The organism is Paracoccus sanguinis, from assembly GCF_012689545.1.
GTDB lineage: Bacteria > Pseudomonadota > Alphaproteobacteria > Rhodobacterales > Rhodobacteraceae > Paracoccus > Paracoccus panacisoli.
In genome coordinates this window covers 2,022,570-2,245,064 of the sequence record NZ_CP051542.1, presented here as the reverse complement: position 1 = coordinate 2,245,064, position 222,495 = coordinate 2,022,570, and the positions used below count along the sequence as shown (strand labels likewise).

The window sequence follows — 222,495 nt, the reverse complement described above, 5'->3', positions numbered from 1 at the left end:
GACAGACCTCACACCTGCTCGGACTTGCCCCCTGCCGGGCCGAGCCAACCGGTTCTACCGCTTCCGCCAAGCTCTGCCCGGCCAGACCTCCGGCTCGGACCAACCGTCCCCAAGCGACCGCCCGGCTCGCCTCACCCCCGAATCCCCTCGCCGATGCCCCGCGACGCAGCGCCGCGGCTTTTCCTCGGCCTCGCGGCGGGGCATGATCGCGCCATGACCCAACGCCTCCGCCCTGCCGCACTCGCGGTCCTGACGCTGTTCGCCGTCCTCGCCGGTTGTGCCGCCCCCGCCGGGGTGAGCGGCGCGGCCCCCGGACAACCTGCCGCCCAGACCGGACAACCCGCCGCCCCGACGGCGGGGGTGCGCCTGCCGACCGTGACCCTGCCGAGCGTCACCCTGCCCGCGGTCACCCGGCCCGGCGCGCGCCCGGCCGCGGCCGCGCCCGCCGCCCCTGCGGCGCCGCAGGGCCCGATCGTCATCCGCGACAACCGCGGCGGCAACGTCGTGCAGATGATGGCCCATCGCCAGCAGCTCGCCGCCTCGGGCCGCCCGGTCGAGATCCGGGGGCTCTGCAACTCGGCCTGCACGATGCTCGTGACCCTGCCGAACGCCTGCCTCGCGCCGGATGCGACGGTGGGGTTCCACGCCCCGCGGCTGCCCAACACCCAGGTGATCCCGCCGATCGTCGACCAGCTCATGGCCACGACCTACCGCAACGGCATCCGCGCCCGCTGGTTCAACGAATGGCGCCACTCGCTCAGCATCCAGTCGATCACCGCGCGCGAGTATGTGGCGCTCGACCCCATGACCCGGCTCTGCCCGCGCTAGGCAGGCAGTAACTCGGGCAGCCACTCGACCTCTCCCGCGGCCACCGGCGCCAACGGAAGCGCCGCCACCAGCGGCTTGCGGTTCTTCACCTGACGCTCGACCAGCCTGCGGCTCTGCGCGCCGCGCAGCATCGGGCGCGCGGGCGCGGGGGTCGCCGCGCCCTCCTCCAGCAGCCCCGGAAAGATCGCCACGATCTCGGCCAGCGCCTCGGGTGGCAGCGCCTGCCGGGCCATCGGCCCGAGATAGAGCGACTCGGCCTCGGCGCCGTTGGCGAAGACGATCTCGTGGGCGTCGAACATCAGGTGCCAGTAGCCGACGCCCCCCGGCGCCGCGATCCGCTCGACCCCCGGCAGGCCCACCAGATGGACCGCCGCCACCAGCACCTCGGCCTGCCCCGCCATCCGCCCGGCGATGGGTGAGCGGACCAGCACCCGGTGCTGGGGCGAAAGCGTCAGGTCGCGCGCCGGCTGTCCCGTCCCCAGTGCCCCCGCAGCGATGCGGATCGGCGCCAGCCGCGGCGCCTGCGCGAGCTCGGCCCCCGACAGCCGCCGCCCGCCCAGCCAGCGCAGCGGCTGGAACCCGTGGTCGCGGGTCACCACACGCTCGCCCACCCGCAGCGCCTCGACCGGGCGCGGGCCGTCCGCCGTCTCGATCAGCGTGCCGGTGGCGAAGCACATCGCCGGCGCGACCTTCAGCCGGTTCTCGTTGTCGCCCGAGAAATACGCGATGGTGAGGTAGGTGCTCTGGTCCATCGTGCCGATCGACAGGCGTTCGATCGTCCCGCCGGGGTAATATTTCTCGTTCTCCTTGGCGAACTGATCGTATTCGATGGCGAGATAGCGGCGGGTCGTCCCGTCGCTGACCGTCAGCACCTGATGCGAGCTGTAGAGATACATGGTCGAGCCGTCCGGCATCACCGTGGCGACCGTCGCCGTGATCTCGTGCATCCGGCTGATCGTCCAGGCGGTCCCGTCGAGCATCACCTTGTCGCCCACGAGGACGGTGCCCGCACTCGCCGTCTCGACCGTCACCGGCTCGAGGATCGGGCCGAAGCTCAGCGGGGCCGGGTTCGGGCTTCCGGCGTAGCTGTATTCGGCCGCGGGGGCGGGCGGCCCGGACAACTCGAAGAAATCATGGAGTGTTGCCGTCGCCACCTGCCCTCGCCCCTGTCCCCAGCCGCCGCTTGTCGCGCGGCGTTGCGAATCGAGTAGCCGGGGATTGGTTAACGAAGGGTTAAGATGGTGCGGACGTGGTTAACTTTTTGCGCGAAGCGGCTCGGGTCGTTACAACTTTGCCGCGATGGGGCGCCCGCACGACGGTCGTGCCGGCGACCCGCTCAGCCCGCCGACCGCTTCACTCCCGCAGCCGCCAGCCGGTGAGAAATATCCAACGCACCGCCACCAGCAGCACCGCGATCATCACCACCACCGCCGCGAGCGACAGCCCGACCGGCACATCGGCCATGCCGAAGAACGACCAGCGGAACCCCGAGATGAGGTGCAGCACCGGGTTGAAGGTGGCGATCCGGTCCCACGGCGCCGGCAGCATCGAGGCCGAGTAGAACGCCCCCCCGAGGAACACGAGCGGCGTGATCACCATCATCGGCACCAGCTGCAACTGCTCGAAGTTCTTGGCCCACAGCCCGATGATGAAGCCCAGCAGCGAGAACGCGAGCGCGGTCAGCACCAGAAACACCAGCATCCACACGGGATGGGCGATGTGGACGCCGACAAAGGCGAAGCTGGTGACCAGGATGATCAGCGCGATCAGCACGGCCTTGGTCGCCGCCGCCCCGACGAAGCCCAGCGCCACCTCGGCCCAGCCGGTGGGCGCCACCAGATATTCGTAGATCGTCCCCGAGAACTTGGGGAAATAGATGCCGAAGCTCGCGTTCGAGACCGACTGCTGCAGCACCGTCAGCATCATCAGCCCCGGCACGATGAAGGCGCCATAGGCGATCCCCTCGACCGCCTGGATGCGCCCGCCGATGGCCGCGCCGAACACGATGAAATACAGCACCGTCGAAAGCACCGGCGAGGCCAGCGACTGCCAGATGGTGCGGAAGAACCGCGCCATCTCGTGCCGATACATCGCCCGGACCGATTGCCAGTTCATGCCGTGCCCCGCCCTGCATCCCGCGCCACGGCCGCATCCCCGGCCTCTGCGCCCGCAGCCTCGCCCAGCGCCTCGGTCACCGGCGGGGCCGCCGGGGCCGGACCCTCGTCCGTCGCCCCTGCCCCGAGGCGCCCCGCGGCACCCCCCGCGGCGCCGCCATGCTCGAGCAGCGCCATGAACACCTCTTCCAGAGAGGATTGCGTCGTCGCCACGTCCCGCACCGCGATCCCGCGCTCGTTCAGCGCCGCGAGCAGCGCCCCGATCCCGGTCCGCGCCGCCCGCGCGTCATAGTCATAGTCCAGCCGCAGCCCGCCCGGCGCCAGCGTCAGCCCGGCCGCGATCCCGGGCGGCAGCCCCTCGGGCAGCGCCGCGAGCGGCCGGTCCACCTCGACCGTCAGGCGCTTCCGCCCGAACTCGCCCATCAGCTCGGCCTTGGGGCGCACGAGCAGCAGCCGGCCCTTGTCGATCACCCCGATGCGGTCGGCCATGTCCTCGGCCTCTTCGAGGTAGTGCGTGGTCAGGATGATGGTCACGCCCTGCGCGCGCAGGTCGCGCACCACCTGCCACATCTCGCGGCGCAGATGCACGTCCACCCCGGCGGTGGGTTCGTCGAGAAACAGCACCCGCGGCCGGTGCGACAGCGCCTTGGCGATCAGCACACGCCGCTTCATCCCGCCCGAGAGCTCGCGCGTCTTCGCGCCCCGCTTCTCCCACAGCGCGAGGCTGCGCAGGAGCTGTTCCAGATAGGCCTCGTCCGGCCCCTCGCCATAGAGCCCGCGGGTGAAGCGGACGCTGTCGATCACCGTCTCGAAGGGCTCGAGCGCGATCTCCTGCGGGACCAGCCCGATCAGCCGGCGCGCCGCGCGCCAGTCGGTGCGGATGTCGTGGCCGCCGACCCGGACGGTCCCCCCGGTCGGCACCACCAGCCCGCAGATGATCGAGATCAGCGTCGTCTTCCCGGCCCCGTTCGGCCCCAGCAGCGCGAGGATCTCGCCCGGCTCGATCGCCAGCGACACCTCGTCCAGCGCCACCGTGCCGCTGCCGTACCGCTTGGAGAGGCGGTCCACCTCGATGATCGGGGGCATGGAGGCTCCTTGTCTGGATCGGGCCAGAGCTAGGGGTGGTGGGGCGGGTTGTCCAGACCCGGCCCGGACTGCGCCGGGTTGTGGCCGAACCGTGCCCGATAGGCGCGCGCGAAATGCCCGCGCGAGCGCAGCCCCGCGGCGGCGGCGGCAGCGCCGGACCGGCCGGTCTCGGACAGGACGCGATGCGCGCGCTCCAGCCGGGCGCTGCGCAGAAGCGCCCGGAACGAGGTCTTTTCGGCGGCCAGCCGGCGCCGCAGGGTGGCGTTGCCAAGGCCCAGCGCCGCGGCCGCCTGATCGACGGTCCAGTCCCGCGCCGGATCGGCCGCCAGCAGCCGGGCCAGCCGCTGGCCCGCCCGCGCCCGCAGCAGCCACCCCCCGACCGGGTCGTCGAGCACCAGCGCGGCCAGCTCGTCCAGCCGCGCCTGCCGGACCGCCGGGCGCGAGGGCGCGTCGGCGATCGCCTGCGCGGCGTGCCACAGCGCCGCCTCGAGCGCGCCGGTCATCGTCAGCGCCAGGCCGGGTCCGGCGCGGCGCGCCGACACGGGCAGCGCCGCGGCCCCCAGCTCGATGATGAGCGCCCGATACCAGCCGCGCTGCGGATCGGGGATGTTGACGGCGGTGAGCGGCGTGTCGGCGGGCACGATGAAGGCGTCGCCGGGCCGGCAGACCGCCGCCTCGTCCGCGCCGAGCCACAGCTCCTTGCGGCCCTCGAGCACGATCCCGACCGCGGGCTGCTCGACAAGGACATCCGCGATCCGCTCGCGGCTGAGCGCGCAATAGGTGAAGAGACCCGGCCCGGCGCCGACCTTGCCGGTGCCGGGCACGGGTCCGGCCGCGGGCGGCGGGACCATAGCCCGCAGGCGGTTGATGAGCGTGAGCTGGGGATCGGCGATCGTTATGCGGCCGAGAGTGCCACCCCGCGCGCCCGCGCGCATCACCCGATCGAGCGTTTCGGGACCAGAGTCGCGCGGGCCGGGACCACGCGCCTTCGCCCGCCCCGCTAGACCCGGACCCAGAGCCGGATCATCAGGAAAGGACATCCGATGCGCTTCACCCTCGCCGCCGCCGCGCCCGTGCCCGCGCTCGTGCCCGTGCTCGTGGCCGCGCTCGTGGCCGCAGGCCCCGCCGTGGCCGACGCCCCCGCCCTCGCCCATCCCGAAAGCGTCGTGATGGCGGGCGAGCAGGGCTTTGTCTCGAACCTCGGGCAGGCTCTCGACACCTCGACCCGGGACGGGGACGGCTTCATCGCCCGGATCGGCCCGCAGGGCGAGGTGCTGGACGGCCCCGCCATCCCGCAGCCCGACACCCCGCTCGATTCGCCCAAGGGTCTGGCGCTGCTGGGCGGGCGGCTCTACGTCGCCGACATCGACCGCATCGTGGCCTTCGATCCCACGACCGGCCGCCAGCTGGCCGAATACCGCCCCGCGGGCGCGCGGTCGCTCAACGACCTCGCCCCGGCCGGCGAACGTCTGCTGGTCACGGATTTCGAGGCCGGGCGCGTGCTCTCGCTCGACCCCGGGACCGGCCGGTTCGAGGTGATCGCCAGCGGGATCGGCGGCGCGAACGGCGTCGTGGCCGACGGCGACCGCGCCTATGTCGTGGCCACCGGCGCGCAGCTGGAAGGCGGCGGCATCACCCGCATCGACCTGACCAGCGGCGCCACGGCGCCGGTGGGCGACCTCCACGGGCGGTTCGACGGCGTGGCGCTGGCCGCGGACGGGGCGCTGATCGTCAGCGACTGGGTGGCGATGGGGACCCCGACGCCCGGCCGCATCCTGCGGGTCGATCCCGCAACCGGCGCGGCTGAGCCGGTCGCCGCCCCGGCGATGCAAGGCCCGGCCGATCTCGCCCGCAGCGGAGACAGCCTGCTGGTCCCGGTGATGCCGGAACACCGCGTGGAGGTGCTGCCCGCGCCCTAGGCCCGGGGCGCCTCCGCGGCCGGCAGCGCCAGCCCGGCCATCGCCATCAGCGCGTCCGAGCGGCCCTCGATCAGCGCCTCGAGCCGGGCCACGGTCTCGGGCGGGTCGGCCTCGGGCGGGACCGGCGGCAGGAACTCGATCACCGACCGGCCGGGGCGGATGCGCAGCCCCTCGCGCGGCCAGAACATCCCGCAGTTCACCGCCACCGGGTGCACGTTCAGCCCGGTCGCCGCCTGGACCGTCCCCACCCCGTGCTTGTAGCGCCGCCGCTCGCCCGGCCGGGTCCGGGTGCCCTCGGGATAGATGATGAGCTGGCCCAGCCCCTCGGGCCCGGCCATGCGCTCGGCGATCTCGCCGGTGATCTGGCGCATCGCCTCGACGCCGCGGGCGCGGTCGATGGGGATGCAGCCGGCGCGGCGGGCGTAATAGCCCATCACCGGCACCCGCATCACCTCGCGCTTCATGATGAAGCCGCATTGCGGCACGGCGTGCGAGATGGCGAGGATGTCGAGGAAGCTCTGGTGCTTCGCGGCGATGATCGCGTCGGTGGTGGGCGGCGTGCCGCGCAGTTCGACCGAGACGCCGAGGATGGTGCGCGCCGCGGCCAGCAGCCGCCCGGTCCAGACCACCGGCAGGACATGGGCGTTGCGCGGGTCGCGCATCACCTTGGGCAGCCACCACAGCCCCATGACCAGCGTGACCCCGGCGATCCAGAGGTAATAGACGGTCGTTCGCACCCGCCACAGCGCCGGCAGCGGGCCGGGGCGATAGGCGGCCGGATCGGCCGCCGGGCCGTGGTCCAGCGCCCAGCCGGGGGTCTCGACCCGCCGGGCCATCAGCGCACCGCCCGCAGCATCCGCAGCGCCGCGGCGCGGGTGGCGACGAAGCCCACCAGCACCCCCACCACGGGGATCAGCAGCGGCGCGAGCCAGCCCCAGCCGGTGAAGCCGAGCCCGGTCAGGAACCCGCCCGCCGCGTTCATGTCGGGCAGCGCCCAGACCGCGAGCATCCCGATCAGCGTGCCGCCCGCCGACCCCAGCGCCACCCGGCGGGTGAGCCGGCGCACGAAGGCCTGCGCGATGGTCAGGTCACGCGCCCCGATCAGCCGCATCACCCGGATCACCTGCCCGTTCGCCGCCAGCGACGCCTGCGCCGCGAGCGTCACGATCGCCGCCCCCGCGGCCCCGATCAGCGCCAGCGACAGCCAGCCGAGCGTCCTGAGCCGCGAGGCCGCCGCGACCAGCGGCCGCCGCCACTGGGTGTGGTCGTCCAGCACCGCGCCCGGCGCCTCGCCCTCGAGCCTCAGGCGCAGGGCGGCGGCGTCGAAATCGTCGTCGGTATGGACCTCGATCAGCCGCGGCACCGGGAGCGCGTCCACCGGCACGTCGGGGCCGAACCACGGCTCGAGCAGCGCCTCGACCTCGTCGGGCGGCAAGAGCCGGCGCTCGGCCACGCCCGGCGTGGTCTCGAGCGCGGCCATCACCGCCGCGGTCTCGGCCTCGATCGCCTCGGGCGGGGCCGAGACGCGCACCGTCACGGTCTGCGCCAGCCCCTCGGCCCAGCGGTCGGCCAGCCGCCCCGTCGCCAGCGCCAGCGCCAGCGCGAACACCGCGAGGAACGCCATCACCCCCGCCGCGAACACCGTCAGCCGGGCGTTCATGCCGGTCGGCGGCACGATCCGGTCAGCCAGCCCCGCCTGCCGCCCGATCAGCCCCCGCCACAGCGTCGCCATGTCCAGCGCCTTGAGGTCGGCCCGCGCCGCCGTGCCGCCGCGCCGCGCGAGGTCGCGCATCCGCGCACCCGCGTCGCGCAGCTTCGCGCGGCTGTCGCCACGGCTGTCCCCCGGCCCGCTCACAGCTCGGCCCCCGCGGTCTGCAACCGCCCGCCCGCGATCCTGAGCACCCGCGCCGACACCATCTGCTTGGCCGCGCGGATCAGGTTCAGGTCGTGGGTGGCGATCAGCACCGTCTTGCCCGAGCGGTTCAGCTCGACCAGCAACTGCAGCAGGCGCAAGGACATCTCCCAGTCGAGGTTTCCGGTCGGCTCGTCGGCCAGGATCACGTCCGGCGACAGGATTACTGCGCGCGCCAGCGCCGCCCGCTGCCGCTCGCCCCCCGACAGCGACGGCGGCATGGCGCGCGCCTGCCCGGTCATCTGCACCCAGGCGAGGAGGTCGCGGATCGCCTGCATGTCGATGGGCTGGCCCGCGACCATCATCGGCAGGGCGATGTTCTCGGCCACCGGCAGGTGGTCGAGGAACTGGGTATCCTGGTGCACCACCCCGATCCGCCGCCGCACCCCGGCGATGGCATCGCGGCCGAGCGTCGCGGCATCCTCGCCGAACAGCGTCATCTGCCCGGCCGAGGGCAGCAGGTCGGCGATGCAGAGCCGCAGGAAGGTCGTCTTGCCCGCCCCCGACGGCCCGGTGAGGAAGTGGAACGAGCCGCGCGGCAGGCTGAGGGTGAGGCCCTTGAAGAGCGCGCCACCCCGTGGGTAGGCGAAGGCCACATCCCGCATCTCGATCACGTCAACCCTCCTTGCCCCCGCCCCCGGTCCCGCCCCTCGGGTGCCCTGCGGGCGCGCTTGGCGGTCGGACGGGGTCTTGATAGACGGGAGCGTGATAGAACGTCCGGGCGGCGATGGAAACACGGTGCCGCACGGCACCGGGCCGCGACCGGGCCGGGTACAGGAACGGAGGGCTTCCATGCGGCTGGTCTGCCCGCGCTGCGGCGCGCAGTACGAGATCGACGCCGAGGCGATCCCCGCCCGCGGCCGCGACGTCGAGTGCTCCGCCTGCGAGCACGTCTGGCGCGCCTATCCGGCCGGGTTCGACCCCGCCGCCCGCCCCGCGCTCAGCCGGCCGCTGGACGAATCGGTGATCGAGATCCTGCGCGGCGAGGCCGCCCGCGAGCTCGAGGCCCGCGCCGCCGAGCGCGAGGCCGAACGCGCCACCGCCCGCACCGCCGCGGCTCTCGCCCGCCACGCGACCCCCGACACGACCCTGCCGGGCGACGCGCCGGAGACGCCGGCGGAAGGTCTGGTGGTCGGGCCGTCGCGCGACGCCGATCCGGCGGGTGCGGGCGCTGTGCCTGAGGGGATCGAACCCGCGCCGGTCTCTGCTGCGCCGTCCACGCTGCCCGCTGCACTGACGCCGGCCGCGCGCCCCTCTGCGCCACCCGCCGCATCGCCTCTAGATGTGCCGCCCGCCGCCGACGCCACCGACGGCGACCTGACCCTCAGCCCTGACCCCCGCAGCCCGGACTCGCGCGGGACCGCCCCCTCGGACCCGCCCCCGCACACCACCGAGGCACCCGCCTCCACCGCCGCCCACACGTCCGCTCCGCTGCCCAACCCGGCCCCCCGGGCCACCCGGCGCCCGCCCCCCGCCGTCACCCGCGCGGCCCGCGCCCGGCGGCGGCACGACGCGGGCTATCACCTCGCGGTGATGGTGGCGCTGGTGGCGGTGACGCTCTACGCGCTGGCGCCCCGGATGGCGGATCAGGGGGCGCTCGGAACCACGCTGATGAGCTGGCGGGCGCAGGTCGACGAGGGCCGCATCTGGCTCGACACCCAAGCCGACGCACTGGTGGCCCGGGTGCGCGGGGCGCTCTGAGGCAAGGCGCAACGGGCGGGGCATCAGGCAGTCGGGTCGAGGATGAAGGTCGGTCTTCCTGCTGCTCTGACCGTGCATGGCACAGCCTACGACCTCGCACATCTGGCGCCGTTCCGCCTGACCCTAGCTGGTCAAGCCGCAGGAGGTCGCGATCTTGCCGTGCGGGTGACCTTCAGTTCTCACGTCTTCTCGACCGCACCTGTTGGGGCCGCACATGATTTCCTGGACGAAAACGGGGCACCCCGGTCTCTCTGCGGCCAGCGATTTCATCGGTCATTGACGTTGGCGAACGATATCCGACAGATCGTCGCCGCGAACGCGTACAGTTGGCCAAGCCGCGACCGAAATCAGGTCAACCATCTCGCCGTATTGCCCGCACCCCAGGCCGCGCTGCTGAACGGCGTCCACTGGGTCTTGTTCTATTATCTCTATCCCAGCGCCATCGACGATCTCGATGTCGAGATGTCGATCAGGTCTTGTTATCAGCAGCCGCTGAACTTTCAAAAACATCCGCGACGCGAAAAAATCCGCAGCCTGATCAAGACAGCGCATTTCAAGAATTGTCGCGTTCCCGCTCAGCGCTGACCCTGCACCGCCCGTCTCGGACAACGAAAAAGGCCCCCCGAAGGGGGCCTGTCGTCATGCGGGTCCGCCTTACCGTGATATACCGACCCCGGAGGGTGCGTATGCAGCAGCGATCTTCCGAAAGCCCCGCTGTCTGCTGCTGGTTATTTAACTACCGCATTCGGCCTTTCGTTGCAAGGATTTTCGCCCCTCGGCCCCCCTCACTCCGCCCCGAGCAACCGCCCCAGATAATCCCGCTCGGCCCGCGGCCGGGCCGGCTCGCCGGCGCGGCGGCGGATCTCATCCTGCAGCTCGCGCGCCCGGCCCGCCTGCCGCTCGCCCTCGGCCAGCGCCTCGCCCGAGGCGATGTTGCCGCCCTGGCCGCTGCGGTCGCGGCCCAGCGGATCGCGGCCGGGGCGGTCCGCGCGGCCCTCGCCCTCGCCCTGCGCGCGGCCCGTCATGCCGGCCTGCCCGTCCTCGCCGGTGCCCTGGTCGCCCGGCTGGCCGCGCTCGCCCCCCTGCCGCGCGGCGAGGTCGCCGAGCGCCCGCATCCCCTCGCGCAGCGCCTCGATCGCCTCGGCCTGGCGGTCCATCGCGCCGGCCGGGTCGCCGTCGCGCAGGGCCTGTTCGGCGTCCTCCATCGCCCGGCCGGCGCGGTCGATCTCGCGCCCCGCGGCCTCGCCCTCGGGGGTGCCGCGGCCCGGCATCAGCCCGCGCTGCCGCCCCAGCTCCTCGCGCAGGCCGCGCTGGCGGTCGGCGAGGCTGCCGCCCTCGGCCTCCCCCTCCCCTTCGCCCGCACCCGCGCCCGGCTCGCCCGGCTGCGCGCCCTCGGGCCCGGCCCCGGCCTCCCCCTCGCCCGGCGCGGCGCCGCTTTCGGGGTCCATCCCCTGTCGCCCCAGCCCGAACGGATCGCGTTGCGCCTCGCGCAGCGCCTCGTCGGCCAGATCCTGCTGCTCGCGCAGCGTTTCGGAGAGCCGCCGCTGCGCCCGGCTGCCCGGCGCGCCCTCGCCGCCCGCGCCGCCCTCGCGCATCTCGAGGTTCTCCATCATCCGGTTGAACTGCTCGAGCAGCTCGGCCGCCTCGGACATCCGCCCCTCGTTCATCAGCCGCTGGATCTCGTCCATCATCTGCTGGATCTGGTCGCCGGTGATCTCCTGCACCGGGCGTTCCGAGCGGTCGAAGCGCGCCGCCGGGTCCTCGCCCTGCTGCGCGAGCATCTCGGTATAGGCGTCGGTCGCGGCCTTCAGCTCGTCCATCAGCCGGGCGATCTCGTCGGGGCTGGCGCCCTGGCGGATGGCCTGGGACAGCCGCTCCTGCGCCTGCCGCATCCGCGCCAGCGCGTCCGACAGCCCCCCGTCCTCGATCGCCACCGCGGCTGTCCACAGCCCCTCGGCCACCGCGTCGCGGGCCTCGGGCGTCAGCGGCCCGGCCTCGAGCGCCTGCACCGCGGCGACGATGGCGCGGGCGGCGTCGTCGGGCACCGCGCGGTCGGGGCGCCAGACCATCGCCCGGATCAGCCGGGCGCTGCGGGCGGCGTTGTCGCGCGACCACATCAGGTCGCGGCGCACCTCGGCCAGCCCCGCGGCCAGCGGGTCGAAGAACCGCCGCCCCGGCAGCACCATCGCCACCGGCGGGGTGGCCCCGGTCTGGCCGATCCCGTCCTGCACCTCGAGCGTGATCCGCACCGGCAGGTTGGCCCATGGGTGCCGCGCCAGATCGGCGCCGAGCGTCCCCTGCACCTGCCGCCGCGCCCCCGCCGCGGGCAGCGGCAGCGGCAGGCTCAGCGCCTCGCGCGGCTCGGGGTCGGGCGTCAGGCCGAAGCGCCGGTCCACCGCCTGAAGGTCGAGCGCGATCCGCGCCGTGCCGGCCGCCACGCCGTTGTCGTCGCGGGCGCTGAACCCCTGCGCGAGCCGCCCGTCCGCGCGCCGTGTGGCGAGCGCCGCGAGGCTCACCTCGGGCGCCGCATCCGGCGTCACCGTCAGGGCGAAGCGCCGGTCGCCGACGCTCACCGTCCCGTCGCGCCGCGCGGTGACGCGCTCAAGCCGCACCGCCTCGGGCGCGCCCGCCGCGCCCGCCGGCTCGGCCAGCGGCTCACCCACGTCCTGCGCCACGGCGAGCCCGTCGCCATAGAGGCGGAAGCTCAGCACCGTGCCCTCGGGCACCACCAGCCCGTCCGCCTCGAGCGCGTTGAGATAGATCGTCGGCCGCCGCGTATAGGCCGGCGGCTCGGCCCAGCCCTCCCACGCCGGCCCGGCGGAGGCGCCCGGATCGGGCGCGTCCCGCAGCGGCCGCCAGCCCGAGGCCATCGCCGAGAGCCCCTGCCCCGCCGGGGCAAGGCCGCCGAAGACCAGCGCCATGACCAGCGCGGTCAGCGCCATCAGCCGCAGCCCGTAGGGATCGCGCCGCACCAGCCCCGCGTCGGGGACGACCGGGCGCGCCGCGGCGGCGGCGGCCCAGGCGCGGTCGAGATGCGCCTCCCACAGCGCCGCGGCCTCGGGGCCGCCCAGCGCCATGCGGTCGCCCAGCGCGCTGAGCGGCCGCCCGGCCAGCCGCCGGTCCACCCGCGCCAGCGCCTCGGCGCGGCGCGGGGCGCGGAACCGCAGCCACCCGGCCAGCGCCGTCGCCGCGAAGATCAGCGCCCAGAACCCGCCCAGCGCCGCCAGCGCCCAGCCCGGCACGCCCGCCGCATCGAGCCCCGCCACGACCCCCAGCGCCAGCGCCGCGACCAGCCCGGCCGCCAGCGCCGCGGGCGCCCAGAAGCTCGCCGCCAGCGCCTCCCACCAGAGGCCCGCGCGGGTCAGCGCCACCGCCCGCCGCGCCGCCCGCGGCAGCGCCGGCTCAACGCCCGTCCCGCCGCCCGCCGGCGGCGCGTCCCGCCCGGCCTCGGGCGGGAGGGCGCTCACAGCCAGTCCGGGATGCGGTCGCGGCCCAGCATCTCCTCGATCGTCGGCCGCGCCCGGATCACCGCATAGCGGTCGCCCGAGACCAGCACCTCGGGCACCAGCGGGCGCGAGTTGTACTCGGACGCCATCACCGCCCCGTAGGCCCCGGCCGAGCGGAACGCGACCAGCTCTCCGGCCTCCAGCCCCGGCAGCTCGACCCCGCGGGCGAAGGTGTCGCCGCTCTCGCAGACCGGCCCGACGACGTCGACCGGCGCCACCGCGCTGCCCGGCGCCCGCTCGACCACCGGCACGATGTCGTGGTGCGCGTCATACATCGCCGGCCGGATCAGGTCGTTCATCGCCGCGTCGAGGATCAGGAAATCCCGCCCCTCGCCGCGCTTGAGAAAGATCACCGAGGCCAGCAGCACGCCCGCGTTGCCGACGATGTTGCGCCCCGGCTCGATCTCGATCTCGCAGCCCAGATCGCCCACCGTCTCGCGGATCACCTGCCCGTATTCCAGCGGCAGCGGCGGCGCCTCGTTGCCGCGCCGGTAGGGGATGCCGAGGCCCCCCCCCATGTCGAGGCGCGAGATCGCGTGCCCGTCCGCCCGCAGCACGCGGCAGAGGTCGGCCATCTTGCCATAGGCCTGCCGGTAGGGCGCGAGGTCGGTGAGCTGGCTGCCGATGTGCATGTCGATGCCCACCACGCGCAGCCCCGGCAGGCGGGCGGCCTGGGCATAGACCTCGCGCGCCCGGGCGATCGGGATGCCGAACTTGTTCTCAGACTTGCCGGTGGCGATCTTGGCGTGGGTCCTGGCGTCCACGTCGGGGTTCACCCGCACCGCGATCGGCACCTCGGCGCCCATGGCGGCGGCCACCTCGGACAGCACCGCAAGCTCGGGCTCGCTCTCGACGTTGAACTGGCGGATGCCGCCGGCGATGGCGCGGGCCATCTCGTCGCGGGTCTTGCCGACGCCCGAGAACACGATCCGCTCGCCCGGCACGCCCGCCGCCACGGCGCGCGCATATTCGCCGCCCGAGACCACGTCCATGCCCGCGCCGAGGCCGCCCAGCAGCCGCAGCACCGCGAGGTTCGAGTTCGCCTTGACGGCATAACAGACGAGATGTGGCGTCCAGGCCAGCGCCTCGCGGAAGAGGTTGAAATGCCGGGTCAGCGTGGCGGCGGAATAGACATAGACCGGGGTGCCGACCTCGGCCGCGATCCGCGCCAGCGGCACCTCTTCGGCGTCCAGCGCCCCGTCCCGGTAGGTGAAGTGATCCATGCCGCCCCTGATCGCCCGTGCCCGACCGCGGCCCCGCGCGCCCCGAGGGACGCCAGCACCGCGAGCATCCGGTATAGCGCGCCCCGCGGGGGCGTTGAAGGCCGCGCGCGTTGGTGCGGGGGTCCAGCGAAGGGCCGGCGCCGGGAGGGTGCGTCCGGTTGCACGACCGTCCCGCAACGGTGCGTGTGAACACGCACCCTACGACCTTCGCCCCTTCCCACGGTCGCCCGACCGTCCGTCAATGGTGCGTGTAAACACGCACCCTACGCGACGCCTCCCGGCGTAGGGTGCGTGCTCCGCACGCACCAACCCCACGTCCCCCTCGGCGTACGGTGCGTGCTCCGCACGCACCAATCCCGCCCTCGCCGTAGGGTGCGTGCTCCGCACGCACCAACCCACAACGCCAATGCGCAAGACCCCACCACCGCCCCGACGCCGGCGCCCGCCTCAACCACTCAGCGGATCGCAATCCCCTCGAGGTCCGAGCGCGACAGCGACACCGGCGGGTGCGGGCGGTTCGGGTTGTAGACGTAGGTGCCCTTCTGGATCATCACCGCCGTCTCGGGCCCGTCCACGGTCGTGCGCCGGGTCTCGCCGCCGCAGGCGGCCAGCGCCAGCACCGCGACCAGTCCCATGCCGATGCCGGTGCCCCGGCCGCCCCATGCGTTCAAGCTGCTCAATTCCTGTCCCCTTGTCCTGCCTGTTCGCCCTGCCTGTTCGCCCTGCCTCGCCGGGCTCTCGTCCGGCCGGGTCATGGCCCGGCCTGCCCTGCCCGCGGTTCGCCGCGGTGCCGGGATCAGTTGTAGCGCATCCCCACATAGGCGTCGCCGGTCACGCGAACGCCCGGCTGCACCGTCACCTGCGTCGCGGTGGGGGCCGCCGGCGCCACCGGCGCCCCGTCCACCCCGCACCCCGCCAGTGCGGCCAGCGCCGCCAGCCCGAGCCATGCGCGAATCATTCCCACCCCTCCATCACGCCCTTCCAGCGGGCGATCTGCGCCCGCACCTGATCCGGCGCGGTTCCGCCATATGATTGCCGCGAGGCGACCGAGTTGTGAACGCCCAAAACCTCATACACCTGCTGCGTTATCGCAGAATTGACCGCCTGCATCTCGACCAGCGTCAGCTCGGGCAGGTCCACCCCCCGCTTCTCGGCCGCGGCGACCAGCGCCCCCGTCGCGTGATGGGCGTCGCGGAACGGCAGCCCCGCCTCGCGCACCAGCCAGTCGGCAAGGTCGGTGGCGGTGGAAAACCCGCTCGAGGCCGCCGCCTCCAGCCGGTCGCGGTTCACCGTCAGGTCGGACATCATCCCGGTCGTCGCGGCCAGCGCCAGCATCAGCGTGTCGGCGGCGTCGAAGACCTGTTCCTTGTCCTCCTGCATGTCCTTGGAATAGGCGAGCGGCAGGCCCTTCATCACCGTGAACAGCGCGACCGCCGCGCCGAGGATGCGGCCGATCTTGGCCCGGATCAGCTCGGCCGCGTCCGGGTTGCGCTTCTGCGGCATGATGCTCGACCCGGTGGACCAGCGGTCGGACATGGCGACGAAGCGGAACTGGGCCGAGGACCAGATCACCAGCTCTTCGGCCAGCCGGCTCAGATGGGTGGCACAGATCGCCGCCGCACTCAGGAACTCGAGCGCGAAGTCGCGGTCGCTCACCGCGTCGAGGCTGTTGGCGCTCGGCCGGTCGAACCCCAGCGCCTGCGCCGTCGCGTGGCGGTCGATCGGGAACCCCGTCCCCGCCAGCGCCGCCGCGCCCAGCGGGCACTCGTTCATCCGCGCCCGCGCGTCGGTGAAGCGGCCGATGTCGCGGCCCAGCATCTCGACATAGGCCATCATGTGATGGCCCCAGGTCACCGGCTGCGCGGTCTGCAGATGGGTGAAGCCCGGCATCACCCAGTCCGCCCCCGCCTCGGCCTGCGCCACCAGCGCACGGATCAGCGCCTGCAGGCCGCCCACCGCCGCGTCGCACTGGTCGCGCACCCACAGCCGGAAATCCGTCGCCACTTGGTCGTTGCGGCTGCGCGCCGTGTGCAGCCGGCCCGCCGGCTCGCCGATCAGCGCCTTCAGCCGCGCCTCGACGTTCATGTGGATGTCCTCGAGCGCGGTGGAAAAGACGAAGTCCCCGCCCTCAATCTCTGACAAGACGGTGAGCAGCCCTTCCCGGATCGCCTCGGCATCGCTAGGGCTGATGATGCCCTGCGCGGCCAGCATCGCCGCGTGGGCCCGGCTGCCCCGGATGTCCTGGGCGCTCATCCGCCGGTCGTACCCGATCGAGGCGTTGATCGCCTCCATGATCGCGTCCGGCCCGGCGGCGAAGCGCCCGCCCCACATGGTGTTGGCGGAGCGTTCCGCGTCACGGTCGGGGGTCTGGGGGTCGGTCATCACGCGGTCCTGTCTGTCGGGGGAAAGCTCATGCTGCGGTCACTCGCCCTTTATACGTCGCTGCTTTTGGCTGCAAACGCCGCCGCCGGAGGGGCGGTGGACTGGCAGGCCGCCCGCGACGCGGGCCTGCCGAAGCTGGTCGAATCGACCCCGGCGCCGGCGCCCGAGACCACCTTCACCGATCTGACCGGCGGGACGCACACGCTCGCCGACTGGAAGGGCAAGGTGGTGCTGCTCAACTTCTGGGCCACCTGGTGCGCCCCCTGCCGCGAGGAGATGCCGGCCCTCGACGCGCTGCAGAAGGCCCGCGGCGGCGACCGCTTCGCGGTGCTGACCGTCGCCTCGGGCCGCAACACCGAGGCCGCGATCACCCGCTTCTTCGCCGAGGCCGGGGTGAGCGCGCTGCCGACGCTGACCGACCCGCAGATGGCGCTGGCGCGCAGCATGGGGGTGCTGGCGATGCCGGTCACGGTGCTGATCGACGCCGAGGGGCGCGAGGTGGCGCGGATGACCGGCGACGCCGACTGGTCCTCGCCCGCCGCGCTGGCGCTGATCGACGCGATGCTGGCCGAGTAGCCGCGGGCTCAGGTCCGGGGTTTGGGGGGAGCGGGGCCGAGCCCTGCGCCGGCTGCATGGCGTTCGCATGAACTGTGCATGAACGGTGCAGGAACGCTGCATCACCTGTGCATGGCGGTTTTCCCAAGCGCGGCCACGGGTTGATGCCGGTGGCAGGTCACGAGGTGGTCGTTGACCATCCCCGTCGCCTGCATGAACGCATACGAGATGACCGGCCCGCAGAACCGGAACCCCTCGGCCTTCAGCGCCCTTGCCATCGCCCGCGATTCCGCCGTCTCGGTCGGCACCTCGGCCGGGCCGCGCCAGGCATTCCGGATCGGCTTCCCGTCCACGAATCCCCACAGAAACCCCGCGAATCCGCCGGATCTTTCCTCCAATTCGAGGTATTTTCGCGCCCCCGCGACGGTCGCCTCGATCTTGCCGCGGTGGCGCACGATGCCCGGATCGGCCAGCGCCCGCGCCACCTCGGCCTCGCCCCAGCGGGCCACCCGAGCGGGGTCGAAGCCGTCGAAGGCCGCGCGGAAATTGTCGCGCTTTTTCAAGATGGTGATCCAGCTCAGCCCGGCCTGGAATCCGTCCAGCACCAGCTTCTCCCACAGCGCCTGCGGGTCGGTCTCGGGCACCCCCCACTCGTCGTCGTGATAGGCCTGGTACAGCGGATCGGTCCCGCACCAGGGGCAGCGTTCGGGTGTCACCGCGTTAACCCTCCGGCGAAAAGGCGGGCGAAGTTCACGGTCTGTTAGCGCATCCTGTGTCTATTGACGACCAAGGCGATTCCAAGAGGCTGACATGACCCCCGACCCTGATCAGATCGTGCTGGACGGCACCTCCTCTCCGCTGGATTTCGCCGCCGACCGGCAGTCGCGCCTGACGATGTCCACGGTCCGCGGCGCGGTCGAACGCGGCGATGCGGTGCTGGCCTTCCAGCCCATCGTGCCCTCGGACCGGCCGACCCGCCCGGCCTTCTACGAGGGGCTGATCCGCATCATCGACGAGACCGGGCGCTTCGTCCCGCTGCGCGATTTCATGCCGCTGGCCGAGCTGAGCGAGCTGGGCCGCCGCATCGACTGCCTGTCGCTCTCGATCGGCCTGCGGTCACTGGCCGAACAGCCGGCGCTGCGGCTTTCGGTGAACATGTCAGCACGTTCCGTGGGTTATCCGGACTGGATGCGTACGCTCGAGCAGGGGCTGGCGCAGGATCACAGCGTTGCCGAGCGGCTGATCCTCGAGATCACCGAAAGCTCGGCCATGGGGCTCGCCGACGAGGTGCGGCCGTTCATGCAGGACCTGCAGTCCCGCGGCATCAGCTTTGCGCTGGACGATTTCGGCGCCGGCTACACCTCGTTCCGCTACCTGCGCGAGTTCGCCTTTGACCTGATCAAGATCGACGGCCAGTTCATCCGCCAGATCTCGGCCCAGCGCGACAATCAGGTGCTGACCGAGGCGCTGATGTCCATCGCCCGGCATTTCGACATGTTCACCGTCGCCGAACAGGTCGAGACCGCCGACGACGCGGCCTTCCTCATCAACCTCGGGATCGACTGCCTGCAGGGGTTCTACTTCGGCGCACCGACCATCTCGCCGCCGTGGCGCACCCCGCAGGCCGCGACCGCGCGGGGGTAGGAGCGAGGTGGCGGTGCGTTTAGCGCTGCCGCTCGCCGTCTGGCGCCACGGTCGCGGCGCAACAGGCGTACCGCCGCCTCGGCGCGACTAGCGGGGCGCTGCCTCGACGCGCTTGGCAGCACCGTCCGGGTGCGACGCGCGCACCGCTCACTCGACGCGCCCGGCACCACCGTTCGGCACGACCCGCGCCCCGCCGCCCCGGCGCAACTAGCTGGACGCTGCCTCGGGAGGTCTAGCGCCAACGTTGCGGCGCGAGGTCCGCACCGCCGCCTTAGCGAGACCAGCGGGCAGTTGACTCGACGCGCCTCGCACTGTGGTTCGGCACGACTAGCGCAGGGCCGTTCGGCGTCGGCACTTTTGCACCGCCGTCTCGCTGCGACAAGCGCACCGCTCCCTCAGCGCGCCCGGCACCAACGTTCAGCACGACCAGCGAACCGCAACTGACGGGCTGCTTCCTCGATGCGCTTGGCACAACCGTCTTGGCGCGACGAGTTCACCGCTTCCCAGGCGCGCCCGGCATCACCGCCTCGGCGCGCCCGGCATCACCGCCTCGGCGCGCCCGGCATCACCGCCTCGGCGCGCCCGGCACCACCGTCTCGGCGCGCCCGGCATCACCGCCTCGGCGCGCCAGGCACCACCGTTTCAGCGCGACTAGCGCACCGCCGCCTCGGCCGCCTCGCGGATGGCGCGGATGGCGCGGCCGTAGACCTCGGGCGTTGCGACCGAGCCGCCCTTGAACACCGCCGACCCCGCGACCAGCACATCCGCCCCCGCCGCCGCCACCAGCGGCGCCGTCACCGGGTCGATCCCGCCGTCCACCTGGATGTGGATCGGCCGTTCGCCGATCATCTCGCGCAGGCGGGCGATCTTCTCGACCGACGAGGGGATGAACTTCTGCCCCCCGAACCCCGGGTTGACGCTCATCACCAGCACCATGTCGCAGAGGTCAAGAGCATAGCCCACCGCCTCGGGCGACGTGCCGGGGTTGAGCGCGACCCCTGCCTTGGCCCCGGTGGCGCGGATCGCCTGCAGGGTACGGTGGATGTGCGGCCCGGCCTCGACGTGGGCCACAATCATCTCGGCGCCGGCCTCGGCATAGGCCTCGATGTAGGGATCGACCGGGGCGATCATCAGGTGCACGTCCATGAAGGTCGTGACGTGCTTGCGAAACGCCCGCACCGCGGGCGGCCCGAAGGTGAGGTTAGGGACGAAATGCCCGTCCATCACATCGACGTGGACCCAGTCGGCCCCGTGCGCCTCGATGGCCGCGATCTCGCGGCCAAAATCGGCAAAATCGGCGCTGAGGATCGACGGGGCGATCCTGATGCGGCGGTCGAACTCCATCGGCCCTCTCCCGGCTGTGCCCGCGCGCGGGCGCGTCTGCCGCCCCCGCTACGGCGATTGGGCGGATCGCGTCAACCGGGCCGCTGCGACGTCACCAAGCCCCCGGCCCGCGCCCGCGGCGCGTCAGCCCGCGCGTACGACCTGCAGCAGCGGCATCAGCGCGGCCATCTCGGGGCCGTGGTCCATGCCCGTCAGCGCCTTGCGCAGCGGCATGAACAGGCCCTTCCCCTTGCGACCCGTTGCGGCCTTGACCGCCCCGGTCCATTCGCCCCAGGTCGCCGCCGTCCAAGGCCGCGGCGGCAGCAGGGCGAGCGCTTGGGCCACGAACTCCGCATCCTCGGGGTCGATCACCGGATCGGCGCCGTCGCGCATCAGCGTCCACCAGCCCTCAACCTCGTCGAGCCGGGTGATGTTGTGACGCGCCACCTCCCACACCGCTGGGGCCAATTCGTCCGGCACGCCCAGCGCCGCCAGGCGGTCGGCCACCGCGGACAGCGGCAGGTTCTGGTTGCGCTCGCGGGTCAGCGGCCACAGGTCCTCGGCGTCGAACTTGGTCGGGCTCGCCCCGAACTGCGCGAGGTCGAAGCCCTCGGCCAGCTCGTCCAGCGACAGCCGCAGCTCGACCGGCTGGTTCGAGCCGAGGCGCGCCATCAGGCTCAGCAACGCCTCCGGCGCCACGCCGCGCTCGCGCAGGTCGCGCAGGCTCAGCGTGCCGAGGCGCTTGGACAGCTCCTCGCCCTGCGGGCCGGTCAGGAGGCTGTGGTGGGCGAATCGCGGCGGGGTGCCGCCGAGCGCCTCGATGATCTGGATCTGCGTCGCGGTGTTGGTGACGTGGTCGGCGCCGCGCACGATGTCGGTCACGCCCATGTCCACGTCATCGACGGACGAGGCGAAGGTATAGAGCACCTGCCCGTCGGCGCGGATCAGCACCGGGTCGCTGACCGAGGCCGCGTCGATCGACACGTCGCCGATGATCCCGTCGGGCCACTCTATCCGCTGCTGGTCGAGGCGGAAGCGCCAGTAGCCCTCGCGCCCCTCGGCCCTCAGCGCCTCCTTCTGCGCCTCGGTCAGGCCCAGCCCGGCGCGGTCATAGACCGGCGGGCGGCCCATGTTCAGCAGCTTCTTGCGCTTGAGGTCCAGCTCGGTCGGGGTCTCGAACACCTCGTAGAGGCGCCCGGCCGCGCGCAGCCCCTCGGCCGCCTCGGCATAGCGGTCCAGCCGGTCGGACTGCCGCTCGATCCGGTCCCAGGTCAGCCCCAGCCATTCCAGGTCGCGCTGGATGCCGTCGGCGTATTCCTGCTTCGACCGCTCGCGGTCGGTGTCATCGAGCCGCAGGATGAAGGTGCCGCCCGCCTTGCGCGCGATCAGCCAGTTCATCAGCGCGGTCCGCAGGTTGCCGACGTGGATATGGCCGGTCGGCGAGGGCGCGAAACGGGTGGTGGTCATCGGCGTCTCCTTGATCTGCCCGCTCTTTCACAGCGCGCGATTTATGTCCATATCGGCCCCGGCAAGGGTTTGGAGAGTGAGATGACCGACTGGACCGACCGCGCCGCGCCGACCACGGCCGAGATCGAATCGCTGGCCCGCGAGGTGCTGGCCGGGTTGCCGGTCGAGTTTGCCGGCCACGCCCAGGACGTGATCCTGCGGGTCGAGGAGTTCGCGGGCGAAGAGGTGCTCGACGAGCTCGAGATCGACGACCCGCTCGAGCTGACCGGGCTTTACGACGGGGTGCCGCTGACCGAGAAATCCCCCTCCGAGCCGCAGCATTTTCCGGACACCGTGTATCTCTACCGCCGGGCGATCCTCGATGAGTGGGCCGACCGGGGCGACGTGACGCTGGGGGCGCTGGTGGGTCACGTGGTGGTGCACGAGTTCGCGCATCACTTCGGCTGGTCGGACGACGACATCGCCCGGATCGACCGATGGTGGGAATGATCCCCGCGGGCGCCGGGGGGCAGGCGCCGATCCTGACGGTGACGCTGAACCCGGCGCTGGACGTGGCCACCTCGGCCGAGGCGGTGGTGCCCGAGCTGAAGCTGCGCTGCGAGGCGCCGCAGGTCGATCCGGGCGGCGGGGGGATCAACGTCAGCCGCGCCATCGCCCGGATGGGCGGGCGCTCGACGGCGCTGGTGGCGCTGGGGGGCGGCACGGGGGCGCGGCTCTGCGACCTGATGCGGGCCGAGGGGCTGGCGATGCTGCGCCTCGACGCGCCGGGCGAGACGCGGCAGTCGCTGTCAGTGACCGATCGCGGCAGCGGGGCGCAGTTCCGCTTCGTGCTGCCCGGCCCGGACTGGGGCGCGCCCGAGGTCGGGCTGGCGCTCGACAGCATCGCGGCGGCGGCCTCGCCCGGCGGGATCGTGGTGCTGTCGGGGTCGAACCCGCCCGGCGTGCCGGCCGAATTCGCGGCGAGGCTGGGCGCGCGGCTGGCGCGGCAGGGCGACGGGACCGGGGTGGGCGCCGTGCGGCTGTTCGTGGACACCTCGGGGGCTGCGCTGGCGGCGGTGGCGGCGGGGACCGGCGGGCCGGTCGCGGTCCTCAGGATGGACGGGCCCGAGGCCGAGGGGCTGGCGGGCCGCCCGCTTGCCACCCGCGCCGAGACCGCCGATTTCGCCGCGGCGCTCGCCGCCTCGGGGGCGGCGCGGACGGTGATCGTGGCGCGGGGCGCGGACGGCAATATCCTCGCCGGGCCCGAGGGGCGCTGGCACGCCGAGGCGCACCGGGTCGAGATCGTGAGCAAGGTCGGGGCCGGCGACAGCTTCGTGGCGGGCTACACGCTCGCGGTGGCGCGCGGGATGGCGGCGCCCGAGGCGCTGGGGCTGGCGGCCGCCTGCGCCTCCGCCGCCTGCATGACGCCCGCGACCGAGCTGTGCCGGTCGGAGGATGTGGCGAGGCTTTATGACACGCGGGTGGTCACGCCGATCTGAGCCCAGTTGCCCGCTGGCCGCGTCGGACCCCTTCAGTTGAGCGGCAGCCCAGCCACCCGGTCGCTGGCCCGCCGCGCCGCCCCTCGGGCCTGATGACCTCGGGGGCCACCCCGATCCGGGCGCACCGCAGGGCCGGCGCGTCCGCCGTGCCTTGCCACAAGCAAACCACCACCGGCCCCTGACGCAGCACCCACCCCTGCAGCCGGTCCGCGGCGCCCGTGGCCGGCACGCCCACCCCTTCCCACACACCGCACGCTGCTCCTGCCCCAGCGGCCGCGGCCCGCGGCCCGTGCTCGGCCGCCGGTCACCAGCTCGGATCGCACCCGCCTCGGGCTGGACCCAAATATCCCGGGGTCCGGGGCAGCGCCCCGGTCCGGCGCCCCCCTCCACGCAATCCGCTTGACCTTTGCAGGGGGGTCCGGTCAAAGCACCGCGTATTTGCCAGAACGAACCGGGGTCCCGTCGGATGGACGACAACAACCGCAACCTGATCCTCGCCATGGTGCTGTCGGCCCTGGTGATGCTCGGATGGTATGCCTTCTTCGCCCCGCCGGTGCCCGAGGCCCCGCCCGCCGCGACCACGACCGCCACCGCCCCCGGAACCCCCGACGCGACCCACGCCGCGGTGCCGCCCGGCGCCCCGGCCGCGACGACCGCCCCCAGCCCGACGCTGATCGGCTCGGCCGACGACCCGGTGCTGACCGCCCCTCGCGTCGCCATCGAATCGCCCGCGCTCAAGGGCTCGATCTCGCTCGCCGGCGGGCGGATCGACGACCTGCTGCTGACCGGCTACCGCGAGACGCTGGACCCCGCCTCGCCCTTCGTGCGGCTGCTCTCGCCCACCGCCCAGCCCCGCGTCGTGACCGAGGGCACGCCCGCCGCCCCCGGCGCAGACCCGACGGTCGTGGTGCAGAAGCCCTATTACGCCGTCTACGGCTGGATGCCCGGCCCCGGCGTCGACCCGGCGCTGGTGCCGAGCCCGGCCACCACCTGGGCCGTCGAAAGCGGCGCCACGCTCGCCCCCGGCCAGCCGGTGACGCTGGTCTGGGACAACGGCGCGGGCCAGATCTTCCGCCGCGTGTTCGAGCTGGACGACAAGTTCCTGTTCACCGTCACCCAGACGGTCGAGAACACCGCCGCCACCCCCTTCGCCGCCGCTCCCTACGGGATCCTCGCCCGGCACGGCAAACCCGACACCCAGAACTTCTTCGTCCTGCACGAGGGCGCCGTCGGCATGAGCGACGGCAAGCTGGTCGAGGTGAAGTACAAGGACATGGTCAAGTTCGACCCGGTCGCGGGCGAGGGCCCGGCCCAGGTCGCGCAGGTCACGAACAACGGCTGGATCGGCTTCACCGACAAGTACTGGATGACCACGCTGATCCCGGCCCCCGGCCAGGCCTTCACCTCGGTGGTGAAATACGCCCCCGGCGCCGACATCTTCCAGACCGAGACCCGCCTGCCGGTACAGACCGTGGCGCCCGGCACCGTCCTGTCCTCGGCCAGCTACCTGTTCGCCGGCGCCAAGGAATGGGAAACCATCAACCACTACCAGCAGACCAAGAACATCGACCGCTTCGTCGATTCGATCGACTGGGGCTGGTTCTATTTCCTGACCAAGCCGATCTTCCGCGTCCTGCACTGGCTGAACGGGATGATCGGCAACATGGGCTGGTCGATCATTGCCCTGACCTTCGTGCTGAAGCTGCTGGTGTTCCCGCTGGCGCGGAAATCCTATGTCTCGATGGCCCGGATGCGCGAACTGCAGCCGGAAATGGAGGCGATCAAGGCCCGCACCGGCGACGACAAGATGAAGTACCAGCAAGAGGTGATGGCGCTTTACAAGAGCCAGAAGGTCAACCCGGCCGCCGGCTGCCTGCCGATGCTGCTGCAGATCCCAATCTTCTTCTCGCTCTACAAGGTGATCTTCGTCACGCTGGAACTGCGGCATGCGCCGTGGGTGGGCTGGATCCGTGACCTGTCGGCGCCCGACCCCTCGTCGCTGCTGAACCTGTTCGGCCTGTTGCCGTTCATGCCGCCGGCGCAGGGCACGATGCTGCACTCGATCAGCCTGCCGCTCTTGGCGATCGTGCTCGGCATCACCATGTGGCTGCAGCAGAAGCTGAACCCCGCCCCCACCGACCCGGCGCAGAAGATGATCTTCGCCTGGATGCCGTGGGTGTTCATGTTCATGCTCGGCGGCTTCGCCTCGGGTCTGGTGCTCTACTGGATCACCAACAACCTGATCACCATCGTCCAGCAGTACACCATCATGTCGATGCACGGGCACCCGCCGCAGCTGTTCGGCAACGTGCGCGACAGCCTGCGGCTCAAGCGGAAATGACCGCGCGGCTGGCCAGCATCCACCGCTTCCCGGTCAAGTCGATCGGGGGCGAGACGCTGGCCGAGGCCGCCCTGACCCCGCGCGCGGCCCTGCCCGGCGACCGCCGCTTCGCGGTGCTGCATCAGGCGGCGCTGCACCATCTCGACGGCGGCAGGCTGCGGAAGTGGTTGCCCAAGTCGGCCTTCGTCCGCGGCGCGGCGGCGGCGCCGTTGCAGGCGGTGAAGGGCGGCTGGGACGGCGCGGCGCTGTACCTGACCCACCCGGACCTGCCCGACCTGCGCTTCGATCCGATGGCCGAGCCCGAGGCGCTGGCCGTCTGGGTCGCGCCGCTCTGGGCCGACAGCGGCAAGGCCCCGCCCGCCCGTCTGGTCGAGGTCGAACCGGACGCAACCGAGGAGCGCAGCACGCAGGCGCTGACCGACGTCAAGCAGCCGTGGGTGTCGATCCTGTCGCTCAGCTCGCTCGCCGCGCTCGAGGGGCAGCTCGGCCGCCCGCTCGGGCGCGACCGCTGGCGCGGCAACCTGTGGATCGACGGCTGGGCGCCCTATGCCGAGCGTGACCTGCGGCTCAACCGCATCCGCATCGGCGAGGTCGAGCTGAAGCTGACCGAGCGCATCGGCCGCTGCGCCGCCACCAGCGCCGACACCGACACGGGCCATCTGGACGGCGACATGCCGGCCGATCTGGAACGGCTGTTCGATCACAGCGACTTCGGCATCTATGCCGAGGTGCGACAGGGCGGCACCATCCGCCCCGGCGATCCGGTGGAGGTCCTGTGAAGGTCGCGTTCCCCCCTGCCCCCGAGCCGTCCGAGGCCGCCGCCGAGGCCGGCCGGCTGCTGTTTGCGGGCCCGGTCGAGTTCGTCAAGGGCGTCGTGGCGATGGATGGCCTGCCCCCGGCCGACCGCCCCGAGGTCTGCTTCGCGGGCCGCTCGAACGTCGGAAAGTCGAGCCTCATCAACGCGCTGACCGGGCGCAAGGGGATCGCGCGGGCCTCCAATACCCCGGGCCGGACGCAAGAGATCAACTTCTTCGCGCTTGGCGAGCACAGCTACCTCGTCGACCTGCCGGGCTACGGCTACGCCCAGGCGCCGCTGCCGGTGGTGGCCAAGTGGCAGGCGCTGCTCAAGGCGTATCTCGCCGGGCGCCCGAACCTGCGCCGGGCCTTCGCGCTGATCGACGCGCGCCACGGGGTGAAGCCTGTCGATCACGAGATCATGACCCTACTCGACCGCTCGGCGGTGCCGTTCCAGGTCGTCGTTACCAAGGCCGACAAGATCGGCAGCGGCACGCTGACCCAGACCCTCGCCCAGATCGAGGCCGAGCTGCAGAAGCACCCGGCCGCCTATCCCGAGCTGGTGGTGACCTCGTCCGAGAAGGGCCGCGGCATCGCCACGCTGCGCGCCATCATCGACGGGCTGGGGCGCGACTGACCGCGCCTCAGACCATCTCGAGCAGGTCGCGGTAGCGCCTCCAGATCAGCAGCAGCCCGCTGGCCAGCAGGATCAGCGAGACGGTGACGACGTAGCGTTCGCTGACGTAGTCGGCCGGGTAGACCACGTAGATCCCCCGCCGCATCAGCCCGATCAGGTGCAGCACCGGGTTCCACCACAGCACGTCGCGCACGATGTTGGGCATGAGTTCGTAGGTGTAGAACACCCCCGACATCAGGAAGAGCGGCCGGCTGAGGATCGACCAGGCGCGCTCCCACACCGGGAAGCGCATCATCAGGAAGCAGTTGAGCGTCCCGAGGCCCGCGGCGAACAGCGCCGTCAGCCCCAGCGCGTGCAACACCGTGCCCACGTCCATCACCAGCGGCAGGTCGTAGATCAGCGCGATGCCGCCGATCACCACGACGACCACCACGAGGTGAGTCGCGACGTTCAGGATCAGGCGGGCGAGCAGCGCATCGACGAAGGTGACGGCCGGATAGGCCAGCAGCGGGCGCGAAAAGCGCAGGCTGGTCGCCACCTTGTTCGCGATGTCGTGATACATCTGAAAGACGAGGTAGCCGCTGGCGTAGAACAGCGGGAAGTTCGTCCCGATCAGCGGCCGCGTGTGGCCCATGGCGCCCTGGAACACGATCGTGAGCAGGGTGATCCCGAGGATCGGGTCGGCCAGCGCCCAGACATAGCCGCCGGGCGAGCGCCCGTAGGTCGTTGAAATCTCACGCAGCATCAGCGCGACGACGGTGCGCGCCATGCGGAACAGCCCGTTGCCCGCAGGACGCGCGCGCCCGACGGGGCGATTCGCGGCGGTGTCGGGGCGGGCGGACGGGGCCGCGACGGCCGCCGCGGGCGGCGGAACCGCCGGGCGCGCCGCGGGAAGGGTGGGCTGGTGTGTCATCCTACCGGCAAGGCTGGTCTTGTGACGCAGGGCTATGTAACAACTGCGCCGAAATTGGAACCAGCGAAAGCCCGGATGGCCAACGACTCGTCACAAGCCCGCGCGGCCGTTCCGCCGCAAGCGGGCGGCCCCGCGGCCCCGGCCCAACCCGCCGCATCAGGCAATCCTGGTGCCGCGGCGCCGGCGGCGCCTGCCCCCTCGACATCTGCCCCCGCGACGCCCGCCGAGACGCCCTCGCCCGGTCGCGGCGAGACGGTGTTCTCGGCGGCCGCCCCGCGCCCGACCGGGCCGGCCCAGCCTGCGCCGGCAACGCCTGCCGCGCCGCAGCCCACCCCGGCCCAGCCTGCCGCCGCTCAGCCGGCGGCGGCGCCCAAGCCTGCGGCCGCACAGCCCGAGGCCGCGGCCAAGCCTGCCGCCGCTCAGCCTGCGGCGCCCAAGCCAGCCTCGCCCGGCCCCGCGCCGGGCGCTGCCGCGGCTGGCGCTCAAGCGGCGCCGCGCCCGGCACCTCAGCCCGCACCGCAGCCCACACCGGGCAAGCTGACCCCGGCCGACGCCGCCACAGCCGCCGCCGCAGCGCGCGCTCAGGGCCTCGCGCCCGCGGCGCAGCCTGCGGCCCAGCCGCCTGCCGTCGCTCGGCCGGCCGCGTCGCCGCCGGCCCCTCGCCCAGCGGCCCCGCCGCCCGCGCTGCCGCCGGGCGCCCCGCCGGCGGCCGCCATGCGCCCCCCGGCGGCCGCAGCCGCCCCGCGCCGGCGGCACTGGATGCTGGTCGTCAGCTTCATCATGTTCGTGATCATCCCCAGCGCGCTCTGGGGCTGGTACCTCTGGACCCGGGCGGTGGACCAGTACACCTCGACCGTCGGCTTCTCGGTCCGCCGCGAAGAGGGCGGCTCGCCGATGGACATGTTCGGCGGCATCTTCGGCGCCAAGGCGTCGAGCACCGCGTCCGACACCGACATCCTCTACGAGTTCATCCGCTCGCCCGACCTCGTGAGCCGCGCCGACAAGGCGCTGGACATCCGCGGGATGTTCTCGCGCCCGTGGCCGCAGGATTTCCTGTTCGCCTTCGACCCCTCGGGCACGATCGAGGACCTGACCGATTACTGGCACCGCCAGGTCAAGCTCTACTACGACGACAACTCGGGCATCATCACCGTCCGTACCGCCGCCTTCTCGCCCGAGGACGCCAAGGCGCTGGCCGACGAGATCTTCGTCGAGAGCGAGAAGGTCGTGAACGCGCTCTCGGATCAGGCGCGGATCGATGCTACCAAGCAGTCCGAAGTCGAGCTGGAAAAGGCCCGCGGCGTCCTGACCGAGGCGCGCCAGGCGATGACCGCCTTCCGCGTCCGCACCCGCATCGTCGATCCGACCATCGACCTCGGCGCGCAGATGTCGGTGATGACCGCGCTGCAGGGCCAGTTGGCCGAGGCGCGCGTCGCCTATGACACACTCAAGCAGAACGCCCGCGCCGGCGACCAGCGGCTGATCCAGGCCGAGCGGCGCATCGCCTCGCTCGAGGGGCAGATCGAGGCGGAGCGGTCCAAGTTCGGCGGCGACGAGTCGGCCGAGGGACAGAATTACGCGCAGCTCATGGCCGACTACGAGCGGCTCAAGGTGGACCTCGAGTTCGCCGAGGGCGCCCACCAGACCGCGCGGGTCGCGCATGAGGCGGCGCTCGCCTCGGCCCAGCGGCAGACGCGCTACCTTGCCGCCCACATCTCGCCCACCGCGGCCGAACGCTCGGTCGAGCCGAACCGGCCGTGGCTGATGGGCATGGGGGCGGCGCTGGCGCTGGTGCTGTGGTCGATCATGATCCTCGTCTATTACAGCGTCAGGGACCGCCGCTGAGGCGGTCCTGACCCGGGGGCGCGCGGTGATCCGGCTCGAGAACCTGACCAAGATCTATTACACCGACGGCCGCCGGAACCTCGTCGCCGACCGGCTGAACGCGGTGTTTCCGACCGGCGCGTCGGTGGCGCTTCTGGGCCGGAACGGGGCGGGGAAGTCGACCCTGCTCAGGATGATCGCGGGGACCGCGATGCCGACCTCGGGGCGCATCGTCTCGGACGGGACGATCTCGTGGCCGGTGGGGTTCGCCGGCAGCTTCCATACCGACCTGACCGGGGCACAGAACGTGCGCTTTGTCGCCCGCATCTACGGCGTCGATACCGACGAGCTGGTGGACTACGTCGACGACTTCGCCGGGCTCGGGCCGAGCTACCACCTGCCGTTCGGCAGCTACTCCTCGGGGATGCGCTCGCGTCTGGCGATGGGCTGCAGCATGGGCATCGACTTCGACACTTATCTGGTGGACGAGGTCACGAGCGTCGGCGACTCGGACTTCCGCGAGAAATCCCAGCGGGTGTTCATGGACCGGGTGCAGAACGCCTCGGCCGTGGTGGTCAGCCACTCGATGCCGATGGTCCGGCGCCTCTGCACGATGGGGGCGGTGCTCGACCGGGGGCAGATCAGCGTCTTCGACAGGATCGACGACGCGATCAGCTATCACGAATATATCATGGGTGTGCCCGACACGGTCGGGGACTAGGCGCGGAACCGGCAGTCAGACGACGGCCGATTCCCCCTCGTGCGGCCTGCCTCACGCCTCGGGCGGGCCTGCCTCCGGCGTTGCCCGGTCGGCCTCGGCCGCGGGGCGGACGCGGATGGCGCGCCACGGCGGCTCGTCGCGGTCGTTGCGCACAAGGATCGCCTCGAGCTCGTCGAATTCTTCGATTTCCAGAGCTTCGGCAATGCGTTGGGGGATGTAGAGCGATTCGTCGTTGTCGACGCGGATCGCATAGGCGCCGCGACCTTCCTCGCTGTTGGTCACGATGCACTTCGCCTTGACGGCCATGAGAGCTGATCCTTCACAGACTGACAGCCCGCTCCGCGTTCGGGTGACGGGGGCCGACAGCATACCGGCTTCGCGGCTGCCGCCGCAAGCAGCCCCCGCGCGCGCCCGGCTGGCCAGCCCGGCGCGGGCGCGCTAGCCTCGCCCCGGTCAACCCATCCCCCAGCGAGGCCCCATGAGCCGCCCCAACACCCACTGCATCCTCATCGGCGCCCCGGTGGACAGCGGCCAGACCCGCCCCGGCTGTCTCATGGGACCGGCCGCCTATCGCGTCGCGGGGCTCGCGGCGACGCTCGAGGCGCTGGGGCACACGGTCGAGGATCAGGGCGATGTCACGCTGAGCGACGTGGGCCGCGAGACGACCGCCAACCCCGCCGTCCATCACCTGCCCGAGACGCTCGCCTGGACCCGCGTTCTGGCGCAATGGGCCGAGGCGGCGATGGCGGGGGGGCTGCCGATCTTCCTCGGCGGCGACCATTCGCTGTCGCTGGGGACGGTGGCGGGGGTCGCCGCCCATGCCGCGGCCGCCGGGCGGCCGCTCTTCGTGCTGTGGCTCGACGCCCATTCCGACATCCACAGCGTCGAGACGACCGAGAGCGGCAACCTGCACGGGACGCCGCTGGGCTATCTCGCCGGACGGCCGGGGTTCGACGCCTTCCCACCCTTCCCGGCGCCGGTGCCCGAGGCCAACATCTGCCTCTTCGGCATCCGCTCGGTCGATCCGGCCGAGCACACGGCGCTCGCGCAGACCGACATCGTGGTGAACGACATGCGGGTGCTGGACGAATACGGCTTTGCGGTGCCGATGCGCGCCTTTCTGGACCGGGTGGCGGCGGCCAACGGGATGCTGCACGTCAGCCTTGACGTCGATTTCCTCGATCCCTCGGTGGCGCCGGCGGTCGGGACCACGGTGCCCGGCGGCGCCACGTTCCGCGAGGCGCATCTGGTCTGCGAGCTGATCCACGAGAGCGGGCTGATGACCTCGCTGGACCTGGTCGAGCTGAACCCGTTCCTGGACGAGCGCGGGCGGACGGCGCGGATGATGGTCGATCTGGTGGGCTCGCTGATGGGCCGCAAGGTGTTCGACCGGCCGACCCGCGGCGGCTGAGGGCGGCCGCGGCCGGGTATTCAGGCCAGAAGCTAACGCTCCGGTCTAGTCGATGAACCGGACCTCGCCCGACGCGATCTCATAGACCGCCGCCCGGACCGCGAGTCGCCCGGCCTCGACCGCCTCGGCCAGCGTGGCCGAGCGCGAGGTGATCCGTTGCGCCGAGAGCCGCGCGTTCTCGGCGATCACCGCGTCGAGCAGCGCCGTGGCGTCGCCATGACCGGCGCGCTGCGCGCGGGTGACGGCGGGCAGGATCGAGACCGCCATCTGGTCGAGATTGCCGGGCAGCACCTCGGCGGTCTCGGCCACCTTGATCGCGGCATCGACCGCGCCGCAGCCCGAATGGCCGAGCACCACGATCAGCGAGGTGCCGAGAAACGTCACCGCATATTCGAGGCTGGCCAGCACATCGGCGTTGACGAGGTTTCCCGCCAGCCGGCAGACGAACAGCGCCCCGGGCGGCTCGTCGAAGGCCAACTCCGGCGCCACCCGGCTGTCGGCGCAGCTGACCAGCGCGGCGAAGGGCGCCTGTCCCTTGGCGCGCTCGACCCGGCCGGCGGCGTGGTCGGCCCCGCGCGAGGCGCCGGCGACGTAGCGGGCATTGCCCTCGGTCAGCCGCGCCAGCGCTGCTTCGGGCGAGACCGCCGCGCGGGGATCGTCGAGCACGCTGCCCGCCGCATCGCAGTCGTCGCGCAGCCGCTGCCCCGCATCCACCGCCTTGTCAAAAATCTCGTGCGCCACCCGTGCCTCCGTCATCCGGTCGTGAAGTTGTCGGGGATCGAACGGGCGGGGCCGGGGCCGGTTCCCCCGCTTCGGGCAGGCTTTCCACGCTCGTTGGCCCGGCCGGGGGGTTGACCCTGCCCGCGCGGGACGATGAAGTGCCGCGATCATGTCGCCGCCGTTGCCGCCCTTGACCCACGCTTGCCCCGCCGCTGGCCGGACCTGTGTCCTGCCCGCCCGGCCGGGCGCGGGGTCCGAGCGGGCCGAGCGCGCCCACCGACGAGAGGCCGCCGCTTCGCCGCCCCTCGTTCTCGCCGTTTCAGGACCATGACATGACCAGTTTCCTCGACATCCACACCACCCCCAAGTCCGACCTGCGGGCCATCATCGACAGCGCCCGCGCCATGAAGGACGCCCGCAACGGCGCCCCCAAGGGCACGCCCGACGCCGAGCAGCCGCTCAAGAACCGCATGGTGGCGCTGATCTTCGAGAAGCCCTCGACCCGCACCCGCGTCAGCTTCGACCTGGGCGTGCGGCAGATGGGCGGGCAGACCATGGTGCTCTCTGGGCAGGAGATGCAGCTCGGCCACGGCGAGACGATCGCCGACACCGCCCGGGTGCTGTCGCGCTACGTCGACATGATCATGATCCGCACGTTCGAGGAGGCGACGCTGCACGAGATGGCCGAATACGCCGACGTGCCGGTGATCAACGGGCTCACGAACCGCACCCACCCCTGCCAGATCATGGCCGACGTGATGACCTTCGAGGAGCATCGCGGCCCGATCGCCGGGCGCAAGGTGGTGTGGTCGGGCGATGGCAACAACGTCTGCGCCTCGATGATCCAGGCGGCGGGGCAGTTCGGCTTCGACTTCACCTTCACCGGGCCGCCGCCGCTCGACCCCGAGGCGGAGTGGCTCGACTTCGCCCGCGCCCAGGGGGTCAGGGCCGAGATCGAGCGCGACCCGGCCCGCGCGGTCGAGGGCGCGGACCTCGTGGTGACCGATACCTGGGTGTCGATGCACGACCCCCAGTCCGCCAAGGAGCGGCGCCACAACCAGCTGCGCGGCTATCAGGTCAACGCGGGGCTGATGGCGCGGGCCAAGCCCGACGCGCTGTTCATGCACTGCCTGCCCGCGCACCGCGAGGACGAGGTGACGTCCGAGGTGATGGACGGCCCGGCGAGCGTCATCTGGGACGAGGCCGAGAACCGGCTGCACGCGCAGAAGGCGGTGATGCGCTGGTGCCTCGGGGCCTGAGCGGCACGATCCCTCCCGCGCCGGTGACCGTCGGAGGGCCGCGGCTCGTCGCGGTCGCGGCGGCGATGTTCCTTGCGGTCACGCTGGTCGTGGCCGGCGACACCGCGGGCAAGGCTTTGGGCGGGCTCGGCGTCCACCCGTTCCTCATCGCCTGGGCGCGGTTCCTGCTGGCGCTGCTGCTGCTGGCGCCAGTGCTGGGCCCGCTGGGCGCCAACCTGCGGCTGGCGATGCACCCCGGGCTGGCGCTGCGGGGCGCGGTGATCGCGGCGGGGATCGCCTCGATCCTGACCGCGCTGCGGACCGAGCCGATCGCCGACGTCTACGGCGCCTTCTTCATCGGCCCGGTGATCGCCTATGTCCTGTCGCTGCTGATGCTGGGCGAGCGCTCCGACCTCGCGCGCGGTGCACTCATGGGGTTGGGGTTCGTGGGCGTGCTGATGGTGGTGCAGCCGGGGCTCAACTTCCGCTTCGGGATCGTTTTCGCCCTGTTCGCGGGCGGGATGTACGGCCTGTACCTCGTGCTGACGCGCCGCTTCGCGGGGCGCTACCGTCCGGGGGCGATGCTGTTCTCGCAGCTGTTCTGGGGCTCGGTGGTGCTGGCCCCGACGGGGCTGTGGCACGCGGGCAGCCTGCTCGGGCAGCCGACGCCGGGGCGGCTCGCGCTAATTGTGGTGAGCGCGCTGGGGTCGGCGGCGGGCAACTATCTGATCGTGCGGATCAGCCGGCAGGTGCCGGCGAGCGTGGTCGCGCCGATGGTCTATCTGCAACTTATCTCGGCCGCCGTGATGGGTTGGCTGGCGTTCGGCGCCCTGCCCGACCCGCTGGCTCTGGCGGGGCTGGCGGTCATCACCGCCTCGGGCCTCGGCTCGCTGTGGTTCGCCCGCGAGGCGCTGCGCTAGCCCGCCAGCGCCCACACCTTGCGCATCAGCCCCGGCAGCGCCCCGGGGTCGAACCCGGCCCGCGGCACGAGCTCGCCCCGCGTCGGATTGCCGGAGAGCGGCGCGGTCAGCACCCGCAGCCGCAGCTCGAAATGGGTGAAGACGTGGCGCACCTCGCCCCGCTCGTCCCAGTCCGCCGCGAGGGGCGGCGGGTGATCCGAGCCGTCCCAGCCGCTCGAGGGGAAGGCCAGAGTCCCGCCCAGCAGCCCGCGCTGGGGCCGCCGTTCGAGCAGCACCGCCTCGGGCGAAAGCGCCACCCACGCCACGCCTTCGCGCCGCGGGCGGGCGGTCTTGGGGGCGCGGCGGGGCAGCTCGGCCGCGATTCCGGCGGCGCGGGCGGCGCAGGCGTGGATCAGCGGGCAGATGCCGCAGGCGGGGCTGCGCGGGGTGCAGATCGTGGCGCCGAGGTCCATCATCGCCTGGGCGAAATCGCCCGGCCGCTGCGTTGGCGTCAGGGTCGCGGCCAGCGCCGTCAGCTCGCGTTTCGCGGCCGGCAGCGGGGTCTGGACGGCGAAGAGGCGGGCGACGACGCGCTCGACGTTGCCGTCCACCACCGTCTCGGGCCGGTCAAAGGCGATCGCGGCGATGGCGGCCGAGGTGTAGGGGCCGACGCCGGGGAGGCCGGCCAGCCCCTCGCGCGTCGTCGGAAATCCGCCCGCCGCGGCCACCGCGCGGGCGCAGGCGATCAGGTTGCGGGCGCGGGCGTAGTAGCCGAGGCCCGCCCAGGCGGCCATGACCTCGGCCTCGTCGGCGGCGGCGAGTGCCTGGACTGTGGGCCAGCACGCGGTGAAGCGCTCGAAATAGCCGCGCACCGCGGCCACCGTGGTCTGCTGCAGCATCACCTCGGACAGCCAGACGCGATAGGGGTCCATCGCGGGCGTCCCCGGCGGCGCCCGCCACGGCAGGTCGCGGGCGTGGCGGTCGTACCAGTCCAGCAGCGCCGCCGCGATGGCGCCGCCCGTCCCGTCGTCACGCAAGTTTGCGTCCCCCGTCATCCGCCGTGGTCTGGCATCCCGCGGCGTCCGGGTCCAGATTGGACCGGCACGACCCAACCGCGAGCCCCCATGGCCAAGCGCCGCCCCTCGAGTGATCCCGATGCCCCGCCCCGGCGGCGGATGCGCGGATTCGAGCCGGCGGCGAGCCTCGTCGCGCCGCAGCTGCGGCAGGGCGCCGAGGCGCGCGGCTTCGCGGTCGCGCGGCTTCTGACCCACTGGCCCGAGATCGTCGGCCCCGCGCTCGCCGCCGCCACCCGGCCAGTCAAGGTCAGCCACGGCCGCGCCTTCGGGGCCACCCTCACCCTGCTGACCGACGGGCCGCAGGCGCCGCTGGTGCAGATGCAGCTGCCGCAGATCCGCGACCGGGTGAACGCGGTCTACGGCTTCAACGCCATCGCCCGGATCACCGTGACCCAGACCGCCGCGCAGGGTTTCGCCGAGGCGCAGGCGGCGTTTCATCCCGCCCCACCCGAACCCGCCCCCTCGCCCGAGGCGACCGCCGCGGCGGTGCGCGTGGCCGGGCGCTTCGACGATCCCGCGCTGGCGCAGGCCATGCAGGCGCTGGCGCTGAATCGCGCCGGGCGCAAGGCGCGGGCCAAAGATCACCGTTTCTCCTGACCGAAAGGCCATTCCATGACGACCACCCTCCGCCGCCTCGCCTCTGCCGCCGCGCTCGCCACCGTCGCGGGGCTGGCCCTGCCGGCCGTGGCCCAGCAGGCTGCCCCCGCGGCGGCCCCGGCCGCGACCCCTGCCCCGGCCGCCGCCCCGGCGGCGCCGGCCGCCCCGGCGATCCTGCCCGACCTCTACCTCGGGTCCGAGACCGCGCCGGTCACGATCTATGAATATGCGAGCTTCACCTGCAGCCATTGCGCGGCTTTCCACCGCGACGTGTTCCCCAAGCTCAAGGCCGAATACATCGACACCGGCAAGGTCCGCTTCGCCCAGCGCGACGTGTATTTCGACGAGGTGGGCCTGTGGGCCGGCATCCTCGCCCGCTGCGGCGGGGACGAGAAATACTACCCGATCGGCGCGATGCTGATGGACGAGCAGAAGGACTGGCTGTCGGCCAAGACCGGCGACGAGATGACCGCGAACCTCAAGAAGATCGGGGCCAAGGCGGGCATGACGGGCGAGCAGATCGACGCCTGCTGGGCCGATCAGACCAAGGTCGAGAGCCTTGTGGCGACCTACCAGCAGAACGCCGTGGCCGACAAGATCGAGGGCACGCCGACCTTCATCATCGGCGGTGAGAAGGTGCAGAACGGCCCTTGGGAAGAGCTGAAGGCGAAGATTGACGAGAAGCTGGCGGCGGCGCCTGCGGCTGCGGCTGCGGCGCCGGCGGCGGCCCCTGCGGCGGCGGCGCCTGCGGCGGCGGCGCCTGCGGCTGCGGCGCCGGCCACGACGACCGCTCCGGCCCCGGGTGCTTCGACCCCGGCTCCGGCGTCGAACTGAGTGTTCCTCAGTCCCTCGTGCGACCGTGCGGCTCTGCGAGGGGCTGAACTTGAAGGGGCTGACTCGCCTCCAGCGACGCAACGGGTCTATTCCATGTCAGCGGCATGACGGGCCTCCTCACCGTCAGCGGTGTGACGGGCCTAGTCCACGTCAGCGGCATGACAGGCCTACGCGTCAGCGGCACGAGGGGCCAACCTACGTCAACAATAGGACGGGCCTACTCAAAGTTAGCGGCATGACGGGAGTGGTCCACGTTAGCGTCATGACAGGCCTGCTCCGCGTCAGCGGGACGACCGGCAAACTCTACGTCGGCAACAAAACGGACCTACTCTGCGTCAGCGTCACGACGGGACTATTCTAATTCAGCGGCATGACGGGCGTCTTCTAGCAGCAACCACACTCGCGCCGGGACAGCTAGCCACGCAATCCTCCGCCACGGCGGACACCAGCGGCCAAGCAGCCCGGATAAGCTCCGCCCCCTGCCCCCGCTCCAAGCACAAAGCGAGGGGTTCCGGCTCCCCACGGACCGGAACCCCTCTTTCTCGCGTGCTCCATGCACCACACGCGAAACCGGAATGCGCCGGGCCGTCCTGGCCGTGCCCCATGGATGGCACATTCGCCCTTTCCGATCAAACGCGGAACATCTTGCATTTGAGCGATCCGGCCGCCGCGCTCGCCCCTTGGTCTCGGCGCGCGGCGGATGTATCCCGCCCCTCGCCACGGCTTCCAGAAAAGGTGACCCGATGACCCAGCGCCTGCACCTCGTCTATGGCGGAGAGCTGACCGCCTCGCACTCGACCGAGTTCCGCGACCCGTCGGCGATCCATGTCGTCGGCATCTACCCGAACTACGCCGCCGCCTATGACGCCTGGAAGGCGGAGGCGCAGGCCACCGTGGACCAGGCGCAGACGCGCTACTTCATCGCCCACCTGCACCGGCTGCACGACCCCGAGGACGCGGCCGCCCCGCCGCCCGCGGGCTGAGACGGCGGCGATGGCGGCGTTCGGCGACCTCGCGCAGTGGCTCTCGCTCAGGGGGGCGCGGGGGGGCCAGCCCGACCGGCACGCGCAGCTGCCCAAGGGCGACGGGCCGCTGATCCTGATGGTGGGTGAGGCGCCAGGGCTGGCGCAGGCGCTGCGCCGGCGGCGGCGCGGGGTGCGGCTGGCGCAGGTCGGCCCGCCGGGCGCCGGGGGCGAGGGCCGGGGCGCGCCGGTCCTCGCGCCGCTGCCCACCGACGCAGGCCCGGCCCGCGCGCTGATCGAACGGACCCTTCCCGCCGCGCTGGTGCTCGCCGACGGGACCATCCCGGCGGCGCTGATCGCGGCCTGCGACGACGCGGGCGTGCCCGTCACGCTGATCGCCGACCGCCACCAGATCGCCGCCGCCGCCGCCCGCACCGCCTGGCGCGGGCTGCGCCGCGGGCCGCTCGTCCGCCTCGCGCGGGTGCTGGTCCCCGACCGCGCGGCCGAGGATGCCGCGATGCGCGCCGGGATCGCCCCGCCGCGGATCGAGACCGTGGGCCTCGCCGCCCCGGTCGCGACGCCCCTGCGCTGCAACCTGCGGGAATATGCAGCACTTCGCCCGATGCTCGCCAACCGCCACGTCTGGCTGGCCGCCGCCCTTCCGGCGGTCGAGGCCCCCGCGGTCATGGCCGCGCAGCGCGCCGTGCTCTCCTCGCACCACCGGGCGCTGCTGATCGCCGCGCCGGTCCGCCCCGAGGATGCCGCCCCCATCGCCGCCGCCGCCGAGGCCGCCGGGCTGACCGTCGCCCGCCGCGACCAGGACGAGGAGCCCGATGCCGAGGTGAACGTGCTGGTGGCCGAGGACAGCGCCGAGCTGGGGCTGTGGTATCGCCTCGCCCCCGTGGCCTTCATGGGCGGCACGCTGATCGCGGGCGAGGCGACGCCGCGCCACCCGCACGAGCCGGCGGGACTGGGCGCCGCGATCCTGCACGGCCCGCATCTGGCCACCCATGCGGAGCTGTGGCGGGCGCTCGACGACGCCGGCGGCGCGCGGGTGGTCCGCAACGCCGTCCAGCTCGGCACCGCGATCGAGGAGCTGGGCGCCGCCGACCTCGCCGCGCGGCTGGCGCTGGCCGCCTGGCAACAGGCGACCGCGGGGGCCGAGGTCTCGCGCCGCATCGCCGAGGCGGTGCTCTCGGACCTGCCCGACACCGCGCCGGGGCTGCTGCCATGACGCTGCGGGCACCCGGTTTCTGGGACCGCCCGCCGGGGGTGCTGGCGCGGCTGCTGTCGCCGCTGGGCGCGCTTTACGCCGCGGGGACCGCGCGGCGGCTCGCGCGCGGGACCGCGGCGCGGGGCGGGCGGGCGCGGGTCGGGGTGCCGGTGATCTGCGTCGGGAACCTCGACGCGGGCGGCACCGGCAAGACGCCCACGGTGATCGCGCTGATCGAGCGGCTGGCGGCGCGCGGCCTGGCCGTCCATGTCGTCAGCCGCGGCCACGGCGGGACCGAGACCGGCCCGCTGCGGGTCGAGGAACGCCGCCACACCGCCGCCCAAGTCGGCGACGAGCCGCTGCTGCTGTCGGCCTTCGCCCCCGTCTGGGTGGCGCGCGACCGCGTGGCGGGGGCGCGGGCGGCGGTGGCGGCGGGGGCGCAGGCGATCCTGCTCGACGACGGGTTCCAGGACCCGGCGCTGGCCCATGACCTCGCGCTGGTGGTGGTGGATGCGGCCCGCGGCTGGGGCAACGGGCTGTGCCTGCCGGCCGGGCCGCTGCGCGAGCCGGTGGCGGCGGGGCTGGCCCGCGCCGACCTGGTGCTGTCGATCGGCGCGCCGCCCGCGCAGGCGGCGTTCGGCGCGCGCCACGGCACCCTGCCGGTGCCGCGGCTGACCGGGGCGCTGGCGCCGCTGCCGACGGGAATGGACTGGCAGGGGCTGCGGGCGCTCGCCTTTGCCGGGATCGGGCGGCCGGAGAAGTTCTTCGCCACCCTCCGCGGCCTCGGCGCCGAGGTGGTGCGGGCCGAGCCGCTGGCCGACCACCAGCCGTTCTCGCCCCAGCTTCTCACCCGGCTCGAGGCCGAGGCGCGGCTCATCGGCGCGCAGCTCGTGACGACCGAGAAGGACGCGGCGCGGCTGCCGGCGCGGTTCCGGCCCAAGGTGCTGACCCTGCCGGTGCGGCTGCGGCTGGATGACCCGGCCCCGCTCGATGCGGCGCTCGACCGGGTGCTGGGGGCGCGCGGGGGCGCGTAGTCCCGCCCGCGGCGCGGGGTGGGACGCGCCGGAGCCTCCGGCGGGGATATTTCCGTCAAGGGAGAGGGGGCGGCCTGCCCGCCCGGGGGTCCGGCGGCGGGCGCAGCCGGGCCGGGGCTACGCGACGACGCCGTTGCACCGGGGCGCGGGCCATGCACAGGTCGGCGGGATGGGTATCGAGGCGGGGCCGGGCGTGGGCGCAGAGCGGGATCGGGGACCGGAGGCGCTGGAGATGCGCCGCGCGGGCGACCGTCTGGCGCTGGCCGGGCCGCTCGACCTGCGTCACCTGCCGGGCGCCGACGCGATGGAGGGGGTGGCGACGCTCGACCTTGGCGGGCTCACCCGGCTGGACACCGCCGGGGCTTGGTTCCTGCATGACGCGCAGTTGCGGGGCGTGACGCTCGAGGCGCTGCCGGCGGCGCGCCAGCCGCTGCTCGACGCGGTGATCGCCGCCTGGCCCACCCCCGACCCGCCTGCGCCGAAGGCCGCGGGCGGCTGGCGGCAGCCGGTCGAGGCGGTGGGCCGCGCGGTCGCGGCAGCGGCGGGGTATCTCGGCGCGCTGGCGGAATATCTCGGGCGCTTCCTCGCCCGCCTCGCGTACGGCCTGACCCATCCGGGCAGCCTGCGGGTGACGGCGCTCGTCCACCATTCGCAGCAGGTCGGGCTGGCTGCGGTGCCCATCGTCGTCACCATCTCGTTCCTGATCGGTGTCGTCATCGCCTATCAGGGCGCCTGGCAGCTGCGCAGCTTCGGGGCCGAGATCTTCACTGTCGATCTGGTCGCCATCTCGGTGCTGCGCGAGCTTGCGGTGCTGCTGACCGCCATCGTCGTCGCCGGCCGATCGGGCGCCGCCATCACCGCCGCCATCGGCGCGATGAAGATGCGCGAGGAGGTCGACGCCATGCGGGTGCTCGACATCAACCCCGACGATGCGCTGATCGTGCCGCGGGTGCTGGCGCTCGTGCTGATGATGCCGATCCTTGCGCTGATCGCGGACATCGCGGGGCTGGCGGGCGGGGCGGTCATGGCGTGGCTGACGCTCGACATCACGCCGATGATGTTCGTCCAGCGCGTCGCGGCCAACACCGGCGTGAACCACGCCGCGACCGGGCTGGCCAAGGCGCCGATCTTCGGGCTGCTGATCGGGGTGATCGCCTGCCACGCCGGGATGCAGGTCGGCGGCGACACCGAATCGCTCGGCCGGCGCACCTCGCAATCCGTGGTGTCGGCGATCTTTGCGGTGATCCTCGCCGATGCGCTGTTCTCGATCTTCTTTGCGAGGGTCGGATGGTAGACGCGCCGATCATCAAGGTCCGCGGGCTGGTGACGCGCTTCGGGACCAACACCATCCACGACGGGCTCGACCTCGACGTGCGGCGGGGCGAGATCCTCGGCATCGTCGGCGGCTCGGGCACCGGCAAGTCGGTGCTGCTTCGGACCATCGTCGGGCTGCTGACCCCGGCCGCGGGCACGGTCGAGGTGGCGGGCATCGACGTGCACCGCGCGACCGGGCCCGAACGCGCGGCGCTCGAGGGGATCTGGGGGGTGATGTTCCAGGACGGGGCGCTGTTCTCGACCCTGACCGTGCGCGAGAACGTCGAGGTGCCGATGCGCGGCCACCCGCTTTCGCCCGAGGCGCGGCAGGGCATCGCTGATCTCAAGATCGCCATGGCCGGGCTGCCGTTCTCAGCGGGGGGCAAGTACCCCTCGCAGCTGTCGGGCGGGATGCGGAAGCGGGCGGGGCTCGCCCGGGCGCTGGCGCTCGACCCGCAGATCCTGTTTCTGGACGAGCCGACGGCCGGCCTCGACCCGATCGGCGCGTCCGAGTTCGACCGGCTGATCGTCGGCCTGCGCGACGCGCTGGGGCTGACGGTGTTTCTGGTCACCCACGACCTCGACACGCTGCACGCCTGCGCCGACCGGATCGCGGTGCTGGCCGAGAAGCGGGTGCTCGCCACCGGCACGATGGCCGAGATGGGGCGTGTCGATCACCCCTGGGTGCGCGAATATTTCCACGGCCCGCGGGCGCGCGCGGCCGAGGCGGATGCCGCGGGCAGCGCGGACCGGACAGAGGCCGCAGACGGCGCGGCGGGATCGCAGGCAGGACGGGACTGACGATGGAAACGAAAGCCAACTACCTGCTGATCGGCAGCTTCACCATCGCCGGGTTCCTGGGGCTGCTGGCGTTCCTGATGTGGTTCATGGGCCGCGACGGGCAGAACGCCTTTGACGATTACGTCGTGGTCTTCCCCGAGATCGGCGGCATCTCGGCCGGCACGCAGGTGCAGTTCTCGGGCGTGCCGGTGGGCCAGGTCACCGACATCCGGCTTGACCCCGACGGGCGGGTGCGGGTGCAGCTCAGGCTGCGCGCCGACACCCCGATCCGCACCGACAGCGAGGCGGTGATGGTCCCGCAGGGCATCACCGGCCTGTCCACGGTCTCGGTCTCGGCCGGCACCGGCACCGCGCCCCTGCTCGAAGAGCCCGAGGAGGGGCTGCCGCAGATCCGCGCCGGGCGCTCGACGCTCGATTCGATCACCGAGGCCGCGCCCGAGCTGGTGGACGAGCTGCGCAACTCGGCCGCCCAGCTCTCGCGGCTCTTGAGCGACGAGAACCTCGCCCACGCCGATGCGGTGCTGCGCAACGTGGACCAGGCGTCGGGCAAGCTGGACCAGGCGATCGGCGACATCTCCGAGGCGGTGTCGGGCATCGCCGGGGTGGGCGCGACGCTCAAGGATTTCTCGACCCAGTTCGACGGGCTGGGGGCGCGGATCGACGGCGCGCTGGCGAGCGTCGATTCGGCCGCGAGCGGCGTCGGCAAGGCCGCCGAGGCGGTCGCGGCGACGGATTTCGCCGCGCTCTCGACCGAGGCCAAGGGGGTGCTGGCCGACGCGCGGGCGCTGATCGGCTCGGACGCCGCGGCGGCGCTGCCGGGCAAGCTGGGCGGCACGCTCGACCAGGCCTCGGCGATGCTGACGGAGCTGCGCGAGGGCGGGACGGCCGGGCGGCTCAACGAGGCGCTGACCGGCGTCTCGACCGCCGCCGCGCAGGTGACCGAGGCCGCGCGGGGGCTGGACGGCAAGATCGACGGCGCGCTGACCGGGATCGAGTCGGCGGCCGGCGAGGTGGGGAGCGCCGCCAAATCGGTCGCGGCGGTGGATTTCGCGGCGCTCTCGGCCGAGGCGCAGGGGATCCTTGCGGACCTGCGGGCGATGATCGGTTCGGACGACGCGGCGGCGCTGCCGCGGAACCTGTCGGACACGCTGGCGGCGGCCTCGGCGGTGCTCAAGGACCTGCACGAGGGCGGCACGGCGCAGCGGCTGAACCAGTCGCTGACCGCGGTCAGCGAAGCGGCGGCGCGGGTCGGGCGGGCGGCGGACGGCATCGCGCCGCTGTCGGCGCGGCTGCAACAGCTTGCCGCGCGGACCGATCAGGTGGTGTCGAGCTTCGGCGGCAACGGCGCGCTGCAGGCCGAGTTCACCCGCGCGCTGCGCGAGGTGGCGCGGGCGGCGGCCTCGGTCGGCTCGACCGCCCGCGCGATCGAGCGCAACCCGCAGTCGATCATCCGCGGGCGCTGATCTGGGTCGGGAAGCCGATGGTGCGGGCGGCGGGACTTGAACCCGCACGGCCGTTGGGCCCAGGGAGTTTAAGTCCCATGCGTCTACCATTCCGCCACGCCCGCACGCGGATCGGCGTAAGCGCGGATGCGCATTGCTGCAAGGGGGTCTGCCTGCGGCTCGCACGCGCCCACGCTACGGGCGCCCGCACCGGCCGCCGCGCTCTGAACACGCGCCGTGCGACGGGCAGCCGCCCCAATCCGGCGTCTTTCCGGCCCAAATCCCCCCACCCCGCCGCGGTCCCCCGTTCCGCCGGCGGCGGCGGCGCGCTAGAACCCTTGGCATGAGCCCGCTCCGCTCCGCCCTGCCGTTCTGGATGTCGCTGGCGCTGGTGCCGCTCGCCGGGCTGGCGATGGCGCGGGGCGGGTGGTGGTGGGCGCTGATCCCGGCCTACGCGTGGTATCTCGTTACCGGGCTCGATGCGCTTCTGGGGCTCAACACCGAGAACCCGGACCCCGAGACCCCGACCGCGCGGCTCGTCTGGCACCGCGCGATCACGGTGATCTGGCCGCCGGTGCAGGCGGCGGTGCTGTTCACCGCGATCTGGGTCGCCACCCACGGCGCCCATCTCGGCACCGGCGAGAAGCTGGGCCTGTTCTTCGGCCTCGGCGTGATGACCGGCACGATCGGCATGGTCTACGCCCACGAGCTTCTGCACCAGAAACCCGCGTGGGAGCGGGCGTTGGGCGACCTGCTGCTCGCCATGACGCTCTATTCCCATTTCCGCAGCGAGCATCTGCTCGTCCATCACGCTTGGGTCGCCACCCCGCGCGACGCCGTCTCGGCGCGCTACAACGAGGGGTTCTATCGCTTCTTCGCCCGCGTGCTCAGCGACTGCCCGCGCTCGGCCTGGCGCGCCGAGCGGCGGCTGCTGGCCCGCGCCGGGCGGCCCTGGTGGGACCGGCGCAACCCTTTCTGGCGCTACGCCGCCCTGCAGGGCGCGATGCTGGCGCTGGCCGCCGTGCTCGGCGGATGGGAGGGGCTGGCCCTCTTCCTCTGGCAGGCCTTCGTCGCGGTCTGGCAACTCGAGCTGACCAACTACGTCGAGCACTACGGCCTCACCCGCCGCCACATGGGCGAGGGGCGGTACGAGCCGGTGCTCCCGCGCCATAGCTGGAACGCGGCGCACACGGCGTCGAACTGGCTGCTCATCAACCTCCAGCGCCACTCGGACCACCATTACAAGCCCGACCGGCGCTTTCCGCTCTTGCAGACCTACACCCCCGACGAGGCGCCGCAGCTGCCCTACGGCTACCCGGCGATGACCTTCGTGGCGATGGTCCCGCCGTGGTGGCGGCGGCGGATGAACCCGCGGGTGCGGGCCTGGCGGCGGCAGTTCTATCCCGACATCGCGGACTGGAAACCCTACGCGCAGGGCGCGTTGCCGATGCCGCGGGGGGCGCTGTAGGGCAGAAAAAAACCCCGCCAGGTCACCCTGGCGGGGCAAGTTCGTCCCGCGGCGCGCGGGGGGAAACCCCGGTCGCCCGAGACACCGGCGAACCCTGCGTCAGCCGTCAGCGGCCAGCTCCGACCGAATCTGCTGGCGCAGGATGTCGATCGGTATCATCTGTCCGTCGCGGCGAAAATGCCAATATGTCCAGCCATTGCATGACGGTGCGCCCTCAAGCGCGGCGCCGACCTGGTGGATCGAGCCGCGCACGTCGCGCCCGATCAGCGAGCCGTCGGCCCGCACCCGCGCCGTGTGGCGGCCGTTGATCGACACCAGCTCCTCGCCCGGGCGCAGCATCGCCCGCTCGACCACTTGGCCGAAGGGCACCCGCGGCTCGGCCCGCTTGGCGGTCGTCGTGGCCAGCGCCGAGGCATCCAGCCGGCGCACGCGCGAGAGGCGGCGCGTGGCGACCTCGCGATAGGCCTCCTCGCGCTCGATCCCGATCCAGTCGCGGCCCAGCATCTTGGCCACCGCCCCGGTGGTCCCGGTGCCGAAGAACGGGTCGAGCACCACGTCGCCGGGGTTGGTGGTCCCGACCAGCACCCGGTGCAGCAGGCTTTCGGGCTTCTGCGTCGGGTGGGCCTTGGCGCCATCCTCACCCTTCAGCCGCTCACCCCCGGTGCAGATCGGCAGCGTCCAGTCCGAGCGCATCTGGATGCCCTCGTTGAGCGACTTCAGCGCCTCGTAGTTGAAGGTGTATTTCGCCCCCTCGGACTTCGAGGCCCAGATCAGCGTCTCGTGCGCGTTGGTCAGCCGCTTGCCGCGGAAGTTCGGCATCGGGTTCGACTTGCGCCACACCACGTCGTTCAGAAGCCAGAACCCCTGGTTCTGCAGCTCGGCGCCGACGCGGAAGATGTTGTGATAGCTGCCGATCACCCAGATCGCCCCGTCCGGCTTCAAGAGCCGGCGCGCCGCCGCCAGCCAGTCGCGGGTGAAGCGGTCGTAGTGGGCGAAGCTGCCGAACTGGTCCCAGTGGTCGTCCACCGCGTCCACGCGGCTGTTGTCGGGCCGGTGCAGCTCGCCCCGCAGCTGCAGGTTATAGGGCGGGTCGGCGAAGATCAGGTCCACCGAGCCCGCGGGCAGGGCGTTCATCACCTCGATGCAGTCTCCGGCGAGGATCTGGTTCAGCGGCAGCGTGGCGGGGCTGTCGTCCGGCACGCCGGGGGCGGCGCGCGAAACGCGCGGGTGTGTGGTGGTGCGGGTCATCTCTGCTCTCTGGTCCGGGTCGGCTGCATGGGCCGCCCGTTTCTTGCCCCCAAGATGAGTCAGAGGTGATTCGGCGTCAAATAGTATTTTGAATCAGTCTGTTAGCGATAGTTCTGGACACAATATCTTGTGAACTGCGGGAAAGCCGCGCCTATGGAATGGGGTGGGGCCAAGGTCGCGCAGCGCGGTCCGGTGCTCGGCCGTGGGGTAGCCCATGTTCCGCTCCCACCCATAGCCGGGGTGCTGTTGCGCCAAATCCACCATGATCCGGTCGCGCGCCACCTTGGCGAGGATCGAGGCCGCGGCGATCGACAGGCTCAGCGCGTCGCCGCCCACGATGGCCCGGGCAGGGCGGCCGAGGTCGCGCGGGATGCGGTTGCCGTCCACCAGCACCACGCAAGGCGCCTGCGCCAGCGCCGCTACCGCCCGGCACATCGCCAGATGGCTGGCGTGATAGATGTTGAGCGCGGCGATCTCCTCGACGCTCGCGTGGGCGACGGCCCAGATGGCGCAGGCCTCGATCCGCGCGGCGAGGCGCGCGCGCTCAGGGGCCTCGAGCTTCTTGGAATCGTCGAGCCCCCGCGGGATGCCGCGCGCCGGCAGGATCACTGCCGCCGCCGTGACCGGCCCGGCGAGCGGCCCGCGCCCGGCCTCGTCCACGCCGCAGACCAGCGTGGCACCCTCGGCGAAGCAGGCGCGCTCGTGCCGCAGGGTGGGGCGCTGGCGGCGCGGGCGGGGTGCGGGAGAGACGGGCATCGGCAGGGCCTTGGACGGTGGGTTGCCGCGGACAGGCCGGGGCGGGAGGGCTCGCCACTTTCCCACACCCCGCCGCAGGGTGGAAGGCGCGCACTGCGGGCGGAACGGCCCGCCCCGTGGCGCGCGTTGTGGGACGAAACGCAAGGGGGGACGGCATGGCGGACTGGATCGGCAAGGCGGCAGAGATGGTGGGCGGCGTCATGGTGGCGCTGCGCCGCGGCGCGACCCCGGCCGAGCAGGCGGTGGGCACCCGCCCCGCGATCCCCGAGGCGCGTCCGCAGCGGGTGATGACGCTCAAGATGCCGACCGCGGTGGGCTGGTCCGGCGGCCGCACCCCGCGCGCCGCCGCGGGGCTGGCGGTCAACGCCTTCGCCGAGGGGCTCGAGCATCCGCGCTGGCTCGAGGTGCTGCCGAACGGCGACGTGCTGGTGGCCGAATCGCGCGAGCAGGCAGGCGAGCCCGAGTCGCTCTTCGACCGCGCCAAGCACGCCACCATGCGCCGGGCGAGCGCGCTCGGCCCCAGCGCCAACCGGATCTCGCTCTGGCGCGACGCGGACGGCGACGGGCGGGCCGAGCACCGCCACGTCTTCCGCGACGGGCTGAACCAGCCCTTCGGCATGGCTCTGGTGGACGGGCGCTTCTACGTCGGCAACACCGACGGGGTGGTGGTCTTCGACTACCGCGAGGGCGCCACGCGCCTCGACGGGCCGGGCGAGCGGCTGGCCCGCTTCAAGCCCGGCGGCCACTGGACGCGCAGCCTGCTCGCCTCCCCGGACGGGCGGCGGCTCTACGCCGGGGTCGGCTCGCTCACCAACATCGCCGACGAGGGACTGGAGGCCGAAGAGGGCCGCGCCTCGATCTGGGAGCTGGACCTGACCACCGGCGCGGCTCGCGAATACGCGACGGGGCTGCGGAACGCCGTGGGCCTCGCGTTCGAGCCCGAGACCGGCGCGCTCTGGACCGTGGTGAACGAGCGCGACGGGCTGGGCGACGAGACCCCGCCCGACTATCTGACCTCGGTGCGCGAGGGCGGGTTCTATGGCTGGCCGTGGTGCTACTGGGACCGGGTCGTGGACGACCGCGTGCCCCCGAACCCCGAGGCCGTCGCCCGCGCGATCACCCCCGACTATGCGCTCGGCGGGCACACCGCCTCGCTCGGGCTCTGCTGGCTGCCCGAGGGGGTGCTGCCGGGCTACGGCGCCGGCATGGTGATCGGCCAGCACGGGTCGTGGAACCGCGCCAAGCTGTCAGGCTACCGGGTGATCCACGTCCCCTTCGCGGGCGGCCGCCCCGCCGGCCCGCCGCGCGACATCCTCGACGGGTTCCTGTCGCCCGACGAACGCGAGGCCTGGGGCCGCCCGGTCGGCGTGGCGGTGGGTCCCGACGGGCGGTCGCTGCTGGTGGCCGACGACGTGGGCAACGCGGTGTGGCGGGTGAGCGGCGCCTGACGCGCCGCCTACCGCCCCGAGCCGTGGGTGCCGAACCACAGCGGCGCGTGCCGGTTCACGTCCTTGTAGAGCAGATAGCGGAACCGCCCCGGCCCGCCGGCATAGCAGGCCTGCGGGCAGAAGGCGCGCAGCCACATGAAGTCCCCCGGCCCCACCTCGACCCAGTCGCGGTTGAGCCGATAGACCGCCTTGCCCTCGAGGACGAAGAGCCCGTGCTCCATCACGTGCGTCTCGGCGAACGGGATCGAGCCGCCGGGCTGGAAGGTCACCAGCGTGACGTGCATGTCGTGGCGCAGATCGGCCGGGTCGACGAAGCGGGTGGTGGCCCAGGCGCCCTCGGTGTCCGGCATCGGGCTGGGGGCAACCTCGGATTCGTTGGTGACGATGGGGTCGGGGCGCTCGACCCCCGCGGCGGGCTGCCAGCGCTTGCGGATCCAGTGGAAGCCGCAGTTCCCGGGCGAGGCGTTGCGGACCGCCCACGCCACCCCCGGCGGGACATAGGCGAAGCCCCCGGGCGTCAGCCGGTGGGTGGTGCCGTCGATGGTCACGTCCATCTCGCCGCCGGTGACGAACAGCGCCGACTGGATCTCGGGGTCGTCCTCGGGCGCGTCGCAGCCGCCGCCCTCGGCGAGTTCGACGATGTACTGGCTGAACGTCTCGGCGAAGCCCGAGAGCGGCCGGGCGATGATCCACATCCGCATCCCGGTCCAGCCGGGCAGGAAGCTCGTCACGATGTCGCGCATGACGCTGCGGGGGATGACGGCGTAGGCCTCGGTGAAGACGGCGGTGTCGGTGGTCAGCCCGGTCTGCGGCGGCAGCCCGGCGACCGGGCCGGCGTATTGCGGTCCGCGCGTGGCGGGCGGCGCGGGGGGGTGCGGCGCCGCGTCCTCGCCGGGGATCGGGGCGATGTTGCCGGTCGGGGTGGTGTCGTCGATCATCTGCGCCTCACTCTGTCTCGTTGGTCGAAGGGCCCGCCTGCCCCGGCTCACCCTGCCGGACGGTTGCCCCCGGGAATGGCTGCGGCCCCGGGACCCATTCTCTTTTGCCCAAATATCCCGGGGGGGCCGCGTCAGCGGCGGGGGGCAGCGCCCCCCTCCCCCAGCGCCGCCTCGAGCCGCAGCGCCGCGATGCGGGTCACCTGACGCTCGGCCTCGGCGCGCTCGGTGGCGCTGTCGTTGGCGACCCGCCGCGCCATCGCCGCCATGATTCCCGCCTTGTCGTGGTCGCGCACGGCGATGATGAACGGGAAGCCGTGGCGGGCGGTGTAGGCCTCGTTCAGCCGGGTGAACTCGGCCCGCTCGGCGTCGGTCAGCGCGTCGAGCCCGGCGCTCGCCTGCTCGGCGGTCGACTCGGCGGTCAGCCGCTTGGCCGCGGCCAGCTTGCCGGCGAGGTCGGGGTGGGCGTTCAGCACCGCGAGGCGCTCGGCGTCGGTCCCCTGCCGGAACATCTGCGCCATGCGCGCCGCAAGCCCCGCGGCGCTGTCGTGGACCGCCCCCATCTCGGCGTCCCAGACCCGCTCGGCCACCCAGGGCGAGTGCTCGTAGACCCCGCCGAAGCGGGCGACGAAGGCCGCGCGGTCCATCGCCGAGGGGCGTTCCACATCGCGGAACGGGTGCTCGGCCGCCCAGTGCCGCGCGATGTCGAGCCGGGTGGCGAACCACACCCCCTCATGCCCGCGGGCGTGGTCGAGGAACCGCTGCAGCGCCGCCGCGCGCCCCGGCCGCCCGGCGAGGCGGCAATGCAGCCCGACCGACATCATCTTCGGCGCCCCCGCCGCGCCCTCGGCATAGAGCACGTCGAAGCTGTCGCGCAGGTAGTCGAAGAAATCCGTCCCCGTCCCGAACCCCTGCCCGGACGAGAACCGCATGTCGTTGGCGTCCATGGTATAGGGCACCATCAGCTGCGGCCGCCCCTCGTGCACGTGCCAATAGGGCAGGTCGTCGGCGATGCTGTCGGCGAGATAGGCAAAGCCCCCCTCCTCGCACCCCAGCGCCACCGTGTTCATCGAGGTCCGGCCCTGGTAGAAGCCCAGCGGCCGCGATCCCGTCACGGCGGTGTGCAGGCGGATTGCCTCGGCAATGTGGGCGGCCTCGGTCTCCCGGTCGATGTTGCGGTAGTCGATCCACTTGAGCCCGTGGGTGGCGATCTCCCACCCCGCCGCCTGCATCGCGGCGACCTGCTCGGGCGAGCGCTCGAGCGCGGTGGCGACGCCGTAGACGGTCACCGGCACGTCCCTGAGCATCCGGTAGAGCCGCCAGAACCCGGCCCGGGCGCCGTAGTCGTAGATCGATTCCATGTTCCAGTGCCGCTGGCCGGGCCAGGGCTGGGCGCCGATGATCTCCGAAAGGAACGCCTCGGATGCGGCATCGCCGTGCTCGATCGAGTTCTCGCCGCCCTCTTCGTAGTTCACGACGATCTGCACGGCGATCCGCGCGCCCCCCGGCCAGCGCGGGTCGGGCGGAGTCTCTCCGTAGCCTCGCAGGTCGCGGCTGTAGCGCATCGTCGGTCCTTTCGCGTCGAACGACCGGCAGGGTCACGCGCCGGGCGGGCGATGTCCAGCCGCCCCGCCCGCGCTTTCCGGCAGGCGGCAACGCCGGGGCGGCGGGGTCGGGTCAGCCTGCGGGCACCATGTCGCGCGGCCGCGGCAGGAAGGCGGTCAAGAGCCCCAGAAGCGGCAGGAACGAGCAGATGAGGAACACGAAGCGGATGCCGTGCGCGTCGGCCACCTGCCCCAGCACCGCCGCCGCGATCCCGCCCATGCCGAAGGCAAAGCCGAAGAACAGCCCCGCGATCAGCCCGGTGCGGCCCGGCACCAGCTCTTGCGCATAGACGACGATGGCGGGCGCGGCCGAGGCGATGATGAGCCCGATCAGCACCGTCAGCGCGCCGGTCGCGGCGAGGCCTACATGCGGCAGCAGCAGGGTGAAGGGCAGCACGCCGAGGATCGAGAACCAGATCACCTTGAGCGTCCCCACCCGGTCGCCCACGATCCCGCCCAGCATCACCCCGGCGGCCGAGCCGAAGAGCAGCAGGAACAGCATGATCTGCGAGGTCTGGTTCGAGACCCCGAACTTGTCGATCAGGAAGAAGGTGTAATAGCTCGTCAGGCTTGCCATATAGAACGCCTTGGTCATCGACAGCAGCGCCAGCACCCCGATGGCCATGAGGATCCGGCGCCGGGGCAGGTTCGGCGCCGGCGGGACGCGCAGCGCGCCGGCCTTGCGCCGCCCCTCGGCCCAGGCGCCGACGCGCCACAGCACCGCGACGCCGCCCAGCGCGATCAGCGCGAGCCAGCCCAGCACCGGCCGCCCGAACGGCACGACGAGGAACGCCGCCAGCAGCGGCCCCAGCGCCTGCCCGCCGTTCCCGCCCAGCTGGAACAGCGACTGTGCGGTGCCGAACCGCCCGCCCGAGGCGGTGCGCGCCACCCGGCTGCTCTCGGGGTGGAAGATCGACGAGCCGAGGCCGATCAGCATCGCCCCGGCCAGAAGCATCGGATAGCTGTCGGCCTGCGCCAGCGTGAGGACGCCGGCGAAGCTCGACAGCATCCCCAGCGCCAGCGACTTGGGCATCGGGTGGCGGTCGGTGACGATGCCGACCACCGGCTGCAAGAGCGAGGCCGTGACTTGAAAGGCGAAGGTCATCCAGCCGATCTGGGCGTAGCTCAGCGTGAACTCGTCCCTGAGCAGCGGATAGATCGCGGACAACAGCGACTGCAGCACGTCGTTGATCATGTGGCAGGCGCTGATGGCGATCAGCACCGGCCAGACCGGGCCGGTGCGGACCGCCGCCGTGGGTGTCGTCGTGGCGCTGGGAATCATGCTCGTCGCCCCCTCGCAGGTCCGGGTGCCGCTGGTCCGGCCAGACCGTCACGGCGGCGGCGAAAGTGCAAGGGGCCGGGGTGCCGGGCGCACCGCCTCTGGCGTGCGGATGGGGCGTCCGGCCGGGCGGCGGGGCGCCGCCGGGGAACATGGCGCTGCATATTCCGCATTGCCAGCACGGCGGTCGGGGTGGCACAAACCCGGCATCCAGCGAGGGTCAAGACCATGACGGCGTCCGCCGGCGACAGCACCGATGCCCGTCCGCGCCTGCGCCGGTCGCAGCGCGAACGGACCAGCTGGCTGCAGGTCCGCGGCGTGATCATGAGCCGCATCGCCGAGGGCATCTATCCGCCCGGCGAGCTGATCCCGACCGAAATCGAGCTCGCGTCCGAGTTCGGCTGCGCCCGCGCAACGGTGAACCGGGCGCTCGCCGCGCTGGCCGACCGCGGGGTGCTGGACCGGCGGCGGCGGATCGGCACCCGGGTCGCGCCCGACCTCATCCATCCCGGCGCCTGCCAGCGCGTGCCGCGGATGCGCGACATGGTCGAGGCCGAGGGCCGCCGCTTCCGCTTCCAGTTCCTCGGCGTCTCGGGGCGGGCCGCGCCCCCGGACGTGTGCGAGCGGATGTTCTGCAGCGACCCCGCCGCGCTGGTCGAGACCTGCACCCTCTTCTACTCGGACGAGCGGCTGATCTGCGCCGAGCGGCGCTGGCACGACAGCCGGGCGCTGCCCGAATTGCTGCCCGCACTGGGGGAGGAGACGACGGCGAACGACTGGGTGTCGGGCAATGCGCCGGTGACCCGGATCGAGCAGCGGATCTCGGCCCATCTCGCCGGGGCGATCGACGCCGCCGAGATGCTCGGCTGCCCGCCCGAGGCCGCCGTGCTGCAATATGAGACCTGCCTCTGGACGGCCGGCGCCCCGGTCAGCCTGTCCCGCCACGCCATGCAGCCGGGCGAAGTCATGGCGACCCGCATCCGCTGAGCGCGGGGCGGGCCACCTCGGGTGGTCAGCCGCGGCGGCGCAGGGCGGCGAAGTCGGGGGCGCGCTTGCCGAGGAAGGCCGCGATCCCCTCGGCCGCCTCGGCCGAGGCGAGCGCGGTCGCCATCGGCGCGACCTCGGCCTCGAGCTGGCGGTCGAGCAGCTGCCGACGCCCGCCTGCGATCAGCCGCTTGATCGACGCCTGCGAGTCGGCTGGCCCGCGGGCCAGCTGCGCCGCGGCAGCCTCGGCCGCGGCGAGCGCGCCACCGGCGGGCACCACCGCGTTGATCGCCCCGATCTGGTGCAGCCGCGTGGCGGCGACGGGCTGGCCGCCGAGGCACAGCTCGGCCGCGAGCGCCGGGGGAACGGCGCCGAGCAGGCTGCCCGTCAGCCCCCCGTCCGGCACCAGCCCCGCGTTGACGTAGGACGCCGAGAAGCGCGCATCCTCGGCCGCGATGATCAGGTCGCAGGCCAGCGCGAGCGAGAAGCCCGCCCCGGCGGCGCCGCCCTCGACCGCGGCGATCACCGGGCGCGGGCAGTCGAGGATGGCGCGGATCAGGTCGGCCAGATCCTCGATCCGGGCGCGGCGCTCGTCCTCGGACATGGTCTGCGCGGTCATCAGCAGGTTCAGGTCGCCGCCGGCGCAGAAGAACCCTTCGGCCCCGGTCAGCACCACCGCGCCGATCCGCGGCTCGGCCGCCGCCTGGGCCAGCGCCGCGCGCAGCCCGGCGTACAGCCCGGCGCTCAGCGCGTTGCGGCGCGTCGGGTTGTCGTTGACGACCACCAGATAGGTGTCGCGGTCGATGATCTGGCAGTTTTCCATCGGTGCCTCCCCCGAAGCTGTTCGTGCGGCGTCGTCGCTATGGGGTCCATCTGCGGGGTGGCGGCGCGGGGTGCAAGCGGCCTTGCGGCGGAAGGGCCGCGGGTCACGCAAGGTCACGCGCGCGAGGCCGCCCTGGGGGCGCCGGTGAGGGCCGGAATTGCCGCTGGTCAAACTTTGTTGTGCGGCGGGGGCTTGGCAGGAACCGCGGCGGATGCCATCGGATTGCCCTTCAACGCCCCTTCGACCGTCGCCCGACCCGAACTTCGCCTCAACCGCATCTCGCTGACCCGATCCTTGCCTGAACTGGAGCCTGCCCCGATGTCCCGTACCCCTCGTCCCGCCGCCGCCCGCCCCTCTGCCCTCGGTCGCGGCCACGGGGGCGCGGTCCGGCTGCGGGCGCACCCGCTGGCGCTGGCGCTGGCGCTCGCACCGCTCGTGGCGCTGGCGTCGCCCGCCGCGGCACAGGACAAGCGGGTGGCGATGACGCCCGCCGACATTGAGGCCGCGACCTTCTCGGGGACCGGCGAGCTGCCGCCCGGCCAGTCGGCGCTGACCGCCAAGCTGCAGGTGCTGCTCGACCGCTCGGGCGTCTCGCCCGGGGTGGTGGACGGGTTCCGCGGCGGGATGAGCGAAAGCGCCATCATGGCCTTCGAGCGGATGCACGGCCTGCCGCAGGACGGCCACCTCGACCCCAATGTCTGGGCGCTGCTCGAGCGCTTTGCGGGCGAGCCGCTGACCTCGACCTATACCGTCACCGAGGAGGACGCGAAGGGCCTCGTTGACAAGATCCCCACCGACTACGCCGAAAAGGCGCAGATGGAGACGCTCGGCTATACCTCGGTCGCCGAGAAGCTGGCCGAGCGCTTCCACATGGACGAAAAGTTCCTGATCCAGCTGAACCCCGGCAAGAAGATCGCGCCGGGCGAGACGATCGCCATCACCGTCCCGGCCAAGCCGATCACTGGAAAGGTGGCGCGGATCGTGGTGGACAAGGCGACCAGGCGGGTCGCGGCCTATGACGGCGCGGGCAAGATGCTGGCCGACTACCCGGCCACGGTCGGGTCGTCCGACACCCCCTCGCCCCATGGCAGCCACCTGGTCGAGGCGGTCGCGCTGGACCCGACCTATACCTACAACCCCAACGTCAACTTCAAGCAGGGCAAGAACGACAAGGTGCTGACCATCCCGCCGGGGCCAAACGGGCCGGTGGGGAACGTCTGGATCGACCTGTCGCAGCCGACCTACGGCATCCACGGCACGCCGACGCCCTCGCAGCTGTTCGTGAACGAAAGCTACGGCTGCGTGCGGCTGACGAATTGGGATGCGCGCGAGCTGGCCAAGATGGTGCAGCCGGGGGTGACGATCGTCGATTTCCTCGCGCCCGGGGTGGCGATTGCGGATGTGACGAAGCCGGTCGACCCGCCGGTGATCCCCGAGGCTAACGCGGCTGAGGGCGCAGCCGCCCCGGGGGTGACGGTGTCCGGTCGTCCGGTGCCGCGGTCGGCGGCGGTTGCGGGTGCGGCGGGTGGGGCGACGGCCTCCGGCGCGGCCGCCCCGGCCACGGGGACCACCGCTACGCCGGTCCCCGGCACCACTCCGGCGGCGGTGCCCGCCGCGACGGTTGGCGCGGGGTCCGATCCTCTGGGGCAGGCGCTCGACCAGGCGACTGGCGCCACGCCCGGCGCGCAGCCCTATGTGCTGCCCACCCCCGGCGCTGCGGCGCCCGCCGCCACGAACTGATGCGCCGCCTGACCGCCGCGGCGGCGCTCGCGGGGCTCGCCGCACTGGGCGGGGCGGCGAGCGTGGTGATGGGCGTCGCCCCGGTCGTGGCGCAGGCCGACGATGCCAAAGCCCCCGCCCCGGCCCCGAAGTCCCGCCCGGCGCAGGCCGACGCAGGGGAGGCGGACACTGCCCCCCCGCCACGGCGCCCGGCCGAGCCGCCCCGCCCCGCCGCGCAGGGCCGCCTCATCCCGCCCGAGGAGATGCCGCCCCCTGCGGCCCCGGCGGCCAAAGCCGGCGCAGAACCCACGGCCGCAGAGGCAACCGTCCCGCCTGCTTCCTCCGGCTCCTTGATCCCCCCCGAGCCGGTCGTCCCCGCAGGCCCCCCAATCCCCGAAACCCTGCGCGAAACCGACTTTGCCCACGCCGCCTGCCGGCTCGAACTGCGCCGCCTGGGGGTCGAGTACCGCGAAATCCCCGCCCTCTCGGACCCCGCGCAGCGCGACTGCGGCATCGCCCGGCCGGTCGAGGTCACCGCGATCCTGCCCGGCGTGACGCTGGACCAGCCCGCGCCGATGCGCTGCGAGACCGCGCGGGCGCTGGCCCACTGGATGGCGGAGGTCGTGGTCCCCGCCGCCGGCCGCCTGCCGGGTGCGCCTCGGGTGACGGGCCTCTCGCTCGGGACCACCTACCAGTGCCGGGGCGTGGTCGGGAACGGCACGCCGCAGAACCTCTCCGAGCACGCCACCGGGAACGCGATCGACATCGCGGGATTCCGCTTCGATACCGCGCCGCCGATGCCGATCACGCCGCCCGGTGACCGGGGCGACCTTGCCGTGGCGTTCCAGAATGCGGTGCAGGGGGCGGCCTGCCTGTATTTCACCACCGTGCTCGGGCCGGGCAGCAATGCCGCGCACGAGGATCACCTGCACCTCGACGTCAAGGCGCGCCGCGGCGGGTTCCGGCTCTGCCAGTAGGGCTCAGCGGCGGCGGCGCTCGAGGTCGAGATACTCGGGGTCGAACCGCGCCAGCCGCGCCAGCCCCAGCCAGTCGAGGATCTGGATGTCGGTTCCCGCCCAGCGCACCAGCCCGCGGTCGCGCAGGTCGCGGACCGCGCGGTTGATGTGGATCGACGAGTAGCCGAGGATGTTCGCCAGCTCGCGCTGCAGCAGCGGCAGCGTCAGCCGGTGGTCGCGGGCCGCACCCACGGCGGCGAGCCGCGTGTAAATCTCGCAGATCAGATGGGCGAGATGCGCGCTCGACCGCAGCGCGTTCGCCGCCACCAGCCACTGCCGGTGGATCGCCGCGTCGATCGCCGTGGACATCCACAGCAGCCGGGTCAGATGCGGGTAGTTCTCGGTGATCTCGGTCAGCACCGCGTGGTCGATGAACTCAGCCTCGGCCGGGCCCACGGCGATGACGCTGTGTTCGATCCCGCTCAGGACGAAGGCGTGCAGGTCCACGAAGTCGCCCGGCACGTGCAGCGCCGTGATGACGGTCTGCGTCGAGTTCCCGCGCAGGATGTGCAGGCGGCCCGCCATCCCGCGCAGCATCAGGCAGCTGCGGTCGATGTCGCTGCCCGCGGACACCATCGTCTCGCCGGGGGCAAAGCTGCGCGTCTCGGTGGGAATCGACCGCAGCTTCTCGAGGTCCGCAGCGCTCAGGGAATCGCGGCGCTGGAGATAGCGGACGAAATATTCAGTCAGTGCCATGATGGTCTTTCAGGGACGCAGCGGACGAATAAATGTCAGGCGGACCAACATGATGCAATGCGCAGCGCCCGGCGGCTAACAAAGTTACACCGGACCCGGACGGCGAACGGGGGGCAGCGCCGCCGCCGCCCCCCGCCTCACATCTTGCGTTTGCCTCAGCGGCGATCGAGGTCGCGGTCGGTGGCCAGGCCCGGGGCGCGCTCGTCCTCGATCTCGACCTCGGTCTTGCGGACGCTGTCGCGCACGGTCTCGACGTGGCTCTCGACGTCCTTGTTGAGGTGGATCTCCTCGACGACGCGAGCCTCTTTCTGGACCACGGGCGCCTCGACATACTCGCGCGCCTCGATGGTGCGGTCCTCGAAGGTCGCCCCGTCGGCCGGGCGGTCCACCGGGCGACGCTCGATGCTGACACGCTCGCTGCGCAGCTCGACGTCCTGCTCGACCGGGGTTTCGCGGACGTAGGACCGAACGCGGACGCGGCCGCCCTCGGCCTCGCGCTTCGAGACCATCAGCCGCTCTTCCACCACGTCGATCTTGCCGTCGGCGTCGAGGTCCCCCTCGAGCGGGGCGCGGGTGGCGTGACGCTCGGTCTCGACCCGGCCCTCGGCGTAGCCGGTGGTCGCGGTGCCGAGGACGGGGTCATAGCCGGTCCAACCCTCTTCGCGCCATTCGGCCTCGCGGGCGTCCAAGTCGACCGCACCCTCGTCATCGAGGATGTCGAGCGCGGTGTCGTACTGCCCGGCCGCGAGGTTCGAGACGGTCACGAGGTAACCGCCGCGGTTCAGGCCCTCGGCATAGGCGTAGCGGTCTTCCTCAGGGAAGAAGAAGTCGCCGATCGATTCGAAGAAGCCCTTGTCGTGGGTGCGGGTGTCGACGGCCGCGTCGCGCTGGACGCTGCCGTAGCCTTCGTTCTCGCCGCCCGTCAGGACGACATCAGCGATGCCGGCGGCTTCGAGCCGCGACACGGCGCGATCGGCCTCGGCACGGGTGTCGAACATCGCCGAAAGCGAGCGGGTGGAGCCGGTGTTTTCGATGGCCATTGTGATTGGTCCTTGTTTCAGGGGGTCGGGGCGGGTGCGGTGGGTCTGGGCGACGTTCGGTCGGTCAGCCGTCGCGCCCGTCGAAGCCGGACGGAGGCTGTCCGGGGTCGGGGTCGCCCGGGTCGGCCGGGCCAGGCTCCAGCGGCTCGACCACCGCGCGCTGGCGTCGCAGGCTCACCGGAACGTCGACCGTCTCGGTCGCGTGAACCCGGCGAACATGGATCTCTTCGGTGAGGACGAGGACGGTGCGCACCACCGCGCGTTCCTCAACCACGGGAATGATGAGCAGGTCGCCCTCTTCGCGGGGGGCGGGGATCGCGTCGACTTCGCGCTCGATGGGGTGGCGCGAGACCTCAACGCGCTGCGAGCCGAGTTGCGCCTGCAGGATCTCTTCGACCGCCTCGGTCATCAGGCGGACGCGGACGCCACCCGTCTCGCGGCGCTGAATGCCGATGCGGGCGGTTTCTTCGACGACCTCGATGGTGTCGGTCTGCCGGTCGCGGTCGAGCGCCAAGCCGTTGAATTGAGAGCCTTCATGGCCAAGAAGCGACGGGTCGCGCGGTGTGGAAGAGGTCATGCGGCTCGCCCTGGGCTGACACGGGCCGAGGCAGCGGCCCGATTTCGTTGGCAGTCGGCACGAGAACCCCCGGCAGTGCTTTCCGGTTCAGGCGGTTAACAATTGTGAGTTGATGTCCGCTTGGCGGTCTGTCCGTCGGACGTCCGCGCCAAGGCAGGCGCAACGCCGATCAACGAACTTCCGGGGCTCGGCTTGCCGACTTCCCGTGCGGTCGCACGGCTTGCCCCTCGGAACCCGCACCCTCCGGCCCCAATCCCCCGCCTTCCGCGCCTTACCGCCCCGGCCCACCCCCGCGCGCGGCCAGCGCCTCACGCAACAACCGAAAACTCTCGCCCGCATTCGCCGCCTTCTGCGCCGCCAGCGCGTCGAGCGCGGGCCAGAGCCGCACCGCCTCGTCCAGCCGCGGGTCGGTGCCGGGGGCATAGAGCCCCGCCTTGATCATCAGTTCGGACTCGGCATAGAGGCCCATCGCCGCCCGGGCGCGCGCGATCAGCGCGTTCTCGGCCTCGCTCGCCGCATGGGGCAGCGAGCGCGAAACCGAGCGCAGCACGTCCACCGCCGGAAACCGCCCCCGCTCGGCAATGGCCCGGTCGAGGACGACGTGCCCGTCGAGCACGCCGCGCAGGATGTCGGCGACCGGCTCCTCCATGTCCGACCCGGCCACGAGGACCGAGAAGATTGCGGTGATGTCGCCCGACGCCTCGTGCCCCGGCCCGTCCGGCCCCGGCCCCGAGCGTTCGGCCAGCGCCATGATCATCTGCGCGGTCGAGGGCGGAAAGCCGCGGTGGCTCGGCGCCTCGCCCGAGGCGAGCGCGATCTCGCGGTGCGCCTCGGCGAAGCGGGTGATCGAATCGGCCAGGAACAGCACGTGCCGGCCGGCGTCGCGGAAATGCTCGGCCACGGCCATCGCCGCCCAGGCGCAGCGCCGCCGCATCAGCGGCGACTGGTCCGAGGTCGCGGCGACGACCACCGCCCGCGCCATCCCCTCGGGGCCGAGCGTCTGCTCGACGAACTCGCGCAGCTCGCGGCCCCGCTCGCCCACCATGGCGATCACCACGACATCCGCGGTGACGCCGCGGGCGAGCAGCGACAGCAGCGTGGACTTGCCCACCCCCGAGCCCGCAAAAAGGCCGATCCGCTGGCCCCGGACGATCGGCAGCAGCGTGTCGAAGACCGCGAGCCCGGTGTCGAGCCGCCCGCCCAGCCGCCGCCGCGAGGCCGCCGGGGGCGGCGGGGCGCGATAGCGCCGGTCGGCGTGGCCCGCTGGCAGCGGCCGCCCGTCGAGCGGCCGGCCGAGCGGGTCGATGATGCGCCCGATCCAGCCGTCGCAGGGCGCCAGCACCGGCCGGAACAAGAGCTCGACCACCGCGCCGATCGACAGCCCGTCGGCCGCCCCCTCGGGCAGCACCAGCGCATGATCCTGCGTGAGCCCGATGATCTCGCCGAACAACGCCCCGTGCAGGAAGCCGACGCGGTCGCCGACCGAGGCCGAATGGCTCAGCCCGTCCACCTCGACCACGCCTGCGCGAATCGCCGAGACGCGGCCGAAGTGACGCCCGAGCCGCAGGCCGCGGATGCGTGCGGCGGCCGATTCGATCCTGTCCAGCATGACTCTGTTCGCTCCGCTTCGCCGTGGGCGGTCAGAAAATCTGCGCCGCGAAACGGTTTATAAACCTCTCGGGGTTAAGACCGGGTTTATCGCCAGGCACGAGGAGAATCCCTTGTTCGGACAAATCGACACGATGCGCATGGCGCGCGAACTCGGCGCCCATGCGGCCGCCCGCCAGCGGGTGGTCGCCACCAACGTCGCCAACGCCGACACCCCCGGCTACCGCGCGGCGGACCTCGCGGCCTTCGCGCCCGAACCGCCCGGCGCGCTCAGCGTCGGCTTGCGCACAACCCGCCCCGGCCATGTCGGCGCGGGCGACTGGGGCAGCGGCGGCAGCGGGGTCCGGGCGGCGCGGATCGACGCGGGCGGCGAGGCCTCGCCCGACGGCAACACCGTCTCGCTCGAGGATGAGATGATGCGCGCGGCCGAAGCCAAGCGGCAGTTCGACCTGTCGCTCGCGGTGGTGCAGTCGGGAATGACGCTCCTGCGCACCGCCGCCGGACGCCGCGGCTGAGGGGGCGGGGATGACCGATCTGTCCGCCACCGCGATCTCGGCCTCGGCCCTGCGCGCCCAGGGGGTGCGGCTGCGCCACATCTCCGAGAACATCGCCAACGCCGACACGCCCGGCTATCGCCGCAAGCTGGTCCGGTTCGAGCCCGAGCGCGACTTCGGCCGCGCCACCGGCGCCGTCGCGGCCAGCCGGACGCTGCACGACACCCGCGCCCTGCCCGAGGTCTATGACCCCGGCAACCCGATGGCCGGACCGGACGGCTATTACCTCGGCTCGAACGTCGATCTCGTGGTCGAGGTCGCCGACGCCCGCGAGGCGAGCCGCAGCTACGAAGCCAATCTCAAGATGTTCGAGCAGTCGCGGGCGATGTCGGCCTCGCTGCTCGACCTGATCCGCCGCTGAAAGGAGCCGCCATGTTCTCGCTCGCCACCGCCGCGATCCAGTCGGGCAGCCGCGCCGCCTCGGCCTATGCCGAGGCGCGCACCGCCGCCGCCCCCGCGCCTGCCACCGCCGGCCCCGCCGCCGGGATCGGCAGCGCCGCCGCCGAGTTCGCCCGCGTCATCGAGGGCGCCGACCGCGCCGCCATCGGCGCGATGGGCGGCACCAGCGACACCCAGGCGCTCGTCCAGTCCATCGCCGAGGCGCAGATGGCGATGGAGACCGCCGTCGCGATCCGCGACCGCGTCGTCGAGGCCTACCAGGAAATCCTGCGGATGCCGGTCTGATGGACGAGAACCTGATCTTCGACCTGACCCGGCAGGCGCTCTGGGTCGCCGTCACCATGTCGGCGCCGCTGCTGATCGTGGCGCTGGTGACGGGCGTGGCCATCGGCCTCTTCCAGGCCCTGACCTCGGTGCAGGAGATGACGCTGACCTTCGTGCCCAAGGTCGGGCTGATGCTCGTGGTGTTCTGGGTCACGATGAGCTTCATGACCCAGACGCTTTCCGGGTTCTTCTCGGACCGGGTGCTGCCGCTGGTCGCGGGGGGTTGAGATGGACAACGCCATCTACGCCGCCCTCACCCGCCAGTCCGGCCTGATGCGCGAGATGCGCACCGTGGCCAACAACATGGCCAACAGTTCGACCACCGGCTTCCGGCGCGAGGGGGTGGTGTTCTCGGAATACATGTCCCCCCTGGCAAACCGCGGGGCCGGGCGCGAGACGCTGTCGATGGCCAACGCGCGGGGCCGCGAGGTGGACCTCACGCCCGGCAGCCTGACGATGACCGGCGGCTCGCTTGACCTCGCGCTCGAGCAGGGCGGGTTCTTCATGGTCGAGACCCCGCAAGGCAACCGCCTAACCCGCGCCGGCGCCTTCCTGCTCTCGCCCGAGGGCGAGATCACCAACGCCGACGGCTACCGTGTGCTCGACGAGGGCGGGGCGCCGATCGCGGTGCCGCCCGGGACGCGCAGCCTCGGCGTGGGGCCGGATGGCACGCTGTCCGCGGACGGCCAGCCGGTCGGTCGCATCGGCGTCTTCGACCAGCCCGACCGCGCGAAGCTTACGCATGAGGGCGGCACGCTGTTCTCGGCCGAGGGCGCCGAGCCGATGCCCGATGCCGTGGTGCGGCAGGGGTTCCTCGAGGACTCGAACGTCAACCCGGTGCTCGAGATCGCCCGGATGATCGAGGTCCAGCGCGCCTACGAACTCGGCCAGTCCTTCCTTGAGGGCGAGGACCAGCGCATCCGCGCGGCCATCGCCGCCACCACCCGCTAGAAGGCGACCTGCCCATGAGAGCACTCCAGATCGCGGCCACCGGCATGGCGGCCCAGCAGACGAGGGTCGAGGTGATTTCCCAGAACCTCGCCAACATGTCCACGACCGGCTACAACGCCCGCCGGGCCGAGTTCGCCGACCTCGCCTATCAGCAGGTCACGCGCCCGGGCACCATCTCGGCCGCCGACGGCACCATGGTCCCGGCCGGGGTGCAAATGGGCCTCGGCGTGCGCCCCACGGCGGTGACGATCACGCTCGCCCAGGGCTCGCTCAGCGCCACGGGCGGCGATCTCGACCTCGCCATCGACGGGTTCGGCTATCTCGAGGTGACGCTGCCCTCGGGCGCCTCGGGCTACACCCGTGACGGCGGGCTCAAGCGGTCCGCGGACGGCCAGATCGTGACCTCGGACGGCTACCCCGTCGCCCCCGGCATCACCATCCCGCCCGAGGCGCGCAGCGTCTCGATCAGCGCCACGGGCGAGGTCAACGCCTATTTCGCCGACCAGACCGAGCCGCAGAACCTCGGCCAGATCACCCTCGCAGGCTTCGTGAACGAAAAGGGGCTCGAGGCGACGGGCTCGAACCTCTTCCTCGAGACCCCGGCCTCGGGCGCGCCGATGATCGCCACGCCGGGCGAACAGGGGCTCGGGACGCTGCGGCAGGGCTATCTCGAGGAAAGTGCCGTCGATCCGGTGCGCGAGATCTCGGAACTGATCAAGGCCCAGCGCGGCTACGAGCTGAACTCGAAGGTCATCACCGCCGCCGACCAGATGCTCGGCGCCACCGTGCAGCTGCGCTGATGGGCTGGCTCATCCTTCTGCTCGCGCTGCTGCCGCTGTCGGTCGCGGCGGACGAGATCACCGCGGCGCGCACCCTGCCCGCCGGGACCGTACTGGCCCCCGAGGATCTCTCGGTCGCCGTGACGGCGCGCGTCGGGCTGACCCCGCCCGACGCGATCGGCAAGCAGCTGCGCGTCGCCGTCTACGAGGGCCGGCCGATCACCGCGGGGCAGCTGACCGCGCCCACCCTCGTCGCCCGCAACCAGCTCGTCACGCTCGCCTACGAAAGCGCCGCGCTCAGGATCGAGACCGAGGGCCGCGCGCTCGGTGCGGGCGGCGAAGGGGACGTGATCCGGGTCATGAACATCTCCTCGCGCGCCATGCTGATGGCCCGCGTCAACGCCGACGGCTCTGTCACCGTCGCCCAGCGCTGAAGGACACGCGCGCATGAAATCCCCCCTCATCCTGACCGGCCTCGGCCTCTGCGCGTTGCTCTCGGCCACCGCCTGCGGCCGCGTCGCCGACGTCGGCCGCACGCCGGCCCTGACCGACACCCACGCCACGCCCGAGTTCCAGGCGATGGCCGAGCCGGTGCTGCCGCTGCCGCCCGGGCCGGTCCGCCCCGACAGCGCCGCCTCGCTCTGGGCGGGCCAGCAGATGTCGCTGGTGGGCGACCGTCGCGCCACGGCCCGCGGCGACATCCTGACCGTGGTGATCGAGATCGACGACAAGGCCGAGATTCAGAACAGCTCGGGTCGCTCGCGCGCCGCCGCCGACAGCGTCGGCATCCCGCAGATGATCGGCATCCCGCAGCGCATCAACGAGATCCTGCCCGAGGGCGCGAGCCTGGACACGCTCGCCTCGGCCAAGGGCTCGTCGACCTTCAAGGGCACCGGCAGCATCTCGCGGCGCGACAAGCTGACGCTCAGGGTCGCGGCCACGGTGATCGAGCGCCTGCCGAACGGCGTGCTGCACATCCAGGGCAGCCAGGAGGTGCGGGTGAACTACGAGGTGCGCGAGCTGACGGTCAGCGGCTTCGTCCGCCCCTCGGACATCAGCCGCGAGAACGAGGTCGCCTATGACCGCATCGCCGGCGCCCGCATCAGCTACGGCGGCCACGGCCAGATCAGCGACGTCCAACAGCCGCGCTACGGCCAGCAGCTGGCCGACATCGTGCTGCCGTACTGAGGGGATGCGATGATCCGCAAGCTGTTGCCGATCCTGCTGATCCTCTTCGCATTCCTCGGCGGCGCCGCCGGGGGGGATCTCCTGCACGGCCGAGGCGAAGCGGCCGCCGACCCCGGCGCTGAGGGGGCCGCCGTGGCGGCCGAAGCGCCGGCGGATGGGGCGGGAGGCCACGCGGCGACGGCCGCTGCCGAGGCAGGCGAGCACGCCGCGGCACCTGCGCCGGCGGCGGGCGGGCACGGAGCGACGGCGGCCCCCTCAGGCGGACATGAGGCCGCGGCGGCGCCCGCCACCGCGGGCAGCCACGGCGCCGACGCAGGGGGGCATGGGGGCGCCGGCAGCGGCAGTGGGCCGGCCTGGTTCAAGTTTCCGCAGCAGTTCTTCGTGCCGGTGCTGCATGACGGGCGGCTCGACAGCACCATGGTGCTCTCGCTCTCGGTCGAGATGCCGGGGGGCGCGACCGAAACGGTCTACGCCCACGAGCTGAAGCTGCGCGACGCGCTGCTGCGGCAAATGCTGATCCACGCCAACACCGGCGGGTTCGACGGCAACTTCACGGCCGAGCCGCAGCTGCGCGTCCTGCGCCAGAGCCTGCTCGGTACTGCACAGGGTGTCGTGCCCGAGATCACCGATATTCTCATCGGGGACATTGCCCGGCAGGAGCGGTAGGGGGCGCGGGGTTAGGGGGCGGCGGAAAAGCCGGCCTTCTGGTTCAGCAGAATGTTGCACGCCTCAAGCGCGGGCCGTTTGTAGCCCGTGCCTCAGGCTCAGGCCGTTGGTAACTAACTAGTCCCCTTGGGCGCCGCTCCTACTCGCCCTCCCCTACCCGCCCTGCCGCAACCGCCCGGTTGCGGCGGCGGCGAGGAGGGCGGCGGTTCCGGTGCGGGTCTGGCGGTAGAGGCCGAGACGCAGGAACGTCGCGGCCGCCTGTGGACCGGGCATCGCCAGCGCTGCTGCGAAGCGGTCGAGGACCGAGCGGGCCTCGGGGGTCAGCAGGGTGGCGCTTGCCTGCAGCGCCTTCGCGTTGGCAGCGATCCAGCCGCCATAGGCGCCTCCGCCGAGCCCGCGCAGCCGCGCCAGACGCGCGGCCAGCGTGTCGTTGCGACCCATCACGTTGCCCGGATGCTGGCGGTAGAGGACCGTCTGCGCCGGATCGCGGATCACCGTCCCACCGGCGCCCGAGATGAGCTGGTAGCTCCACCAATCATGCGAGACGACCTTCGCCTCTGCCGCCGCCCGCGCCCCGGCGCGCATGAGCGCCGCGGCGGCCGGGTTCACGAGCATCGTGTTGCCAGGAGTGCAGGCCTGCACCAGCGCGTTCCGGAACGACGGCGGGCGGCGGTAGAGCGGCGCGGGCGCGAGCGGGCGCAGGTTCTCGTCGCAGATCGTGGTGCGGGTGACGTGCAGCAGCGGTGCGCCAGGGGGATGCGCCGCCAGCGCCGCCATGCCGCGCGAGAGGCGGTCGGGCCGCCAGACATCGTCCTGATCGCAGAAGGCGAGCGCCTCGCCGGGGTCGACCGCCTCGATCAGCGACAGGAAGTTCGCCGTTGCCCCCTGCCGCGGCCCTTCGATCAGGCGGATGTCGCGGGTCGGGTGGGCTTCGGCGAACCGCGCGACCACCTCGCGCGTGGCATCCCGCGAGCCGTCGTCCGAGACGACCAGCCGCCAGTCGGCATGGCGCTGCGCCGCGAGGCTCTCGAGCTGCGCGCCGAGGTACCGGGCGCCGTCGTAAGTCGCGAGCAGGATGGCAACGCGCGGAAGGGTGGTGCTCATGTGCCCTCGCATAGCTCGGCCGCGGGTGGGGCGGAAGGGTCTTGGGGTAAGCAGGCAGGGGAGATGGCTGCGAGCCGAAACGCGCAGGTGGGACCGGACAGGGCGTCGGACGCGCGGGGCGGGTTGGGGTGGCGCGGATCGGCCTGAGACAGTGAGCGCGTGCGTCGGCGGTCACCTTCCGCCGTGGCAGGTCATGAAGCGCTTGTCCGAGCCGCACGCGCAGCGACCGTTGCCGGCCGGGTCGGCCAACGGTGCCGGGTCGTGCGCTTTGAAGCCGGGAAGGTCGCCAGTCGGGTCGCTGCCCCTGCCCGCTTCGTCCTCTGAGTTCATCATGACCGACGGTCCCGCAGGCTGCGCCTGAGATGGACGCCTCCTCTAGGCCCGCTCGGCTTCGGCCAGCGGCGGGATGCTAACGAGGGTCTGCTTCACCTCGCCTCGCAGCCGCCAAGGCCGACCCCTGTGCCGTCAGGACGGCCGCGCGGGGCGGGTTTGAACCTTTTGCCTGAACCGCGGGCAGGGTCCGTTGGGCCGCATCGCCCGATGCGGGGGCAGGCGCCGTCGAAGCCCGGCGCGGGGAGGCCGATGTCGGGCCGCCCCTGGCCGCCTCGTCCTCGAGGTTCAGCGTGGCCAACGGTCCCGCAGGCTAAGCCGGAAATGGACGCCCCCTCTCGGCCTGCTCGGCTTCGGCCGGCGTCGGGATGCTGGCGCGGGCCTGCTTCGCCTCGCCTCGCAGCCGCCCAGACGACCTCTCTGCCGTCAGGACGGCCGCGCGTGGTGGATGTGAACCGCGTGTCTGAACCGGAGGGCAGGGTCCGTTGGGCCGCATCGCCCGATGTGGTGAGGCAGTTCCCGTCAAAGCCCGGCGCAAGGGGGCCGAGGGCGGGCCGCCGCTCGCCGCTTCGTCCTCGGGGTGCATCGTGGGCAACGGTCCCGCAGGCTGCGCCGAAGATGGACACCTCCTCTCTGCCCGCTAGCGTAAGTCACCGGCTGGAGGCGGGCGATGGTCTGCGTCACTCCGCGCGGCCCGCCCAAACCCACCCCTCTGCCGCAGCGCAGCCGGCCGGGCAGATGTTGAACTGCTTATCCGAACAGGAGGGGCAGGGAGCTTTGTGGGCCAGGTCGCCCCGTGTGGTGTAACGGCTTTCGTCACGGCCCGGTGCGGGACCAAGGACTTGAGCCGCCCCCGCCCCCCCGTTCTTGGGCTCCTTCACCAACTGATGCGGGCCGACCTTCGCGTCAACCTGGCGCGTCGTCTCGCGCCGATAGGCGTCGGTGAGGCGTCGGATGTGAGCGAGGGTCTGCGCCACCTCGCCGCGCGAGCGGTGAGGCCGACGCCTCGATCAGACCACCCGCCCGTGACAGGACTTGAGCCGCGCGCCCGAGCCGCTGGGTCGAGCGCCGTGGCGGGCCGGATCGGCCGGTGCGGGGCGCGCCCGCGACGGCCCGGCGCGTAAACCGAGGGCGCGCCGCCCCGGCCCCTTCGTCCTCGGAGCGTGTCGCTGCCGATTAAGGGGCGAACTGCGGGGGATCCCGGCGCATCATCCCGGTGAGCGCGTCGGTCGGACGCCGGATGCGGGCAAGCCTCGCCCCGCAGCCCCCACGTCGCACCTCGGCCGAGCAGCAGGCGGCGCGCCGCCTACCCTCTCCGCACCCCGCTCAGACCAGCCGCCCGTGACAATTCTTGAACCGCTCGCCCGAGCCGCAGGGGCACGGGTCGTTGCGGGCCGGGTCGCCCCACGTCGTCGGGTCGTTCTCGTCGAAGCCGGGGACGTGGGCCGACGGCTCGCCGCCCTCAGCCTCTTCGTGCTCGGGGTGCATCGACGCCGACTGCGCGGCCATCTGCGCCTGGTACTGGCGCATCATCTCGGCGCGCTCGGCGTCGGTCAGCGGTCGGATGCGGGCGAGGTTCTGCGTCACCTCGCCGCGCAGCCCGTCCAGAAGCCCCTCGAACAGCTGGAAGCTCTCGGTCTTGTACTCCGACAGCGGGTCGCGCTGGGCATAGCCGCGGAAGCCCACGACCGAGCGCAGATGCTCGAGCGTCACCAGATGCTCGCGCCACTTGCCGTCGATCTGCTGCAGGATCACCTGCTTCTCGATCTGCGCCATCTGCTCGGGGCCAAACTGCTCGGCCTTCTGGGCCATGTAGGCATCGGTCGCCTTGCGGATGCGCTCGGCCACGACGTTGCGGTCCACCCCGTCCTCGGCGGCCCATTCGGCCACCGGCAAGTCCATGTTCAGCCGCTCGATCACCGCGGCCTTGAGCCCGTCGGTGTCCCACTGCTCGGCATAGGCCTTTTCCGGCATGAACTGGTCGATCAGGTCGTCGATCACCTGATGGCGCATGTCCATCGCGATGTCGCCGGCGTCGTCCGATTCCATGATCTCGCGGCGCTGCGAGAAGATCGCCTTGCGCTGGTCGTTCATCACGTCGTCGAACTTCAAGAGCTGCTTGCGGATGTCGAAGTTGCGCCCCTCGACCTTGGCCTGGGCGCGTTCCAGCGACTTGTTCACCCAGGGGTGGACGATCGCCTCGCCCTCTTTCATCCCCAAAGTGGACAGCACCTTGTCCAGCCGTTCCGACCCGAAGATCCGCATCAGGTCGTCTTCCAGCGACAGGAAGAACAGCGACCGTCCGGGGTCGCCCTGGCGGCCCGACCGGCCGCGCAGCTGGTTGTCGATGCGGCGGCTTTCATGCCGCTCGGTGGCCAGGACGAACAGCCCGCCCGCGTTCAGAACGGCCTGCTTGTCGGCCGCATGCTCGGCCTCGATCCGGGCGCGCAACTCGTCGGGGTTGGCCTCGGGGTTCGCGGCCAGCGCCTGCATCACCTTCATCTCGACGTTGCCGCCCAGCTGGATGTCGGTGCCGCGCCCGGCCATGTTGGTGGCGATGGTGACCGCGCCGGGCTTGCCCGCCTCGGCGACGATATATGCCTCCTGCTCGTGCTGGCGGGCGTTCAGGACGTTGTGGGGGATGCCCTCGGCCTTCAGCATCCCGGACAGCATTTCCGATTTCTCGATACTGGTCGTGCCGACCAGCAGCGGCTGGCCGCGGCCATGCGCCTCGCGGATCGCCTCGATGACGGCGGCGTATTTCTCGGCCGCGGTGCGATAGACGCGGTCGTGCTCGTCCTGGCGCTGGATCGGGCGGTTGGTCGGCACCTCGACGACGCCGAGCTTGTAGATTTCCATGAACTCCTCGGCCTCGGTGGCCGCGGTGCCCGTCATGCCCGACAGCTTGGCGTAGAGGCGGAAGTAGTTCTGGAACGTCACGCTGGCGAGCGTCACGTTCTCGGGCTGGATCTCGACGCCCTCCTTGGCCTCGATCGCCTGGTGCAGGCCGTCCGACAGGCGGCGGCCGGCCATCATCCGGCCGGTGAACTCGTCGATCAGCACCACCTCGCCGTCCTTCACGACATAGTTCTGGTCGCGCTTGAACAGCTTGTGCGCCCGCAGCGCCTGGTTGGCGTGGTGGACGATGGTGGTCGATTCGGGGTCATAGAGCGTCTGGTCGGCCGGCAGGATGCCCGCCGCCTGCAGGCGCTTTTCCATGAACTCGTTGCCGTCCTCGGTGAAGGTGGCGTTGCGGGTCTTTTCGTCCAGCTTGTAATGCGCCTCGGTCAGCTCGGGCACGATCACGTCCAGCAGCTTGTAGAGCTCGCTGCGGTCCTGGCTCGGCCCCGAAATGATCAGCGGCGTGCGCGCCTCGTCGATGAGGATCGAGTCGACCTCGTCCACGATGGCGAAGAAATGCCCGCGCTGGGTCATCTCTTCGATCGAGCCCTTCATGTTGTCGCGCAGGTAGTCGAAGCCAAGTTCGTTGTTCGTGGCATAGGTCACGTCGGCCAGGTAGGCGTCGCGCTTTTCCTGGTCTCCCTGGAAGGGATAGACGACCCCGGTGGTCATGCCGAGCTGGGCGAAGACCTTGCCCATCCACTCGGCGTCGCGCTTGGCGAGGTAGTCGTTGACCGTGACGACGTGGACGCCCTTGCCGGCCAGCGCGTTCAGATAGGCCGGGAAGGTGGCGACCAGCGTCTTGCCCTCACCGGTCTTCATCTCGGCGATGTTGCCCTGGTGGAGGAAAATCCCGCCCATCAGCTGGGTGTCGAAGGCCCGCAGGCCGAGCGCCCGGCGCGCGCCCTCGCGGCAGTTGGCGAAGGCCTCGGGCAGAAGCTTGTCGAGGGGCTCGCCGGACTGGGCGCGGCCCTGCAGCTCGCGGGTCTTGCCGATCAGGTCGGCGTCCGACATCTGCTGGAATCGCGGCTCGAGCGCGTTGATCTGGGCGACCAGCGGGCGGACGGATTTCACCTTGCGATCGTTGGGAGTGCCAAAGATCGACTTTGCCAGATTACCGATGCCGAGCATAACGTCCTGTCTGATTGAGCGCAGAGGGCCCGCTGCCCACTTGCCCCGACCGACGGCCTTGCCCTATCAACGGGCCGGAAAATCGGCGGCGGGCGCGCCTATTTCGGTTGCGCCGGATGTAGGCCCGACCTGCCGGACTGTCAACGCTCGCCCCTGCCCGGCCGCGGCCGGCCCCCACCCGAGGAAACCTTCCGTCATGCTGAAATCGACGACTGCGCTGGCTGCCGCGCTGCTGCTGGCCGGGACCGCCCTGGCCGAAACCCCGGCCGCCCCCGCCGCCGAGGCAGCCCCGGCCGCCGATGCCGCCCCGGCCGCAGCCGCGCCGCCCGCCCCGGCCACCTCGCCCGCCCCGGCCGAAGCCGCCGCCCCCACCGTGACGACCGCCGCCCCCGCCACCGGCACCCCGACCGCGACCACCGTCGTCGCCACCGTGAACGGAGAGGCGATCACGCTGGGTCAGATGATCGCGATGAAAGAGGGGATGCAGCACGGCGCGGCCGACGTCCCCGACACCGCGCTCTGGGACATGATGCTGGACCAGATGATCAGCCAGACGGCCGTGGCGCAGGTCGCGGCCCAGTCGCTGACCCCCCGCGACACCGCCATCATCGAGCTGGACCGCCGGGCCTATCTCTCGGGCGCGGCGCTCGAGCGGATCGCCGGGGCCGAGCCGACCGAGGCCGAGCTGCGCGCCGCCTATGACGCGGCCTTCGGCGCCGACAAGACCCCGAAAGAGGAATACAGCGCCTCGCACATCCTCGTGAAGACCGAGGAGGAGGCCAAGGCCATCGCCGATGAGCTCGCCAAGGGGGCCGATTTCGGCAAGCTGGCGGAAGAGAAGTCGACCGACAACAGCGGCGCCAACAAGGGCGACCTCGGCTGGTTCACGCCCGACATGATGGTCAAGCCCTTCGCCGACGCCGTGGTGGCGCTGAAGAAGGGCGAGGTCTCGGCCCCGGTCCAGTCGCAGTTCGGCTGGCACGTCATCAAGCTGAACGACACCCGCACCCAGGCCGCACCCGAGTTCGACGCGATCCGCGACCAGCTCGCCATGCAGGTGCGCCGCCAGAAGGTCGAGGCCGAGATCCAGAAGCAGGTGACCGCCGCCAAGATCGAGAAGGTGCCGGGGCTCGACGCCGGGCTGCTGAACAAGACCGATCTGCTGGACGAGTGACGATGGCCAAGTCGGACAAGACGGCGAAGGCCGGCAAGAAGGCGGACGGCAAGAAAGCCGAAAAGGCCGGGAAGGCGGACAAGGCCGAGAAGGCGGCGCGCAAGGCGGCCGCCGCGGCCCCCACCCCGGCGAAGGCGAAAGAGACGCTCGTCTCGCCGCTCGCCCCTGCCCGCTTCCCCGACCTGCCGGTGATCGAGGGGGTCGAGTTCGCGGCCGCCTCGGCCGGGATCAAGTACCAGGGCCGCACCGACGTGATGCTGGTCCGGCTGGCGCCCGGCACCGCCATCGCCGGGGCGTTCACCCGGTCGTCCACGCGGGCGGCCTGCGTCCTCGACTGCCAGGACAAGCTCAAGGGCGCGCAGAACAGCGCCGGCGGGGCGGCGATCATCGTCAACTCGGGCAACGCCAACGCCTTCACCGGGGCCGAGGGCAAACGCAGCGTGGACCGGGTGACCGGCGCGGTCGCCAAGGCGCTCGGCGTGCCGGCGCGGCGGGTGTTCTCGTCCTCGACCGGCGTGATCGGAGAGCCGCTGCCGGCGCAGCGGATCGTCGACGTGACCGAGGCGCTGGCCGCGAGCCTCAGGCCCGACGGCATTGCCGACGCGGCCCGCGCGATCATGACCACCGACACCTTCCCCAAGGGCGCCTCGGCCGAGATCGCCGGCGACGGCGGGCCGATCCGCATTGCCGGGATCGCCAAGGGCTCGGGGATGATCGCCCCCGACATGGCGACGATGCTGGTCTATCTCTTCACCGACGCGGCCATCGCGCCGCCGCTGTTGCAGCGGATGCTGTCGGGGCAGATGGACGAGACGTTCAACGCCATCACCGTGGACAGCGACACCTCGACCTCGGACGCGCTGATCCTGGCCGCGACCGGGCGTTCGCCGGCGGCGCCGATCGGCGACCTGCGCTCGAAGGTGGCGCGGGAGTTCGTGGCGGCGCTCAGGGGCGTGATGCTCGACCTCGCGCAGCAGGTGGTGCGCGACGGCGAGGGGGCGACGAAGTTCGTCGAGGTGCAGGTGACCGGGGCGGCCTCGGTCGCGGACGCGCACAAGGTGGCGATGGCGATCGCCAACAGCCCGCTGGTCAAGACCGCCATCGCCGGCGAGGACGCCAACTGGGGCCGGGTCGTGGCCGCGGTCGGCAAGTCGGGCGCTGCAGCCGACCGCGACCGCCTGTCGATCCGCTTCGGCGACATGGTGCTGGCCGAGAACGGCTGGCGGGCGCCGACCTATGACGAGGCGGCGGCGAGCGCCTATATGAAGGGCGACAGCCTCGTGATCGGCGTCGATCTGGGGCTGGGGCGCGGGGCGCGAACGGTCTGGACCTGCGACCTGACGCACCGCTACATCGACATCAACGCCGATTACCGATCCTGACGGAACGCGGCGCGGCGACCTAGACGCCGCGCCCGTCGCCGGCGTTCGGCCGGGTATTTGAATCAGAAAGAAGCCGATGAAACTGCTGCTGGTGTCGGCCGTGGCGCTGATCGACCCCGAGGGCCGGGTGCTTCTGGCCCAGCGGCCCGAGGGCAAGTCGCTTGCGGGCCTGTGGGAATTTCCGGGCGGCAAGGTGGACCCCGGCGAAACGCCCGAGGCGGCGCTCATCCGCGAGTTGCACGAAGAGCTGGGGATTGAGACGTGGCACTCGTGCCTCGCCCCCCTCACCTTCGCCAGCCACAGCTATCCCGACTTCCACCTGCTCATGCCGCTCTTCGCCTGTCGGCGCTGGCAGGGCGTGCCGCACCCGCGCGAGGGGCAGCAGCTCGCCTGGGTGCGGGCGGGCGATCTGGCCCGCTACCCGATGCCGCCCGCCGACCTGCCGCTGATTCCCGTTCTGCGCGAGTGGCTGTGACGGCCTCATCGGGTCGCCGTCCCCCCCGGGCAGTCTGCCGAGTTTTTATGCAAAAGAGCGGTTTAGGCGCCGTCGACTGTGACAAATCGGTGTCACCGGCGGACCAAGAGCTCCATCCTGCGCCGCCCGGTTACCTTTCATTAACCCTGCTTGCGTAACGTGGGGTTGTGAAGCGGCCGAGGCCGCAGATTCCTGGGGAGGAATGATCCATGATCCGCACCATCACCGTGGGCAGCTGCATATCCGTGCAGGGGATGTTCGAACGCGATCTCGGCAATGGCCGGATCGCCGTGCGGGTGGGCACCGAGACCTACGTGGGCAAGGCCGTCACCGGCTGAGCTGACGCAGGCACGGGCTGCGGGCGCGATGCCCCGGCCCCTTAAATGCAGGCGGCGCGCCCCCGAACCGGGACGCGCCGCCTTTTTTCTGCCATCGCGGCCGGGGGTCAGAGCTTCCGCTCGACCTCCTCGCGCTCGAAGATCTCGATGACGTCGCCCTTGCGGATGTCGTCGTAGTTCTCGAACGCCATGCCGCATTCCTGGCCCGACTGCACTTCCTTGACCTCGTCCTTGAAGCGCTTGAGCGTCTTGAGCGTGCCTTCGTGGATGACCACGTTGTCGCGCAGCAGGCGCACGCCCGCCGAACGGCGCGCCACGCCCTCGGTGACGAGGCAGCCCGCGACGTTGCCGACGCCGGTGACGCGGAACACCTCGCGGATTTCCGCGTAGCCGATGAAGTTCTCGCGCACCTCGGCCGACAGCAGGCCCGACGCGGCCGCTTTGATGTCATCCACGAGGTCGTAGATGATCGAGTAGTAGCGGATCTCGACACCCTTCTGGCTGGCCGAGTTCCGGGCCGGCGCGTTGGCGCGGACGTTGAAGCCGATCACCGGGGCGCCCGACGCTTCGGCCAGGCCGATGTCGGACTCGGTGATCGCCCCCACGCCCGAGTGCAGCACGCGCACGCGGACCTCGTCATTGCCGACCTTCTCGAGCGCCTGCACGATCGCCTCGGCCGAGCCCTGCACGTCGGCCTTGACCACCACCGGCAGCTCGGCGACCGACTCGTCGGCCTTGGCCTTGGCCATCAGCTCCTGCAGCGTGGTCGCGGCACCCGCGGCGGCGCGCTTGTCCTTGGCGGCCTGGATCCGGTAGTCGGCGATCTCGCGCGCCTGCGCTTCGGTCTCGACCACGTTCAGTACGTCGCCCGCTTCGGGCGTGCCGTTGAGACCCAGCACCTCGACCGGGACCGACGGGCCGGCCTCGGCCACCCGCTCACCCTTGTCGTCGATCAGCGCGCGGACCTTGCCCCACTGCTCGCCGACAACGAAGATGTCGCCCTGCTTCAGCGTACCGTGCTGGACGAGCACCGTGGCCACCGGCCCGCGGCCGACGTCCAGCTTGGCCTCGATCACGGCGCCCTGCGCGGCGCGGCCGGGGTTGGCCTTGAGTTCGAGGATCTCGGCCTGCAGCGCGATCGCCTCGAGCAGTTCGTCGAGCCCCTGCCCGGTGTGGGCCGAAACCTCGACGTCCTGCACCTCGCCCGACATCGCCTCGACGACGACCTCGTGCTGCAAGAGGTCGGTGCGGACCTTCTGCGGGTTGGCGGTCGGCTTGTCGATCTTGTTGATCGCCACGATCATCGGCACTTGCGCGGCCTTGGCGTGGTTGATGGCCTCGACCGTCTGCGGCATCACCGCATCGTCGGCCGCCACCACCAGCACCACGATGTCCGTGACGTTGGCGCCCCGCGCCCGCATCGAGGTGAACGCGGCGTGGCCGGGGGTGTCGAGGAAGGTCAGCACCGCCCCGCTGTCGGTCGTCACCTGATAGGCGCCGATGTGCTGGGTGATCCCGCCGGCCTCGCCCGAGACGACGTTGGCGTGGCGGATCTTGTCCAGCAGCGAGGTCTTGCCGTGGTCCACGTGGCCCATGATCGTGATGATCGGCGGGCGCGAGACCAGATCCTCTTCCTTGTCCTCGACGGTGTCGATGGCCTGTTCCACGTCGGCATCGGTGACGCGGACGGCGCGGTGGCCGAACTCCTCGATCACCAGCTCGGCGGTGTCGGCGTCGAGCGGCTGGTTCGCCGTGACCATCATGCCCATCTTCATGAGCGCCTTGACCACGTCGGCCGAGCGTTCCGCCATGCGGTTCGCCAGTTCGCTGACCAGGATCGTCTCGGGCAGCTGCACGTCGCGGACCTGCTTTTCGGCACGCATCGACTGGCCCATCGCCTTGGCGCGGGCCTTTTCCTGCTTGCGCTTCATCTGCGCGAGGCTGCGCTGGCGACCACCCTCGCCCGAGAGCGCCTGGGTCAGCGACAGCTTGCCCTCGCGGCGGGTGTCGCCACCCTTGCCCTTGTTGCGGTCGCGGTCGGCCTCGGCGCGCTCACGCTCGGTCGGGCGGCGCATCGGCGCCCCCTTGTCGGCGCGGGCGGCAGCAGCCTCGGCGGCGGCGCGGTCGGGGGCGGTGCTGCGCTCGGCAGGCTTCGCGGTGACCTCGGCCTTCTTCTGCGCGCGCAGTTCCGCCTCGCGCAGCTTGCGGGCGTCCTCTTCGGCCTTGGCCTTCAGCGCCTCTTCGCGCTCGCGCTCCTCGCGCTCCTTGGCCTCGATCTCGGCGCGACGGCGCTCGCGCTCTTCCTCGCGGGCCTTCTCGTCGGCCTCACGGGCGGCCTTCTCGTCGGCCTCGCGCGCCTTGGCGGCGGCGAGGGCCTTGAGGCGGCGCTCCATCTCGGCTTCGGAGATCCCGGCCGGACGCTTCGAGGGGTCGGAGGCGACGGCGGCAGGCGAGTTCGGACGCGGCGCCGGTGCCCCGGCCGCCGCGCCGGCGGCGCCGGGCTTGGGCACCACGACGCGCTTGCGCTTGGTCTCGACCACCACGTTGTGCGTGCGCCCGTGGCTGAAGCTCTGCTTCACCTGCCCCGGCCGACCCGCGCCGCCGCCCAGACCCAGGGGTTTCTTTCCGTCTCTATCGCTCATCCGCTTCCGCATCCTTCTGGGCAGTCGAACTGCCGCCTTGCCCGCGCAGACCATTCAGTCTGCTGGCGTCCCTGATTACCTTGTCGGTCAGGCCCCCCGGCGCGAGCGCGCTGTGTATGACATGATCGCGCCCGAAAGCCAAACCGATTTCCGATGCCGTGAGGCATCCGAACCAGCGGCCGCCGGGCGGCGTCCACAACTTGCCCTTGCCACGGTCCGACCCGTCGCTGGCCTGCAAAAGCACCTTGGCCTTGCCGTCGGCCAGCCAGCCCTTGACCTTCTCGAATCCCGCCACCGCGTCGCCGGCCTTGCGGGCCAGCGACACGAGGTCCACGACCCGCCGGGCGAGCCCGGCCTCGATCCCGTCCACGAGGTCGTCGTCCGCCTTCACATGGGCCTTGGCCCCGCGTGAGAAAACCCCCTTGGCGACGGCTTTTTCCAGCACCGCCCGATCGGCGGTGACCCAGAAGCCGCGACCGGGCAGCTTCTCGGACAGGTCCGGCACCACCATGCCGTCCGGCCCGGCGACGAACCGGATCAGCCCCGACTTGGGCTGCACCTCGCCCGTGACGAGGCAGCGCCGTTCCGACGCCGCCTCTCTGTCCTTTGCACGACCCCCGCGCGTCAAGGGCGGTCCGGGGCGTTACACCCCGGCCTCCTCGGTGTCGCCCTCGGCCTCGGCCGCGGGGTGAAGCTCGTCGGGATCGACCCAGCCCAGCATCACGCGGGCGGTCATCACCATGTCCTGCGCCTGCTCGAGGCTGATCCCGAACGGCTCGAGGATGCCGTCGTCCTTGACCCGCTGGCCGTTGTTGGTGGTCCAGCCGCCGGCCAGTTCCCAGTCGGCACAGGTGGCGAAATCCTCAAGCGTCTTGACGCCGTCCTTGGCCAGCGCCTCGACCATCTGCGCGGTCAGCCCGTCGAACTCGATCAGGCTGTCCTCGGCGCCCAGCTCGCGCGCGTTCTCAAGCGCCTTGCGGGCCGCGGCCTCGATGTGGTCGCGGGCGCGGGCCTGCAGCTCTTCCGCCGTGCCCTCGTCCACGCCGTCGATCGACAGCAGCTCGTCGAGATCGACATAGGCGACCTCTTCGAGGTTGGTGAAGCCCTCGGCGACCAGCAGCTGGGCGAAGAACTCGTCCAGGTCCAGCGTGTCCATGAAGAGCTGGGTGCGGGCGTTGAACTCGGCCTGACGGCGCTTCGATTCTTCCTCTTCGGTGAGGATGTCGATGTCCATGCCGGTCAGCTGGCTCGCCAGCCGCACGTTCTGGCCGCGCCGCCCGATGGCGAGCGACAGCTGTTCTTCGGGGACCACGACCTCGATCCGGGTCGCGTCCTCGTCGATCACCACCTTGGCGACCTCGGCCGGCTGCAGCGCGTTCACGAGGAACGTCGCCTGATCCTCGGACCACGGGATGATGTCGATCTTCTCGCCCTGCAGCTCGCCCACGACGGCCTGCACGCGGCTGCCGCGCATCCCCACGCAGGCGCCCACGGGGTCGATCGAGTTGTCGTACGAGATCACCGCGATCTTGGCGCGGCTGCCCGGGTCGCGGGCCACGGCCTTGATCTCGATAACGCCGTCATAGATCTCCGGCACTTCCATCTTGAACAGCTCGGCCATGAACTGCGGGTCGGTGCGCGACAGGAAGATCTGCGGGCCGCGGGCCTCGCGGCGCACGTCCTTGACATAGGCGCGGATGCGGTCGTTCAGGCGATAGCTCTCGCGGCCGATCTTCTCGTTGCGGCGCAGGATCGCCTCGCCGCGGCCCACGTCCACGATGATGTTGCCGTATTCCTCGCGCTTGACGATGCCGTTGATGATCGTCCCGGTGCGGTCCTTGAACTCTTCGTACTGGCGGTCGCGCTCGGCTTCGCGGACCTTCTGCAGGATCACCTGCTTGGCCGACTGGGCGGCGATCCGGCCCAGTTCGACCGGGGGCACGGTTTCCTGGAAGACGTCGCCGGGCTGCGGGCCGCCGTCGAACTCGGTCAGCCGCGCGTCCTCGCGGGTCCAGAAGTTGCCGGGGTTCTTCTGCGCCTCGAAATAGGGGCGGGCCTGCTCGGCGGTGAACTGGGCCTGATAGTTTTCCAGCTCTTCCTCGGGGACCACGGTGCGGACGCGGGTGAAGGTCGCGTTGCCGGTCTTGCGGTCGATGACCACCCGGATGTCCATCTCGGCCCCGTAGCGCGACTTGGCGGCGCGGGCGAGGCTGTCCTCCATCGCCTCGATCACCAGATCGGGGTCGATCATCTTCTCGCGCGCGACCGCCTCGGCGGTCTGCAAGAGCTCAAGCTGGTTGGCAGAGGTGATCGCCATCACTCACTCCTTGTCGGTGTCGTCGTCGGCATCCGCGTCGTCGGGATCGCCGGTGTAGGTTACGATTTCGTCAAATCCGTCGGTGTCGTCGGCGTCCGCATCGGCCCCGGCCCCGCGGCCGTCGCCGATCCCCGCCCCGGCCTCGGCGCCGGGCGGCAGGGTGCCGGCCTCTTTCCGCTCTTTCAGCATCAGGGCGATCAGCTCGTCGGTCAGCAGCAGCTTGGCGTCCGCCAGCAGGTCGAAGTTCAGCCCGACCGTCACCGTCTCGCCATGCTCGACGATGTTGAGCAGCACCTCGTCCCCGTCCACGCCCGCGAGCACGCCCTTGAAGCGCTTGCGCCCGTCGATGGGCTGGTTCGTCTCGAGCCGGGCGTCATAACCCTCGAACGTGGCGAAGTCCTTGAGCCGGGTCAGCGGCCGGTCGATGCCGGGCGACGACACCTCGAGGTGATAGGCGTCCTCGAGCGGGTCTTCCACGTCCAGCGTGGCGCTGACGGCGGTCGAGATCTCGGCGCAGTCATCGACGTTGATCCCGCCCTCGGGCCGGTCGGCCATGATCTGCAGCGTGGCGGTCTTGCCGCCCTGCAGGCGCAGGCGCACCAGCTCGAAGCCCATGCCCTCGATCACCGGCTGGATGATCTCGGCGAGGCGCCGGTCGATGGCGGTCTTGGCGATGAGGTCGGTCATGTCCGATCCTGAAAATGAAAAACGGGCCGTCTGGGCGGCCCGTGCAAACTCCCGGTGGGCAGGGTGTGGACGCCTGCGCCGCTGTGAGGGTGATATAGCGCCCCGACCCCGTCTGTGCAAGGGGCCGCAGCGGCGCCCCCCAAGGGGTGGGGACCGGGAGGCGTCACGCCCCCCGGTCAGCGCATCACGCGGGCCGGGGCGGTGTGGTCCCGGCGGGCGGCGGGGCGGCGGTGTCGCCGGCGCCGTTGGCGGCTTCCGCCTTGGACGCCGCGACCTCGGCCAGCGCCGCGTCGGCCTTGGCCTTGGCCTCGGCCTCGGCAGCACGCTCGGCGGCCTTTTCCTCTTCGCTCAGCGGCGGCAGGTCGTCGCCGGCGAGGAAGTTGCCGAACTTCTCGAGCCCCGGGATGTGGTCGGCGAGCACCCGCATCACCACGAGCATCGGCACCGCGACGACCATGCCGAGCACCGACCAGAGCCAGGCCCAGAGTGCCACGGTCAGGAACACCACGACGGTGTTGAGCTGCAACCGGCGCGAGACGAAGTAGGGCGTGACGAACTGGCCCTCGATCGCGGTGAGGCCGAAGTAGGTGCCGCCGATCAGCAGCGCCGTCCAGATGTCGTCGAACACCACCAGCGCCACGACGAAGGCACCGATATAGCCGAGCGCCGCGCCGATGTAGGGGATGTAGTTCAGCACCGCGGCGGCGATCCCCCACAAGAGCGGCGAGGGCATCCCCCACGCCCACATGGCGAGGCCCGAGACGACCCCCAGCCCGACGTTGATGATGGTGATCGCGCCGAGGTAGTTGCCGAGGCTCGATTCGATCTCGCGCAGCGCGTTATAAGCGGCGCGCTTTTCCTTGATGGTGTCGAAGCTCTGCACGATCCGCAGGTAGAGCAGGTCGCCCGACGCCAGCAGGAAGAACAGGAAGATCAGCGTGAAGAACAGCTGGCTGACGATGGCCGGACCCATGCTGACCAGCGTCGAGGTGAGCGAGGTCGTCTGCGAGGGCGCCGCGACCTCGACCCGCAGCTGGTTGGTGGCGGCAGGGGCATCGCCCGCGCCGGGCTGGGTGACGGTGGACGAGGCGGTGACCGAGCCGGCCTCGGTGGTCGTCTGCGGCTCGAGCCCGGCGGGCAGGGTCGTGGCGGGCGGCTGACCCACCGTCCGGCCCACTGGCGCGGTGTCGGGCGCGACCGGCGCCGCGCCCGGCTGGGCGGCGGGCGAGCCGGGCATCGGCATCGTCGCGGGCACCTCGGTCGTGGCGGTGGTGGTGGTCGTAGCCACCGCGCCCCCGTTCGGGTCAGCCTCGACGCTGGTCACCGTCGCGGTCGGCGCACCGCCGCCGGCGATGTCGCCCAGGCCCTCGGCCGCGCGCTCGATGCCGCGGAAGTTCTCGCGGAAGTCGGTGTATTTCTGCTTGAGCTGGCGGCTGATCGAGGGCGCATCATCGATGAGCTGCCCGGCGGGGCCGGAGACGAAGAACCCGAGCACCCCGATCGAGGCGACGATCCCCAGCACGATCAGGCCCGCGGTCGCCCCCGGCGGCACCCCGCGGCGGTCCATCCAGCGCCGGATCGGCACGAAGACGAAGAAGAGCAGCACCCCCAGCGCCACCGGCATGAGGAAGGCCCGCGCCGTCGCCAGCATCTGGAAGGCGAGGATGATGAAGATGCCGATGATCGCCCAGCGCGGCACCAGCGGCTTCGGCTTGTCGCCGCTGCCGTATGCGCTTGGGAACATCTGCCTGTTGTCGCCGCCGTATTTGTTCATTCCCTGTCCCCATGCCCCTCGTCGTCGAGGAAGTCCGTCACGCCCCAACCGCCCGCGCCGCACGGACCCGCGGCACAAGCGACTGGCAACAGCCGGTGGCATAATTGGTTCCCTGACGCACGACCCGTCAAGGCAACAAAGAGTCGTGTGCGGCCCTGCCCGTTTCGCATTGGCCCGAACGGCAGAAGGCCCCGCCGGGGGGCGGGGCCTTCAAGGGGTCTGACGGAGAGGCGGCAGCCGCCGCCCACCCGGATCAGATCGGACGGTCGCCCTTGGCGTCGATGACCCGCGTGGGCAGGCCCATCTCGCCCAGAAGCTCGAGGAACGGGCGGGCCGGCAGATCCTCGACGTTCACCATCCGCTTCACGTCCCAGACGCCGCAGGCGATCAGGATCGCAGCGGCGACCGGGGGCACGCCGGCGGTGTAGCTGATGCCCTGGCTGCCGACCTCATTATAGGCGTCCTTGTGGTCGGCGACGTTGTAGATGAAGACCTCGCCCTCGACCCCGTCGCGGGTGCCCTTGACCAGGTCGCCGATGCAGGTCTTGCCGGTGTAGTCGGCGGCAAGGCTCGCGGGGTCGGGCAGAACCGCCTTGACCACCTTGAGCGGCACCACCTCGAGCCCCTCGGCGGTCTTGACCGGCTGCTCGCTCAGCAGGCCGAGGTTCTTCAGCACCGTGAAGACGTTGATGTAATGCGCCCCGAAGCCCATCCAGAACCGCACGTCCGACTGCGGATAGCGGGCCGAGAGGCTGTGCACCTCGTCATGCCCGGCGAGATAGGCGGTCTGCTTGCCGACCACCGGCAAGTCCCACTCGCGCCCGATCTCGAACATCTCGTTCTCGCGCCACGCGCCGCCCTGCCAGGAATAGACAGTGCCGGTGAACTCGCGGAAGTTGATCTCGGGGTCGAAGTTGGTGGCGAACCAGCGGCCGTGGTTGCCGGCGTTGATGTCGACGATGTCGATCGAGGTGATCTCGTCGAAATACTCGTCCTCGGCCAGCCGCGCATAGGCGTTGACCACGCCGGGGTCGAACCCCGCGCCGAGGATCGCGGTGATCCCGGCGGCCTCGACGTCGCCGCGCATCGGCCATTCGTGGTTGCCGTACCACGGCGGCGTCTCGCAGATCTTGTCGGGGTCCTCATGGATGGCGGTGTCGATATAGGCCGCGCCCGCCGCGATGCAGCCCTTGAGGACGGTCTTGTTGATGAAGGCCGTGCCGACGTTGATCACGATCTTCGCCCCGGTCTCGCGGATCAGCGCCGCGACCTTGTCCGTGTCCATGGCGTCGAGCGCATGGGTGGTGATCGTCAGGCCGGCCGCGGTGCCCTTGTCCCGGATGCTGTCCACGATGGCGTCGGCCTTGGCCTGCGTCCGGTTCGCCATGTGGATCGCGCCGAACTCGGCCGCGTGCTGCGCGACCTTGTGGGCGGTGACCTGAGCCACGCCGCCGGCGCCGATGATGAGGACGTTGGGTTTCTCCACCGCAGCAGTCTCCTTTCGAATCAAGGCCTCAGGACAGCGAGTCCCGATAGTCGTCATAGCCGAAGCGCCGGACGGTGGTGATCGTTCCGTCGCGCTCGCGGATGCAGATCGCGGGCATGGCCACGCCGTTGAACCAGTTCTTCTTGACCATCGTGTAACCGGCGGCGTCCTCGACGCTGATCCGGTCGCCCACCTTGAGCGGCTGGGCAAAGCGCGCCTCGCCGAAGATGTCGCCCGCGAGGCAGGACTTGCCGGCAATCTGGTAGGGGTGGTCGCCCGCCTGCGGCAACTTGGCGTTCTCGCGGTAGATCAGCAGGTCGAGCATATGCGCCTCGATGCTGCTGTCCACGACCGCGACCTGCTTGCCGTTGTCGAGGATGTCGAGCACCGACACCTCAAGCGTCGTGGTGCCGGTGATGCTGGCCTCGCCCGGTTCCAGATAGACCTGCACCCCGAAGCGCTCGGCGAACGCCTTGAGCCGGTCGGCCAGCGCATCCAGCGGATAGCCCTCGCCGGTGAAGTGGATACCGCCGCCGAGGCTGACCCAGTCGAGCTTCTCGAGGAAGCTGCCGAACTCGGCCTCGATCCGGTCCAGTTGGCCCGCGAACAGGTCGAAGTCGCGGTTCTCGCAGTTGTAGTGGATCATCACGCCCGAGATGCGGCCCAAGGCCGCCTCGAGCCGCGCCATGTCCCATTCGCCCAGACGCGAGAACGGCCGCGCCGGGTCGGCGAGGTCGAAGCCCGAGGTCGAGAACCGCGGGTTCAGCCGCAGCCCGCAGGCGATGCCCTGGGTGCGGTCGTGGAACCGGTCGAGCTGGCCGAGGCTGTTGAAGATGATCTTGTCGGCATAGCCCACCGCCTCGTCGATCTCGTGATCGGCCCATGCGACGGAATAGGCGTGCGTCTCGCCCCCGAACTTCTCGCGCCCAAGCCGCAGCTCGTAGAGCGAGGACGAGGTGGTGCCATCCATCGACTGCGCCATCTGGTCGAACACCCCCCAGGTGGCGAAGCACTTGAGCGCCAGCAGCGTCTTCGCGCCCGAACGTTCGCGCAGCCGCACCATCTTCTCCATGTTCGCCGCGAGGCGGGCGCGGTCGATCAGGTAGAACGGGGTCTGCGGCTCGGTCATGTGCGGGGCCTCGGACGGCTGGGGAAGGGGCGTGGCGCGGGGGTTGGCGGGGCGCGCGGGGGAAAGGCGCGATATAGGGGGCGGGCAGCAGGCTGGCAAGGAACTGCAACGGTTGGGTGACGGCCGCCGGATGGCCCTCGGAACGGTCGGGGGGGACGCGCGTTCCGCTGTGCGCCGGACCAAACCGGCCAGAAACAGGGGAGACGTACCGATGGCCGACCGGCTGACCCGCGAGGACGTGGCCAAGGCCATGCGCGACATGGATCTGTGCTTCATGGCCACCCACGGCGAGGGTGGTGCGATCTCGAGCCGGGCCATGTCGAACAACGCCCAGGTCGACTGGGACGGGGACAACTGGTTCTTCTCGAACGGCGACACCCGCAAGGTCCGCGAGCTCGAGGCCGACCCGAACGTGACCCTGGACTTCCAGTCGAAGGACACGTGGATCTCGGTCCGCGGCCAGGCGCGGCTGCACCGCGACGACCGGGCGCTGTTCGAGGCGCACTGGACCAAGGACCTCGACCGCTGGTTCGAGCAGGGGATCGACACCCCGGGCCTCACGCTGATCGAGGTCGTGGCCGAGGTGGCCGAGGTCAACGGCCGCCCCGGCGAGGGCACGGTGGACCTGCGCGGCTAGGCCGGTCCCGGCGCGGGCCAGCGCGGCGGGCGCCTTACGGGGTGGAAGTCGCGCGGTTCCGCCGCCATCTTTCACCCCAGACATCTTCCGGAGACCGCCATGACCGCCCGCGTCGAAATCTACGCCACCCAGTCCTGCCCCTACTGCCACATGGCCCGCGGCCTTCTGGGCCGGAAGGGCGTCTCGTATGAGCTGATCGACGTGGGCCGCACCCCCGACCTGCGGGCCGAGATGACCCAGCGCGCCGGTGGGCGCCGCACGGTGCCGCAGATCTTCATCGACGGGGTCCATGTCGGCGGGTCGGACGACCTGCACGCGCTCGACCGGCAGGGCAAGCTCGACCCGATGCTGGGGCTGTGAGGCACCTGCGCGCCGGGCTGGTGCAGCTCTCGGTCGGGGACGACCCGGCCGCGAACCTGCCCGCGACGCTGGATTTCATCCGTCAGGCCGCCTCGGGCGGGGCGCAGCTCGTGCTGACGCCCGAGGTGACGAACCTGCTGACCCCCGACCGGGCAAGGCAGGCGCGGCTCTTGCACCACGAGGCCGACGACCCGACGCTCGCCGCCCTGTCGGCCGAGGCCGGGCGGCTGGGGGTGTGGCTGCTGGTCGGCTCGTTGTCGCTTCTGAGCGAGGAGCCCGACGAGCCGCGCTTCGCCAACCGCAGCCTGCTGATCGCCCCGGACGGCCGCATCGCCGCGCGCTACGACAAGATCCACATGTTCGACGTCACCGTCTCGGCGACCGAAAGCTACTGCGAAAGCGCCGCCTTCCGGCCCGGCGACCGGGCGGTGCTGGCGCCCGGCCCCATCGTCGGCGGCGCGACCGTCGGGATCGGGATGACGGTCTGCTATGACCTGCGCTTCCCGCATCTCTACCGGCGGCTGGCCCGCGCCGGGGCGCAGATCCTGACCGTGCCCGCCGCCTTCAACGACACCACCGGCGCCGCCCATTGGGAGGTGCTGCTGCGCGCCCGCGCCATCGAGACCGGCTGCTTCGTGCTCGCCCCCGCGCAATGCGGCACCCACCCCGCGCCCCATTCCCCCGACCGCCCCCCACGGCGCAGCCACGGCCATTCGCTCGCGGTGGCGCCCTGGGGCGAGGTGCTGGCCGACGGCGGCACCGCACCGGGGGTGACGCTGGTCGACCTCGACCTCGCGCGGGTGGACGATGCCCGCCGCCGGGTGCCGGCGTGGCGGCACGATCCGGTGATCTGGGGGCCATGAGCGACGACGCCGCCAATGCGCTGGCCGCGAGCCTCTTCGCCGAGCTGATGATCGGCGAGCAGCTCGCCAACCGGCTGGTGACCCGCAGCCTGCCGGGCGGGATGCAGCTGTCGCATTTCTCGGTCCTGAACCTGCTCGCCCATCTCGGCTGCGAGCGCAGCCCCGCCGAGCTGGCCGAGGCGTTCCACGTCCAGCGCAGCGCCATGACCAACACGCTGGCGCGGCTGGAATGGGCCGGTCACGTCCATATCCGCCCCGACTGGGACGACGCGCGCCGCAAGCTCGTCTCGATCAGCCCCGCCGGGCGGGCGGCGCGGGACGCGGCGCTGGCCGCGTTCCTGCCGCGGCTGGCCGAGGTCGTGCGCGACATCGGCCCGGCCGAGGTCCGCGCCGCGCTGCCGGTGCTGCGGCGGCTGCGCGAACGGCTCGAGGACGAGGCGTGAGGCGCGGCCTGACGGGTCTTCAAGCCTGAAAGAGCCGCCGGCGACGCGGCGCGTCAGTCGCGCACGCCGGCCATGAGGTAGTTCACCGACAGATCGCGCGGCGAGAGCGACCAGCCGAAGGTCACCGGGTTGAACACCATGCCCGCGCGGTCCACGACCTGCACCCCGGCGGCCGCGAACATCCCGGCGAGGTCGGCCGGCCGGATGAACCGCCGCCAGTCGTGGGTGCCGCGCGGCAGCCAGCGCATCACCCACTCGGCGCCGACGATCGCGGCAGCGAAACTCTGCGGCGTGCGGTTCAGCGTCGAGGCGACGAGCAGCCCGCCGGGCCGCAGAAGCCGCGCGCAGGTGGTGACGAAGGCCTGCGGATCGGCGACGTGCTCGACGATCTCGAGCGCCAGGACCACGTCGAAACGCTCGCCCGCCTCGAGCAGCGCCTCGGCGGTCGTGGCGCGGTAGTCGATCTTGAGCCCCGACTGCTCGGCGTGCAGCCGCGCGATGCGGATGTTGCCCTCGGCCGCGTCGGCGCCGGTGACGGTGGCCCCCAGCCGCGCCATCGGCTCGGACACCAGCCCGCCGCCGCAACCGATGTCAAGCAGCCGAAGCCCCTCGAACGGGCGCAGGCTGCGGGGGTCGCGGGCGAACTCGGCCGCGATCTGGCCGGCGATATAGTCGAGCCGCACCGGGTTCAGCATGTGCAGCGGCTTGAACTTGCCCTTCGGATCCCACCACTCGGCGGCCATCGCCTCGAACTTGGCGACCTCGGCCGCGTCGATGCTGGACTGGGGCGCGGATGTGGTCATGGCGGTCTCCTTGGTGGCCGTGGGGCGTGGCGACGGGGCGCCGGGCGGTGTATAGCTGGGACATGGACCGCTTGGCAGCGCAAAACACTGCGGCATCGCCGCACGGCCGGCTGTATCCGCCGATCGAGCCGTTCGACCGGCGGCGGCTGGATCGCGGCGACGGCCACGTGATCTATGTCGAGCAATGCGGCAACCCCGCGGGCATCCCGGTGATCGTGCTGCACGGCGGGCCGGGGGGCGGCTGCAGCCCGGTCATGCGCCGCTTCTTCGACCCCGCGCGCTGGCGGGTCGTGCTCTTCGACCAGCGCGGCTGCGGCCTTTCCACCCCGCAGGCCGAGGTCGCCGCCAACACCACCGCGCATCTCTTGGGCGACATCGACGCCATCGTGGCGGCGCTGGGGCTGGGACCGGCGGTGCTGTTCGGCGGCAGCTGGGGCGCCACGCTGGCGCTCGCCTACGCCCAGGCGCGGCCCGCAGCGGTGCGGGGGCTGGTGCTGCGCGGGGTGTTCCTCGGCCGGCAGTCCGAGCTCGACTGGTTTTACCAGGGCGGGGCCGGACGGTTCTGGCCCGAACTCTGGGCGCGCTTCGCCGCCCCGATCCCGGCCGCCGAGCGGGGCGACATGATCGCCGCCTACCACCGGCGCCTCTTCTCGGGCGACCGCGAGGTCGAGACCCGCGCCGCCCTCGGCTGGACCGCGTGGGAGAATGCGCTCGCCGCGATGGACAACCCCTGCCCCGGCGTGCCGCCCCCGGCCTACGCCCGCGCCTTCGCCCGGCTCGAGTGCCACTACTTCGCCAACCGCTGCTTCCTCGATGAGGGCCAGTTGCTGCGCGACCGCCACCGCATCGCGCATCTGCCCGCGGTGATCGTGCAGGGGCGCTATGACATGGTCTGCCCCCCGCAGAGCGCGTGGGAGCTTGCCTGCGGGTGGGACGCGGCCGAGCTGCGGCTGGTCCCGGCCTCGGGCCATGCGCTGACCGAGCCGCGGATCGCGGCCGAGCTGGTGCGGGCGACGGACGAACTCGCCGCCCTCTAGTCGAGCAGCCCCGCCACGTGGTCGCCGATGGCGATCGAGGCGGTGAGGCCGGGGCTTTCGATCCCGTAGAGGGTGACGAGCCCCGCGATCCCGTGCGCGGCGGGGCCGTCGATGCGGAAATCGGCGGCAGGCTCGCCCTCGCCGGACAGCTTGGGGCGGATGCCGCAATAGGTCGGCGCAAGTGCGCCCGCGGGCAGGCCCGGCCAGTAGCGGCGGATCTCGGCCTCGAAGTGCGCGCGGCGGGTGGGGTTCACGCGGTAATCCACGGTGTCGATCCACTCGACGTCCGGGCCGAAGCGCATCGCCCCGCCGAGATCGAGCGTCAGGTGCACCCCCAGCCCGCCCGGCTCGGGCACCGGGTAGATCAGCCGCCGGAACGCCGCGCGGCCGGGCACGGCGTAATAGCTGCCGCGGGCGAAGCGCGTCTCGGGCACGTCCGTCAGCCCGTCGATGCGGGCGGCGACGTCCGAGGCCCAGAGCCCGGCGGCGTTCACCACCCGGTCGGCGGCCAGCGCAAAGGGCCCGTCGGCGGTGTCGGTGTGGACGACGAAGCCCGCCGGCCCCGTCTCGACCCGCGTGACCCGCGTGCCCAGCGCCAGCAGCGCGCCCGCCGCCTCTGCGTCATGCCGCAGCGCCGTCATCAGCGCGTGGCTGTCCACGATCCCCGTCTCGGGCGAGAGCAGCGCGCCGGTGCAGGCGAGCGCCGGCTCCATCCCCTGCGCCTCGGCGGCGGTGAGCGGCGTCAGCGCGACGCCATTGGCTGCCGCCCGCGCGCGGATCGCCGCGAGCACCTCGGCCTGCGTGGCGTCGGTCGCCACGATCAGCTTGCCGCAGCGGTCGTGGGGGATGCCGCGCGCGGCGGCGTAGTCGTAGAGCGCCGCCCGCCCCGCGACGCAGAGCCGCGCCTTGAGGCTGCCCTCGGGGTAGTAGATCCCGGCGTGGATGACCTCGGAGTTGCGCGAGCTGGTGTGGGTGCCGATCGCGTCCTCGGCCTCGAGCAGCGCGACCTCGACCCCGCGCAGCGCCAGCGCCCGGGCGATGGCAAGGCCCCCGACGCCCGCGCCGATCACGATGCAGCCGACCCGGTCCATGTCGTCCCCCCGACAGAGAAACGGCCCGCCCGAAGGGCAGGCCGCTCAACGTTTCGCGCGATCCGCGGCTCAGCGCGGTGCGATCATCATCACCATCTGCCGGCCCTCGAGCTTCGGCATCGATTCGACCTTGCCCGCCTCGCCCACGTCGTCGCGGACGCGGTTCAGAAGCTCGATCCCGAGCTGCTGGTGGGCCATCTCGCGGCCGCGGAAGCGGAGCGTGATCTTGACCTTGTCGCCCTCTTCCAGAAACTTCATCACCGAACGCATCTTGACGTCGTAATCATGGGTATCGGTCCCGGGACGGAACTTGATCTCCTTGATCTCGATGATCTTCTGCTTCTTGCGGGCCTCGGCCTCACGCTTCTGCTGTTCGTACTTGAACTTGCCCAGGTCCATGATCTTGCAGACCGGCGGCACGGCGTTGGGCGAGATCTCGACGAGGTCGAGCCCGGCTTCCTCGGCCATGGCGATCCCGCGGGCGGGCGTCACCACGCCCACATTCTCGCCATCGGCGCCGATCAGGCGGATCTCGGGGACGCGGATGCGGTCGTTGGTGCGGGGGCCGGTGTCGCGGGTGGGCGGTGCGTTGTGCGGGCGGCGAGCTATGGGCGTAGTCCTTCGATCGTTGGAAATCCTGGGGCGGAGATAATCAACCGCAGGCCGGGTTTCAACAGCGATCATGGGCGCCGCGGGGGTCGTGGGGCGGCTTTTCGCGGCGCGCCGGCTGTGCGAGAAGCGGCCAGCCGCTAGCCGCGCCCGCCGGGGGCCGCGGACCGGCCTGACGAATGAGGGTGAGATGGCGCGTCTGGGGACCGTGATTCTGGTGATCGTGCTGCTCTTGGGCGGCGTGTGGCTGTGGCAGTCGCGCGAGACGCTGATGCCCGGCACCGCGCCCGTGACCCCGGCGCCCGCCCCCGCGCCCGTGACCCCGGCGCCGACCACGGCCCCCTCTGCCGCGCCCGCCCCGGCCGCCCCGGCCGAGCCGGCCGAGCCGGCCGAGCCGGCCGAGCCGGCCCCCGCGGCGGCCGCCGACGCGGCGGGCGATGCGGCCGACGCCGCCGCGGATGCCGCCGCCCTCGCCGCCGATGCGGCCGCCGAGGCGACCCGCACGGTGGACGGCGCGGCCCCGGCACCCGCCTCGGACGCCGCAGCCGAGGCGCAGGCCGCCGCCGAAGCCGCGATCCGCGCCGCCGACAGCGCGGCCGATGCCGCCGCCCATGCCGCGGCCGGCGCCGCCTCGGGCGACGGCGCGACGGCGGCCACCGCCGCTACCGCCGCGGGCGAGGCCGCCCGCGATGCCGCCCAGGCCGGGCGCGAGGCCGCCAGCGGCGCCCGCTCGGCGGCCGAGATCGACCGGCTGCTGACCGTCGAGGGCTTCGACCTCGACGCCGTGCTGGGGCTGATCGAGACGAGCAATCTGGACGCGGCGCAGAAGACCTCGCTGTCCACGGTCGTGCGCTCGGCCGCGCGCAGCCCGTCGATGCTGGGCGGCGCGCTCGAGCAGGTCCGGGCGGTCCTGCGGTGAGCGATCCGGCGCGGCCCCCCGGGGCGCAGGCCGCCTCAGTGCCCGCGGCGCCGCGCAGCCACCCGCCGCTCGAGGCGTTCCTGTCCGCGCCGGGCGCGCACCTCGCCCGCGGCCCCATCGCCATCCTGCTGATCGAGGACGAGGCCGAGGTCGCCGCCACCCTCGCCCACCACCTGCGGCTCGGGTTCCGCAAGATCCTCGCGCTGTCGCCCGAGCCGCTGGCGGCGGGGCAGTTGCCGCCCGACGACAAGGGCCGGATCGTCAACCTGCGCTTCGACGCGCGCCGGCCCGGCGCCCATGTGCGGGGCGTCAACGCCGTGATCGAGCGCGCCCCGGCGGGGACGTGGATCTATTACGGCTACAACGCCGAGTTCCTGTTCTTTCCCTTCTGCGAGACCCGCACCATCGGCGAGATGCTGACCTTCCACGCCGAGGAACGGCGGCGGGCGATGCTGACCTATGTGGTTGATCTCTACGCCCCCGACCTGAGCCGCAGCCCGGACGCGGTCAGCATGGCCGAGGCGATGTTCGACCGCTCGGGCTACTACGCGCTCGGCCGCCCCGACCGGCAGGGCGGCTGGAAAGAGCGGCAGCTGGACTTCTTCGGTGGCCTGCGCTGGCGCTTCGAGGAACATCTGCCCGCCGACCGCCGCCGCATCGACCGGATCGCGCTGTTCAGGACCGAGCCGGGGCTGCGGCTTCTGCCCGACCACCGGCTGTCGGTCGAAGAGATGAACACCTTCGCCTGCCCGTGGCACAACAACCTGACCGCGGCGGTCGCCTCGTTCCGGGTCGCCAAGGCGCTGGCCCGCAACCCCGGCTCGCGCGACGAGATCACGAGCTTCGCCTGGCGGGGCTCGCACCCGTTCCGCTGGAACTCGCAGCAGCTGATGGAGCTGGGGCTGATGGAGCCGGGCCAGTGGTTCTAGGCCCGGCCCGGCGTCAGCCCCTTACTCGGTCGCCGCGCCGCCACCCTTGGCATCGCGCGCCTTGATCTCGGCGGCGAGATAGTCGGCGATGGGCTTGAACGGGCCGAACTTGTGTTGTTCGGCCGGGAAATCGCCCGCGAAGGGCGGGAACGGCATATCGGGCGACTTGCGCAGCAGGTCGGGGAAGTCCTTGTCCATCCCCTCCTTGTGGCCGCGGTCCATCGACGAGAGATAGGCCGCGACGTCGTAGGCCTGATCTTCGGTCAGCTGCCGCGCGGTGTGGTCGGCGCCCTGCGGCATGTTGTTCAGGATGAAGCGATACGCCGTCAGCACCCGGTACATCCCGGCCCCGTCGTTGTAGCTGTCCGTGCCTGCGACCGGCGGGAAGACATAGCCCTGGGCATCCCCTGCCTCGCCCATCCGCTGGCCGGTGCCGTCCTCGGCGTGGCAGACGACGCAATGCTCGGCAAAGACGGTCTTGCCCGCGGCCGGGTCGGCGGCGCGGTTCGGCGCGGCCACCCGCTCGACCCCGGCGCCCTTCAGCGTGGCGCCGACCGGGATGCCGCGGGACAGGAAGTGGATGTAGGCCGCGAAGCCCCGCATCTCGGCGCTGTCGAGCGGCAGCGCCTTGCCGGCCATCGACCGCTCCATGCAGCCGTTCACGCGGTCCTCGACCGTCTGCAGCGCGTTCTCGCGGGCGCGGTACTGCGGGAACACCGCCGTCACGCCGGTCCACGGCATGGCATAGGGCTTGGTCGCGTTCTCCTGGTGGCAGCTCGTGCAGGCGAGGTTGTTGCCCGAGTAGCGCATGGCGGGGTCGGCGACCTCGGGGCCGATCACGGCCGGGGTCTCGGTCGCCAGCTTGAAGCCGTAGCGGACCATCTGCCCGTAGTCGTCGTCGGGCAGCGCGTCGATGTCGCCCACCGCCCACGAGGTCAGGTCGATCTCAGCGGGGGCGGCCGCGGGGGTAGCGGCAGGCGCCGGCGCGACCTGCGCCGAGGCGAGCATCGTCGTCATCAGCAGGATGGCGGGGGCGGAGAGCAGGCCAAGCCGATCGAGGCGCATGGTCCGGGGTCCTTTCCGTTGCTGTTCGCCGGCCGCGAGGGCTGGCCCAACAGCTACGCCCGGCCCGGGGCCCGGGTTCCGGGCGACTGCGGCGGAAAGGCGCGGCGGGTGGCCTGCGGGCCACGCCCCCGTCGGGGTGCTGCCGGGCCGGTGGGAGAGACCGACCCGGCTGATGCTCAGATGACGCCCAGCGCCCGCATCGCCTCGGCCACCTTGACGAAGCCCGCGATGTTGGCGCCCAGCACATAGTCGCCCGGCGCGCCGTATTCCTCGGCAGTCTCGGCGCAGACATCGTGGATGTTGGTCATGATGTCCTCGAGCCGGTCCACCGTCTGCTCGAACGTCCAGCTGTCGCGCGAGGCGTTCTGCTGCATCTCGAGCGCCGAGGTGGCGACGCCGCCTGCGTTCGCGGCCTTGCCGGGGGCATAGAGGATGCCCGCCCGCTGCAGCGCCGAGATCGCCTCGGGCGTGCAGGGCATGTTGGCGCCCTCGGCCACGACCTTGACGCCGTTCTTGATCAGCGTGGCGGCCTGCTTGCCGTTCAGCTCGTTCTGCGTCGCGCAGGGCAGCGCGATCTGGCACGGCACGTCCCAGATGGCGCCCTTGCCGGCCTCGACGAAATACGTCCCGGTGCCCTTGATGCGGTGATACTCGGAGATCCGGCCGCGGCGCTTTTCCTTGATCTCGCGCACCAGATCGAGGTCGAGCCCGCCCTCGTCCACCACGTAGCCGCCCGAATCCGAACAGGCGACGACCTTGGCGCCGAACTCCTGCAGCTTCTCGATGGCGAAGGTGGCGACATTGCCCGAGCCCGAAACGACCGCGGTGCGCCCCTCGAGCCCCTCGCCCTGCGCCTCGAGCATCGAGCGGACGAAGAACACCGTGCCGTAGCCCGTGGCCTCGGGCCGGGCGCGGCTGCCGCCGTAGCTCAGGCCCTTGCCGGTCAGCACGCCGGCCTCATAGCGGTTGGTCAGGCGCTTGTACTGGCCGAACATATAGCCGATCTCGCGCCCGCCCACGCCGATGTCGCCCGCCGGCACGTCGGTGTATTCGCCCAAGTGGCGGTAGAGCTCGGTCATGAACGACTGGCAGAAGCGCATCACCTCGCCGTCCGAGCGGCCCTTGGGGTCGAAGTCCGACCCGCCCTTGCCGCCGCCGATCGGCATCGTGGTCAGCGCGTTCTTGAAGGTCTGCTCGAAGCCCAGGAACTTGATGATCCCCACGTTGACCGAGGGGTGGAAGCGGATACCGCCCTTGTAGGGGCCGAGCGCCGAGTTGAACTGGACCCGGAAGCCGCGGTTGATCCGCACCCGGTTCTGGTCGTCCACCCACGGCACCCGGAAGATGATCTGCCGCTCGGGCTCGCAGATGCGCTCGATCAGCCCTTCCTCGAGGAACTGCGGGTGCTTGGCGACGACGCGGCCCAGGCTCTCCATCACCTCGATGACCGCCTGGTGGAACTCGGGCTCGCCCGCGTTGCGCTGCTTCACCGTCTCGAGGATGGTTTCGAGTTTCTCGTCGATCCGTGCCATCTGCCTGATTCCTCATCACCGTGCCGTTGTCCGGTTCATTTCGGAAACTGCCGGCCGTGGCAATGCGATGCCTTGGCGCGGGTCGGCGGGCCCGGCGCGCCCGCCCGCGTCCCGGCCGCGCGGGGTGGGCCGGACCTCGTGCCCTTGCGGCATTTGGCACCGGGATGCTAGAGCGAGAGCCAGCCTTTCCCGCCCTGGCCGGGCTTGGCGAGGCCAACGGACGCGGTGGGGGACCAAGATGGCGATGGAACGGACCAGCTTCGACAAGGACGCCCTCCTGGCCTGCGCCCGGGGCGAACTGTTCGGGCCGGGCAACGCGCAGCTGCCCGAACCGCCGATGCTGATGATGGACCGCATCACCGACATTTCCGAGGACGGCGGGCTGCACGGCAAGGGTCATGTCGTGGCCGAGTTCGACATCACCCCCGACCTGTGGTTCTTCGAATGCCACTTCCCCGGCAACCCGATCATGCCGGGGTGCCTCGGGCTCGACGGCCTGTGGCAGCTGACCGGCTTCAACCTCGGCTGGCGCGGCTGGCCGGGGCGCGGCTATGCGCTGGGGGTGGGCGAGGTCAAGCTGACCGGGATGGTCCGCCCGGACCGCAAGATGCTGACCTACAAGGTCGATTTCACCAAGGCCGTGCAGACCCGCCGGCTCACGATGGGCGTCGCCGACGGCATCGTCGAGGCCGATGGCGAGGTCATCTATCAGGTCAAGGACATGAAGGTCGCTCTCTCCGAGAGCTGACCCCGCACAAGGAAGGGGTGCCCATGCGCCGCGTCGTCATCACCGGGCTGGGGATCGTCTCGCCCATCGGGAACTCGGCCGCCGAGGTCGCGCAGTCGCTGAAGGACGGCCGCTCGGGCATCGTGGCGGCCCCCGAATACACCGAGCACGGGTTCCGCAGCCAGATCCACGGCAAGCCGCAGATCGTGCTCGAGGATCACATCGACAAGCGCGACCTGCGCTTCATGGGGCCGGGCGCGGCCTATAACTTCATCGCCATGGAACAGGCGATCAAGGACAGCGGGCTCGAGCCGGGCGACGTCTCGAACCCGCGCACCGGGCTGATCATGGGCTCGGGCGGGCCGTCCACCTCGAACTTCTTCCAGGCCCACCAGATCGTCATCGAGAAGGGCGCGCCGAAGCGCATGGGGCCGTTCATGGTCACCCGCTGCATGAGCAGCACGAACTCGGCCTGCCTTGCCACGCCGTTCGCCATCAAGGGCGTGAACTACTCGATCACCTCGGCCTGCTCGACCAGCGCGCATTGCATCGGCAACGGCGTCGAGCAGATCCAGATGGGCAAGCAGGACATCGTCTTCGCCGGTGGCGGCGAGGAACTGGACTGGACGCTCTCGTGCCTCTTCGACGCGATGGGGGCGATGTCGTCGAAGTACAACGACACGCCCGCGACCGCCTCGCGCCCCTTCGACGCGACCCGCGACGGGTTCGTGATCGCCGGGGGCGGCGGCGTCGTGGTGCTCGAGGAACTCGAGCACGCCCGCGCCCGCGGCGCCAAGATCTATGCCGAGGTCACCGGCTACGGCGCGACCTCGGACGGCTACGACATGGTCGCGCCCTCGGGCGAGGGCGGCGAGCGGTCGATGCGCACGGCGCTGGCCACCCTGCCCGAGGGGCGGCGGATCACCTATGTGAACGCCCACGGCACCTCGACCCCCGCCGGCGACGTCACCGAGATCAAGGCCCTGCGCCGGGTGTTCGGTGAGGGGAACGTGCCCAAGACCTCGTCCACCAAGTCGCTGACCGGCCACAGCCTCGGCGCCACCGGGGTGCACGAGGCGATCTATTCGCTGCTGATGATGGAGGGCGGCTTCATCGCCGCCAGCGCCAACATCACCCAGCTCGACCCCGAGATCCACGCGGACGAGATCGCGCTCGAGCGCATCGACGGGGTCGCCTTCGACTCGGTCCTCTCGAACAGCTTCGGCTTTGGCGGCACCAACGCCACGCTGGTCCTTTCGAAACTGCAGGACTGACAGGCATGACGGATTTGCTGAGCGGCAAGCGGGCGCTGGTGATGGGGGTCGCCAACGACCGCTCGATCGCCTGGGGGATCGCGCGGGCGCTGGCCGCCGAAGGGGCAGAGCTCGCCTTCACCTATCAGGGCGAGGCGTTCGGCAAGCGGGTCGAGCCGCTCGCGGCCAGCGTCGGGTCGGAGCTGCTGGTCGACGTGGACGTGACCGACGACGCCTCGCTTGACGCGGCCTTTGCCACGCTGGCCGAGCGCTGGGGGCGGATCGACATCCTCGTCCACGCCATCGCGTTCTCGAACAAGGACGAGCTGACCGGGCGCTTCGTCAACACCAGCCGCGCCAACTTCAAGCAGTCGCTCGACATCTCGTGCTATTCGCTGATCGAGGTCGCACGCCGGGCGCTGCCGCTGATGGGGCCGGGCAGCACCATCCTGACCCTGACCTATGGCGGGTCGAACCGGGTGACGCCGTTCTACAACGTGATGGGTGTGGCCAAGGCGGCGCTGGAATCGACCGTGCGCTACCTCGCCAACGACCTCGGCCCCGACGGCATCCGCGTCAACGCAATCTCGCCCGGGCCGATGAAGACGCTCGCCGGGGCGGCCATCGGCGGGGCCCGCAAGACCTATCGCCATACCGAGGCGAACGCGCCCTTGCGCGCCAACGCCACGCTCGAGGCGATCGGCGGGACGGCGGTGTGGCTCGCCTCGGACTGGGGCGCCTGCACGACGGGCGAGGTGGTGACGGTGGACGGCGGCTACCACGTCCTCGGGATGCCGCAGCCCGAGAACATCTGACCCGCCCTGCCGATTGCGCGGCAGCCGGAACCGCCCGATAGTCGGGTGAACCGGCGCGCCGGACGGGGGGGCACATCATGGCGATCCGAAGCATCCTGACCAGCTACACCGGCAACGGCGGGGGCGCGGCGGCGCTGCACATGGCGCTGCTGATGGTGGCCAAGTACGACGCCCGGCTGACCGCAGCCGTCTGGCAGGCGCCGAACCCGCTGCGCCGGCGCGCCGGCGCCTTCATGACGCGCGAGATCGACCGGGTGCTCGACGAGGCCGAGGCCGCCTATGTCGCCGAACGGCGCGCCGGCTTCGACGCCGCCGTGGCGGCGGCCGGGGTGGCGGAGCGGGCCGAGTTCGCCGTCCTCGACGCCCGCGGCGGCGGGCTGGCGCAGGCCGCCCGCGGGCATGACATCGTGGTGATGGGCGCCCCGATCGAGGGCGAGCCCGCCGCCGACTTCGCCGTGCGCCCCGACGTGGTCGCGCTGCGCTCGGGGCGGCCGGTGCTGATCGTCCCGCCGGGCTACGCCGAGCCCGCCATCCGCGAAACCGCCGTCGTCGCCTGGGACGGCAAGCGCGCCTCGGCCCGCGCCATGGGCGACGCCATGCACATCCTCGGCACCAAGGAGCGGGTGACCATCCTCGGCATCGGCCCCGACCTGCCGCCCGAGTTCGGGCAGGACGCGCTGCGGCTGCTGTCGCTGCACGGGATCGAGGCGGAGCTTGCCCTGCGCCCCGCCGGTGCGGGCGGGATCGGCGCGACGATCCTGCAGGCCTGCGACGACCTCGGGGCCGGGCTGCTGATCATGGGCGCCTATGAGCACAGCAAGTTCAGCGAGGACCTGCTGGGCGGGACGACGAAGGACATCCTCGCCCGCGCGCCGCTGCCGGTGCTGATGGCACACTGAGAGGCGCCGGACCGGGGCTCAGTCCTCGTCGGCCCGGAACAGCGCCAGCCCCCGGAACAGGAACGGCGCGACCAGCGCGATCGTCGCCAGCGCGATCATCACCACCGAACCGGGGTGCTGGAAGAACACCATCGGGTCGCCCTGGCTCATCTGCAGCGCGCGGCGGAACTGGCTGTCGGCCATCGGCCCGAGGATCAGGCCGACGATCACCGGCGCCACCGGATAGTCGTAGCGCCGCATCAGGAACCCCAGCACCCCGAACGCGCCGAGCAGCAGCAGCTCGACCACCGACGGGTTCGCGGCGATCGTCCCCATCGTGGCGAACACCGCGATCCCGGCATAGAGCCACGGCATCGGGATCTTGAGCAGCTGCACCCACAGCCCGACCAGCGGCAAGTTCAGGACCAGCAGCATCACGTTGGCGATGAAGAGCGAGGCGATCAGCGTCCAGACCAGTTGCGCGTGGGTGGCAAAGAGCAGCGGCCCGGGCTGGATGTTGTACTGCTGGAACCCCGCCAGCATCACCGCCGCCGTGGCCGAGGTCGGCAGCCCCAGCGTCAGCAGCGGCACGAGCGAGCCGGCGGCGCTGGCGTTGTTGGCGGCCTCGGGCCCGGCGACGCCCTCGATCGCGCCGTGGCCGAACTCTTCGGGGTGCTTCGAGAGCTTGCGCTCGGTGGTGTAGCTGAGGAATGTCGGGATCTCGGCCCCCCCCGCCGGCAGCGCCCCGATGGGGAAGCCGAAGGCCGCGCCGCGCAGCCACGGCCGCCACGAACGCGCCCAGTCGGCCCGCGTCATCCAGATCGACCCCTTGATCGGGATCGGGCGCTCGGGCGCGCGGGCGTGGCGCGAGGCGACGAACAGCGCCTCGCCGATGGCGAACAGGCCGACCGCCAGGGTGGTGACCTCGATCCCGTCGAAGAGGTTCGGCACCCCGAAGGCGAGCCGGGTCTGCCCGGTCAGCTGGTCGATCCCGATCAGCCCCAGCCACAGCCCGATGGCGAGGCTCGTCAGCCCCCGCAGCGGCGAGTTGCCGAAGGTCGCCGAGACGGTGACGAAGGCGATCAGCATCAGCCCGAAATAGTCCCACGGCCCGAACTTGACCGCGACCTTGACGAGGATCGGGGCGAGGAACGCCAGCCCCAGCGTGGCGATCAGCGCCGCCACGAACGACCCGATGGCCGCGGTCGCCAGCGCCGGCCCGCCCCGCCCCCGCCGGGCCATCTGGTTCCCCTCGAGCGCGGTGACGACCGAGGCAGCCTCGCCCGGGGTGTTAAGCAGGATGGCGGTGGTCGAGCCGCCGTACATCCCGCCGTAATAGATCCCCGCGAACATGATCAGCGAACCGCCGGGGTCGAGCTTGAACGTCACCGGCAACAAGAGCGCGACCGTCAGCGCCGGCCCGATCCCGGGCAGGACGCCGACCGCGGTTCCCAGCAGCACGCCGATGGCCGCAAAGGCGAGGTTCATCGGCGCGATGGCCGATGCGAACCCGTTCATCAGCTGGATCAGCGCGTCCATGGCGTCCCTTTCTCAGAACAGCCGTTCGAGCGGCCCGGCCGGCAGCGCCAGCCGCAGTAGCTTGTTGAAGAGCAGGAAGATCAGCGTGGCGAGCACCGCGCCGATCAGCAGGTCGGCGATCAGCGCCCGCCGGCCAAAGGCCCGCGCGGTCAGCGCAAAGAGCAGCGTCGAGCCGAGGATGAAGCCGAGCCCGGCCCAGATCGAGCCGATCAGCCCGGTGAGCGCGAGCAGGATCCAGGCGACGGCGCCCCAGTCGGCCTCCTCCGCCTCGATCCCCGGACGCATCGCCGCGAGCAGGTGCCCGGCGCCGAGGACGAGCAGCACCAGCGCGACGAAATAGGACGCCGCATCGGCGCCGACCCCGTAGTTCGCCGCCATCGTCATCCCGCGCGCGTCGAACCACGTCAGCGTGGCCAGCGCGATCAGCCCGACCCCGATCAGCGCCGTCGGACGGTGCAGCCCGGTCTGCTGGCGAAGTCCCATTCCGCGATCCTTTCCCCGCCGCGCGTCGACCCTACGCGACCTGCCGTGGCGGCAGGCGGGTCAGCCCCGCCCGCGCCGTGCTCTCGCGCCGCCCTATTGGGCGAGGCCGATGGCCTTGAGCACCTCGGTGATGCGGGTGTTCTCGGCCTCGACGAAGGCCTTGAACTCGTCCGGCCCCTGATAGGCGTCGGTCCATCCGCGAGCCTTGAGCACCTCGGCCCACTCGGGCGACTTGACGGTCTTTTCCACCGCCGCCGAGAGCGCCTGCCGGTCGGCATCGGCGAGGTCGGGGCCGGCGAAGACGCCGCGCCAGTTCTCCATCTCGACATCGACGCCCTGCGCCTTGAGCGGCTGGGCCGCGATCCCCTCGACCGGTTCGGGGTACGAGATGGCGAGCGCCCTGAGGTCGCCCGACTCGATCTGGCCCTGGAACTCGCCGTAGCCCGAGATCCCCGCCGTGACCTGCCCGCCGAGCAGCGCGGCCAGCGCCTCGCCGCCGCCCGAATAGGCGACGTAGTTGACCTTGGCCGGGTCGCCGCCCGCCGCCTGGGTGATCAGCCCGGCGAGGATGTGGTCCGCCCCGCCCGCCGAGCCACCGGCCCAGACGGTGCCGCCGACGTCCGACTTGATCTTGGCGGTCAGGTCGGCGAGCGACTGGATCGGGCTGTCCTTCGGCACCACGACCACCATGGGGTCCGAGGTCAGCCGCGCGATCGGCGTCACGTTGGTCAGGTTCACCGGCGACTTGTTGGTGATGATGGCCCCCACCATCACCAGCCCGCCGACGAGCAGCTGGTCGGCCGCGCCCTTGGCGGACTGGCTGAACTGCGCCAGCCCGACCGTGCCGCCGGCGCCGGGGACGTTCACGACCTGCACGTTCTTCGCGGTGCCGGTCTTCATCATCGTCTCTTGCAGGTTGCGGGCCAGCGAATCCCAGCCGCCGCCCGCGCCCGCCGGCGCGGTGATGGTCAGGTCGCCCAGCTCTTGCGCGGTCGCCGGCAGCGACGCGCCCAGCACGGCGGCGGCGACCACGCAGGCGGCGATGAGCCTGCGGTTGATGAACGACATGGGTTCCTCCCTCCCCTGAGTCTGCGGTTCGGGTCAGCTCGTTGGACGCGCGGCGGAACTGCAACAAATGCTTTGCCGGCCCCTTCGGGCGGCGCTTGCGGCCGCGGCGCGGATTGCCGAGAGTTGCCGCGCGGGCCGCGGGCCGCGACCGGGGGGCTTCGCGCCCCCGGACCCCCGCGGGGTATCGGGACCAGACAGAGGGGCGGGGCGATGGGTGTCGAGTTCATGACGGCGAAGGACGGGGCGCGGCTCGCCTATCGGGACGAGGGCGAGGGGCTGCCGGTCCTGTGCCTCGCCGGGCTGACCCGCAGCATGGACGATTTCGACTATCTGGCGCCGGCGCTCGCCGATTGCCGGATGATCCGCATGGACTACCGCGGCCGCGGCCAGTCCGACTGGACCGGCGCCGCGACCTACACCGTCCCGCAGGAGGGCGCGGACGCGCTCGCGCTGCTCGACCACCTCGGGATCGCGCAGGCGGCGGTGTTCGGCACCTCGCGCGGCGGGCTGATCGCGATGTATCTCGCGGCGGTGGCGAAGGACCGGCTGCTCGGCGTGTGCCTGAACGACGTCGGCCCGCAGCTCAGGGTCGAGGGGCTCGAGGCGATCACGGCTTATGTCGGCCGCCGCCCCAACGCCCGCACGCTGGCCGATGTGGTCGCACGGCTGCCGGAGACGCTGAAGGGCTTTGGCCCGGTGCCCAAGGGCCGCTGGGCCGAGGAGGCCGCGCGGCTCTATCGCCAGACCGACGACGGGGTGGCGCTGACCTATGACCCGGCCCTGCGCGAAAGCTTCCTTGCGGCGATGAAGGACCCCACGGCGACCGCCTGGCCCCTCTTCGACGCGATGGAGGGGCTGCCGCTGGCGCTGATCCACGGCGCGGGGTCGGACCTTCTGGGCGAGGATGCGGTGGCCGAGATGCGCCGCCGCCGGCCGGACATGATCTACGGGAAGGTGCCGGGGCGGGGGCATATCCCGTGGCTGGACGAGCCGGAGGCGGTGGCGGTGGTCAGGGCGTGGGTGGAGGGGGTGGAGGCTCGCACATGAGGCCGGTCTGCGAAGCAAGCGAGGCTGTGCTGCAAAGGCGAATTAAAACCTCACTTACGTGCTCCGAAAGCCAAGATTTGCCTCCGCCACTAACTCAATTTTGGATCTATTCCAATCAATTCTCGCCGGGCTACCCATTGCGTATGCTCCCGCGAAAACGCCAGCTCCGCCTCATTGACGAACTTACTCAGCTCGCTATCGCAGGTGATAAATTCTGCAGCACTGTCGATTATACCGATTTCATGGGCCGTCAACCCATAGGAAACTGCTAATTCGGCGTGCCGCCTGATTTGCATCCAGCCAATCAATGAGGTCGCCGCAACCAGCCCGGGATCGAATGAAAGCGCGGCGATCGGCGAAATTCCCAGCTCATTTGAGAAAAGACTGATGGATGCGGCAATGTACACGATCACCGTGGCGGAGACGTAGAAGAAATATGCGCGCTTATTATATTTGGCTTTTCTCCGGTACCAAGCGCGCTGTTCCGAAATTCGATTACTCCGATAGTGACTAAGACGCGTAGCGCAATCTGAACGTCGCAGCTTCATCATCTCATTTGTAACCTGCTCCTCATCCACATTAGCGGAGAGCATGGAGGACGATGCGCGATTTATTTCTAGTATTCTCCCGAGGTAAGCTTGTAAGTCCCGAACCGCGTCCATCTCGGCTCGGTCATCAAACGGCTCCGCGGCCATCGAGAACCTCCATGCCGACGTCTTTATTGATTCTGCCAGCGCCCGATATCGATACCAGTCCTGTTCAGCCTTTCCGATCATCTTAAGAACTAAGATTCCTGCCAGCACCATTAAAATAAGCAAAATAAAAACTTTCCCCAACAATAGGTGCCGCCACCCCGCGCTGAGTGCGGCCACTATCACCAGAAGAATATACTCCGATCGAAGCGCTGCAAAAAATCTTCCTTGCGATTTTGCAGATCCATCGCTTGCCGAATAGTACAACGCTGGGTACTTCATGCGATCACAATAAGCTCTAGCCACTAATCTGCCGAATGCCGGCAACTATGCTGTCGGAATTCCAGTTAACTACAAGGTCCGATTTTTCAGAGACAGCGCGCGGCATCACCCGCGCTGACCTCGGACGAACACCCAAAATCGGCTTGCCGATCTCATACGCGAAGTCCAATTCGAACTGAATCCAGTCACTATAGGCGGTCCACATCCCGCCTATAATGATGACGCACTGAGCGGGTCGTATTTGTCTCCGCAACTGCTCGGCTAACTGCGCGTCAGTAGGGAAAGCGAACGCCTTTGTTTCCGGCACAGAGCAATTCTTCCAAGAGAAGTACCCACGATTATTGAGCAAATTCACCATGGCGCAGTAACGCTCAGAGTACCGCCAGGAGTGGCTTATAAATAGAGACTTAGGTCATGTTGACAAATGGCGGAGCCAGAGGCGGATCGACGTGATGTCGATGAAGCCCAGGAAGCTTTCGGCGGTCTTGTCGTAGCGGGTGGCGACGCGACGGGCATTCTTGAGCTTGTTGAAGCACCGCTCAACGAGATTGCGCAGGCGGTAGAGCCTGCGGTCAACGGCGACCCGTAGCTTCCGGGTTTTGCGCATGGGGATGACCGGCACCACGTCGCGCACCTCCATGGTCTTGCGGATGTTGTCGGAGTCGTAGCCGCGGTCTGCGAGCAGAACGCTTGGCTCGGGCAGGTTGTCAGCCATGACCAGATCGAAGCCGAGGTAGTCCGATGTCTGCCCGGCCGTGATCTCGGTTCTCATGGGCAGGCCTGCCGCATTGACCCGCAGATGGATCTTGGTCGTGAAGCCACCTCGCGAGCGGCCGAAACCTTGGCGCGGAGTCCCCCTTTTGCGCCCGCTGCCTGATGATGAGCGCGAACCACGGTGCTGTCGATCATCTGCAGCGCATCCGGCACGATCCGGCTCTCGTTCAGCGCCTCCAGGATCTGTTCCCACAGCCCCGCCAACGTCCAGCGCCGGAACTGCCGATAGACAGACGACCATTTGCCGAACTCTTCCGGCAGGTCGCGCCAGGGCGACCCCGTTCGGGCGATCCAGAAAATCCCATCCAGAACAAGCCGATGGTTCGTGGGCTTGCGGCCGTTCGGAGAACGGACAGCCAGGATGAAGCGTTCAAAGAACGCCCACTCGTCGTTCGACATCAGGTTTCGTGCCACGCTGGTCTCCATTGCAGATACCAGCTTGAATCACGATCACCGCGCCCGGTGAATCCCTTTTGTCAACACGCCCTAGTATACACCCCACACCCCCTCAAACTCCCGCCACTCGCCCTTGCTCATACCAGAGCTCTCCTGCGTCACCGCCTCCCCCGCCAGGCGCCGCTTCAACACCTCCACCCCCTTCGCCGAGAGCACCGCGCCGCCCAGGCGGTAGTCCTCGAACGCCGCGTAGGCGAGCGGGACCCAGTCGCGGACGATCTGGCACATGGCCTCGGCGTAGACGCGGATCTCGTATTGCGCGTGCGGGTCGGCGCGCAGGCGCAGGAAGTGGAACAGGTTGTGCAGGTCGGTCTTCCAGTACCACTGGGTGTAGACGTTGGCCGGCAGGTTCATCCGCGCGAGTTCCCGCGCCAGCCCCTGCTGCGGGGTGCCGTCGGCCTGCGTGGGGGCCATCATCGCCTCGTAATGGTCATAGGCGCGGGTCGAATCGGCGCGCAGGATGTCGAGCACGCGCTGCGCCTCCTCACCTTCAAGTGCGGCGCCGCGGCCCTGGTTGTTCACCGTGGACTGCGCGGCGAGCTGTTCGGGGGCGGGGATGTAGAACTCGCGGTCGAGGATCGAGTAGCGGGCCGAGTATTCGTTCACGTTGGCGGTGCGGTGGCGGATCCACTGGCGGGCGACGAAGACCGGCAGTTTGACGTGCAGCTTGACCTCGCACATCTCGAACGGGGTCGAGTGCCAGTGCCGCATCAGGTAGCGGATCAGCCCCTCGTCGTTCGAGACCGCCTTGGTGCCGCGGCCATAGCTGACGCGGGCCGCCTGCACGATGGCCGCGTCGTCGCCCATGTAGTCGATGACCCGGATCAGCCCGTGGTCGAGCACCGGGATGGCGTGGTGCAGCCGCGCCTCCATCCCCTCGCTCACGGCGCGCAGGGTGGGGCGCGGGGTGGCGCGGGCCTCGTCGATCTCGGCTTGCTGTTCGGGGGTCAGGGGCATCGGACGACTCGGGCTGGAAAACTCCCACACATTGTGGGGCAACGGGCGGGGTGCCACAAGCGATTGCGTCGGGTGCCGGCGCGGGCCGAGGGGCGCGCGGTGGTCTGGCCTGCGGGCGGCGGGCGTGGCAGCATGGGGCGAGGGCCCCGCGGGGCGTCAGCCGAGAGGACGGGCATGAAGGTCAAGTATCTGCACACCATGGTCCGGGTCCGCGACCTGGATGCCACGCGGCGGTTCTTCGCGCTGCTGGGCCTGCGCGAGATCCGGCGGATCGACAACGAGCAGGGGCGGTTCTCGCTGGTGTTCATGGCCGCCGAGGGCGACGAGGCGGCCCCCGTCGAGCTGACCTACAACTGGGACGGCGACGAGGGGCTGCCCTCGGACAGCCGCCACTTCGGGCACCTCGCCTATGAGGTCGAGGACATCTACGCGATGTGCCAGCACCTGATGGACAACGGCGTGACCATCAACCGGCCGCCGCGCGACGGGCACATGGCGTTCGTGCGCAGCCCCGACAACATCTCGGTCGAGCTGCTGCAGGCCGGCGAGCGCCTGCCCCCGCAAGAGCCGTGGGCGAGCATGGGCAACACCGGCCACTGGTGATCGCGCGCCTGATCCTGGCCGCCGCGGCGCTGGGTGCCGCGGTGGCGCTGGCCGACCCCCTGCCCCGCCCGGGTCTCGCGCCGGCGGCCGAAACCCGCGCCGCCGCCCTGATCGGCGCCGCGCGCAGCCAGATCGGCGTGACCACCCGCTACGATCCCGCCTACGTTGCGCTGGCGTTTCCGGGCGGCGACGTGGCGCGCGACCGGGGGGTCTGCACCGACGTGCTGATCCGCGCCCTGCGGGACGCCGCGGCGCTGGACCTGCAACGGGCCGTGCACCGGGACATGACGGCGCGCTTCGCCGACTACCCGCAGAACTGGGGTCTGCGCCGCCCCGACCGCAACATCGACCACCGCCGGGTGCCGAACCTGATCGCCCTCTTCGATCACCTCGGCGCCCGCGTCGCGGACGCGCCACAGCCCGGCGACATCGTGACCGTCCTGCTGCCCGGCAACCTGCCGCACGTGATGATCGTCAGCGACCGCACCGGCCCCGACGGGCATCCGCTGGTGATCCACAACATCGGTCGCGGCACGCGCGAGGAGGATGCGCTCGACCGCTACCCCCGGACCGGGCATTTCCGCCTGACCGGGCCGGTGCTCGACCGGCTCCGCGCGCTGGACGGGTAAACCCCGCTCAGTAGATGTACCGGATCTGCTCGGACCAGAACCGCTCAACCCGGCGCAACTGCGGGTTCACCTGCTCGAGCGGCGGGTCGTCCAGCACCCCCGAGGCGGCCAGCCCCGCCGCGTGGCGGGCGAACATCCGGTAGATCATGCCCCGCACCGCCTCGCCCTGCGGGGTCAGCCGCACCCGGACCGAGCGGCGGTCCATGTCGCTGCGCTGGTGGTGGACATAGCCCATCTGCACAAGCTTCTTGAGGTTATAGCTGACGTTCGACCCCTGATACATCCCGCGCGAGCGCAGCTCGCCCGCCGAGACCTCGGCATCGCCCAGGTTATAGATGAGCAGCGCCTGCACCGGGGTCAGGTCGGTCTGGCCCAGCCGCTCGAACTCGTCCTTGACCAGGTCGAGCATCAGCCGATGCAGCCGGTCGAGGATCTGCAGCGTCTCGAGATAGACGCCGAGCCGGTCGGGGGCCGCCGCCTCGGGCGCGGCAAGGCGGGGGCCGAGCGCGGCGAACGGCGCGGCGGTGTCGGTCTGTCGCAGCGTGGCAAATCGGGTCATCTTGGCATCCGCTCCAGCGTCCTCTGGGCCGAAGCTGGACCAAAACTTCCAAGATTCGGTTAAGCGCCGCGAATTTCCCGCAGCCGCCCCGCCGCGTGGGCCGCGATCTCGTCCAGCAGCGGGCCGAGCGCCGCCGGCCCCGCCGCCTCGCCCCGCATCCGCGCCGTGACCCAGGGGTAGAGGTCCTGGTCGTTTTCCTCGAGCAGCGCCTCGAGCCGGTCGAGCGTCGCCGCGTCCATCCCCTGAAGCCGCGCATCCGCGAAGGGCCCGAGGATCAGGTCCATCTCGCGTGTGCCGCGCCGCCAGCTGCGCATCCTGAGCCGCCGCAGCCGCGCCTCGTGATCGTCCATCGCCGGTCCCCCTGGCTTGCCGGGGCGGCCGCGTCCTTGCGGCGCCCCGGGGGCGCGCCTATCACGGGGCCGTCCCCTCCCGAAAGGCGTGAAGATGAGCTTTCTGTCCCGGACGCTGGCCCGCGTCAAACCGTCGCCCACCATCGCCATGACCAACCTCGCCCGCGAGCTGGCGGCCGAAGGGCGCGACATCATCAGCCTGTCCGCCGGAGAGCCGGACTTCGACACCCCCGCCCATATCCGCGAGGCCACCAAGGCCGCCATCGACGCCGGCCGCACCCGCTATACCGCCGTGGACGGCATCCCCGAGCTCAAGCGCGCCATCGCCGACAAGTTCGCCCGCGACAACGGGCTGGACTATGCGCCGGCCGAAATCACCGTCGGCACCGGCGGCAAGCAGGTGCTGTACAACGCGCTGATGGCGACGCTGAACCCGGGCGACGAGGTGATCGTCCCGGCGCCCTACTGGGTCAGCTACCCCGACATGGTGGAACTCGCCGGCGGCACGCCGGTCATCATCACCGCAGGGCTCGATGCGGGCTACCGCATCACCGCCGCCCAACTTGAGGCGGCGATCACGCCGCGGACCAAGTGGGTGATCCTCAACTCGCCCTCGAACCCGACCGGGGCGGGCTATGCCGAGGCGCATCTGCGCGCGCTGACCGACGTGCTGATGCGCCACCCCCATGTCTGGGTGCTGGTCGACGACATCTACGAACACCTCGTCTTCGACGACTTCCGCTTCGTCACCCCGGCTCAGGTCGAGCCGCGGCTCAAGGCGCGGACGCTGACGGTGAACGGGGTCAGCAAGGCCTATGCGATGACCGGCTGGCGGATCGGCTATGCCGGCGGCCCGGCCGAGCTGATCCGGGCGATGGGCACGATCCAGTCGCAGTCGACCTCGAACCCCTGCTCGGTCAGCCAGTATGCGGCGCTGGCCGCGCTGACCGGGCCGCAGGACTACATCGCCGAAAGCCGGGCGGTGTTCCAGCGCCGCCGCGACCTCGTGGTGTCGGGGCTGAACCAGTGCGCCGGGATCGACTGCCCGACGCCCGAGGGGGCGTTCTACGTCTATCCCTCGATCGCCGGGCTGATCGGCCGGCGCACCCCGACGGGCGCCGAGATCACCGACGACGAACGCTTCGCGATGGAACTGCTGCACGCCACCGGCGTCGCCGTGGTGTTCGGCGCGGCCTTCGGGCTCAGCCCGCATTTCCGCATCAGCTACGCCGCCGCCGATGCGCAGCTGACCGAGGCGATCGCCCGCATCCGTGGCTTCTGCGGCAGCCTGACCTAAGGCGGGCGCGCCGCGGCCCCCCCGGGGTGCCGCGGCCTCCGCCCCAGCGGACAGGAACCCGTGGGCAGAGCCGGCGTTGCGGTGACGTCATCCGTCTGAAAGGCCACGCCCATGCTTCCCCACAACACCCTCGTCGTTGTCGCCGATGGCCATCAGGCCGTGCTGTTCCGCAACACCGCCAAGCAGGGCGTCGAGCTGACCGAGCAGGACCGCATCACCCCCAAGCACCTGCAGGACGAGAGCCAGGGGAACCGCCCCCCCGAGACCACCCCGCGCGAAGAGGACGAGGCGACCTTCGCCAAGCAGCTCACCGAGCGGCTGAACGCCATGGTGCTGCAGAACAAGGTCGAGGCGCTGGCCGTCGTCGCGGACCCCTCGACGCTGGGCCAGATGCGCCGCCACTACCACAAGACGCTCGAGCAGAAGCTGGTGCGCGAGGTCGCGAAGACCCTGACCAGCGCCTCGGGCGCCGAGATCGCCAAGGCGCTTGGCTGAGCGCACGCGGAGGCCGCCGCCCGACGGGCGTGGCGCCGCTGACCGGGGACCGCGATGACGCTGCTGCTGGCCGTCCTGCTGCTGATCCCGGCCGCGCTTCTGCTGCTGCGCCTGATCTATCGGCCGCCGTCGCTGGCCGGGCGCAGCACCTCGGCGGCGATCCCGGTGTCGGACCGCACCACGATGGGGCGCGCCACGCTGGCCCAAGCGGAGGGGCGTGACCACGCGAGCGGCGTCGTGGCGCTGAACGATGGCGTGGATGCCTTCGGCGCCCGGATCGCGCTGATCCGGGGTGCGGAAGAGACGCTCGACCTGCAATACTACATCTGGCAGCGTGACCTGACCGGGCTGATCCTGCTGGAGGAGATCTGGAAGGCCGCGGCGCGCGGCGTGCGGGTGCGGCTGCTGCTTGACGACAACGGCATCAGCGGCCTTGACCCCGACCTCGCGGCGCTGAACGCGCTGCCGACGGTCGAGGTGCGGCTCTTCAACCCGTTCATCCTGCGGCGGCCCAAGGCGCTCGGCTACGCCTTCGACTTCGTGCGGCTTAACCGCCGGATGCACAACAAGGCGCTGATTGCGGACGGGGCGGTGACCATCCTCGGCGGCCGCAACATCGGCGACATCTACTTCGCCTATGGCGCCGGGCCGCATTATCTCGACACCGACGTGATCGCGGTCGGCCGGGTGGCCGCCGACGCGGGCGAAGAGTTCGACCGCTACTGGGCGAGCCACTCCTCCTATCCGGCCGAGATGATCCTGCCCGCCCCGCCCCCCGAGGCGCCCACCGCCGCAGCCCTCGACGCGGCGCTCGCCGACGAATCGGCCGCCGCCTATCGGCAGGCGGTGGTCACGCGGTCGCTGGTCACGCAGATGATCGACGGGTCGCTGCCGCTCGAATGGGTGCCGGTGCAGCTCATCGGCGACGACCCGGCCAAGGGGCTGGGGCGGGTGCGCAACCGCGACCTGATGTTCGCGCGCCTCATGCGGCTGATCGCCGAGCCGGACCGCACCGTGGACATCGTCTCGGCCTATTTCGTCCCCGGCCGCTGGTTCACCGAGCGGCTGATCCGGCTGGCGGGAGAGGGGCGGCGGGTCCGCATCCTGACCAACTCGCAAGAGGCGACGGACGTGATCGTGGTCCACTCGGCCTATGTCAAATACCGCCCCGCGCTGCTCGACGGGGGGATCGAGCTCTACGAGCTGCGCGCCACCCCCGCCGCCCCGCGCGAGCCGCGGGTCCGCGGCATCTCGACCCGCGCCAGCCTGCATTCCAAGACCGTATCCATCGACGACGAGCGGGTGTTCATCGGCTCGTTCAACTTCGACCCGCGCTCGGTCATGCTCAACACCGAGATGGGGGTGCTGATCGAAAGCCCGCGGCTGGCGGCCGAGGTGAGCCGCGGAATGGACGAGGTGCTGCCGTGGCTCTCCTACGGCCCCCGCCGCGACGCGAACGGGCGGATCGTGTGGCACGAGCCGGCGGTGGAGGATGCCGAGACGATCCACCGGACCGAGCCCGGCACCAACGCGATCCAGCGCGGGACGCTGTGGCTGTTGGGGAGGCTGCCGATTGAGTGGCTGCTCTGAGGCCGGCGCGGCGGCGCGGCGGTTAAAAGGGGGTATTTGGGCCAGAAAGAAGCCCACCCTCGGTTGTCTTTCTGGCTCAAAACCCCGCCGGCCACCCGCGCCACGCGCGAGTAGCGCGGGGGGGGCCGTTACCCCGCCTTCGCGGCGCGGCGGGCGGCGTGCAGCAGCGGCTCGGTGTAGCCCGAGGGCTGCGCGGCCCCTTGCAGCACCAGATCGCGCGCGGCGTTGAAGGCCGGGCCGTCCAGCGCCGGCGCCATCGGCCGATAGGCCGGATCGCCCGCGTTCTGGGCGTCCACCTTGACCGCCATCCGGGCCATCGCGTCCTCGACCTGCGCCTCGGTGATGATCCCGTGCTTCAGCCAGTTCGCCAGATGCTGCGACGAGATCCGCAGCGTCGCCCGATCCTCCATCAGCGCCACGTCGTTGATGTCGGGCACCTTGGAACAGCCGACGCCCTGATCGACCCAGCGCACCACATACCCAAGGATCGACTGGCACGAGTTGTCGATCTCATGCGCGATCTCGGCCTCGGAGAGGTTGCGCCCGGCCAGCAGCGGCGGGGTCAGCAGCGCCGAGAGGCTCGCCGGTTCGCGGTCCCGCAGTTGCGCCTGCACCGCCGGCACCGAGGTCCGGTGATAATGCGTCGCGTGCAGCGTCGCCGCGGTGGGCGAGGGCACCCAGGCCGTGTTCGCGCCCGCCTTGGGATGGGCGCCCTTGGCCTCGAGCATCGCCGCCATGTCGTCGGGCCGCGCCCACATCCCCTTGCCGATCTGGCCCGTGCCCGCCAGCCCGACCGCAAGCCCGGTGTCGACGTTCCCCGCCTCATAGGCCGAAAGCCACGCGGCGTCCTTCATCTGCTCCTTCGGGACGACCGGCCCGGCCTCCATGCTGGTGTGGATCTCGTCGCCGGTACGGTCGAGGAAGCCGGTGTTGATGAACACCACCCGGTCCTTCACCGCCGCCATACAGGCCGCGAGATTGGCCGAGGTCCGGCGTTCCTCGTCCATCACCCCCAGCTTGACGGTGTTGCGGGGCAGGCCCAGCACATCCTCGACCCGGGCATAGAGGCGGTCGGCGAAGCCCACCTCGTCCGGCCCGTGCATCTTTGGCTTGACCACATAGACCGATCCGGTGCGCGAATTGCGCCCGCCGCCCTCGCCCAGGTCGTGCATCGCGGCGGCGACCGTCACCATCGCGTCCATGATCCCCTCGGGCGTTTCCTGCCCGTCGAGGAGCACCGCGTCGGTGGTCATCAGGTGGCCCACGTTGCGCACCAGCAGGACGGCGCGGCCGGGGTGGGTGACCTCGCGCCCGGCGGGGTCGGTGTAGGTCACGTCGGGGTTCAGCCGCCGGGTCATCTCGCGGCCGTTCTTGGTGAAGCTCTCCTCGAGCGTCCCCGTCATCAGCCCCAGCCAGTTGCGATAGACGGCCACCTTGTCCTCGGGATCGACGGCGGCGACGCTGTCCTCGCAATCCTGGATGGCGGTCAGCGCGCTTTCCAGCACCACGTCGGCGATCCCCGCCGGGTCGTCCCGGCCGATGGGCGATGCGCGGTCCACCCTGATCCGCAGCAGCAGGCCGTTCACCCGCAGCAGCACATCCTCGCCCGCGGTGCCGGCGAATTGCGCGGGATCGGCCAGCCCCGTCTCGCGCCCGCCAGCGGTAACGCGCAGCACGCCATCCGCGGGCGCCAGCGCGGTCACGTCCGCCCAGGACGCCCCGTCAAGCGGCGCCACCGCGTCGAGATGGCCGCGTGCCCAGGCGATCACCTGCGCCCCGCGCGCGGCGTCATAGCCGCCCGGCGCCGCCTGCCCCGGAATCGCGTCGGTGCCGTAGAGCGCATCATAGAGCGACCCCCAGCGCGCGTTGGCCGCATTCAGCGCAAAGCGCGCGTTCGACACCGGCACCACGAGCTGCGGCCCGGCGACCTGCGCCAGTTCCGGGTCGACGTTCGCGGTGCCCACGGTGAAGGGCGCGGGCGGCGGGACCAGATAGCCGATCTCGCGCAGGAACGCCTCATAGGCGGCCGCGTCGTGCGGCTGGCCGCGCCGGGTGCGGTGCCAGTCGTCGATCTGGCCCTGCAACGCCTCGCGCCGGGCCAGCAGCGCCCGGTTCTCGGGCCCGAGGTCGCGCAGGATCGCGGCATAGCCGTCCCAGAACGCCGCGGGCGTGACGCCGCCGGTCAGGACCTCATCCTCGACCAGCGCGGCCAGCGGGGCGGCCACCTGCAATCCGGCGCGTGCGACATACTCGGTCATCTGGTCCTCCGATCGGTTCGCGCCGTCATAATCCGGGCCACGCGGCATCGTGACAGGGCGCGGATTTTTTTCCATGATCCGGCAAAGCGAGCGAGGGGGATCATGGCCGAGAAGGACGGGGTGCAGTCGGTGGTGCGGGCGCTGTCGCTGATGCGGCTGATGGCGCAGGGCGAGGGGGGCGCCCGGCTCTCGGACCTCGCGCGGGCGGCGGGGCTGCCCGTCTCGACCGCGCACCGGCTGCTGACCACGCTGGAACAGCAGGGCTTCGCGCAGTTCGAGCCGACGGGCTCGGCCTGGCACGTCGGCCGCGACGCCTTTTCCACCGGCATGGCCTATGGCCGCCGCCTCAGCTTCGTCGCCCCGGCCCTGCCGCTCTTGCGCCGCCTGCGCGACGCCACGCGCGAGACGGCGAACCTCGGCATCCTCGACGACGACCAGCTCGTCACCGTGAGCCAGGTGGAGAGCCGAGAGATCCGCCGCGCCCTCTCGCCCCCCGGCCGCCGGGTGCCGGTGTTTTCCTCGGCGATGGGCAAGGCGATCCTCGCCACCTGGCGGGATGAGGACGTGCTGGCGCTCGCCTCGCGCGCCGGGCTGCCGCCCCTCACCTCGAAAAGCCTGCGCTCGCCCGAGGCGGCGATGGAGGACATCGCCCGCACCCGCGCCCGCGGCTGGGCGCTGGACGATGAAGAGTTCAACATGGGGATGCGCTGCCTTGCCGCCGTGGTCTGGTCCCCGCAGGGCGAGGCCGCCTGCGCGATCTCGATCTCGGGCGCGGCCGGACGGCTGACGCCCGACCGGCTCGAGGCGCTGGGGGCACGGGTGGCGCAGGCGGCGGGCGAGCTGACCGCGATGCTGGGCGGGACCGCGCCCGAGGGCTAGTCGCCCGTCCCGTTCTCGGCCGCGATCTCGGCCGCGAAGGCCGCGCCGAAGCGGTCCATCCGCGCCGCGTCGAGATAGCGTCCGAGGTCCGCGGGCCGGTCGAGCGCAATCCGCCGCAGCACGCCCGCGCTGAGCGAGAGGGGCTTTTCCGTCCCGTCCACGCCCCGCGAAAGATCCCGCGCCGCCGCCTCGAGCCGGTCGTAGAGCGCCCCCGCCCCGCGCCCGGCCAGCGCCCGGCGCGCCGGGTGCATCGGCTCGGGCGCCTCGCCCGCGATGACCTCGAGGAAGGCCGCGCCGTAGCTTTCCAGCTTCTTCGCCCCGACCCCGCCGACGCGCGCCATCTCGTCCAGCGTCGCGGGGCGCCGCTCGGCCATCTCGATCAGCGTGCGGTCGGGGAAGATCACATAGGCCGGCACCCGCTGCGCCTCGGCCAGCGCCCGCCGCTTGGCCTTGAGCGCCGAGAGCAGCGGCGCGTCCTCTTCGCTGACCTGGGCGCGCACCTCGGGGTTCTGCCGGGCGCGGGTCACGAGGTCGCGGCGCAGGGTCACGGTTTCCTCGCCGCGCAGGACCGGGTGGGCGGCGGCGGTGATCCGCAATCCGCCGTGCCGCTCGGGGTCGGGGCGGATCAGGTCGCGGCCGAGCATCTGGCGCAGGATCGCCTGCCACTGGGGCTTGGCGATCTCGCGCCCGACGCCGAAGGTCGGCAGATGGTCGTGGCCGCGCGCCGTGACCTTGTCGGTGGCGGTCCCGGTCAGCACGTCGATGATGTGGCCCTGGCCGAAGCTCTCACCCGTGCGCAGCACCGCCGAAAGGGCCATCCGCACCGGCTGGGTGGCGTCCCAGACCTCGGGCGGGCTGTCGCAGATGTCGCAGTTGCCGCACGGCGCCGCGTCCTCGCCGAAATATCCCAGCAGAACCTGCCGCCGGCAGCGGCTCGCCTCGGCCAGCCCGAGCAGTGCGTTCAGCCGCGCGTGGTCGGCCTCTTTCCGGTCGGCGGGGGCCAGCCCCTCGTCGATCTGGCTGCGGCGCAGGCGGATGTCCTCGGGGCCGTAGAGCGTCAGCGTCTCGGCCGGGGCGCCGTCGCGGCCGGCGCGGCCGATCTCCTGGTAATAGGCCTCGATCGACTTGGGCAGGTCGGCGTGGGCGACCCAGCGGATGTCGGGCTTGTCGATCCCCATGCCAAAGGCGACCGTGGCCGCGACGACCAGCCCGTCCTCGCGCTGGAACCGCGTCTCGGCGGCGCGGCGGGCCTCGGCCTCCATCCCGCCGTGATAGGCGAGCGCGGGGATGCCGGCGGCGTTCAGCGCCGCCTCGAGCGTCTCGGTCTTGGCGCGGGTGGCACAGTAGACGATGCCCGACTGCCCGCGGCGGGCGGCGGCGAAGTCCATGATCTGCCGGCGCGGCCCGTCCTTGGGCTGGAAGGCGAGGTGGATGTTCGGCCGGTCGAAGCCGCGCAGGAACACCTGCGGCGCGGCGCCCCCGAACAGGCGGGCGACGATCTCGTCCCGGGTCTCGGCGTCGGCGGTGGCGGTGAACGCCGCCAGCGGCACGCCCAGCGCCTGCCGCAGCTCGCCCACGCGCAGGTAGTCGGGGCGGAAGTCATGCCCCCACTGGCTGACGCAATGCGCCTCGTCCACGGCGATGGCGGTGACACCTGCGCGGCGCAGCATCGGCACCGTCGCCCCCGAGGCGAGCCGCTCGGGCGCCATGTAGAGGATCTTCAGCGCCCCCTCACGCAACCCGGCGAAGACGGCGTCCGTCTCGGCCTCGGTGTTGCCCGAGGTCAGCGCGCCGGCCGCCACCCCCGCCTCGCGCAGGCTGCGCACCTGGTCGCGCATCAGCGCGATGAGGGGCGAGATGACCACGGTCACCCCCTCGCGCATCAGCGCCGGGAGTTGGTAGCAGAGCGACTTGCCGCCGCCCGTCGGCATGATCGCCAAGACGTCGCGGCCCGCGGCCACCGCCTCGACGATCTCCTGCTGGCCGGGGCGGAATCCGTCGAAGCCCCAGACCTCGCGCAGCAGGTCGGCGGGCATCAGTAGCCGAGGAAGAACCCGGCGTTGTTCACCAGCGCCCGTTGCAGGATGATGATGCCGATGAACACCACCAGTGGCGCGAGGTCGAGCCCGCCGAGGTCGGGGATGACGCTGCGGATCGGGCGGTAGATCGGCTCGAGCAGCCGGTTCAGCCCGTCCCAGACCTGCGCGACGAGCGGCTGGCGCAGGTTCAGAACCTGGAAGTTGATCAGCCACGACATGATGATGTGGGCGATCATGATGAACCACATCACGTCGAGGATCAGCATCAGCGCCTGGAACAGCGTGGTCATCGCGGGGGCCTCATCGGTGGGGCGGGTCAGCTTGGGGCGGGCGTGGCCCATCAGCTAGGCCATGCCGCCCCCGCACGCAACCCGCGCGGCGCCTGTGCCCGCGCCCGTGACCGCGCCCGCGCCCGTGCCGCGTCCGCGTCCACCGCGCCCGTGCCCGTGCCAGCACCCCCACCTGCGACAACCCCGCCCGCGCCCTGCCGCGGCGTCCGGGTTGACGCCCCCTGCCCCCGCCGCTAGCCGCAGGGTCAACCGAGGGGTGCCGCCCAGGGAGCCGCCATGTATCCGCTGATCCGTTTCGCCCGCGAAGTCATGGCCGCCCGCCGTGCCCCCCGCCTGCCGCCGATGGGCGCCCATGTCTCGACCCACCGGGTCTGGCCCTGGGACCTCGACCCGTGGTGGGAGCTGAACAACGGCCGCACGCTGACGCTCTATGACCTCGGGCGCATCCCGATGGCGATCCGGCTGGGGATCGTCCAGGCGATGCGCGAGAACGGCTGGGGCTTCACCGTCGCCGGCAACAGCGTCCGCTATCGCAAGCGGATCAAGCTGTTCCACCGCTTCACCCAGGTCAGCCGCACGCTGGGCTGGGACGGGCGGTTCCTCTACATGGACCAGTCGATGTGGATCGAGGGCGAGTGCGCCAACCACATGCTGTTGCGCGTGGCCATCGTCGGCAGCGGCCGCAAGGGCATCGTGACGCCCGCCGAGTTCATGGCCGCGCTCGGCTATCATGGCGAAAGCCCGGCCCTGCCCGACTGGGTCCACGCCTGGATCGCCGCCGACGCCCAGCGCCCCTGGCCCCCGGTCCTGCCCGAGACACTCGAGCGCCGCACCGACGACCTGCCCGCCTGAGCCGCGCCGCGCCTGACCCTGCCGCTGCGACGGGTATTTGAGCCAGAAAGAAGCCGGCGCCAGTCTTCTTTCTGGCCCAAATACCCATGTCCCGCCGGGCCGCCAGCGCCCGCGCCGGGCAGCGCTTGCCAGCCCGGCGGGTTTCGGTCTTGATGCGCCCGACTGGCCAGCAGGGAGCCGCCATGAACCGCAAGCGCATCTGGGGATGGTGGTTCTTCGACTGGGCGAGCCAGCCCTATGCGACGCTGCTTCTGACCTTCATCTTCTCGATCTACTTCGCCGAGGTCGCCCAGCACCGGCTGGTCGCCGAGGGGGTGGACCCGGCCGCCGCCGGCGCGCAGGCGCAGGCGATGTGGGGCTGGGCGCTGTCGCTCGCCGGGGTGGTGATCGCGGTGCTGGCCCCGATCCTCGGCGCGGTAGCCGACACCACCGGGCGGCGGATGCCGTGGATCTGGCTCTTCTCCGGCTTCTACGTCGTGGGCGCGGCCGGGCTGTGGGTGCTCGCCCCAGATGGCGGGATGCTGGTCCCGGCGCTGATGTTCTTCGGCATTGGCCTGATCGGGATGGAGTTCACGACCATCTTCACCAACGCCCTGATGCCGACGCTGACCAGCCGCGAGGACATGGGGCGCGTCTCGGGCTCGGGCTTCGCCTTCGGCTATGCGGGGGGCGTGGTCTCGCTGATCGTGATGCTGGCGCTGTTTGCCGAAAGCGCCACGACCGGGCTGACGCTGATCGGCCAGCCGCCGGCGCTGGGGCTCGACCCCGCGCTGCGCGAGGGCACGCGCTTCGTCGGGCCGTTCACCGCGATCTGGTATGCGGTGTTCATGGTCCCGTTCTTCCTCTGGGTGCGCGAGCCCGCCGGCGCGGGCCGGCCGCTGCGGCTGGGCGTGGCGATGCGCGACCTCGGGCGGCTGATCGCCAGCCTGCGGCAGCGCCGGTCGCTGGCGGCGTGGCTGCTGTCCTCGATGTTCTCGCGCGATGCGCTGAACGCGCTCTACGGCTTCGGCGGGGTCTATGCCGGGACGGTGCTCGGCTGGCCGGTGATCTGGTCGGGGATCTTCGGCGTGGTCAGCGCGGTGTCGGCGGCGGTGATCTCGTGGATCGGCGGGCGGGCCGACCGGCGCTGGGGGCCGAAGCCGGTCATCATCGGCTGCATCCTCGCCCTCATCGCCGTCTGCACGATCGTCGTCGGCATGAGCCGCGCGCAGTTCATGGGCCTTGCCCTCGCCGCCGACTCGCGCCTGCCCGACGCGGTGTTCTTTGCCTGCGGCGTGGCGATCGGCGGCGCCGGCGGGATGATGCAGGCCGCGAGCCGCACCATGATGGTGCGCCACACCACCCCCGACCGCGCCACCGAGGCCTTCGGGCTCTACGCGCTGTCGGGCAAGGCCACCTCGTTCCTCGCGCCGTTCCTCATCGCCACGGTCACCACCGCGACCGGCAGCCAGCGGATCGGCATATCGCCGCTGATCGTGATGTTCCTTCTGGCGCTCGTCCTGCTAGTCTGGGTCGAACCAGAGGGAGATCCCGGTCCGTGATGGGCAAGATCAGACATCTCGCCGCCGCCGCGCTGCTGGCGCTGGCCACCCTGCCGGCCAGCCCGGCGGCCGCCGCCGACCCGCTCGCCAAGGACGTGTTCGGGGCCTTCCGCACCTCGAACGGCGGGGCGCCCGCGGCCATCGGCGGCTATTCGCGCGGCTGCGCCTCGGGGAACATCCAGCTGCCCGAGACCGGCCCGACGTGGCAGGCCATGCGCCTGTCGCGCAACCGCAACTGGGGCAACCCGCAGCTCGTGCAGTTCCTGATGGACCTGTCGCGGCAGGCCACCCGCTTCGGCTGGGCCGGCCTCTACATCGGCGACATGAGCCAGCCGCTGGGCGGGCCGATGGTTTCGGGCCACGCGAGCCACCAGATCGGGCTCGACGCCGACATCTGGATGCTGCCGCCGCGCTCGCTGCGGCTGTCGCCGGCCGAGCGCGAGTCGATCTCGTCGCAGTCGGTGGTGGCCAAGGGCGGGATCAGGCCGAGCCCGCTGTGGTCGGCGAGCCATCATGCGCTGCTGCGCGCCGCAGCCTCTGACCGGCGGGTGGCCCGGATCTTCGTCGATCCGGTCGCCAAGGTCGCCATGTGCCAGGCCGAGCGCGGCAACCGCGCCTATCTGCGCAAGATCAGGCCCATCAACAACCACGACTACCATTTCCACGTCCGGCTCGCCTGCACCAACGCCGGCTGCCAGGACCAGGACCCGCCGCCGCCCGGGGACGGCTGCGCCGAGGCGCAGCAGTGGATCGCCAACCGCATCAACCCGCCGCCCGCCCCGCCGCCTGACCCCGAATACCGCCATCCGCGCAGTTTCAGGCTGAGCGAGATGCCGCCCGGATGCCGCGCCCTCGTCGCACGCTGATCGCGGCGGCGGCGGGACTGGCGTGGCTGGCGGGCGGGCCGGCGCTGCCGCCCGCCGGTGCCGGGATCGCCGCGGCGGCCGCGCCCGCCGCCGAATCCCCCATCGTCGAACCGCTGGGCGCCTTCGTCTGGCGCAACGGTGACGAGGATTTCGGCGGCTTCTCGGGCCTCGAGCTCAGCGACGACGGCAGCCGCTACTGGGCGCTCTCGGACCGCGGCACGCTGCGTTGGGGCAGCATCGACCGTGACGGCCAGGGCCGCATCGTCCGGCTGACCACCGCCGGCAGCGCCCGGCTGCAGGACAGCCGCGGCCGCAAGCTCAAGCCCGGCTATCTGGGCGACGCCGAGGGGCTGGCCATCGACGCCGAGGGCCGCATCTTCGTCAGCTTCGAGGGGCTGGACCGCATCGCCCGCTTCGACGACCCCGACCAGCCGGCGGTGGTCGTCCCCCGCGCCCCCGCCTTCCGCGCCCTCAAGCGCAACGCCGGGCTCGAGGCGCTGGCCGTGACGCCCTCGGGCGACCTGCTGACCATGCCCGAAGACTGGCGCGAGGAGGATCAGGGCGACGGGTCGAGCTTCCCCGTCTGGCGCTTCCGCAACGGCGCGTGGTCCACGCCCTACCGCCTGCCCCGCGACCCTCGCTGGGCGCCGGTCGGGGCCGACGTCGGCCCGGACGGCAAGCTCTACGTCCTCGAACGCGACTTCCGCGGCGTGCTGGGGTTTTCCAGCCGCGTCCGGCGCTTCGCGCTGTCCGAGGACCGGCTGGGCCCGCCCGAGCTGCTGCTCGAATCGATCCCGCTGCAATATGACAATCTCGAGGGGATCGCGGTCTGGGCCGACGGCCAGGGCATTCGCGTGACCATGATCTCGGACGACAACTTCCTGTTCGTGCAGCAGACCCAGCTGGTCGAGTTCCGGGTCCGCGAGCGTCCCGGCGCCCCCGCCGCGGACACCCCCGCGACGGCGACCGCCCCGGCCCCGCCGCTGTCCTTCGCGGCCCCCGCGGACTAGCCCCGCGCCACACAGGGCGGCCGGCCGCGGCTTGACGCACCCGGCCCGCGCCGCTAAGCGCGGCCCGTCCCGCCGTGCGGGGCCGAGTTCTTCCGCTACCTTGTAAAACGGATAAATCCCATGCCGCGTCTCATGCCCGCCATTCTGGCGATGGCGGCCACCGTGCTGGCCTCGAACATCCTCGTGCAGTTCATGCTGGGCGACTGGCTGACCTGGGGGGCGCTGACCTATCCCATCGCCTTTCTCGTCACCGACCTGACCAACCGCATCCACGGCGTGCGCGACGCCCGCCGGGTCGTGCTGGCCGGGTTCGCCGTCGGCGTGGCGAGTTCGCTGGTCGCGGCGGGGTTCGACAAGACCACGCTTCGGATCGCCATCGGCTCGGGGACGGCGTTCCTCGTCGCGCAGCTCGTTGACGTGGCGGTGTTCGACCGGCTGCGCTTCCGCAGCTGGTGGCAGGCGCCGTTCCTGTCCTCGCTCGTCGGGTCGGCCATCGACACGGCGCTGTTCTTCTCGATCGCCTTCGCTGCCGCCCTGCCCGCCGACGCCAACACCGGTTGGGCGAACGAGCTGGTGCCGCTGCTGGGCCACGGCCCGGCGCTGCCGCTGTGGCAGTCGCTGGCGGCGGCCGACTGGGGGGTCAAGATGGCGCTCGCCGTGCTGGCGCTTGTGCCCTACAACGGGCTCGTCCGCAAAATCTTGTCCCGGCCGGTCGAAAACTGATTGACTTGCTTCGGCGCTATGGCACCCTCCGCCTTACTATCAACCCATTGAAAGGAGGTGGTCCAGTGTCGAGAGTGATGTTGGAGAACGGAGTCGGGACAGTCAGGGGGGCCATCGCCTGAGGGCAGCCCCAAGGGTCGATGCACCCTGCCTGGGACCGGATGATTTCCATCCCTAACCGGACCATCTCCTTTGATCTCGCGGGCCGTTCCCAGGGGGCGGCCCGTTCGAGTTTCCGGGGCTCGGCGCGATGCCGTCGCCGGCCATCAGTTGGCCGGCTGCCAGCCGACCCCGTTCCCGCCGCGCGTGGCCCCCGTGCCGCCCTCACCGCCCCCCGTTCCGCTCGGGCCTTGCCGCGCCTGTCAGCTTCCCGTCATCTGGCAGGTCTAGAGGACCAGCCATGACCGCCCCACTCTCCCCGCCGCCCGCGTCGGCCGCCCCGCCGCGGGTCTCCGTCGTCATTCCCTGCCGTAACGAGGCAGGCAACATCGGCCCGCTGATCGACGAGATCGAGGCGGCCCTCACCCCACTTTCCCCGTTCGAGGTCATCGTCGTGGACGACGGCTCGACCGACGAGACCGCTGAGCGGGTGCTCGGCATGGCTGCGGACCGGCCGTGGCTGCGGCTGCTCGGCCACCCGCGCTCGGGCGGGCAGTCGGCGGCGGTGCACAACGGTGTCCTTTCCGCGCGCGCCGGGATCATCGCCACGCTCGACGGCGACGGGCAGAACCCGCCGGCCGAGCTGCCGCGGCTGCTCGCGCCGCTCATCGACGGCCCCGAGACGCTGGCGCTGGTCGCGGGGCAGCGGGTCGGGCGGCAGGACACGGCCTCGAAGCGGCTCGCGTCCAAGGCCGCGAACCGGCTGCGCGCCCGGGTGCTGGCCGACGAGACCCGCGACACCGGCTGCGGGCTCAAGGCGTTCCGGCGCGAGGCCTATCTGGCGCTGCCGTTCTTCGACCACCAGCACCGCTACCTGCCGGCGCTGTTCGCCCGCGACGGCTGGCAGATCGCCCATGTCGACGTCGCCCACCGCGCCCGCGGGGCGGGGCGGTCGAACTATTCCAACCTCCAGCGCGGGCTGGTCGGCATCTCGGACCTCGCCGGGGTGGCGTGGCTGCTGCGCCGCCGCAAGACCGTCCGCGCCACCGAGCGCCGCCCCGAGGAGACGCCATGACCCTCTCGCTCATGCATTTCTTCAAGGTCACGACACAGGCCGAGCTGCTGTGGGTGATCTTCGGCTTTCTCGCGCAGTCGATGTTCATGATGCGCTTCCTGATCCAGTGGATCGCGTCGGAACGCGCCCGCCGCTCGGTCGTGCCGGTGGCGTTCTGGTATTTCTCGCTGGCGGGCGGGCTGACGCTGCTCGCCTATGCCATCCACCGCCGCGACCCGGTGTTCATCTTCGGCCAGGCGCTCGGGACGGTGATCTATGTCCGCAACCTCTGGCTCATCCATGCCGCCCGCCGCCTTCCGGTCGAGTGAGGCGGCGGCCCTCCTGCTGATCCTCGGGCTGACGGCGTGGCGGCTGGCGTGGCTGCCGGCGTCCGACCTCGAGCTGTACGTGGACGAGGCGCAATACTGGCTCTGGGGGCAGGAGATGGCCGCCGGGGCCTGGTCCAAGCCGCCGCTGGTCGGCTGGCTGATCCGCGCCGCGAACGAGGCGGTGGGCTCCGACGCGCCCTGGGTGGCGCGGCTGCCCTGGCCGCTGGTGCATGGCGCGGCGGCGCTGGCGGTCATGGCGCTGGGGCGCAGGCTCGCCGGGCCGGCGGTGGGGGCGCTGGCGGGGGCGGTCTATGCGACGCTGCCGGCGGTGTCGGTGGGCAGCATCCTGATCTCGACCGACAGCCCGCAGCTGCTGGCGCTGGCGCTGTTCCTGCTGGCCTGGGTGGCGCTCCCCGGCCGCCGGGGCGCGGTGCTGGCCGGGGCGGCGTTGGCGATGGGGATGTGGTCGAAATACGCCATGCTGTTCCCTCTGCCGGGGCTGGCGCTCGGCGCCTGGATCGACCCGCGCTGGCGCCGCCCGTGGCCGGAGGTCGCCGTGGTCGCGGGCGTGGCGCTGGGGCTGTTTGCGCCGAACATCGCCTGGAACCTCGGCCACGACCTCGCCACCGTGCGCCACACCGCCGAGAACGCCGACTGGCAAGGGGCGCTGAACCTGCGCCACGCGGGCGTGTTCTGGGCCGAGCAGTTTGCCGTCGCCGGTCCCCTGACCTATGCGGCGATGCTGGCCGCGCTGGTCGGGCGCTGGCCCGCGGGGCTGCGCGGGCTGGTGCCGATCGCGGCGGCGCCGCTCGCCATCGTCACCGCGCAGGCGATCCAGTCAGAGGCGAACGCCAACTGGGCCGTGGGTGCCTATGTCGCGGGCGCGGTGCTGGCGGCGGCGTGGCTCGCGCCCCGCCCGCGGCTCACGGTCGCGGCGCTGGCGCTGAACGGGATCGTGGCGACCGGCCTGCCGGTGATCGGCACGCTGGCGCAGGAGTTTCGCCGGGACGGCGACCCGGTGCTCGCCCGCTACGTCGGCAACACGGCGCTGTCTGACCGGGTGCTGGCCCGCGCGGCGGGGGCGCCGCTCGTCCTCAGCGCCGACCGGGCGCTGCTGGCCGAGCTGACCTGGCGCGCCAAGGGAACAGGCATCGCGGTCCGCGCCGTGCCCGGCGCGGACGGGCCCACCCCCAGCCACTACGACATGATCTATCCGCTGAAGGCCGAACCCGGCCCGGCACTCTGGGTCGGCCCGCCCGAGGCGGCCCCGGCCTGCGCCGCGGCCCCGAGCCCCCTGCCCCCCGGCGAGGGCGACCTCGGCCGCCGCGCGCTGGCCACCGTGCCGGTGTCGGGGGCCTGCCTCGACAGCCTGCGCCGGTAAGCGAAAGCCCCGGCCACCTTTCGGCGGCCGGGGCGTCTGTCTGGCTGAAAGACCTGCCGACGGCGGGGATCAGATCCGCTCGATGGCCAGCGCGATACCCTGACCGCCGCCGATGCACATGGTCACCAGCGCCTTGTCGGTGTTGGTGCGCTCAAGCTCGTACATCGCCTTGACCGTCAGGATGGCGCCGGTGGCGCCGACCGGGTGGCCCAGCGCGATGGCGCCGCCGTTCGGGTTCACCTTGGCGGGGTCGAGCCCGAGGCCCTTGTTCACCGCCAGCGCCTGCGCGGCGAAGGCCTCGTTCGATTCGATGACGTCGAAATCCTCGATCTTGAGGCCGGTCTTTTCCATCAGCTTCTTGACCGCGGGGATCGGGCCGACGCCCATGATGTCGGGGCGCACGCCGGCATGGGCCCAGCCGACGAGGCGGAACTTGGGCTCGAGCCCGGCCTCGCGCGCGGCCTTCTCGGTCGCCAGCACGATGGCTGCGGCGCCGTCGTTGATGCCGCTGGCGTTGCCCGCGGTGACCGAGCCGCCGTCCTTCTTGAACGCCGGCTTCAGCCCCGCCAGCGCCTCGGCCGAGGTCGATTTCGGGTGCTCGTCCTTGTCGAAGACCACGGTGCCCTTGCGGGTCTTGATCTCGACCGGGGCGATCTGGTCCTTGAACCGGCCCTCTTCGATGGCGGCGGCCGCGCGCTTCTGGCTTTCCAGCGCGAACTCGTCCTGCGCCTCGCGGCTGATCTGGTTTTCGGCCGCGACGTTCTCAGCGGTGACGCCCATGTGGCCGGTGCCCATCGGGTCGGTCAGCGCGCCGGTCATCATGTCCATGATCTGCTGGTCGCCCATCTTGGTCCCCGCCCGCAGGCCGGGGATCAGGTAGCCGCCGCGGCTCATGCTCTCGGCCCCGCCGGCGAGCGCGAAGTCGGCGTCCCCGGACTGCAGCGCCTGCGCGGCCGACACGATGGCCTGCGCGCCCGACCCGCACAGCCGGTTGACGTTCATCGCCACCGCCGTCTCGGGCACGCCCGCGTTCAGCATCGCCACGCGCGACAGGTACTGGTCCTTGGGCTCGGTGTTGATCACGTGGCCGAACATCACGGTGCCGATCTTGTCGGCCGCGACGCCCGAGCGCTCGATCGCCGCCTTGGCGGCGGTGGTGGCCAGCTCGATCGGCGGGATATTCGCCAGGCTGCCGCCAAAGCCGCCGATGGCGGTGCGGGCGCCGGACAGGATCACGATGTCGTTGTCTGCCATGGTTGAGAACTCCCCCAAACGAATGATGAACTGGCTCGGCGGAGAACCTTAATCATGGCCAAGCCCGGCACAAGGCCCCCCTCGCATCGCGGGGTGGCGCGGCGGGATGCCTCCGGCGGGGATATTTGGGTCCAGCCCGAGGCCGGCGGGGGCGCACCGCGTCATAATTGGCGATTTCCTCGCCGCGGGATTGCGCTTAGGATCGCGGCAAAACGGCAAAGACCGAACCGGGCAGACAGGCACATGAACACCTATCTCAAGCTGGCGATCGTCATGCTGGTCGCCTCGTGCGGCGGCGGCGGGGGCAGTTTCAAGGCGCCGCGCGACCTCGACAACGCCTGCGCCATCGTGGCGGAACGGCCCGCCTACCTGCGCGCCATGCGCGACACGCAGTCGCGCTGGGGGGTGCCGGTGGCGGTGCAGATGGCGGCGATCCACCAGGAATCCAAGTTCATCGGCGACGCGCGGACGCCGCATCAATACGCCCTTGGGATCATCCCGATCGGGCGGCAGAGCTCGGCCTTCGGCTATTCCCAGGCCCTTGACGGCACGTGGGAGGAGTATCTGAAGGAAACCGGCAAGCGCCGGGCGCGGCGCGACGACATCCGCGACGCGACCGACTTCATGGGGTGGTACATGAACGGGACGGCGCGGCGGCTGGGGATCTCGACCGCAGACGCGGGGGCGCAGTACCTGGCCTACCACGAGGGGCGCTCGGGCTATGCCTCGGGCAGCCATCTGTCCAAGCCGTGGCTGCTCGGCGTCGCGGGCAAGGTGCAGAGCCGGGCCGTCATGTATCAGGCCCAGCTGCAATCCTGCGGCCGGGCCTGAGGGTCGTCGCGGGTGGCGGGCGGCGTCACTTGCGCCGCGCGGCCTCGTTGTTGATCGAGAACTTCGAGGGCTGGATCGCCACGCCCTTCTGCATCTGACCCAGGATCACCGTCGTCCGCTTGCCCTTGTCGTCGGTGACGATCCACTGGCGCAGCTCGGTCGGGTTGGCGGTGAACACCATCTGGATGTTGCCGTATTCGGGATGCGCCGGGTCCTGCGCCCGCACGATGGTGGTGTTCTTCTTCTCGCTGTGCGCCGTCACCATCCCCGAGCGGCCGAGGTTCACGTTGTCGGCGAGGATGATCGAGAGCGGCGTCTTGGACAGCGGATACTGCTGGGCGCCGGTGTTCGACTTCTTGTCGAAGACCGCGACCTGCCCGCCCGAGGCGAGGACGAGCGTGTTGTCGCCCTTGTACTCGAACCGCACCCGGCCGGGGCGCTGGATGTAGACCTTGCCCGGCGTCACCGAGCCGTCGGCGTTCACCTGGCTGAAGTCGGCGACCACGGTCTTGAGGCTGTTGAGGTAGCGGCTGACCTCGTTGAGGGGGATCTTGTCGGCCGCCGCCGGCAGGGCGAAGGCGAGGGCGAAGGCGGGCGCAAGTGCGAGAGAGCGAAGGTTCATGATGGGATCATACCGCCTTTCCAAAGGGTTGCACGTCACGAATAAGGGACGGAGGCGGCCCCGAACGCTCGCGTGCAAGTGAGGGTTCCGGGGGCTTGCGCCGCTGCCGCGCCCGACAGGGGGCGTCGGCCGCCGGCCTAGAGCGGTTGACCGGCGAGCAGCCGCGGCATCGGATCGAGCGTCAGCCCCGCCGCCTGCCGCATGAAGGCGCGTCGCAGCGGCGGAATCGCGGTGACCGCCCCCATGCCCAGGCCCCGCGCTGCCCGCAGCACCGGGTTGGCGTTGGAAAACAGCCGGTTGACCGTATCCATCCCGAGCCCCAGCGCGGTCGCGTCGAACCGCCGCCAGCGCTGGTAGCGGTCGAGGACGTCGGGGGCGCCGATGTCCTCGCCGCGGCGGGCGGCCTCGACGACGACCTCGGCCAGCGCCGCCACGTCGCGCAGGCCGAGGTTCAGCCCCTGCCCGGCGATGGGATGGACGCCGTGCGCCGCATCGCCCACCAGCGCCACCCGCGCCGCGACATAGTGATCCGCGAGGCTGAGGCTGAGCGGATACGAGAAGCGCGGCCCGGCAAGGCGGATCTCACCGAGGAAGTCCCCGAATCGGGGCCGCAGCACGTCGAGGAAGCGGGCGTCGTCCAGTGCCGCGATGGCCGCCGCCTGCGCCTCGGGCGCCGACCAGACGATCGAGCTGCGGTTGCCGGGCAGCGGCAGGATCGCCAGCGGCCCCTCGGGCATGAAGAACTGCCACGCCGTGCCATTGTGGGGGCGGTCGTGGTCCACCGCGCAGACCAGCGCGGTCTGGCCGTAGCCCCAGCCGCGCCGGGTGATCCCGGCCCGCGCCGCCACGCCCGAGCCGCGCCCGTCGGCGCCGACGAGCAGCCGCCCGGTCAGCACCGTCCCATCGTCCAGCGTCACCGCGACATGGCCGGGCCGGACCTCCTGCCCCGTCACCTGCCGGCCCGGCACATGGGTCACGCGGCCCGCCATCGCCTCCATCAGCGCGGCGTAGAGGAAGCGGTCCTCGAGCATGTGCCCGACCGGCCCCTCTTCGATCTCGGCGGAATCGAAGACGAGGTGGAACGGACCCGCCCCCTCGCCCGCCTCGCCCTGCGCGGCCTCGACCTTGAGGATCGGCTGCGACTTCGCCGCGAGCCCGCCCCACAGGCCGAGCGCGGTCAGAAGCCGTCGCGAGGCGAGCGCCAGCGCATAGGCGCGCCCGTCGAAGTCGTCGGCCGCCCGCGCCTGCGCGGGCCGCGCGTCGATCACCGCGACCGAGAGCCCGGCCCCCGCCAGCGCCAGCGCCAGCGCCGGGCCGTTCAGCCCGCCGCCGACGATCAGAATATCGTGGTCCACCGTCATGGCGGCACCCTATCCGGCCCGTGCGGCGCGGTCCATGCGGCAGGGTGGCCGCCTTAGACCCCGAGGGCGCGCGGTTGGCACGGCCGGATGCCTCCGGCGGGGATATTTGGGTCCAGCCCGAGGAGAGGGGTCTGTGGCTGCGGCGCCCCATTGCCCCGCCCGGCGCGGGGCTCTACCGTCCGCGCGTCTCAGGGCGTGCGGCAGGACGGGGGCGGGGATGGATTGGCTCAAGGCGAGCGCCACGGAACAGGGGCGGGCGATCATGGCGGGGCTGGTCAGCCCGCTCGACCTGGTCGAAGGCTATCTCGACGCCATCGCCCGTGCGCCGCTCGCGCGCCGCATCTATGCCCGGCTGACGCCCGAACGCGCGCGGGCCGGCGCCATCGCCGCCCACGACCGGGCGCGGGCGGAACTGCGGCGCGGGCTGCTGGACGGCGTGGCGCTGAGCTGGAAGGACAACGTGGATAGCGCCGGCGTCGCCACCGAGGCGGGCTCGCTGCTGCTCGAGGGGCGGGTGCCGGACAGCGATGCGGCGGTGCTGGCCACCGCCTCGGCGCAGGGGGCGCTGTGCCTCGGCAAGACCCACATGACGGAACTAGCGTTCTCGGGCCTCGGGCTGAACCCGCCGGTGGCGACGGTCCCGAACGCCTTTGACCCGCAGCTCGTGGCCGGCGGCTCGTCGGGGGGTGCGGCGGTCTCGGTGGCGATGGGGCTGGCGGCGGCGGCGATCGGCACCGACACCGGCGGCTCGATCCGCCTGCCCGCAGCCTGGAACGGCCTGGTCGGGTTCAAGCCGACCCCCGGCGCGGTGGACATGACCGGGATCGTGCCGCTCTGCCGGCGCTTCGACGTGGCCGGGCCGCTGGCCCGCACCGTCGAGGATTGCGCCGCGCTCTACGCCCTGATCACCGGCGACAGCGCCCCCGACCTGCGCGAGGCGGGTGCCGCGGGGCTGCGGCTCATGGTGCTGGACGGCGTGCCATTCGACGACGCCCGCGACGCGCCCGTCGCCGCGTTCGCGGAGGCCTGCGCCACCCTCGCCCGCGCCGGGGTGCAGATCACCCACGCCGCGCCCCCCTGCGTGGCCGAGGCGATGGCGCTGTCGCCCACGCTCTTCGCCCCCGAGGCCTACGGGCTCTGGCGCGACCAGATCGAGGCGGCGCCCGAGCTGATGTTCCCGCCGATCCTTGAACGCTTCCGCGGCGGCAAGGCCGTCACCGCCGCCGACTACGTCGCCGCGTGGGAGACGCTCGACCGCCTGCGCCGCGACTGGGCGCAGGCCACCGCCGGCTTCGACGCGGTGATCCTGCCCACCGCCCCGATCCTGCCGCCCGAGATCGCCCGGCTCGAATCCGACGCGGCGTTCTTCGCGTCCGAGAACCTGCTTGCGCTCAGGAACACGCGGATCGGCAACCTGATGGGCCTGCCGGCCATCACCCTGCCCACCGGGCGGCCGGCCTGCGGGCTGATGGCGATGGGGCGCGCGGGCGACGACCGCCGCCTGCTCAGGACCGCCGCCGCGCTCGAGGCCGCGCTCGCCCCCTGACCGCATTCTCTTTGACCCAAATATCCTGGGGGAGTCGCCGCAGGCGACGGGGGCAAAGCCCCCTCCTGGCCTGATTCGCCTTTAACTGGACGCACCCCGGCAATCCCGATACTCTGCAGCCCAACGGGGCGGCACGATCCCGTGACTGTGAGGCAGCGATGAATTCACCCGAGCGGTTTGCGAACCTGCCGGATTACGCCTTTCCGCGCCTGCGGAAGCTGTTGGCCGGGCTGACCCCCGCCGCCGACCCCATCGTCATGACCATCGGAGAGCCGCGCCACGGCATCCCCGACTTCGTCGCCCCGCGGCTGGCCGAGACGGTGGCCGAGTTGGGCAAATACCCCCCGAACGACGGCACGCCGGAACTGCTCGCCGCGATCTCGGGCTGGATTCGCCGCCGCCACGGCATCGAGGTGGGGCCCGAGCGGATCACCGCACTCAACGGCACCCGCGAGGGGCTGTTCAACGCAGCCCTCGCCCTCTGCCCCGAGACGAAGGGCGGCGAGACCCCCGCGATTCTGATCCCCAACCCGTTCTATCAGGTCTATGCCGTCGCCGCCGCCGCGGTCGGCGCCCGCGCGGTCTTCGTCAACGCCACCGCCGAGACCGGCCACCTGCCCGACTTCGCCGCGCTCGACGCAGCCACGCTCGACGCCGCCGCGATCTGCTATTTCTGCTCGCCCGCCAACCCGCAGGGCGCGGTCGCGGGGCGCGATTACCTCGAGCGGCTGATCGAACTGGCCGAGCGGCATGATTTCCTGATCTTCGCCGACGAGTGCTACTCCGAGATCTGGCGCGACACCCCCCCGCCCGGCGCGCTCGCCGTGGCCGAGGCGATGGGGCTGGCCCATCGGGTGATGATGTTCAACTCGCTCAGCAAGCGCTCGAACCTGCCCGGGCTGCGCTCGGGCTTTGCCGCGGGCGCGGCCGAGGCCATCGCGCGGTTCCGGGTGCTGCGCAGCTACGCCGGCGCGCCGATCCCCCTGCCCCACCAGCGGGTCAGCGAGACCGCCTGGGCGGACGAGGATCACGTCACCGCCAACCGCGCGCTCTACCAGCAGAAATACGCCATCGCCGACCGCATCCTCGGCAACGTGCCGGGCTACCTGCCCCCCGAGGGCGGGTTCTTCCTGTGGCTGCCGGTCGAGGATGGCGAGGCCGCCGCCCGCCGCCTCTGGGCCGACGCCGGGGTGCAGGTGCTGCCCGGCGCCTATCTCTCGCGCGAGACCGACGCCGGGAACCCCGGCGCGGGCTACATCCGCGTGGCGCTCGTCGGGCCGGCGGCCGAGACCGAGGATGCGCTGACCCGCATCCGCGACACGCTTTACGAAAGGGGGTGAGATCATGGCCAGCTGGCAGGCAAAGCACCGCGATCCGCTGTTCGACCAGACCACCCAGGCGGCGCTGGAACGGCGCGGCAAGGAAGTCGTCGGCGCGGGGCTCGTGGTGCTGGCGGTGGTGCTGGGCATGATCCTGATCTCGTGGTCGCAGAACGACCCCGGCATCGGCACCGCGACCGACCAGGTGGCGCAGAACCTGCTGGGCCGGTTCGGGGCCTATGTCGCCTCGGCGCTGGTGATGATCGTGGGCTTCGGGGCGTGGGTGCTGCCGCTGGTGGCGCTCGGCTGGGGGCTGCGGCTGATGCTGCACCGGGGCGAGGACCGGCTGATGCGCGGCCTCTTCACCCCCTTCGCGGTGGTGCTGGCCTCGGTCCACGCGACCGCGATGGTGCCGCCCGGCGACTGGACGCAGGCGCATGGCCTGGGCGGGCACCTGGGCGACATGGTGATGGGCGGGCTGATCGGGCTGATGCCGATGGCGCCCGCCGTGGCGCTGAAGGTGATGGCGCTGCTGACCGCGATCGCGGGGGTGGCGGTGACGGCCTTCGTGCTCGGCTTCGACCGGCGCGAGATGATGGGGATCGGCCGGTTCCTCGCCACCGGGCTCGCCACCGCCTATGACCTCGGGATGACGGCGGTCGGCCGCGGGGCCTCGGCCTCGGTGGCCGGCGCGCGCGAGCTGCGCCGCCGGGCCGAGGAACGCCGCCGGAAAAACGCCGCGGGCGCGGACGCCGAGGCCGTGACGGCCGACGTGCCCGCCGCCCCTGAGGGCAAGCCGGGCCTGCCCGCCGGCTTGCTCGGCCGCCTGCGCCGCAGCAGCGCGCCGGAAGAGATCCCGCCCTCGGAACTGGTCGAGACCGCCCCCGACTACGACGACAGCGACGGCCCCGACGCCGCCGAGGTCAGCGCCCGGATCAGCGACGCCATCCGCCACCGGGCCGAGGCCGACGCCGCCCGCGACGGCGGCCATGACCTGGCGCAGGACGAGGGACACGGCGACGCCCCCTCCCGCTCGGTCCTTTCGGCGGTGACCGCGCGGCTGACTGGCCGCGCCCAGTCGGTGCCGCCCGCCGCCCCGACCGACACTAGCCGCGTCGTCATGCCGCCGATGCGCAAGCCCAACCCCTCGCGGCAGGCGGTGGCCGAGGCGCAGCCGAGCCTCGCCTTCGACAGCGCCGCCAACGGCTATGAAAAGCCGCCGCTCGCGCTGCTGGCCGCCCCCGGCACCGTCGAGCGGCACACGCTGAGCCAGGAGGCGCTGGCCGAGAACGCCCGGATGCTGGAAGCGGTGCTGGACGACTACGGCGTCAAGGGCCAGATCACCGCCGTCCACCCCGGCCCGGTGGTGACGCTCTACGAGCTGGAACCCGCGCCGGGGCTGAAGGCCAGCCGCGTCATCGGCCTGTCGGACGACATCGCGCGCAGCATGTCGGCGCTGTCGGCCCGCGTCTCGACGGTGCCCGGCCGCACCGTGATCGGAATCGAGCTGCCCAACCAGCGCCGCGAAAAGGTGGTGCTGCGCGAGATCCTGTCGGCCCGCGCCTTCGGCGACACCTCGATGCCGCTGCCGCTGGCGCTGGGCAAGGACATCGGCGGCGAGCCGGTGGTGGCGAACCTCGCCAAGATGCCGCATCTGCTGATCGCCGGGACCACCGGCTCGGGCAAGTCGGTGGCGATCAACACGATGATCCTGTCGCTGCTCTACAAGCTGACGCCCGAGGAATGCCGGCTCATCATGATCGACCCCAAGATGCTGGAACTGTCGGTCTATGACGGCATCCCGCATCTGCTTTCCCCCGTCGTGACCGACCCCAAGAAGGCCGTGGTGGCGCTGAAATGGGTCGTCTCGGAAATGGAAGAGCGCTACCGCAAGATGTCCAAGATGGGCGTGCGCAACATCGAGGGCTATAACGGCCGCGTCGCCGAGGCGCTCGCCAGGGGCGAGATGTTCCGCCGCACCATGCAGACCGGCTTCGACGAGGACACCGGCGAGCCGGTCTTCGAGACCGAGGAGTTCCAGCCCGAGAAGTTCCCCTACATCGTCGTCATCGTGGACGAGATGGCCGACCTGATGATGGTCGCCGGCAAGGAAATCGAGGCCTGCATCCAGCGCCTCGCCCAGATGGCGCGGGCCTCGGGCATCCACATCGTGATGGCCACCCAGCGCCCCTCGGTCGACGTCATCACCGGCACGATCAAGGCGAACTTCCCGACCCGGATCAGCTTCCAGGTCACCTCGAAGATCGACAGCCGCACGATCCTGGGCGAGCAGGGGGCCGAGCAGCTTCTGGGCATGGGTGACATGCTCTACATGGCCGGCGGCTCGCGCATCACCCGCGTCCACGGGCCGTTCGTCTCGGACGAAGAGGTCGAGGAGGTCGTGAACCACCTCAAGTCCTTCGGCCCGCCGCAGTACATGACCAGCGTGGTCGAGGGCGGCGAGGAAGAGCGCGAGGCCGAGATCGACGCGATCCTCGCCACCGACGGCTCGGACGACGTGCTCTACGACCAGGCGGTGGCGATCGTGGCCAAGGACCGCAAGTGCTCGACCAGCTACATCCAGCGCAAGCTGGCGATCGGCTACAACAAGGCCGCGCGCCTCGTCGAGCAGATGGAAGAGCAGGGCGTCGTCAGCCCCGCCAACCACGTCGGCAAGCGCGAGGTGCTGGTGCCCGAGGTGTGAGGCGTCAGTTCTCGCACGTGATGAACCGCGTGTAGGCCGCCCCCTGCCGGGCCAGTTCCTCGGGCGGGGGCGGTTCGCCCGCGGCGCCGGTGCGGGGGGTGACCCCCTGCTCGGACAGAAACAGCTTGGCGATCTCGCCCCGGATCGCGAAGTTGACGTTCTGGGGGATGTCGCCCGTCTCGCTCGCCGTCACGATGGCGTCGAGCTTCGAGACCACCACCCCCACCACCTGCCCCAGCCCGTTGACCACCGGCCCGCCCGAATTGCCGGGCTGCACGGGGGCCGAGATCTGCATCACCCGGGTGTCGCCGCCCAGGCCCCGCTGCGAGGTGACCGAGCCACGGGTGACGTTCAGGCCGCTCAGGATGCCGGCAAGCGGGTAGCCCAGCACCAGCACGTCCGAGTTGAGCGGCGCAGGATTGGGGGCAAAGCTCGCCACCGTCTCGACCGGGGCATCGGTGCGGACCAGCGCGAGATCGAGGTCGCGGTCGGCGGCCAGCAGCGTGGCCGGCTTGCCCTCGACCGCGAGCCGGGCGCAGTCACCCGCGACATGGGCGTTGGTCAGGACGTGGCCGTCCGGCGAGACGACGAAGCCGGTGCCCGAGCCCGAGGTCCGGACGGCCGCGGGTGCGGCGTCCGGCGCGGCGGCGCCCGCCTGCGCCGGCGTTGGGTCGGGCCCCGGGGCCGGCGCGGGGCTGCCCGCGGCGGCCCCTGCGTCGGCGGTGACGGGGCCGGCCCCCTGCGACGCGTCGGGCGCCGGCAGGGCGGGCGGCTGGGCGGGTGGCTGCGTCATCGCCTTGCGCACGTCGTCCTCGATCCGGCTCTGGGCCTGCCGCTTGTCGGGGTCGGCGGCAAGGACGGCAGCAAGGCTGACGAAGCCCGTGCCGATCTCACCCTCGGGCGGAAAGGCGAGCGGATCCGAGCGGCCCTTGGCGATGCTGGCCGAAACCGCGCGCAGGATGCCCTCGTCGGGTCCCTCGGCCGACAGCATGAAGGTCGCCCATCCGCCGTCGCGCGCGTCCGAGCGGGTGTAGAGATGCAGCCCGGACCGGGTGGTGACCGCGGTGATGGCGACGTTGTCGCGGCGCAGCACGTAAGGCTCGTCCGGCCCCGCCTCGCGCAGCGTATAGTCGTGCAGCCGCTGCGCCTGCGCCACGTCGCCGAAGGTCAGGGAATAGCCGAGCGAGCTGGCCGAGTGGTTGAAGTTGATGAAGTTGTCAGAGGGCGCGCCGTCCCGCAGCCGGGCGGCCGGGACCATGATCGTCATGTCGAGCGAGGGCATGTAGCGCATCTCCCACCCGTCGCGCTCCATCTGCTCGGAGGCTGAAGCGGCGTAGACCAGCGTCGCCCAGACGGGGATCGGCGTCGTGACGCCGAACGGCGCCAAAGTCGCCTCGAGCGCCAGTTGGCTCGCGCTGCCCCAGGCCCCGTCGAGCAGCCCGGTGTAGGTGCCGGTGAACGCCATCGCGGCCTGCAGCGTCCGCTTTTCCTGCCGGGTGAGCTGGCGGGCGTCGAACTCTTCCACCAGTTCGTCGGCGGTGTAGGCGTGCAGCGGGCCGGCCACGCCGAGACACGCCGCACAGATCAACGCGAACCTCATCGCCCCCTCCGCCGCATGAACCGCCCGCAGGATGTGGCAGGGCCGTTCCACTGGTCAACCGGTGCGGTCCGTCAAAGTTGAGGGGTCGTGTTCCGTTCGACGCGGGGCGCGCGGCCCGGAGGCGGCGACGCATTGGGGGGCCGATCCGGGCCACACGTCGCGGCGCCCCCTCCGGGCGGATCGCCGCCCGCCCGGGCCGCCGCCTGCCGCCCACCCGTTGGCAACCTCGCGCCCCTCGCCGATAAGGCGGCATGACCTACTACCAGCTTCACCCCCTCAACGCGCGCCACGGGCTGACTGCGGTGCTGCCCGGCCTCAGGGCCACGGTCGCCGAGGCGGTGCGGCTGACGCAGGCCCACGCCGCGCTGCCGGACTTCGACGTGACCGTGCGGGTGGACCCGGATCGCTGCATCCCGGGCTGGGGCGTCGGCGGCCTCGCGCCCGCGCCGGGGGTGATCGAGATCGCGCTCATCCCCGACCTCTGCACGCCCGAGCGGCTGATCCGCACGCTCGTCCACGAATTCCACCACCTGATCCGCTGGGACGGCCCGGGCTACGGCCGCACGCTCGGCGAGGCGCTGGTGAGCGAGGGGCTGGCCGGGCAGTTCGTGCGCGAGGTGCTGGGCGGCCCGCCCGACCCGTGGGACCAGACGCCGGTGGCGGAGGGCCTCGCGAAGCGGGCGATCGCCGAGTGGTCGCGGCCGGGCTATGACCACGGCGCCTGGTTCTTCGGGCAGGGCGAGCTTCGGCGCTGGGTGGGCTACGGGCTCGGCGCCCGGATCGTGGCCGAGGCGCTGGCCGCGGCGCCCGACGCGACCGCCGTCACCCTCGCCACCGCCCCGGCCGAGCAGTTTCGTCCCGTGCTGCGCCGCCTCGCCTCGCGTGCGGCCGGGGTCGAGGCGGCGGCCGAGGACGAGGCGCCCGACGGGGACGGGGACGGGGACGGCGCGGCATCCCCCTCTGAGCAAACAAATATCTCCTCCCCCGGCGATGAGGCGGGTGAAACGGAACGGCCCGCGCCGCGTTGAGGGTTGAAGGCCCGGTGCGCGGCGCGCGCCGGAGACCCGAGGATTCACGCCAACGAGGATGCACGCGCATGGCCAGCCACGACGACGCCCGCCCCCCGAAAACCGCAGCCGATACCCCGACCCCCGCCTCGAACCCGGCTCAAGTCCCGGTCCACGAGGACACCAACTCGACCCCGGTGACGGCGCAGTATTCCGCCGAGACCGGCAACGGCGGTGAACCGCAGCAGCTGACCTCGGTCCGCGCCACCCGGCTGACCACCAACCAGGGCATCCCGGTCTCGGACAACCAGAACAGCCTGCGGATGGGGTCGCGGGGGCCGACGTTGCTCGAGGACTTCGTGCTGCGTGAAAAGATCTTCCACTTCGACCACGAGCGCATCCCGGAGCGGATCGTCCACGCCCGCGGCTCGGCCGCGCACGGCACGTTCGAGGTGACCAAGGCCATCCCCGAGCTGACCCGCGCCGCGCTCTTCCAGAAGGCCGGCAACCGCTGCGACGTCTTCGCCCGCTTCTCGACCGTCGCCGGCGGGGCCGGTTCGGTGGACACGCCGCGCGACATCCGCGGCTTCGCCGTCAAGTTCTACACCGAAGAGGGCAACTGGGACCTCGTCGGCAACAACACCCCGGTGTTCTTCATCCAGGACGCGATGAAGTTCCCCGACCTCGTCCACTCGGTGAAGATGGAGGCCGACCGCGGTTATCCGCAGGCGGCGTCGGCGCACGACACCTTCTGGGATTTCGTCTCGCTGATGCCCGAGACGCTGCACAACGTCATGTGGGCCATGTCCGACCGCGCCATCCCGCGCAGCCTTCGGTTCATGGAAGGCTTCGGCATCCACACCTTCCGCATGGTCAACGCCGAGGGCAAATCGACCTTCGTGCGCTTCCACTGGAAGCCGCGGTTGGGCGTGCAGTCGCTGATCTGGGACGAATCGGCCAAGCTGCAGGGCGCCGACAACGACTTCCACCGCCGCGACCTCTATGAGGCGATCGAGGCGGGCGGCTATCCCGAGTGGGACTTCGGCATCCAGGTCATCGACCCGGAGTGGGCGGCCCGCCAGCCCTATGACGTGCTCGACCCGACCAAGCTCGTCCCCGAGGAGGAGTGCCCGGTCCAGCTCATCGGCACGATGACGCTGAATCGCAACCCCGACAACCACTTCGCCGAGAACGAGCAGGTCGCCTTCTGCCCGTCCAACGTGCCGCCGGGGATCGACTTCTCGGACGACCCGCTGCTGCAGGGCCGGCTGTTCTCATATCTCGACACGCAGAAATCGCGGCTCGGGACGGCGAACTTCCACCAGCTGCCGATCAACGCGCCGCGCTGCCCGATGCACAACTTCCAGCGCGACGGGATGATGCAGATGCAGCTGCCCAAGGGCCGCGCCAACTACGAGCCGAACTCGCTCGACAAGGCGGGCGAAGTCGGCGGGCCGCGGGCCGACGCGCGGGGCGGCTTCCGCACCGTGCAGACCGCGACCGACCTCGGCAACGACCCGTCCGAGGGCAAGCTGCGGATCCGGGCCGAGACCTTCGCGGACCACTACAGCCAGCCGCGGATGTTCCTGCGCTCGCTGTCCCAGCCCGAGCAGAACCACGTCGGCGCGGCGATCACCTTCGAACTCTCCAAGGTGACCCTGCCCCACGTGCGTGAGGCGGTGCTGGCCCAGCTGCGGAACGTGGACGAGGATCTGGCCGCGACAGTGGCCCGCGGGCTCGGCGTCGACCTGCCGGCCGCCGCGCCGACCGGCCGGCCCGCCGTGGACCTGCCGCCGTCGGACAAGCTGTCGATCCTCAAGCAGGGCGTGCCGGCCCCCAAGGGCCGCAAGCTCGGCATCCTCGTCGGCGACGGCGCCGATGCGGCGGTGGTCAAGTCGCTGAAGGCCGAGGCCGAGGCCGCGGGCGCCACGGTGATGGTCGTCTGCCAGAAGGTCGGCGGCGCCAAGCTCTCGGACGGCTCGGTGCAGGAAGCCGACGGCCAGCTGGCCGGCACCCCGTCGCTCGTCTTCGACGCGGTGGTGATCACCACCGGCAAGGAAGGCTTCGACAAGCTGATCGACGACCCCGCCGCGCTCGAGTTCGCCGGCATGGCGTGGAGCCATCTGAAGGCGCTCGGCCTCTGCCCCGGCGGGCGCAAGATCCTCGCCAAGGCGAACGGGGGCGAGGATGCGTTCACGCTCGACCACGCCGACGCCAAGGGCGTGGTCGCCAAGCTGGCCGACCGGGCATGGGACCGCGAGCCCGCGCTGCGCCCGAAGCCCTGATCCGGCCCACATCTTGAACGACGAGGGGCGCCCCGACCGGGCGCCCCTTTTCTCATTCTCCCTTGCGGAAATATCCCGGGGTGAGCCGCGCGCCCCGCGCGGCGAGGGGCAGAGCCCCTCCCCTTAGCGGCCTCAGGCCCGCACCGGGTCCAGCACCGTGGACCACAGCTCGGTGTTGCCCACGTCCATCAGCCGCACCTTCATCTGCTCGGTGGCCCCATCGATGTCCACGAGGCCGAAGAACTGCATCCCCTCGCTCGGCGGCAGGTTCGGCCGCTCGGCGCCGGGCGCCTTCACGAACTTCACCTCGGGGCCGAAGGTGCGGTCCATCTCGCCCGGGCCGAAGCTGCCGGCGTGCAGCGGGCCGGACACGAACTCCCAGAACGGGGCGAACTCCTGGAACTCGGCGCGCTCGGGGCTGTATTCATGCGCCGCGGTATAGTGCACGTCGGCGGTCAGCCAGACGGTGTTCGTCACCTTCTGGTCGCGGATGAAGCGCAGCAGGTCGGCGATCTCGAGCTCGCGGCCCTTCGGCCCCCCGTGGTCGCCGTTCGCCACCGCCTCGACGCCGCGCTTTTCCTTGGCGTTGTCCCAGACGATGATCCCGATCGGCATATCCGAGGCGATCACCTTCCACGTCGCGGTCGAGGCCTTGAGCGCGCCCTTGAGCCATTCGATCTGCGCCGCCCCCAGAAGGGTGGTGCCGTCGCCGGCCTCGGTCTGCATCCCGGCGTCGTTGGCGTCGCGGTAGGACCGCAGGTCCAGCATGAAGATGTCGAGCAGCGGGCCATAGGCGATCTTGCGGTAGACCCGCCCCGGCTCGGCCGGGGTATAGCTGATCGGTGTCATCTCGTGGAACGCCTGCCCCGCCCGCGCCGCCAGCAGCGGGATCGACTTCTCGGTGTAGCGGTCGTCGGCCGACAGGTCCTTGCCCGGCGACCAGTTGTTGGTCACCTCGTGGTCGTCCCACTGGTAGAGGAACGGCACGCTGGCGCAGAACGCCTGCACGTGCTCGTCCATCTGGTTGTACTTGTAGCGGCCGCGGAACTCGTCGAGCGTCTCGGCCACCTTCTCGACCTCGGGGATCAGGACGGTGTTCTTCCAGACGCCGTTCGCGTGCTCCTGCTCGGGCTTCATCGGGCCGTCGGCATAGATCGTGTCGCCCGAGTGGATGAAGAAATCCAGCTCGTGCTGGCCCATCGTGGCATAGGTCTTCATCCCCTCGGGGCCGATCCCCCAGCCCTGCCCCGCGGTGTCGCCCGACCAGCCGAAGCGGATGTTGCGCTTTTCGGTGGGCGCGGTGCGGAACCGGCCGGTGATCGGCTGGCTCACGGCGTTGAGGTCGCTGAGGTCGGCGGCGGTGAAGCGGTAGAACACCTGCTGGTCCGGGGCCACGCCGTCTACGGCGCATTTCACCGTCAGGTCGCTCGCCGGCAGCGCGTTCAGCACCGCCACCCGGCGCGCGTCGGCGAAGCTTTCGGTGGTCGAGACCTCGAGCAGCACCCGCGACGGGCGGTCCACGCGGGTCCAGACCATGCCGCCCGCGGCGTGGGCGTCGCCCGACTGGACGCCATGACTAAAGACGGGCGCGGTGCCCGCGCGCAGGATCGCCGGCAGGGCGAGGACGCCCGCAGCGGCGGTCCCGGTGGCCAACAGCCCGCGCCGGGTCAGGCGCGGCAGGATGAGAGAGGACATGGGCGGAGGCTCCCGGTCAGTGAAGGGGTTGAGGCCCCCGGGTGCCAAGCCAAGGTGACAGGCGCGTGGCGCGGGCGTGTCAATCGCGTGTCAGCGCCCCCCTCAATCCCCGCCGAAGAGATCGCGGGTGAAGACCTTGTCCGCGACATCCTCGAGGTCGGCCGACATCCGGTTGGCGATGATCAGGTCGGCGCGGGACTTGAAGTCCGAAAGGTCGTTGACCACCGGCGAGTTGAAGAAATGCGGCTCGTCCAGCGCCGGCTCATAGACGATGCAGGGGATGCCCTTGGCCTTGACCCGCTTCATGATCCCCTGGATCGAGCTGTCGCGGAAATTGTCCGACCCCGCCTTCATCACCAGCCGGTGCACGCCGACGCAGGCCGGGCGGCGGGCGATGATCAGGTCCGCGATCACGTCCTTGCGGGTGCGGTTCGATTCGACCACCGCCGCGATCAGGTTCTGCGGCACCGTCTCGTAGTTCGCCAGCAGCTGCCGGGTGTCCTTGGGCAGGCAGTAGCCGCCATAGCCGAAGCTCGGGTTGTTGTAGTGCGACCCGATGCGCGGATCGAGGCACACGCCCTCGACGATCTGGCGCGCCTCGAGGCCCTTGGTCAGCGCATAGCTGTCCAACTCGTTGAAGAACGCCACCCGCATGGCGAGGTAGGTGTTGGCAAAGAGCTTGATCGCCTCGGCCTCGGTCGAGCCGGTGAACATCACCGGCCCGCAGGTCTCGGCGCCTGCGGTCAGCAGGTCGGCGAAGCCGTGCGCCGCGGGCGTGGTGTCGCCGACGATGATGCGCGAGGGGTGCAGGTTGTCCCAGAGCGCGCGCCCCTCGCGCAGGAACTCGGGCGAGAACAGGATCGCGTCGCTGCCATGCTCGGCCCGCATCCGCGCGGTGAAGCCGACCGGGACGGTGGACTTGACCACGACCGTCGCCCCAGGCGCGAAGCGACGCGAAAGCGCGATGACCTGCTCGACGCTCGCGGTGTCGAAGCGGTTGGTGCGGGCGTCATAGTTGGTCGGCGTGGCGACGATGACGTAGTCCGCGTCCCTGAGCGCCTCCGCCGGGTCGAGCGTCGCGGTCAGGTCCAGCGTCTCGCGGGCGAAGAAGGCGCTGATCTCGGCATCCTCGATGGGCGAGCGGCGGGCGTTGACGGCATCCACGCGGGCCGGGTTCACGTCCAGCGCCACGACCCGGTTCGCCCGCGCCAGCAGCACGGCGAGCGACAGCCCCACATACCCAAGACCGGCAACCGCAATCTTCATCGCATCAATCCCCACGTTTCGCCCGGCCCTGTTGCACCTCATGGGCCCAGTGGGCAAGGGCCAGACGCCCGCGCAGCGACGTCACCGCACCCGCCCCGACCCCGTTGCACAACTGTCAGCCCCCCGGCCTCGCCCTCGGGCTGGACCTAAATATCCCCGCCGGAGGCTCCTGCCCCCCAAATCCGCGCCACCCGCCCGGCCAGCGCGGGCGGCACCTCCAGCCGCGTCCCCGGCCCCGCGCGTTCCGCGAGCCAGCGCAAGTCGGCGCGCCCCATCGCGATGCAGCCCGCGGTCGGATACCCCGGCCGCCGCCACTGGTGCAGGAAGATCGCCGACCCCGCGCCGGGCCGCGCCTCGGGCCAGTTCCAGTCGGTGACGAGGATCAGGTCATAGAGCGGATCGGCCCGCCGCAGCACCTCGTGGCTGGCCGCGCAGGGCGCGCGGACGGCGTGGTTGTAGTCGGGATGCGCGGGGTCGTCGCACCACAAGTCGCCCGGCCCGATCGGCTCGGCCCAGGGCGCGGGCGCGGCCATGCGGTCCGGGCGGTAGAGCAGCCCCACGATCCGGTGCGTGCCCGCGGGCGTCGCGCCGTCGCCCTCGCGCTTGACGGTGGTGACCCCGCCGCGCCCGACCGAATAGGGCAGCACCCGGCCGAAGGCCCACAGCCCCACGGGCGTCAGCCGCATCACAGCAGATGCCCCGACTTGTCGCGCTTGACCGCCAGATAGGCGTCGTTCCAGCGGTTACGGCCGACGACCAGCGGCACGCGCTCGACCACCTCGATCCCGTGGCTCTGCATCATCTCGACCTTGCGCGGGTTGTTGGTCATCAGCCGCACGGCCGAGAACCCCAGCCGCCGCAGCATCGCGGCGCCAAGGCGGAAGTCGCGCTCGTCATCCTCGAACCCGAGCCGGTGGTTCGCCTCGACCGTGTCGAACCCCTGCGATTGCAGGTCATACGCGCGCATCTTGTTGGCCAGCCCGATGCCCCGCCCCTCCTGGTTGAGATAGAGCAGCACCCCCTCGCCTGCGCCGCCCATCGTGGTCAGCGCGGCGTGCAGCTGCGGGCCGCAGTCGCATTTGAGGCTGCCCAGCACGTCGCCGGTGAAGCAGGCCGAGTGCAGCCGCGCGAGCACCGGCAGGTCGCGACGCGGGGCGCCGATCTCGACCGCGTAATGCTCGATCCCGCCGTCGTCGGGGCGCAGCACGTGCAGCCGCGACCGCTCGGCCGCCGCCAGCGGCAGCCGGGCCGAGGCGACCGGCGCCAGCACCGTCTCGGCCGCGAGCTGCGCCAGCGTCGGGCCGGGCGGCAGCCGGGTCAGGCCCTCGGGCGCGGCGTCCTCGACCATCACCATCGCCGGCAGCAGCTCGGCCGACTTGGCGAGCGCCAGTGCGGCGCGGTGCGGCGTGGTGTCGCCGTCCCGGTCGGTGAACAGCGGCCCCTTCATCGGCATCCGCAGGTCGTCGGCCGGGTCGGCCACCGCGCGCAGCCAGGCCACGTCGGCCTCGGCCGGCACCCGCACCCGGGCGAGGTCGCCGTCATAGGCCCGCGCCTTCAGCGTCTCGGCCCGCCGCCCGGTCACCGCCAGCACCACCGGCCCGAGCGCCCGCAGGTCGGCCAGCCGCGCCGGCGACAGCGTCTCGACCGAGGCGCCAAGCCAGCCGCCGAACCCCACCGGCAGGCCCACCCGCAGATCGGCGCGGGCGCGGCTGATGGTCTCGGCAAGGGTGGGGATCAGGCTCATGGCGCCTTGGCCGCAGGGCAAATCATGAAACATTCCGTAACATAACCCCGCCCGGCGACAACAGGATGTGAGAAACATTGCAACCCGCTGGACCCCGCGCCGCCCGCCCCCATGTTGCACCCGAGACGCTCATCAAACGGAGGGCCCCATGGCTGGTCTGAAGAAGATCCTGCTGGTCGACGACGAGGACGACCTGCGCGAGGCGCTGGCCGAACAGCTGGTCGCAACCGAGGATTTCGACGTGTTCGAGGCCGCCTCGGGCGCCGAGGCGGTGGACAAGACCAAGGGCGCGATCTTCGATCTGGTCGTGCTGGACGTGGGCCTGCCCGACACCGACGGGCGCGAGCTCTGCAAGCGGCTGCGCAAGCAGGGTGTGAAGTGCCCGATCGTCATGCTGACCGGCCACGACACCGACGCCGACACGATCCTGGGCCTCGATTCGGGCGCCAACGACTACATCACCAAGCCGTTCAAGTTCCCGGTGCTGCTGGCCCGGCTGCGCGCGCAGCTGCGCACGCATGAGCAGTCCGAGGACGCGATCTTCCAGCTTGGCCCCTATACCTTCAAGCCGGCGATGAAGATGCTGATCGACGCCAAGGACCGCAAGATCCGGCTGACCGAGAAGGAAACCAACATCCTCAAGTTCCTGTATCGTGCGCAGGACGGGGTGGTGGCGCGGGACGTGCTCTTGCACGAGGTCTGGGGCTACAACGCCGGGGTGACCACGCATACGCTGGAAACCCACATCTACCGGCTGCGCCAGAAGATCGAGCCCGAGCCCTCCAACGCCCGGCTGCTGGTCACGGAATCGGGCGGCTACCGGCTGGTGGCCTGACTCTCGCGCGGGCGCCCCGTCAACGGGCGCCCGGCCCTACCGCTGGCGCAGGTGCGCGGGGCCGAGGCCCTTGGGCGCGACGACGCCATCGAGCGCCAGGAAGCGGTCCCCCGCGCGGCCTGCGAGCGGCGCACTGTCCCCCTCATCCGCGCCGACGACGCTGAACGACCCGTCCGTCTCGAGCACGACGGCCCGCACGCCCTCGAGCGAGGTCCGCCCGGCGGCCCGCAGCACGCTGCGCAGCTCCTCGACCGCCACCCGCTCGCGCTTGAGCGCATCGGGCAGAACCCGCCCCTCCCACGCCAGCAACGCCGGCTCGGACGCGACGAGGGCGCGCACGCGCTCGGACCGGACCGCCGCCCAGGCGATCACGAACTGCAACCCGCACAGCACGACGAAGGCGGCGATGGCCTCGGCCAGCGAGACGTTCTCGTCCAGCACCGCCGCCGCGAGCACCGAGCCGAGCGAGACCGTGACGACGAGGTCAAAGGCGTTCATCTTCGCCAGCGTCCGCTTGCCGGTGACCCTCAGGATCACGATCAGCCCGGCGTAGCCGAGCACGCCCATGACGAGGACGCGCCCCAGCTCGTCCCACCCGTCAAACAGCATCGTCGGCCCCGCCGCCGATGGCGTCGCGCCCATGCGGCGCGTCCCAGTCGATCACCGGGTTGATCGGGATGATGCCGTATTTGTTCAGGTCCGGGTGGCTGCGGTAGTAATGGTTCACGATGTGATCGTGCCGCACCGTCCCGGCCACGCCGGGGATCTGGTACAGCTCGCGCGTCCACCGCCACAGGTTCGGATAATCCCGCAGCCACGCCCGGTTGCAGCGGAAATGCGTGTGATAGACGTTGTCGAACCGCACCGCGCTGGTGAACATCCGCCAGTCCGCCTCGGTCAGTTGGTCCCCGGCGAGGTAGCGCTGCCGCGACAGCACCTCGTCGGCCCAGGCCATCGTCTCGAACACCGGCCCGACGGCGGCGTCATACGCCTCTTGCGTCGAGGCGAAGCCGGCCTTGTACACCCCGTTGTTGAAGTTGTCGTAGACCCGGGCGTTGACCTCGGCCACGCGGTCCGAAAGCGCCTCGGGGCAGAAGGTCAGGATGCTGCCGGTCAGCCCGTCGAAGGCGCTGTCGAACATCCGGATGATCTCGCTCGATTCGTTCGAGACGATCGTGCCGCGGGCCTTGTCCCACAGGATCGGCACCGTGGCCTTGCCGGTCATGTCCGGCCGCGCCCGCAGGTAGATGTCGCGGACATGCGCCGACCCCAGCAGCGGGTCGCCCGTCGCGCCGGGGAAATCGGTCGCAAAGCTCCACCCGTCGCGGCCCATCAGCGGGTGGACGACCGACAGGCCGATGAGGCCCTCGAGCCCCTTGAGCGCGCGGAAGATCAGCGTGCGGTGCGCCCAGGGGCAGGCGTACGAGACATAGAGGTGATAGCGCCCGGCCTCGGCCGCGAACCCGCCTTCGCCCGTGGGGCCGGGGCGGCCGTCGGGGGTGATCCAGTTGCGGAACCCCGCGTCCTGGCGGCGATAGGCGCCATCGCCCTCGGCGGCGCCCACGCTGCCATAGACCCATTTCCCGTCGACGAGCTGGTTCATCGGCTTTCCCTTTCCCTGCCCGCGGGCTATCCCGCCCCCCATGTTCACCATCGCGACCTGGAACATCAACTCGGTCCGGCTCAGGGCGGGGCTCGTCACCCGGCTGCTGTCCGAGGAAGCGCCCGACATCCTCTGCCTGCAGGAATGCAAGTCGCCGGTCGAGAAGATCCCGGCGCAGCTCTTCCACGATGCCGGCTACCGCTGGATGGTGGCGCGCGGGCAGCGCGGCTACAACGGCGTGGCGATCCTGTCGCGGCTGCCGATCTCGGATGCGGGCGACCGCGACTATGCGCGGCTCGGCCACGCCCGCCACGTCGCGGCCCGGCTTGAGAACGGGGTGACGATCCACAACCTCTACGTCCCGGCCGGGGGCGACATTCCCGACCGCGAGGTGAACCTCAAGTTCGGGCAGAAGCTCGATTTCCTGACCGAGATGCGCGACGCCTTCCACGCCGACCGCCCGTCGCGGTCGATCCTCGTCGGCGACCTGAACATCGCCCCGCGCGAGGATGACGTCTGGTCCCACAAGGCGCTGCTCAAGGTCGTGAGCCATACCCCGGTCGAGGTCGAGCACCTGCTTGCGGCGCAGGACGCGGGGCATTGGGTGGACATCACCCGGCAGGACATCCCCGAGGGGCCACTGTTTTCGTGGTGGAGCTATCGCAACCGCGACTGGGACGCCTCGGACCGCGGCCGGCGGCTGGACCACATCTGGGCCTCGGCCGACATCGCCGCCGCGGGCCACGCGAGCCGGGTGCTGCGCCCGGTGCGGGGGTGGGAGCAGCCGAGCGACCACGTGCCGGTGGTCGCGGCGTTCGATCTGGACGTCTGAGCCGACCCTTTCCTTAAGCCGGAACGCGAAAGGGGGGGCGCAGAACGCCCCCCCTTGTTGGCACCACGAGGGCGCGGTCAGTGCTGCCGCGTGGGGTCGTGCGTCACCCGCTCGATCTCGGCATCGGCCGCATCGCTGTCGGCCAGCGCGTGATCGCCGAGGTCCATCACCGTCTCGCCCGTCTCCTCCCACGTCGCACGCTCGGCGTCGGACGCGCGGGGCGAGAAGAACCCGGTGATGGCGTAGAAGATGCCGATCAGCGGCGAGATCCAGCAGGCGAAGGACAGCGGGATGTACATCAGGTCGCCGAGGTTCCCGTCCATCACCCCGAGCCCGAGGGCCGAGATCACGAAGGCGCCGCCCGCGTTCCACGGGATCAGCGGCGACATCATCGTGCCGCCCTCTTCCACCGCGCGGCTGAGGTTCAGCGTCGAATACCCCATCCCGCGATAGAGCGGCGAGAACATCCGCCCCGGCAGCGCGATCGAGATGTATGGGTCGCCCGCGACCATGTTGGTGGCGAAGGCCGTGCCGATGGCCGAGGTCTGGACCCCGGCGAACGACTTCACCCGCGCGATGATCGCCTGGATGATCGCCTCGAGGCAGCCGGTGCGCTCGAGCGCGCCCCCGAAGCCCAACGCGATGAGCATCAGCGAGATGGTCCACATCATCGACTGGATGCCGCCCTTGTTCAGCAGCGTGTCGATCTCGGCGATGCCCGTCTCGGTGCGGAACCCGTCGTTGGCGTAGCTGAAGACGTCGTGCAGCCCCGCGCCCTGGTAGAACATCGCCACCAGCGCCCCGAGCAGCACGCCGGCAAAGAGCGACGGCAGCGGCGGCTTCTTCATCAGCGCCAGGATCAGCACCGCGAGCGCCGGCAGCAGCGGGATCAGCCCGAGCTGGAAGTCCTGGTCAAGCCGGGTGGTGATGCGCTCGATGCTGGCGAACGAGGTGTCGGCGGGCTCGATCAGCGCATATCCCGCGACGATATAGATGGTCAGCGCGATCAGCATCGCCGGCACGGTGGTCGGCATCATGTTCTTGATGTGGTCGAAGACGTTCTGGCCGGTGACCGCCGGGGCGAGGTTGGTGGTGTCCGACAGCGGCGACACCTTGTCCCCGAAGAACGCGCCCGAGACGACCGCGCCCGCGGTCCAGACCGGCGGGATGCCGAAGCCCGCCCCGATCCCCATCAGCGCGAGGCCGATGGTTCCGACCGTGCCCCAGCTCGTCCCCAGCGAGACCGACACGACCGCGCACAGCACCATCGCCGCGGCGAGGAAGATCTGCGGCGTCAGCACCGTCAGGCCGTAATAGATCAGCGTCGGCACCGTGCCCGAGGCGATCCAAACCCCGATCAGCATCCCGACGACGATCAGGACCGACAGCGACGGCATCGAGACGTGAATGACGTGAAAGACCCCCTCGCGGATATCCATCCAGCGCTGCCCGCGCAGCACGCCCAGCAGGCCGGTGAAGGCGAGGCCGAGGATCAGCGGGATATGGGGGGTGAAGTCGTTGTAATAGAAGAGTTGCAGGGCCAGCAGGCCCAAGGTGACGATGATCGGCAGTATCGCCAATCCGAGCGACGGCAGCGTGCGCGGCCCGGTGTCCTGAACGGTTGCATCCGTCAAGCGGTGGCTCCTCTCGTTAGGTCATTGAGGTTGACCCTATAGCGGAAAGATCACGTTCTGGCTACCTTGCAGGGAAACCGCAGGTCGGGCCTGCCGGTTCCGGGCAAGGATTCGCGAGGGTCCGATAGGGCGGATCGTGCGACGTTGAGGCCTCACGGTGGGGGATGGCGGCCCGCACCGGCACCTGCCGAGGCCGCCGCTGGCACGTACCGCCTCCCGGTCCCCGAAACGGAGACGGCGGACCCGCAGGCCCGCCGCCCCTGTTGCGCTTCAGATCAGGCTCAGGCCCCGATCACGCCGCCGTCGTCGCGGGTGATGACCAGCGTGACCGAGCGCGGGATCGCGCCGTTCCCGTCCGGGTAGCTCGAGCTGAACTTGCCGGCGGCATAGTCCTCGGGCGACGTGGTGGCGCCGGGGTGCTGCAGGCCCACGAACATCGTCTTCTGGTCCGGGGTGGTGATGACGCCCGTCACCTCCTGCCCGATCGGGCCGGTAAGGAAGCGGCGGATCTCACCCGAGCGCGGGTCGGCGCAGAGCATCTGGTTGTTGCCCATCTGCTCCATGTCGCCCTTGTACATGTTGTCCTCGCCGATGTCGGTCTGGATCCACAGGCGCGAGTCGGCGTCGAACCACAGCCCGTCCGGGCAGGCGAAGATGTTGTCCTCGCCCAGCGCCTCGCCGGTGAAGACCCGGCTGGTGTCCGCGTCGCCGGCGATCACGAACAGGTCCCAGGTGAAGGCGGTCTGCGCGTGGTCGGCATCGCGGTAGCGCCAGCGGACGATCTGGCCGAACTGGTTCTTGGCCCGCGGGTTGACCGGGTCGACCTTCGCCTCGGTCCGCTTGGTGTTGTTGGTGAGGGTGAAGTAGACCTCGCCGGTGTTCGGATCGACCGCGCCCCACTCGGGGCGGTCCATCTTGGTCGCGCCGGCGAGGTCAGCCGCCGCGCGGGTGTTGACGAGGATCTCGCCCAGATCGGCAAAACCCGCCTCGGGCGTCAGGCCGTTCTCGCCCGGCGCCAGCGCCAGCCACTCGCCCGACCCGTCGGGGTTGAAGCGCGCGACATAGAGCGTGCCCTCGTCGAGGATCGAGCCGTCCGTCACGCCCTTCTGGAACGGCGCCTTCGACACGAACTTGTAGATGTACTCGAACCGCGAGTCGTCGCCCGAGTAGCAGACCACCGGCTTGCCCTCGACGGCCGGGGCGAAGACCACGCCCTCATGGCCGAAGCGGCCCAGGTGGGTGCGCTTGACGGGCTTCGCGTCGGGCTTGAACGGGTCGATCTCGACCATCCAGCCGAACTGGTTCGGCTCGTTGCGATAGTCCTCGGCGGCCGAGGCGCCCTTGGTCGAAGCGTCGAAGCGGATGTATTCGTCCGCGCCGCCCGCGGCCTTCTCCCACCCGTAGCGGCCGTTCTTGCCGGCGACGACGCCATAGCGCTTGAGCTCGCGCGGCAGCTTCGGCTCGCCGTTCTCGGCGTCGTGGCTGGTGAAGTAGCCCGCCCAGTTCTCTTCGGCGGCCATGTAGGTGTTCCACGGCGTCACGCCATAGGCGCAGTTGTTGATCGTGCCGCGGGTCTTGTCGCCGTTCGGGGCGTATTTCGTGACCAGCAGCTTCGAGCCCTTGGCGGGGCCGGCGATGTCGATCTCGGTCAGCGCGGTGATCCGGCGGTTGTGGGCGTCGGCCACCGGCGCAAAGGCGCCGTCCGCGCCCTTGGTGATGCGGTAGACCGAGACGCCGTGCGCGTTCATTTCCTTCAGCACGTGGTCGTCGGGGCGGGTCTCGCCGTCATAGACCACCTCGTCCGAGTCGAGCGCCTGGCCCTTGTAGGCCTCGGCGTGCAGGAAGCGCGGCTCGATGTATTCGTGGTTCACGACCAGCAGCCCGTCATCGGACGAGCCGTCGATCGGGAAGAAGTGCATCCCGTCGTGGTGCATCCCGGTCTGCATCGCCTGCTCGGCCCCGGTGTTGGCGCCGGGGCGGAAGGCCGGCATGTCGCCGAGGATCGGGGTGCCCCAGGCGCCCAGCGTGCGGACGGTGTAGCCCTCGGGGACGACGACCGTGTCGCCCATCCCGACCGAGACGGCCTTGAAGCCCAGCAGGCCCGGGGTCGGCGTGGCGGTGGCGGTGGCGCCGGCGACGGGGTTGCCGCCCGCGGTGGTGGTCTGGGCCAGCGCCCCGCGGGTGCTCAGCCCGGTGCCGAAGACGCCGGTGACGGCCGCGGCGAGCCCGCCGAACAGCACGCTGCGGCGCGAGGCGCGGGCGGTTTCCACCACGTCGTAGAAGGTCGGGTTGGCCGAGGTGTTCGACAGCCCCTCGTCACCTGGCTCGAAGTCCGGCGATTGGGTGGGATCGGCGTAATCCGCCTCATAGTTCATGTCGTCGCGCATCGGTGGCTCCGTTCGAATGGCGTGGACTGGCGTTGCGGGGCGGTCATGCCCCCGCCGCATGACGCGGGGATGGCAATCGCGCGACGGTTTCGTGACAGGGCGCCCCCCCTGCGGCCCCCTCGGGCGCCGTGGCCGGCCGTGGCCGCCCGCCGCGGCGGTCTTTCCCTTTCGCCGCCGAGACCCCATATTGCCGCCGAGTTCGCGCAATGAGGTTCCCCATGCTTTTCGGCGACACCCCGGCCGCCCCCGCGCCGTCGGATTTCATCAAGGACGTGTCCGAGGCCGATTTCATGGCCGAGGTCATCGACGCCTCGATGCAGGTGCCGGTGATCGTCGATTTCTGGGCGCCGTGGTGCGGCCCCTGCAAAACGCTCGGCCCCGCGCTCGAGGCCGAGGTGGCGCGCCACAAGGGCCGGGTGCGGATGGCCAAGGTGGACGTGGACAAGAACCAGATGATCGCCGCGCAGCTGCGCGTGCAGTCGATCCCCACGGTCTTCGCCTTCTTCCAGGGCCAGCCGGTCGACGCCTTCCAGGGCGCGCTGCCGGCGAGCGAGATCAAGAAGTTCGTCGAGAAGCTCGTGGCGCTCGGCGGCGACGACGGGGGCCTGGGCGCCGCGCTCGAGGCGGCCGAGGCGATGCTGGCCGAGGGCGCCGCCGCCGACGCGGCCGAGACGTTCGACGCGATCCTCGGCGAAGAGCCCGAGAACGCGCAGGCCTGGGGCGGGCTGGTCCGTGCCCGGCTGGCCGCCGGCGACGCCGACGCGGCCGACGCGGCGCTGGCCGCCGTGCCCGCCGCGGTGGCCCGCACCGCCCCGGTCGAGGCCGCCCGCGCGCAGCTCGCGCTCGCCCGGCAGGCCGCCAACGCCGGCCCCCTCGCCGATCTCGAGGCCCGCGTGGCGGCCGATCCGGCCGACCATCAGGCCCGCCTCGACCTCGCCACCGCGCTGCACGCCGCCGGGCGCGTCGAGGAGGCCATCGACCAGCTGCTCGAGTCGTTCCGCCGCGACCGCGACTGGAACGACGGCGCCGCCAAGGCGCAGCTTCTGACCATCTTCGACGCGCTGCCGCCCACCGATCCGCTGGTGCAGAAGGGCCGCCGCCGGCTCAGTTCGCTGATCTTCGCCTGAGCCGCGGCGCCCGACGATGGCCCCCGGCACCCCGCCCCTGCCCGACACGCTGCCGCTGTTCCCGCTGCCCGGCGCGGTGCTGCTGCCGCGCACCCGCCTGCCGCTGCACATCTTCGAGCCGCGCTACCTGCAGATGATGGAGGACGTGCTGCGCTCGGGCGACCGGCTGATCGGGATGATCCAGCCGATCGGCGACGGCCTTGCCGCGGTGGGCACCGCCGGCCGGGTGGCGATGTTTTCCGAGGATGACGACGGGCGGATGATGATCTCGCTGCGCGCCGTCTCGCGCTTCCGGCTGGTCGAGGCGCTGGACGGCTTCACCCCCTACATGCGCGGCAAGGTGGACTGGGCGGGCTACGGCGCCGACCGCCGCGGCGCGGTGCCCGACGACCCCGAGTTCGACCGCCCGGCGTTCATGGAGCGGCTGGGCCGCTACATGGCCGCGCGCGACCTCTCGACCGACTGGAACGCGGCGGAAGAGGCGGGGGACGAGCTGCTGGTCAACTCGCTGTCGATGCTGTTGCCGCTGGGGGTCGAAGAAAAGCAAGCGCTGCTCGAGGCCGCGACCCTGCCCGAGCGGCGGGCGATCCTCGACGGGCTGATGGAATACGCGCTGCACGGCGGCGACGACGAGGAGAGGCTGCATTGACCGACACCCACCCCGACGCGGCCCCCCGCCCCGCCTTCGACCGCCATATGCTGGAAGCGCTGGTCTGCCCGGTGACGCACGGGCGGCTCGACTACGACGCCGCCCGGCAGGAGCTGGTCTCGCGCACCGCCGGGCTCGCCTTCCCGATCCGCGACGGCATTCCGATCATGCTGGTCGGCGAGGCGCGGCAGATCAAGGCAGGCTGAGGGGCGGGGCGGCCTAGGGCCCACCCCGCTATCCCCGGCTTCTCAGAGCCCCGCTGCCTCGTCCGCGCCGATCATCAGGTTGAGGTTCTGCACCGCCGCGCCCGAGGCCCCCTTGCCGAGGTTGTCGAGCACCGCGACCACCACCGCGCAGCCGTTCGCGTCGTCGCCGTGGACCGACAGTTCGAGCTGGTTCGTCCCGTTCAGCGCCGTCGGCACCACCCGCGGCGCGGGGTCCACCACCTGCACGAAGCGGCTGCCCGCGTAATGCGCCTCGAGCGCGGTGCGCAGATCGGCGATCCGCCGGCCGCCGAGTTGCAGCGGCAGTTGCACCATCATCCCCTGCGCGTAGCGCCCCACCGCCGGGGCGAAGACCGGCCGACGGGTCAGCCCGGTGCGGGCCATGATCTCGGGCAGGTGCTTGTGGCCCTGGCCCAGCGCATAGGCGAAATGGGCGGGCGCGCCCTCGGCCTCCATCTCGGCGATCATCTCCTTGCCGCCGCCGGTGTAGCCCGAGACGGCGTTGAGGCTCAGCGGCTCGTCCGCCGCGACCAGCCCGGCCGCGACCAGCGGCGCGAGGATCGCGATGGCGCCGGTCGCATAGCAGCCGGGGTTGGCCACGAAGCGCGCGCCGGGGATCGCGGCGCGGGTCTCGGCCGCCAGCTCGGGGAAGCCGTAGGTCCAGCCGTCGGCCACCCGATGCGCCGTCGAGGCGTCGATGAACCGCACCGGCAGCCCCTCGGCCAGCGCCACCGAATCGCGGGCGGCGGCGTCGGGCAGGCAAAGAATCGCCACCTCGGCCTCGGCCAGGGCCGCGCGGCGGGCGTCGGCGTCCTTGCGGCGCGCGGGATCGACCTGCACCAGCGCGACATCCTCGCGCCCCGCAAGCCGCTCGCGGATCTGCAGGCCGGTCGTGCCGGCCTCGCCGTCGATGAACACCTTCGTCGCCATGTGTGGCCCCCTTTCGTGCCGTCCCGATGTGGCCCAGCCGGTCAGCCCGCGCAAGTGGGCGCGACGAGGACGAAATGCCGGTCGCGCGCGTTGTCGAGGCTGAAGCCCGCCCCGCGCCCGGGCACCGCGTCGAGCGTCAGCGGCACGTCGGCCCACGCCGCCGCCTGCGCCCCGCCGGTCCAGAACCCGGCGCCCCCGACCGTCCCCAACTGCACGTCATGCGCGCCCAGCCGGAACGCGCCCTCGGGATAGACCATCGGCGCGGTCCCGTCGCAGCACCCGCCGGACAGGTGGAACATCACCGGCCCGTGCTCGGCCTCGATCTCGGCCAGCAGCGCCAGCGCCGCGGGGGTCGCCGTGACCCCGCTCATGACGCCAGCCGCGCTTCGAGGAAGTCGAGCACCCGCACCTCCTCGGGGCGCAGCCCGCCCTCGTCCAGCTCCTCCGCGATCTCCTCGCGGATCTCGAGCTTCAGGTCGGCGTCCAGGTAGCTGTCGATCACTGTCGGATGGACATAGCACTTGCGGCAGATGGTGGGGGTGTTGCCCAGCCGGGCGGCCACCTGCTCGATCGCCTCGCGGACATTCCGCTTGGCGGCGGCGGCGCTGTCGGCGGCCTCGTACTCGGCCAGCGCCAGCGCGGCGAGCACCGTCCCGGTCCAGGTGCGGAAGTCCTTGGCGGTGATCCCCTCGCCGGTGATCTCGCGCAGGTAGGCGTTGACGTCGCCCGAGGTCACCTCGCGCTGCGCGCCCGTGTCGTCGAGATACTGGAACAGGTGCTGGCCCGGCAGCTCCTGGCTCTGCCGCACGATCCGCGCCACGCGCCGGTCGCGCAGGCCGAGATCCCAGGTCTTGCCCGACTTGCCCTTGAAGCGGAACCGCACCTCGGTCCCCTCGACCTTGACGTGGCGGTCGCGCAGCGTGGTCAGCCCGTGCGACTTGTTCTGCTTCACATAGTCGGCGTTGCCCACCCGGATCATCGTCGCCTCGAGCAGATGGACGACGGTCGCCAGCACCTTCTCGCGCCCCATCCCGCGGCGGGCCATGTCGGCGTCCACCCGCGCCCTGAGCCCCGGCAGCACGCGGGCAAAGGCCAGCATCCGGTCATACTTGGCGCTGTCGCGGACCTCGCGGAAGCGGGGGTGATAGCGGTATTGCTTGCGCCCCTTGGCATCGCGCCCGGTGGCCTGGATGTGCCCCTCGGGGTCGGCGCAGATCCAGACATCGGCATAGGCGGGCGGAATGGCCAGCGACCTGATCCGCGCCAGCTCGGCCTTGTCGCGGATCGGCCGGCCGTCGAGGCCGCGGTAGCTGAACCCCTTGCCCGCCTTGCGCCGGGTGATCCCAGGATCGCCGTCCGAGACGTAGCGCAGCCCGACGCTTTCGGCTGCATCCTGCGGATCGACGATGGTGCCGCTGTCGTCCAAGGCGATCCCTCCCCGCGGTGCTCTGCCGTTTCCCCGAACGTCTTGACAGTCGCGCGAGTTGCGGAACCTCGCCCGCGCCGGACCGGTTTTCCTCGGGCAACAGGAAAGGACACGCACATGGCCGACCAGAAGCCCGACCAGAAGCCCGACCAGAAGCCGAACCAGAAGTCCGACCAGCAGCCGGAACTGACCCGCGACACCGACGCCTATCTGCACGACCACGACACCCCCTCGCACGGCGGCCGCGCCGGCGGGACGATGGCGCAGGCGATCGGGTCCGAGGACGAACACAAGCGCGCCGATGAACCCGACGCCGGCACCACCCGCGTCCGCAAGGCCGACGAACATCGCGTCGGCACCAGCAACCTCGGCACCGAGAACCGCTGAACCCAAGGGGGCGCCCGCGACAGGCGCCCCCCTTCTTTCTTGCCCAAATATCCTGCGGGGGTCCGGGGGCGCAAAGCCCCCGGTCGCAGCGGCTCAGAAGAACCCGAGCTTGGACGGCGAGTAGCTGACCAGCATGTTCTTGGTCTGCTGGTAGTGGTCGAGCATCATCTTGTGCGTCTCGCGCCCGATGCCCGACTGCTTGTAGCCGCCGAAGGCTGCGTGCGCGGGATAGGCGTGGTAGTTGTTGACCCACACCCGGCCCGCCTTGATCCCGCGGCCCATGCGGTAGCAGGTGTTCATGTCGCGGCTCCACACCCCCGCGCCGAGGCCGTAGAGCGTGTCGTTGGCGATCGACAGCGCCTCGGCCTCGTCCTTGAAGGTCGTGACCGAAACCACGGGGCCGAAGATCTCCTCCTGGAAGATCCGCATCTTGTTGTTGCCCCTGAAGATCGTCGGCTTGATGTAATAGCCGCTCGACAGCTCGCCCCCGAGGTCCGCGGCCTCGCCGCCGGTCAGCACCTCGGCGCCCTCGCCCCGGCCGATGTCGAGGTAGGACTTGATCTTGTCGTGCTGTTCCTTGCTGGCCTGGGCGCCGATCATCGTATCGGACTCGCGCGGGTCGCCCTGCTTGATCGCCTGTGTGCGGGCGACGGCCTTCTCCATGAACTTCTCGTAGATCGACTCCTGCACCAGCACGCGCGAGGGGCAGGTGCAGATCTCGCCCTGGTTCAGCGCGAACATGGTGAAGCCTTCCAGCGCCTTGTCGAGGAAGTCGTCGTCCTCGCGCGCGACGTCGGCGAAGAACACGTTGGGCGACTTGCCGCCCAGCTCGAGCGTCACCGGGATCAGGTTCTCGGCCGCGTACTGCATGATCAGCCGACCCGTCGAGGTCTCGCCGGTGAAGGCGATCTTGGCGATCCGCTTCGACGAGGCGAGCGGCTTGCCGGCCTCGAGCCCGAAGCCATTGACGATGTTCAGCACGCCCGGCGGCAGCAGGTCACCGATCAGGTCCGCCCACACCATGATCGAGGCGGGCGTCTGCTCGGCCGGCTTCAGCACGACGCAGTTCCCGGCCGCGAGCGCCGGGGCGAGCTTCCAGCAGGCCATCAGCAGCGGGAAGTTCCACGGGATGATCTGCCCCACGACGCCCAGCGGCTCGTGGAAGTGATAGGCCACGGTGTTGTCGTCGATCTGGCTGAGCGAGCCCTCCTGCGCGCGCAGCACCCCGGCGAAATAGCGGAAATGGTCGATCGCCAGCGGCACGTCGGCGGCCATCGTCTCGCGGATCGGCTTGCCGTTGTCCCAGGTCTCGGCGGTGGCGAGCAGCTCGAGGTTCTGCTCCATCCGGTCGGCGATCCTGAGCAGGATGGTCGAGCGTTCCTGCGCGCTGGTCCGGCCCCACTGGTCGGCCGCGGCATGGGCCGCGTCGAGCGCGAGGTTCACGTCCCCCTCGTCCGAGCGGGCGATCTCGCCCATGTCCATCCCGGTGATCGGGGTCGAGTTCTGGAAGTAGCGCCCGGCCTGCGGCGCCACCCACTTGCCGCCGATGAAGTTGTCGTAGCGCTTGGCAAAGGGCATGTTGCCAACCCCCTTGAAGGGGTGCGTCTGGTCGTTCGGCATGGTTCTTGTCCTCCCTTCGGCCCGGTCCTCCACCGGGCCTATGGAGGTCATGGTGCGAGAGCGCGGCCCCGCCGGTCAACAGGGCGGCCGCGGATCGCCGGGGCCGACTGTCTCACCCGTGAGACGCCGCCGGGGCACCGGGGGCGCCGTTAGCACCGGCTGCGCCGGGGGCCTCGCGCCCCGCGCCGCCCAGGCCCAGCCGGGCCATCTTGCGATAGAGCGTCGCCCGCCCCACCCCCAGCGCCCGCGCCGCCGCGGTGACGTTGCCGCCTGAGCGGGCCAGCGCCCGCGCCAGCGCCGCCCGCTCGGCGCGCTCGAGCCCCGTCAGGTCGTCCTCGCGCCCGATCAGGTCGGCGAGCGGGCGCGGGGTCAGCGCCCCGCTGCGCGGCAGGCCCAGCGCCCGGCGGGCGTCACGGGTGGCACCGATGGCCAGCTCGTCGCGGTCCACGGCGACCAGCGCCTCGGTCCCCTCGCCCGCCATGACGATGCGGGCGCCGGGAAAGGCGGCGCGGAACCACGCCGTCTCGATGGCGCGCGCGGTCTGGGCCACCATCGCGGCGATCAGCGCATTGATCTGCTCGGTCTGGTCGGCGCGCGCGGAACTCACGTCCAGCGCCGCGATCACCGCCCCGTCGGGGCCGTGGATCGGCGCGTCGATGCAGCTCATCGCGGTGTTGCGGGACAGGAAATGCTCGTCGCGGTGGATGATGACCTGCCGCCCTTCGGCCAGGCAGGTGCCGACCCCGTTGGTGCCCTGCGCGGCCTCGGACCAGTCGGCCCCGCAGGCGAGGTCCCAGCCGTCGAACACCGCCGCATCCCCGGCCGAGACCCGGCGGTCGAGGATGATCCCCGCCGCATCGGTCAGCACGACCGAGCATCCCGAGGCGCGCACCAGCCCGTAGAGCTGTTCGACCCGCGGCGCGGCGACCGACAGGAAGCCGCCCATCGCCTCGCGCCGCCGGGCGATCCCCGCCGCATCCAGCCGCTCGGGCCGCAACGGCGCCGAGGGGTCGAGCCCATGGCGCAGCGCCGAGCGCCGCCAACTCGCGGTGAGCGGGGTCAGGTCGTCGTTGGCGCGGGTGCGCTCGATCACCCGGTCGGCGTGGGGGCGCGGGGTGACGGGGCCGCGCGGCCGCGCGCCGCCCCGACCCGGCTGCTCGCCCGTGACCGAGACGGTCAGCGGGTCGGTCAGCGGGACGGGCGTCCCGGCGTCGCGCCGTGGTGGCGGCAGGCGTGTGGCCATGATTCGCTCTCCCCCTCCCGTCCGATCATAGCGGCGGTCAGTCCCATTCCATCTCGGCATAGGCCGCCGCGGCGTTGCGTGCGGTCGTCGCCTCGAACCCCGCCCAGCCGGGCGCCTCCGGGGCCATCGCGGCACCGATCGCCGGCAGCGCCTCGGAGAGCCCCTGCCCGGCATCCAGCGCCGCCCGCACCGCGTCGCGCAGGGCGCGCAGATAGGCCGTCTCGGCCGCCGCCGCCTCGGCCAGCGTCGGCGCCACCGGCCCGTGCCCCGGCACCACGAGCGCCGCCTCGGGCGGCGGCGCATCGAGCCACCCCAGCCAGCCCTTCAGCGAGCCGTCCACCACCGGGGTCAGCCCGCGAAACACCAGATCGCCCGTGAAGAGCACACCCGAGCGGCTGTCGCGCACCGTCATGTCGCTGTCGGTGTGGGCCGTCGCCACCGGCGTCAGGGTCAGCGTCGTCCCGCCGAGGTCCAGCGTCTCCGCCCCCGCCACCAGCCGCGTCGGCGCCACCAGATCGGTCCCCGCCCAGGCGAGCGCCCCGATCTGCGCCGGGATCGTCTCGCGCCAGGTCTCGGCCCGCGCGGCGAGCGCGGCGGGCAGGCGGGCGTCGCCGGTCACCTCGCCCCCCGCCTCGGCCATCAGCCCGGCCCCGGTGATGTGGTCGGGGTGCATGTGGGTCAGGATCACCGGCCCGATCGGCAGGTCGGTCCGGGCGCGGATCGCGGCGTAAAGCGCCTCGGCCTCCTCGCGCGAGCCGCCGGGGTCGATGACCGCCACCCGTGCGTCGCCGATGACCACGCCCAGATTGGCGATCCGGCCGCGGTTCTCGGGCGACAGCTCGGCATCCGCGCCGCGGTGGACCAGGACGCCGGGCGCGAGTTCGGTCAGCTCGAGCGCCGGCGCCTCGGCCAGTGGCGCGCAGGTCCAGCCCTGCCCGGTCAGGTCGGGATGCGCGGCCAGCCACGCCGCCGCGACTGCCTCGGCGCCCTGCTGGCACGCCGCGGCCTCGGCGGCGCTGCCCTGCGGCAAGAGCCGCGGGGCGCAGGCCGCGGGGTCCGCGGCCAGACAGGCGGTCAGCATCAGGACGAACATCGCCACCCCCCTTCCCCAAGGTCCGGCGCCCCACTCTGCGCCGTCGCGGCCGCAGAGGCACAGGGCACGGGCGAACCTCAGACTTTGGTCGGGCAAAGCGGCCCCCGCGCGGGCTTGTGCATGGATTTCAGCGCCGCGGGCTGTCACGCTTTCCGCCACCGCCATGAAGCGCGAGGCACGCCGATGCCCCTATCGCAGATCGCCCGCTGGATCGCCGTGGCCGCGCTCAGCGCCGGGCCGACGCTCGCCGCCGACAACCCGCTGCAACCCTCGCCCGCCTGGGACGAGATGCGGCTGGCGGTGATCGGCACCGAGACCGAGCCGCCGGTCGATCCCGCCGTGCTCGACCTCGACGCGCCGATGCGCGCCGACAATCCGGCGCTGGTGCCGATTCGGATCACCCAGCCGCCGGGGGCGCCGGCGATCACCCGCCTTGCGCTGGTCATCGACGAGAACCCGGCCCCGGTCGCGGCCGAGTTCACCCTCGGCCCCGCGACCGCGCCCCTCGACCTCGAGGTGCGGGTGAGGGTCAACGCCTATTCCGACGTGCGCGCCATCGCCACGCTCGCGGACGGGCGGCAGGTCATGGCCGGGCGCTTCGTCAAGGCCTCGGGCGGCTGCGCGGCCCCCGCGGGCCGGTCGGGCGAGGACGCCCGCAAGGACATCGGCGCGATGCGCTGGACGTCCGAGCCCGCCGGCGACCGCGCCATGGGGCAGCTGATGATCCGGCACCCCAACTTCTCGGGGCTGCAACGCGACCAGCTCACCCTGCTCGACATCCCGGCCGAGTTCGTCCGCAGCGTCACTGTGCGGCAGGGCGACGCGCTGCTGATGGAGATGGAGGGCGGCATCTCGATCTCCGAAAACCCCGTGTTCCGCTTGGGCTACACCCCCGACGGCGCACCCGTCACCGTCCACGCCGAGGACACCGAGGACCGCCAGTTCGACGCGAGCTTTCCCGGCTCGGGCGGCTGAGGCGCGCTTGCACCCGGCCCGGCCGGCTGGCAGGGTCGCCACCTTGAGCGAAACGGGGGTCTTGGATGGACAGGCGGAAACTGGGCACGATCGAGGTGAGCGACGTCTGCCTCGGGACGATGACATTCGGGCGCGACACGGGCCGGGACGACGCCTTTGCCCAGATGGACCGCGCGCTCGACGCCGGCATCAGCTTCTTCGATACCGCCGAGATGTATCCCGTGCCCCCGCAGGCCGCCTTCTACGGCCGGACCGAAGAGGTGATCGGCGCCTGGCTCTCGGCCCGCCCCGGCGCCCGCGACCGGGTGCAGATCGCCAGCAAGATCAGCGGCCCGAACGGCGGCCATTCCCGCGGCGGCAAGGGGTTCGAGCCGGACAACATCGCCGACGCGGTGGACGGCTCGCTCAAGCGGCTGGGGACCGACCGCATCGACCTCTACCAGCTGCACTGGCCCAAGCGCGGCGGCTATGCCTTCCGGCAGAACTGGACCTTCGATCCCCGCGGCAGCTCGAAGGCGCGGGTCGAGGATCACATGGACGCCATCCTGACCGAACTCGCCAAGCTGGTGGCGGCGGGCAAGGTGCGGGCCTTCGGCCTGTCGAACGAATCCGCCTGGGGCACGATGGCGTGGCTGGGCGCCGCCCAGCGCACCGGCGGGCCGCGGGTGGTGTCGGTGCAGAACGAATACGGGCCGCTCTACCGGATGTATGACACCGACATGGCCGAGGTCGGGCAGAAAGAGGACGTCACGCTGCTGGCCTATTCGCCGCTCGCCGCCGGGCTTTTGACCGGGAAATACGCGGGCGGGACGATCCCCGAGCGCTCGCGCGCCGCGACCGACAAGCGCGAGGGCGGGCCGGGCAACCTCGGCGGGCGGATGACCGAACGCGGGCTCACCGCCGCCGACGCCTGGGTCGAGATGGCCCGCGGGCTCGGGCTCGACCCGATCCACGCCGCGGTGGCGTTCGTCCGCCAGCGGCCGTTCCCGGCGATCCCGATCATCGGGGCGACCACCCCGGCGCAGCTCGACCACCTGATCGCCGGGCTGGGGGTGACGCTCGACGACGACGCGCTGGCCGCCATCGACCGCTTCCACCGCGCCCACCCCCTGCCCTACTGAGCGGGGGCGCGAGGGGTGACGCAGCGGCGGGCTTGCACCGCCGCGCGGCCCCCGCAACATCGCGCCACATTCGTGGAGGAACCCCATGCTGCCGCCGATCCTGTCGAACCTGCGCGTCCCCGCCATCGCCTCGCCGATGTTCATCGTCTCGGGGCCGGACCTCGTCATCGCCCAGTGCAAGGCCGGGATCGTCGGCAGCTTCCCGGCCCTGAACGCGCGTGAGAAGGACGGCGAGCCGCCGCTGCTCGACGCCTGGCTGACCCGGATCGCCGAGGAACTCGACCGCCACAACCAGGCCAACCCCGACCGCCCGGCGGCGCCCTTCGCGGTCAACCAGATCGTCCACCGCTCGAACGCCCGGCTCGAGCGCGACATCGAGATCTGCCACCGCCACAAGGTGCCGATCTGGATCACCTCGCTCGGCGCCCGACCCGAGGTGAACGCCGCCGCCCATGACTGCGGCGGGATCACCCTGCACGACGTCATCACCCCCACCTTTGCCCGCAAGGCGCTGGAGAAGGGCGCCGACGGCCTGATCGCGGTGGCGGCGGGCGCGGGCGGGCACGCCGGCGGCCTGTCGCCCTTCGCCCTGATCCAGGAGATCCGGTCCTTCTTCGACGGCCCGCTGCTGCTGTCGGGCGCCATCGCCACCGGCCGCGCGATCCTCGCGGCGCAGGCGATGGGGGCGGACCTCGCCTATATCGGCAGCCCCTTCATCGCCACGGCCGAGGCCAACGCCGACGCCGCCTACAAGCAGATGATCGTCGATTCGGGGGCCGAGGACATCGTCTATTCCTCGCTCTTCACCGGGATTCACGGCAACTACCTGAAGCCCTCGATCCGGGCCGCGGGGATGGACCCCGACGCGCTCGGCTCGGCCGACGCCTCGGCGATGGACTTCGGCAAGGGCGCGGCCAAGGCCAAGGCGTGGAGCCAGATCTGGGGCTCGGGCCAGGGCATCGGCGCGATCCACGAGGTGACGCCGGCGGGCGCGCTGGTGGACCGGCTGGCGGCGGAATACGCCGAGGCACGGCAGGCGCTCTGCGCCGGGTGAGGCGCGGGGGCTGACGAGCGGGCGGTGAGCGCCGCGCGCGGATCGGCGGCGTCTCGGCCCCGCGGGGCTGACGAGGTGCGGCCGAGCCTCCGATGAAAGCCCATCAGGTCCATCATGGCGAAACGGGCTTCTGCCGAGGCCCGGTTGCCGGTCGAGACTCCCGCGTCGAGATTCCCTAGCACAAGGAGCGGAGCCGCCCCCCACCGGGGGCGCTCCCACGCAGCCGCCCGATTGCGGGCTGTCGCGGATCGGATAGCGACCGCGGCTCCAACCCCTTCGGACACGGGCGCATCCCCTCACCCTTTGCCTGCCAACCAGACGGGCAACTGTGGGCGGGAGGGGTGGGCTCGTTTACTGCCTCTCAGATGGGCGTGGCGCAGCCCTCTCCAATCGGCTCTCCGCAGCCGCGCTCCACCCGCACCCATCCGCATACCCCGACCCCAACGTCACCCCACCGCCGCGCACGCGGCTGTCGCGCGGGCGTCATGCGCGCGGTACACACCCCTCAGCGCAGATGCCCGGACCCGCCATGACCCCCTCGCAGACCCCAGCCCCCACCCCGCCGCACCCCACCCTCGCCGAGGCCACGCGGGTGTGGGCACGCATCGCCGCGCTCTCCTTCGGCGGGCCGGCGGGGCAGATCGCGGTCATGCACCGTATCCTCGTGGACGAGCGGCGCTGGCTCGGGGACGGGCGGTTCCTGCACGCGCTGAACTTCTGCATGATGCTGCCCGGCCCCGAGGCGATGCAGCTCGCGACCTATGTCGGCTGGCTGATGCACGGGGTGCGCGGCGCGCTGGTGGCGGGGGGGTTGTTCATCCTGCCCGGCGCGGTCTCGATCATGGCGCTGTCGGTCGTCTATGTGCTGTGGGGGGGGACCGGGCTCGTCGCGGGGCTGTTCTTCGGCCTCAAGGCCGCGGTGCTGGCCATCGTGGTGCAGGCGGTGGTGCGGATCGGGACCAAGGCGCTGACCTCGCCCGCGCGGCTGGTCCTCGCGGCCGTGGCCTTCGCCGCCATCGCGGGGCTGGGGGCGCCCTTCCCGCTCATCATCCTCAGCGCGGCGCTGGCCGGCTGGGCGGGCAGCCGGATGGGCGTCGCGGGGCTCGCGGGGCCCGGGCACGGCGCCGCGGGGACCATCGCCGACGCCGGCACCGTGCTGGGCGAGGCCGCGCCGCCCGCCGGGGCGGGGGCGACCCGCGCGGGGCTGGTGGCGCTGGTGCTGTGGCTCGTCCCGGTCGCGGCGCTGTGGCTGGCGCTGCCCGGCAGCGTCTGGGCCGAGATCGCGGCGTTCTTCGCCAAGCTCGCGGTGCTGACCTTCGGCGGCGCCTACGCGGTCCTCGCCTGGGTCGCGCAAGAGGCCTCGGCCCGCTACGGCTGGGTCACGCCGGGCGAGATGCTCGACGGACTGGGGCTCGCCGAAACGACGCCCGGGCCGCTCATCATGGTGACGCAGTTCGTGGGCTTCCTCGCCGCCTGGCGCGAGACGGGGGGCAGCGTCGGGGCCGGGGTGCTGGGCGGGCTGCTGACGACCTGGGTGACCTTCGCGCCCTGCTTTGCCTTCATCTTCCTCGGCGCCCCGCACATCGAGCGGCTGCGCCACAACCCCGGCCTCGCCGCGGCGCTCGGCGCCATCACGGCGGCGGTGGTGGGGGTGATCCTCAACCTCGCGCTCTGGTTCGGCTGGCACTTCGTCATGCCGGGCGGGCGGCTCGACCCGTGGGCCGCGGCGCTGTCGGGGGTGGCGCTGGTGCTGGTCTTCGGGCTGCGCTGGGGCGTGGTGCCGGTGCTGGCCCTGTGCGCGGCGGCCGGGATGGCGCTGCGGCTGGCGGGGGTCGCCTGAGGGGCCGCCCTGACGGCGGCCCCCCCGGTCGGTTCAGTGGCTGTCGGCGGCAGCGCCGGCGCGGCGCAGCTCATCCTCGTCCACCGGCTTCGCGCCGTTGAAGAACCAGTTGAGCACCACGGCCGACACCGCGGCAAGCAGGATGCCCGAGTGGGTCAGCACCCGGGTCCCGCGCGGCAGCCACTGGTCGAAGTCGCCGGCGATCATCGGGATCATCCCCATGCCGATGGCGATGGCGACGATGAACAGGTTGTGCCGGTTGGCGGTGAAATCGACGCGGCTGAGGATGCGCACGCCGGTCGCGGCCACCATCCCGAACATCACCAGCCCGGCCCCGCCCAGCACGACCGTCGGCAGCGCCTCGACCAGCGCGCCCATCTTGGGGATCAGCCCCAGCACGATCATGATTGCCCCGCCCGCCACGCAGACGAAGCGCGAGCGCACGCCGGTCACGCCCACCAGCCCCACGTTTTGCGAGAACGAGGTGTAGGGGAAGGTGTTGAACACCCCGCCGAGGATCGTGCCGACGCCGTCCGCCCGCAGCCCCGCCGCCAGCCGCGGCTGGCTGATCCGGTGCCCGACCATGTCGCCGAGCGCGAGGAACATCCCCGTCGATTCGATCATCACCACGATCATGACCAGCGTCATGGTCAGGATCATCACCGGGTCGAAGGTCGGCATCCCGAAGTGGAAGGGCCGGATCGGCGCGAACCAGGCGGCCGCCGCGACCTTCTCGAAATGCATCATCCCCATCGACGCGGCGAGGAGCCCGCCCACCACGATCCCGATCAGCACCGCGATGTTGGACAGGAAGCCGCGCCCGAAGCGGGCGATCAGCAGGATCGTGGCCAGCACCACCCCGGCGATCAGGAAGTTGCGGGGCGCGGCGTAAAGCGGGTTCGGCACGCTGGCGGCGATCTTCGTCCCCAGCGGCACGCCGCCCGCGGCAACCTGCGCATCCAGCCACGCCTGCATCGCCGGATCGACCAGCTTCGGCGCCGTCGGCCCCTGCTGCAGGCCGAAGATCCAGTTGATCCCGATCGGCATCAGGCTGATCCCGATGGTCAGGATCACCGTGCCGGTGACGACCGGCGGGAAGAACCGCAGCATCCGGCTGACCAAGGGCGCCAGCAGCACCGCCACGATCCCCGCCCCGATCACCGCGCCGAAGAGCGCCCGCGCCCCGATCTCGCCCGGGGTCTCGTTGGCGATGGCGACCATCGGCCCGACCGCGGCGAAGGTCACGCCCATCATCACCGGCAGCCGCACGCCGAGCCACGCGCCCGCGCCCATCGACTGGATGATCGAGGCGATGCCGCAGACGAACAGGTCAGCCGAGATCAGGAACGCCACGTCCTCGGGCGAGAGCTTCAGCGCCCGGCCGACGATCAGCGGAACGGCGATGGCGCCCGCATACATCACCAGCACATGCTGAAGCCCCAGCGCAAAGAGCCGCGGGGCGGGCGGCACGGCCTCGACAGGGTCGAGCGTGCCACGGGAATGGGTCAGGTCGGTCATCGGTCTCCCTCGGTTCACGGCTCTGCGGCCGCTCGGGCCGAGGCTGCGCTGGCGGATCGGCTGCGCCAAGCCAAATCGCGCGGCTTTCCACCATGCGGATTGCACCCTGCCCGGGATTGCGCCAGCCTGCCCGCGCCATGACCGACCCCCGCCGCCCCGTGCCCCCGCCGTCCGACAACACCCCCTCGACCCCTGCGGCCAAGCCGCCGGCCCGCACCGGCCGCCCGCGCAAGACGCCGGCCGAAGAGCCCGCGGGCGGCTCGGCCGTGGTGGACCGGGCGCTGGCGATCCTCGACGCGCTGGCGGCCCGTGACGGGCTGCCGCTCTCGGACATCGCCCGCCAGCTCGGGCTCGCGCCCTCGACCACGCACCGGCTGCTGGGCGCGCTGGCCGCGCGGCGGCTGGTCGAGGCCGACCCGGCGACGCAGGGCTGGTCGATCGGTCCCGGCGCGGTGCGGCTGGGCGCGGCCTTCCTGCGCCGCGGCGGGCTGGCCGAGCGCGCCCGCCCGGCGCTGGACCGGCTGGCCGCCGAAAGCGGCGAGACCGCCGCGCTCGCCGTTCCCGACGCCGACGCGGCGCTGGTCGTGGCCGAGGCCGCCGGCCCCGCCACGCTGCGGGTGGTGCTGGCCCCCGGCACCCGCCTGCCCCTGCACGCGAGCGCCGCGGGCAAGGCGCTGATCGCGCATCTGCCGCTCGCCCGGGTCGAGGCGCTGCTGGGCGCCGGCCCCCTGCCGGCGCTGACGCCGCAGAGCCTGACCGATCAGGGCGCGCTCACCGCCGACCTCGCCACCCTGCGCCACGCCGGTTGGCTGTCCGAGCGAGACGAGTCGGTGCCGGGCCAGTCGGCGGTCGCGGCGCCGGTCTTCGCGGGCTTGGGCGACCCGGTCGCGGCGCTGACGCTCGCCGGCCCGTCGCTGCGGCTGGACGCGCGCCGCATCGAGGCCCTCGGTCCCACCATCGCCGCCGCCGCCGCCGCGCTGGGGGCAGCGCTCGGGGGGCGGTGAGGGGCCGTCCCGCCGTGGAAATGGTGGGGTTTGGACGGCCTCACGCGCGAGGGCTCACGCCCGTCAGCCTGGCCCAGCACGGCGCTCGTTCTCAAAGGGGAGCCGTCCCCGCTGCGTCGGCGGGCAACCCGCGGCCGCCGCGCCATCCTGCGGCGGGCGCCCCCGCCCGAGCCACCACCCCGCCCCCTCCCGTCCCGCCCTTCCACCGGCCGCGCCGTGCCGCTAGGGTCGCGGCGATGACCAGCCCTCCCGCCCCTCTCGCCACGATCGAGGCCGCCGACGCGGCCCTGACCGCCGGCCTTGCGCGGATGCTCGCGCCGCGGCTGGCGCCGGGCGACACGCTGCTGCTCGACGGGCCGGTGGGGGCCGGCAAGACCCATTTCGCCCGCGCCCTGATCCGCGCCCGACAGGGCGACGCGGCCGAGGATGTGCCGAGCCCGACCTTCACTCTCGTCCAGACCTACCTCGACGCGGGCGGGACCGAGCTCTGGCACGCCGACCTCTACCGCCTCATTGATCCCGCCGAGCTGTTCGAGCTGGGGCTCGAGGATGCGATGCCCGAGGCGATCACGCTGATCGAGTGGCCCGAGCGGATGGGCGCCCCGCCCGCCGGCGCGCTGCGGGTCGCGCTGTCCGCCACCGACCCCGACCTGCGGCGCATCACGCTGAGCGGCGATCCCGCGCGCTGGGGTTGGGTGGCGCGCCTTGCCGCGGCGGCGCGGATCGTCCACGCCGCCGGCTGGGCCGAGGCGCGGGTGGCGCCGCTGGCCGGGGACGCTTCGGCCCGCAGCTATGCGCGGCTGACGGCGCCCGAGGGCACCGCCGTCCTGATGGACGACCCCGGCGGGCAGCTGCCGCGCTATCTTCAGATGACCGACTGGCTGCGCGACCGGGGCTTTGCCGCCCCCGCGGTGCTGGCCGCCGACCCCGCACAGGGCTTCGCGCTGCTCGAGGATCTGGGCGACGACCTGCTCGCCCGGGTGCTCGACCGCGACCCCGGGGCGGCCGAGGCGCTCTATGACCGCGTCACCGACCTGATCGTGGACCTGCACCGCCACGCCCCGCCCGACTTCGTGGCCCCGCTGGACGGCGCGGCGCTGGCCGGGCAGGTCGGGCTTCTGGCCGAGTGGTACGCCCCGGCCGCCGGCGCCCCCGGCGCAGGGGCCGAGGCGGGCGCCGCCATCGCCGCGCTGTGGGACCGGCTGGCCGCCGACACCCCGCCGGTCGTCTCGCTGCGGGATTTCCATGCCGAGAACCTCGTCTGGCTGGGCGACGGGCCGCTGGGGCTGCTCGACTTTCAGGACGCGGTGGCGACGCACCCGGCCTATGAGCTCGCCTCGGCCCTGCAGGACGCGCGCCGGGACATCCCGCCCGCGACCGAGGCGCGGCAGATCGACCGCTACCTCGCCGCGACCGGGCATGACCCCGACCGCTTCCGCGCCGCCTATGCGCTGATGGGTGCGGCGCGAGGGCTGCGGATCATGGGGATCTTCGCCCGGCTGGCGCTGCGCGACGGCAAGCCGCGCTACCTCGACCTGATGCCGCGGGTCTGGGCGGCGGTGGCGCGCGACCTCGCCCACCCGGCGCTGGCGCCGCTGGCCGAGGCGGTGGCCGGCGTGCCCGCGCCCACGCCCGAGGTCATCGTCGCGCTGCGTGCCCGCACCGGGCGCGCGGCCGAGGCGCCGACCACGTTGATGCTGTTCGCCGCCGGCAAGGGCACGCGGATGGCGCCGCTGACCGACCACACGCCGAAGCCGCTGATCCCGGTCGCCGGGCGACCGCTGCTCGACCACGCGCTGGACCTCGCCACCGCGGCGGGGGTGGCGCGGGTGGTGGTCAACACCCATCACCTCGGCGAGCAGATCGCCCGCCACCTCGCCGGGCGTCCGGGCGTCGTCATCTCGGACGAGGCCGACCTTCTGCGCGAGACCGGCGGCGGGCTGCGCCACGCGCTGCCGCGGCTCGGGCCGGGGCCGGTGCTGACCATGAACCCCGACGTGATCTGGCGCGGGCCGAACCCGCTGTCCGCGCTGCGCGCCGGCTGGGACTGGGACCGGATGGAGGCGCTGCTGATGCTCGTCCCCGCCGCGCGCACCCGCGGGCGGGTCGGCCCGGGCGACTTCTCGCTCGACGCGCGGGGCCGCCTCCGCCGCGGCGGGCCGCTCGTCTACGGCGGGGCGCAGGTCATCGCCACCGACCGGCTGGCGGGGGTGGCGGCCGAGGTGTTCTCGCTCAACCTGATCTGGGACGCGATGATCGCGGCGGGCGGCGCTTACGGCCTCATTCACCCCGGCGACTGGTGCGACGTCGGGCGGCCGGACTGCATCCCGCTGGCCGAGGGGATGCTGGCCGAGGCGATGCGTGAGGGGCGGACCTGATGCGCGGCCTCTACGCCCTGCCCCCCGGCGTGGACTTCGCGGGCGAGGTCGTGCGCGGCCTGCGCGAGCGCATGGCGGACCGCCCGCCCGAGGCGATGGCCTCGGTCACGATCCACTGCAACTCGGGCCAGACGCTGCGCGCCATCGAGGCGGCGTTCCACCGTGGCGGGGCGGCCCTTCTGCCGCGGCTGCGGCTGATCGCGGAACTCGGGACCGGCGCCGGGTTGCCTTCGCCCGAGGCGCCGCTCGCCCGCCGGCTCGAGCTGTCGCGGCTGGTCGCGGCGGCGCTGGCCGCGGGCGGCACGGCGGCGCAGGACTGGGGCCAGTCGGTGCCGGCGCTGACCCGCTCGCTCGCCGGGCTGATGGCCGAGATGCAGGCCGAGGGGCTGGGGCCCGAGGCGCTCGAGACGATCGACGCGGGCGCCCATGCGGCGCATTGGCAGCGGGCGCTGGCCTTCCTGCGGATCGCCGCGGGGTTCCATCTCGGCGACGACGCCCCCGACCGCGAGGCGCTGCAGTACCGGGCCGCGCGGACGCTCGCCGACGACTGGGCCGCGGGCCGGAACCTGCCCGCGGGGCCGGTGATCGTCGCGGGCTCGACCGGCTCGCACGGGGCCACGCGGCTGTTCATGGAGGCGGTGGCGCATCTGCCCGAGGGCGCGGTGATCCTGCCCGGCCACGACGCCCACACGCCGCCCGAGCTTCTGGCCCGCCTCGCCGCGGGGGACGAGGACCACCCGCAGGCCCGGCTGGCCGCGCTGATCGAGGCGCTGGGGCCGCCGCAGCCCTGGACCGATGCCGCGCCGCCGGCCCCGGCCCGCAACCGCCTCGTCAGCCTTGCGCTGCGCCCGGCGCCGGTGACCGACCGCTGGATCGCCGAGGGGCCCTCGCTCGGGCCGCTGCTGGCGGCGACCGAAGGGCTGGGGCTGATCGAGGCCGACCAGCCCGCCGCCGAGGCCGCGGCCATCGCCGCGCTGATCCGCGCCACGATCGAGGACGCCCGCCCGGTCACGCTGATCGCCGCCGACCGCAACCTGACCCGGCGGGTGACGGCGCAACTGGACCGCTGGGGCATCCGCCCCGACGACAGCGCCGGGGCGCCGCTGCCGCTGACCGCGGCGGGGCTGTTCCTGCGCCACATCGCCGAACTGCCGCTCGCGCCCTTCGAGATCGCGCCGCTGCTGGTGCTGCTCAAGCATCCGCTGACCGCGACCGGACAGGGCGACAGCGCCACCGCGCGGCGGCGGGCGCGGCGGGCGCATCTGCTGCACACCCGGGAACTCGAGCTGTTCCTGCGCCGCAACGGCCCCCCCTTCCCCGACGCCGCGGCGCTGCGCCGGTTCGGCGCGGCCTCGCGCCGGGGCCGCCCCGCCCCCGGGCGCGCGGCCTGGGCCGAGGGGGTCGCGGCGCTGATCGACGCGACCCTGCCGCTGATCGCCGACCCCGGCCCGCTGCCGCTGGCCGATCGCGCCGCCCGCCACCGCCGGCTGGCCGAGCTGTGGGCCGCAGGCGCCGGGGGCGAGGCGGAGGCCTCGGCGCTCTATGCCGAGCGGGCGGGCGACAAGGCGCGCGCCGTCCTCGACCACATCGCCGCCCACGCCCCGCGCGGCCCCGAAAGCTCGGCCCGCGACTTTGCCGAGCTGCTGGTGCAGGAGCTGCAGGCGCAGGCGGTGCGCGCCGACGCCGACTCGCACCCGCTGGTCCGCATCCGCGGCCCGCGCGAGGCCCGGACCGAGGTCGGCGCCCAGCCGGGCGGGCTGGTGATTCTCGGCGGGCTGAACGAGGGCGGCTGGCCGCAGGCGCTCGACCCCGATCCGTGGCTCAGCCGGCCGATGCGGCGGCAGGCGGGGCTGCCGCTGCCCGAGCGGCGGATCGGTCTGTCGGCGCATGATTTCCAGATCGCGGTGGCGGGGCCCGAGGTGATGCTGACCCGCGCCCGGCGCAGCGACGAGGCCGAGACGATCCCGGCCCGCTGGCTGAACCGGCTTGTGAACCTCGTGGCCGGGCTGCCCGCGCAGGACGGCAAGGCGGCGCTCAAGGCGATGCGGGCGCGGGGCGACGTGTGGCTGGCCCACGCCGCGGCGCTGGCGGCGCCCGGGCCTGCGGATCAGGCCCCCGCCGCCCCCCGCCCCGCGCCGCGCCCGCCCGCCCCGGCGCTGAGCGAACTCTCGGTCACCGCCGTCTCGCGGCTGATCCGCGACCCGTATGCGATCTACGCGGCCCGGGTGCTGCGGCTGCGCGCGCTCGACCCGCTCAGGCCGCTGCCCGACGCGGCCGAGCGCGGCAACGTGCTGCACGACATCATCCGCCGCTTCCTGACCCCGGCCCCGGCCGCGGGCGACAGCCCCGAGTTCCTGGCCGCGCGGCTGCTCGCCGCGGCCGACGAGGTGCTGGCGGCCCAGGTGCCCTGGCCCGCGGTGCGGATGTTCTGGCGCGCCCGCATCGCCGGGATCGCCCCGGCGCTGGCGCGGGCCGAGGCCGAGCGGCTGGCCGAAGGCGCGCCGATGGTGGTCGAGACCGGGCACCGGCTGCCGCTCGCGGGGACCGGCTTCACGCTGACCGCCCGCCCCGACCGCATCGACCGGCTGAACGACGGGCGGGTGGTGATCTACGACTACAAGTCCGGCACGCCGCCGACCGCGAGACAGGTCAAGGCGTTCGACAAGCAACTGCCGCTCGAGGCGGCGATGGCCGAGCGCGGGGCGATCGGGGGCGAGCCGCTCGAGGTGGCGGACCTGCGCTACATCCGGCTGGGCGGCAAGGGCGAGACGACCTCGCTCGGCTGGGGCGACGACCTGACCGGGACGTGGGACGATTTCGTGACGCTGATCGGCGCCTATCTGTCGGGCGCGCACGGCTTCGCGGCCCGGCGGGCGATGGAGCGGACGACCGATGGCTCGGATTACGACCACCTGAGCCGCTATGGCGAGTGGTCCGACGCCGACCCCGCAACGGTGATCGAGGTGGGCCGTGACTGATCCGACACCCCCGGAGGATCCGACCGAACCGGACAAGGGCAAGCGCGAGGATGGCGGCCCGACGCCGGATCAGGGCGGCACGCCGGATTCGGAAACCCCTTCCGAACCCCCCAAAGCCCCCGACGACGCCACCCGCAACCAGCACCGGGCCGCGGACCCCGAGCGGTCCACGTGGCTGACCGCCAACGCCGGCTCGGGCAAGACCAGCGTGCTGACTGACCGGGTGGCGCGGCTGCTGCTGGACGGCACCCCGCCCGAGCGCATCCTGTGCCTGACCTACACCAAGGCCGCCGCGACCGAGATGCAGAACCGCCTGCTCGGCCGGCTGGGCGAGTGGGCAATGCTGGACGACGCCACCCTCACCGCGCAGCTTGCGGCAATGGGGGTGGGCCCCGCGGCCGACCTCGCCGCCGCGCGGCGGCTGTTTGCGCAGGCGATCGAGGCGCCGGGGGGCCTCAAGGTCCAGACCATCCACAGCTTCTGCGCCGGCGTCCTGCGGCGCTTTCCGCTCGAGGCCGGGGTGCCGCACGGCTTCGCCGAGCTGGACGAGCGCACCGCGGCCAACCTGCGCGCCGAGGTGATCGAGGCGATGGCCCGCGAGGGCGCGCCCGAGATGGCGGACCTGATGTCGCTGCTGACCGAGGACCGGCTGGACGGGTTCCTCGCCACGCTGCGCGACCATGACGCCGCGCCCTGCGCCGACACGCTGTGGGCCGGCTGCGGCCTGCCGCCGGGGTTCGACGAGGCCGCGCTGCTCGCCGACTGCCTCGACGGGGGCGAGGCGACGCTGATCCCGGCGCTGATCCCGCTGCTCGAGGCGAGCAGCGCGAACGACCAGAAATCCGCCGCCCACCTGCGCGGCGCCGACTGGACGCAGCCCGACCTCGGCGCGCTCGAGGTGCTGGAGCGGGTGCTGCTCAACGGCGAGGGCGCCAAGGCGCCGTTTTCCGCCAAGCTCGGCGGCTGGCCGACCAAGGCGCTGCGCAGCGGCCCCTGCGCGCCGTTCGTGGACCAGATCGAAGAGCTGATGTCGCGGGTCGAGGCGACCCGGCCCCGGCGGCTGGCGCTTGCCCACGCCACCCGCACGCTGGCTTTGCAGCGCTTCGGCCACGCCTTCTGCGCCCGCTATGCGGCGGCGCGGCGGGCCGGGGGGTGGCTCGACTTCGACGACCTGATCCTGCGCACCGCGCGCCTCCTCGAGGATGCGGCGATGGCGCAGTGGGTGCTGTTCCGGCTGGACGGCGGGATCGACCACATCCTGGTGGACGAGGCGCAGGACACCTCGCCCGCGCAATGGCGGGTGATCGAGCGGCTGACGACCGAGTTCACCGCCGGCGAGGGCGCCCACGACCGGCCCCGCACGCTGTTCGTGGTGGGCGACCCGAAGCAGTCGATCTTCTCGTTCCAGGGCGCCGACATCGCGGTGTTCGAGGACCGCCGCCGCCAGTTCAAGGCCGCCTTCGACGCCGCCGGCCAGCCGATGCAGGACGCGGCGCTGCTGCACTCGTTCCGCTCGTCCCCGGCGATCCTCGCGCTGACCGATGCGGTGTTCGAGGGGCCGGCCGGCGAGGGGCTGGGCGAGCTGCCGCCGCACCACATCGCCTTCCGCGACCGGATGCCGGGGCGGGTGGACCTGTGGGCGCCGGTGCCCGAGCCGCAGAAGCCCGAGCCGGGTCCGTGGCACGAGCCGGTGGACCAGCCGGCGCCCAATGCCGCGGCCACCGTGCTGGCCGAGCGGGTGGCGGCGGCCACCAAGGCGATGATCGGCACGCCCATCCTGCCGCGCGGCAAGGACGAGCCGCGGCCGATCAGGCCGGGCGACATCCTGATCCTCGTGCAGCGCCGCAAGGGGCTGTTCCACCACCTGATCCGGGCGCTGAAGAAGGCCGAGCTGCCGGTGGCCGGGGCCGACCGGCTGCGGCTCGGGGCCGAGCTGGCGGTGCGCGACATCCGGGCGGTGCTCTCGGTCCTCGCGCTGCCCGAGGACGATCTGTCGCTGGCCGCGGCGCTGCGCTCGCCGCTCTTCGGGCTCAGCGAGGACGCGCTCTACCGCCTCGCCGCGCCGCGCAAGGGGCTGCTGATCGCGGCGCTCAGGGCCTCGCCGCACCGCGAGGCGATGGCGATCCTCGAGGATCTGCAGCGCCACGCCGACTTCATGCGCCCCCATGACCTGATCTCGCGGCTGCTGATCCGGCACCGCGGGCGGGCGCGGCTGATCGGCCGGCTCGGCCCCGAGGCCGAGGACGGGATCGACGCGCTGATGGCGCAGGCCCTGACCTACGAGACGACCGAGGCGCCCTCGCTGACCGGGTTCCTTGCGTGGCTTGCCGATGACGAGGCCGAGCTGCGCCGCCAGCCCGACAGCGCGTCCGAGGGCGAGGGGGTGATCCGGGTGATGACGGTGCACGGGGCCAAGGGGTTGGAAAGCCCGGTGGTGATCCTGCCCGAGACCGCCAGGCGCGGCGGCCCCGGCCAGACCCCGCCGACGATCCTGCCCGACAGCGGCCCGCCCGCGCATTGGCGGGCGGCGAAACCCATGCAGACCGAGGACGTGCGCGGGTGGATCGACCGCGACGCGCGCCGGTCCGAGGAAGAGCGGCGGCGGCTCCTGTATGTCGCGCTGACGCGCGCGGAAAGCTGGCTGATCGTGGCTGCTGCGGGCGAGACGGGGGTGGGGACCGAAAGCTGGTATGCGATGGTCTCGGACGGGTTCGACCGCGCGCGCCAGCCCGGCCTCGACGCCCAGACGCTGGACGACGGGCACGGCGGCACCACCCGGCGGCTGGCCTTCGGCGACTGGCCGGTGGCCGCGGCGGCGGCCGGCAGGGGCGATGCGCCCCCGCCCCCGCCCCTGCCCGACTGCCTGCGGCGCGAGGCCCCGGCCGTGGCCCGCCCGCCGCGCCCGGTCGCGGCGACGAGCCTCGGCGGCGACAAGATCGCCGCGGGGGCCGTGGGGCCGGGCGACCGGGCCGCGGCGCTGCTGGCGGGGACGCGGCTGCACCTGCTGCTCGAGCACCTGCCCGACCTCGACCCCGCCGACTGGCCCGACCGTGCGAGGACGCTGCTGGCCGGGACCGAGGACGGGCTGCCGACCGCGCCCGAGCTCGACGCGCTGCTGGCCGAGCTGGCCGAGATCCGCGGCGCCGAGGCGCTGGCCGGGCTCTTCGCCCCGCCACCCGGCGCCACGGTGCTGCGCGAGGTGGCGCTGTCGGCACCGCTGACAGGCGGGCTGCGGCTTTCGGGCGCCATCGACCGGCTGATCGTCGCGCCCGAGGGGATCACCGCCATCGACTACAAGTCGAACGCCGCGGTGCCCACTGACGCCGCTGCGACGCCCGAAGGCTACCTGCGTCAGATGGCCGCCTATCGCCACGCGCTGCGGGCGATCTGGCCCGGCCGGCGGGTGGAGACGGCGATCCTGTGGACCCGGACCCGGACCCTGATGCCGCTGCCCGACGCGACGCTGGACGCAGCTTGGGCACGGGCGCTCGCCGAGCTGGCCCCCGACGCCGCGCCTTGACCCCGGGGGGCTGGCTTCATAGCTCTGGAACAACCGAACCCGCGCCATGAAGGAGACCCCGATGGCCACGATGAAAGCCTCCGACGCCGATTTCGACAGCGTCGTCCGTCAGTCCGACGTCCCCGTGATGGTGGACTTCTGGGCCGAATGGTGCGGCCCCTGCCGCCAGATCGGCCCCTCACTGGAAGAACTCTCCGAGGAATATGCCGGCAAGATCAAGATCGTGAAGGTGAACGTGGACGAGAACCCGGACACGCCCGCGACGCTGGGCGTCCGCGGCATCCCGGCGCTCTTCATGTTCAAGGACGGCAAGGTCGTCTCGAACCGCATGGGCGCGGCGCCCAAGGCGGCGCTCAAGTCGTGGATCGACGAGAGCCTCTGACCGTCCCCGCGACGTGACAGGACGGCGCTGCCCCCCGGGCGGCGCCGTTCTTCGTTGCGGCGCCCGTCAGGCGGGGATGCGCAGCGCCCCGGGCAGCTCGTCCACGCGGCGCGGGCGGTCGAAGTGATAGCCCTGCATCAGCCGCACGCCGAGGCTGCGCAGGCACTCGCGTTCCGCCTCGGTCTCGATCCCCTCGGCCACCACCGCCATGCCGAGGTCGCGGCACAGGTTCACCACGTGGCGCAGCACGATACGCGGGCGCGCGTCGCCGCAGGTCTCGATGAAGCCGCGCGACAGCTTGATGCCGTCGAAGTGGCCCGACCCGATGTGCGAGAGCACCGCGTATTCCGTGCCGAAATCGTCCAGCACCGTGCCGAACCCGTGCCGGCGCAGACCGGCAAAGGCGTCGCTGCCGGCGAGCTCGGCCATGTTCACGCTTTCCGTCAGCTCGAGCGTCAGCCGCTGCGGGGCGACGCCGTGGGCGCGGGCAATGGCCAAGGCCTCGTCGGCGAAGCCCGGCACGGCGAGTTGGCGGGCCGAGACGTTGAGGTTCACCCGCACCGACGGGTCGAGCCGCGCCATCTCGGCGCAGGCGCGGGTCAGCACCCAGCGCCCCAGCTCGGTGATCATGCCGTTCTCTTCGGCCAGCCGGACAAAGAGCGACGGCTCGATGCGGCCGAACTGGGGGTGCTGCCAGCGGATCAGCGCCTCGTGCGAGACGGCGCGGCCGCTGTCGACATCGACGATGGGCTGGTATTCGAGGAAGAACTCGTCGTTGCGGCAGGCCGCGCCCATGGCGCTGAGCAGCCGGTCGCGCAGGTCGGATTCGGCCTGCATCTGCGGATCGTGGACCACCAGCGGCAGGCCCGCGGCCTTGGCCCGGCGCAGCGCGAGGTCGGCCTTGTGCAGCACCCGCGACACCGGGTCCGGCTCGTCCCAGTCGGCGTCGGCGAGGCCGGCGCTGACGGTCAGCGGGATGACCAGCTCGCCCACCCCCACCCCGGCCGACGCCGCCGCCTCGAGCGCCGCGCAGACGGCGCGCGCCTCGGCGCGGTCGGCGACCACGACGCAGAACTCGTCACCGCCCATCCGGGCGCAGACGGAATGCGCAGGGGCGGCGGCGCCCAGCATCTGGGCCAGCCGCACGAGGAAGCGGTCGCCCTGCTGGTGGCCGTAAAGGTCGTTCACCGCCTTGAAGCGGTCCACGTCCAGCATCACCACCGTGGCGCTCGCCTGCTTGTCGCGCAGCCGCACGAGGTTTGCGGCAAGCGTGCGGCGGTTGCCGAGGCCGGTCAGCGCGTCGTGTTCGGCGAGGTAGCGCGCCCGGTCGAGCGCGCGCCGCTGGTCGTGGATGTCCTCGAGCGTGCCGACCCATTCGGCCTCGAACCCGTCGGCCGCGGGCAGCAGCACGCCGCGGGCGCGGACCCAGCGCCAGCGGCCCTCGCGGTCATGGACGCGGCAGTCGGTCTCGAGCCCGTCGGTCGGCTCGCGGCCGCGGAAGTCCAGCAGGCCGCGGTCCTCGGGGTGGACGCGGTCCAGAAAGCCGCGGTCGAGCGCGGATTCGTCGGGGCAGCCGGTCAGCTCGTGCCAGCCCGCGGCGGCGAGGACCCGGCCGGCGGGGTCGGACCGCCACATGACCAGCGCCCCCGCCCGCAACAGCGCGCCGTAACGCTCGCGGCTGCGGCGCAGCGCGCCCTCGGCCGAGACGTCGCCGGGCGCGCCCTCGGCGATGGCCACGCGGTCGAAGCGGTCGGCGGGCTCGGGCCAGAATGTCGTCATCGCGCTCACGCCTGAAAAAGCAATTCGATCGAAACAAGGGGCCGCGCAAACATCCGGCCGGACCGTGAAACCACAAGCGACATCAGGCCGCAGCGCGTGCCGAAAAATGCTCGGGCACCTTGGCCGCTGCGACCATGACCCCGAGCGTAGGCGGCCGCGCGATTTGGTTCCAGTTCGCCGGCACGGGATCGAGATTTTTCTTGCGCAGCGTGGGACGCCCGCCACAGGGTCGGGGCGGAGGACGCGGGAGGGAGAGGACAGCCGATGGACCACCTGCCGATGATCGCGGCCCTGTCCGAGCGCTTCGGCGACGGCCTGACGGCGGCGCTGATCGGGCTTGTCACCGGGGTGCTGTTCGGCGCCGCCGCCCAGCGGTCGGCCTTTTGCCTGCGCGCCGCGACGGTCGAGTTCGCCCGCCGGCAGATGGGGCCGCGGATGGCGGTGTGGCTCTTGTCGTTCTCGTCGGCGGCGGTCTGGGTGCAGGCGGCGGCGCTGAGCGGGCTCTTCGCGCCCAACGAGGCGCGGATGCTGGCCGTCACCGGCTCGATCAGCGGGGCGGTGCTGGGCGGGCTGATCTTCGGCGCCGGCATGGTGCTGTCGCGGGGCTGCCCCGGCCGGCTGCTGGTGCTGGCGGCGACGGGGAACCTGCGCTCGATCCTCTCGGGGCTCTTGTTCGCGGTGACGGCGCAGATGGCGCTGCACGGCTGGCTGGCCGGCGCGCGGGGCGAGATGGCCGCGTGGTGGGTGACGCCGGACGGGCGCAACGTGAACCTGCTCACCGCGCTGGGGCTGCCGCGCGGATCGGGGCTGGCGCTGGGGCTCGGGGTGGCGCTGCTGGCGCTCTACATCGCGCGGCGGAACCGGATCGGGCCGCGGCCGCTGATCTTCGGCGCGGGTGTGGGGGTCGTCGTGGCGCTGGGGTATTTCATGACCTACAGCCTGGCGCAGGTGGCGTTCGACCCGGTGTCGGTCAGTTCGGTGACCTTCACCGGCCCCTCGGCCAACACGCTGATGGCGATGCTGGCCCCGTTCGAGGGCTGGGGCTTCGACATCGGGCTGATCCCCGGGGTCTTCATCGGCTCGTTCGTGGCCGCCGCCATCGCGGGCGAGCTGCACTTCCAGACCTTCGAGAACGCCGGGCAGACGCGCCGCGCCATGCTGGGGGCGGTGATGATGGGGTTCGGCGGGATGCTGGCGGGCGGCTGCTCGATCGGCAACGGGATCAGCGGCAGCTCGATCTTTGCGCTCACCGCCTGGGTGGCGCTGCCGGCGATGTTCATCGGCGGGGCGCTGACCGACCTGCTGATCGACCAGCCGCGCGAGGGGGTGCGCCGCCCCGCGCGCCCGTAGGGGACCGGCCTCAGCCGGGGACGAAGCGGTAGGCGTCGCCGTCGCGCTCGACCTGGCCGAGGCCGCCGTCGGGCAGGTGATAGCCGAGGATGCGCCAGCCCTCGTCGGCCAGCCGCGCGAGCGTCGCCTTGCGCGTCTCGGCGGCCTGCGCCGGCTCGTGGTCGGTCGCCGCGCCGATCTCGGGGCGGGCGAAGCTCAGCGGCATGGTGATGAAGTCGCCGGTGACAAACACCCCCTCGGCCGGGGTGCCGACGGCGAACGACGTGTGGCCCGGCGTGTGGCCGGGGGTCGCCACCGCGACGACGCCGGGCAGCACTTCGGCACCGGCCTCGAAGGTGGTGACGGCCTCGCCCAGCGCCTCGAGCCGGCGCGCGGCGCCCGCGGCGAAGCTCTGCTGGGCTTCGGGCAGGGCTGCGGGGGTGGCCGGGTCGGTCCAGAAGCGGTGCTCCTGCGCGCCCATCTGCATCCGCGCGGCGGGGAACAGCGGCTCGTCGAAGTCGTCGAGCACCCCCCACAGGTGATCGGGGTGGGCGTGGGTGAAGACCACGTCGGTCACGTCGTCGGGCGTCAGGTCCAGCGCCGACAGCGCCTCAGCCAGCTTGCCCGCGGTCGGCATGAAATCCGGCCCCGAGCCCACGTCGAACAGCACCACCCGCCCGTCGTGCCTGAGCAGCGTCACGTTGAGCGGGCTCTGCACCACGCCGCCGGGTGTCAGCCCGAACTGCGCGCCCAGCGCCGCGCGCTCGGCCTCGGGCAGCACCGACAGCGTCATGTCGGCCGGCAGCTCAAGCCAGCCGTCCGACAGGCTGTCGATGCGCATCCCCCCGAACTCGGCCGTGGTCACCGCCCAGGCGCGGCGCAGCGGCAGGGCGGTCGTGCCCAACGCCAGGGCGGCGCCGGTCAGAAGCAGTCGGCGGGTGATGCGCATCGGTCAGGCCTTTCTCGGTCGGGGTCAGTCCATCTTGGGGGCGTCGGGGTTGTCGGCGTCCTCCGACCCGCCCGGCGTCACGTCGAGGTTCGCCGCACGTTTGGTGATCTCGACGCTGTCCTTGCAGTCCTCCATGCAGGGCTGGCCGGTGAACTTCGGCAGCTCGGTCGTCTCGCGGTCGTCGACGACGAAGCCGTCGACGTTCGGCATCACCACGCTGTCGAAGTTGTCGCGATTGAGGACGAAATCCTGATCCACGATGCCGTTCGAGTAGAGGATGTAGGCGACGATCGCATAGGTCTGGTCCGCTTCGAGCGTCTGCGCCGAGCCGAACGGCATCGAGCGGTGAACGTAGTCCCAGACCGTCGAGAGATGCGGCCAGTACGAGCCCACGGTCTTGACCGGGCGGTCGTGGGTCAGCGTGCCCTCGCCCCCGGCGAGCGCCGGCCAGTTGTCCACGCCCTCCGCGAACTCGCCGTGGCACGAGGCGCAGTGGTCCGAGAAGATCATCTCGCCATCGGCGGCCGAGCCCTGCCCCTCGGGCAGGCCCTGACCGTCGGGACGCACCGCGACCGACCACGCCGCGATCTCCTCGGGCAGGGCGAGGCGGCCGATGCGCGGCGCCTCGCCCGGCGCGGCAGCGGGGGTGGCGGCGGGGGCCGCAGCGGCCGGGGTTGCGGCATCAGGTGCTGCGGCGGCAGGGGCAGCGGCCGCCGGACCCGCCTCACTCGGTGCGGCCGCGGCTGCCGGGGCGGCGGGGGCCGCGTCAGCAGGAGCAGCGGCAGGGGCCGCGTCGCTCGGCGGGGCCGCGGCTGCCGGGGCCACCTCGCTCGGCGCGGGGGCGGCGGCGGGGGTCTGGGCGAAGGCCGGGGCGATCAGCCCGGCAGCGAGCGCGGCGCCCAGAAGAACCTCAGGAAATCTCGACATTTTCCACCTTCCCATCCGCGGCGACGTGCCAGGTCTGGATGCCGTTGTTGTGATAGACCGAGCGCAGCCCGCGGATCTCGCGCAGCGCGTCCTTGGTCGGCTGGACGTAGCCGGTCGCGTCAATGCAGCGCGACTGGATCAGCATCTCGGACCCGTCCCACTCGTGGTCGAGGTAGAAGCGGTGCAGCGACAGCGGGTTGGCGTTCGGCACCAGCCGCGCCTCGCGCCAGCTCTTGCCACCGTCGAGCGTCACGTCCACCCGCGTGATCGCACCGCGGCCCGACCAGGCGAGGCCGGTGATGACCAGCGGCCCCTTGCCGTGGGTGATCGGCGCCTGCGGGCTGGGCGAGGTCACGACGGACTTGGCGTCCATCACCCAGGTCCATTTCCGCGAGGTGCCGTCGGCCAGGGTGTCGGTGTATTTCGACGTCTCCTCGCGGCTTTCCCACGGCTGGTCGCCAAGCTCGATCCGGCGCAGCCACTTGATCCACATGTTCCCCTCCCACCCCGGCACGACGAGCCGGACGGGATAGCCATGTTCCTTGCGCAGCGCCTCGCCATTGGCCTTGAAGGCCACCAGCACGTCGTCGAGCATCTTTTCCAGCGGGAAACTGCGGGCGTTCGAGGACGCATCCGCGCCCTCGGCCAGCACCCACTTGGCCTCGGGCTTCACCCCCGCCTCTTCGAGCAGCAGGCGCAGCGGCACGCCCGTGTACTCCATGTTGTGGATCATGCCGTGGGTGTATTGCGCGCCGTTGAGCTGCGCGCCGCCCCACTCCATCCCGCTGTTGGCGGCACATTCGAGGAAGCAGGTGACGTTCTGGCGCGGGAAGCGCTCGAGGTCGTCGTAGGTGAAGACCAGCGGGCGCTCGACCAGGCCGTTGATCATCAGCCGGTAGTCGGGCTTCGACAGCTCGATGGCGCCCGAGTGGTGACGCTCGAAGGCGCAGCCGGCCGGGGTGATGGTGCCGTCGAGCGCGTGGATCGGGGTGAAGTTGATCGACGAGATCACGTCGGCCGTCAGCCACGAGACGGTGCGGCGGATGACGTCATCCTCGAAATGGATCGGCATCCCGTAGGGGTGCGCGTCCACCCCGTCGCCGAACCCCGAGGCCCAGGGCTGCACCTCGGTGATGAGGGGGTCGGGCCCGCCTTGCGCCCGCGCTGCGGCGGGGACGAACGAGGTCGCGGCCAGCCCCGCGCCCGAAGCGAGGGTGGTGGTCAGGAAGCGCCGCCGGGAGGCAGAGGTCGCGGTTGTGTCGTGGGTCATTCGGATCACCCTCCTGTCACGGTGACGGTGGTGCGCGGGTCCACCCGCACGGTGCCGGTCTTGCGGATATGGGCCTCGATCACGTCCCAGATCTGCGGACCCTCGGTGCCTTCGTTGACGCTGGCCCAGCCGCCGACCGTGTAGCTCCTGGCGGGGTCGATCGCCTCGCCCGTGTCGGTCAGGGTCAGGGCCGAGATCCGCTCACCCATCGGCTTGGCGATGTCGATGGCGTAGCTGAGGCCCCCCACCCGCACCATGTCGCCGCCCTGCTGGTAGTAGGGGTCGGGGTTGAAGATGTTGTCGGCCACGTCCTCGAGCACGGTCTTGAGCATCTCGCCCGACATCTCGTTGCGATAGACCTGGCCGTAGGTCATCGAGCAGGCGTTGTGGATGTCCTCGCGGGTGATGTCGTCGCCGGGGATCAGCGACGGTCCCCAGCGCACGCCGGGCGACAGCGCGATCTGGGCGTCACGCTCGGACCGGATGGCGTCGCAGATCAGGTCGTCCCACGTGCCGTTGAAGTTGCCGCGGCGGTAGAGCAGGCTTTCGGTCTTGCCCACCACCTCTTCCAGTTCGGCCTTGAAGGGCGCGCGCTCGGTCTCGATCAGGCTCGCCATGTCGGCGTCGGGGGTGATGACGTCCGAGAAGATCGGGATCAGCTTGTGGCGGAAGCCCATCATCCGCCCGTCGCGCACGTCCAGATCGACGCGGCTCACGAACTTGCCGTTCGACCCCGAGGCGATCAGGATCGTCTCGCCCACCAGCACCGGCTCGGGCACGGCGTCGTGGGTGTGGCCGGTCAGGATCACGTCGATACCCTTCACGCGGCCGGCCATCTTGTGATCGACGTCGAAGCCGTTGTGCGACAGGCACACGACCAGATCGACCTTTTCGGTCCCGCGCAGCTCGTCCACGACGGCCTGCATCCGCTCTTCGCGGATGCCGAAGCTGTAGTCGGGGAACATCCACTTGGGGTTGGCGATCGGCATGTAGGGGAAGGCCTGGCCGATCACGCCGACCCGGACGCCGGCCTTCTCGATGATCGTGTAGGGGTCGAAGGCGGGCTCGTCCCATTCCACATCGAAGATGTTGGCGCCGAGGAACGGGAAGGGCAGCGCGTCCACGATCTCCTTCACCCGGTCCTGGCCGAAGGTCCACTCCCAGTGGCTCGTCATCCCCTCGACGCCGAGCGCGTTCATGACATTGACCATGTCCTGGCCTTTGGTCCTGAGCGAGGTCATCGACCCGTGCCAGGTGTCGCCGCCGTCAAGCAGGATCGAGTCCGGCCGCGCGGCGCGGATCGCCTTGACCACCGTGGCGACCCGGTCCATGCCGCCCATCCGGCCGTAGGTCCGGGCCAGCGCGGCGAAATCCTCGTGCGTCAGCGCATAGGCGTCGGGCGAGCCCGGGGCGATGCCGAACATCTCGAGAAACGCCTTGCCGGTGACGTGCGGCGGCCGGCCGGCGGCCTCGCCCACGCCGATGTTCACCTCGGGCTCGCGGAACCAGATGGGCTTGAGCTGGGCGTGGATGTCGGTGACGTGGATCAGGGTCAGGTTGCCGAAATCCTCGAACTCCAGCAGCTTGTCCTGCGTCAGCGCCTGCTGGGCGGCGAGCCGGCCCCAGTTGCCGTGGCCGCTGAGGCCCCAGAGCGCCGAGGTGGCGAGCGCGGCCTGCAGGAACTCTCGCTTGGTGATCATGGGTCATGCTCCGTCATGGCCGCGCGCGGGAGGCGTGCGACCGTGGGGTTGATGGCAGCGGGGTGCAGGGCCACCCCGCCGCGCGCGTCCGAAATGGGCTGCGTCCGTCAGTGACGGACCGACACGCCCTCGACCGGCAGGCCTGCGCCGCGCGAGGCGACATAGAGTTCGAGCGCCCGGAACTCGGGCGAGCCGGCGGCAAAGGTCTCGGCCCGCGTGTCGCGCACGCAGCCGACGAAGCGCTGGTGGATCGAGACCATGCCGGCGTCCTTGAGCCGGTAAGTCGGGAAGCCGTTGATCTGGCCCTGCGACAGGTGGTCGGCGCGGATCATGTCGCCGGCGTGCTGCTCATGGCAGTTGGCGCAGGCAAGCTCGAGCTGACCGTAGCGGGTGTAGTAGATCTCTTTGCCCTTCTCCCAGTAGCTCTGGGCCGGGCCGTCGGTCTTGACCGCCACCGGCATCCCGCGCGACTGCATCGAGATCGCCGCGGTCATGTTCTTCATTTCCTGGCTGTTCCACTTCCACTCGTCGGCGCCCATGCGGGTGGTGCGGCAGTTGTTGACGAAGTTCTCGAGCGACCACAGGTCGTCGCCCTTTTCGTTCATCTTCGGCATCGCGGCGCGCACGCCCTTCATCGAGTCGATGCCGTTGTGGCAGCTGGCGCAGGATTTGCCCTCGGTGCCCTCGACCGCGTCCCAGGCCGCAAGGCCGCTGTCCACGAACACCATGCCGGGATTCGAGAAGTCGTCGGACTGCATCGCCCGCGTGTCGGGGTCGCGGTAGGCGTGGCCCGAGATCACCTCGGGGAAGGTGTCCTTGAGAAACTCGGGCGCCGGCGCCCTGAGCGGCAGCACGACCTCGCCGCCGTTGATCGACAGCTCCTTGTCCTCGATCGGGTCGGCCTGCGCCGCCGCCGTCGAGAGAATCATCGCGGCGAGCGCGGCAGCGGCGAATTTCCTGGTCATGACGTTCCCCCCGTCGATGGTCTGGCTGCTGCCGGTGTCCGGCGCTTGGCTTTGTGGGCGGGGCCGCGGGTGGCCGCGGCCCGCGCAGGTCAGGCGACCTCGATCGACTGCTTCTCCTCGTAGACCGAGCCGTCGTCGTCGTGCCAGGTGAAGGTGAACTCGCCCGATTTCTCGACCTTCACGTCGAATTCGAAATACGGGTTGGTCGAGATCGCCGGCTCCATCTTCACGTCGATGACGTTCTCGCCGGCGAAATCCACCACGAAGCGGTTGATGATCTCGCGCGGTATCAGCTTGCCGTCGGCATCCTTGCGCTGCCCGGATTCCATCGGGTGGCTGATGAGGGTCTTGAGGTTGATGACCTCGCCGGGCTTCGCGGTCTTGGGCACGCGCACCCGCGGTCTGACGTCCTTGGCCATGTTCTTCTCCTGTAATTCCTGGATCGGGGCGGGCGGTCAGCCGCCGCAGCCGCCGATCGTGACCTTCACGTTCGACTTGGCCTGGGCGAAGTTGCCGTCGGCCAGCTTGGCGATGGCCACCACGTCCTGGGTCTTGGCCAGCCGGATGCGGGTGGCGAGGGCGTGCTTGCCGGCGGCGGGGCCGAAGCTGGCCACCATGACGCCCGGCGTCGGGTTGCCGGTGGCGAGCATCAGGATCTCGGTCGCGCCCTCGGCCTCGACCGAGACGGGGACGGTGTTGCCGTTCTCGGCGATCTCGGGGGCGGTCAGGCGGATGCCCTCGGTCCCCGGCTCCTTCCCGCCGGTGAACTCGGCGATCCATTCATCGACGGTCTTGACCGCGGCCGGCTCGGCCGGGGCGGCGGCGGCCGCGTCGGCGGCGGGCGCGGGGGCGGCGGCCTGGGCGAGGGCCTGTCCGGCCCCGGCGAGGCCGAAGCCGGCGGCGCCGAGGATCAGCGCCTTGCGTCGATTCAATTCCATGCGTCAGTCTCCTTCAGGTCGGGCGCGGGGGCGGCGTGCACGGCCGGCCTGCGCCTGGCGATCACTTGAGCGTCATCAGATAGGCCACCACATCCTCGATCTGCTGGGCGTCGAGGATCGGCGGCAGCGGCCCCTCGGGCGCCTTGCCGGTGTAGGCGGCGCCGGGGCGGACATAGCCTTCGGTCTTGTAGAACGAGGGCATCATCGAGTCCGGGAAGGTCTGCTTGGCGTCCATGACGATGCCGCGCAGATGCGCCTCGTCATAGCGCTCGGCCGCGCCGCCGAGCGAGGGGCCGATGTTGCCCTGGAAATCGACCTCGGGCATCGAGGGGATCTCGTGGCAGGCCACACAGTTGCCCAGCGAGTTCGTCGACATGATCTTGTAGCCCGACTCGACGTTGCCGGGTGTCCCGGTCAGCGACTGCGCCACCGAGCCGTGGTCGTACTGGACCGACGAGGGGGCGGGCGCCTCGGCCGCGAGGGACGGGCCTGCGGCGAGCATCCCGGCCACCGCGAGGGTAAGCGCAGACCCCACGCGCGACACCGGATCGCCGGCCGGACCAGAGCCGATTCGGCAGACGTTTCCTGTGACAAATCGTAGCATGCGGCTCCTCCCCTAGGCGCTGGCTAGGGGAATCATATGCAAGTTTCGCGACGTGACGCAAACGAAACTATGATCGGCGCGAGAATTCTTGCGACGATTTGTCCGGGTCGTCAGGGGCAGGACGGAATTTTTCCTGCCCTCGCAGGGTTTCCCGGAAATCGAGGCGGGGCAGAGGCCAGCGCGCCCCCTGCCCCGCCCCTCGTCACCAGACGAAATCGGTATGGTCGAGCGTATTGGCGCGCGTCCACTCGATGACCAGCGAATGCCCGTTCATCTGGAACAGCGTGTGGTTCCCCGATTGCGTCAGCCGGGCCGAAACATCGGCCCAGCGATCGAGCCCGGCGAACCCGCTGAGGTCGATCACGTCGGCCGACCGGTCGAAGTTCCGGACCCGGTCGTGGCCGGACGCAAAGACGAAGCGATCCGCGCCGATCCCGCCGCGCAGCAGGTCGTCGCCGGCCCCGCCGTCGAGCAGATCGCGCCCGCCTTCGGCCGCCAGATCGTCGTTGCCGGCGTCGCCATACAGCCGGTCGTCGCCCGCCCCGCCGATCAGGATGTCATGCCCGACGCCTCCCCGCATCACGTCGCCGCCCTCGCCGCCGAACAGCCGGTCGCCCCCGTCGCCGCCGGACAGGTTGTCGTTGCCGCCCGCGCCGACGAGCGTGTCCGACCCCGCCCCGCCGATCGCCGTGTCGGCGCCGCTGCCCCCGGTGATGGCGTCGTTGCCGCCCTCGCCGTCCAGCAGGTTGGTGCCCGACACGTCGGTCAGCCGGTCATTCCCTGCCCCGCCGCGCAGCTGATCGTTGCCCGGCCCGCCGCTCATCCGGTCGTCGCCGTCACCGCCGGACAACCGGTCGTCGCCGCCCTGCCCGTCCAGCGCGTCGGCCCCCGCCCGCCCTTCGAGCAGGTCGTTGCCGTCACCGCCCGCGAGCCGGTTCCCGACGTGATTGCCCCACATCACGTCGGCCCCGCCGCCTCCGGTCGCATTCTCGACCACCGTGCCCGGCGCGATGTGCATGTTGCCGACGGCGCCCAGCACGTTCGAGAAGGCGCCCGGGCCGAGGTCGATCCTCTGCGCGGCGCTGGTGTTCGAGAAATTGACGTGGTCGATCCCGCCATCGTCGACCAGCAGGAACGCCGCACGCGCGCCGAGCGATGCCAGCTGGTCCAGTGACCCGCCCGCAGTCGACCCGACCCCATAGGTCGTGGCGCCCATATGCATCGTCGTCACCCCGTACATCGCCGACAGCGCGAGGTAATCGGCGAGCATCGGGGTGAGGTTATACGCCTTGGTCGCGTCGATCGCGGTGTTCTCGTCCTGGTCGAAATAGGACAGGATGCTCATCTGCCAGCTGTCGTTGGCGATGGCGGATTGCGAGAAATCGCGCACCCGCCCGTAATCCTGCGGGTGCCCCAGCCCGAGCGCGTGCAGCGTCTCGTGTATGTAGGTGCGAAACGCGAAGCTGCCGTAGCCGTCGCCCGCCCCCACCCGCTCTGACGCGATGCGGATCGTGGAAGAGGAGATCGTCGAGCCGCTGGCCGACGACTGGGTGTGCGCCCTGTCCCCGTCGTTGAGATAGGTGATCGAGGCGCGCCCCGTCGTCTCGACGAACCGCAGGCCGGTCATCCGCGCGATCTCGGCCAGCGCATTGCGCGCCAGCCCCTGCTCTTGCGCGGTCAGGTCGACGATGTTGACCGAGATCGCTCCGTCGCCGCCCGGCCGGACAACCCGGGTGACTCCGTCCGAAAAAAGGCTGGTTTGGAGAAGCCGGGCAAACTGCTCGGGCGAAAGATGCTGCATGGTGGAACTCGTCCTGGGAAAATGCCGCCTGATCGTGGGGGAGGCGGCGTCATCCCATGGCCTTAGCACAGTCCCGCCGATCGCCCAAAGGTTGAATGCCCTGCATTTGATGGATCGGGAACCGCGCGGGTGGATGACACAGTTCCCGCCCCCGCACGGGGCGTCTATAACCGCAGTCATATAAAGAATCGGAGATGTGATGCCCGATCGCCGACTGCCCGCCGCACCCGACTGGATGCGCAGCTACGACCGCGCGACGCTGGCCGATGACGCGCTGGCGGCGCTGATCGTCACGCTGATGCTGATCCCGCAGTCGCTGGCCTACGCGATCCTGGCCGGGCTGCCACCGCAGGCGGGGATCTATGCCTCGATCGTGCCAATCCTGCTTTACGCGTTGCTCGGCAGCTCGCGGGTGCTCGCGGTCGGGCCGGTCGCGGTGATCTCGCTCATGACGGCGTCGGCGGTGGGCGGGGTGGCGGCGCAGGGGCCGGCCGACTATGCTGCGGCGGCGCTGACGCTCGCGCTGCTCTCGGGGGTGATCCTGCTGGCGCTCGGGGTCCTGCGGCTCGGGATGCTGGCCAACTTCCTCAGCCATCCGGTGATCTCGGGGTTCATCACCGCCTCGGGGATCCTGATCGCGGTGAGCCAGCTCAAGGACCTGCTCGGCGTGCCGTCAGGCGGCCACACCCTGCCCGAGATGCTCGCCGCGCTGGTGCGCGGACTAGGTGCCGCGAACCCGTGGACGGCGGTCATCGGGCTCACGGCGGTCGGTTTCCTGGTCTGGGTGCGGCGGTCCATGAAGCGGACGCTGATCGCCCGCGGGGTGCGGCCGCGGCTGGCCGACATGGCCACCAAGGCGGGGCCGGTGGCAGCGGTCGTCGTCTCGACGCTTGCCGTGACGCTCTTCGGGCTGGACGCGCGCGGGGTCGCGGTGGTGGGCGACGTGCCGCGTGGCCTGCCGCCGCTGACGACCCCGCCGCTGACGCCCGAGCTGATCCGTGCGCTGTTCCTGCCGGCGGTGCTGATCTCGATCATCGGCTTCGTCGAATCGATCTCGGTGGCCGAGACCCTCGCCGCCCGCCGCCGCCAGCGCATCGCCCCGAACCGCGAGCTGATCGCGCTGGGCGCCGCCAACATCGGCGCGGCGTTCAGCGGCGGCTATCCGGTCACCGGCGGTTTTGCCCGCTCGGTGGTCAACGCCGACGCGGGGGCCCGGACGCAGGCGGCGGGGGCGATGACGGCGGCGGCGCTGGCGCTGTCGGCGCTGCTGCTGACGCCGCTCGTCCACGACCTGCCGCGCGCGACGCTGGCCGCGACGATCATCGTCGCGGTGCTGAGCCTCGTGGACCTTTCGATCCTGCGCAAGACGTGGCGCTATGCCCGCAGCGACTTCGTCGCCGTGGCCGCGACCATCGTGCTGACGCTGCTGTTGGGGGTCGAGACGGGGGTGGCCTCGGGGGTGGTGCTCTCGATCCTCCTGCACCTCTACAAGACCTCGCGCCCGCACGTGGCCGAGGTCGGGCTGATGCCGGGGACCGAGCATTTCCGCAACATCGACCGCCACGCCGTCGCCACCCAGCCGCACATCCTTAGCCTGCGGATCGACGAGAGCCTCTATTTCGTCAACGCCCGCTTCCTCGAAGAGATGATCCTGCACCGCCTCGACCGCCGGCCCGAGGTGACCGACGTGGTGCTGATCTGCTCGGCCGTGAACGCCATCGACTTCTCGGCGCTCGAGACGCTGGAGGAGGTGAACCGGCAGCTGTCCGAGCGGGGGGTGCGGCTGCATCTCTCCGAGATCAAGGGGCCGGTGATGGACCGGCTGGCGCGCACCCGGCTGCTGCGCGAGTTGAGCGGCAAGGTCTATCTGTCGCAGCATCAGGCGTGGACGGACCTGACGCACGGCCGGAATTGAAAGCCGAATCAGAGGATTACCTCTGCTAACCGAATCTCAAGGGTTAGCGCCTAGCCTTCAAGGCAGCGCGATTCGTTTGAGGTTCCCATGTCCACCCAGGCCTTCACCCACCCCGACCTCACCCAGGCCATGACGGCCATCGAAGCGGTGCAGTCGGTGATCTGCTTCACCGCCGAGGGCATCATCACGGCGGTCAATGACAACTACCTGCGGCTTTCGGGCTATGAGCGAGCCGAGCTGATCGGCCAGCCGCTGTCCCGGATGATCGACCCCCGCGACATGCAGAGCGCCATGCAGGCCGATTTCTGGTCCCAGATCCGCGCCGGCATCCCGCAGAAGGGAGAGTACCGCCGCATCACCAAGTCCGGCGAACCCTTCTGGATCGCGGCAGTCTGCACGCCGATCAGGGACGAGCGCGGCATCGTCACGCACGTCGCGGCCTTCGGCACCGACATCACCGCCGCCAAGCGCGAGGCCGATCTCTCGACCGCCAAGTTCCAGGCCCTCAGCCGCACCCAGGCGGTGATCGAGTTCACCCCCACTGGCGACATCCTCGACGCGAACGAGAACTTCCTCGCCGCGCTCGGCTATCGGCTCAGCGACATCAAGGGCCGCCACCACCGGATGTTCATGCCGCCGGCCGACGCCAACCGGCCCGAATACCGCGACTTCTGGGACAAGCTGGCCAGCGGCGGGTCGCGCAGCGGCGAGTTCCGGCGGGTGCGCAGCGACGGCACCGACATCTGGATCCTCGGCAGCTATGTCGCGGTGATGGACACCAACGGCAAGGTCGCCTCGGTCATCAAGATGGCCCTCGACGTGACCGAGCGGAAGATCTTCATGAACGAGCTCATCGCCGGGATGGGCCATGTGAAGGAGGGCAACCTGACCCACCGGGTCAGCGTCGCGGCGGGCAGCACCTTCCGGCCGGTCGCCGATATGTTCAACGAGACCACGACCGAACTCGAGGACATGATCTCCGAGGTGCGCAACCGGGCCGGGGTGATGAACGACGAGGCGGTGCAGATCGCCCGCGGCGCCGGCGATCTGGCGCGCCGCGGTGAGACCCAGGCCGCCTCGCTCGAGCAGACGGCGGCGGCGGTCGAGGAGATCTCGGGCAACATCACCATGACCAGCCAGTCCGCGCAGCAGGCCGACGCCGCCGCCCGCGAGGCGCTGGCGGTGGTGCTCAAGGGGGCGGCCGTGGTGTCCGACGCCATCGCCGCGATCGAGCGGATCGACGAGCACACCAAGCAGATGGGCGAGTTCACCCGCGTCATCGAGGGCTTCGCCTTCCAGACCAACCTGCTGTCGATCAACGCGGCGGTCGAGGCGGCGCGCGCGGGTGAGGTCGGGCGCGGCTTTGCCGTCGTCGCCAACGAGGTCCGCAACCTCGCGCAGCAGTCGGCCAAGGCCTCGCAGAACATCGCCGACCTGATCGGCAAGAGCGAGACCGAGGTGAAGGCCGGGGTGCGGCTGGCGCGCGACGCGGGCGTGTCGCTGAACCAGATCCAGACCGCGGTCGGCGGGGTGGTCGAGAACATCACCGGCATCGCCCACGCGACCTCCGAGCAGTCGACCGGGGTGCGTGAGGTCTCGTCGGCGCTCGCCCAGCTCGACAGCGTGAACCAGGCCAACCTCTCGATGTCCGAGCAATACGCGGCCGCGGCCGCGGCGCTCTCGTCGCAGGTCGAAGAGCTGGGGCGGATGATGGACCGCTTCCACACCGCGGTGGACGTCCCGGCCAAGGGCGCGGTCCGGCGCGTGGCCTGATACTAAGCGGCCGGGGCCCGTCGAGGCCCCGGCCTTTCACTTGACGACAGCGCCGCTCAACCCTCGCGCGGCACTAAGGAGCGCGCGGGGGTCGTCACCCGCGCAGGGTGCCGCCGGTGGCCTTGGCGACCTTCTCGACGATGCGGGCCGAGACGGCCTCGAGGTCGGCCTCGGTCAGCGTCCGGTCCCGCGGTTGCAGCCGGGCGGTGATCGCCACCGATTTCTTCCCCGGCCCCATCTGCGCCTCGGCGCGCTCGCCGCGGAACTCGTCGAAGACCGCGACCCGGGCGATCAGCGCCTTGTCGGCCCCCTGCGCCGCATTGACGATCGCCGCCGCCTCGACCCGCTCGTCCACCACGAAGGCGAAGTCGCGGTCCACCGGCTGCAGGTCGCTCGTCCCGAGGGCCGGGCGGGTGGGGGTGCGGGTCTTCGGCAGCGGCACGTTCGCGAGCTGCACGGTGAACGCGACCGCCGGTCCCTTGAGGTCGAACTGGCGCAGGACCCGCGGATGCAGCTCGCCGAAGGTCGCCAGCCGGTTGGGGCCAAGCTGGATGTTGCCCGCGCGGCCGGGGTGCCACCAGCCGTCGAGCTTGCGGTCGATCTGCGCCCGCGCCGGGGCGCCGACGGCGGCCAGGATCGCCTCGGCGTCGGCCTTGGCATCGAAGGCATCGACCAGGCGGCGGCTGCCGAAGGGATCGCGCGGGGCGCTCGCCCCGACCAGAAGGCCGGAGAGCTGCACCGCCTGCTCGCCCGGCTCGCCGCCCGAGAACACCGGGCCGATCTCGAAGAGCGCAAGGTCCATGAACCCGCGCGCCTGATTGCGCGCCGCGGCGGCCAGCAGACCGGGCAGCAGGTCGGGGCGCAGATGCGTCATTTCCGAGCTGATCGGGTTCTCGATCCGCACCGCCGCCGCGCCGCCGCCGAACAGCCGCGCGGCGCCCTCGTCGATGAAGCTGTAGGTCACGCACTCGTTGTAGCCGAGCGCCGCCGCGGTCCGCCGCGCCGCCCCTTCCCGGCGCTGGAGCGGCGTCAGCACCGGCTGCGGCACGCCGGCACGCGGACGCGCCAGCGGCTGGCCCTCGAGCCGGCTCAGCGAGGCGATGCGGGCGATCTCTTCGACCAGGTCGGCCTCGCCCTGCACGTCCGGGCGCCACGAGGGCACCGATGCCATGTCGCCGTCGAGCACGAAGCCGAGCGATTCCAGCGTCCTGCGCTGCTCGTCCTCGGGGATGTCCATCCCCACCAGCCGCTGCGTCCGCGCCGGGTCCAGCCGGTAGGCGCGGGCGGTGTCGGGGGCGGCGCCGGCCTCGACCACGTGGCCCGGCTCGCCGCCGCAGAGGTCGAGGATCAGTTGCGTCGCCAGCTCCAGCCCGTCGCGGGTGAAGGCCGGGTCCACCCCGCGCTCGAAGCGGTAGCGGGCGTCCGAGTTGATGCGCAGCGCCCGCCCGGTCGCCGCGATCCCGATCGGCTGCCAGTAGGCGCTTTCGAGGAACACGTCCGTGGTCGCCTCGGTCACGCCCGAGGCCTCGCCGCCCATGATCCCGGCGAGGCTTTCGGGGCCGTGGTCGTCGGCGATGACCAGATCGCCCGCCCGCAGCGCGTAGGTTTTGCCGTCGAGCGCGAGCAGGCTCTCGCCCTCGGCCGCGCCGCGCACCACCAGATCGCCCGCGACCTTGCCCGCGTCGAAGACGTGCAGCGGGCGGTTGAGGTCGAAGGTAAAGAGGTTGGTGATGTCCACCAGCGCCGAAATCGGCCGCAGCCCGATGGCGCGCAGCCGCTGCTGCAGCCAGGCGGGCGAGGGGCCGTTGGTCACGCCGCGGATCAGCCGGCCGGTGAAATGCGGCGCCCGCTCGGCGACGTCCGCGGCGATGCGGACCCGCGGGGCGCTGTCGAAGCGGCCCTCGACCGGCGTCACCGCCAGCGGCTTGAGCGTCCCCAGCCCGCGCGCCGCGAGGTCGCGGGCGACACCGCGGATGCCCAGCGCGTCGGGACGGTTGGGGGTGATCTTGATCTCGATCACCGGGTCGATCCTGTCGGGCGCGTTGGCGGCCAGCCAGTCGGTGAAGCGGTCCCCGACCTCGCCCGAGGGCAGCTCGATGATGCCGTCGTGTTCGTCGCTGAGTTCCAGCTCGCGTTCCGAGGCCATCATCCCGTGGCTCTCGACGCCGCGGATCTTGCCGACGCCCAGCGTGGTGTCGATGCCGGGCACGTAGTCGCCGGGCTTGGCGAGCACGACGGTGATCCCCGCCCGCGCATTCGGCGCGCCGCAGACGATCTGCTTTTCGCCTTCGTCGGTCATCACCCGGCAGACCCGCAGCCGGTCGGCGTCGGGGTGCTGTTCGGCGTGGATCACCCTGGCGAGGGTGAAGGGCGCGAGCCGGGCGGCGGGATCGTGGATGTCCTCGACCTCGAGCCCGAGGTCGGTCAGGGCGTCGGCGATCTCGGCGACGGAGGCCGTGGTGTCGAGGTGGTCACGGAGCCAGGAGAGGGTGAGTTTCATGAGTTTTCTACCGTTACCGATTTGCGATCCAAGTTAATAGCCCACCGCCACCTAGAAGCAGGATAACCGTAGTTGACTCATAAGCAAATCTGAACCTCAACTCTTTCGTCGCCAGTTGCCCCAGCAACTTGGCTTGCAATTAAAGTTCGAGGCTCTGCCCGCCCTCGATGTCCATACTGTCAGCCTGCTCGAAGCACCGAAAGACAGCCATTATCGGCATGAAGTGAAGGCAAATTACGGTATACAAGATAACCTTTGTCACTAAATTAACCGAACTCGGCAACGCTGCGATGGTTGCTGTCAAAGTAAGTGTCAGCGAGAGAACCACTAACAACGCGGCAGCTTTTGTTTCAACTTTTTTTAAAGTACCCAAAAGAACTTCGTGAGCACCAGGACTCAACGCGCCAGCGACGGCCCTAGTCACATTTCCTTTAAGATGCGCGTATGATTGAAGCCGCTCTGGCAATAAATATATCCGTCTATCGCTGTCCCGTTTCAAGATTTCCATATAAACCCATTGCAGCAATACCGCAGATATCCCGCAGTAGCCAGACAGATTTCCAGTGACAGCTAGCGAAAATAATATAGCAATCAGCGCAAGGCTCTGGATGACATCATCTGCCGTCACCTACTCAACCCCCCGCTCACCGACGGCACATCCCCAGCCGCAAACCCATAATGCCGCAGCCACCGCAAGTCGCTCTCGAAGAACGCCCGCAGGTCGGGAATCCCGTATTTCAGCATCGCGATCCGGTCGATCCCCATGCCGAACGCAAACCCCTGCCATTCCGCAGGGTCCACGCCCGCCGCGGCCAGCACCTTGGGATGCACCATCCCCGACCCGAGGATCTCGAGCCACGAGTCCCCCTCGCCGATCTTCAGCACCCCGCCGGACCAGTCGCAGCGGATGTCGACCTCGGCGGAGGGCTCGGTGAAGGGGAAATGCGAGGCGCGGAAGCGCAGCTCGACCGAGGGCACCTCGAAGAACGCGCGGCAGAACTCTTCCAGCGTCCATTTCAGGTTCGCCATCGAGATGTCGCGGCCGATCGCCAGCCCCTCGACCTGATGGAACATCGGCGTGTGGGTCTGGTCCATGTCCATGCGGTAGACGCGGCCCGGCGCAATCACCCGGATCGGCGCGCCCTGGGCCTGCATCGCCCGGATCTGCACCGGCGAGGTATGCGTCCGCAGCACGTGCGGCGGGCGGGTGTCGCCCTCGGCGCGGGCCATGAAGAAGGTGTCGTGCTCCTGCCGGGCGGGATGCTCGGGCGGGATGTTCAGCGCGTCGAAGTTGAACCAGTCGCTTTCCACCTGCGGCCCCTCGGCCACGGCAAAGCCCATGTCGGCGAAGATCGCGGTCACCTCGTCCATCACCTGGCTGACGGGGTGGATCGTCCCCGCGGGCCGGGGGCGGCCGGGCAGGGTCACGTCCAGCCACTCACCCGCCAGCCGCGCGTCCAGCGCCGCATCCTCGAGCGCCGTCTTGCGGGCGCGCAGTGCGGCGTCGATCTCGTCCTTGACGCGGTTCAGCGCGGCGCCGCGGGTCTGCCGCTCCTCCGGGGTCATCCGGCCCAGCTCGCGCATCATCAGCGCGACCTCGCCCTTCTTGCCCAGCGCGGCGAGCCGCACCTCCTCGAGCGCCGGGGCGTCCGGGGCCTCGGCCACGCGGGAAAGCCAGCTTGCGCGCAGGGCGTCGGGATCGAGGGTCATGGCGGTCTCCGTGAATGCGGGCGCGGTCTAGCACGGTGGCGCGGGCCGGGAAAGCCGGGGCCGCACCGGCTCAGGGGGCAAAGATCAGCGCGATATAGGCGGCGAAGATGACCAGATGCACCGCGCCGTGCAGGACGTTGGTGCGGCGCGCGCCGAAGGTCTGGATCGCGGCCAGCAGCGAGAGCGCCAGCACCACCTGCTGCGCGGGCGGCAGGCCCAGCACCACCGCCTGCCCGGTGAAGACCCCGATGGCGAGCACCGCCGGCACCGTCATGCCGATGGTCGAGAGCGCCGCACCCAAGAGCAGGTTCACCGCGCGCTGCAGGCGGTTCCGCAGCGCCGCGCGGACCGCGCTCAACCCCTCGGCGGCCAGCACGATGGTCGCGATCACCACGCCGCCCAGCGCCGAGGGCAGGCCGACCGCGCCGATGCCGTGATCGACGAGCTTCGCCAGCGGCTTCGACAGCAGCACGATGGGGATCAGCGTCGCCAGCAGCAGCCCGACATGGACGAGGGTGGGGTACTCGGCATGGCGCTCGTCGCCGATGTCCGGCTCTTCCGGCTCGACGAAGAAGCCACGGTGGCGGACGGTCTGGATCGACAGGAACACGCCGTAGAGCGCCAGCGTCACGATCAGGAAGAACAGCGACTGGAACTCGGAAAAGCTCGGGGCGAAGGTCGAGGTGGTGTAGGCCGGCAGCACCAGCGAGAGCACCGCGAAGGGCACGATCACGATCAGGAACGACCCCGCGCCGGCGAAATTGTAGTTCTGCTCGCCGAACCGCAGCGCCCCGAGCAACAGCGACAGGCCGACGAGGCCGTTGAGCACGATCATCAGCACCGCGAACATCGTGTCGCGCGCCAGCGTCGGCGAGCCCTCTCCCGACAGCATGACCGAGGCGATCAGCGCCACCTCGATCGAGACTACGGCGAGGGTCAGGATCAGCGTGCCGAAGGGCTCGCCCAGGCGCTCGGCCACCGCCTCGGCGTGGCGGACGACCCCGGCGGCGCCCCAGATCATGGCGCCGAAGAGGATGATGAAGCTGAGCACCATCCCCGCCCCGCCCGGCATCATCGCGCCGAGGGGCGACCGTTCCAGCAGCAGCGCGACCAGCACGGCGATCAGCGGGCGTTCCTGCCAGACCTTGTTCATCATGTCGTGCCCTGCCCCCATCGCCGCCGTCCTTCAGCAGATAGGCGCTGCACCGGGTCGGCCGCAACCGTCAGCGCGGCGTGGCGCGCAGCCAGACCCCGCCGTGCGGGCGCAGGGTGAGGATCATCCGCGGCACCGGCGCAAGGCCGGGGACGAGGTCGAACCGGAACCGCGCGAACAGCGTGGCGAGGATGATCGCCGCCTCCTGCAGCGCGAAATTGGCGCCGATGCAGATGCGCGGGCCGCCGCCGAAGGGCAGGAAGGCGAAGCGGTCACGCTCGACCCCCGGCGCGAAGCGGTCGGGGTCGAAGGCGTCGGGGTCGTCCCAGAGCAGCCGGTGGCGGTGCAGCGCATAGATCGGCAGCATCACCGTGTCGCCCGGCCGCACCTCGCGCCCGCCCAGCGTGTCGGCCACCCGCGCGGTGCGCGACAGGAACGCCGCCGGCGGATAGAGGCGCAGGGATTCCTGCACGATCTGCTGGACATAGGGTAGCCGCGGCAGGTCGGCGGCCGTCACCCGGTCCAGCCCGGACACTTCGGCCGCCGCGCGGTCCTGCACCTCCGGGTCGAAGGCGCAGAGATAGAGCGCCCAGGCCAGCGTCAGGGCGGTCGTCTCGTGCCCGGCGACGATGAAGGTCAGCAGGTTGTCGCGCAGCTCGGACGGGTTCATCCGCCGTCCCGTCTCGGGGTCCACCCCCGCGCGCAGCAGGTCGAGCAGGTCCGGCGGCAGCCGCGGCCCGCGCCGGGCGCGCTCGGCAATCGCCCGGTCGGCGAGCTTCTTGGTCCGCCGCAGCGCGCCGCCGGCAAACAGCCGCCCCGGCCGCGGCACCCAGGGCGCCGCGCCCATCACATCCAGCAGAGAGACCCGCGCGGTCGAGGCGATGTAGCGCTCGATGGCGTGGTGCACGGCGTCGCGGTCGAAGCCCTCGTCGCCGGAAAAGGTCACGTCGCTGATGACGTCGAAGGTGGCGGCGACCATCTCGGCAAAGGCGTCGAAGGGCTGGGAGGCCGCGGCGATGCGCGCCGCCGAGGCCTCGGCCGCGGCGGTCATCACCGGCCCCAGCGCCTCGACATGGCGGGCGGCAAAGGCGGGGGCGGCAGCCAGCCGCTGCCAGCGCCACTGGGCGCCCTCGGCGATGAACAGGCTGTCACCGATGGCGGGCTCGAGGATCAGCCGCGTCACGGTGGACTTGGGATAGTCCTCGACCCGGTCCTTGAGCACCCGGCGCAGCGCGTCGGGGTCCATCACCATGTGCCAGCGGATGCCGAGCGTGCCCGAGACCATCGGCTGCCGGACCGCCAACTCGGGGATCAGCTCGAGCACATTGCGGCGCGCGGTCATCGCCGACCCGAGGATGCCGAGCGGTCGGCGCGCCAAGGGCACGCGCGCCGGATAGCGGTCGGTCGTGGAGCGGGAAGCGCCGGTCATGGTCCCCGAACGCAACGGAGGCCGCCGCGGTTCGGCCGCCGCGGCCCCTCCATCACCCCGCTTCTTCCTGCAGAAATATCCTGGGGTGAGCCGCGCCCCGCGCGGCGAGGGGCAAAGCCCCTTTCGCCCCGGGCCCCGTTGCATCCCCCGGCGCCATGTCACAGGTTGGTCATCATGCCGTGAGGACCCCGATGATCGACTCCGCCATCAATTTCATGAACGACATCTTCTGGGGTTACGTCCTCATCTACTGTCTGCTCGCGGTCGGCGTGTATTTCACCCTCCGCCTGCGCTTTATCCAGTTCGTGCACTTCCCCGAGATGTTCCGCTGCCTCCTCGGCCGCACCAACCGCGACCCGGACGGCATCTCGCCCTTCCAGGCGCTGTCGGTCAGCCTCGCCAGCCGCGTCGGCACGGGAAACATCGCCGGGGTCGCGGTGGCGATCACGCTGGGCGGGCCGGGCGCGATCTTCTGGATGTGGATGGTGGCGCTTGTCGGCATGGCCACGGCCTATGCGGAATCGACGCTAGCGCAGCTTTACAAGGTCCACGGCCCGCACGGGATGTATCGCGGCGGCCCGGCCTTCTACATCGCCCGCGGGCTCAGGCTGCGCTGGCTCGCGGCGCTCTTCTCGGTCGCGCTGATCCTGTCCTTCGGGCTGGTGTTCGAGGCGGTGCAGGCGAACTCGATCGCCGAGGCATGGGTGACCTTCGGCGTGCCGCGCTGGGTCACCGGGGTGGCGCTCGCCGCGGTGACGGCGGCGATCATCTTCGGCGGCATCCCGCAGATCGCGCGGGCGGCCGAGCTGATCGTGCCGTTCATGGCCGGCGCCTATCTGCTGGCCGCGATCTGGGTCTTCGCCACCCACCTGCCGCTGGTCCCGGGCGTGCTCGCCCATATCGTCAAGCAGGCGCTGGGGCTCGAGCCGGTGGTCGGCGGCGTCGCCGGCAGCCTGGCCGCCGCGATGCTGAACGGCGTCAAGCGCGGGCTCTTCTCGAACGAGGCCGGCATGGGCTCGGCCCCGAACATCGCCGCGGTGGCGCGGCCGGACCCGCACCACCCCTCGGCGCAGGGCTTCGTGCAGGCGCTGGGCGTCTTCATCGACACCATCCTCGTCTGCACGGCGACGGCGGTGATGATCCTGCTCTCGGGCGCCATCCCCTCGGCCGAGTTGACCGGCGTCGCCCTGACGCAGGCCGCGTTGGGCGAGCACTTCGGCCAGTGGGGGCTCTATTTCGTCGCGGTGGCGATCCTGTTCTTCGCCTTCACCTCGATCATCGGCAACTATGCCTATGCCGAGAACGCGGTGGTGTTCCTCGGCGGCGGCGACCTCGGGATCCTGGTGCTGCGGGTCGCGGTGCTCGGCATGGTGATCTGGGGCGCGTTGCAGGCGGTGGGCACCGTGTTCAACTTTGCCGATGCCTCGATGGGGCTGATGGCGACGATCAACCTCGTGGCCATCGTGGCGCTGTCGGGCGTGGTGGTGAAGCTGACCCGCGACTACACCGCCCAGCGCCGGATGGGGCGCGAGCCGCGGTTCCACATCGCCGCCCACCCCGACCTCGCCGGCCGCGGCGTGGACGAGACGATCTGGCGCTGAGCGCCAGATTTCCCCGGGCGGCGACACCCCGGCGACGCCCGGTCCTGCGAGGCCCAAACCCGACAAAGCAAAAGGTCCGCCGATCCGGCGGGCCTTTCATCATCTCGGTGATCGTTGCGGCTCAGGCCGCGGCTTTGGCCTGGGCGACGATCGCCTCGAACGCCTCGGGCTCGTGGACGGCCAGATCGGCCAGCACCTTGCGGTCCACCTCGATCCCCGCCTTCGCCAGCGCGGCGATGAAGCGAGAATAGGTGAACTCGGCGTCGATGGCGCGGACGCCGGCGTTGATGCGCTGGATCCACAGGGCGCGGAAGTTGCGCTTGCGGACCTTGCGGTCGCGGGTGGCGTACTGGTTGGCCTTGTCGACGGCCTGCGTCGCGGTGCGGAAGTTGCGCGAGCGGTTGCCGTAATAGCCCTTAGCGGCGTCAAGGACCTTCTTGTGGCGGGCGTGGGTGACCTTGCCGGATTTGACTCGGGACATCTGTTATTACCTCGATCAGCGGTCGTAGGGCATGTATTTCTTGACGATCTTCGCGTCCGCGTCGGACAGGATCATCGTCCCCGTCGCTTCGCGGATGAATTTCGTCGAGCGCTTGATCATCCCGTGGCGCTTGCCCGCGGGGCCGGCCTTGACCTTGCCCGAGGCCGTCATCGAGAACCGCTTCTTGGCGGCCGATTTGGTCTTCATCTTCGGCATTTTCGTCTCCTTGTCAGAGTGAACGTGCGACTCGGCAATGCCAATCGGCCGGCCGCACGGGAGGTGTCGAAGCGCGCCTGATACAGAGGCAGGGGGGCGATGGCAACCCCAAACGGCCACCCGCAAACGGGTCGCCGCAGGCCTCGGGGCGCTCAGCCCCGGCGCGGGGTCAGAGCCGGATCTGCCCGCCCAGCAGCCGCTGCCAGGCAAGGCCGAGGTCCTGCACCCGAAACGGGGTCGGGTCGATCCACGCCCCGGCAAACAGCGCCGCCACCCCGAAGACGAAGGCGATGGCCGCGCCGCGCGGCGGCTCGGTCCGCGCCAGCGCGGCAAGGGCAAGGACAAGCGAAACCGCCATCAGCGCGGTGCCGGTGAGGATCAGGATATCGGACATTCAGGCCACCGCGCTGCTTTTCTTCGCCCGCGCTTTAGTCCGGGTCGGTGCGGGAAATCAACAGCTCGTCGCACGAGGAAACCCGCAGAATGTTGGTCGATCCCGCAGTGTTGAACGGAACACCCGCCATGACGATGATCCGCTGCGTGGCATCGGCGAAGCCGAAGCTGCGCGCCGCGCCCACGGCGTTCACCACCGCCTGCTTGAACCGCTCGAGCACCGGCGTCAGCACGCAATGCGCCCCCCAGATCAGGCACATCCGCCTGAGCACCGGCAGCTCGGACGACATGGCGATGATCGGCACCCGCGGCCGCTCGCGCGCGGCCAGCCGCACCGTGGTCGAGGACTGGGTATAGGCGCAGATCGCCGCAATGTCGGTCGTCTCGGCGATCTCGCGCGCGGCGACCGCGATGGCGTCGGCCACCGTCTCGCGGTTCGCGGTCGAGCGCGAGCTGTCGATGACGGTGCGATAGGTCGGGTCGTCCTCGACCGAGCGCGCGACGTTGTCCATCGTCGAGACCGCCTCGACCGGATAGCGCCCGGCGGCGCTTTCGGCCGACAGCATCACCGCGTCGGCGCCCTCATAGATCGCCGTCGCCACGTCCGAGACCTCGGCCCGCGTCGGCATCGGGCTTTCGATCATCGACTCGAGCATCTGGGTGGCCACGATCACCGGCTTGGCCGCCTGCCGGCAGGTCCGCACCAGCCGCTTCTGGATCGGCGGGACCGAGTGGACCGGCAGCTCCACCCCCAGGTCGCCGCGCGCGACCATGATCCCGTCCGAGACCTTGAGGATCTCGGCGAAGCAATCGACCGCCGCCGGCTTCTCGATCTTGGACAGGATCGCCGCCCGGCCGCGGGCAAGCGCCCGCGCCTCGATCACGTCCTCGGGCCGCTGCACGAACGACAGCGCCAGCCAGTCCGCCCCCAGTTCGCACGCGAACTCGAGATCGGCGCGGTCCTTCTCGGACAGCGCCGCCAGCGGCAGCACCACGTCCGGCACGTTGACCCCCTTGCGGTTCGAGATCGTGCCCCCGACCGTCACCACGCAGTCGGCGAAATCGGGGCCGCAGTCCTGCACCCGCAGCCGGATCTTGCCGTCGTTCACCAGCAGCCGCGCGCCGGGTTGCAGCGCGGCGAAGATCTCGGGGTGCGGCAATTGCACCCGGCGCCCGTCGCCCTCGGTCGGGTCGAGGTCGAAGCGGAAGCTGTCCCCCTCTTCAAGCTCATGCGCCCCGGCAGCGAACACGCCCACCCGCAGCTTCGGCCCCTGCAGGTCGGCGAGCACCCCGATCGGGCGCCCCGTCTCGGCCTCGACGGCGCGGATCACGTCGTAGCGCGCCTTCTGCTCGGCGTGCGTCCCATGGCTCATGTTGAGGCGGAAGACATCGGCCCCGGCGGCGAACAGCGCCCGAATCACCTCGATGTCCGAGGAGGACGGGCCAAGCGTCGCCACAATCTTCACGTTCCGGTGCCGTCTCATCCTGCCCTCATCGTTTTCGCCGTCCACCGGCAAAATGTTTGCGCTATCGTTAACCCGGAACCGGCTTTGCGATCAACCGGCGCGGCGGCTATATCCCGTCGCCATGCCCACTCTCGCGCCGACCGACCCCGACCCCTATCCCCCCGTCCACGTCGAAGGCGCGGACCGCCCGTCGCGCTGGCTCGTCACCTGCGACCACGCGACCAACCGGGTGCCCGACTGGGTGAACGGCGGCGACCTGGGGATCGCGGCCGAGGACATGGCCCGCCACATCGCCTGGGACGTGGGCGCGCTGGGGGTGGCGCGGGCGCTCGGGCAAAGGCTCGACGCGCCGGTGGTGTGGTCGGACTTCTCGCGCCTCGTCATCGACCCGAACCGCGGCGAGGACGACCCGACGCTGCTCATGCGCCTCTATGACGGCACGGTGATCCCCGCCAACCGCGGCGCGGACGCGGCCGAGCGCAACCGTCGGCTGGCCCGGCTCTACCGACCCTACCACGACACGCTGGCGGGGCTGGCCGCGGCGCACCCGGCGCGGGCGATCTGCGCGGTCCACAGCTTCACCCCCCAGCTCGCCGGCCGGCCACCGCGGCCCTGGGCGGTCGGCATCCTCTATTCCCACCGCGACGAGCGTCTGGGCCCGGCGATGGTGCGGGCCTGCCGGGCGCAGGGGTGGGTGACTGGCGACAACCAGCCCTACAGCGGCCACCTCGACGGCGATTCCATCGACCGGCACGCGCTGGCGCAGGGGCGGCCAAACGTGCTGATCGAGGTGCGGAACGACCTGATCCGCGACGCGGCGGGCCAGCAGCTCTGGGCCGACCGCCTCGCCCCGGTGCTCGAGCGGGTGCTGGCCGACGCCGGGCTCTAGCCCGGATTCCCCGGACCCCGCCGCCGCCCGACCGCCCGATCACACCCCGCGCATCAGCGCCGGGATCTCGCCCGGCAGCTCGCGCGCCAGGAACCCCATCGGCCCCATCCGCTCGGCCAGCCGGCGCCCGGCCTCGCCATGCAGCCAGACGCCCCAGCAGGCGGCCTCCCACGCGGGCAGGCCGCGGGCGGTCAGCCCGGCGATGATCCCCGTCAGCACGTCGCCCGAGCCGCCTGTCGCGAGCCCCACGCCGCCGCCGCCATAGATGGCGAGCTCGCCGCCGGGGCTGGCGATCAGCGTCGTCGATCCCTTGACCAGCAGCACCGCATCCAGCCGCCCGGCATACTCGACCGCCACCGCCTCGCGCCGCGCCTCGATCTCGTCGCAGTCGAGCCCGGTCAGCTGCGCCATCTCGCCCGCGTGCGGGGTCAGGATCGCCCCGCCCGGCAGCGCCGCCACCATGTCGTGGCGGTCCCGCGCCGCGGCAACCGCGGCGGCGTCGAGGATCACCGGCCCCTCGGCCTTCGGCAGCAGCCCGTCCAGCACCGCCTCGGCGGCCTCGGTCCCGCCCATCGCCGGCCCGATGGCCAGGCAGCCGCAGGCGACCGCCCGCTCGGCCAGACCGCCCAGCCCGGCGATCTCGCCCGCGTCCGACACCGGCAGCGGGAACATCCCGCTTTCCGGCATCGCCATGCCGGTCGGGATCGCCAGCGGTTCCGGCAGCGCGATCTGCACCTTGCCGGCACCGGCCCGGAAGGCCGCGGTCGCGGTCAGCACCAGTCCGCCCGGCACCGTCAGCGACCCGCCGACCAGCATCACCCGCCCGCGCGAGTTCTTGTCGGTGCCCTCGGGATGAACCGGCAGGGGGTGCCGCCGCAGCCACGCCGAATCGAGCACCGCCGCGGTCATCCCCGTGATCCCACGATCGGGTCGGGCTCGCGCGTGACCGGCGTGTCTTCGGCCTCCATCGGCGCGGTGACGTTGTAGCGCACCAGCTCCATCCCGCCGTCGCTGCCCTCGGCGCCCGCCAGCCAGCGGTATTCGGTGATCGAGCAGTTGGCGACGTCGTTCTCGCGGTCGATGGCGAGGATCTCATCCTCGGTCAGCCCCTCGATGATGTAGCGCAGGCACAGGACGACGACCTGATGGGCCACGATCATCACCCGGCAGCCGCCGTGGTGCAGGCCCACCGTGTCCATCAGCGCCCGCAGCCGGAAGATCACGTCGCACCAGCTCTCGCCCCCCGGCGGGCGGTGGTAGAACTTGCCGAGGCTGGCGCGCAGCTCGGCCTGGCGGGGATACTCGGCGCGGATGCCCTTGCCGGTCAGTCCGTCGAGGATCCCGAACTCCTTCTCCCGCAGCCGCTCGTCAAGGTGGATGCGGGTATCGGCGGGGCACCCGCCCGCCTCGCGGAACAGCCGCGCGGTCGCCTGCGCGCGCTGGTAGGGCGACGACAGGACGACGTTCGGCCGCCCCTCCTCGCGCCCCTCGGCGAACCAGTGGCCGAGGGCCCGGGCCTGCTGCTCGCCCAGCGCCGACAGCGGCACGTCCACGTCGCGCCCGGTCAGGTCGATCCGCGCCAGCCCCTGCTGATAGGCGAGGTCGCGGGCGACGTTGCCGGCGCTTTCGCCGTGGCGGACGATCCACAGCCGCTCGGGCCATCTGGGGGTCATGGGGCGCTCCTCGCCTGTCTCGGCAAGCCAATGCCCCACCGCGTCCGGCGGTTTCAGAGAAAGCTCTGCGGATCGATGTCCACCGCCAGCCGCAGGTTCGAAGGTGCCTTCGGCGCCGCCGCCAGCCACCCGGCGATGGCGGCCTGGATCGGCGCCTGCCGGGGCGCGCGGATCAGCATCCGTACACGGTAGCGCGCCCGGACCCGGGCGATGGGCGCGGGCGCCGGGCCGAAGAGCTCGGCCCCGATCTCGCGCAGCGGCGCGGCGCGGCGGGCGAGTTCGGCGGCATAGGCCTCGACCACCGGCTGGTCGGGGTGGGACAGGATGATCCCGGCCAGCCGGCTGAAGGGCGGCATCTGGGCGGCGCGACGGGCGGCGGCCTCGGCGTCCCAGAAGGCCTCGTCCTCGCCCGACAGGATGGCGCGGATCACCGGATGCTCGGGCTGGTGGGTCTGCAGCAAGGCCAGCCCCGGCCGCTCGCCGCCGCCGCCGAAGCGCCCCGCCCGCCCCGCCACCTGCCGCATGAGCTGGAACGAACGCTCCGCCGCCCGCAGGTCCGCGCCCTGCAGCCCGAGGTCGGCGTCGATCACGCCCACCAGCGTCAGCAGCGGGAAGTTGTGGCCCTTGGCGACGATCTGGGTGCCGATGATGATGTCGGCGCCGCCGCCGCTGATCCGGGCGATGCTCTCCTTCACCGCGCGGGCCGAGGTGAAGAGGTCCGAGGACAGCACCTCGGCCCGGGCGCCGGGAAAGCGCGCCGCGACCTCCTCGGCCAGCCGCTCGACGCCGGGGCCGACGGCGGCCATCCGCCCCTCGACCCCGCAGGCCGGGCAGGCGGTGGGCACCGGCTTCGTCGCCCCGCACTGGTGGCAGATGAGGCGCTTCTGGAAGCGGTGCTCGACCATCCGCGCGTCGCAGTCGTCGCAGCCGACCTGGTGGCCGCAGGCCCGGCAGGTGGTGATCGGCGCATAGCCGCGGCGGTTGAGGAACATCAGCGCCTGCTCGCCCCGCCCGATCCGCTGGTCCACCGCGGCGGCCAGCGTGGGCGAGATCCAGCTGCCCGAAGGCATCTCTTCGGCGCGCAGGTCGATCGCCGCCATCTGCGGCAGCTCCGCCTCGCCATACCGCGCGCGCAGGTCCAGCCGGGCGTATTTCCCCGAGGCCGCGTTGACCCAGCTTTCGACCGAAGGCGTGGCCGAGGCCAGCACCACCTGCGCCTGCTCGATGCTGGCCCGCAGCACCGCCATGTCGCGGGCGTTGTAATAGACCGTCTCGTCCTGCTTGTAGGAGCTGTCGTGTTCCTCATCGACGACGATCAGCCCGAGGTCGCGGAAGGGCAGGAACAGCGCCGAGCGGGCGCCCACCACCAGCCCGACCTCGCCGCGCCCGGCCATGTGCCAGAGCCGGCGGCGCTCGGTGCGAGTGATGCCCGAGTGCCACTCGCCCGGGCGCGCGCCGAAGCGCGCCTCGACCCGGTCGAGGAACTCGGCCGAGAGCGCGATTTCCGGCAGCAGCACCAGCGCCTGCCGCCCGGCGCGCAGCGTCTCGGCCACCGCCTCGAGATAGACCTCGGTCTTGCCCGAGCCGGTCACGCCCCTGAGCAGCGTCGCGCCGTAGGCCCCGCCGCGCACGCCCGCGCGCAGCGCCTCGGCCGCCGCCGTCTGCGCGGGGTCGAGCGCCTTGCCCGGCAGCCCGGGGTCGAGCCGCGGATAGGGTAGGTCCACCGGGGCCGCCGTCTCGACCAGCGTGCCCGCGGCGACGAGGCCGCGCACCACCGTCGTCCCCACGCCCGCAAGCTGCGCCAGCTCGGCCGGCGCGAACCCTGCGCCCCCGTGATCGTCGAGCACCCGCAGCACGGCGGCGCGCGCGTCGGTCATCCGCACGGGCGGCGGCCCGGCCCGGTGGATCACCCGCCGCTCGGCCGGCGGGCGGTCGAGATCGGGCGCCCGCAGCGCCATCCGCAGCATCACCGGCGGGGGGGTCAGCGTATAGTCGGCGGCGCGGTCGAGGAACTCGAGCATCCCCGCCCCCAGCGGCGCCGCGTCGATGCGGCGCTGGACGGGCCGCAGGCGCGCGGCGTCGAAATCGCCCGCCCCCGGCCCGCGGACCACGCCCATCACCCGCCGCGGCCCCAGCGGCACCACCACCAGTTCGCCCACGCTGACGCCGCCCTCGGGGGCGAGATAGTCGAGCAGCCCGACCGGCTCGGTCGTCTGCACCCCGATGCGGGCGCCCATGGGAAAGCGGTCGGTCATGGCGGCGATGTGGCGCGCAGGCGACGGGCCGTCAACCGGCGGGTGGGTCGGGTCGCGCGGCGCCGGGCGTCTCGGGCACGCGTCCCCCCGTCCGGCACCCCGTCCTCCACGGCCGCCCGGCCCTACCGCCCTCACCCCGCACGGCCACCCCACCCTTGCCGCGCCCGCGCCCCGCGCGCTATCCCCGGACGAGTTGCAGGAGCCCGGATGCCAGCCACCCCCGCCACCGGCGTCCCCCCGGGGCCGACCCGCCCGCCGCGCCCGCCGCGGACGCCCGGCCTGTTCGGCCGGCTGTGGCGGGACTACCTGCGCCCCTACTGGCCGCGCATGACGCTGGCCACGCTGCTGATGGTCATTGAGGGCTCGACGCTCGCGGTGCTCAGCTGGATGCTCAAGCCGCTGTTCGACCGGGTGTTCGTGGGGCGCGAGACGGCGGCGATCTGGTGGGTCGGCGGGATCATCTTCGCTCTCTTCCTGATCCGCGCCATCACCTATGTCTCGACCCGCGCCATCCTGACTTCGGTCCAGCAGGGCGTGGCCAGCCGGATGCAGACCGACCTGCTCAGCCACATCCTCACCCTCGACGGCAGCTTCTTCCAGTCGAACCCGCCCGGCGCGCTGATCGAGCGCATCCAGGGCGACACGCTCGCCATCCGCTCGATCTGGACCACCTTCATCACCGGCGCGGGGCGCGACGCCGTCTCGCTGATCGCGCTGTTCGCGGTGGCGGTGGCGACCGACCCGTGGTGGACGCTGGCGGCGCTGGTCGGCGCGCCGCTGCTGATCCTGCCCACGGCCTGGGTGCAGCGCTACATCCGCCGCAAGATGCGCGCCAACCGGGTCGCGGCCTCGGCCCGCGCCACGCGCCTCGACGAGGTGCTGCACGGCATCGGCGCGGTGCGGCTGAACCGGATGGAGCGTTATCAGACCGAGCGCTTCGCCGGCATCGTGGCCGACATCCAGCGCTCGGAAACCAAGATGAGCGCCGTCAGCGCCACCATCCCGGCGCTGATCGACGTGGTGACGGGCCTCGGCTTCGTCGGCGTCCTCGCCCTTGGCGGCGCGCAGGTCACGAGCGGCGAGCGCACGGTGGGCGAGTTCATGTCGTTCTTCACCGCGCTCTCGCTCGCCTTCCAGCCCCTGCGGCGGCTGGGCGGGCTGGCGGGCGGCTGGCAGACGGCGGCGACCTCGCTCGAGCGGATCTACGCGATCTTCGACACCCGGCCCACGATCTTCTCGGGCCCCCGCACGGCCCCGCCCGAGGACACCACCATCCGGCTTGCGGACGTGCAGCTCGCCTATTCCGGCCATCCGGTGCTGCGCGGCCTCAGCTTCACCGCCGAGGCCGGGCAGACCACGGCGCTGGTCGGGCCGTCGGGGGCGGGCAAGTCCACCGTGTTCAACCTGCTCACCCGGATGGTCGACCCCTCGGCGGGCAGCGTCACACTGGGCGGCGTGCCGGTGGCCGAGTTCGACCTCAGCACGCTGCGCGACCAGTTCTCGACCGTCAGCCAGGACGCGGCGCTCTTTGACGAGACGCTGCGCGAGAACATCGTGCTCGGCCACGACGTCCCCGCGGCGCGGCTGCGCGCCGCCGTCACCGCCGCCCATGTCGCGGATTTCGCCGACGACCTGCCGCTCGGGCTCGACACCCCCGCCGGGCCGCGCGGCTCGGCCCTGTCGGGTGGCCAGCGCCAGCGCATCGCCATCGCCCGGGCGCTCCTGCGCGACGCCCCGGTGCTGCTGCTGGACGAGGCGACAAGCGCCCTCGATGCCGCGTCCGAGCGGCTGGTGCAGCAGGCGCTCGACCAGCTGTCGGCGGGGCGCACGACGCTGGTGATCGCGCACCGGCTCTCGACCATCCGGGCGGCCGACAAGATCGTGGTGCTCGACGCCGGGCGGGTTGTCGAACAGGGCACGCATGACCAGCTTATGGCGGCGAACGGCGCCTATGCGGCGCTGGTGCGGCTGCAATTCGGGGGCGACTGAATGCGAACCATCCTGCGCGTGACCGGCCCGGATCGCGAGCATTTCCTGCAGGGCCTCGTCACCAACGACGTGCGTCGCGCGCCGGTGTGGGCGGCGCTGCTGACCCCGCAGGGCAAGTATCTGGCGGATTTCTTCATCGTCCCGGACGGCGCGTCGCTGCTGATCGACGTGGATGCGCGGCTGGCCGACGACCTGCTGCGGCGGCTCTCGATGTACAAGCTGCGCAGCCAGGTCGAGATCGCCACGACCCCGCTCACCGTCACCCGCGGCACCGGCCCGGCACCCGAGGGCGCCATCGCCGACCCACGCCACCCCGCGCTCGGCTGGCGGCTCTATGCCGACGCCCCCGGCGACGAGGATGCGACCGACTGGGACGCCCTGCGCGTCGCCCATCTCGTCCCCGAGTCGCTGGTCGAGTTGGTCCCGAACGAGAACTACCCGCTCGAGGCGGGGTTCGAGCGTCTGCAGGGCGTCGATTTCCGCAAGGGCTGCTATGTCGGGCAGGAGGTCACGGCGCGGATGAAGCACAAGACCGAGCTGCGAAAGGGCCTCGCCCGCGTGCGGATCGAGGGCGAGGCCGCCCCCGGCACCCCGATCTTGACCGAGGACGGGCGCGAGGCCGGTACGCTCGGCACCGTCGCGGGCACCCACGCGCTGGCCCACCTGCGCTTCGACCGCGCCCCGGCGGGCAGCACGCTCACCGCCGGGACCGCCCGCCTCACCCCCGACGATGCCACCCCCTGACCCCACGGACACCCCGCCCCCCTCGGGCGGGTCCGACTGTCCCGCGGGGGACCGGCGAGCCGACCCCTCGGGTGCGACCGCCACGCCGGGCGACCCGGCCCCGGTCCGCCGCATCCTCCACATCGACATGGACGCCTTCTACGCCTCGGTTGAGCAGCGCGACGACCCGGCGCTGCGCGCCCGCCCGGTGGCGGTGGGCGGCTCGTCCCTGCGCGGCGTGGTGGCGGCGGCGAGCTATGAGGCGCGGCCCTACGGCGTGCGCTCGGCCATGCCCTCGGTCCGCGCCGCCCGGCTCTGCCCCGACCTCGTCTTCGTCAAGCCGCGGTTCGAGGTCTACAAGGCCGTCTCGGCCCAGATCCGCGACATCTTCGCCCGCTTCACCCCGCTGATCGAGCCGCTCTCGCTCGACGAGGCCTATCTCGACGTCACCGACCACCTCGACGGCCGCACCGCCACCGCCATCGCCCGCGAGATCCGGGCGCTCATCCGCGCCGAGACCGGGCTGACCGCCTCGGCCGGGGTCAGCTACAACAAGTTCCTGGCCAAGCTCGCCTCGGACCAGCGCAAGCCCGACGGGCTGTTCGTGATCCCTCCCGAGGCCGGCCCGGCCTATGTCCGCACCCTGCCCGTCGCCCGCTTCCACGGCGTCGGCCCCGCCACCGCCGCGCGGATGGAACGCCACGGCATCCGCACCGGCGACGACCTGTTCCGCCAGAGCCGCGAGTTCCTCGCCGCGACCTTCGGCAAGGCCGGTCCGTATTACTTCGACATCGCCCGCGGCATCGACCACCGCCCGGTGCGCCCGGACCGCGTGCGCAAGTCGATCGGGGCCGAGAACACCTTTTCGGCCGACATCTTCGACCTTCAGGCCGCCGCCGCGGCGCTCGCGCCGCTGGCCGCCAAGGTCTGGGGCCACGCGGCGGCGCGGGGGATGAGCGGGCGGACGGTGACGCTCAAGGCGAAATACACCGACTTCCGCATCGTCACCCGCGCCCACAGCCTGCCCCGCCCCGTCTCGGCCGAGGCCGAGCTTCTGTCCCACGCCACGGCGCTTCTGCCGCAGGTGCTGCCCGATCCGCGCGGGGTGCGGCTTTTGGGAATCACCCTGTCAGCGCTGGGACCAGTGGGGCCTGACGAGACGGCGGGCGGCGCGGCGCAACTCGATCTCTTCGGCTGAGTCCTGCCGACGACCCCCCGGCTCGGGGGTTGAAGCGCCGCGACGCAGCAACCAAATGCCAGTTGCCGAGTTGTCAACCGCAATGCCGGTTTGCAGCGGCGTCATGGAACTGACTGATTCGTGGCATTTCATGGGAATTGGACGGGCTTGCAGGTGCTGCATGGCGGACTTGCGGCCAAGGGGATAACGAATCGGTGCCTGTGAGCGCTAAAGCTCTGCGACACCCATTCAGGGCAAAGACAAGGGTCCGGCGACCCGGCCGCGGTTTCGCTGCGGCTCAGGACGGGAAGACTTCATGCGTGATTTCGTTGACGGTTCGGCATTCAATTTTGAACAGGGCCAGCGCGCCCGCAAGCTGTTCGCGGCCGTGGTGCTCGCGGCGCTCGACGACGCGATCGCGGATGACAAGAAATACGGCAACGGCGCCGAGCAGATCGCCCGCTGGGCCCGCTCGCGCGACGGGCGCGAGGTGCTGAGCTGCGCCGGGATCGACCCCAACGAGCGGGTGGTCAAGGGCCTCGTCGAGTTCGTCAGCAAGGGCGTGCGCACCTCGGTCGCACTGTCGCGCGAGGAAAGCGAGCGTCGCATGGCCGCCGAGGCCGAAGAGGCCGAGGCCGCCTGAGCCCTCCGTCAGACCTGACAGTTGCCAAGGGCCGCCCGTCCGGGCGGTCCTTTTAATTTTGGCCGCAGGCTGGCCCCGGACCCGTGCCCCCCGACCGGGCGGCGGCTCACTGGAAGAGATGCAGCACCAGCGGCGCGAGGATCGCGGTCAGCACCGCGTTCAACCCCATGCCGATCCCGGCGAATGCCCCCGCCGTCGCGTTGACCTGAAACGCCCGCGCCGTGCCGATCCCGTGCGCGGCGGTGCCCACGGCCAGCCCCCGCGCCCGCCAGTCCCGCACCCCGATCAGGTTCAGGAACGGCGTCACCACCATCGCCCCGAAGATGCCGGTGCACAGCACCAGCACCGCGGCCAGCGTCGGCTGCCCGCCCAGCCGCTCGGCGATGCCGATGGCGACCGGCGCGGTCGTGGACTTGGGCGCGAGCGAGGCGAGCACGTCCGGCGTCGTCCCGAGCGCGTGCGCGATCACCAGCGCCGAGACGACCGCCACCCCCGACCCCGCCAGCAGCCCCGCCGCAATCGGCAGCACCGCGCGGCGCATCCGCGGCAGGTTGTCATACATCGGCAGCGCCAGCGCCACGGTCGCCGGCCCGAGCATGAAATGCACGAACTGCGCACCCTCGAAATAGGTGCCGTAGTCGGTGCCGGTCAGCGTCAGCAGCGCCCCCAGCAGGATCACCGCGATCAGCACCGGGTTGGCCCAGCTCGCCCGCCCGGCGCGGCGGAAACAGGCGTCGCCCACCGCATAGGCGGCCAGCGTCGCGGTCAGCCACAGCAGCGGCTCGCGCGTCAGATAGACCCAGATCAGCGCCGGATCAGCCGTCATCGGTCTCTCCGGTCAGCCGCGCGACGAGGACGAAGGCCCTGGCCCCCGCCGCCAGCGCCAGCAGCGTCGAGCCGACGATCGCCGCCCCGAGCGCCAGCCCCTGCTCGCGCAGGATCGGCAGATGGGCGATTACGCCCACCCCGGCGGGGACGAAGAACAGCGACAGGTGGCCCAGAAGCCCGGTGATCACCGCCCGCAGACGCTCGGCGAGCCCCGGGACCAGCCGGAACGCGACGACCAGCCCGACCAGCCCGACCACCGGGCCGGGCAGCGGCAGCCCCAGCCCGCGCGAGATCACCTCGCCCACAAGCTGGAACCCGAGAACGATGGCAAGCGCGGGAACCATGCGCGCCAGCATCTGCCCCTTGATGCGGAAAGAAAAGCCGCGCCGCGAGGGCGTTTCGCCTGCCGGAAAGCCGCGACGGGTTGTGGATAACATCCCCACCAACCCCTACATCTTGCGCCCACCGTTGACTCACCGGCCCGCCCGCCCGACACTGGCCGGGACGAATCCCGCCCCGCGCCCAGGACCCCCGATGCGCTTCGACCGCCTGCGCCTCACCGGCTTCAAGAGCTTCGTGGACCCGACCGAGCTGGTCATCCGCGAGGGGCTGACCGGCATCGTCGGGCCGAACGGCTGCGGCAAGTCCAACCTGCTCGAGGCGCTGCGCTGGGTCATGGGCGAGAACCGCCCCACCGCCATGCGCGGCACGGGGATGGAGGACGTGATCTTCGCCGGCACCACCCGCCGCCCGGCCCGCGGCCAGGCCGAGGTGGCGCTGAGCATCGACAACCGCCAGCGCCTCGCCCCCGCCGGGTTCAACGACAGCGACGGGCTGGACATCTCGCGCCGCATCACCCGCGAGGCAGGGTCCGCCTACCGCATCAACGGCCGCGAGGTGCGGGCGCGCGACGTGCAGATGCTGTTCGCGGACGCCTCGACCGGGTCGCACTCGCCGGCGCTGGTGCGGCAGGGGCAGATTTCCGAGCTGATCAACGCCCGCCCCACCGCGCGGCGGCGGATCCTCGAGGAAGCGGCGGGCATCGGCGGGCTCTACCAGCGCCGCCACGAGGCCGAGCTGAAGCTGAACGGGGCGGCGCAGAACCTTTCCCGGGTGGACGACACGCTGGACCAGCTCGCCACCCAGGCGGCGGCGCTCGCCCGGCAGGCGCGCACCGCCGCGCGCTACCGCGAGATCGGCGCCAGCCTGCGCACGGCCGAGGGCGCGGCGCTGTGGCGGCGCTGGTCCGAGGCCGCCGCCGCGCACGCCGCCGCCGCCGCCGCGTTGGCTGCCGCCCGCAGCGCGGCCTCGGCCGCCGAGGCCGCCGCCCGCGCCGCCGCCGACGCCCGCACGCGCGCCGAGGCCGCGCTGCCGCCGCTGCGCGAGGAGGACTCGGTCGCCGCCGCCATCGCCGCCCGCGCCAGCGCCGAGGCCGAGGCGCTGGACGAGGCCGAGACCCGCGCCCGCACGGCCATCGAGACGCTGACCGCCCGCATCGCCCAGCTCGACCGCGACATCGACCGCGAGGCGGCGCTGAACCGCGACGCGGGCGAGGTGGTGGCGCGACTCGGGTGGGAAAAGGCCGAACTCGACCGCGCCCACGCCGGCCACGACGACCGGCTGGCCGCGGCCGCGGCGGCGGCGGCCGAGGCGGCGGCGGCGCTGGCCGAGGTTGAGGCCCGGCTCGGCGCGCTGACCGACGAATCGGCGCGGCTCGCCGCCCGCCACCAGTCGGCCGAGCGGCTGGCCGCCGACCTGACCGCCATGCGCGACCGCGCCGCCCGCGCCGAGGAGGGGGCCGCGACGACCCTCGCCAGCGCCGAGGCGACCTGTGCCGCAGCCGAGTCCGCGCTCGACACCGCCCGCCGCGCGCAGGAGGGGGCGACCGCCGCCGCCGCCGCCGCCGAGGCGCGGCTGACCGAGGCCGAGGCGGCCCGCGCCACCGCCGAGGCGACCGAGGCCACCGCCCGCACGGTCCGCGCCAGCGCCGAGGGCGAGGCCGGCGCGCTCGAGGCCGAACGCGCGGCCCTCGCCCGGCTGGTCGAACGCGGGCGCGGCGGCGGCGCGGCGCTCATCGACCAGATCGCCGTCGCGCCGGGCTATGAGCGGGCGCTCGGCGCCGCGCTTGGCGACGATCTGCGCCTGCCGGTGGCCGACAGCGGCGCCGGCTGGCGTGCCCTGCCCCCGGACGCGCCCCCCGACGCCCCGCCCGGCACCCAGCCCTTGGCCCCGCACGTCACCGCCCCGCCGGCGCTGGCCCGGCGGCTCACCCGCATCTTCCTCGCCCCCGACGCCGCCACCGCCGCCGCGCTGCAACCGGCGCTGGCGCCGGGCGACCGGCTGGTGACGCCGGCCGGCGACCTGATCCGCTGGGACGGGCTGGCGCTGCCGGCGGGCGAGGCCGCCTCGGCCGCGGCGCTGCATCTCGAGCAGGTGAACCGCCTCTCGGCGCTCAGCGCGCAGGCCGAGGCCGCCCGCGCCCGCGCCACCACCGCCATCGCCGCGCACGAGGACGCCCGCACCGCGGCCCGCAGCGCCGCCGCGGCCGAGACCGCCGCCCGCGATGCCGCCCGCGCCGCCGAGCGGGCGCTGGCCGAGGCCGCCCGCGCCGCCACCCGCGCCGAATCCGACCTCTCGCTCGGCCTCGGCCGGGCCGAGGGCGCGCGGGCCGAGCTGGCGCGCCACCGCGCCGACGCCGCCGACGCCGCCCAGCGGCTGGCCGAGGCCACCCGCGCGCTGACCGCCCTGCCCGACCGCGCCGCGGCGGCCGCCGCGGTCGAGCACGCCCGCACCGGGGTCGAGGCCGCCCGCATCGCCACCCTGTCGCGCCGGGGCGCGCAGGACGAGCTGAAGCGCGAGGGCGCGGCCCGAGTGAAGCGCCTGCAGGAGATCGCCAAGGAGGACTCGGATTGGCGCCTGCGGCTCGAGCAGGCCGGCACCCGCGCCGCCGAACTGGCCGCCCGCCGCACCGCCTCGGCCGCCGAGCTGGCCGAGGCCGAGGCCCAGCCCGCCCGTCTGACCGCGCGCCGCGCCGAGCTGGCCGAGCGCGTGGCGCTGGCCACCGCCCGCGTCTCCCGCGCCCGTTCGGCGCTTGCCGACGCCGACGCCGCGCTGATCGCCGCCACCACCGCCGAGCGCGACGCCGAGCGCGCCGCCTCGGACGCGCGCGAGACCCGCGCCGTGGCCGAAGCCCGCGTCGAGGCCGCACGCGAGACCGCCGCCCAGGCCACCGCGCGGATCACCGAGGACACCGGCGACACGCCTGAGGCGCTGGCCGAGGCTTTGGGCGACACCGCCGCCCTGCCCCCCGCCGCGGCGCTCGAGGCCGAGATCGCCCGGCTGCGCGCCGCCCGCGACGGGCTCGGCCCCGTCAACCTGCGCGCCGACGAGGACAAGCGCGCGCTCGAGGCCGAGCGCGCGGCGCTGGCGGCGGAAAAGGACGACCTGACCGCCGCTATCCACAAGCTGCGCGCCGCCATCGGCGGGCTGAACCGCGAGGGCCGGGCGCGGCTGCTGGCGGCCTTCGACACGGTGAACGCCAACTTTGCCACGCTCTTCACCCATCTCTTCGGCGGCGGCGAGGCGCGGCTGGTGCTGGTCGAATCCGACGACCCGCTCGAGGCCGGGCTCGAGATCCTCGCTCAGCCGCCGGGCAAGAAGCTGTCCACCCTCAGCCTGCTGTCGGGGGGCGAGCAGACGCTGACCGCGCTGGCGCTGATCTTCGCGGTGTTCCTTGCCGCCCCCGCCCCGATCTGCGTGCTGGACGAGGTGGACGCACCGCTCGACGACGCCAACGTGGGCCGGTTCTGCGACCTGCTGGACGAGATGACCCGGCGCACCGACACCCGCTTTCTGATCATCACCCACCACGCCGTCACCATGAGCCGGATGGACCGGCTGTTCGGGGTGACGATGGTGGAACAGGGGGTGAGCCAGCTCGTCAGCGTGGACCTGCGCAGGGCCGAGGCGCTGGTCGCCTGACCCGGCCGGTGGCGCTTGTGGCAGCGTGGGGAGCCTCCGGCGGGGATATTTGGGTCCAGCCCGAGGGGGGCCCGAGGGGGGGCGCGCGGCAATGGCATCCCGGGCGGCGGCTTGCTAGGCTCGCGCCAACCCCAACCGGAGGAGCCCGCGATGTCCATCGACGCCCGCCTGACCGAACTCGGCCTGACCCTGCCCGACGCGCCCGCGCCGGCGGCGAACTATGTGCCCCATGTCCAGTCGGGCAATCTGCTGTTCGTTTCGGGGCAGATCTCCGCGGGCCCGGACGGGCTGATCCGCGGACGGCTGGGCGCGGACATGGACGTGGCCGCGGGCGCGGCGGCCGCGCGGGCCTGCGGGCTGGCGCTGCTGGCGCAGGCGCGGGCGGCGGCGGGATCGCTCGACCGGATCGCGCGGGTGGTGAAGCTGACCGGCTTCGTCGCCTCGACGCCTGAGTTCACCGACCAGCCCGAGGTCATCAACGGCTGCTCGGACCTGATGGTCGAGGTCTTCGGCGACCGCGGCCGCCACGCCCGCGCCGCCGTCTCGGCCGCGGCGCTGCCGCGCGGGGTCGCCGTCGAGATCGAGGCGATCTTCGAGCTGGCCTGATGCTGCACCCCGACTTCCTCACCCGCCCGCTCGCCCATCGCGGGCTGCACGGGCCGGGCGTGCCCGAGAATTCGCTGGCCGCCTTTCGCGCCGCCATCGCTGGCGGCTGGGGGATCGAGCTCGACGTCCAGCCCGCCGAGGACGGCACGCCGCTGGTGTTTCACGACTACGACCTGACCCGGCTGACCGGCGACGGCGGCGTGGTCGCGGCACTCTCGGTCGCCGAGGCGGCGGGGCGGCGGCTTCTGGGCACGGCCGAGGGCATCCCGACGCTCGAGGCGGTGCTGGCGCTGGTCGCGGGCCGGGTGCCGGTGCTGATCGAGATCAAGGACCAGTCCGGCGATCTCGGCCCCGACATGGGCGAGCTGCCGCTGGCCGTGGCGGCGCTGGCGGCGGACTATGCGGGGCCGCTGGCGGTCATGTCCTTCAACCCCCACGCCGCCGAGATGGTCCACCGCGCCGCCCCCGGCGTGGCCGTCGGGCTGACGAGCTGCGCCTTTCCCGCCGACGACTGGCCGGGCGTGCCGGCTGGACGGCGGGCGGCGCTGGCGCGGCTCGAGGATTTCGACCGGGCGGGCGCGTGTTTCGTCTCGCACGACCGCACGGACCTTGCGAACCCGGCCGTGACCGCGCTGTCGGCGCGCGGGGTGCCGGTGCTCTGCTGGACCGTCCGCTCGGCCGAGCAGGAACAGGCGGCGCGTCGCGTCGCCGGCAACATCACATTCGAGGGCTATACCCCATGCGCACCCTGATCACCGGCGGCACCCGTGGCATCGGCCGGGCCACGGCGCTTGACTGCGCCGCCCGCGGCTGGCCGGTCGCGCTCGGCTACCGCGGCAACGCCGCGGCGGCCGAGGCGACGCTGGACGCGGTCCGGGCCGCGGGCGGCACCGGCGCGGCGTTCGCCGCCGACGTGGCCGACGCGGGCGAGGTCGCGCGGCTCTTCGACCAGGCCACGGCCGCGATGGGCGGGCTCGACGCGGTGGTGGTCAACGCCGGCATCGTCTTCCCGGTGATGCCGCTGGCCGAGATGGACCCCGACCGGATCGCCCGCATGGTGCAGGTGAACCTGACCGGCGCGCTCTACCAGGCGCGCGAGGCGGCGCGGCGGCTGCCCGAGGGCGGCACGATCGTCTTCGTCTCGTCGGTGGCGGCACGGCTCGGCTCGGCCGGGAAATACGTCGACTACGCTGCGACCAAGGGCGGGGTGGACACGCTGACCATCGGGCTTTCGCAGGAGCTCGCCCCGCGCCGCATCCGCGTCAACGGCGTCCGCCCCGGCATCATCGACACCGAGATCCACGCCGACGGGGGCGAGCCCGACCGCGTGGCCCAGGTCGGCGCCCGCCTGCCCTTCGGCCGCGCCGGTCAGGCCGAGGAGGTCGCGGCCGCGATCACCTGGCTGATCTCGGACGCGGCGAGCTATGTCTCGGGGGCGATCCTCGACGTGGCGGGGGCGCGCTGAGCCTCAGCCCGCGGCGGTGTCGAGCCCTGCGGCCAGCACCGCGTGCAGGGCCACGGGGTCGTCGTTGGCGCGTAGCTTGGCGCGCAGTTCCGGGTCGCGCAGCGTGCGGCTGACCAGCGCCAGCGCCTTGAGATGCTCGACCCCCGGGCTTTCGGGGGCGAGCAGCGCAAACACCAGATCGACGGGCTGGCGGTCCACCGCGTCGAAGTCGAGCGGCTTTTCCAGCCGCAGGAACAGCCCCGCCACCCGCTCGAGCCCGGCGATCCGCGCGTGCGGCAGCGCCACGCCCTGCCCGACGCCGGTCGCCCCCAGGCTCTCGCGTTCCTGCAGCGCGTCGAGCGTCTGCGGCGCGCTCACCCCGTAGGCCTGCGCGGCCATGTCGGCGAGGTCGTGGAACAGCCGCTTCTTCGAGGTCGCCTGCGCCTGCGACCGGACCGCCGCGGTGGAAAGAATGTCAGCGATCCGCATCGGTCAACGCCTGCCTCGTGTCGTCCGGCCCATCCGCCGGACCGTCATCCGCGGCGGTCTAGCATCGCAGCGCCCTGCTGCGCCAGCCGCCCCTGCGCCGCGGGCGGCGCGGCGGGGGACGATGCCGCCCCCGCCGCGCCCCCTTACGCGCCGTCAGGCGAGGTTGCGGGGGTCGATCCAGCCCACGTTGCCGTCGTCGCGGCGGTGGACCACGTTCACCCCGCCGTGCTTCTCGTTGCGGAAGACCAGCATCGGCGCGCCCGCCAGCTCCATCTGCATGACCGCGTCGCCGACCGAGAGGGTGGGCACCCTGAGCTCGGTCTCGGCCACGATCAGCGGCTGCAGCCCGTCCTCGGCCTGATCCTCCCAGGCGTCCTCGTCGGCGGAGAGGACGTAGCTCGGGGCGGCGGCGAAGACGACCGGCTCGGTCCGGTCCTTGTGGTGGTCCTTGAGCCGGCGCTTGTAGCGGCGCAGCTGCTTGTCCATCTTCTCGCGGCACTTCTCGAAGGCCGCGTAGATGTTGTCGGGGTCGGCGGCGCGGGCCTGCACCGTCAACCCGGTCGAGAGATGCACGACCCCGTCGCAGGCGAGGTTGTGGGCGTCACGCGAAAAGATGACCGTGGCGTCGGTGGGCCGCTGCTGGTATTTCTCGAACACCTCCTCCAGCTCGGCCTTGACGTGGGTCATGAGCGCTTCGCCCACGTCGATCTGTTTGCCACTGATCTGATAACGCATGAGTTTTTCCTTTCGGGTTCCCGAATGGCGACCGGCGGCGGCCGGCCGTCGGAGGCGCGGGGAAATACCCGCCCCCTTCCTTCATTTGGGGACAGCCCCGGGATCAAGTCAACGCCCGGCAGGAAACCGCCGGCGCGGAGGCGGGTCGGAACCCCGCCGCGCGGCGGGCGGTTTTTCCCCTGATGCGACGGGGTCCGCCCGTCCCGGCGCCGGCCCCCTTTGGGGCGCGCGCCAAGCTGCCACGCCGCGGGGATGCGCCGCCCCCGCCCGCCACGACAGGAGTTTCTCGGATGATCCCCTTCGCGCCGAACCGCCGCCAGCTCACGCCCCGCCAGCCCGCCCGGCTGGCGCTGCCTTTGCTGCTGTCGGGCCTGCTGCTGCCCGTCCTCGCCGGCGCGCAGACCGCCATGCCGGGGGCTGCCGCGGGTGAGACCGCGCCGCCCGCCGTGACCCTCCCGGCCCCGGCCCAGGGCGGAAACGCGGTCTCCGGTGCGGCCGCAACCCCTGGACCCGAGGCATCCGCCGCGACGACCGACACGCCTGCGACCGAGGCGCCCGCGGCCGACGCGACGGCCCCGGCCACTTCGACCGAACCGGCCACGGACGGCACCCCGCCCGCCACGGCCGACGCGACCGCTCCAGAGGCTGCCGCCGACGCCGCCGCCGCAACGCCGACCACCGGGCCCACCGCCGCGACCTGCCCCGCCCTCGGCGTCATCGACGCCCAGCAGGCGCAGATCGACAAGGTGCTCGGCCTCGCAAAGGACGGGCTCGTGCCCGACCAGGCGGTGACGACACTCTACGCCAACCTCGCCCGCGATGCCGATGCGGCGATGAAGGATACGCCCTTCGACGCCGCCTGCTACCGTGCCATCGGCAGCCGCGCCGACCAGCTCGATGAGGCCGACGGCCCCGACCGCACCGAGGCGCGGCTGCTGCACGACCGGGTGACCGCGGCGGTGCGCCGCCAGTGCGAGGCGGTGACCGACGCCGCGGGCCTGACCGCCTGCGTTACCGACGTGACCGACGGGCTCGGCCACGGCTTCACCGCGCAGACCGTGACCGCGATGATGTCGGCCCTGCCGCTGCGCGACGTCACGCTGACGGACGAGGAAAGCCGCGCGTTCCTGACGCTGCTGAAGGAGAAGGCCGAGGCCGGTGCGATCCCGGACGGGCAGCGCGCCGACGCCACGCGCAAGCTGCTGGGGCTCTGATCGGGCCTCCG

201 protein-coding genes, 1 tRNA gene and 2 pseudogenes are annotated in these 222,495 nt (G+C 71.9%); 103 read left to right on the top strand and 101 right to left on the bottom strand.

Translation table 11 applies throughout. The features are described 5' to 3' along the window. Window positions 1-213: 213 nt before the first annotated feature. On the top strand, window positions 214-828 hold the full coding sequence (locus tag HGN31_RS10710; protein ID WP_168783169.1) for a hypothetical protein: 615 nt from the start codon (window positions 214-216) through the stop codon (window positions 826-828). On the opposite strand, the gene HGN31_RS16525 is transcribed toward HGN31_RS10710, so the two are convergent. From HGN31_RS16525 to HGN31_RS10690, 4 genes and pseudogenes are all read right to left on the bottom strand, one after another. Next, entirely contained in the window at window positions 825-1,982 is a 1,158-nt protein-coding gene (locus tag HGN31_RS16525; RefSeq protein WP_244960976.1) for a Hint domain-containing protein, read from the bottom strand. The genes HGN31_RS10710 and HGN31_RS16525 overlap by 4 nt on opposite strands. Before the next feature lie 199 nt (window positions 1,983-2,181). Next, the gene (locus HGN31_RS10700) at window positions 2,182-2,943 is read right to left on the bottom strand and encodes an ABC transporter permease (protein ID WP_168783168.1); all 762 of its coding nucleotides are present in this window, start codon (window positions 2,941-2,943) and stop codon (window positions 2,182-2,184) included. A gap of 155 nt (window positions 2,944-3,098) precedes the next feature. Continuing rightward, window positions 3,099-4,028, bottom strand: a pseudogene (locus HGN31_RS10695) (ABC transporter ATP-binding protein); the annotation flags it as partial. Window positions 4,029-4,057: 29 nt separating this feature from the next. After that, the gene (locus tag HGN31_RS10690) at window positions 4,058-4,879 is read right to left on the bottom strand and encodes a helix-turn-helix domain-containing protein (protein ID WP_168783166.1); all 822 of its coding nucleotides are present in this window, start codon (window positions 4,877-4,879) and stop codon (window positions 4,058-4,060) included. Window positions 4,880-5,071: 192 nt separating this feature from the next. On the opposite strand from HGN31_RS10690, the gene HGN31_RS10685 reads away from it, so the two are divergent. Further along, complete coding sequence (locus HGN31_RS10685; RefSeq protein WP_168783165.1) at window positions 5,072-5,947, top strand: SMP-30/gluconolactonase/LRE family protein; 876 nt, start codon at window positions 5,072-5,074, stop codon at window positions 5,945-5,947. On the opposite strand, the gene HGN31_RS10680 is transcribed toward HGN31_RS10685, so the two are convergent. The 3 genes from HGN31_RS10680 to HGN31_RS10670 all read right to left on the bottom strand — a co-directional run bounded on the left by HGN31_RS10680 (window position 5,944) and on the right by HGN31_RS10670 (window position 8,473). Next, on the bottom strand, window positions 5,944-6,783 hold the full coding sequence (locus tag HGN31_RS10680; protein WP_168783164.1) for a lysophospholipid acyltransferase family protein: 840 nt from the start codon (window positions 6,781-6,783) through the stop codon (window positions 5,944-5,946). The two genes, HGN31_RS10685 and HGN31_RS10680, sit on opposite strands and share 4 nt — an antisense overlap. Further along, window positions 6,783-7,679 (bottom strand): cell division protein FtsX, encoded by an 897-nt coding sequence (locus tag HGN31_RS10675; RefSeq protein ID WP_036733074.1) that lies wholly within the window; start codon window positions 7,677-7,679, stop codon window positions 6,783-6,785. The genes HGN31_RS10680 and HGN31_RS10675 overlap by 1 nt, the downstream gene beginning before the upstream one ends. A gap of 119 nt (window positions 7,680-7,798) precedes the next feature. Beyond that, the gene (locus tag HGN31_RS10670; protein WP_036733044.1) at window positions 7,799-8,473 is read right to left on the bottom strand and encodes a cell division ATP-binding protein FtsE; all 675 of its coding nucleotides are present in this window, start codon (window positions 8,471-8,473) and stop codon (window positions 7,799-7,801) included. Window positions 8,474-8,651: 178 nt separating this feature from the next. On the opposite strand from HGN31_RS10670, the gene HGN31_RS16325 reads away from it, so the two are divergent. Together HGN31_RS16325 and HGN31_RS10660 are read left to right on the top strand one after the other, a co-directional pair. Further along, complete coding sequence (locus HGN31_RS16325) at window positions 8,652-9,560, top strand: zinc-ribbon domain-containing protein (protein ID WP_211096285.1); 909 nt, start codon at window positions 8,652-8,654, stop codon at window positions 9,558-9,560. A 42-nt stretch (window positions 9,561-9,602) separates the two neighbouring features. After that, entirely contained in the window at window positions 9,603-10,145 is a 543-nt protein-coding gene (locus HGN31_RS10660; RefSeq protein ID WP_168783163.1) for a hypothetical protein, read from the top strand. Window positions 10,146-10,345: 200 nt separating this feature from the next. Here HGN31_RS10660 and HGN31_RS10655 read toward each other — a convergent pair whose 3' ends face one another. The 5 genes from HGN31_RS10655 to argH all read right to left on the bottom strand — a co-directional run bounded on the left by HGN31_RS10655 (window position 10,346) and on the right by argH (window position 16,671). Next, window positions 10,346-13,027: a DUF4175 domain-containing protein gene (locus HGN31_RS10655; RefSeq protein WP_244960975.1), complete on the bottom strand. Its 2,682-nt coding sequence runs from the start codon at window positions 13,025-13,027 to the stop codon at window positions 10,346-10,348. Continuing rightward, window positions 13,024-14,289, bottom strand: a complete 1,266-nt coding sequence (gene lysA / locus HGN31_RS10650; RefSeq protein WP_168783162.1) for a diaminopimelate decarboxylase — start codon at window positions 14,287-14,289, stop codon at window positions 13,024-13,026. The genes HGN31_RS10655 and lysA overlap by 4 nt, the downstream gene beginning before the upstream one ends. A 455-nt stretch (window positions 14,290-14,744) precedes the next feature. Next, complete coding sequence (locus HGN31_RS10645; protein WP_139305904.1) at window positions 14,745-14,969, bottom strand: hypothetical protein; 225 nt, start codon at window positions 14,967-14,969, stop codon at window positions 14,745-14,747. Between the two features lie 116 nt (window positions 14,970-15,085). After that, complete coding sequence (locus HGN31_RS10640; RefSeq protein WP_168783161.1) at window positions 15,086-15,247, bottom strand: argininosuccinate lyase; 162 nt, start codon at window positions 15,245-15,247, stop codon at window positions 15,086-15,088. Then, window positions 15,244-16,671 (bottom strand): argininosuccinate lyase, encoded by a 1,428-nt coding sequence (gene argH / locus HGN31_RS10635; protein WP_168783160.1) that lies wholly within the window; start codon window positions 16,669-16,671, stop codon window positions 15,244-15,246. Before argH ends, HGN31_RS10640 begins: the two co-directional genes overlap by 4 nt. Before the next feature lie 30 nt (window positions 16,672-16,701). On the opposite strand from argH, the gene HGN31_RS10630 reads away from it, so the two are divergent. Further along, window positions 16,702-17,247 (top strand): TlpA disulfide reductase family protein, encoded by a 546-nt coding sequence (locus HGN31_RS10630; RefSeq protein WP_036735208.1) that lies wholly within the window; start codon window positions 16,702-16,704, stop codon window positions 17,245-17,247. A 101-nt stretch (window positions 17,248-17,348) separates the two neighbouring features. Here HGN31_RS10630 and HGN31_RS10625 read toward each other — a convergent pair whose 3' ends face one another. Beyond that, window positions 17,349-17,942: a DNA-3-methyladenine glycosylase I gene (locus tag HGN31_RS10625; protein ID WP_168783159.1), complete on the bottom strand. Its 594-nt coding sequence runs from the start codon at window positions 17,940-17,942 to the stop codon at window positions 17,349-17,351. Window positions 17,943-18,036: 94 nt separating this feature from the next. Between HGN31_RS10625 and HGN31_RS10620 the strand changes: the two genes are divergently transcribed. Next, window positions 18,037-18,870, top strand: a complete 834-nt coding sequence (locus HGN31_RS10620) for an EAL domain-containing protein (protein ID WP_168783158.1) — start codon at window positions 18,037-18,039, stop codon at window positions 18,868-18,870. Between the two features lie 651 nt (window positions 18,871-19,521). Here the strand turns inward: HGN31_RS10620 and rpe are convergent. Next, window positions 19,522-20,214: a ribulose-phosphate 3-epimerase gene (rpe, locus tag HGN31_RS10615; RefSeq protein ID WP_168783157.1), complete on the bottom strand. Its 693-nt coding sequence runs from the start codon at window positions 20,212-20,214 to the stop codon at window positions 19,522-19,524. A 123-nt stretch (window positions 20,215-20,337) separates the two neighbouring features. Continuing rightward, the gene (gene gltX, locus HGN31_RS10610) at window positions 20,338-21,660 is read right to left on the bottom strand and encodes a glutamate--tRNA ligase (protein WP_168783156.1); all 1,323 of its coding nucleotides are present in this window, start codon (window positions 21,658-21,660) and stop codon (window positions 20,338-20,340) included. A gap of 81 nt (window positions 21,661-21,741) precedes the next feature. Between gltX and HGN31_RS10605 the strand changes: the two genes are divergently transcribed. From HGN31_RS10605 to yihA, 5 genes are all read left to right on the top strand, one after another. After that, window positions 21,742-22,149, top strand: coding sequence for a metallopeptidase family protein (locus HGN31_RS10605; protein ID WP_036735199.1), 408 nt, complete (start codon window positions 21,742-21,744; stop codon window positions 22,147-22,149). Next, window positions 22,146-23,138, top strand: coding sequence for a 1-phosphofructokinase family hexose kinase (locus tag HGN31_RS10600; RefSeq protein ID WP_168783155.1), 993 nt, complete (start codon window positions 22,146-22,148; stop codon window positions 23,136-23,138). The genes HGN31_RS10605 and HGN31_RS10600 overlap by 4 nt, the downstream gene beginning before the upstream one ends. Window positions 23,139-23,604: 466 nt before the next feature. Then, window positions 23,605-25,479: a membrane protein insertase YidC gene (yidC, locus tag HGN31_RS10595; RefSeq protein WP_168783154.1), complete on the top strand. Its 1,875-nt coding sequence runs from the start codon at window positions 23,605-23,607 to the stop codon at window positions 25,477-25,479. Further along, window positions 25,476-26,258 carry an MOSC domain-containing protein gene (locus tag HGN31_RS10590; RefSeq protein WP_168783153.1) on the top strand — a complete coding sequence of 261 codons (783 nt, stop codon included), beginning with the start codon at window positions 25,476-25,478 and terminating at the stop codon, window positions 26,256-26,258. The genes yidC and HGN31_RS10590 overlap by 4 nt, the downstream gene beginning before the upstream one ends. Further along, entirely contained in the window at window positions 26,255-26,911 is a 657-nt protein-coding gene (yihA, locus tag HGN31_RS10585) for a ribosome biogenesis GTP-binding protein YihA/YsxC (protein WP_036705450.1), read from the top strand. Before HGN31_RS10590 ends, yihA begins: the two co-directional genes overlap by 4 nt. Window positions 26,912-26,918: 7 nt before the next feature. On the opposite strand, the gene HGN31_RS10580 is transcribed toward yihA, so the two are convergent. Beyond that, complete coding sequence (locus HGN31_RS10580; protein ID WP_052172127.1) at window positions 26,919-27,680, bottom strand: ABC transporter permease; 762 nt, start codon at window positions 27,678-27,680, stop codon at window positions 26,919-26,921. Window positions 27,681-28,538: 858 nt separating this feature from the next. Between HGN31_RS10580 and HGN31_RS10575 the strand changes: the two genes are divergently transcribed. Both HGN31_RS10575 and HGN31_RS10570 read left to right on the top strand, forming a co-directional pair. Further along, window positions 28,539-29,669 carry a KpsE/RkpR family capsule polysaccharide export protein gene (locus HGN31_RS10575; RefSeq protein WP_036733214.1) on the top strand — a complete coding sequence of 377 codons (1,131 nt, stop codon included), beginning with the start codon at window positions 28,539-28,541 and terminating at the stop codon, window positions 29,667-29,669. Between the two features lie 25 nt (window positions 29,670-29,694). Continuing rightward, window positions 29,695-30,369: an ABC transporter ATP-binding protein gene (locus HGN31_RS10570; RefSeq protein WP_036733183.1), complete on the top strand. Its 675-nt coding sequence runs from the start codon at window positions 29,695-29,697 to the stop codon at window positions 30,367-30,369. A 51-nt stretch (window positions 30,370-30,420) separates the two neighbouring features. Here HGN31_RS10570 and HGN31_RS10565 read toward each other — a convergent pair whose 3' ends face one another. Next, on the bottom strand, window positions 30,421-30,675 hold the full coding sequence (locus HGN31_RS10565) for a hypothetical protein (protein WP_168783152.1): 255 nt from the start codon (window positions 30,673-30,675) through the stop codon (window positions 30,421-30,423). A 172-nt stretch (window positions 30,676-30,847) separates the two neighbouring features. On the opposite strand from HGN31_RS10565, the gene rocF reads away from it, so the two are divergent. After that, a complete protein-coding gene (gene rocF / locus HGN31_RS10560) occupies window positions 30,848-31,780 on the top strand; it encodes an arginase (protein WP_036711713.1) in 933 nt (310 codons plus the stop codon). Between the two features lie 45 nt (window positions 31,781-31,825). Here the strand turns inward: rocF and HGN31_RS10555 are convergent, their stop codons facing one another. Further along, window positions 31,826-32,521 carry a carbonic anhydrase gene (locus tag HGN31_RS10555; protein ID WP_168783151.1) on the bottom strand — a complete coding sequence of 232 codons (696 nt, stop codon included), beginning with the start codon at window positions 32,519-32,521 and terminating at the stop codon, window positions 31,826-31,828. A gap of 311 nt (window positions 32,522-32,832) precedes the next feature. Here HGN31_RS10555 and argF point away from each other — a divergent pair, with 311 nt between their 5' ends. Together argF and HGN31_RS10545 are read left to right on the top strand one after the other, a co-directional pair. Further along, entirely contained in the window at window positions 32,833-33,759 is a 927-nt protein-coding gene (gene argF, locus HGN31_RS10550) for an ornithine carbamoyltransferase (protein WP_168783150.1), read from the top strand. Then, complete coding sequence (locus HGN31_RS10545; RefSeq protein WP_244960973.1) at window positions 33,744-34,658, top strand: DMT family transporter; 915 nt, start codon at window positions 33,744-33,746, stop codon at window positions 34,656-34,658. The genes argF and HGN31_RS10545 overlap by 16 nt, the downstream gene beginning before the upstream one ends. Here the strand turns inward: HGN31_RS10545 and mutY are convergent. Then, window positions 34,655-35,692, bottom strand: coding sequence for an A/G-specific adenine glycosylase (mutY, locus tag HGN31_RS10540; protein ID WP_168783149.1), 1,038 nt, complete (start codon window positions 35,690-35,692; stop codon window positions 34,655-34,657). The genes HGN31_RS10545 and mutY overlap by 4 nt on opposite strands. Window positions 35,693-35,812: 120 nt before the next feature. Here mutY and HGN31_RS10535 point away from each other — a divergent pair, with 120 nt between their 5' ends. The 8 genes from HGN31_RS10535 (at window position 35,813) to HGN31_RS10500 (ending at window position 43,931) form a co-directional block, all read left to right on the top strand. Continuing rightward, window positions 35,813-36,310, top strand: a complete 498-nt coding sequence (locus HGN31_RS10535; protein WP_052175119.1) for a DUF721 domain-containing protein — start codon at window positions 35,813-35,815, stop codon at window positions 36,308-36,310. A gap of 15 nt (window positions 36,311-36,325) precedes the next feature. Further along, window positions 36,326-37,144 carry a DsbA family protein gene (locus HGN31_RS10530; protein WP_168783148.1) on the top strand — a complete coding sequence of 273 codons (819 nt, stop codon included), beginning with the start codon at window positions 36,326-36,328 and terminating at the stop codon, window positions 37,142-37,144. A gap of 743 nt (window positions 37,145-37,887) precedes the next feature. Continuing rightward, window positions 37,888-38,127 carry a DUF4170 domain-containing protein gene (locus tag HGN31_RS10525; RefSeq protein ID WP_168783147.1) on the top strand — a complete coding sequence of 80 codons (240 nt, stop codon included), beginning with the start codon at window positions 37,888-37,890 and terminating at the stop codon, window positions 38,125-38,127. A gap of 10 nt (window positions 38,128-38,137) precedes the next feature. Beyond that, window positions 38,138-39,340 carry a 3-deoxy-D-manno-octulosonic acid transferase gene (locus tag HGN31_RS10520; protein WP_168783146.1) on the top strand — a complete coding sequence of 401 codons (1,203 nt, stop codon included), beginning with the start codon at window positions 38,138-38,140 and terminating at the stop codon, window positions 39,338-39,340. Window positions 39,341-39,342: 2 nt separating this feature from the next. Continuing rightward, window positions 39,343-40,353 carry a tetraacyldisaccharide 4'-kinase gene (gene lpxK, locus HGN31_RS10515; protein ID WP_425325338.1) on the top strand — a complete coding sequence of 337 codons (1,011 nt, stop codon included), beginning with the start codon at window positions 39,343-39,345 and terminating at the stop codon, window positions 40,351-40,353. A gap of 169 nt (window positions 40,354-40,522) precedes the next feature. Continuing rightward, window positions 40,523-41,647, top strand: coding sequence for an ABC transporter permease (locus HGN31_RS10510; RefSeq protein WP_244960970.1), 1,125 nt, complete (start codon window positions 40,523-40,525; stop codon window positions 41,645-41,647). Beyond that, the gene (locus HGN31_RS10505; protein ID WP_168783144.1) at window positions 41,641-42,468 is read left to right on the top strand and encodes an ABC transporter ATP-binding protein; all 828 of its coding nucleotides are present in this window, start codon (window positions 41,641-41,643) and stop codon (window positions 42,466-42,468) included. The genes HGN31_RS10510 and HGN31_RS10505 overlap by 7 nt, the downstream gene beginning before the upstream one ends. 2 nt (window positions 42,469-42,470) lie before the next feature. Then, window positions 42,471-43,931, top strand: coding sequence for an MlaD family protein (locus tag HGN31_RS10500; RefSeq protein ID WP_168783143.1), 1,461 nt, complete (start codon window positions 42,471-42,473; stop codon window positions 43,929-43,931). An 18-nt stretch (window positions 43,932-43,949) separates the two neighbouring features. Here HGN31_RS10500 and HGN31_RS10495 read toward each other — a convergent pair. Further along, a tRNA-Leu gene (locus HGN31_RS10495) sits at window positions 43,950-44,035 on the bottom strand. A 218-nt stretch (window positions 44,036-44,253) separates the two neighbouring features. Here HGN31_RS10495 and HGN31_RS10490 point away from each other — a divergent pair. Beyond that, window positions 44,254-45,378: an alkane 1-monooxygenase gene (locus HGN31_RS10490; RefSeq protein WP_168783142.1), complete on the top strand. Its 1,125-nt coding sequence runs from the start codon at window positions 44,254-44,256 to the stop codon at window positions 45,376-45,378. 99 nt (window positions 45,379-45,477) lie between these two features. Here the strand turns inward: HGN31_RS10490 and HGN31_RS10485 are convergent, their stop codons facing one another. Further along, window positions 45,478-46,626, bottom strand: a complete 1,149-nt coding sequence (locus HGN31_RS10485; RefSeq protein ID WP_081973129.1) for a site-specific DNA-methyltransferase — start codon at window positions 46,624-46,626, stop codon at window positions 45,478-45,480. A gap of 93 nt (window positions 46,627-46,719) precedes the next feature. Continuing rightward, a complete protein-coding gene (locus HGN31_RS10480) occupies window positions 46,720-47,382 on the bottom strand; it encodes a ribonuclease HII (RefSeq protein WP_168783141.1) in 663 nt (220 codons plus the stop codon). 155 nt (window positions 47,383-47,537) lie between these two features. Between HGN31_RS10480 and HGN31_RS10475 the strand changes: the two genes are divergently transcribed. Next, window positions 47,538-48,830: a PQQ-dependent sugar dehydrogenase gene (locus tag HGN31_RS10475; protein ID WP_168783140.1), complete on the top strand. Its 1,293-nt coding sequence runs from the start codon at window positions 47,538-47,540 to the stop codon at window positions 48,828-48,830. 8 nt (window positions 48,831-48,838) lie between these two features. On the opposite strand, the gene HGN31_RS10470 is transcribed toward HGN31_RS10475, so the two are convergent. From HGN31_RS10470 to HGN31_RS10460, 3 genes are all read right to left on the bottom strand, one after another. Then, a complete protein-coding gene (locus HGN31_RS10470) occupies window positions 48,839-49,768 on the bottom strand; it encodes a bifunctional allantoicase/(S)-ureidoglycine aminohydrolase (protein ID WP_081962593.1) in 930 nt (309 codons plus the stop codon). 131 nt (window positions 49,769-49,899) lie between these two features. Beyond that, entirely contained in the window at window positions 49,900-51,330 is a 1,431-nt protein-coding gene (gene puuE, locus HGN31_RS10465; protein ID WP_168783139.1) for an allantoinase PuuE, read from the bottom strand. 112 nt (window positions 51,331-51,442) lie between these two features. Then, the gene (locus HGN31_RS10460) at window positions 51,443-52,651 is read right to left on the bottom strand and encodes an MFS transporter (protein WP_168783138.1); all 1,209 of its coding nucleotides are present in this window, start codon (window positions 52,649-52,651) and stop codon (window positions 51,443-51,445) included. A 225-nt stretch (window positions 52,652-52,876) separates the two neighbouring features. Here HGN31_RS10460 and HGN31_RS10455 point away from each other — a divergent pair, with 225 nt between their 5' ends. Further along, window positions 52,877-53,635: a GntR family transcriptional regulator gene (locus HGN31_RS10455; RefSeq protein WP_052512968.1), complete on the top strand. Its 759-nt coding sequence runs from the start codon at window positions 52,877-52,879 to the stop codon at window positions 53,633-53,635. 25 nt (window positions 53,636-53,660) lie between these two features. Here the strand turns inward: HGN31_RS10455 and HGN31_RS10450 are convergent, their stop codons facing one another. Next, window positions 53,661-54,455 (bottom strand): oxepin-CoA hydrolase, alternative type, encoded by a 795-nt coding sequence (locus tag HGN31_RS10450; RefSeq protein WP_036703578.1) that lies wholly within the window; start codon window positions 54,453-54,455, stop codon window positions 53,661-53,663. A gap of 318 nt (window positions 54,456-54,773) precedes the next feature. Between HGN31_RS10450 and HGN31_RS10445 the strand changes: the two genes are divergently transcribed. Together HGN31_RS10445 and HGN31_RS10440 are read left to right on the top strand one after the other, a co-directional pair. After that, complete coding sequence (locus HGN31_RS10445) at window positions 54,774-56,195, top strand: L,D-transpeptidase family protein (protein WP_168783137.1); 1,422 nt, start codon at window positions 54,774-54,776, stop codon at window positions 56,193-56,195. Then, window positions 56,195-57,151 (top strand): extensin-like domain-containing protein, encoded by a 957-nt coding sequence (locus tag HGN31_RS10440; RefSeq protein WP_244960968.1) that lies wholly within the window; start codon window positions 56,195-56,197, stop codon window positions 57,149-57,151. The genes HGN31_RS10445 and HGN31_RS10440 overlap by 1 nt, the downstream gene beginning before the upstream one ends. A gap of 3 nt (window positions 57,152-57,154) precedes the next feature. Here the strand turns inward: HGN31_RS10440 and HGN31_RS10435 are convergent, their stop codons facing one another. The 4 genes from HGN31_RS10435 to HGN31_RS10420 form a co-directional block, all read right to left on the bottom strand. Next, a complete protein-coding gene (locus HGN31_RS10435; protein WP_052172160.1) occupies window positions 57,155-57,886 on the bottom strand; it encodes a Crp/Fnr family transcriptional regulator in 732 nt (243 codons plus the stop codon). Between the two features lie 155 nt (window positions 57,887-58,041). Continuing rightward, the gene (locus tag HGN31_RS10430; protein ID WP_052176508.1) at window positions 58,042-58,926 is read right to left on the bottom strand and encodes a YsnF/AvaK domain-containing protein; all 885 of its coding nucleotides are present in this window, start codon (window positions 58,924-58,926) and stop codon (window positions 58,042-58,044) included. A gap of 64 nt (window positions 58,927-58,990) precedes the next feature. Next, complete coding sequence (locus HGN31_RS10425; RefSeq protein ID WP_168783136.1) at window positions 58,991-59,503, bottom strand: YsnF/AvaK domain-containing protein; 513 nt, start codon at window positions 59,501-59,503, stop codon at window positions 58,991-58,993. A 271-nt stretch (window positions 59,504-59,774) separates the two neighbouring features. Further along, a complete protein-coding gene (locus tag HGN31_RS10420) occupies window positions 59,775-61,112 on the bottom strand; it encodes a FliI/YscN family ATPase (protein ID WP_168783135.1) in 1,338 nt (445 codons plus the stop codon). A 112-nt stretch (window positions 61,113-61,224) separates the two neighbouring features. On the opposite strand from HGN31_RS10420, the gene HGN31_RS10415 reads away from it, so the two are divergent. The 9 genes from HGN31_RS10415 to HGN31_RS10375 are packed head-to-tail and all read left to right on the top strand — an operon-like array spanning window position 61,225 to window position 65,972. Then, on the top strand, window positions 61,225-61,626 hold the full coding sequence (locus HGN31_RS10415) for a FlgB family protein (RefSeq protein ID WP_168783134.1): 402 nt from the start codon (window positions 61,225-61,227) through the stop codon (window positions 61,624-61,626). Between the two features lie 10 nt (window positions 61,627-61,636). Beyond that, complete coding sequence (gene flgC / locus HGN31_RS10410; RefSeq protein WP_036735000.1) at window positions 61,637-62,026, top strand: flagellar basal body rod protein FlgC; 390 nt, start codon at window positions 61,637-61,639, stop codon at window positions 62,024-62,026. A gap of 11 nt (window positions 62,027-62,037) precedes the next feature. Then, entirely contained in the window at window positions 62,038-62,349 is a 312-nt protein-coding gene (gene fliE / locus HGN31_RS10405; protein ID WP_036702626.1) for a flagellar hook-basal body complex protein FliE, read from the top strand. Next, window positions 62,349-62,615 (top strand): flagellar biosynthetic protein FliQ, encoded by a 267-nt coding sequence (locus HGN31_RS10400; RefSeq protein WP_036702628.1) that lies wholly within the window; start codon window positions 62,349-62,351, stop codon window positions 62,613-62,615. Before fliE ends, HGN31_RS10400 begins: the two co-directional genes overlap by 1 nt. A gap of 1 nt (window position 62,616) precedes the next feature. Continuing rightward, window positions 62,617-63,339, top strand: a complete 723-nt coding sequence (locus HGN31_RS10395; RefSeq protein WP_168783133.1) for a flagellar hook-basal body complex protein — start codon at window positions 62,617-62,619, stop codon at window positions 63,337-63,339. Between the two features lie 14 nt (window positions 63,340-63,353). Continuing rightward, window positions 63,354-64,139, top strand: coding sequence for a flagellar basal-body rod protein FlgG (flgG, locus tag HGN31_RS10390; RefSeq protein WP_036702630.1), 786 nt, complete (start codon window positions 63,354-63,356; stop codon window positions 64,137-64,139). Further along, window positions 64,139-64,552: a flagellar basal body P-ring formation chaperone FlgA gene (gene flgA, locus HGN31_RS10385; protein WP_036702631.1), complete on the top strand. Its 414-nt coding sequence runs from the start codon at window positions 64,139-64,141 to the stop codon at window positions 64,550-64,552. Before flgG ends, flgA begins: the two co-directional genes overlap by 1 nt. Before the next feature lie 13 nt (window positions 64,553-64,565). After that, entirely contained in the window at window positions 64,566-65,306 is a 741-nt protein-coding gene (flgH, locus tag HGN31_RS10380) for a flagellar basal body L-ring protein FlgH (RefSeq protein ID WP_168783132.1), read from the top strand. Window positions 65,307-65,315: 9 nt separating this feature from the next. After that, window positions 65,316-65,972, top strand: coding sequence for a hypothetical protein (locus HGN31_RS10375; protein ID WP_168783131.1), 657 nt, complete (start codon window positions 65,316-65,318; stop codon window positions 65,970-65,972). Window positions 65,973-66,125: 153 nt separating this feature from the next. Here the strand turns inward: HGN31_RS10375 and HGN31_RS10370 are convergent, their stop codons facing one another. After that, on the bottom strand, window positions 66,126-67,076 hold the full coding sequence (locus tag HGN31_RS10370) for a glycosyltransferase (protein WP_168783130.1): 951 nt from the start codon (window positions 67,074-67,076) through the stop codon (window positions 66,126-66,128). Window positions 67,077-68,732: 1,656 nt separating this feature from the next. Next, entirely contained in the window at window positions 68,733-71,438 is a 2,706-nt protein-coding gene (gene secA / locus HGN31_RS10365) for a preprotein translocase subunit SecA (protein ID WP_168783129.1), read from the bottom strand. A 196-nt stretch (window positions 71,439-71,634) separates the two neighbouring features. On the opposite strand from secA, the gene HGN31_RS10360 reads away from it, so the two are divergent. The 4 genes from HGN31_RS10360 to HGN31_RS16670 all read left to right on the top strand — a co-directional run bounded on the left by HGN31_RS10360 (window position 71,635) and on the right by HGN31_RS16670 (window position 74,807). Beyond that, window positions 71,635-72,612, top strand: coding sequence for a peptidylprolyl isomerase (locus HGN31_RS10360; RefSeq protein WP_168783128.1), 978 nt, complete (start codon window positions 71,635-71,637; stop codon window positions 72,610-72,612). A gap of 2 nt (window positions 72,613-72,614) precedes the next feature. Then, the gene (gene argJ / locus HGN31_RS10355; protein ID WP_168783127.1) at window positions 72,615-73,994 is read left to right on the top strand and encodes a bifunctional glutamate N-acetyltransferase/amino-acid acetyltransferase ArgJ; all 1,380 of its coding nucleotides are present in this window, start codon (window positions 72,615-72,617) and stop codon (window positions 73,992-73,994) included. Between the two features lie 76 nt (window positions 73,995-74,070). After that, window positions 74,071-74,469, top strand: a complete 399-nt coding sequence (gene mutT, locus HGN31_RS10350; RefSeq protein ID WP_168783126.1) for an 8-oxo-dGTP diphosphatase MutT — start codon at window positions 74,071-74,073, stop codon at window positions 74,467-74,469. 209 nt (window positions 74,470-74,678) lie between these two features. Next, a complete protein-coding gene (locus HGN31_RS16670; protein WP_036703932.1) occupies window positions 74,679-74,807 on the top strand; it encodes a hypothetical protein in 129 nt (42 codons plus the stop codon). 107 nt (window positions 74,808-74,914) lie between these two features. On the opposite strand, the gene infB is transcribed toward HGN31_RS16670, so the two are convergent. The 7 genes from infB to HGN31_RS10315 form a co-directional block, all read right to left on the bottom strand. Further along, on the bottom strand, window positions 74,915-77,449 hold the full coding sequence (gene infB / locus HGN31_RS10345; protein ID WP_168783125.1) for a translation initiation factor IF-2: 2,535 nt from the start codon (window positions 77,447-77,449) through the stop codon (window positions 74,915-74,917). Further along, window positions 77,439-78,077, bottom strand: coding sequence for an RNA-binding protein (locus HGN31_RS10340; protein ID WP_036735324.1), 639 nt, complete (start codon window positions 78,075-78,077; stop codon window positions 77,439-77,441). The genes infB and HGN31_RS10340 overlap by 11 nt, the downstream gene beginning before the upstream one ends. A gap of 15 nt (window positions 78,078-78,092) precedes the next feature. Continuing rightward, a complete protein-coding gene (nusA, locus tag HGN31_RS10335; protein WP_036703938.1) occupies window positions 78,093-79,766 on the bottom strand; it encodes a transcription termination factor NusA in 1,674 nt (557 codons plus the stop codon). Between the two features lie 3 nt (window positions 79,767-79,769). Then, window positions 79,770-80,453: a ribosome maturation factor RimP gene (rimP, locus tag HGN31_RS10330; protein WP_168783124.1), complete on the bottom strand. Its 684-nt coding sequence runs from the start codon at window positions 80,451-80,453 to the stop codon at window positions 79,770-79,772. A gap of 184 nt (window positions 80,454-80,637) precedes the next feature. After that, window positions 80,638-82,197 carry an AI-2E family transporter gene (locus HGN31_RS10325; RefSeq protein WP_168783123.1) on the bottom strand — a complete coding sequence of 520 codons (1,560 nt, stop codon included), beginning with the start codon at window positions 82,195-82,197 and terminating at the stop codon, window positions 80,638-80,640. Window positions 82,198-82,480: 283 nt separating this feature from the next. Beyond that, the gene (locus HGN31_RS10320) at window positions 82,481-83,713 is read right to left on the bottom strand and encodes a saccharopine dehydrogenase family protein (RefSeq protein WP_244960965.1); all 1,233 of its coding nucleotides are present in this window, start codon (window positions 83,711-83,713) and stop codon (window positions 82,481-82,483) included. Between the two features lie 28 nt (window positions 83,714-83,741). Further along, window positions 83,742-84,842 carry a carboxynorspermidine decarboxylase gene (locus HGN31_RS10315; RefSeq protein ID WP_168783121.1) on the bottom strand — a complete coding sequence of 367 codons (1,101 nt, stop codon included), beginning with the start codon at window positions 84,840-84,842 and terminating at the stop codon, window positions 83,742-83,744. Between the two features lie 211 nt (window positions 84,843-85,053). On the opposite strand from HGN31_RS10315, the gene HGN31_RS10310 reads away from it, so the two are divergent. From HGN31_RS10310 to HGN31_RS10295, 4 genes are all read left to right on the top strand, one after another. After that, window positions 85,054-85,479: a pyridoxamine 5'-phosphate oxidase family protein gene (locus HGN31_RS10310; protein ID WP_168783120.1), complete on the top strand. Its 426-nt coding sequence runs from the start codon at window positions 85,054-85,056 to the stop codon at window positions 85,477-85,479. A gap of 99 nt (window positions 85,480-85,578) precedes the next feature. Next, window positions 85,579-85,839: a glutaredoxin 3 gene (gene grxC, locus HGN31_RS10305; RefSeq protein ID WP_036705877.1), complete on the top strand. Its 261-nt coding sequence runs from the start codon at window positions 85,579-85,581 to the stop codon at window positions 85,837-85,839. Between the two features lie 5 nt (window positions 85,840-85,844). Then, window positions 85,845-86,702 (top strand): carbon-nitrogen hydrolase family protein, encoded by an 858-nt coding sequence (locus tag HGN31_RS10300; protein ID WP_168783903.1) that lies wholly within the window; start codon window positions 85,845-85,847, stop codon window positions 86,700-86,702. Beyond that, entirely contained in the window at window positions 86,699-87,145 is a 447-nt protein-coding gene (locus HGN31_RS10295) for a MarR family winged helix-turn-helix transcriptional regulator (RefSeq protein ID WP_036705032.1), read from the top strand. The genes HGN31_RS10300 and HGN31_RS10295 overlap by 4 nt, the downstream gene beginning before the upstream one ends. 53 nt (window positions 87,146-87,198) lie before the next feature. On the opposite strand, the gene ubiG is transcribed toward HGN31_RS10295, so the two are convergent. Then, window positions 87,199-87,948: a bifunctional 2-polyprenyl-6-hydroxyphenol methylase/3-demethylubiquinol 3-O-methyltransferase UbiG gene (gene ubiG, locus HGN31_RS10290; RefSeq protein ID WP_168783119.1), complete on the bottom strand. Its 750-nt coding sequence runs from the start codon at window positions 87,946-87,948 to the stop codon at window positions 87,199-87,201. Between the two features lie 62 nt (window positions 87,949-88,010). Here ubiG and pip point away from each other — a divergent pair, with 62 nt between their 5' ends. Further along, window positions 88,011-88,985, top strand: a complete 975-nt coding sequence (gene pip / locus HGN31_RS10285; protein WP_168783118.1) for a prolyl aminopeptidase — start codon at window positions 88,011-88,013, stop codon at window positions 88,983-88,985. Here the strand turns inward: pip and HGN31_RS10280 are convergent. Both HGN31_RS10280 and infC read right to left on the bottom strand, forming a co-directional pair. Next, window positions 88,982-90,076 (bottom strand): NAD(P)/FAD-dependent oxidoreductase, encoded by a 1,095-nt coding sequence (locus tag HGN31_RS10280; protein WP_168783117.1) that lies wholly within the window; start codon window positions 90,074-90,076, stop codon window positions 88,982-88,984. The genes pip and HGN31_RS10280 overlap by 4 nt on opposite strands. Before the next feature lie 69 nt (window positions 90,077-90,145). Next, window positions 90,146-90,760, bottom strand: coding sequence for a translation initiation factor IF-3 (infC, locus tag HGN31_RS10275; protein WP_074826137.1), 615 nt, complete (start codon window positions 90,758-90,760; stop codon window positions 90,146-90,148). Between the two features lie 115 nt (window positions 90,761-90,875). Here infC and HGN31_RS10270 point away from each other — a divergent pair, with 115 nt between their 5' ends. Both HGN31_RS10270 and HGN31_RS10265 read left to right on the top strand, forming a co-directional pair. Beyond that, window positions 90,876-91,604, top strand: a complete 729-nt coding sequence (locus HGN31_RS10270) for a hypothetical protein (protein ID WP_168783116.1) — start codon at window positions 90,876-90,878, stop codon at window positions 91,602-91,604. Window positions 91,605-91,642: 38 nt separating this feature from the next. Continuing rightward, window positions 91,643-92,533, top strand: coding sequence for a glycosyltransferase family 2 protein (locus tag HGN31_RS10265; protein ID WP_425325318.1), 891 nt, complete (start codon window positions 91,643-91,645; stop codon window positions 92,531-92,533). 21 nt (window positions 92,534-92,554) lie between these two features. Here the strand turns inward: HGN31_RS10265 and HGN31_RS10260 are convergent, their stop codons facing one another. Both HGN31_RS10260 and gdhA read right to left on the bottom strand, forming a co-directional pair. Then, on the bottom strand, window positions 92,555-93,598 hold the full coding sequence (locus HGN31_RS10260; RefSeq protein ID WP_168783115.1) for a c-type cytochrome: 1,044 nt from the start codon (window positions 93,596-93,598) through the stop codon (window positions 92,555-92,557). A 176-nt stretch (window positions 93,599-93,774) separates the two neighbouring features. Then, window positions 93,775-95,130, bottom strand: a complete 1,356-nt coding sequence (gene gdhA, locus HGN31_RS10255; protein ID WP_036711305.1) for an NADP-specific glutamate dehydrogenase — start codon at window positions 95,128-95,130, stop codon at window positions 93,775-93,777. A gap of 238 nt (window positions 95,131-95,368) precedes the next feature. Between gdhA and fabA the strand changes: the two genes are divergently transcribed. The 4 genes from fabA (at window position 95,369) to HGN31_RS10235 (ending at window position 98,824) form a co-directional block, all read left to right on the top strand. Beyond that, a complete protein-coding gene (fabA, locus tag HGN31_RS10250) occupies window positions 95,369-95,878 on the top strand; it encodes a bifunctional 3-hydroxydecanoyl-ACP dehydratase/trans-2-decenoyl-ACP isomerase (RefSeq protein WP_168783114.1) in 510 nt (169 codons plus the stop codon). 23 nt (window positions 95,879-95,901) lie between these two features. After that, complete coding sequence (gene fabB / locus HGN31_RS10245; protein WP_036704579.1) at window positions 95,902-97,131, top strand: beta-ketoacyl-ACP synthase I; 1,230 nt, start codon at window positions 95,902-95,904, stop codon at window positions 97,129-97,131. Window positions 97,132-97,136: 5 nt separating this feature from the next. After that, on the top strand, window positions 97,137-97,925 hold the full coding sequence (locus HGN31_RS10240) for an enoyl-ACP reductase FabI (RefSeq protein WP_168783113.1): 789 nt from the start codon (window positions 97,137-97,139) through the stop codon (window positions 97,923-97,925). Window positions 97,926-98,002: 77 nt separating this feature from the next. Further along, window positions 98,003-98,824: a universal stress protein gene (locus HGN31_RS10235; protein WP_168783112.1), complete on the top strand. Its 822-nt coding sequence runs from the start codon at window positions 98,003-98,005 to the stop codon at window positions 98,822-98,824. Between the two features lie 18 nt (window positions 98,825-98,842). Here the strand turns inward: HGN31_RS10235 and HGN31_RS10230 are convergent, their stop codons facing one another. The 3 genes from HGN31_RS10230 to HGN31_RS10220 all read right to left on the bottom strand — a co-directional run bounded on the left by HGN31_RS10230 (window position 98,843) and on the right by HGN31_RS10220 (window position 101,893). Beyond that, complete coding sequence (locus tag HGN31_RS10230) at window positions 98,843-100,342, bottom strand: tripartite tricarboxylate transporter permease (protein WP_168783111.1); 1,500 nt, start codon at window positions 100,340-100,342, stop codon at window positions 98,843-98,845. 12 nt (window positions 100,343-100,354) lie between these two features. After that, on the bottom strand, window positions 100,355-100,825 hold the full coding sequence (locus HGN31_RS10225) for a tripartite tricarboxylate transporter TctB family protein (RefSeq protein WP_168783110.1): 471 nt from the start codon (window positions 100,823-100,825) through the stop codon (window positions 100,355-100,357). 93 nt (window positions 100,826-100,918) lie between these two features. After that, window positions 100,919-101,893 carry a Bug family tripartite tricarboxylate transporter substrate binding protein gene (locus HGN31_RS10220; RefSeq protein WP_168783109.1) on the bottom strand — a complete coding sequence of 325 codons (975 nt, stop codon included), beginning with the start codon at window positions 101,891-101,893 and terminating at the stop codon, window positions 100,919-100,921. Window positions 101,894-102,103: 210 nt separating this feature from the next. On the opposite strand from HGN31_RS10220, the gene HGN31_RS10215 reads away from it, so the two are divergent. Continuing rightward, entirely contained in the window at window positions 102,104-102,940 is an 837-nt protein-coding gene (locus HGN31_RS10215; protein WP_168783108.1) for an alpha/beta fold hydrolase, read from the top strand. An 89-nt stretch (window positions 102,941-103,029) separates the two neighbouring features. Here HGN31_RS10215 and HGN31_RS10210 read toward each other — a convergent pair whose 3' ends face one another. The 4 genes and pseudogenes from HGN31_RS10210 to thyX form a co-directional block, all read right to left on the bottom strand. After that, a complete protein-coding gene (locus HGN31_RS10210; RefSeq protein WP_168783107.1) occupies window positions 103,030-103,899 on the bottom strand; it encodes a DUF4231 domain-containing protein in 870 nt (289 codons plus the stop codon). Window positions 103,900-103,930: 31 nt separating this feature from the next. After that, window positions 103,931-104,272, bottom strand: coding sequence for a TIR domain-containing protein (locus HGN31_RS16785; protein ID WP_425325317.1), 342 nt, complete (start codon window positions 104,270-104,272; stop codon window positions 103,931-103,933). Between the two features lie 54 nt (window positions 104,273-104,326). Then, window positions 104,327-105,087 (bottom strand): annotated as a pseudogene (locus HGN31_RS10200) (IS5 family transposase). An 87-nt stretch (window positions 105,088-105,174) separates the two neighbouring features. Next, a complete protein-coding gene (thyX, locus tag HGN31_RS10195) occupies window positions 105,175-106,101 on the bottom strand; it encodes an FAD-dependent thymidylate synthase (protein WP_168783106.1) in 927 nt (308 codons plus the stop codon). Window positions 106,102-106,275: 174 nt separating this feature from the next. Between thyX and HGN31_RS10190 the strand changes: the two genes are divergently transcribed. Both HGN31_RS10190 and HGN31_RS10185 read left to right on the top strand, forming a co-directional pair. Beyond that, window positions 106,276-106,704 (top strand): VOC family protein, encoded by a 429-nt coding sequence (locus tag HGN31_RS10190; RefSeq protein WP_036704210.1) that lies wholly within the window; start codon window positions 106,276-106,278, stop codon window positions 106,702-106,704. Then, window positions 106,701-107,333, top strand: a complete 633-nt coding sequence (locus tag HGN31_RS10185) for a DUF1287 domain-containing protein (RefSeq protein ID WP_211096284.1) — start codon at window positions 106,701-106,703, stop codon at window positions 107,331-107,333. Before HGN31_RS10190 ends, HGN31_RS10185 begins: the two co-directional genes overlap by 4 nt. Window positions 107,334-107,340: 7 nt before the next feature. Here the strand turns inward: HGN31_RS10185 and HGN31_RS10180 are convergent, their stop codons facing one another. Together HGN31_RS10180 and HGN31_RS10175 are read right to left on the bottom strand one after the other, a co-directional pair. Further along, window positions 107,341-107,892: a MarR family winged helix-turn-helix transcriptional regulator gene (locus tag HGN31_RS10180; RefSeq protein WP_052171982.1), complete on the bottom strand. Its 552-nt coding sequence runs from the start codon at window positions 107,890-107,892 to the stop codon at window positions 107,341-107,343. A gap of 59 nt (window positions 107,893-107,951) precedes the next feature. Continuing rightward, the gene (locus HGN31_RS10175; RefSeq protein WP_036704209.1) at window positions 107,952-108,242 is read right to left on the bottom strand and encodes an FAD assembly factor SdhE; all 291 of its coding nucleotides are present in this window, start codon (window positions 108,240-108,242) and stop codon (window positions 107,952-107,954) included. Between the two features lie 94 nt (window positions 108,243-108,336). On the opposite strand from HGN31_RS10175, the gene HGN31_RS10170 reads away from it, so the two are divergent. From HGN31_RS10170 to HGN31_RS10160, 3 genes are all read left to right on the top strand, one after another. Continuing rightward, the gene (locus HGN31_RS10170; RefSeq protein WP_168783104.1) at window positions 108,337-109,539 is read left to right on the top strand and encodes a pyridoxal phosphate-dependent aminotransferase; all 1,203 of its coding nucleotides are present in this window, start codon (window positions 108,337-108,339) and stop codon (window positions 109,537-109,539) included. A gap of 111 nt (window positions 109,540-109,650) precedes the next feature. Next, entirely contained in the window at window positions 109,651-110,034 is a 384-nt protein-coding gene (locus tag HGN31_RS10165) for a host attachment family protein (RefSeq protein WP_168783103.1), read from the top strand. Between the two features lie 54 nt (window positions 110,035-110,088). Beyond that, window positions 110,089-111,624 carry a phospholipase D-like domain-containing protein gene (locus HGN31_RS10160; RefSeq protein ID WP_168783102.1) on the top strand — a complete coding sequence of 512 codons (1,536 nt, stop codon included), beginning with the start codon at window positions 110,089-110,091 and terminating at the stop codon, window positions 111,622-111,624. 128 nt (window positions 111,625-111,752) lie between these two features. On the opposite strand, the gene HGN31_RS10155 is transcribed toward HGN31_RS10160, so the two are convergent. Continuing rightward, window positions 111,753-113,882 carry a malate synthase G gene (locus HGN31_RS10155; RefSeq protein ID WP_168783101.1) on the bottom strand — a complete coding sequence of 710 codons (2,130 nt, stop codon included), beginning with the start codon at window positions 113,880-113,882 and terminating at the stop codon, window positions 111,753-111,755. Window positions 113,883-113,984: 102 nt separating this feature from the next. On the opposite strand from HGN31_RS10155, the gene HGN31_RS10150 reads away from it, so the two are divergent. Beyond that, window positions 113,985-114,761: an IclR family transcriptional regulator gene (locus HGN31_RS10150; RefSeq protein WP_036711761.1), complete on the top strand. Its 777-nt coding sequence runs from the start codon at window positions 113,985-113,987 to the stop codon at window positions 114,759-114,761. Here the strand turns inward: HGN31_RS10150 and recQ are convergent. Together recQ and HGN31_RS10140 are read right to left on the bottom strand one after the other, a co-directional pair. Further along, on the bottom strand, window positions 114,758-116,797 hold the full coding sequence (gene recQ / locus HGN31_RS10145; RefSeq protein ID WP_168783100.1) for a DNA helicase RecQ: 2,040 nt from the start codon (window positions 116,795-116,797) through the stop codon (window positions 114,758-114,760). The two genes, HGN31_RS10150 and recQ, sit on opposite strands and share 4 nt — an antisense overlap. Next, on the bottom strand, window positions 116,797-117,090 hold the full coding sequence (locus HGN31_RS10140) for a YggT family protein (RefSeq protein ID WP_036704211.1): 294 nt from the start codon (window positions 117,088-117,090) through the stop codon (window positions 116,797-116,799). Before HGN31_RS10140 ends, recQ begins: the two co-directional genes overlap by 1 nt. A gap of 276 nt (window positions 117,091-117,366) precedes the next feature. Between HGN31_RS10140 and HGN31_RS10135 the strand changes: the two genes are divergently transcribed. The 8 genes from HGN31_RS10135 (at window position 117,367) to HGN31_RS10100 (ending at window position 124,945) form a co-directional block, all read left to right on the top strand. Further along, a complete protein-coding gene (locus HGN31_RS10135; protein ID WP_036712721.1) occupies window positions 117,367-117,942 on the top strand; it encodes an acyl-CoA thioesterase in 576 nt (191 codons plus the stop codon). Window positions 117,943-118,124: 182 nt separating this feature from the next. After that, on the top strand, window positions 118,125-119,483 hold the full coding sequence (locus HGN31_RS10130) for an MFS transporter (RefSeq protein WP_168783099.1): 1,359 nt from the start codon (window positions 118,125-118,127) through the stop codon (window positions 119,481-119,483). Continuing rightward, entirely contained in the window at window positions 119,483-120,349 is an 867-nt protein-coding gene (mepA, locus tag HGN31_RS10125; RefSeq protein WP_036732276.1) for a penicillin-insensitive murein endopeptidase, read from the top strand. Before HGN31_RS10130 ends, mepA begins: the two co-directional genes overlap by 1 nt. Next, the gene (locus tag HGN31_RS10120; protein ID WP_168783098.1) at window positions 120,325-121,359 is read left to right on the top strand and encodes an esterase-like activity of phytase family protein; all 1,035 of its coding nucleotides are present in this window, start codon (window positions 120,325-120,327) and stop codon (window positions 121,357-121,359) included. The genes mepA and HGN31_RS10120 overlap by 25 nt, the downstream gene beginning before the upstream one ends. Before the next feature lie 120 nt (window positions 121,360-121,479). Beyond that, window positions 121,480-122,082 (top strand): VUT family protein, encoded by a 603-nt coding sequence (locus HGN31_RS10115; RefSeq protein ID WP_168783097.1) that lies wholly within the window; start codon window positions 121,480-121,482, stop codon window positions 122,080-122,082. Window positions 122,083-122,482: 400 nt separating this feature from the next. Next, window positions 122,483-123,256 (top strand): glycosyltransferase family 2 protein, encoded by a 774-nt coding sequence (locus HGN31_RS10110; RefSeq protein WP_168783096.1) that lies wholly within the window; start codon window positions 122,483-122,485, stop codon window positions 123,254-123,256. Next, entirely contained in the window at window positions 123,253-123,564 is a 312-nt protein-coding gene (locus HGN31_RS10105) for a lipid-A-disaccharide synthase N-terminal domain-containing protein (RefSeq protein WP_036700532.1), read from the top strand. Before HGN31_RS10110 ends, HGN31_RS10105 begins: the two co-directional genes overlap by 4 nt. After that, window positions 123,536-124,945 carry an ArnT family glycosyltransferase gene (locus tag HGN31_RS10100; protein WP_168783095.1) on the top strand — a complete coding sequence of 470 codons (1,410 nt, stop codon included), beginning with the start codon at window positions 123,536-123,538 and terminating at the stop codon, window positions 124,943-124,945. Before HGN31_RS10105 ends, HGN31_RS10100 begins: the two co-directional genes overlap by 29 nt. 69 nt (window positions 124,946-125,014) lie before the next feature. On the opposite strand, the gene HGN31_RS10095 is transcribed toward HGN31_RS10100, so the two are convergent. Then, window positions 125,015-126,199 carry an acetyl-CoA C-acyltransferase family protein gene (locus HGN31_RS10095; RefSeq protein ID WP_036700535.1) on the bottom strand — a complete coding sequence of 395 codons (1,185 nt, stop codon included), beginning with the start codon at window positions 126,197-126,199 and terminating at the stop codon, window positions 125,015-125,017. Between the two features lie 243 nt (window positions 126,200-126,442). On the opposite strand from HGN31_RS10095, the gene HGN31_RS10090 reads away from it, so the two are divergent. Beyond that, a complete protein-coding gene (locus HGN31_RS10090) occupies window positions 126,443-127,030 on the top strand; it encodes a transglycosylase SLT domain-containing protein (RefSeq protein ID WP_036700537.1) in 588 nt (195 codons plus the stop codon). 25 nt (window positions 127,031-127,055) lie between these two features. On the opposite strand, the gene HGN31_RS10085 is transcribed toward HGN31_RS10090, so the two are convergent. Both HGN31_RS10085 and HGN31_RS10080 read right to left on the bottom strand, forming a co-directional pair. Continuing rightward, window positions 127,056-127,652: a LolA family protein gene (locus HGN31_RS10085; RefSeq protein ID WP_168783094.1), complete on the bottom strand. Its 597-nt coding sequence runs from the start codon at window positions 127,650-127,652 to the stop codon at window positions 127,056-127,058. A 137-nt stretch (window positions 127,653-127,789) separates the two neighbouring features. After that, a complete protein-coding gene (locus HGN31_RS10080; protein ID WP_168783093.1) occupies window positions 127,790-129,013 on the bottom strand; it encodes an FAD-dependent monooxygenase in 1,224 nt (407 codons plus the stop codon). Between the two features lie 217 nt (window positions 129,014-129,230). Here HGN31_RS10080 and HGN31_RS10075 point away from each other — a divergent pair, with 217 nt between their 5' ends. The 3 genes from HGN31_RS10075 (at window position 129,231) to HGN31_RS10065 (ending at window position 134,582) form a co-directional block, all read left to right on the top strand. Further along, on the top strand, window positions 129,231-130,559 hold the full coding sequence (locus HGN31_RS10075) for an amidase (RefSeq protein ID WP_168783092.1): 1,329 nt from the start codon (window positions 129,231-129,233) through the stop codon (window positions 130,557-130,559). A gap of 158 nt (window positions 130,560-130,717) precedes the next feature. Continuing rightward, complete coding sequence (locus tag HGN31_RS10070) at window positions 130,718-131,899, top strand: aminotransferase class I/II-fold pyridoxal phosphate-dependent enzyme (RefSeq protein WP_168783091.1); 1,182 nt, start codon at window positions 130,718-130,720, stop codon at window positions 131,897-131,899. A gap of 4 nt (window positions 131,900-131,903) precedes the next feature. Continuing rightward, window positions 131,904-134,582 carry a DNA translocase FtsK gene (locus HGN31_RS10065; protein ID WP_168783090.1) on the top strand — a complete coding sequence of 893 codons (2,679 nt, stop codon included), beginning with the start codon at window positions 131,904-131,906 and terminating at the stop codon, window positions 134,580-134,582. Window positions 134,583-134,586: 4 nt separating this feature from the next. Here the strand turns inward: HGN31_RS10065 and HGN31_RS10060 are convergent, their stop codons facing one another. Then, window positions 134,587-136,182: a S1 family peptidase gene (locus HGN31_RS10060; protein WP_168783089.1), complete on the bottom strand. Its 1,596-nt coding sequence runs from the start codon at window positions 136,180-136,182 to the stop codon at window positions 134,587-134,589. A 251-nt stretch (window positions 136,183-136,433) separates the two neighbouring features. On the opposite strand from HGN31_RS10060, the gene HGN31_RS10055 reads away from it, so the two are divergent. Further along, on the top strand, window positions 136,434-137,210 hold the full coding sequence (locus HGN31_RS10055) for a DUF2268 domain-containing putative Zn-dependent protease (protein WP_168783088.1): 777 nt from the start codon (window positions 136,434-136,436) through the stop codon (window positions 137,208-137,210). A gap of 68 nt (window positions 137,211-137,278) precedes the next feature. Beyond that, window positions 137,279-139,474, top strand: coding sequence for a catalase (locus HGN31_RS10050; RefSeq protein WP_168783087.1), 2,196 nt, complete (start codon window positions 137,279-137,281; stop codon window positions 139,472-139,474). A gap of 132 nt (window positions 139,475-139,606) precedes the next feature. Here the strand turns inward: HGN31_RS10050 and HGN31_RS10045 are convergent, their stop codons facing one another. The 4 genes from HGN31_RS10045 to ribA form a co-directional block, all read right to left on the bottom strand. Continuing rightward, complete coding sequence (locus HGN31_RS10045) at window positions 139,607-141,169, bottom strand: alkaline phosphatase D family protein (protein WP_036708841.1); 1,563 nt, start codon at window positions 141,167-141,169, stop codon at window positions 139,607-139,609. Window positions 141,170-141,271: 102 nt separating this feature from the next. Continuing rightward, complete coding sequence (locus HGN31_RS10040) at window positions 141,272-142,435, bottom strand: nucleotide sugar dehydrogenase (RefSeq protein WP_168783086.1); 1,164 nt, start codon at window positions 142,433-142,435, stop codon at window positions 141,272-141,274. Window positions 142,436-142,581: 146 nt separating this feature from the next. Then, window positions 142,582-143,121, bottom strand: coding sequence for a L,D-transpeptidase family protein (locus HGN31_RS10035; protein ID WP_168783085.1), 540 nt, complete (start codon window positions 143,119-143,121; stop codon window positions 142,582-142,584). Further along, window positions 143,121-144,179 carry a GTP cyclohydrolase II gene (gene ribA / locus HGN31_RS10030; RefSeq protein WP_168783084.1) on the bottom strand — a complete coding sequence of 353 codons (1,059 nt, stop codon included), beginning with the start codon at window positions 144,177-144,179 and terminating at the stop codon, window positions 143,121-143,123. Before ribA ends, HGN31_RS10035 begins: the two co-directional genes overlap by 1 nt. Window positions 144,180-144,327: 148 nt before the next feature. Here ribA and HGN31_RS10025 point away from each other — a divergent pair, with 148 nt between their 5' ends. Continuing rightward, complete coding sequence (locus tag HGN31_RS10025; RefSeq protein ID WP_036708835.1) at window positions 144,328-145,014, top strand: response regulator transcription factor; 687 nt, start codon at window positions 144,328-144,330, stop codon at window positions 145,012-145,014. A 36-nt stretch (window positions 145,015-145,050) separates the two neighbouring features. Here HGN31_RS10025 and HGN31_RS10020 read toward each other — a convergent pair whose 3' ends face one another. After that, window positions 145,051-145,656, bottom strand: coding sequence for a DUF421 domain-containing protein (locus tag HGN31_RS10020; protein ID WP_211096283.1), 606 nt, complete (start codon window positions 145,654-145,656; stop codon window positions 145,051-145,053). Continuing rightward, the gene (locus tag HGN31_RS10015) at window positions 145,613-146,617 is read right to left on the bottom strand and encodes a glutathione S-transferase family protein (protein WP_168783083.1); all 1,005 of its coding nucleotides are present in this window, start codon (window positions 146,615-146,617) and stop codon (window positions 145,613-145,615) included. The genes HGN31_RS10020 and HGN31_RS10015 overlap by 44 nt, the downstream gene beginning before the upstream one ends. Before the next feature lie 40 nt (window positions 146,618-146,657). Here HGN31_RS10015 and HGN31_RS10010 point away from each other — a divergent pair, with 40 nt between their 5' ends. Further along, window positions 146,658-147,449 (top strand): exodeoxyribonuclease III, encoded by a 792-nt coding sequence (locus tag HGN31_RS10010; RefSeq protein WP_036732252.1) that lies wholly within the window; start codon window positions 146,658-146,660, stop codon window positions 147,447-147,449. 77 nt (window positions 147,450-147,526) lie between these two features. Here HGN31_RS10010 and nhaC read toward each other — a convergent pair whose 3' ends face one another. Together nhaC and HGN31_RS10000 are read right to left on the bottom strand one after the other, a co-directional pair. Then, window positions 147,527-149,083 carry a Na+/H+ antiporter NhaC gene (nhaC, locus tag HGN31_RS10005; protein WP_244960963.1) on the bottom strand — a complete coding sequence of 519 codons (1,557 nt, stop codon included), beginning with the start codon at window positions 149,081-149,083 and terminating at the stop codon, window positions 147,527-147,529. Between the two features lie 281 nt (window positions 149,084-149,364). After that, window positions 149,365-151,470, bottom strand: coding sequence for a PhoX family protein (locus HGN31_RS10000; protein ID WP_168783082.1), 2,106 nt, complete (start codon window positions 151,468-151,470; stop codon window positions 149,365-149,367). Window positions 151,471-151,688: 218 nt separating this feature from the next. On the opposite strand from HGN31_RS10000, the gene trxA (HGN31_RS09995) reads away from it, so the two are divergent. From trxA (HGN31_RS09995) to HGN31_RS09985, 3 genes are read left to right on the top strand one after another with little or no spacing between them, the layout of a single operon-like run. After that, on the top strand, window positions 151,689-152,597 hold the full coding sequence (trxA, locus tag HGN31_RS09995; RefSeq protein ID WP_168783081.1) for a thioredoxin: 909 nt from the start codon (window positions 151,689-151,691) through the stop codon (window positions 152,595-152,597). Between the two features lie 16 nt (window positions 152,598-152,613). Beyond that, a complete protein-coding gene (locus tag HGN31_RS09990) occupies window positions 152,614-153,246 on the top strand; it encodes an LON peptidase substrate-binding domain-containing protein (protein WP_168783080.1) in 633 nt (210 codons plus the stop codon). 47 nt (window positions 153,247-153,293) lie between these two features. Further along, entirely contained in the window at window positions 153,294-153,452 is a 159-nt protein-coding gene (locus HGN31_RS09985) for a Trm112 family protein (RefSeq protein WP_074826286.1), read from the top strand. Window positions 153,453-153,494: 42 nt separating this feature from the next. Here the strand turns inward: HGN31_RS09985 and argC are convergent, their stop codons facing one another. The 3 genes from argC to HGN31_RS09970 are packed head-to-tail and all read right to left on the bottom strand — an operon-like array spanning window position 153,495 to window position 155,826. Then, entirely contained in the window at window positions 153,495-154,400 is a 906-nt protein-coding gene (gene argC, locus HGN31_RS09980) for an N-acetyl-gamma-glutamyl-phosphate reductase (protein ID WP_168783079.1), read from the bottom strand. Window positions 154,401-154,441: 41 nt separating this feature from the next. Continuing rightward, a complete protein-coding gene (locus tag HGN31_RS09975) occupies window positions 154,442-154,771 on the bottom strand; it encodes a DUF779 domain-containing protein (RefSeq protein ID WP_168783078.1) in 330 nt (109 codons plus the stop codon). Next, a complete protein-coding gene (locus HGN31_RS09970; RefSeq protein ID WP_197055304.1) occupies window positions 154,768-155,826 on the bottom strand; it encodes a DNA topoisomerase IB in 1,059 nt (352 codons plus the stop codon). The genes HGN31_RS09975 and HGN31_RS09970 overlap by 4 nt, the downstream gene beginning before the upstream one ends. A 117-nt stretch (window positions 155,827-155,943) precedes the next feature. Between HGN31_RS09970 and HGN31_RS09965 the strand changes: the two genes are divergently transcribed. Next, a complete protein-coding gene (locus HGN31_RS09965; protein WP_168783077.1) occupies window positions 155,944-156,213 on the top strand; it encodes a hypothetical protein in 270 nt (89 codons plus the stop codon). A 93-nt stretch (window positions 156,214-156,306) separates the two neighbouring features. On the opposite strand, the gene adh is transcribed toward HGN31_RS09965, so the two are convergent. The 3 genes from adh to HGN31_RS09950 all read right to left on the bottom strand — a co-directional run bounded on the left by adh (window position 156,307) and on the right by HGN31_RS09950 (window position 160,169). Then, window positions 156,307-157,833, bottom strand: a complete 1,527-nt coding sequence (adh, locus tag HGN31_RS09960; protein ID WP_052176571.1) for an aldehyde dehydrogenase — start codon at window positions 157,831-157,833, stop codon at window positions 156,307-156,309. Window positions 157,834-157,945: 112 nt separating this feature from the next. Further along, window positions 157,946-159,076 carry a GAF domain-containing protein gene (locus HGN31_RS09955; RefSeq protein WP_168783076.1) on the bottom strand — a complete coding sequence of 377 codons (1,131 nt, stop codon included), beginning with the start codon at window positions 159,074-159,076 and terminating at the stop codon, window positions 157,946-157,948. Window positions 159,077-159,113: 37 nt separating this feature from the next. After that, window positions 159,114-160,169 carry a quinoprotein relay system zinc metallohydrolase 2 gene (locus tag HGN31_RS09950; protein WP_168783075.1) on the bottom strand — a complete coding sequence of 352 codons (1,056 nt, stop codon included), beginning with the start codon at window positions 160,167-160,169 and terminating at the stop codon, window positions 159,114-159,116. 183 nt (window positions 160,170-160,352) lie between these two features. Between HGN31_RS09950 and HGN31_RS09945 the strand changes: the two genes are divergently transcribed. The 4 genes from HGN31_RS09945 to chrA all read left to right on the top strand — a co-directional run bounded on the left by HGN31_RS09945 (window position 160,353) and on the right by chrA (window position 165,159). Beyond that, entirely contained in the window at window positions 160,353-161,144 is a 792-nt protein-coding gene (locus tag HGN31_RS09945; protein ID WP_168783074.1) for a quinoprotein dehydrogenase-associated SoxYZ-like carrier, read from the top strand. Window positions 161,145-161,209: 65 nt separating this feature from the next. Then, window positions 161,210-162,265, top strand: a complete 1,056-nt coding sequence (locus HGN31_RS09940; protein WP_168783073.1) for an aldo/keto reductase — start codon at window positions 161,210-161,212, stop codon at window positions 162,263-162,265. An 85-nt stretch (window positions 162,266-162,350) separates the two neighbouring features. Next, window positions 162,351-163,319, top strand: coding sequence for an NAD(P)H-dependent flavin oxidoreductase (locus HGN31_RS09935; RefSeq protein ID WP_168783072.1), 969 nt, complete (start codon window positions 162,351-162,353; stop codon window positions 163,317-163,319). A gap of 529 nt (window positions 163,320-163,848) precedes the next feature. Beyond that, window positions 163,849-165,159, top strand: a complete 1,311-nt coding sequence (gene chrA, locus HGN31_RS09930) for a chromate efflux transporter (RefSeq protein WP_168783071.1) — start codon at window positions 163,849-163,851, stop codon at window positions 165,157-165,159. Between the two features lie 33 nt (window positions 165,160-165,192). Here chrA and HGN31_RS09925 read toward each other — a convergent pair whose 3' ends face one another. Then, complete coding sequence (locus tag HGN31_RS09925) at window positions 165,193-166,677, bottom strand: nucleobase:cation symporter-2 family protein (RefSeq protein WP_168783070.1); 1,485 nt, start codon at window positions 166,675-166,677, stop codon at window positions 165,193-165,195. A gap of 137 nt (window positions 166,678-166,814) precedes the next feature. Between HGN31_RS09925 and HGN31_RS09920 the strand changes: the two genes are divergently transcribed. The 5 genes from HGN31_RS09920 (at window position 166,815) to trxA (HGN31_RS09895) (ending at window position 176,939) form a co-directional block, all read left to right on the top strand. Beyond that, the gene (locus HGN31_RS09920) at window positions 166,815-167,681 is read left to right on the top strand and encodes an IclR family transcriptional regulator (protein WP_168783069.1); all 867 of its coding nucleotides are present in this window, start codon (window positions 166,815-166,817) and stop codon (window positions 167,679-167,681) included. A gap of 236 nt (window positions 167,682-167,917) precedes the next feature. Then, the gene (tsaE, locus tag HGN31_RS16720; RefSeq protein ID WP_342355765.1) at window positions 167,918-170,059 is read left to right on the top strand and encodes a tRNA (adenosine(37)-N6)-threonylcarbamoyltransferase complex ATPase subunit type 1 TsaE; all 2,142 of its coding nucleotides are present in this window, start codon (window positions 167,918-167,920) and stop codon (window positions 170,057-170,059) included. Further along, window positions 170,059-173,037, top strand: coding sequence for a double-strand break repair protein AddB (addB, locus tag HGN31_RS09905; RefSeq protein WP_168783068.1), 2,979 nt, complete (start codon window positions 170,059-170,061; stop codon window positions 173,035-173,037). The genes tsaE and addB overlap by 1 nt, the downstream gene beginning before the upstream one ends. Next, window positions 173,030-176,557, top strand: coding sequence for a double-strand break repair helicase AddA (gene addA / locus HGN31_RS09900; RefSeq protein ID WP_168783067.1), 3,528 nt, complete (start codon window positions 173,030-173,032; stop codon window positions 176,555-176,557). Before addB ends, addA begins: the two co-directional genes overlap by 8 nt. A 61-nt stretch (window positions 176,558-176,618) precedes the next feature. Further along, window positions 176,619-176,939: a thioredoxin gene (gene trxA, locus HGN31_RS09895; protein WP_036703072.1), complete on the top strand. Its 321-nt coding sequence runs from the start codon at window positions 176,619-176,621 to the stop codon at window positions 176,937-176,939. A gap of 66 nt (window positions 176,940-177,005) precedes the next feature. Here trxA (HGN31_RS09895) and HGN31_RS09890 read toward each other — a convergent pair whose 3' ends face one another. Next, on the bottom strand, window positions 177,006-178,718 hold the full coding sequence (locus HGN31_RS09890) for a putative bifunctional diguanylate cyclase/phosphodiesterase (protein ID WP_168783066.1): 1,713 nt from the start codon (window positions 178,716-178,718) through the stop codon (window positions 177,006-177,008). Between the two features lie 264 nt (window positions 178,719-178,982). On the opposite strand from HGN31_RS09890, the gene HGN31_RS09885 reads away from it, so the two are divergent. Continuing rightward, on the top strand, window positions 178,983-180,068 hold the full coding sequence (locus HGN31_RS09885) for a YeeE/YedE family protein (protein WP_036709888.1): 1,086 nt from the start codon (window positions 178,983-178,985) through the stop codon (window positions 180,066-180,068). A gap of 10 nt (window positions 180,069-180,078) precedes the next feature. Here HGN31_RS09885 and HGN31_RS09880 read toward each other — a convergent pair whose 3' ends face one another. From HGN31_RS09880 to HGN31_RS09840, 9 genes are all read right to left on the bottom strand, one after another. Next, window positions 180,079-180,996 (bottom strand): MBL fold metallo-hydrolase, encoded by a 918-nt coding sequence (locus HGN31_RS09880; protein WP_168783065.1) that lies wholly within the window; start codon window positions 180,994-180,996, stop codon window positions 180,079-180,081. Window positions 180,997-181,020: 24 nt separating this feature from the next. Continuing rightward, window positions 181,021-181,923, bottom strand: a complete 903-nt coding sequence (locus HGN31_RS16780; RefSeq protein WP_168783064.1) for a c-type cytochrome — start codon at window positions 181,921-181,923, stop codon at window positions 181,021-181,023. Beyond that, window positions 181,907-183,193: a sulfite dehydrogenase gene (gene soxC / locus HGN31_RS09870; protein WP_036703061.1), complete on the bottom strand. Its 1,287-nt coding sequence runs from the start codon at window positions 183,191-183,193 to the stop codon at window positions 181,907-181,909. Before soxC ends, HGN31_RS16780 begins: the two co-directional genes overlap by 17 nt. A gap of 5 nt (window positions 183,194-183,198) precedes the next feature. After that, window positions 183,199-184,893, bottom strand: a complete 1,695-nt coding sequence (gene soxB, locus HGN31_RS09865; protein WP_168783063.1) for a thiosulfohydrolase SoxB — start codon at window positions 184,891-184,893, stop codon at window positions 183,199-183,201. Between the two features lie 107 nt (window positions 184,894-185,000). Then, window positions 185,001-185,858, bottom strand: coding sequence for a sulfur oxidation c-type cytochrome SoxA (gene soxA / locus HGN31_RS09860; RefSeq protein WP_168783062.1), 858 nt, complete (start codon window positions 185,856-185,858; stop codon window positions 185,001-185,003). Window positions 185,859-185,947: 89 nt separating this feature from the next. Continuing rightward, complete coding sequence (gene soxZ / locus HGN31_RS09855; protein WP_036703056.1) at window positions 185,948-186,277, bottom strand: thiosulfate oxidation carrier complex protein SoxZ; 330 nt, start codon at window positions 186,275-186,277, stop codon at window positions 185,948-185,950. Window positions 186,278-186,313: 36 nt separating this feature from the next. Further along, window positions 186,314-186,796 carry a thiosulfate oxidation carrier protein SoxY gene (gene soxY, locus HGN31_RS09850; RefSeq protein ID WP_074826163.1) on the bottom strand — a complete coding sequence of 161 codons (483 nt, stop codon included), beginning with the start codon at window positions 186,794-186,796 and terminating at the stop codon, window positions 186,314-186,316. Window positions 186,797-186,857: 61 nt separating this feature from the next. Beyond that, window positions 186,858-187,331 carry a sulfur oxidation c-type cytochrome SoxX gene (gene soxX, locus HGN31_RS09845; protein WP_244960962.1) on the bottom strand — a complete coding sequence of 158 codons (474 nt, stop codon included), beginning with the start codon at window positions 187,329-187,331 and terminating at the stop codon, window positions 186,858-186,860. A gap of 271 nt (window positions 187,332-187,602) precedes the next feature. Beyond that, window positions 187,603-189,201, bottom strand: a complete 1,599-nt coding sequence (locus HGN31_RS09840) for a M10 family metallopeptidase (RefSeq protein WP_168783061.1) — start codon at window positions 189,199-189,201, stop codon at window positions 187,603-187,605. A gap of 199 nt (window positions 189,202-189,400) precedes the next feature. On the opposite strand from HGN31_RS09840, the gene HGN31_RS09835 reads away from it, so the two are divergent. Further along, window positions 189,401-191,116 carry a SulP family inorganic anion transporter gene (locus HGN31_RS09835; protein ID WP_168783060.1) on the top strand — a complete coding sequence of 572 codons (1,716 nt, stop codon included), beginning with the start codon at window positions 189,401-189,403 and terminating at the stop codon, window positions 191,114-191,116. A gap of 87 nt (window positions 191,117-191,203) precedes the next feature. Next, entirely contained in the window at window positions 191,204-192,889 is a 1,686-nt protein-coding gene (locus tag HGN31_RS09830; RefSeq protein ID WP_168783059.1) for a methyl-accepting chemotaxis protein, read from the top strand. A 94-nt stretch (window positions 192,890-192,983) separates the two neighbouring features. On the opposite strand, the gene pheT is transcribed toward HGN31_RS09830, so the two are convergent. The 5 genes from pheT to HGN31_RS09805 form a co-directional block, all read right to left on the bottom strand. After that, window positions 192,984-195,389: a phenylalanine--tRNA ligase subunit beta gene (pheT, locus tag HGN31_RS09825; protein ID WP_168783058.1), complete on the bottom strand. Its 2,406-nt coding sequence runs from the start codon at window positions 195,387-195,389 to the stop codon at window positions 192,984-192,986. Window positions 195,390-195,528: 139 nt separating this feature from the next. Next, a complete protein-coding gene (locus HGN31_RS09820) occupies window positions 195,529-196,017 on the bottom strand; it encodes a hypothetical protein (protein ID WP_168783057.1) in 489 nt (162 codons plus the stop codon). Then, on the bottom strand, window positions 196,014-197,099 hold the full coding sequence (gene pheS, locus HGN31_RS09815) for a phenylalanine--tRNA ligase subunit alpha (protein WP_036709871.1): 1,086 nt from the start codon (window positions 197,097-197,099) through the stop codon (window positions 196,014-196,016). Before pheS ends, HGN31_RS09820 begins: the two co-directional genes overlap by 4 nt. Before the next feature lie 70 nt (window positions 197,100-197,169). Then, window positions 197,170-198,273 (bottom strand): calcium:cation antiporter, encoded by a 1,104-nt coding sequence (locus HGN31_RS09810; protein ID WP_139305912.1) that lies wholly within the window; start codon window positions 198,271-198,273, stop codon window positions 197,170-197,172. Window positions 198,274-198,322: 49 nt separating this feature from the next. Beyond that, on the bottom strand, window positions 198,323-199,681 hold the full coding sequence (locus tag HGN31_RS09805) for a cytochrome P450 (RefSeq protein WP_168783056.1): 1,359 nt from the start codon (window positions 199,679-199,681) through the stop codon (window positions 198,323-198,325). 191 nt (window positions 199,682-199,872) lie between these two features. Here HGN31_RS09805 and HGN31_RS09800 point away from each other — a divergent pair, with 191 nt between their 5' ends. Continuing rightward, a complete protein-coding gene (locus HGN31_RS09800; RefSeq protein WP_244960961.1) occupies window positions 199,873-201,282 on the top strand; it encodes an alanine/glycine:cation symporter family protein in 1,410 nt (469 codons plus the stop codon). 121 nt (window positions 201,283-201,403) lie between these two features. Here the strand turns inward: HGN31_RS09800 and rplT are convergent, their stop codons facing one another. From rplT to pyk, 4 genes are all read right to left on the bottom strand, one after another. Beyond that, the gene (gene rplT / locus HGN31_RS09795) at window positions 201,404-201,763 is read right to left on the bottom strand and encodes a 50S ribosomal protein L20 (RefSeq protein ID WP_036711548.1); all 360 of its coding nucleotides are present in this window, start codon (window positions 201,761-201,763) and stop codon (window positions 201,404-201,406) included. Between the two features lie 15 nt (window positions 201,764-201,778). Beyond that, window positions 201,779-201,979 (bottom strand): 50S ribosomal protein L35, encoded by a 201-nt coding sequence (gene rpmI, locus HGN31_RS09790; RefSeq protein WP_036711551.1) that lies wholly within the window; start codon window positions 201,977-201,979, stop codon window positions 201,779-201,781. Between the two features lie 169 nt (window positions 201,980-202,148). Next, window positions 202,149-202,373 carry a hypothetical protein gene (locus tag HGN31_RS09785; protein WP_036711554.1) on the bottom strand — a complete coding sequence of 75 codons (225 nt, stop codon included), beginning with the start codon at window positions 202,371-202,373 and terminating at the stop codon, window positions 202,149-202,151. 34 nt (window positions 202,374-202,407) lie between these two features. Then, the gene (pyk, locus tag HGN31_RS09780) at window positions 202,408-203,856 is read right to left on the bottom strand and encodes a pyruvate kinase (RefSeq protein WP_168783055.1); all 1,449 of its coding nucleotides are present in this window, start codon (window positions 203,854-203,856) and stop codon (window positions 202,408-202,410) included. A 103-nt stretch (window positions 203,857-203,959) separates the two neighbouring features. Between pyk and HGN31_RS09775 the strand changes: the two genes are divergently transcribed. Then, window positions 203,960-204,727: an N-formylglutamate amidohydrolase gene (locus HGN31_RS09775; protein WP_168783054.1), complete on the top strand. Its 768-nt coding sequence runs from the start codon at window positions 203,960-203,962 to the stop codon at window positions 204,725-204,727. 39 nt (window positions 204,728-204,766) lie between these two features. On the opposite strand, the gene HGN31_RS09770 is transcribed toward HGN31_RS09775, so the two are convergent. The 3 genes from HGN31_RS09770 to HGN31_RS09760 are packed head-to-tail and all read right to left on the bottom strand — an operon-like array spanning window position 204,767 to window position 208,655. Continuing rightward, complete coding sequence (locus HGN31_RS09770; RefSeq protein ID WP_168783053.1) at window positions 204,767-205,636, bottom strand: NAD(P)H-hydrate dehydratase; 870 nt, start codon at window positions 205,634-205,636, stop codon at window positions 204,767-204,769. Continuing rightward, the gene (locus tag HGN31_RS09765; RefSeq protein WP_168783052.1) at window positions 205,633-206,400 is read right to left on the bottom strand and encodes a histidine phosphatase family protein; all 768 of its coding nucleotides are present in this window, start codon (window positions 206,398-206,400) and stop codon (window positions 205,633-205,635) included. The genes HGN31_RS09770 and HGN31_RS09765 overlap by 4 nt, the downstream gene beginning before the upstream one ends. Before the next feature lie 53 nt (window positions 206,401-206,453). Beyond that, complete coding sequence (locus HGN31_RS09760) at window positions 206,454-208,655, bottom strand: primosomal protein N' (protein ID WP_168783051.1); 2,202 nt, start codon at window positions 208,653-208,655, stop codon at window positions 206,454-206,456. Window positions 208,656-208,862: 207 nt separating this feature from the next. Here HGN31_RS09760 and HGN31_RS09755 point away from each other — a divergent pair, with 207 nt between their 5' ends. From HGN31_RS09755 to HGN31_RS09740, 4 genes are all read left to right on the top strand, one after another. Continuing rightward, window positions 208,863-210,644, top strand: a complete 1,782-nt coding sequence (locus HGN31_RS09755; protein ID WP_083388328.1) for an ABC transporter ATP-binding protein — start codon at window positions 208,863-208,865, stop codon at window positions 210,642-210,644. Next, the gene (gene ygfZ, locus HGN31_RS09750; RefSeq protein ID WP_074826168.1) at window positions 210,645-211,388 is read left to right on the top strand and encodes a CAF17-like 4Fe-4S cluster assembly/insertion protein YgfZ; all 744 of its coding nucleotides are present in this window, start codon (window positions 210,645-210,647) and stop codon (window positions 211,386-211,388) included. Then, entirely contained in the window at window positions 211,375-212,565 is a 1,191-nt protein-coding gene (gene dinB / locus HGN31_RS09745) for a DNA polymerase IV (protein WP_168783050.1), read from the top strand. The genes ygfZ and dinB overlap by 14 nt, the downstream gene beginning before the upstream one ends. A 295-nt stretch (window positions 212,566-212,860) precedes the next feature. Further along, the gene (locus HGN31_RS09740) at window positions 212,861-213,187 is read left to right on the top strand and encodes a DUF6280 family protein (RefSeq protein WP_036704285.1); all 327 of its coding nucleotides are present in this window, start codon (window positions 212,861-212,863) and stop codon (window positions 213,185-213,187) included. 106 nt (window positions 213,188-213,293) lie between these two features. Here HGN31_RS09740 and HGN31_RS09735 read toward each other — a convergent pair whose 3' ends face one another. Further along, on the bottom strand, window positions 213,294-214,013 hold the full coding sequence (locus HGN31_RS09735; RefSeq protein ID WP_036712591.1) for an LrgB family protein: 720 nt from the start codon (window positions 214,011-214,013) through the stop codon (window positions 213,294-213,296). Next, window positions 214,003-214,371: a CidA/LrgA family protein gene (locus HGN31_RS09730; protein ID WP_342355763.1), complete on the bottom strand. Its 369-nt coding sequence runs from the start codon at window positions 214,369-214,371 to the stop codon at window positions 214,003-214,005. Before HGN31_RS09730 ends, HGN31_RS09735 begins: the two co-directional genes overlap by 11 nt. 178 nt (window positions 214,372-214,549) lie before the next feature. On the opposite strand from HGN31_RS09730, the gene HGN31_RS09725 reads away from it, so the two are divergent. From HGN31_RS09725 to HGN31_RS09710, 4 genes are all read left to right on the top strand, one after another. Further along, window positions 214,550-217,996: a chromosome segregation SMC family protein gene (locus HGN31_RS09725; RefSeq protein ID WP_168783049.1), complete on the top strand. Its 3,447-nt coding sequence runs from the start codon at window positions 214,550-214,552 to the stop codon at window positions 217,994-217,996. Between the two features lie 150 nt (window positions 217,997-218,146). After that, window positions 218,147-218,602 (top strand): RidA family protein, encoded by a 456-nt coding sequence (locus HGN31_RS09720; RefSeq protein WP_168783048.1) that lies wholly within the window; start codon window positions 218,147-218,149, stop codon window positions 218,600-218,602. After that, window positions 218,602-219,354 (top strand): glycerophosphodiester phosphodiesterase family protein, encoded by a 753-nt coding sequence (locus HGN31_RS09715; protein ID WP_168783047.1) that lies wholly within the window; start codon window positions 218,602-218,604, stop codon window positions 219,352-219,354. The genes HGN31_RS09720 and HGN31_RS09715 overlap by 1 nt, the downstream gene beginning before the upstream one ends. Further along, window positions 219,342-220,067, top strand: a complete 726-nt coding sequence (locus tag HGN31_RS09710) for an SDR family oxidoreductase (protein WP_168783046.1) — start codon at window positions 219,342-219,344, stop codon at window positions 220,065-220,067. Before HGN31_RS09715 ends, HGN31_RS09710 begins: the two co-directional genes overlap by 13 nt. Before the next feature lie 3 nt (window positions 220,068-220,070). On the opposite strand, the gene HGN31_RS09705 is transcribed toward HGN31_RS09710, so the two are convergent. Both HGN31_RS09705 and hpf read right to left on the bottom strand, forming a co-directional pair. Continuing rightward, window positions 220,071-220,535 (bottom strand): PTS sugar transporter subunit IIA, encoded by a 465-nt coding sequence (locus tag HGN31_RS09705; protein ID WP_036709739.1) that lies wholly within the window; start codon window positions 220,533-220,535, stop codon window positions 220,071-220,073. 153 nt (window positions 220,536-220,688) lie between these two features. After that, complete coding sequence (hpf, locus tag HGN31_RS09700) at window positions 220,689-221,270, bottom strand: ribosome hibernation-promoting factor, HPF/YfiA family (protein ID WP_036704273.1); 582 nt, start codon at window positions 221,268-221,270, stop codon at window positions 220,689-220,691. A 290-nt stretch (window positions 221,271-221,560) separates the two neighbouring features. Between hpf and HGN31_RS09695 the strand changes: the two genes are divergently transcribed. After that, a complete protein-coding gene (locus tag HGN31_RS09695; RefSeq protein WP_168783045.1) occupies window positions 221,561-222,484 on the top strand; it encodes a hypothetical protein in 924 nt (307 codons plus the stop codon). The last annotated feature ends 11 nt before the right edge of the window (window positions 222,485-222,495 follow it).

What these genes read in the sequence shown, in the direction of transcription:
- HGN31_RS10710 (WP_168783169.1), top strand. Translation starts at nt 214, where the DNA reads ATGACCCAACGCCTCCGCCCTGCCGCACTCGCGGTCCTGACGCTGTTC.
- HGN31_RS10700 (WP_168783168.1), bottom strand. Translation starts at nt 2,943, where the DNA reads ATGAACTGGCAATCGGTCCGGGCGATGTATCGGCACGAGATGGCGCGG.
- HGN31_RS10690 (WP_168783166.1), bottom strand. Translation starts at nt 4,879, where the DNA reads ATGGTCCCGCCGCCCGCGGCCGGACCCGTGCCCGGCACCGGCAAGGTC.
- HGN31_RS10685 (WP_168783165.1), top strand. Translation starts at nt 5,072, where the DNA reads ATGCGCTTCACCCTCGCCGCCGCCGCGCCCGTGCCCGCGCTCGTGCCC.
- HGN31_RS10680 (WP_168783164.1), bottom strand. Translation starts at nt 6,783, where the DNA reads ATGGCCCGGCGGGTCGAGACCCCCGGCTGGGCGCTGGACCACGGCCCG.
- HGN31_RS10675 (WP_036733074.1), bottom strand. Translation starts at nt 7,679, where the DNA reads ATGGCGACGCTGTGGCGGGGGCTGATCGGGCGGCAGGCGGGGCTGGCT.
- HGN31_RS16325 (WP_211096285.1), top strand. Translation starts at nt 8,652, where the DNA reads ATGCGGCTGGTCTGCCCGCGCTGCGGCGCGCAGTACGAGATCGACGCC.
- HGN31_RS10660 (WP_168783163.1), top strand. Translation starts at nt 9,603, where the DNA reads ATGAAGGTCGGTCTTCCTGCTGCTCTGACCGTGCATGGCACAGCCTAC.
- lysA (WP_168783162.1), bottom strand. Translation starts at nt 14,289, where the DNA reads ATGGATCACTTCACCTACCGGGACGGGGCGCTGGACGCCGAAGAGGTG.
- HGN31_RS10640 (WP_168783161.1), bottom strand. Translation starts at nt 15,247, where the DNA reads ATGATTCGCGCATGGCTCGGGCTGGCGGCGCTGGCCGCACTGGCGGGG.
- argH (WP_168783160.1), bottom strand. Translation starts at nt 16,671, where the DNA reads ATGACCGACCCCCAGACCCCCGACCGTGACGCGGAACGCTCCGCCAAC.
- HGN31_RS10630 (WP_036735208.1), top strand. Translation starts at nt 16,702, where the DNA reads ATGCTGCGGTCACTCGCCCTTTATACGTCGCTGCTTTTGGCTGCAAAC.
- HGN31_RS10620 (WP_168783158.1), top strand. Translation starts at nt 18,037, where the DNA reads ATGACCCCCGACCCTGATCAGATCGTGCTGGACGGCACCTCCTCTCCG.
- rpe (WP_168783157.1), bottom strand. Translation starts at nt 20,214, where the DNA reads ATGGAGTTCGACCGCCGCATCAGGATCGCCCCGTCGATCCTCAGCGCC.
- gltX (WP_168783156.1), bottom strand. Translation starts at nt 21,660, where the DNA reads ATGACCACCACCCGTTTCGCGCCCTCGCCGACCGGCCATATCCACGTC.
- HGN31_RS10605 (WP_036735199.1), top strand. Translation starts at nt 21,742, where the DNA reads ATGACCGACTGGACCGACCGCGCCGCGCCGACCACGGCCGAGATCGAA.
- HGN31_RS10600 (WP_168783155.1), top strand. Translation starts at nt 22,146, where the DNA reads ATGATCCCCGCGGGCGCCGGGGGGCAGGCGCCGATCCTGACGGTGACG.
- yidC (WP_168783154.1), top strand. Translation starts at nt 23,605, where the DNA reads ATGGACGACAACAACCGCAACCTGATCCTCGCCATGGTGCTGTCGGCC.
- HGN31_RS10590 (WP_168783153.1), top strand. Translation starts at nt 25,476, where the DNA reads ATGACCGCGCGGCTGGCCAGCATCCACCGCTTCCCGGTCAAGTCGATC.
- HGN31_RS10580 (WP_052172127.1), bottom strand. Translation starts at nt 27,680, where the DNA reads ATGGCGCGCACCGTCGTCGCGCTGATGCTGCGTGAGATTTCAACGACC.
- HGN31_RS10575 (WP_036733214.1), top strand. Translation starts at nt 28,539, where the DNA reads ATGCGCCCCCCGGCGGCCGCAGCCGCCCCGCGCCGGCGGCACTGGATG.
- HGN31_RS10565 (WP_168783152.1), bottom strand. Translation starts at nt 30,675, where the DNA reads ATGGCCGTCAAGGCGAAGTGCATCGTGACCAACAGCGAGGAAGGTCGC.
- rocF (WP_036711713.1), top strand. Translation starts at nt 30,848, where the DNA reads ATGAGCCGCCCCAACACCCACTGCATCCTCATCGGCGCCCCGGTGGAC.
- argF (WP_168783150.1), top strand. Translation starts at nt 32,833, where the DNA reads ATGACCAGTTTCCTCGACATCCACACCACCCCCAAGTCCGACCTGCGG.
- mutY (WP_168783149.1), bottom strand. Translation starts at nt 35,692, where the DNA reads ATGACGGGGGACGCAAACTTGCGTGACGACGGGACGGGCGGCGCCATC.
- HGN31_RS10535 (WP_052175119.1), top strand. Translation starts at nt 35,813, where the DNA reads ATGCGCGGATTCGAGCCGGCGGCGAGCCTCGTCGCGCCGCAGCTGCGG.
- HGN31_RS10530 (WP_168783148.1), top strand. Translation starts at nt 36,326, where the DNA reads ATGACGACCACCCTCCGCCGCCTCGCCTCTGCCGCCGCGCTCGCCACC.
- HGN31_RS10525 (WP_168783147.1), top strand. Translation starts at nt 37,888, where the DNA reads ATGACCCAGCGCCTGCACCTCGTCTATGGCGGAGAGCTGACCGCCTCG.
- HGN31_RS10520 (WP_168783146.1), top strand. Translation starts at nt 38,138, where the DNA reads ATGGCGGCGTTCGGCGACCTCGCGCAGTGGCTCTCGCTCAGGGGGGCG.
- HGN31_RS10510 (WP_244960970.1), top strand. Translation starts at nt 40,523, where the DNA reads ATGGGTATCGAGGCGGGGCCGGGCGTGGGCGCAGAGCGGGATCGGGGA.
- HGN31_RS10505 (WP_168783144.1), top strand. Translation starts at nt 41,641, where the DNA reads ATGGTAGACGCGCCGATCATCAAGGTCCGCGGGCTGGTGACGCGCTTC.
- HGN31_RS10500 (WP_168783143.1), top strand. Translation starts at nt 42,471, where the DNA reads ATGGAAACGAAAGCCAACTACCTGCTGATCGGCAGCTTCACCATCGCC.
- HGN31_RS10490 (WP_168783142.1), top strand. Translation starts at nt 44,254, where the DNA reads ATGAGCCCGCTCCGCTCCGCCCTGCCGTTCTGGATGTCGCTGGCGCTG.
- HGN31_RS10485 (WP_081973129.1), bottom strand. Translation starts at nt 46,626, where the DNA reads ATGACCCGCACCACCACACACCCGCGCGTTTCGCGCGCCGCCCCCGGC.
- HGN31_RS10480 (WP_168783141.1), bottom strand. Translation starts at nt 47,382, where the DNA reads ATGCCCGTCTCTCCCGCACCCCGCCCGCGCCGCCAGCGCCCCACCCTG.
- HGN31_RS10475 (WP_168783140.1), top strand. Translation starts at nt 47,538, where the DNA reads ATGGCGGACTGGATCGGCAAGGCGGCAGAGATGGTGGGCGGCGTCATG.
- HGN31_RS10470 (WP_081962593.1), bottom strand. Translation starts at nt 49,768, where the DNA reads ATGATCGACGACACCACCCCGACCGGCAACATCGCCCCGATCCCCGGC.
- puuE (WP_168783139.1), bottom strand. Translation starts at nt 51,330, where the DNA reads ATGCGCTACAGCCGCGACCTGCGAGGCTACGGAGAGACTCCGCCCGAC.
- HGN31_RS10460 (WP_168783138.1), bottom strand. Translation starts at nt 52,651, where the DNA reads ATGATTCCCAGCGCCACGACGACACCCACGGCGGCGGTCCGCACCGGC.
- HGN31_RS10455 (WP_052512968.1), top strand. Translation starts at nt 52,877, where the DNA reads ATGACGGCGTCCGCCGGCGACAGCACCGATGCCCGTCCGCGCCTGCGC.
- HGN31_RS10450 (WP_036703578.1), bottom strand. Translation starts at nt 54,455, where the DNA reads ATGGAAAACTGCCAGATCATCGACCGCGACACCTATCTGGTGGTCGTC.
- HGN31_RS10445 (WP_168783137.1), top strand. Translation starts at nt 54,774, where the DNA reads ATGTCCCGTACCCCTCGTCCCGCCGCCGCCCGCCCCTCTGCCCTCGGT.
- HGN31_RS10440 (WP_244960968.1), top strand. Translation starts at nt 56,195, where the DNA reads ATGCGCCGCCTGACCGCCGCGGCGGCGCTCGCGGGGCTCGCCGCACTG.
- HGN31_RS10435 (WP_052172160.1), bottom strand. Translation starts at nt 57,886, where the DNA reads ATGGCACTGACTGAATATTTCGTCCGCTATCTCCAGCGCCGCGATTCC.
- HGN31_RS10430 (WP_052176508.1), bottom strand. Translation starts at nt 58,926, where the DNA reads ATGGCCATCGAAAACACCGGCTCCACCCGCTCGCTTTCGGCGATGTTC.
- HGN31_RS10425 (WP_168783136.1), bottom strand. Translation starts at nt 59,503, where the DNA reads ATGACCTCTTCCACACCGCGCGACCCGTCGCTTCTTGGCCATGAAGGC.
- HGN31_RS10420 (WP_168783135.1), bottom strand. Translation starts at nt 61,112, where the DNA reads ATGCTGGACAGGATCGAATCGGCCGCCGCACGCATCCGCGGCCTGCGG.
- flgC (WP_036735000.1), top strand. Translation starts at nt 61,637, where the DNA reads ATGACCGATCTGTCCGCCACCGCGATCTCGGCCTCGGCCCTGCGCGCC.
- fliE (WP_036702626.1), top strand. Translation starts at nt 62,038, where the DNA reads ATGTTCTCGCTCGCCACCGCCGCGATCCAGTCGGGCAGCCGCGCCGCC.
- HGN31_RS10400 (WP_036702628.1), top strand. Translation starts at nt 62,349, where the DNA reads ATGGACGAGAACCTGATCTTCGACCTGACCCGGCAGGCGCTCTGGGTC.
- HGN31_RS10395 (WP_168783133.1), top strand. Translation starts at nt 62,617, where the DNA reads ATGGACAACGCCATCTACGCCGCCCTCACCCGCCAGTCCGGCCTGATG.
- flgG (WP_036702630.1), top strand. Translation starts at nt 63,354, where the DNA reads ATGAGAGCACTCCAGATCGCGGCCACCGGCATGGCGGCCCAGCAGACG.
- flgA (WP_036702631.1), top strand. Translation starts at nt 64,139, where the DNA reads ATGGGCTGGCTCATCCTTCTGCTCGCGCTGCTGCCGCTGTCGGTCGCG.
- flgH (WP_168783132.1), top strand. Translation starts at nt 64,566, where the DNA reads ATGAAATCCCCCCTCATCCTGACCGGCCTCGGCCTCTGCGCGTTGCTC.
- HGN31_RS10375 (WP_168783131.1), top strand. Translation starts at nt 65,316, where the DNA reads ATGATCCGCAAGCTGTTGCCGATCCTGCTGATCCTCTTCGCATTCCTC.
- HGN31_RS10370 (WP_168783130.1), bottom strand. Translation starts at nt 67,076, where the DNA reads ATGAGCACCACCCTTCCGCGCGTTGCCATCCTGCTCGCGACTTACGAC.
- secA (WP_168783129.1), bottom strand. Translation starts at nt 71,438, where the DNA reads ATGCTCGGCATCGGTAATCTGGCAAAGTCGATCTTTGGCACTCCCAAC.
- HGN31_RS10360 (WP_168783128.1), top strand. Translation starts at nt 71,635, where the DNA reads ATGCTGAAATCGACGACTGCGCTGGCTGCCGCGCTGCTGCTGGCCGGG.
- argJ (WP_168783127.1), top strand. Translation starts at nt 72,615, where the DNA reads ATGGCCAAGTCGGACAAGACGGCGAAGGCCGGCAAGAAGGCGGACGGC.
- mutT (WP_168783126.1), top strand. Translation starts at nt 74,071, where the DNA reads ATGAAACTGCTGCTGGTGTCGGCCGTGGCGCTGATCGACCCCGAGGGC.
- HGN31_RS16670 (WP_036703932.1), top strand. Translation starts at nt 74,679, where the DNA reads ATGATCCGCACCATCACCGTGGGCAGCTGCATATCCGTGCAGGGGATG.
- infB (WP_168783125.1), bottom strand. Translation starts at nt 77,449, where the DNA reads ATGAGCGATAGAGACGGAAAGAAACCCCTGGGTCTGGGCGGCGGCGCG.
- nusA (WP_036703938.1), bottom strand. Translation starts at nt 79,766, where the DNA reads ATGGCGATCACCTCTGCCAACCAGCTTGAGCTCTTGCAGACCGCCGAG.
- rimP (WP_168783124.1), bottom strand. Translation starts at nt 80,453, where the DNA reads ATGACCGACCTCATCGCCAAGACCGCCATCGACCGGCGCCTCGCCGAG.
- HGN31_RS10325 (WP_168783123.1), bottom strand. Translation starts at nt 82,197, where the DNA reads ATGTTCCCAAGCGCATACGGCAGCGGCGACAAGCCGAAGCCGCTGGTG.
- HGN31_RS10315 (WP_168783121.1), bottom strand. Translation starts at nt 84,842, where the DNA reads ATGACCGAGCCGCAGACCCCGTTCTACCTGATCGACCGCGCCCGCCTC.
- HGN31_RS10310 (WP_168783120.1), top strand. Translation starts at nt 85,054, where the DNA reads ATGGCCGACCGGCTGACCCGCGAGGACGTGGCCAAGGCCATGCGCGAC.
- grxC (WP_036705877.1), top strand. Translation starts at nt 85,579, where the DNA reads ATGACCGCCCGCGTCGAAATCTACGCCACCCAGTCCTGCCCCTACTGC.
- HGN31_RS10295 (WP_036705032.1), top strand. Translation starts at nt 86,699, where the DNA reads ATGAGCGACGACGCCGCCAATGCGCTGGCCGCGAGCCTCTTCGCCGAG.
- ubiG (WP_168783119.1), bottom strand. Translation starts at nt 87,948, where the DNA reads ATGACCACATCCGCGCCCCAGTCCAGCATCGACGCGGCCGAGGTCGCC.
- pip (WP_168783118.1), top strand. Translation starts at nt 88,011, where the DNA reads ATGGACCGCTTGGCAGCGCAAAACACTGCGGCATCGCCGCACGGCCGG.
- HGN31_RS10280 (WP_168783117.1), bottom strand. Translation starts at nt 90,076, where the DNA reads ATGGACCGGGTCGGCTGCATCGTGATCGGCGCGGGCGTCGGGGGCCTT.
- infC (WP_074826137.1), bottom strand. Translation starts at nt 90,760, where the DNA reads ATGATCGCTGTTGAAACCCGGCCTGCGGTTGATTATCTCCGCCCCAGG.
- HGN31_RS10270 (WP_168783116.1), top strand. Translation starts at nt 90,876, where the DNA reads ATGGCGCGTCTGGGGACCGTGATTCTGGTGATCGTGCTGCTCTTGGGC.
- HGN31_RS10260 (WP_168783115.1), bottom strand. Translation starts at nt 93,598, where the DNA reads ATGCGCCTCGATCGGCTTGGCCTGCTCTCCGCCCCCGCCATCCTGCTG.
- gdhA (WP_036711305.1), bottom strand. Translation starts at nt 95,130, where the DNA reads ATGGCACGGATCGACGAGAAACTCGAAACCATCCTCGAGACGGTGAAG.
- fabA (WP_168783114.1), top strand. Translation starts at nt 95,369, where the DNA reads ATGGCGATGGAACGGACCAGCTTCGACAAGGACGCCCTCCTGGCCTGC.
- fabB (WP_036704579.1), top strand. Translation starts at nt 95,902, where the DNA reads ATGCGCCGCGTCGTCATCACCGGGCTGGGGATCGTCTCGCCCATCGGG.
- HGN31_RS10240 (WP_168783113.1), top strand. Translation starts at nt 97,137, where the DNA reads ATGACGGATTTGCTGAGCGGCAAGCGGGCGCTGGTGATGGGGGTCGCC.
- HGN31_RS10235 (WP_168783112.1), top strand. Translation starts at nt 98,003, where the DNA reads ATGGCGATCCGAAGCATCCTGACCAGCTACACCGGCAACGGCGGGGGC.
- HGN31_RS10230 (WP_168783111.1), bottom strand. Translation starts at nt 100,342, where the DNA reads ATGGACGCGCTGATCCAGCTGATGAACGGGTTCGCATCGGCCATCGCG.
- HGN31_RS10225 (WP_168783110.1), bottom strand. Translation starts at nt 100,825, where the DNA reads ATGGGACTTCGCCAGCAGACCGGGCTGCACCGTCCGACGGCGCTGATC.
- HGN31_RS10220 (WP_168783109.1), bottom strand. Translation starts at nt 101,893, where the DNA reads ATGTCGTTCATCAACCGCAGGCTCATCGCCGCCTGCGTGGTCGCCGCC.
- HGN31_RS10215 (WP_168783108.1), top strand. Translation starts at nt 102,104, where the DNA reads ATGGGTGTCGAGTTCATGACGGCGAAGGACGGGGCGCGGCTCGCCTAT.
- HGN31_RS16785 (WP_425325317.1), bottom strand. Translation starts at nt 104,272, where the DNA reads ATGGTGAATTTGCTCAATAATCGTGGGTACTTCTCTTGGAAGAATTGC.
- thyX (WP_168783106.1), bottom strand. Translation starts at nt 106,101, where the DNA reads ATGCCCCTGACCCCCGAACAGCAAGCCGAGATCGACGAGGCCCGCGCC.
- HGN31_RS10190 (WP_036704210.1), top strand. Translation starts at nt 106,276, where the DNA reads ATGAAGGTCAAGTATCTGCACACCATGGTCCGGGTCCGCGACCTGGAT.
- HGN31_RS10180 (WP_052171982.1), bottom strand. Translation starts at nt 107,892, where the DNA reads ATGACCCGATTTGCCACGCTGCGACAGACCGACACCGCCGCGCCGTTC.
- HGN31_RS10175 (WP_036704209.1), bottom strand. Translation starts at nt 108,242, where the DNA reads ATGGACGATCACGAGGCGCGGCTGCGGCGGCTCAGGATGCGCAGCTGG.
- HGN31_RS10170 (WP_168783104.1), top strand. Translation starts at nt 108,337, where the DNA reads ATGAGCTTTCTGTCCCGGACGCTGGCCCGCGTCAAACCGTCGCCCACC.
- HGN31_RS10165 (WP_168783103.1), top strand. Translation starts at nt 109,651, where the DNA reads ATGCTTCCCCACAACACCCTCGTCGTTGTCGCCGATGGCCATCAGGCC.
- HGN31_RS10160 (WP_168783102.1), top strand. Translation starts at nt 110,089, where the DNA reads ATGACGCTGCTGCTGGCCGTCCTGCTGCTGATCCCGGCCGCGCTTCTG.
- HGN31_RS10155 (WP_168783101.1), bottom strand. Translation starts at nt 113,882, where the DNA reads ATGACCGAGTATGTCGCACGCGCCGGATTGCAGGTGGCCGCCCCGCTG.
- HGN31_RS10150 (WP_036711761.1), top strand. Translation starts at nt 113,985, where the DNA reads ATGGCCGAGAAGGACGGGGTGCAGTCGGTGGTGCGGGCGCTGTCGCTG.
- recQ (WP_168783100.1), bottom strand. Translation starts at nt 116,797, where the DNA reads ATGCCCGCCGACCTGCTGCGCGAGGTCTGGGGCTTCGACGGATTCCGC.
- HGN31_RS10140 (WP_036704211.1), bottom strand. Translation starts at nt 117,090, where the DNA reads ATGACCACGCTGTTCCAGGCGCTGATGCTGATCCTCGACGTGATGTGG.
- HGN31_RS10135 (WP_036712721.1), top strand. Translation starts at nt 117,367, where the DNA reads ATGTATCCGCTGATCCGTTTCGCCCGCGAAGTCATGGCCGCCCGCCGT.
- HGN31_RS10130 (WP_168783099.1), top strand. Translation starts at nt 118,125, where the DNA reads ATGAACCGCAAGCGCATCTGGGGATGGTGGTTCTTCGACTGGGCGAGC.
- mepA (WP_036732276.1), top strand. Translation starts at nt 119,483, where the DNA reads ATGGGCAAGATCAGACATCTCGCCGCCGCCGCGCTGCTGGCGCTGGCC.
- HGN31_RS10120 (WP_168783098.1), top strand. Translation starts at nt 120,325, where the DNA reads ATGCCGCGCCCTCGTCGCACGCTGATCGCGGCGGCGGCGGGACTGGCG.
- HGN31_RS10115 (WP_168783097.1), top strand. Translation starts at nt 121,480, where the DNA reads ATGCCGCGTCTCATGCCCGCCATTCTGGCGATGGCGGCCACCGTGCTG.
- HGN31_RS10110 (WP_168783096.1), top strand. Translation starts at nt 122,483, where the DNA reads ATGACCGCCCCACTCTCCCCGCCGCCCGCGTCGGCCGCCCCGCCGCGG.
- HGN31_RS10105 (WP_036700532.1), top strand. Translation starts at nt 123,253, where the DNA reads ATGACCCTCTCGCTCATGCATTTCTTCAAGGTCACGACACAGGCCGAG.
- HGN31_RS10100 (WP_168783095.1), top strand. Translation starts at nt 123,536, where the DNA reads ATGCCGCCCGCCGCCTTCCGGTCGAGTGAGGCGGCGGCCCTCCTGCTG.
- HGN31_RS10095 (WP_036700535.1), bottom strand. Translation starts at nt 126,199, where the DNA reads ATGGCAGACAACGACATCGTGATCCTGTCCGGCGCCCGCACCGCCATC.
- HGN31_RS10090 (WP_036700537.1), top strand. Translation starts at nt 126,443, where the DNA reads ATGAACACCTATCTCAAGCTGGCGATCGTCATGCTGGTCGCCTCGTGC.
- HGN31_RS10085 (WP_168783094.1), bottom strand. Translation starts at nt 127,652, where the DNA reads ATGAACCTTCGCTCTCTCGCACTTGCGCCCGCCTTCGCCCTCGCCTTC.
- HGN31_RS10080 (WP_168783093.1), bottom strand. Translation starts at nt 129,013, where the DNA reads ATGACGGTGGACCACGATATTCTGATCGTCGGCGGCGGGCTGAACGGC.
- HGN31_RS10075 (WP_168783092.1), top strand. Translation starts at nt 129,231, where the DNA reads ATGGATTGGCTCAAGGCGAGCGCCACGGAACAGGGGCGGGCGATCATG.
- HGN31_RS10070 (WP_168783091.1), top strand. Translation starts at nt 130,718, where the DNA reads ATGAATTCACCCGAGCGGTTTGCGAACCTGCCGGATTACGCCTTTCCG.
- HGN31_RS10065 (WP_168783090.1), top strand. Translation starts at nt 131,904, where the DNA reads ATGGCCAGCTGGCAGGCAAAGCACCGCGATCCGCTGTTCGACCAGACC.
- HGN31_RS10060 (WP_168783089.1), bottom strand. Translation starts at nt 136,182, where the DNA reads ATGAGGTTCGCGTTGATCTGTGCGGCGTGTCTCGGCGTGGCCGGCCCG.
- HGN31_RS10055 (WP_168783088.1), top strand. Translation starts at nt 136,434, where the DNA reads ATGACCTACTACCAGCTTCACCCCCTCAACGCGCGCCACGGGCTGACT.
- HGN31_RS10050 (WP_168783087.1), top strand. Translation starts at nt 137,279, where the DNA reads ATGGCCAGCCACGACGACGCCCGCCCCCCGAAAACCGCAGCCGATACC.
- HGN31_RS10045 (WP_036708841.1), bottom strand. Translation starts at nt 141,169, where the DNA reads ATGTCCTCTCTCATCCTGCCGCGCCTGACCCGGCGCGGGCTGTTGGCC.
- HGN31_RS10040 (WP_168783086.1), bottom strand. Translation starts at nt 142,435, where the DNA reads ATGAAGATTGCGGTTGCCGGTCTTGGGTATGTGGGGCTGTCGCTCGCC.
- HGN31_RS10035 (WP_168783085.1), bottom strand. Translation starts at nt 143,121, where the DNA reads ATGCGGCTGACGCCCGTGGGGCTGTGGGCCTTCGGCCGGGTGCTGCCC.
- ribA (WP_168783084.1), bottom strand. Translation starts at nt 144,179, where the DNA reads ATGAGCCTGATCCCCACCCTTGCCGAGACCATCAGCCGCGCCCGCGCC.
- HGN31_RS10025 (WP_036708835.1), top strand. Translation starts at nt 144,328, where the DNA reads ATGGCTGGTCTGAAGAAGATCCTGCTGGTCGACGACGAGGACGACCTG.
- HGN31_RS10020 (WP_211096283.1), bottom strand. Translation starts at nt 145,656, where the DNA reads ATGGGCGCGACGCCATCGGCGGCGGGGCCGACGATGCTGTTTGACGGG.
- HGN31_RS10015 (WP_168783083.1), bottom strand. Translation starts at nt 146,617, where the DNA reads ATGAACCAGCTCGTCGACGGGAAATGGGTCTATGGCAGCGTGGGCGCC.
- HGN31_RS10010 (WP_036732252.1), top strand. Translation starts at nt 146,658, where the DNA reads ATGTTCACCATCGCGACCTGGAACATCAACTCGGTCCGGCTCAGGGCG.
- HGN31_RS10000 (WP_168783082.1), bottom strand. Translation starts at nt 151,470, where the DNA reads ATGCGCGACGACATGAACTATGAGGCGGATTACGCCGATCCCACCCAA.
- trxA (WP_168783081.1), top strand. Translation starts at nt 151,689, where the DNA reads ATGCTTTTCGGCGACACCCCGGCCGCCCCCGCGCCGTCGGATTTCATC.
- HGN31_RS09990 (WP_168783080.1), top strand. Translation starts at nt 152,614, where the DNA reads ATGGCCCCCGGCACCCCGCCCCTGCCCGACACGCTGCCGCTGTTCCCG.
- HGN31_RS09985 (WP_074826286.1), top strand. Translation starts at nt 153,294, where the DNA reads ATGCTGGAAGCGCTGGTCTGCCCGGTGACGCACGGGCGGCTCGACTAC.
- argC (WP_168783079.1), bottom strand. Translation starts at nt 154,400, where the DNA reads ATGGCGACGAAGGTGTTCATCGACGGCGAGGCCGGCACGACCGGCCTG.
- HGN31_RS09975 (WP_168783078.1), bottom strand. Translation starts at nt 154,771, where the DNA reads ATGAGCGGGGTCACGGCGACCCCCGCGGCGCTGGCGCTGCTGGCCGAG.
- HGN31_RS09965 (WP_168783077.1), top strand. Translation starts at nt 155,944, where the DNA reads ATGGCCGACCAGAAGCCCGACCAGAAGCCCGACCAGAAGCCGAACCAG.
- adh (WP_052176571.1), bottom strand. Translation starts at nt 157,833, where the DNA reads ATGCCGAACGACCAGACGCACCCCTTCAAGGGGGTTGGCAACATGCCC.
- HGN31_RS09955 (WP_168783076.1), bottom strand. Translation starts at nt 159,076, where the DNA reads ATGGCCACACGCCTGCCGCCACCACGGCGCGACGCCGGGACGCCCGTC.
- HGN31_RS09950 (WP_168783075.1), bottom strand. Translation starts at nt 160,169, where the DNA reads ATGTTCGTCCTGATGCTGACCGCCTGTCTGGCCGCGGACCCCGCGGCC.
- HGN31_RS09945 (WP_168783074.1), top strand. Translation starts at nt 160,353, where the DNA reads ATGCCCCTATCGCAGATCGCCCGCTGGATCGCCGTGGCCGCGCTCAGC.
- HGN31_RS09940 (WP_168783073.1), top strand. Translation starts at nt 161,210, where the DNA reads ATGGACAGGCGGAAACTGGGCACGATCGAGGTGAGCGACGTCTGCCTC.
- HGN31_RS09935 (WP_168783072.1), top strand. Translation starts at nt 162,351, where the DNA reads ATGCTGCCGCCGATCCTGTCGAACCTGCGCGTCCCCGCCATCGCCTCG.
- chrA (WP_168783071.1), top strand. Translation starts at nt 163,849, where the DNA reads ATGACCCCCTCGCAGACCCCAGCCCCCACCCCGCCGCACCCCACCCTC.
- HGN31_RS09925 (WP_168783070.1), bottom strand. Translation starts at nt 166,677, where the DNA reads ATGACCGACCTGACCCATTCCCGTGGCACGCTCGACCCTGTCGAGGCC.
- HGN31_RS09920 (WP_168783069.1), top strand. Translation starts at nt 166,815, where the DNA reads ATGACCGACCCCCGCCGCCCCGTGCCCCCGCCGTCCGACAACACCCCC.
- tsaE (WP_342355765.1), top strand. Translation starts at nt 167,918, where the DNA reads ATGACCAGCCCTCCCGCCCCTCTCGCCACGATCGAGGCCGCCGACGCG.
- addB (WP_168783068.1), top strand. Translation starts at nt 170,059, where the DNA reads ATGCGCGGCCTCTACGCCCTGCCCCCCGGCGTGGACTTCGCGGGCGAG.
- trxA (WP_036703072.1), top strand. Translation starts at nt 176,619, where the DNA reads ATGGCCACGATGAAAGCCTCCGACGCCGATTTCGACAGCGTCGTCCGT.
- HGN31_RS09890 (WP_168783066.1), bottom strand. Translation starts at nt 178,718, where the DNA reads ATGACGACATTCTGGCCCGAGCCCGCCGACCGCTTCGACCGCGTGGCC.
- HGN31_RS09885 (WP_036709888.1), top strand. Translation starts at nt 178,983, where the DNA reads ATGGACCACCTGCCGATGATCGCGGCCCTGTCCGAGCGCTTCGGCGAC.
- HGN31_RS09880 (WP_168783065.1), bottom strand. Translation starts at nt 180,996, where the DNA reads ATGCGCATCACCCGCCGACTGCTTCTGACCGGCGCCGCCCTGGCGTTG.
- HGN31_RS16780 (WP_168783064.1), bottom strand. Translation starts at nt 181,923, where the DNA reads ATGTCGAGATTTCCTGAGGTTCTTCTGGGCGCCGCGCTCGCTGCCGGG.
- soxC (WP_036703061.1), bottom strand. Translation starts at nt 183,193, where the DNA reads ATGACCCACGACACAACCGCGACCTCTGCCTCCCGGCGGCGCTTCCTG.
- soxB (WP_168783063.1), bottom strand. Translation starts at nt 184,893, where the DNA reads ATGATCACCAAGCGAGAGTTCCTGCAGGCCGCGCTCGCCACCTCGGCG.
- soxA (WP_168783062.1), bottom strand. Translation starts at nt 185,858, where the DNA reads ATGACCAGGAAATTCGCCGCTGCCGCGCTCGCCGCGATGATTCTCTCG.
- soxZ (WP_036703056.1), bottom strand. Translation starts at nt 186,277, where the DNA reads ATGGCCAAGGACGTCAGACCGCGGGTGCGCGTGCCCAAGACCGCGAAG.
- soxY (WP_074826163.1), bottom strand. Translation starts at nt 186,796, where the DNA reads ATGGAATTGAATCGACGCAAGGCGCTGATCCTCGGCGCCGCCGGCTTC.
- HGN31_RS09840 (WP_168783061.1), bottom strand. Translation starts at nt 189,201, where the DNA reads ATGCAGCATCTTTCGCCCGAGCAGTTTGCCCGGCTTCTCCAAACCAGC.
- HGN31_RS09835 (WP_168783060.1), top strand. Translation starts at nt 189,401, where the DNA reads ATGCCCGATCGCCGACTGCCCGCCGCACCCGACTGGATGCGCAGCTAC.
- HGN31_RS09830 (WP_168783059.1), top strand. Translation starts at nt 191,204, where the DNA reads ATGTCCACCCAGGCCTTCACCCACCCCGACCTCACCCAGGCCATGACG.
- pheT (WP_168783058.1), bottom strand. Translation starts at nt 195,389, where the DNA reads ATGAAACTCACCCTCTCCTGGCTCCGTGACCACCTCGACACCACGGCC.
- pheS (WP_036709871.1), bottom strand. Translation starts at nt 197,099, where the DNA reads ATGACCCTCGATCCCGACGCCCTGCGCGCAAGCTGGCTTTCCCGCGTG.
- HGN31_RS09810 (WP_139305912.1), bottom strand. Translation starts at nt 198,273, where the DNA reads ATGGGGGCAGGGCACGACATGATGAACAAGGTCTGGCAGGAACGCCCG.
- HGN31_RS09805 (WP_168783056.1), bottom strand. Translation starts at nt 199,681, where the DNA reads ATGACCGGCGCTTCCCGCTCCACGACCGACCGCTATCCGGCGCGCGTG.
- HGN31_RS09800 (WP_244960961.1), top strand. Translation starts at nt 199,873, where the DNA reads ATGATCGACTCCGCCATCAATTTCATGAACGACATCTTCTGGGGTTAC.
- rplT (WP_036711548.1), bottom strand. Translation starts at nt 201,763, where the DNA reads ATGTCCCGAGTCAAATCCGGCAAGGTCACCCACGCCCGCCACAAGAAG.
- rpmI (WP_036711551.1), bottom strand. Translation starts at nt 201,979, where the DNA reads ATGCCGAAGATGAAGACCAAATCGGCCGCCAAGAAGCGGTTCTCGATG.
- HGN31_RS09785 (WP_036711554.1), bottom strand. Translation starts at nt 202,373, where the DNA reads ATGTCCGATATCCTGATCCTCACCGGCACCGCGCTGATGGCGGTTTCG.
- pyk (WP_168783055.1), bottom strand. Translation starts at nt 203,856, where the DNA reads ATGAGACGGCACCGGAACGTGAAGATTGTGGCGACGCTTGGCCCGTCC.
- HGN31_RS09775 (WP_168783054.1), top strand. Translation starts at nt 203,960, where the DNA reads ATGCCCACTCTCGCGCCGACCGACCCCGACCCCTATCCCCCCGTCCAC.
- HGN31_RS09770 (WP_168783053.1), bottom strand. Translation starts at nt 205,636, where the DNA reads ATGACCGCGGCGGTGCTCGATTCGGCGTGGCTGCGGCGGCACCCCCTG.
- HGN31_RS09765 (WP_168783052.1), bottom strand. Translation starts at nt 206,400, where the DNA reads ATGACCCCCAGATGGCCCGAGCGGCTGTGGATCGTCCGCCACGGCGAA.
- HGN31_RS09760 (WP_168783051.1), bottom strand. Translation starts at nt 208,655, where the DNA reads ATGACCGACCGCTTTCCCATGGGCGCCCGCATCGGGGTGCAGACGACC.
- HGN31_RS09755 (WP_083388328.1), top strand. Translation starts at nt 208,863, where the DNA reads ATGCCAGCCACCCCCGCCACCGGCGTCCCCCCGGGGCCGACCCGCCCG.
- ygfZ (WP_074826168.1), top strand. Translation starts at nt 210,645, where the DNA reads ATGCGAACCATCCTGCGCGTGACCGGCCCGGATCGCGAGCATTTCCTG.
- dinB (WP_168783050.1), top strand. Translation starts at nt 211,375, where the DNA reads ATGCCACCCCCTGACCCCACGGACACCCCGCCCCCCTCGGGCGGGTCC.
- HGN31_RS09740 (WP_036704285.1), top strand. Translation starts at nt 212,861, where the DNA reads ATGCGTGATTTCGTTGACGGTTCGGCATTCAATTTTGAACAGGGCCAG.
- HGN31_RS09735 (WP_036712591.1), bottom strand. Translation starts at nt 214,013, where the DNA reads ATGACGGCTGATCCGGCGCTGATCTGGGTCTATCTGACGCGCGAGCCG.
- HGN31_RS09730 (WP_342355763.1), bottom strand. Translation starts at nt 214,371, where the DNA reads ATGCTGGCGCGCATGGTTCCCGCGCTTGCCATCGTTCTCGGGTTCCAG.
- HGN31_RS09725 (WP_168783049.1), top strand. Translation starts at nt 214,550, where the DNA reads ATGCGCTTCGACCGCCTGCGCCTCACCGGCTTCAAGAGCTTCGTGGAC.
- HGN31_RS09720 (WP_168783048.1), top strand. Translation starts at nt 218,147, where the DNA reads ATGTCCATCGACGCCCGCCTGACCGAACTCGGCCTGACCCTGCCCGAC.
- HGN31_RS09715 (WP_168783047.1), top strand. Translation starts at nt 218,602, where the DNA reads ATGCTGCACCCCGACTTCCTCACCCGCCCGCTCGCCCATCGCGGGCTG.
- HGN31_RS09710 (WP_168783046.1), top strand. Translation starts at nt 219,342, where the DNA reads ATGCGCACCCTGATCACCGGCGGCACCCGTGGCATCGGCCGGGCCACG.
- HGN31_RS09705 (WP_036709739.1), bottom strand. Translation starts at nt 220,535, where the DNA reads ATGCGGATCGCTGACATTCTTTCCACCGCGGCGGTCCGGTCGCAGGCG.
- hpf (WP_036704273.1), bottom strand. Translation starts at nt 221,270, where the DNA reads ATGCGTTATCAGATCAGTGGCAAACAGATCGACGTGGGCGAAGCGCTC.
- HGN31_RS09695 (WP_168783045.1), top strand. Translation starts at nt 221,561, where the DNA reads ATGATCCCCTTCGCGCCGAACCGCCGCCAGCTCACGCCCCGCCAGCCC.